This window comes from Ruegeria sp. ABD4_443, assembly GCF_056160865.1.
This window is the reverse complement of the sequence record NZ_JBSWYA010000001.1, coordinates 509030-731424: the sequence shown is the minus strand read 5'-3', so window position 1 is coordinate 731424 and position 222395 is coordinate 509030. Positions and strand designations below refer to the sequence as shown.

The 222395-nt window shown below is 61.4% G+C and carries 227 protein-coding genes, 1 tRNA gene, 1 pseudogene and 1 riboswitch (1 of these 230 cut by a window edge); of the genes and pseudogenes, 127 read left to right on the top strand and 102 right to left on the bottom strand.

Annotated features, from left to right (window positions below; all coding sequences use genetic code 11):
* Positions 1–17: 17 nt before the first annotated feature.
* The gene (gene ygfZ / locus ACXAG8_RS03675) at positions 18–755 is read right to left on the bottom strand and encodes a CAF17-like 4Fe-4S cluster assembly/insertion protein YgfZ (protein ID WP_475222218.1); all 738 of its coding nucleotides are present in this window, start codon (positions 753–755) and stop codon (positions 18–20) included.
* Between the two features lie 73 nt (positions 756–828).
* Between ygfZ and ACXAG8_RS03670 the strand changes: the two genes are divergently transcribed.
* On the top strand, positions 829–1503 hold the full coding sequence (locus ACXAG8_RS03670; RefSeq protein ID WP_475222215.1) for a TIGR04283 family arsenosugar biosynthesis glycosyltransferase: 675 nt from the start codon (positions 829–831) through the stop codon (positions 1501–1503).
* Between the two features lie 961 nt (positions 1504–2464).
* On the opposite strand, the gene ACXAG8_RS03665 is transcribed toward ACXAG8_RS03670, so the two are convergent.
* The 3 genes from ACXAG8_RS03665 to parE all read right to left on the bottom strand — a co-directional run bounded on the left by ACXAG8_RS03665 (position 2465) and on the right by parE (position 5829).
* Positions 2465–2881, bottom strand: a complete 417-nt coding sequence (locus ACXAG8_RS03665) for a hypothetical protein (RefSeq protein WP_475222213.1) — start codon at positions 2879–2881, stop codon at positions 2465–2467.
* A 385-nt stretch (positions 2882–3266) separates the two neighbouring features.
* Complete coding sequence (locus ACXAG8_RS03660) at positions 3267–3725, bottom strand: hypothetical protein (protein ID WP_475222212.1); 459 nt, start codon at positions 3723–3725, stop codon at positions 3267–3269.
* A 145-nt stretch (positions 3726–3870) separates the two neighbouring features.
* Positions 3871–5829 (bottom strand): DNA topoisomerase IV subunit B, encoded by a 1959-nt coding sequence (parE, locus tag ACXAG8_RS03655; RefSeq protein ID WP_475222209.1) that lies wholly within the window; start codon positions 5827–5829, stop codon positions 3871–3873.
* 154 nt (positions 5830–5983) lie between these two features.
* Between parE and ACXAG8_RS03650 the strand changes: the two genes are divergently transcribed.
* Entirely contained in the window at positions 5984–6592 is a 609-nt protein-coding gene (locus tag ACXAG8_RS03650) for a carboxymuconolactone decarboxylase family protein (RefSeq protein WP_475222207.1), read from the top strand.
* A 67-nt stretch (positions 6593–6659) separates the two neighbouring features.
* On the opposite strand, the gene ACXAG8_RS03645 is transcribed toward ACXAG8_RS03650, so the two are convergent.
* A complete protein-coding gene (locus ACXAG8_RS03645) occupies positions 6660–7538 on the bottom strand; it encodes an alpha/beta fold hydrolase (RefSeq protein WP_475222206.1) in 879 nt (292 codons plus the stop codon).
* A 134-nt stretch (positions 7539–7672) separates the two neighbouring features.
* Here ACXAG8_RS03645 and ppk2 point away from each other — a divergent pair, with 134 nt between their 5' ends.
* Both ppk2 and ACXAG8_RS03635 read left to right on the top strand, forming a co-directional pair.
* On the top strand, positions 7673–8602 hold the full coding sequence (gene ppk2 / locus ACXAG8_RS03640) for a polyphosphate kinase 2 (protein ID WP_475222204.1): 930 nt from the start codon (positions 7673–7675) through the stop codon (positions 8600–8602).
* Between the two features lie 122 nt (positions 8603–8724).
* Entirely contained in the window at positions 8725–10089 is a 1365-nt protein-coding gene (locus tag ACXAG8_RS03635) for an MATE family efflux transporter (protein ID WP_475222203.1), read from the top strand.
* A gap of 1 nt (position 10090) precedes the next feature.
* Here the strand turns inward: ACXAG8_RS03635 and ACXAG8_RS03630 are convergent, their stop codons facing one another.
* Both ACXAG8_RS03630 and ACXAG8_RS03625 read right to left on the bottom strand, forming a co-directional pair.
* Positions 10091–10495, bottom strand: coding sequence for a hypothetical protein (locus tag ACXAG8_RS03630; protein WP_475222201.1), 405 nt, complete (start codon positions 10493–10495; stop codon positions 10091–10093).
* Between the two features lie 14 nt (positions 10496–10509).
* The gene (locus ACXAG8_RS03625) at positions 10510–11712 is read right to left on the bottom strand and encodes a pyridoxal phosphate-dependent aminotransferase (RefSeq protein ID WP_475222200.1); all 1203 of its coding nucleotides are present in this window, start codon (positions 11710–11712) and stop codon (positions 10510–10512) included.
* 92 nt (positions 11713–11804) lie between these two features.
* Here ACXAG8_RS03625 and ACXAG8_RS03620 point away from each other — a divergent pair, with 92 nt between their 5' ends.
* The 3 genes from ACXAG8_RS03620 to ACXAG8_RS03610 all read left to right on the top strand — a co-directional run bounded on the left by ACXAG8_RS03620 (position 11805) and on the right by ACXAG8_RS03610 (position 13027).
* Positions 11805–12197, top strand: a complete 393-nt coding sequence (locus tag ACXAG8_RS03620) for a helix-turn-helix domain-containing protein (protein WP_475222198.1) — start codon at positions 11805–11807, stop codon at positions 12195–12197.
* Positions 12194–12451: a succinate dehydrogenase assembly factor 2 gene (locus ACXAG8_RS03615; RefSeq protein ID WP_475222197.1), complete on the top strand. Its 258-nt coding sequence runs from the start codon at positions 12194–12196 to the stop codon at positions 12449–12451. Before ACXAG8_RS03620 ends, ACXAG8_RS03615 begins: the two co-directional genes overlap by 4 nt.
* A 78-nt stretch (positions 12452–12529) precedes the next feature.
* Positions 12530–13027 (top strand): MarR family winged helix-turn-helix transcriptional regulator, encoded by a 498-nt coding sequence (locus ACXAG8_RS03610; protein WP_475222195.1) that lies wholly within the window; start codon positions 12530–12532, stop codon positions 13025–13027.
* 61 nt (positions 13028–13088) lie between these two features.
* Here ACXAG8_RS03610 and ACXAG8_RS03605 read toward each other — a convergent pair whose 3' ends face one another.
* Complete coding sequence (locus ACXAG8_RS03605) at positions 13089–13796, bottom strand: DUF1194 domain-containing protein (RefSeq protein WP_475222194.1); 708 nt, start codon at positions 13794–13796, stop codon at positions 13089–13091.
* Positions 13793–14221 carry a VOC family protein gene (locus ACXAG8_RS03600; RefSeq protein ID WP_475222192.1) on the bottom strand — a complete coding sequence of 143 codons (429 nt, stop codon included), beginning with the start codon at positions 14219–14221 and terminating at the stop codon, positions 13793–13795. Before ACXAG8_RS03600 ends, ACXAG8_RS03605 begins: the two co-directional genes overlap by 4 nt.
* Before the next feature lie 191 nt (positions 14222–14412).
* Between ACXAG8_RS03600 and thyX the strand changes: the two genes are divergently transcribed.
* Positions 14413–15324 (top strand): FAD-dependent thymidylate synthase, encoded by a 912-nt coding sequence (thyX, locus tag ACXAG8_RS03595; RefSeq protein WP_475222191.1) that lies wholly within the window; start codon positions 14413–14415, stop codon positions 15322–15324.
* A gap of 222 nt (positions 15325–15546) precedes the next feature.
* Here the strand turns inward: thyX and ACXAG8_RS03590 are convergent, their stop codons facing one another.
* Positions 15547–15753, bottom strand: coding sequence for a cold-shock protein (locus tag ACXAG8_RS03590; RefSeq protein WP_008758035.1), 207 nt, complete (start codon positions 15751–15753; stop codon positions 15547–15549).
* Positions 15754–15965: 212 nt separating this feature from the next.
* Between ACXAG8_RS03590 and ACXAG8_RS03585 the strand changes: the two genes are divergently transcribed.
* Together ACXAG8_RS03585 and ACXAG8_RS03580 are read left to right on the top strand one after the other, a co-directional pair.
* Positions 15966–16283 (top strand): ArsC/Spx/MgsR family protein, encoded by a 318-nt coding sequence (locus ACXAG8_RS03585; RefSeq protein WP_475222189.1) that lies wholly within the window; start codon positions 15966–15968, stop codon positions 16281–16283.
* A gap of 41 nt (positions 16284–16324) precedes the next feature.
* Positions 16325–16693, top strand: coding sequence for a hypothetical protein (locus tag ACXAG8_RS03580; RefSeq protein WP_475222188.1), 369 nt, complete (start codon positions 16325–16327; stop codon positions 16691–16693).
* A gap of 1 nt (position 16694) precedes the next feature.
* On the opposite strand, the gene ACXAG8_RS03575 is transcribed toward ACXAG8_RS03580, so the two are convergent.
* The 5 genes from ACXAG8_RS03575 to thrS all read right to left on the bottom strand — a co-directional run bounded on the left by ACXAG8_RS03575 (position 16695) and on the right by thrS (position 21378).
* Positions 16695–17222, bottom strand: a complete 528-nt coding sequence (locus tag ACXAG8_RS03575; RefSeq protein ID WP_475222185.1) for a DoxX family protein — start codon at positions 17220–17222, stop codon at positions 16695–16697.
* Positions 17219–17980: an HvfC/BufC family peptide modification chaperone gene (locus tag ACXAG8_RS03570; protein WP_475222184.1), complete on the bottom strand. Its 762-nt coding sequence runs from the start codon at positions 17978–17980 to the stop codon at positions 17219–17221. Before ACXAG8_RS03570 ends, ACXAG8_RS03575 begins: the two co-directional genes overlap by 4 nt.
* Entirely contained in the window at positions 17977–18834 is an 858-nt protein-coding gene (gene bufB / locus ACXAG8_RS03565; RefSeq protein WP_475222183.1) for an MNIO family bufferin maturase, read from the bottom strand. The genes ACXAG8_RS03570 and bufB overlap by 4 nt, the downstream gene beginning before the upstream one ends.
* Positions 18835–18909: 75 nt before the next feature.
* Entirely contained in the window at positions 18910–19197 is a 288-nt protein-coding gene (locus ACXAG8_RS03560) for a BufA1 family periplasmic bufferin-type metallophore (protein WP_475222181.1), read from the bottom strand.
* Between the two features lie 222 nt (positions 19198–19419).
* Positions 19420–21378, bottom strand: coding sequence for a threonine--tRNA ligase (gene thrS, locus ACXAG8_RS03555; RefSeq protein WP_475222179.1), 1959 nt, complete (start codon positions 21376–21378; stop codon positions 19420–19422).
* 212 nt (positions 21379–21590) lie between these two features.
* Here thrS and ACXAG8_RS03550 point away from each other — a divergent pair, with 212 nt between their 5' ends.
* From ACXAG8_RS03550 to ACXAG8_RS03535, 4 genes are all read left to right on the top strand, one after another.
* On the top strand, positions 21591–22340 hold the full coding sequence (locus ACXAG8_RS03550; RefSeq protein ID WP_475222177.1) for an alpha/beta fold hydrolase: 750 nt from the start codon (positions 21591–21593) through the stop codon (positions 22338–22340).
* Entirely contained in the window at positions 22337–23338 is a 1002-nt protein-coding gene (locus ACXAG8_RS03545; protein WP_475222176.1) for an alpha/beta hydrolase, read from the top strand. Before ACXAG8_RS03550 ends, ACXAG8_RS03545 begins: the two co-directional genes overlap by 4 nt.
* A gap of 145 nt (positions 23339–23483) precedes the next feature.
* Positions 23484–24098: a hypothetical protein gene (locus ACXAG8_RS03540; protein ID WP_475222423.1), complete on the top strand. Its 615-nt coding sequence runs from the start codon at positions 23484–23486 to the stop codon at positions 24096–24098.
* 72 nt (positions 24099–24170) lie between these two features.
* On the top strand, positions 24171–24881 hold the full coding sequence (locus ACXAG8_RS03535) for an alpha/beta fold hydrolase (RefSeq protein WP_475222174.1): 711 nt from the start codon (positions 24171–24173) through the stop codon (positions 24879–24881).
* Here ACXAG8_RS03535 and ACXAG8_RS03530 read toward each other — a convergent pair.
* Together ACXAG8_RS03530 and phaZ are read right to left on the bottom strand one after the other, a co-directional pair.
* A complete protein-coding gene (locus ACXAG8_RS03530; protein WP_475222172.1) occupies positions 24878–25462 on the bottom strand; it encodes a DUF6151 family protein in 585 nt (194 codons plus the stop codon). The genes ACXAG8_RS03535 and ACXAG8_RS03530 overlap by 4 nt on opposite strands.
* A 3-nt stretch (positions 25463–25465) precedes the next feature.
* Positions 25466–26737: a polyhydroxyalkanoate depolymerase gene (phaZ, locus tag ACXAG8_RS03525; protein ID WP_475222170.1), complete on the bottom strand. Its 1272-nt coding sequence runs from the start codon at positions 26735–26737 to the stop codon at positions 25466–25468.
* A 112-nt stretch (positions 26738–26849) separates the two neighbouring features.
* On the opposite strand from phaZ, the gene ACXAG8_RS03520 reads away from it, so the two are divergent.
* The 3 genes from ACXAG8_RS03520 (at position 26850) to phaR (ending at position 29920) form a co-directional block, all read left to right on the top strand.
* Complete coding sequence (locus tag ACXAG8_RS03520) at positions 26850–28652, top strand: PHA/PHB synthase family protein (RefSeq protein ID WP_475222169.1); 1803 nt, start codon at positions 26850–26852, stop codon at positions 28650–28652.
* 131 nt (positions 28653–28783) lie between these two features.
* Positions 28784–29230 (top strand): phasin family protein, encoded by a 447-nt coding sequence (locus tag ACXAG8_RS03515; protein WP_475222168.1) that lies wholly within the window; start codon positions 28784–28786, stop codon positions 29228–29230.
* A 135-nt stretch (positions 29231–29365) separates the two neighbouring features.
* A complete protein-coding gene (gene phaR / locus ACXAG8_RS03510) occupies positions 29366–29920 on the top strand; it encodes a polyhydroxyalkanoate synthesis repressor PhaR (protein ID WP_475222166.1) in 555 nt (184 codons plus the stop codon).
* A gap of 56 nt (positions 29921–29976) precedes the next feature.
* On the opposite strand, the gene ACXAG8_RS03505 is transcribed toward phaR, so the two are convergent.
* From ACXAG8_RS03505 to ACXAG8_RS03485, 5 genes are all read right to left on the bottom strand, one after another.
* Positions 29977–31191: a DegT/DnrJ/EryC1/StrS family aminotransferase gene (locus ACXAG8_RS03505; RefSeq protein WP_475222164.1), complete on the bottom strand. Its 1215-nt coding sequence runs from the start codon at positions 31189–31191 to the stop codon at positions 29977–29979.
* 111 nt (positions 31192–31302) lie between these two features.
* On the bottom strand, positions 31303–32607 hold the full coding sequence (locus ACXAG8_RS03500) for an NAD(P)/FAD-dependent oxidoreductase (protein WP_475222160.1): 1305 nt from the start codon (positions 32605–32607) through the stop codon (positions 31303–31305).
* Positions 32608–32620: 13 nt separating this feature from the next.
* Entirely contained in the window at positions 32621–33979 is a 1359-nt protein-coding gene (locus tag ACXAG8_RS03495; RefSeq protein WP_475222158.1) for a glutamine synthetase family protein, read from the bottom strand.
* Positions 33979–34659, bottom strand: coding sequence for a type 1 glutamine amidotransferase (locus ACXAG8_RS03490; RefSeq protein ID WP_475222157.1), 681 nt, complete (start codon positions 34657–34659; stop codon positions 33979–33981). Before ACXAG8_RS03490 ends, ACXAG8_RS03495 begins: the two co-directional genes overlap by 1 nt.
* A 57-nt stretch (positions 34660–34716) precedes the next feature.
* A complete protein-coding gene (locus ACXAG8_RS03485; protein ID WP_475222155.1) occupies positions 34717–36036 on the bottom strand; it encodes a glutamine synthetase family protein in 1320 nt (439 codons plus the stop codon).
* A 214-nt stretch (positions 36037–36250) separates the two neighbouring features.
* Here ACXAG8_RS03485 and ACXAG8_RS03480 point away from each other — a divergent pair, with 214 nt between their 5' ends.
* Positions 36251–36697, top strand: a complete 447-nt coding sequence (locus ACXAG8_RS03480) for a hypothetical protein (RefSeq protein ID WP_475222152.1) — start codon at positions 36251–36253, stop codon at positions 36695–36697.
* A gap of 4 nt (positions 36698–36701) precedes the next feature.
* A complete protein-coding gene (locus tag ACXAG8_RS03475) occupies positions 36702–37937 on the top strand; it encodes an HlyD family secretion protein (RefSeq protein WP_475222151.1) in 1236 nt (411 codons plus the stop codon).
* A 54-nt stretch (positions 37938–37991) separates the two neighbouring features.
* Here the strand turns inward: ACXAG8_RS03475 and ACXAG8_RS03470 are convergent, their stop codons facing one another.
* The 11 genes from ACXAG8_RS03470 to secG all read right to left on the bottom strand — a co-directional run bounded on the left by ACXAG8_RS03470 (position 37992) and on the right by secG (position 46544).
* Positions 37992–38798: an ABC transporter permease gene (locus ACXAG8_RS03470; RefSeq protein WP_475222149.1), complete on the bottom strand. Its 807-nt coding sequence runs from the start codon at positions 38796–38798 to the stop codon at positions 37992–37994.
* Entirely contained in the window at positions 38795–39682 is an 888-nt protein-coding gene (locus ACXAG8_RS03465; RefSeq protein ID WP_475222422.1) for an ABC transporter permease, read from the bottom strand. The genes ACXAG8_RS03470 and ACXAG8_RS03465 overlap by 4 nt, the downstream gene beginning before the upstream one ends.
* A 77-nt stretch (positions 39683–39759) precedes the next feature.
* On the bottom strand, positions 39760–40473 hold the full coding sequence (locus ACXAG8_RS03460) for a transporter substrate-binding domain-containing protein (protein WP_475222147.1): 714 nt from the start codon (positions 40471–40473) through the stop codon (positions 39760–39762).
* A gap of 30 nt (positions 40474–40503) precedes the next feature.
* The gene (locus ACXAG8_RS03455) at positions 40504–41280 is read right to left on the bottom strand and encodes an ABC transporter ATP-binding protein (RefSeq protein WP_475222146.1); all 777 of its coding nucleotides are present in this window, start codon (positions 41278–41280) and stop codon (positions 40504–40506) included.
* A gap of 127 nt (positions 41281–41407) precedes the next feature.
* Entirely contained in the window at positions 41408–42160 is a 753-nt protein-coding gene (locus tag ACXAG8_RS03450) for a phosphate/phosphite/phosphonate ABC transporter substrate-binding protein (RefSeq protein WP_475222145.1), read from the bottom strand.
* Positions 42157–42594 carry a tellurite resistance TerB family protein gene (locus ACXAG8_RS03445; protein WP_475222144.1) on the bottom strand — a complete coding sequence of 146 codons (438 nt, stop codon included), beginning with the start codon at positions 42592–42594 and terminating at the stop codon, positions 42157–42159. The genes ACXAG8_RS03450 and ACXAG8_RS03445 overlap by 4 nt, the downstream gene beginning before the upstream one ends.
* 20 nt (positions 42595–42614) lie before the next feature.
* Positions 42615–43064, bottom strand: a complete 450-nt coding sequence (locus ACXAG8_RS03440; protein ID WP_475222143.1) for a tellurite resistance TerB family protein — start codon at positions 43062–43064, stop codon at positions 42615–42617.
* Between the two features lie 42 nt (positions 43065–43106).
* On the bottom strand, positions 43107–43400 hold the full coding sequence (locus tag ACXAG8_RS03435; RefSeq protein WP_475222140.1) for a DUF1330 domain-containing protein: 294 nt from the start codon (positions 43398–43400) through the stop codon (positions 43107–43109).
* Positions 43401–43478: 78 nt separating this feature from the next.
* On the bottom strand, positions 43479–44255 hold the full coding sequence (locus tag ACXAG8_RS03430; protein WP_475222139.1) for an isocitrate lyase/PEP mutase family protein: 777 nt from the start codon (positions 44253–44255) through the stop codon (positions 43479–43481).
* A gap of 120 nt (positions 44256–44375) precedes the next feature.
* Entirely contained in the window at positions 44376–46019 is a 1644-nt protein-coding gene (locus tag ACXAG8_RS03425) for a CTP synthase (protein ID WP_475222137.1), read from the bottom strand.
* A 159-nt stretch (positions 46020–46178) separates the two neighbouring features.
* Positions 46179–46544 (bottom strand): preprotein translocase subunit SecG, encoded by a 366-nt coding sequence (gene secG, locus ACXAG8_RS03420; RefSeq protein ID WP_475222420.1) that lies wholly within the window; start codon positions 46542–46544, stop codon positions 46179–46181.
* A 149-nt stretch (positions 46545–46693) separates the two neighbouring features.
* Between secG and nthA the strand changes: the two genes are divergently transcribed.
* From nthA to ACXAG8_RS03390, 6 genes are all read left to right on the top strand, one after another.
* Entirely contained in the window at positions 46694–47308 is a 615-nt protein-coding gene (nthA, locus tag ACXAG8_RS03415; protein WP_475222419.1) for a nitrile hydratase subunit alpha, read from the top strand.
* Positions 47305–47985, top strand: a complete 681-nt coding sequence (gene nthB, locus ACXAG8_RS03410) for a nitrile hydratase subunit beta (RefSeq protein WP_475222135.1) — start codon at positions 47305–47307, stop codon at positions 47983–47985. The genes nthA and nthB overlap by 4 nt, the downstream gene beginning before the upstream one ends.
* Complete coding sequence (locus tag ACXAG8_RS03405) at positions 47982–48305, top strand: nitrile hydratase accessory protein (protein ID WP_475222134.1); 324 nt, start codon at positions 47982–47984, stop codon at positions 48303–48305. Before nthB ends, ACXAG8_RS03405 begins: the two co-directional genes overlap by 4 nt.
* A 221-nt stretch (positions 48306–48526) precedes the next feature.
* On the top strand, positions 48527–49822 hold the full coding sequence (locus ACXAG8_RS03400; RefSeq protein WP_475222132.1) for an adenylosuccinate synthase: 1296 nt from the start codon (positions 48527–48529) through the stop codon (positions 49820–49822).
* The gene (locus ACXAG8_RS03395; protein WP_475222131.1) at positions 49822–50064 is read left to right on the top strand and encodes a DUF2842 domain-containing protein; all 243 of its coding nucleotides are present in this window, start codon (positions 49822–49824) and stop codon (positions 50062–50064) included. Before ACXAG8_RS03400 ends, ACXAG8_RS03395 begins: the two co-directional genes overlap by 1 nt.
* An 82-nt stretch (positions 50065–50146) precedes the next feature.
* Positions 50147–50863, top strand: a complete 717-nt coding sequence (locus tag ACXAG8_RS03390) for a porin family protein (RefSeq protein ID WP_475222130.1) — start codon at positions 50147–50149, stop codon at positions 50861–50863.
* 20 nt (positions 50864–50883) lie between these two features.
* Here ACXAG8_RS03390 and ACXAG8_RS03385 read toward each other — a convergent pair whose 3' ends face one another.
* Entirely contained in the window at positions 50884–51426 is a 543-nt protein-coding gene (locus ACXAG8_RS03385; protein ID WP_475222128.1) for an N-acetyltransferase family protein, read from the bottom strand.
* A gap of 205 nt (positions 51427–51631) precedes the next feature.
* Positions 51632–53113 carry a hypothetical protein gene (locus ACXAG8_RS03380; protein WP_475222127.1) on the bottom strand — a complete coding sequence of 494 codons (1482 nt, stop codon included), beginning with the start codon at positions 53111–53113 and terminating at the stop codon, positions 51632–51634.
* Positions 53114–53318: 205 nt separating this feature from the next.
* Here ACXAG8_RS03380 and ACXAG8_RS03375 point away from each other — a divergent pair, with 205 nt between their 5' ends.
* Positions 53319–54029 (top strand): thiamine diphosphokinase, encoded by a 711-nt coding sequence (locus ACXAG8_RS03375; RefSeq protein WP_475222125.1) that lies wholly within the window; start codon positions 53319–53321, stop codon positions 54027–54029.
* Here the strand turns inward: ACXAG8_RS03375 and ACXAG8_RS03370 are convergent.
* The 3 genes from ACXAG8_RS03370 to ACXAG8_RS03360 form a co-directional block, all read right to left on the bottom strand.
* The gene (locus tag ACXAG8_RS03370) at positions 53974–54891 is read right to left on the bottom strand and encodes a DMT family transporter (protein WP_475222122.1); all 918 of its coding nucleotides are present in this window, start codon (positions 54889–54891) and stop codon (positions 53974–53976) included. The two genes, ACXAG8_RS03375 and ACXAG8_RS03370, sit on opposite strands and share 56 nt — an antisense overlap.
* 87 nt (positions 54892–54978) lie before the next feature.
* The gene (locus tag ACXAG8_RS03365; protein ID WP_475222121.1) at positions 54979–56352 is read right to left on the bottom strand and encodes an L-serine ammonia-lyase; all 1374 of its coding nucleotides are present in this window, start codon (positions 56350–56352) and stop codon (positions 54979–54981) included.
* A 1-nt stretch (position 56353) separates the two neighbouring features.
* Complete coding sequence (locus ACXAG8_RS03360) at positions 56354–57055, bottom strand: glutathione S-transferase family protein (protein ID WP_475222120.1); 702 nt, start codon at positions 57053–57055, stop codon at positions 56354–56356.
* A gap of 169 nt (positions 57056–57224) precedes the next feature.
* Between ACXAG8_RS03360 and rpiA the strand changes: the two genes are divergently transcribed.
* The 6 genes from rpiA to ACXAG8_RS03330 all read left to right on the top strand — a co-directional run bounded on the left by rpiA (position 57225) and on the right by ACXAG8_RS03330 (position 63295).
* Positions 57225–58013, top strand: a complete 789-nt coding sequence (gene rpiA, locus ACXAG8_RS03355) for a ribose-5-phosphate isomerase RpiA (protein ID WP_475222416.1) — start codon at positions 57225–57227, stop codon at positions 58011–58013.
* 10 nt (positions 58014–58023) lie between these two features.
* Complete coding sequence (gene gor / locus ACXAG8_RS03350; RefSeq protein WP_475222118.1) at positions 58024–59382, top strand: glutathione-disulfide reductase; 1359 nt, start codon at positions 58024–58026, stop codon at positions 59380–59382.
* Between the two features lie 72 nt (positions 59383–59454).
* Entirely contained in the window at positions 59455–60597 is a 1143-nt protein-coding gene (gene hflK, locus ACXAG8_RS03345; protein WP_475222116.1) for an FtsH protease activity modulator HflK, read from the top strand.
* Positions 60597–61475, top strand: coding sequence for a protease modulator HflC (gene hflC / locus ACXAG8_RS03340; RefSeq protein WP_475222114.1), 879 nt, complete (start codon positions 60597–60599; stop codon positions 61473–61475). Before hflK ends, hflC begins: the two co-directional genes overlap by 1 nt.
* On the top strand, positions 61475–61669 hold the full coding sequence (locus ACXAG8_RS03335; protein WP_475222113.1) for a DUF2065 domain-containing protein: 195 nt from the start codon (positions 61475–61477) through the stop codon (positions 61667–61669). Before hflC ends, ACXAG8_RS03335 begins: the two co-directional genes overlap by 1 nt.
* 195 nt (positions 61670–61864) lie before the next feature.
* On the top strand, positions 61865–63295 hold the full coding sequence (locus ACXAG8_RS03330; protein WP_475222414.1) for a DegQ family serine endoprotease: 1431 nt from the start codon (positions 61865–61867) through the stop codon (positions 63293–63295).
* 258 nt (positions 63296–63553) lie between these two features.
* On the opposite strand, the gene ACXAG8_RS03325 is transcribed toward ACXAG8_RS03330, so the two are convergent.
* The 5 genes from ACXAG8_RS03325 to ACXAG8_RS03305 all read right to left on the bottom strand — a co-directional run bounded on the left by ACXAG8_RS03325 (position 63554) and on the right by ACXAG8_RS03305 (position 67811).
* Entirely contained in the window at positions 63554–64222 is a 669-nt protein-coding gene (locus ACXAG8_RS03325; protein WP_475222111.1) for a Crp/Fnr family transcriptional regulator, read from the bottom strand.
* 143 nt (positions 64223–64365) lie between these two features.
* The gene (locus tag ACXAG8_RS03320) at positions 64366–64971 is read right to left on the bottom strand and encodes an inner membrane-spanning protein YciB (RefSeq protein ID WP_475222109.1); all 606 of its coding nucleotides are present in this window, start codon (positions 64969–64971) and stop codon (positions 64366–64368) included.
* Positions 64972–64987: 16 nt separating this feature from the next.
* Positions 64988–65890, bottom strand: a complete 903-nt coding sequence (locus tag ACXAG8_RS03315) for an EamA family transporter (RefSeq protein ID WP_475222108.1) — start codon at positions 65888–65890, stop codon at positions 64988–64990.
* Between the two features lie 88 nt (positions 65891–65978).
* Complete coding sequence (gene ftsY / locus ACXAG8_RS03310) at positions 65979–67118, bottom strand: signal recognition particle-docking protein FtsY (RefSeq protein WP_475222106.1); 1140 nt, start codon at positions 67116–67118, stop codon at positions 65979–65981.
* A gap of 57 nt (positions 67119–67175) precedes the next feature.
* Entirely contained in the window at positions 67176–67811 is a 636-nt protein-coding gene (locus tag ACXAG8_RS03305) for a lysoplasmalogenase (RefSeq protein WP_475222104.1), read from the bottom strand.
* 120 nt (positions 67812–67931) lie between these two features.
* Here ACXAG8_RS03305 and ACXAG8_RS03300 point away from each other — a divergent pair, with 120 nt between their 5' ends.
* Positions 67932–68327 carry a hypothetical protein gene (locus ACXAG8_RS03300; RefSeq protein WP_475222103.1) on the top strand — a complete coding sequence of 132 codons (396 nt, stop codon included), beginning with the start codon at positions 67932–67934 and terminating at the stop codon, positions 68325–68327.
* On the opposite strand, the gene xseA is transcribed toward ACXAG8_RS03300, so the two are convergent.
* On the bottom strand, positions 68328–69836 hold the full coding sequence (gene xseA, locus ACXAG8_RS03295) for an exodeoxyribonuclease VII large subunit (protein ID WP_475222101.1): 1509 nt from the start codon (positions 69834–69836) through the stop codon (positions 68328–68330).
* A 75-nt stretch (positions 69837–69911) separates the two neighbouring features.
* Between xseA and purD the strand changes: the two genes are divergently transcribed.
* Positions 69912–71174, top strand: a complete 1263-nt coding sequence (gene purD, locus ACXAG8_RS03290) for a phosphoribosylamine--glycine ligase (RefSeq protein ID WP_475222099.1) — start codon at positions 69912–69914, stop codon at positions 71172–71174.
* A gap of 76 nt (positions 71175–71250) precedes the next feature.
* On the opposite strand, the gene ACXAG8_RS03285 is transcribed toward purD, so the two are convergent.
* On the bottom strand, positions 71251–71832 hold the full coding sequence (locus tag ACXAG8_RS03285; protein WP_475222097.1) for an FG-GAP repeat domain-containing protein: 582 nt from the start codon (positions 71830–71832) through the stop codon (positions 71251–71253).
* A gap of 167 nt (positions 71833–71999) precedes the next feature.
* Positions 72000–72323 carry a 2Fe-2S iron-sulfur cluster-binding protein gene (locus ACXAG8_RS03280; protein WP_475222096.1) on the bottom strand — a complete coding sequence of 108 codons (324 nt, stop codon included), beginning with the start codon at positions 72321–72323 and terminating at the stop codon, positions 72000–72002.
* 127 nt (positions 72324–72450) lie between these two features.
* On the opposite strand from ACXAG8_RS03280, the gene ACXAG8_RS03275 reads away from it, so the two are divergent.
* Positions 72451–72831 (top strand): OB-fold nucleic acid binding domain-containing protein, encoded by a 381-nt coding sequence (locus ACXAG8_RS03275; protein ID WP_475222095.1) that lies wholly within the window; start codon positions 72451–72453, stop codon positions 72829–72831.
* A gap of 106 nt (positions 72832–72937) precedes the next feature.
* On the opposite strand, the gene ACXAG8_RS03270 is transcribed toward ACXAG8_RS03275, so the two are convergent.
* The 3 genes from ACXAG8_RS03270 to ACXAG8_RS03260 form a co-directional block, all read right to left on the bottom strand.
* A complete protein-coding gene (locus tag ACXAG8_RS03270) occupies positions 72938–73474 on the bottom strand; it encodes a ricin-type beta-trefoil lectin domain protein (protein WP_475222092.1) in 537 nt (178 codons plus the stop codon).
* Positions 73475–73748: 274 nt separating this feature from the next.
* Positions 73749–74447, bottom strand: coding sequence for a glutathione S-transferase N-terminal domain-containing protein (locus ACXAG8_RS03265; protein ID WP_475222091.1), 699 nt, complete (start codon positions 74445–74447; stop codon positions 73749–73751).
* A 27-nt stretch (positions 74448–74474) separates the two neighbouring features.
* On the bottom strand, positions 74475–75410 hold the full coding sequence (locus ACXAG8_RS03260) for an alpha/beta hydrolase (protein WP_475222090.1): 936 nt from the start codon (positions 75408–75410) through the stop codon (positions 74475–74477).
* A 136-nt stretch (positions 75411–75546) separates the two neighbouring features.
* Positions 75547–75624, top strand: a riboswitch (SAM riboswitch).
* A gap of 65 nt (positions 75625–75689) precedes the next feature.
* Between ACXAG8_RS03260 and metZ the strand changes: the two genes are divergently transcribed.
* The 5 genes from metZ (at position 75690) to ACXAG8_RS03235 (ending at position 82419) form a co-directional block, all read left to right on the top strand.
* Entirely contained in the window at positions 75690–76880 is a 1191-nt protein-coding gene (gene metZ / locus ACXAG8_RS03255) for an O-succinylhomoserine sulfhydrylase (protein WP_475222088.1), read from the top strand.
* A gap of 177 nt (positions 76881–77057) precedes the next feature.
* Positions 77058–78161 carry a GTP cyclohydrolase FolE2 gene (folE2, locus tag ACXAG8_RS03250; RefSeq protein WP_475222086.1) on the top strand — a complete coding sequence of 368 codons (1104 nt, stop codon included), beginning with the start codon at positions 77058–77060 and terminating at the stop codon, positions 78159–78161.
* A 280-nt stretch (positions 78162–78441) separates the two neighbouring features.
* Entirely contained in the window at positions 78442–79344 is a 903-nt protein-coding gene (locus tag ACXAG8_RS03245; RefSeq protein ID WP_475222084.1) for a hypothetical protein, read from the top strand.
* A 52-nt stretch (positions 79345–79396) separates the two neighbouring features.
* Positions 79397–80845, top strand: coding sequence for a TrkH family potassium uptake protein (locus ACXAG8_RS03240; protein ID WP_475222082.1), 1449 nt, complete (start codon positions 79397–79399; stop codon positions 80843–80845).
* Entirely contained in the window at positions 80845–82419 is a 1575-nt protein-coding gene (locus ACXAG8_RS03235; protein ID WP_475222080.1) for a thiamine pyrophosphate-binding protein, read from the top strand. Before ACXAG8_RS03240 ends, ACXAG8_RS03235 begins: the two co-directional genes overlap by 1 nt.
* 72 nt (positions 82420–82491) lie before the next feature.
* Here ACXAG8_RS03235 and ACXAG8_RS03230 read toward each other — a convergent pair whose 3' ends face one another.
* The gene (locus ACXAG8_RS03230; RefSeq protein ID WP_475222079.1) at positions 82492–84231 is read right to left on the bottom strand and encodes a serine protease; all 1740 of its coding nucleotides are present in this window, start codon (positions 84229–84231) and stop codon (positions 82492–82494) included.
* 205 nt (positions 84232–84436) lie between these two features.
* Between ACXAG8_RS03230 and ACXAG8_RS03225 the strand changes: the two genes are divergently transcribed.
* Positions 84437–85366 carry a glycine--tRNA ligase subunit alpha gene (locus ACXAG8_RS03225; RefSeq protein WP_475222077.1) on the top strand — a complete coding sequence of 310 codons (930 nt, stop codon included), beginning with the start codon at positions 84437–84439 and terminating at the stop codon, positions 85364–85366.
* Between the two features lie 8 nt (positions 85367–85374).
* On the opposite strand, the gene ACXAG8_RS03220 is transcribed toward ACXAG8_RS03225, so the two are convergent.
* Complete coding sequence (locus tag ACXAG8_RS03220) at positions 85375–86007, bottom strand: MarC family protein (protein ID WP_475222076.1); 633 nt, start codon at positions 86005–86007, stop codon at positions 85375–85377.
* A 92-nt stretch (positions 86008–86099) separates the two neighbouring features.
* On the opposite strand from ACXAG8_RS03220, the gene ACXAG8_RS03215 reads away from it, so the two are divergent.
* The 8 genes from ACXAG8_RS03215 (at position 86100) to glmM (ending at position 97055) form a co-directional block, all read left to right on the top strand.
* Entirely contained in the window at positions 86100–86624 is a 525-nt protein-coding gene (locus ACXAG8_RS03215; protein WP_475222074.1) for a DUF6446 family protein, read from the top strand.
* Between the two features lie 9 nt (positions 86625–86633).
* On the top strand, positions 86634–87845 hold the full coding sequence (gene gltS, locus ACXAG8_RS03210) for a sodium/glutamate symporter (protein ID WP_475222072.1): 1212 nt from the start codon (positions 86634–86636) through the stop codon (positions 87843–87845).
* A gap of 9 nt (positions 87846–87854) precedes the next feature.
* A complete protein-coding gene (gene glyS, locus ACXAG8_RS03205; RefSeq protein ID WP_475222069.1) occupies positions 87855–90065 on the top strand; it encodes a glycine--tRNA ligase subunit beta in 2211 nt (736 codons plus the stop codon).
* Positions 90066–90133: 68 nt separating this feature from the next.
* A complete protein-coding gene (locus ACXAG8_RS03200; RefSeq protein ID WP_475222067.1) occupies positions 90134–92695 on the top strand; it encodes a putative PEP-binding protein in 2562 nt (853 codons plus the stop codon).
* A gap of 187 nt (positions 92696–92882) precedes the next feature.
* On the top strand, positions 92883–93524 hold the full coding sequence (locus ACXAG8_RS03195; RefSeq protein ID WP_475222066.1) for a cell wall hydrolase: 642 nt from the start codon (positions 92883–92885) through the stop codon (positions 93522–93524).
* 237 nt (positions 93525–93761) lie between these two features.
* Positions 93762–94682: a dihydroneopterin aldolase gene (locus tag ACXAG8_RS03190; protein WP_475222065.1), complete on the top strand. Its 921-nt coding sequence runs from the start codon at positions 93762–93764 to the stop codon at positions 94680–94682.
* Positions 94679–95677, top strand: a complete 999-nt coding sequence (gene folP / locus ACXAG8_RS03185; protein WP_475222063.1) for a dihydropteroate synthase — start codon at positions 94679–94681, stop codon at positions 95675–95677. Before ACXAG8_RS03190 ends, folP begins: the two co-directional genes overlap by 4 nt.
* A 34-nt stretch (positions 95678–95711) precedes the next feature.
* Entirely contained in the window at positions 95712–97055 is a 1344-nt protein-coding gene (gene glmM, locus ACXAG8_RS03180; protein WP_475222061.1) for a phosphoglucosamine mutase, read from the top strand.
* On the opposite strand, the gene ACXAG8_RS03175 is transcribed toward glmM, so the two are convergent.
* Both ACXAG8_RS03175 and ilvC read right to left on the bottom strand, forming a co-directional pair.
* Positions 97052–97954, bottom strand: coding sequence for a DMT family transporter (locus ACXAG8_RS03175; protein WP_475222059.1), 903 nt, complete (start codon positions 97952–97954; stop codon positions 97052–97054). The two genes, glmM and ACXAG8_RS03175, sit on opposite strands and share 4 nt — an antisense overlap.
* A gap of 77 nt (positions 97955–98031) precedes the next feature.
* Complete coding sequence (gene ilvC / locus ACXAG8_RS03170) at positions 98032–99054, bottom strand: ketol-acid reductoisomerase (RefSeq protein ID WP_155151382.1); 1023 nt, start codon at positions 99052–99054, stop codon at positions 98032–98034.
* Positions 99055–99185: 131 nt separating this feature from the next.
* On the opposite strand from ilvC, the gene ACXAG8_RS03165 reads away from it, so the two are divergent.
* Both ACXAG8_RS03165 and ACXAG8_RS03160 read left to right on the top strand, forming a co-directional pair.
* The gene (locus ACXAG8_RS03165) at positions 99186–99641 is read left to right on the top strand and encodes an Lrp/AsnC family transcriptional regulator (RefSeq protein ID WP_475222058.1); all 456 of its coding nucleotides are present in this window, start codon (positions 99186–99188) and stop codon (positions 99639–99641) included.
* Positions 99638–100096 (top strand): Lrp/AsnC family transcriptional regulator, encoded by a 459-nt coding sequence (locus ACXAG8_RS03160; protein WP_475222056.1) that lies wholly within the window; start codon positions 99638–99640, stop codon positions 100094–100096. The genes ACXAG8_RS03165 and ACXAG8_RS03160 overlap by 4 nt, the downstream gene beginning before the upstream one ends.
* Before the next feature lie 6 nt (positions 100097–100102).
* Here the strand turns inward: ACXAG8_RS03160 and ACXAG8_RS03155 are convergent, their stop codons facing one another.
* The gene (locus tag ACXAG8_RS03155; RefSeq protein WP_475222054.1) at positions 100103–100804 is read right to left on the bottom strand and encodes a GntR family transcriptional regulator; all 702 of its coding nucleotides are present in this window, start codon (positions 100802–100804) and stop codon (positions 100103–100105) included.
* Positions 100805–101037: 233 nt separating this feature from the next.
* Between ACXAG8_RS03155 and ACXAG8_RS03150 the strand changes: the two genes are divergently transcribed.
* On the top strand, positions 101038–102165 hold the full coding sequence (locus ACXAG8_RS03150; RefSeq protein ID WP_475222053.1) for an aminotransferase class V-fold PLP-dependent enzyme: 1128 nt from the start codon (positions 101038–101040) through the stop codon (positions 102163–102165).
* 14 nt (positions 102166–102179) lie between these two features.
* Here the strand turns inward: ACXAG8_RS03150 and ACXAG8_RS03145 are convergent, their stop codons facing one another.
* The 3 genes from ACXAG8_RS03145 to ACXAG8_RS03135 form a co-directional block, all read right to left on the bottom strand.
* The gene (locus ACXAG8_RS03145) at positions 102180–103376 is read right to left on the bottom strand and encodes a UbiH/UbiF family hydroxylase (RefSeq protein ID WP_475222051.1); all 1197 of its coding nucleotides are present in this window, start codon (positions 103374–103376) and stop codon (positions 102180–102182) included.
* A gap of 74 nt (positions 103377–103450) precedes the next feature.
* Positions 103451–103699 (bottom strand): hypothetical protein, encoded by a 249-nt coding sequence (locus tag ACXAG8_RS03140; protein WP_475222050.1) that lies wholly within the window; start codon positions 103697–103699, stop codon positions 103451–103453.
* Between the two features lie 85 nt (positions 103700–103784).
* The gene (locus ACXAG8_RS03135; RefSeq protein ID WP_475222049.1) at positions 103785–104429 is read right to left on the bottom strand and encodes a pyrimidine 5'-nucleotidase; all 645 of its coding nucleotides are present in this window, start codon (positions 104427–104429) and stop codon (positions 103785–103787) included.
* Positions 104430–104530: 101 nt separating this feature from the next.
* Here ACXAG8_RS03135 and ACXAG8_RS03130 point away from each other — a divergent pair, with 101 nt between their 5' ends.
* Positions 104531–105178 carry a GntR family transcriptional regulator gene (locus ACXAG8_RS03130; protein ID WP_475222047.1) on the top strand — a complete coding sequence of 216 codons (648 nt, stop codon included), beginning with the start codon at positions 104531–104533 and terminating at the stop codon, positions 105176–105178.
* 6 nt (positions 105179–105184) lie between these two features.
* Here ACXAG8_RS03130 and ACXAG8_RS03125 read toward each other — a convergent pair whose 3' ends face one another.
* Entirely contained in the window at positions 105185–106999 is a 1815-nt protein-coding gene (locus ACXAG8_RS03125) for a glycosyltransferase family 2 protein (RefSeq protein WP_475222045.1), read from the bottom strand.
* Between the two features lie 158 nt (positions 107000–107157).
* The gene (carA, locus tag ACXAG8_RS03120; RefSeq protein WP_475222043.1) at positions 107158–108324 is read right to left on the bottom strand and encodes a glutamine-hydrolyzing carbamoyl-phosphate synthase small subunit; all 1167 of its coding nucleotides are present in this window, start codon (positions 108322–108324) and stop codon (positions 107158–107160) included.
* A gap of 183 nt (positions 108325–108507) precedes the next feature.
* On the opposite strand from carA, the gene ACXAG8_RS03115 reads away from it, so the two are divergent.
* Positions 108508–108993 (top strand): GatB/YqeY domain-containing protein, encoded by a 486-nt coding sequence (locus ACXAG8_RS03115; protein ID WP_475222041.1) that lies wholly within the window; start codon positions 108508–108510, stop codon positions 108991–108993.
* Positions 108994–109008: 15 nt separating this feature from the next.
* On the opposite strand, the gene ACXAG8_RS03110 is transcribed toward ACXAG8_RS03115, so the two are convergent.
* The 3 genes from ACXAG8_RS03110 to ctaD form a co-directional block, all read right to left on the bottom strand.
* The gene (locus ACXAG8_RS03110; protein WP_475222040.1) at positions 109009–109506 is read right to left on the bottom strand and encodes a DUF2244 domain-containing protein; all 498 of its coding nucleotides are present in this window, start codon (positions 109504–109506) and stop codon (positions 109009–109011) included.
* A gap of 44 nt (positions 109507–109550) precedes the next feature.
* Positions 109551–110150, bottom strand: coding sequence for a DsbA family protein (locus ACXAG8_RS03105; RefSeq protein ID WP_475222038.1), 600 nt, complete (start codon positions 110148–110150; stop codon positions 109551–109553).
* A gap of 152 nt (positions 110151–110302) precedes the next feature.
* Entirely contained in the window at positions 110303–111961 is a 1659-nt protein-coding gene (gene ctaD, locus ACXAG8_RS03100; RefSeq protein ID WP_475222036.1) for a cytochrome c oxidase subunit I, read from the bottom strand.
* 301 nt (positions 111962–112262) lie between these two features.
* Here ctaD and ACXAG8_RS03095 point away from each other — a divergent pair, with 301 nt between their 5' ends.
* Positions 112263–112682: an HIT family protein gene (locus ACXAG8_RS03095; protein WP_475222035.1), complete on the top strand. Its 420-nt coding sequence runs from the start codon at positions 112263–112265 to the stop codon at positions 112680–112682.
* 639 nt (positions 112683–113321) lie between these two features.
* On the opposite strand, the gene lipB is transcribed toward ACXAG8_RS03095, so the two are convergent.
* Both lipB and ACXAG8_RS03085 read right to left on the bottom strand, forming a co-directional pair.
* Complete coding sequence (gene lipB, locus ACXAG8_RS03090; protein ID WP_475222034.1) at positions 113322–113978, bottom strand: lipoyl(octanoyl) transferase LipB; 657 nt, start codon at positions 113976–113978, stop codon at positions 113322–113324.
* Positions 113979–114017: 39 nt separating this feature from the next.
* Complete coding sequence (locus tag ACXAG8_RS03085; RefSeq protein WP_475222033.1) at positions 114018–114677, bottom strand: DsbA family oxidoreductase; 660 nt, start codon at positions 114675–114677, stop codon at positions 114018–114020.
* Positions 114678–114820: 143 nt separating this feature from the next.
* Here ACXAG8_RS03085 and ACXAG8_RS03080 point away from each other — a divergent pair.
* Positions 114821–114907: transfer RNA gene (locus ACXAG8_RS03080), tRNA-Leu, on the top strand.
* Between the two features lie 331 nt (positions 114908–115238).
* On the opposite strand, the gene ACXAG8_RS03075 is transcribed toward ACXAG8_RS03080, so the two are convergent.
* Positions 115239–116360 (bottom strand): tartrate dehydrogenase, encoded by a 1122-nt coding sequence (locus tag ACXAG8_RS03075; protein ID WP_475222032.1) that lies wholly within the window; start codon positions 116358–116360, stop codon positions 115239–115241.
* Between the two features lie 118 nt (positions 116361–116478).
* Between ACXAG8_RS03075 and ACXAG8_RS03070 the strand changes: the two genes are divergently transcribed.
* The 3 genes from ACXAG8_RS03070 (at position 116479) to ACXAG8_RS03060 (ending at position 120777) form a co-directional block, all read left to right on the top strand.
* Positions 116479–117393 carry a LysR family transcriptional regulator gene (locus ACXAG8_RS03070; protein ID WP_475222030.1) on the top strand — a complete coding sequence of 305 codons (915 nt, stop codon included), beginning with the start codon at positions 116479–116481 and terminating at the stop codon, positions 117391–117393.
* A 125-nt stretch (positions 117394–117518) separates the two neighbouring features.
* The gene (locus ACXAG8_RS03065; protein ID WP_475222029.1) at positions 117519–118493 is read left to right on the top strand and encodes a TAXI family TRAP transporter solute-binding subunit; all 975 of its coding nucleotides are present in this window, start codon (positions 117519–117521) and stop codon (positions 118491–118493) included.
* Positions 118494–118581: 88 nt separating this feature from the next.
* Positions 118582–120777: a TRAP transporter permease gene (locus ACXAG8_RS03060; protein ID WP_475222028.1), complete on the top strand. Its 2196-nt coding sequence runs from the start codon at positions 118582–118584 to the stop codon at positions 120775–120777.
* 100 nt (positions 120778–120877) lie between these two features.
* Here the strand turns inward: ACXAG8_RS03060 and ACXAG8_RS03055 are convergent, their stop codons facing one another.
* Together ACXAG8_RS03055 and ACXAG8_RS03050 are read right to left on the bottom strand one after the other, a co-directional pair.
* Complete coding sequence (locus tag ACXAG8_RS03055; RefSeq protein WP_475222027.1) at positions 120878–121906, bottom strand: LacI family DNA-binding transcriptional regulator; 1029 nt, start codon at positions 121904–121906, stop codon at positions 120878–120880.
* Between the two features lie 239 nt (positions 121907–122145).
* Complete coding sequence (locus ACXAG8_RS03050) at positions 122146–122514, bottom strand: hypothetical protein (RefSeq protein WP_475222430.1); 369 nt, start codon at positions 122512–122514, stop codon at positions 122146–122148.
* Between ACXAG8_RS03050 and ACXAG8_RS03045 the strand changes: the two genes are divergently transcribed.
* From ACXAG8_RS03045 to ACXAG8_RS03010, 8 genes are all read left to right on the top strand, one after another.
* The gene (locus tag ACXAG8_RS03045) at positions 122422–122958 is read left to right on the top strand and encodes a Gfo/Idh/MocA family protein (protein WP_475222026.1); all 537 of its coding nucleotides are present in this window, start codon (positions 122422–122424) and stop codon (positions 122956–122958) included. The genes ACXAG8_RS03050 and ACXAG8_RS03045 overlap by 93 nt on opposite strands.
* A complete protein-coding gene (locus ACXAG8_RS03040; RefSeq protein WP_475222025.1) occupies positions 122955–123227 on the top strand; it encodes a hypothetical protein in 273 nt (90 codons plus the stop codon). Before ACXAG8_RS03045 ends, ACXAG8_RS03040 begins: the two co-directional genes overlap by 4 nt.
* 3 nt (positions 123228–123230) lie before the next feature.
* A complete protein-coding gene (locus tag ACXAG8_RS03035) occupies positions 123231–124004 on the top strand; it encodes a TIM barrel protein (protein ID WP_475222023.1) in 774 nt (257 codons plus the stop codon).
* A 22-nt stretch (positions 124005–124026) separates the two neighbouring features.
* The gene (iolG, locus tag ACXAG8_RS03030; RefSeq protein WP_475222021.1) at positions 124027–125022 is read left to right on the top strand and encodes an inositol 2-dehydrogenase; all 996 of its coding nucleotides are present in this window, start codon (positions 124027–124029) and stop codon (positions 125020–125022) included.
* The gene (locus ACXAG8_RS03025; protein WP_475222020.1) at positions 125015–126919 is read left to right on the top strand and encodes a bifunctional 5-dehydro-2-deoxygluconokinase/5-dehydro-2-deoxyphosphogluconate aldolase; all 1905 of its coding nucleotides are present in this window, start codon (positions 125015–125017) and stop codon (positions 126917–126919) included. Before iolG ends, ACXAG8_RS03025 begins: the two co-directional genes overlap by 8 nt.
* A 414-nt stretch (positions 126920–127333) precedes the next feature.
* Positions 127334–128341: a tRNA dihydrouridine(20/20a) synthase DusA gene (dusA, locus tag ACXAG8_RS03020; RefSeq protein ID WP_475222411.1), complete on the top strand. Its 1008-nt coding sequence runs from the start codon at positions 127334–127336 to the stop codon at positions 128339–128341.
* Between the two features lie 29 nt (positions 128342–128370).
* Positions 128371–129195, top strand: coding sequence for a sulfite exporter TauE/SafE family protein (locus tag ACXAG8_RS03015; protein ID WP_475222018.1), 825 nt, complete (start codon positions 128371–128373; stop codon positions 129193–129195).
* A 185-nt stretch (positions 129196–129380) separates the two neighbouring features.
* Positions 129381–130109 carry a SpoIIAA family protein gene (locus tag ACXAG8_RS03010; protein WP_475222017.1) on the top strand — a complete coding sequence of 243 codons (729 nt, stop codon included), beginning with the start codon at positions 129381–129383 and terminating at the stop codon, positions 130107–130109.
* 36 nt (positions 130110–130145) lie between these two features.
* Here the strand turns inward: ACXAG8_RS03010 and ACXAG8_RS03005 are convergent, their stop codons facing one another.
* The 3 genes from ACXAG8_RS03005 to ccmI are packed head-to-tail and all read right to left on the bottom strand — an operon-like array spanning position 130146 to position 132087.
* A complete protein-coding gene (locus ACXAG8_RS03005; RefSeq protein WP_475222016.1) occupies positions 130146–130379 on the bottom strand; it encodes a DUF1289 domain-containing protein in 234 nt (77 codons plus the stop codon).
* Positions 130380–130396: 17 nt separating this feature from the next.
* Positions 130397–130861, bottom strand: a complete 465-nt coding sequence (gene ruvX / locus ACXAG8_RS03000; RefSeq protein ID WP_475222014.1) for a Holliday junction resolvase RuvX — start codon at positions 130859–130861, stop codon at positions 130397–130399.
* Positions 130858–132087, bottom strand: coding sequence for a c-type cytochrome biogenesis protein CcmI (ccmI, locus tag ACXAG8_RS02995; protein ID WP_475222012.1), 1230 nt, complete (start codon positions 132085–132087; stop codon positions 130858–130860). Before ccmI ends, ruvX begins: the two co-directional genes overlap by 4 nt.
* Positions 132088–132262: 175 nt before the next feature.
* Between ccmI and ACXAG8_RS02990 the strand changes: the two genes are divergently transcribed.
* The 5 genes from ACXAG8_RS02990 to ACXAG8_RS02970 all read left to right on the top strand — a co-directional run bounded on the left by ACXAG8_RS02990 (position 132263) and on the right by ACXAG8_RS02970 (position 137870).
* A complete protein-coding gene (locus ACXAG8_RS02990) occupies positions 132263–133507 on the top strand; it encodes a sarcosine oxidase subunit beta family protein (protein WP_475222011.1) in 1245 nt (414 codons plus the stop codon).
* 55 nt (positions 133508–133562) lie between these two features.
* Complete coding sequence (locus ACXAG8_RS02985; RefSeq protein WP_475222010.1) at positions 133563–133892, top strand: TfoX/Sxy family protein; 330 nt, start codon at positions 133563–133565, stop codon at positions 133890–133892.
* Between the two features lie 4 nt (positions 133893–133896).
* Positions 133897–134226: a sarcosine oxidase subunit delta gene (locus ACXAG8_RS02980; RefSeq protein WP_475222009.1), complete on the top strand. Its 330-nt coding sequence runs from the start codon at positions 133897–133899 to the stop codon at positions 134224–134226.
* A gap of 67 nt (positions 134227–134293) precedes the next feature.
* On the top strand, positions 134294–137311 hold the full coding sequence (locus tag ACXAG8_RS02975) for a sarcosine oxidase subunit alpha family protein (protein ID WP_475222007.1): 3018 nt from the start codon (positions 134294–134296) through the stop codon (positions 137309–137311).
* Positions 137304–137870 carry a sarcosine oxidase subunit gamma gene (locus ACXAG8_RS02970; RefSeq protein WP_475222005.1) on the top strand — a complete coding sequence of 189 codons (567 nt, stop codon included), beginning with the start codon at positions 137304–137306 and terminating at the stop codon, positions 137868–137870. The genes ACXAG8_RS02975 and ACXAG8_RS02970 overlap by 8 nt, the downstream gene beginning before the upstream one ends.
* Positions 137871–137981: 111 nt before the next feature.
* Here the strand turns inward: ACXAG8_RS02970 and ACXAG8_RS02965 are convergent, their stop codons facing one another.
* The gene (locus ACXAG8_RS02965; RefSeq protein ID WP_475222004.1) at positions 137982–138749 is read right to left on the bottom strand and encodes an FkbM family methyltransferase; all 768 of its coding nucleotides are present in this window, start codon (positions 138747–138749) and stop codon (positions 137982–137984) included.
* A 99-nt stretch (positions 138750–138848) separates the two neighbouring features.
* Here ACXAG8_RS02965 and ACXAG8_RS02960 point away from each other — a divergent pair, with 99 nt between their 5' ends.
* Positions 138849–139448 (top strand): superoxide dismutase, encoded by a 600-nt coding sequence (locus tag ACXAG8_RS02960; RefSeq protein ID WP_113789565.1) that lies wholly within the window; start codon positions 138849–138851, stop codon positions 139446–139448.
* A gap of 93 nt (positions 139449–139541) precedes the next feature.
* Here the strand turns inward: ACXAG8_RS02960 and ACXAG8_RS02955 are convergent, their stop codons facing one another.
* Complete coding sequence (locus ACXAG8_RS02955; protein WP_475222002.1) at positions 139542–140108, bottom strand: LOG family protein; 567 nt, start codon at positions 140106–140108, stop codon at positions 139542–139544.
* Between the two features lie 123 nt (positions 140109–140231).
* Between ACXAG8_RS02955 and ACXAG8_RS02950 the strand changes: the two genes are divergently transcribed.
* The gene (locus tag ACXAG8_RS02950) at positions 140232–141599 is read left to right on the top strand and encodes a LysM peptidoglycan-binding domain-containing protein (RefSeq protein ID WP_475222001.1); all 1368 of its coding nucleotides are present in this window, start codon (positions 140232–140234) and stop codon (positions 141597–141599) included.
* A gap of 88 nt (positions 141600–141687) precedes the next feature.
* On the top strand, positions 141688–143493 hold the full coding sequence (locus ACXAG8_RS02945; protein ID WP_475222000.1) for an ABCB family ABC transporter ATP-binding protein/permease: 1806 nt from the start codon (positions 141688–141690) through the stop codon (positions 143491–143493).
* A 75-nt stretch (positions 143494–143568) separates the two neighbouring features.
* Here ACXAG8_RS02945 and ACXAG8_RS02940 read toward each other — a convergent pair whose 3' ends face one another.
* Together ACXAG8_RS02940 and ACXAG8_RS02935 are read right to left on the bottom strand one after the other, a co-directional pair.
* Positions 143569–147372 (bottom strand): efflux RND transporter permease subunit, encoded by a 3804-nt coding sequence (locus ACXAG8_RS02940; protein WP_475221998.1) that lies wholly within the window; start codon positions 147370–147372, stop codon positions 143569–143571.
* Positions 147369–148604 (bottom strand): efflux RND transporter periplasmic adaptor subunit, encoded by a 1236-nt coding sequence (locus ACXAG8_RS02935; RefSeq protein WP_475221996.1) that lies wholly within the window; start codon positions 148602–148604, stop codon positions 147369–147371. Before ACXAG8_RS02935 ends, ACXAG8_RS02940 begins: the two co-directional genes overlap by 4 nt.
* Before the next feature lie 242 nt (positions 148605–148846).
* On the opposite strand from ACXAG8_RS02935, the gene ACXAG8_RS02930 reads away from it, so the two are divergent.
* The 5 genes from ACXAG8_RS02930 to ACXAG8_RS02910 all read left to right on the top strand — a co-directional run bounded on the left by ACXAG8_RS02930 (position 148847) and on the right by ACXAG8_RS02910 (position 154236).
* Positions 148847–149518: a hypothetical protein gene (locus tag ACXAG8_RS02930; RefSeq protein ID WP_475221994.1), complete on the top strand. Its 672-nt coding sequence runs from the start codon at positions 148847–148849 to the stop codon at positions 149516–149518.
* Positions 149519–149566: 48 nt separating this feature from the next.
* The gene (locus tag ACXAG8_RS02925; RefSeq protein WP_475221992.1) at positions 149567–150889 is read left to right on the top strand and encodes a PQQ-like beta-propeller repeat protein; all 1323 of its coding nucleotides are present in this window, start codon (positions 149567–149569) and stop codon (positions 150887–150889) included.
* Positions 150890–150938: 49 nt separating this feature from the next.
* Positions 150939–152402 carry a ribosome biogenesis GTPase Der gene (gene der, locus ACXAG8_RS02920; RefSeq protein ID WP_475221991.1) on the top strand — a complete coding sequence of 488 codons (1464 nt, stop codon included), beginning with the start codon at positions 150939–150941 and terminating at the stop codon, positions 152400–152402.
* A 187-nt stretch (positions 152403–152589) separates the two neighbouring features.
* Entirely contained in the window at positions 152590–153576 is a 987-nt protein-coding gene (locus ACXAG8_RS02915; protein WP_475221989.1) for a fatty acid desaturase, read from the top strand.
* 75 nt (positions 153577–153651) lie between these two features.
* Positions 153652–154236 carry a helix-hairpin-helix domain-containing protein gene (locus ACXAG8_RS02910; RefSeq protein WP_475221987.1) on the top strand — a complete coding sequence of 195 codons (585 nt, stop codon included), beginning with the start codon at positions 153652–153654 and terminating at the stop codon, positions 154234–154236.
* 60 nt (positions 154237–154296) lie between these two features.
* Here the strand turns inward: ACXAG8_RS02910 and serS are convergent, their stop codons facing one another.
* Entirely contained in the window at positions 154297–155589 is a 1293-nt protein-coding gene (gene serS / locus ACXAG8_RS02905) for a serine--tRNA ligase (RefSeq protein WP_475221985.1), read from the bottom strand.
* Between the two features lie 85 nt (positions 155590–155674).
* Positions 155675–157336, bottom strand: a complete 1662-nt coding sequence (locus ACXAG8_RS02900) for a mechanosensitive ion channel family protein (protein WP_475221983.1) — start codon at positions 157334–157336, stop codon at positions 155675–155677.
* A 201-nt stretch (positions 157337–157537) separates the two neighbouring features.
* On the opposite strand from ACXAG8_RS02900, the gene yajC reads away from it, so the two are divergent.
* The 10 genes from yajC (at position 157538) to ACXAG8_RS02850 (ending at position 164530) form a co-directional block, all read left to right on the top strand.
* Positions 157538–157825, top strand: coding sequence for a preprotein translocase subunit YajC (gene yajC / locus ACXAG8_RS02895; RefSeq protein WP_475221982.1), 288 nt, complete (start codon positions 157538–157540; stop codon positions 157823–157825).
* A gap of 33 nt (positions 157826–157858) precedes the next feature.
* The gene (gene secD / locus ACXAG8_RS02890; protein ID WP_475221981.1) at positions 157859–159520 is read left to right on the top strand and encodes a protein translocase subunit SecD; all 1662 of its coding nucleotides are present in this window, start codon (positions 157859–157861) and stop codon (positions 159518–159520) included.
* Position 159521: 1 nt separating this feature from the next.
* A complete protein-coding gene (secF, locus tag ACXAG8_RS02885) occupies positions 159522–160490 on the top strand; it encodes a protein translocase subunit SecF (protein WP_475221979.1) in 969 nt (322 codons plus the stop codon).
* A complete protein-coding gene (locus ACXAG8_RS02880) occupies positions 160483–161229 on the top strand; it encodes a TSUP family transporter (protein WP_475221977.1) in 747 nt (248 codons plus the stop codon). The genes secF and ACXAG8_RS02880 overlap by 8 nt, the downstream gene beginning before the upstream one ends.
* Positions 161230–161238: 9 nt before the next feature.
* The gene (locus ACXAG8_RS02875; RefSeq protein WP_475221976.1) at positions 161239–161592 is read left to right on the top strand and encodes an Mth938-like domain-containing protein; all 354 of its coding nucleotides are present in this window, start codon (positions 161239–161241) and stop codon (positions 161590–161592) included.
* Between the two features lie 148 nt (positions 161593–161740).
* Positions 161741–162355, top strand: coding sequence for a heme ABC exporter ATP-binding protein CcmA (gene ccmA, locus ACXAG8_RS02870; protein ID WP_475221975.1), 615 nt, complete (start codon positions 161741–161743; stop codon positions 162353–162355).
* Positions 162352–163008: a heme exporter protein CcmB gene (gene ccmB, locus ACXAG8_RS02865; protein WP_475221974.1), complete on the top strand. Its 657-nt coding sequence runs from the start codon at positions 162352–162354 to the stop codon at positions 163006–163008. Before ccmA ends, ccmB begins: the two co-directional genes overlap by 4 nt.
* A 61-nt stretch (positions 163009–163069) precedes the next feature.
* Positions 163070–163843, top strand: a complete 774-nt coding sequence (locus ACXAG8_RS02860; protein ID WP_475221972.1) for a heme ABC transporter permease — start codon at positions 163070–163072, stop codon at positions 163841–163843.
* Positions 163840–163998, top strand: coding sequence for a heme exporter protein CcmD (gene ccmD / locus ACXAG8_RS02855; RefSeq protein ID WP_475221970.1), 159 nt, complete (start codon positions 163840–163842; stop codon positions 163996–163998). The genes ACXAG8_RS02860 and ccmD overlap by 4 nt, the downstream gene beginning before the upstream one ends.
* A complete protein-coding gene (locus ACXAG8_RS02850; RefSeq protein WP_475221969.1) occupies positions 163991–164530 on the top strand; it encodes a DsbE family thiol:disulfide interchange protein in 540 nt (179 codons plus the stop codon). Before ccmD ends, ACXAG8_RS02850 begins: the two co-directional genes overlap by 8 nt.
* A 33-nt stretch (positions 164531–164563) precedes the next feature.
* Here the strand turns inward: ACXAG8_RS02850 and ACXAG8_RS02845 are convergent.
* Both ACXAG8_RS02845 and acnA read right to left on the bottom strand, forming a co-directional pair.
* A pseudogene (locus tag ACXAG8_RS02845) lies at positions 164564–164944 on the bottom strand (SDR family NAD(P)-dependent oxidoreductase); the annotation flags it as partial.
* Between the two features lie 152 nt (positions 164945–165096).
* Positions 165097–167787: an aconitate hydratase AcnA gene (gene acnA / locus ACXAG8_RS02840; RefSeq protein ID WP_475221967.1), complete on the bottom strand. Its 2691-nt coding sequence runs from the start codon at positions 167785–167787 to the stop codon at positions 165097–165099.
* A 225-nt stretch (positions 167788–168012) separates the two neighbouring features.
* On the opposite strand from acnA, the gene ACXAG8_RS02835 reads away from it, so the two are divergent.
* Positions 168013–168714, top strand: coding sequence for a DUF1223 domain-containing protein (locus ACXAG8_RS02835; RefSeq protein ID WP_475221965.1), 702 nt, complete (start codon positions 168013–168015; stop codon positions 168712–168714).
* Positions 168715–168718: 4 nt separating this feature from the next.
* Here the strand turns inward: ACXAG8_RS02835 and ACXAG8_RS02830 are convergent, their stop codons facing one another.
* The 5 genes from ACXAG8_RS02830 to purB all read right to left on the bottom strand — a co-directional run bounded on the left by ACXAG8_RS02830 (position 168719) and on the right by purB (position 173193).
* Positions 168719–169642 (bottom strand): lysophospholipid acyltransferase family protein, encoded by a 924-nt coding sequence (locus ACXAG8_RS02830; protein WP_475221964.1) that lies wholly within the window; start codon positions 169640–169642, stop codon positions 168719–168721.
* 153 nt (positions 169643–169795) lie between these two features.
* Positions 169796–170911 carry a flagellar motor switch protein FliG gene (locus ACXAG8_RS02825; RefSeq protein ID WP_475221962.1) on the bottom strand — a complete coding sequence of 372 codons (1116 nt, stop codon included), beginning with the start codon at positions 170909–170911 and terminating at the stop codon, positions 169796–169798.
* 68 nt (positions 170912–170979) lie between these two features.
* Positions 170980–171522, bottom strand: coding sequence for a tetratricopeptide repeat protein (locus tag ACXAG8_RS02820; RefSeq protein ID WP_475221960.1), 543 nt, complete (start codon positions 171520–171522; stop codon positions 170980–170982).
* A gap of 95 nt (positions 171523–171617) precedes the next feature.
* A complete protein-coding gene (locus ACXAG8_RS02815; RefSeq protein WP_475221958.1) occupies positions 171618–171764 on the bottom strand; it encodes a chitin-binding domain-containing protein in 147 nt (48 codons plus the stop codon).
* Between the two features lie 124 nt (positions 171765–171888).
* Positions 171889–173193, bottom strand: coding sequence for an adenylosuccinate lyase (gene purB / locus ACXAG8_RS02810; RefSeq protein ID WP_475221957.1), 1305 nt, complete (start codon positions 173191–173193; stop codon positions 171889–171891).
* Between the two features lie 237 nt (positions 173194–173430).
* Here purB and ACXAG8_RS02805 point away from each other — a divergent pair, with 237 nt between their 5' ends.
* Both ACXAG8_RS02805 and ACXAG8_RS02800 read left to right on the top strand, forming a co-directional pair.
* Positions 173431–173979: a hypothetical protein gene (locus ACXAG8_RS02805; protein WP_475221955.1), complete on the top strand. Its 549-nt coding sequence runs from the start codon at positions 173431–173433 to the stop codon at positions 173977–173979.
* A gap of 11 nt (positions 173980–173990) precedes the next feature.
* Positions 173991–174332 (top strand): hypothetical protein, encoded by a 342-nt coding sequence (locus ACXAG8_RS02800; RefSeq protein ID WP_475221954.1) that lies wholly within the window; start codon positions 173991–173993, stop codon positions 174330–174332.
* A gap of 43 nt (positions 174333–174375) precedes the next feature.
* Here ACXAG8_RS02800 and ACXAG8_RS02795 read toward each other — a convergent pair whose 3' ends face one another.
* Positions 174376–175602 carry a bifunctional alpha/beta hydrolase/OsmC family protein gene (locus ACXAG8_RS02795; protein ID WP_475221952.1) on the bottom strand — a complete coding sequence of 409 codons (1227 nt, stop codon included), beginning with the start codon at positions 175600–175602 and terminating at the stop codon, positions 174376–174378.
* Positions 175603–175861: 259 nt separating this feature from the next.
* Between ACXAG8_RS02795 and ACXAG8_RS02790 the strand changes: the two genes are divergently transcribed.
* A complete protein-coding gene (locus tag ACXAG8_RS02790; protein ID WP_475221950.1) occupies positions 175862–176083 on the top strand; it encodes a hypothetical protein in 222 nt (73 codons plus the stop codon).
* On the opposite strand, the gene dddP is transcribed toward ACXAG8_RS02790, so the two are convergent.
* A complete protein-coding gene (gene dddP, locus ACXAG8_RS02785; RefSeq protein WP_475222409.1) occupies positions 176067–177410 on the bottom strand; it encodes a dimethylsulfonioproprionate lyase DddP in 1344 nt (447 codons plus the stop codon). The genes ACXAG8_RS02790 and dddP overlap by 17 nt on opposite strands.
* A gap of 243 nt (positions 177411–177653) precedes the next feature.
* On the opposite strand from dddP, the gene ACXAG8_RS02780 reads away from it, so the two are divergent.
* Positions 177654–178283 (top strand): heme-dependent oxidative N-demethylase family protein, encoded by a 630-nt coding sequence (locus tag ACXAG8_RS02780; RefSeq protein WP_475221948.1) that lies wholly within the window; start codon positions 177654–177656, stop codon positions 178281–178283.
* Positions 178284–178319: 36 nt separating this feature from the next.
* On the opposite strand, the gene ACXAG8_RS02775 is transcribed toward ACXAG8_RS02780, so the two are convergent.
* The 5 genes from ACXAG8_RS02775 to ACXAG8_RS02755 all read right to left on the bottom strand — a co-directional run bounded on the left by ACXAG8_RS02775 (position 178320) and on the right by ACXAG8_RS02755 (position 182998).
* Positions 178320–179231, bottom strand: coding sequence for a hypothetical protein (locus tag ACXAG8_RS02775; RefSeq protein ID WP_475221947.1), 912 nt, complete (start codon positions 179229–179231; stop codon positions 178320–178322).
* 198 nt (positions 179232–179429) lie between these two features.
* Positions 179430–180218, bottom strand: a complete 789-nt coding sequence (locus ACXAG8_RS02770; protein ID WP_475221945.1) for a lytic murein transglycosylase — start codon at positions 180216–180218, stop codon at positions 179430–179432.
* A gap of 27 nt (positions 180219–180245) precedes the next feature.
* Complete coding sequence (locus ACXAG8_RS02765; RefSeq protein ID WP_475221943.1) at positions 180246–181082, bottom strand: amino acid ABC transporter substrate-binding protein; 837 nt, start codon at positions 181080–181082, stop codon at positions 180246–180248.
* A gap of 138 nt (positions 181083–181220) precedes the next feature.
* Entirely contained in the window at positions 181221–182627 is a 1407-nt protein-coding gene (gene glnA / locus ACXAG8_RS02760) for a type I glutamate--ammonia ligase (RefSeq protein ID WP_475221941.1), read from the bottom strand.
* Positions 182628–182659: 32 nt separating this feature from the next.
* Positions 182660–182998 (bottom strand): P-II family nitrogen regulator, encoded by a 339-nt coding sequence (locus ACXAG8_RS02755; protein ID WP_170325301.1) that lies wholly within the window; start codon positions 182996–182998, stop codon positions 182660–182662.
* A gap of 180 nt (positions 182999–183178) precedes the next feature.
* Here ACXAG8_RS02755 and ACXAG8_RS02750 point away from each other — a divergent pair, with 180 nt between their 5' ends.
* The 3 genes from ACXAG8_RS02750 (at position 183179) to tig (ending at position 187714) form a co-directional block, all read left to right on the top strand.
* Complete coding sequence (locus ACXAG8_RS02750; protein ID WP_475221940.1) at positions 183179–184774, top strand: NAD(P)H-hydrate dehydratase; 1596 nt, start codon at positions 183179–183181, stop codon at positions 184772–184774.
* A 300-nt stretch (positions 184775–185074) separates the two neighbouring features.
* Positions 185075–186196: a porin gene (locus tag ACXAG8_RS02745; RefSeq protein ID WP_475221938.1), complete on the top strand. Its 1122-nt coding sequence runs from the start codon at positions 185075–185077 to the stop codon at positions 186194–186196.
* A gap of 186 nt (positions 186197–186382) precedes the next feature.
* Positions 186383–187714, top strand: a complete 1332-nt coding sequence (tig, locus tag ACXAG8_RS02740; protein WP_475222406.1) for a trigger factor — start codon at positions 186383–186385, stop codon at positions 187712–187714.
* 114 nt (positions 187715–187828) lie between these two features.
* On the opposite strand, the gene ACXAG8_RS02735 is transcribed toward tig, so the two are convergent.
* The 6 genes from ACXAG8_RS02735 to rpsF all read right to left on the bottom strand — a co-directional run bounded on the left by ACXAG8_RS02735 (position 187829) and on the right by rpsF (position 191632).
* The gene (locus tag ACXAG8_RS02735) at positions 187829–188683 is read right to left on the bottom strand and encodes an acyl-homoserine-lactone synthase (protein WP_475221937.1); all 855 of its coding nucleotides are present in this window, start codon (positions 188681–188683) and stop codon (positions 187829–187831) included.
* A gap of 121 nt (positions 188684–188804) precedes the next feature.
* The gene (locus tag ACXAG8_RS02730; protein ID WP_475221936.1) at positions 188805–189506 is read right to left on the bottom strand and encodes a LuxR family transcriptional regulator; all 702 of its coding nucleotides are present in this window, start codon (positions 189504–189506) and stop codon (positions 188805–188807) included.
* Between the two features lie 241 nt (positions 189507–189747).
* Entirely contained in the window at positions 189748–190233 is a 486-nt protein-coding gene (locus ACXAG8_RS02725; RefSeq protein ID WP_475221935.1) for a transglycosylase SLT domain-containing protein, read from the bottom strand.
* 157 nt (positions 190234–190390) lie between these two features.
* Complete coding sequence (gene rplI / locus ACXAG8_RS02720; protein ID WP_475221933.1) at positions 190391–191011, bottom strand: 50S ribosomal protein L9; 621 nt, start codon at positions 191009–191011, stop codon at positions 190391–190393.
* 12 nt (positions 191012–191023) lie between these two features.
* Positions 191024–191251, bottom strand: a complete 228-nt coding sequence (rpsR, locus tag ACXAG8_RS02715; protein ID WP_005608650.1) for a 30S ribosomal protein S18 — start codon at positions 191249–191251, stop codon at positions 191024–191026.
* A 27-nt stretch (positions 191252–191278) separates the two neighbouring features.
* Positions 191279–191632 carry a 30S ribosomal protein S6 gene (gene rpsF, locus ACXAG8_RS02710; RefSeq protein WP_068332653.1) on the bottom strand — a complete coding sequence of 118 codons (354 nt, stop codon included), beginning with the start codon at positions 191630–191632 and terminating at the stop codon, positions 191279–191281.
* A gap of 279 nt (positions 191633–191911) precedes the next feature.
* Here rpsF and ACXAG8_RS02705 point away from each other — a divergent pair, with 279 nt between their 5' ends.
* Together ACXAG8_RS02705 and ACXAG8_RS02700 are read left to right on the top strand one after the other, a co-directional pair.
* Positions 191912–192421 (top strand): hypothetical protein, encoded by a 510-nt coding sequence (locus ACXAG8_RS02705; RefSeq protein ID WP_475221931.1) that lies wholly within the window; start codon positions 191912–191914, stop codon positions 192419–192421.
* Between the two features lie 125 nt (positions 192422–192546).
* Entirely contained in the window at positions 192547–193119 is a 573-nt protein-coding gene (locus tag ACXAG8_RS02700; protein WP_475221929.1) for a YceI family protein, read from the top strand.
* 76 nt (positions 193120–193195) lie between these two features.
* On the opposite strand, the gene ACXAG8_RS02695 is transcribed toward ACXAG8_RS02700, so the two are convergent.
* Positions 193196–194422 (bottom strand): cytochrome b/b6 domain-containing protein, encoded by a 1227-nt coding sequence (locus tag ACXAG8_RS02695; RefSeq protein ID WP_475221927.1) that lies wholly within the window; start codon positions 194420–194422, stop codon positions 193196–193198.
* Positions 194423–194593: 171 nt separating this feature from the next.
* Here ACXAG8_RS02695 and fabD point away from each other — a divergent pair, with 171 nt between their 5' ends.
* The 8 genes from fabD (at position 194594) to ACXAG8_RS02655 (ending at position 201698) form a co-directional block, all read left to right on the top strand.
* Positions 194594–195535, top strand: a complete 942-nt coding sequence (gene fabD, locus ACXAG8_RS02690; RefSeq protein WP_475222404.1) for an ACP S-malonyltransferase — start codon at positions 194594–194596, stop codon at positions 195533–195535.
* Positions 195536–195577: 42 nt separating this feature from the next.
* Complete coding sequence (fabG, locus tag ACXAG8_RS02685) at positions 195578–196315, top strand: 3-oxoacyl-[acyl-carrier-protein] reductase (RefSeq protein ID WP_475221925.1); 738 nt, start codon at positions 195578–195580, stop codon at positions 196313–196315.
* Positions 196316–196524: 209 nt separating this feature from the next.
* Positions 196525–196758 (top strand): acyl carrier protein, encoded by a 234-nt coding sequence (locus ACXAG8_RS02680; protein WP_005982462.1) that lies wholly within the window; start codon positions 196525–196527, stop codon positions 196756–196758.
* Positions 196759–196895: 137 nt separating this feature from the next.
* Positions 196896–197435 carry a GNAT family N-acetyltransferase gene (locus ACXAG8_RS02675; RefSeq protein ID WP_475221923.1) on the top strand — a complete coding sequence of 180 codons (540 nt, stop codon included), beginning with the start codon at positions 196896–196898 and terminating at the stop codon, positions 197433–197435.
* Between the two features lie 128 nt (positions 197436–197563).
* Positions 197564–198307, top strand: coding sequence for a 1-(5-phosphoribosyl)-5-[(5-phosphoribosylamino)methylideneamino]imidazole-4-carboxamide isomerase (locus ACXAG8_RS02670; protein WP_475221922.1), 744 nt, complete (start codon positions 197564–197566; stop codon positions 198305–198307).
* Positions 198308–198507: 200 nt separating this feature from the next.
* On the top strand, positions 198508–199773 hold the full coding sequence (gene fabF / locus ACXAG8_RS02665) for a beta-ketoacyl-ACP synthase II (RefSeq protein WP_475221921.1): 1266 nt from the start codon (positions 198508–198510) through the stop codon (positions 199771–199773).
* Entirely contained in the window at positions 199773–200933 is a 1161-nt protein-coding gene (mltG, locus tag ACXAG8_RS02660; RefSeq protein WP_475221919.1) for an endolytic transglycosylase MltG, read from the top strand. The genes fabF and mltG overlap by 1 nt, the downstream gene beginning before the upstream one ends.
* A 246-nt stretch (positions 200934–201179) precedes the next feature.
* A complete protein-coding gene (locus tag ACXAG8_RS02655) occupies positions 201180–201698 on the top strand; it encodes a redoxin domain-containing protein (RefSeq protein ID WP_475221918.1) in 519 nt (172 codons plus the stop codon).
* 69 nt (positions 201699–201767) lie between these two features.
* Here the strand turns inward: ACXAG8_RS02655 and ACXAG8_RS02650 are convergent, their stop codons facing one another.
* Positions 201768–203036, bottom strand: a complete 1269-nt coding sequence (locus ACXAG8_RS02650) for a DEAD/DEAH box helicase (RefSeq protein WP_475221916.1) — start codon at positions 203034–203036, stop codon at positions 201768–201770.
* Positions 203037–203307: 271 nt separating this feature from the next.
* Positions 203308–204120 (bottom strand): LysR family transcriptional regulator, encoded by an 813-nt coding sequence (locus tag ACXAG8_RS02645; protein WP_475221915.1) that lies wholly within the window; start codon positions 204118–204120, stop codon positions 203308–203310.
* Between the two features lie 519 nt (positions 204121–204639).
* Between ACXAG8_RS02645 and ACXAG8_RS02640 the strand changes: the two genes are divergently transcribed.
* Together ACXAG8_RS02640 and ACXAG8_RS02635 are read left to right on the top strand one after the other, a co-directional pair.
* Positions 204640–204984 carry a hypothetical protein gene (locus tag ACXAG8_RS02640; RefSeq protein ID WP_475221913.1) on the top strand — a complete coding sequence of 115 codons (345 nt, stop codon included), beginning with the start codon at positions 204640–204642 and terminating at the stop codon, positions 204982–204984.
* A complete protein-coding gene (locus ACXAG8_RS02635) occupies positions 204962–206263 on the top strand; it encodes a DNA-packaging protein (RefSeq protein ID WP_475221912.1) in 1302 nt (433 codons plus the stop codon). Before ACXAG8_RS02640 ends, ACXAG8_RS02635 begins: the two co-directional genes overlap by 23 nt.
* A 22-nt stretch (positions 206264–206285) precedes the next feature.
* Here the strand turns inward: ACXAG8_RS02635 and ACXAG8_RS02630 are convergent, their stop codons facing one another.
* The gene (locus ACXAG8_RS02630) at positions 206286–206618 is read right to left on the bottom strand and encodes a ubiquitin family protein (protein WP_475221911.1); all 333 of its coding nucleotides are present in this window, start codon (positions 206616–206618) and stop codon (positions 206286–206288) included.
* 249 nt (positions 206619–206867) lie between these two features.
* Between ACXAG8_RS02630 and ACXAG8_RS02625 the strand changes: the two genes are divergently transcribed.
* From ACXAG8_RS02625 to cysE, 17 genes are all read left to right on the top strand, one after another.
* The gene (locus tag ACXAG8_RS02625) at positions 206868–208028 is read left to right on the top strand and encodes a phage portal protein (RefSeq protein ID WP_475221910.1); all 1161 of its coding nucleotides are present in this window, start codon (positions 206868–206870) and stop codon (positions 208026–208028) included.
* Positions 208021–208239 carry a GTA head formation protein, RCAP_rcc01685 family gene (locus tag ACXAG8_RS02620; protein WP_475221909.1) on the top strand — a complete coding sequence of 73 codons (219 nt, stop codon included), beginning with the start codon at positions 208021–208023 and terminating at the stop codon, positions 208237–208239. Before ACXAG8_RS02625 ends, ACXAG8_RS02620 begins: the two co-directional genes overlap by 8 nt.
* A gap of 26 nt (positions 208240–208265) precedes the next feature.
* The gene (locus tag ACXAG8_RS02615) at positions 208266–208811 is read left to right on the top strand and encodes an HK97 family phage prohead protease (RefSeq protein ID WP_475221907.1); all 546 of its coding nucleotides are present in this window, start codon (positions 208266–208268) and stop codon (positions 208809–208811) included.
* A gap of 35 nt (positions 208812–208846) precedes the next feature.
* On the top strand, positions 208847–210025 hold the full coding sequence (locus tag ACXAG8_RS02610; RefSeq protein WP_475221906.1) for a phage major capsid protein: 1179 nt from the start codon (positions 208847–208849) through the stop codon (positions 210023–210025).
* 174 nt (positions 210026–210199) lie between these two features.
* Positions 210200–210799, top strand: a complete 600-nt coding sequence (locus ACXAG8_RS02605; RefSeq protein ID WP_475221904.1) for a head-tail connector protein — start codon at positions 210200–210202, stop codon at positions 210797–210799.
* Complete coding sequence (locus ACXAG8_RS02600) at positions 210796–211134, top strand: head-tail adaptor protein (RefSeq protein WP_475221902.1); 339 nt, start codon at positions 210796–210798, stop codon at positions 211132–211134. Before ACXAG8_RS02605 ends, ACXAG8_RS02600 begins: the two co-directional genes overlap by 4 nt.
* Entirely contained in the window at positions 211131–211544 is a 414-nt protein-coding gene (locus ACXAG8_RS02595; protein WP_475221901.1) for a DUF3168 domain-containing protein, read from the top strand. Before ACXAG8_RS02600 ends, ACXAG8_RS02595 begins: the two co-directional genes overlap by 4 nt.
* Positions 211545–211563: 19 nt before the next feature.
* Complete coding sequence (locus ACXAG8_RS02590; protein ID WP_475221898.1) at positions 211564–211977, top strand: phage major tail protein, TP901-1 family; 414 nt, start codon at positions 211564–211566, stop codon at positions 211975–211977.
* Positions 211978–211981: 4 nt separating this feature from the next.
* The gene (locus ACXAG8_RS02585; protein ID WP_475221897.1) at positions 211982–212299 is read left to right on the top strand and encodes a gene transfer agent family protein; all 318 of its coding nucleotides are present in this window, start codon (positions 211982–211984) and stop codon (positions 212297–212299) included.
* Positions 212296–212505 (top strand): rcc01693 family protein, encoded by a 210-nt coding sequence (locus ACXAG8_RS02580; RefSeq protein WP_475221896.1) that lies wholly within the window; start codon positions 212296–212298, stop codon positions 212503–212505. Before ACXAG8_RS02585 ends, ACXAG8_RS02580 begins: the two co-directional genes overlap by 4 nt.
* Positions 212492–213154: a phage tail tape measure protein gene (locus tag ACXAG8_RS02575; protein ID WP_475221894.1), complete on the top strand. Its 663-nt coding sequence runs from the start codon at positions 212492–212494 to the stop codon at positions 213152–213154. Before ACXAG8_RS02580 ends, ACXAG8_RS02575 begins: the two co-directional genes overlap by 14 nt.
* 15 nt (positions 213155–213169) lie before the next feature.
* Complete coding sequence (locus tag ACXAG8_RS02570; RefSeq protein WP_475221893.1) at positions 213170–213802, top strand: phage distal tail protein, Rcc01695 family; 633 nt, start codon at positions 213170–213172, stop codon at positions 213800–213802.
* Entirely contained in the window at positions 213802–214689 is an 888-nt protein-coding gene (locus ACXAG8_RS02565) for a DUF2163 domain-containing protein (RefSeq protein WP_475221892.1), read from the top strand. The genes ACXAG8_RS02570 and ACXAG8_RS02565 overlap by 1 nt, the downstream gene beginning before the upstream one ends.
* Complete coding sequence (locus ACXAG8_RS02560) at positions 214686–215132, top strand: NlpC/P60 family protein (RefSeq protein WP_475221890.1); 447 nt, start codon at positions 214686–214688, stop codon at positions 215130–215132. Before ACXAG8_RS02565 ends, ACXAG8_RS02560 begins: the two co-directional genes overlap by 4 nt.
* Positions 215132–219100 carry a baseplate multidomain protein megatron gene (locus ACXAG8_RS02555; RefSeq protein WP_475221889.1) on the top strand — a complete coding sequence of 1323 codons (3969 nt, stop codon included), beginning with the start codon at positions 215132–215134 and terminating at the stop codon, positions 219098–219100. The genes ACXAG8_RS02560 and ACXAG8_RS02555 overlap by 1 nt, the downstream gene beginning before the upstream one ends.
* An 8-nt stretch (positions 219101–219108) precedes the next feature.
* Positions 219109–219405, top strand: a complete 297-nt coding sequence (locus tag ACXAG8_RS02550) for a DUF7742 family protein (RefSeq protein ID WP_475221888.1) — start codon at positions 219109–219111, stop codon at positions 219403–219405.
* 142 nt (positions 219406–219547) lie between these two features.
* Positions 219548–220357 (top strand): serine O-acetyltransferase, encoded by an 810-nt coding sequence (cysE, locus tag ACXAG8_RS02545; protein ID WP_475221886.1) that lies wholly within the window; start codon positions 219548–219550, stop codon positions 220355–220357.
* 75 nt (positions 220358–220432) lie between these two features.
* Here the strand turns inward: cysE and ACXAG8_RS02540 are convergent, their stop codons facing one another.
* Positions 220433–221734 (bottom strand): pyruvate dehydrogenase complex dihydrolipoamide acetyltransferase, encoded by a 1302-nt coding sequence (locus ACXAG8_RS02540; protein ID WP_475221885.1) that lies wholly within the window; start codon positions 221732–221734, stop codon positions 220433–220435.
* 14 nt (positions 221735–221748) lie between these two features.
* Positions 221749–222395, bottom strand: the end of a protein-coding gene (locus ACXAG8_RS02535) for a pyruvate dehydrogenase complex E1 component subunit beta (RefSeq protein ID WP_475221884.1). 721 nt of this gene lie beyond the right edge of the window; only the last 647 of its 1368 coding nucleotides appear in the window; the start codon falls outside the window, past its right edge — the gene reads right to left on this strand; the stop codon is at positions 221749–221751.

The window sequence follows — 222395 nt, the reverse complement described above, 5'->3', positions numbered from 1 at the left end:
GCAACAGCCTGTCGAGGTCAGGGCAGCAGTCCAATCACCGCGTCGCCGGCGCGCATATCCTCGCCCGCCCGGTCAAGCCGAAGATAGGCAATGGCGCGGTCGCCAGAGCGCGTGAACAGCGTGCCCGCGGGCTTGCCGCCGGACTGAATTTCGGTTCCGGTATCCGCCGGGCCATCAACGGACACGCGCCGCAACCCTTTGCGCAGTTCGGTCTTGTGTTTCATGCGGGCCGTGACCTCCTGGCCGACATAGCAGCCTTTGCGGAAATCCACGCCGTTCAGGGCTTCGAAACCGCATTCCAGGATATAGCTGTCGGGTGTCAGCTCGATGCCGGTTTCCGGAATGCAGTGGCGTACACGGATCGCATCCCAGTCCGATCCGTCGTCGCTTTCGGCTGCGGTTGAATAGGCCCGCCACCCCATATCGGGATGGCGCGGGTCGGGCAGGGCGCCCATCGGGGCAGGGCCGGTTCCACGCTGGACCTGCAGGTCCGTTGAATTGATCGACAGGTTGGCGCGTAGCTTGTACATGCCAAGACGCTTTGCCAAGCCATCGGCCAGTTCTTCGGCAACATCCACAAGCACCGCGCCTGCGTCCCGTTTCAGGAAAAAATCGGCCAGGTATTTGCCTTGTGGTGTCAGCAGGGCGGTATAGACCAGCCCATCCTGCAGGCCGGCAATATCGTTGGTCACCAGGCCTTGCAGAAAACTTTGGGTGTCAGGACCGGTCAGGCTCAGTACACGGCGGGTGGGCATGGGCGGGTCCTCGTCAAATCCTCTGGCCTCGTGATATAGGAGTTCTGACAGCCATGGCCAGAGGGTATCGGATATGCCAGCCCCGATAAGTATTATCATTCCAACCCTGAACGCAGAGGCCGAGCTGTCGCGCAGCCTGCCGGTGTTGATGGAAGGTCTGCATACCGGTCTGATCCGCGAACTGATCATAACCGATGGCGGGTCGACGGATCACACCCTGGAGATTGCCGAGGAGGCCGGGGCCGAGATCGTATCGGGCCCTGCATCGCGCGGCGGGCAATTGCGGCGGGGATGCGCCGTGGCCAAGGGGGAATGGTTGCTGGTTCTGCATGCGGATACCGCGTTGCAGGACGGTTGGACCGAACCGGTTGCCGAGCATCTGAAAAGCGAGCGGCCAGCGGTGTTCCGGCTTGCGTTCCGCGCCAAGGGCGGCTGGCCCGCCTGGGTTGCGGGCTGGGCCAACCTGCGCACCCGGCTGTTCGGCCTGCCCTATGGCGATCAGGGGCTGGTCGTGCCGCGCAAGCTCTACCAGGCGGCGGGCGGCTTTCCCGATCAGCCTCTGATGGAGGACGTCGCCCTGATCCGTGCCCTGCCGCGCGCCGTACTTTTGAACGCGCAGGCGGTTACGAGTGCCGAGCGGTATGATCGACAGGGCTGGTTTCGGCGTGGGGCGCGGAACCTGTGGACTCTGGCGCGCTATTACTTTGGGGCAGATCCAGAGCGGCTGGCGCAGTCCTACCGGCGCTGAAGCTGCCGCGCAGCTCGACCACGGATTTGCCCAGGCGGAACGGCGCGGCAAAGCTGACAAGGCACAGGGCGATGATCTGAAGGCCAAGGATATGGGCATTGGCCTGCAGGTATTCCCATTCATCCTTCAGTTTGCCGACCTGTTCGATCAGGTCATCATAGCTTTGTGCCAGGATGACGTAATCCCCGGCAATGGCGGGGACCTTGCGGCGCATATTGTCGATGGCGGCCTGCGTGCGTTCATCGACCGAGGTGAAAACAAGGAACTGTTCAATATCGAACGCATCGGCCTTTGATGCCTTTTCCCGCATGTCCTGCGCATCGGACCCGGCTTGCGCACCGACCAGGAAATGCAGGCCCCGCAACGGGGCCACCTCGTCCGTGACGGCAATGAACAAGGGCAGGTCGGCATTGCTGGCGGTCGAGGCTGACAGAAACTCGACCTTGTCGCACAGCACCCTGATGTCGCTGTCATAGGCCGGATCACAGAACCGCAACCGGAACCGCGCGGCGTCCCGGTCAAAGGCTTGCGTCGCCGCATAGGCCACGTCAATCTGCCGGTCCAGCCGTGAACTGTCAGCGGTATAGAGACCGGCCAGAACTGCGACCAGCGCGCCCAGACCGCCCAGAACGACCCAGACCAGGTCCGCAAGTTTCCACGCCCGGTGACCTGCGGGTTTGCGAAACAGAAACGCGGTGCCGACCGAGCCGAACACAAAGAACAGGATCAGCAAGGGCAGCTGATTTTCCGCAATGAAACTCATGGGGCCGAGTGTAAGACCTGCGCGGGGTCTGGCAACACTCCTCACGCGCAGTTGTTGGCAAGCCCGGCGGTCGGGGCATTCCGCTGTTCAGCGCAGACCGGCAACGCCGATGTGAAATCAACGCGCCTTGGGTGCAGGCCCGCCCACGGTTGCGCGCGGCAAGCGCGCTTTCCCTGCCGCCCGAAAAGCCTTGTGCCGTCAGTAATTGCCGATCGTGCCGCGCCCGTCCGGTGTCATCCGGTAGCAGGTCGTCCGGCTGAGCGGCAGAAGCGTGTCTGCGGTATCCAGGGCCACGCCTTCGGGGCAGGTCGGAATGTTGACATAACGATAGCCTTTGTCGGCCATGCATTGCCCAAAGACGCGCTGGCGCAGACCGGCATTGGTGTCGGTCGTCGTGACCTGCCCGCCAAAGGTCTGCCCGCCGGTGGTATTGCAAAAGGTCTGGGTACCGATCTGGTTGCAATATGTCTGGGTGGGGGATGAAATCACAGGCGTCGTGCTGACGACCTGGTTTGCCGGAACCTGCTGCGCGGCGAAGACCTGGCAATTCGTCTGGTCGCGCTGAACGACCGCGGGCGTCGTTCCGGCCTTGTAGGCAAAGTTCTGCAGCGGCAATCCGGCCTAGTAGCGATCATATTGCGTTTGGGTCATGCACCCGGCCAGCACCGAGGCCAGCGCGAACGCAATAATCAGATGTCTTTTGTTCACAACGTCTTCCTTTGAAGGTCTTGCCTGAACGCCCTGAACGGGACCGGTTTTCGGGATTTGTAAACATGTGAAGTTTGTTGAAATTATGGAAACGCCGGACTGATTTTAAGAGTAATTGGGTAAGTGTTCAGGGGGGCAGCGCAGGTCGGTTGGATTGGGGAACGGCGGCAAGTTGCTCTGTTCCAGCAGGGGAACCAAACTTTGGCCCGGCCCGCCGCGTTTTGCCGAGGGAGATTCTGCTTTTTGGCGGCGTCGACGAGGGTTGCGGCAGGCTGGGATGGCTGAGGTACTCTCAGAAAGCCTGCCAACTTTGCACCAGAGTACCAATGATCTTCGGGTTACGAAGCGCGAAGATTGAGGCTACTAAGACTAGTAAATACTCTAAAATAAAGTTTCGCAAACCAGTGACGACATCCACCAATGTTGCGACAAAGTTTTCAATCTTGGCGCGCTTTTCGCTTTCAGTAATATGCTGATAATCCCATTGCTCTAAGTGCTCGTATGGATTGTCGTAGTCAAACGAAGGATCCCCGTACAGTTCCTGGTTAATTCTTGTAATGTCAGCCATTGAACGGGTATTCCAACGTTCGTTAATCCGTTTAAGCAACACGGACATTGCCTCGACAAAGGCTACAAGACTATGCAGAGAGAAGATTGCCAACAGAAAGACAGTGACGAGTTGTCCGAAGGACATCAGATCGGATTGCACGACGGCGATGCTCAATCCAAAGATCGAAACCTGATCGCTCATTAGCTCAGCATTGGCAATTGCAAAGGTAAAGGCTACTGAGAAATACAGCGATTTTCGTGTTTTTTTAAGGTTCTCATGCTCTGTGGCAGAAGCTAGGGGCAAAATTAGTGTTCTTTTTTCATAGGTCTATCGAACTCAGTGGCCATTAAACATCCAACTCCTCCACAAACCGCGCGTTCTCTTGGATGTATTGGAACCGCAGTTCGGGCTTTTTGCCCATCAGGCGCTCGACCAGGTCACCGGTTTCGCCGGGTTCGTCCTCATCTATGGTGACGCGGATCAGTTTGCGGGATTTGGGGTCCATCGTGGTTTCTTTCAGGTCCTTGGCGTCCATTTCGCCCAGACCCTTGAAGCGGGATACGTCGATCTTGCCTTTACCGCCCAGCCCCTTGGCTAGCCATTCGTCGCGCTCGGCCTCGTCCAGGCAATAGACGCGCTTGGCCCCTTGGGTCAGGCGATAGAGCGGCGGGCAGGCCAGGTACAGGTGGCCCGCGTCGATCATCGGCCGCATCTGGGTAAAGAAGAACGTCATCAAGAGCGAGGCGATATGCGCCCCGTCCACATCGGCGTCGGTCATGATGATGATCTTGTCATAACGCAGGTCGTCGACGTTGAACTTGGTGCCAAGGCCCACACCCAGCGCCTGGGTCAGGTCATTGATCTCGGCATTGGTGCCCAGTTTCGAACTTGCCGCGCCCAGCACGTTCAGGATCTTGCCGCGCAGGGGCAGCAGGGCCTGTGTTTTGCGGTCACGGCCCATCTTGGCCGATCCACCGGCCGAGTCGCCCTCGACGATGAACAGCTCGGTACCTTCGCGATTGGTGGCGGAACAATCCACCAGCTTGCCCGGCAGGCGCAGTTTCTTGGTGGCTGACTTGCGGGCGGTTTCCTTTTCCTGGCGGCGGCGCAGGCGTTCTTCGGCCCGCAGAACCAGAAAGTCGAGAATGGCCCCGGCGGATTTCGTGTCGGCGGCCAGCCAGTTGTCGAAATGGTCACGAACGGCGTTTTCGACCAGCCGCTGCGCCTCGACCGTGGCCAGGCGGTCTTTAGTCTGGCCCACGAATTCCGGCTCGCGGATGAAACACGAGACCAAGGCACAGCCGCCGGTGATCAGATCGTCGCGCGTGATCTGCCCGGCCTTCTTGTTGTTGATCAGCTCGCCATAGGCCTTGATCCCCTTGAGGATGGCCGACCAGAAGCCTGCCACATGGGTGCCGCCTTCGGGCGTGGGAACGGTGTTGCAATAGGACTGGATGAACCCATCGCGCGAGGGTGTCCAGTTGATCGCCCATTCGACCTTGCCCGGCGTGTTGAATTTTTCCTGAAAATCCACGGTGCCGGCAAAGGGCTGTTCGGCATAGGTCGACGAGCCGTTCATCGTTTCCTTGAGATAGTCGGACAGGCCGCCGGGGAAATGGAACGTCGCTTCGGTCGGGGTCTCGCCGTCGTCGATGGCGGATTTCCAGCGAATCTCGACGCCCGAGAACAGGTAGGCCTTGGAGCGGATGGATTTGAACAGCCGCGCGGGTTTGAACTTGTGGTGGCCGAATATGTCGGCGTCCGCATGGAATGTCACCGTGGTGCCACGCCGGTTGGGGGCCGCGCCGATCTTTTCCACGGGGCCTTGCGGAACACCGCGCGAAAAGCGTTGTTCAAAGAGCTGCTTGTCGCGCGCCACCTGTACGACCATCGAATCCGACAGGGCGTTCACCACGGATGCGCCCACACCGTGCAAACCGCCCGAGGTCTGATAGGCCTTGCCCGAGAACTTGCCGCCCGCGTGCAGGGTGCACAGGATCACCTCAAGCGCCGACTTGTCCGGGAATTTCGGGTGCGGGTCGATGGGAATGCCGCGCCCGTTGTCACGCACGGTCAGGGCGTAATCTGCGTGCAGTTCGACCTCGATCCGGTTGGCATGGCCTGCGACCGCCTCGTCCATCGAGTTGTCGAGGATTTCGGCAACCATGTGATGAAGCGCGCGTTCATCCGTGCCGCCGATATACATGCCGGGGCGTTTGCGAACCGGTTCCAGACCTTCAAGAACCTCGATCGAAGAGGCGTCATAGGTTGCGGTGGCGCTGGGCGTCAACAGGTCGTCGGGCATGGGGTCTGCTCTTGTTCTTGGGTTTGCCCCATTATGGCAGGTGATGTGTGTCGGGGGAAGAGGGGCGCGAAGTGTTGTGGAAAACTCGCGCCGTCGGGGATTGCAATTTCAGGGCAACACGGGTCCAGTTGTTCGGGACGCAGGGAGGCAGGGCATGAGCTGGATCAGGACCATTTCATTCAACGAGGCCACGGGCCGTTTGCGGGCGCTTTATGAACGTGTCGCGGGGCCCGGTGGGAATGTGGACAACATCATGATGGCCCATGGTTTGCGCCCGCATTCGATGGAAGGGCATATGGCGATCTACAAGGCGGTGCTGCATCATTCGGGCAACAAAGTGCCCAAGTGGTTTCTGGAGGTCCTTGGGGTGTGGGTGAGTTCGCTCAACGGTTGCAGCTATTGCGTCGATCATCACTTTGCGGGTCTGCAACGGCTGTTGAAAGACCCGGGCCGGGCGGACGCGATCCAACGCGCCATCGCGGCGGAGGATCCCGGGGCGGGCCCCTTGTCCGAAGCGCAGGTCGTGGCGATGCGCTATGCGCGCAAGCTGACCCAGGCCCCGGCGCAGATGGAGGAGCGGGACGTAGACGCGCTGCGGCAGGCCGGGTGGGATGATGGCGAGATTCTGGAGATCAATCAGGTTTGCGCCTATTTCGCCTATGCCAACCGGACGGTTCTGGGCCTTGGGTGTTCGACGCAGGGCGATGTGCTTGGCTTGTCGCCGAACAATGCGGACAATTCCGATGATTGGGGCCATCGCTAGGCGGATAGGGGCGAGGGGCCAGCCCCTCGCGCTCCCCGGGATATTTCTGGCCAGATGAAGGAGCGGATCAGCGTGGGTTGGTCCAGGTGAGAATCGCGCGGGCGACGTCCTGTGGTTTCTGGTGGTGCAGCCAGTGGTCGGTGCCCGGGATCGTGATGCGGGTGAGGTCGGTGGCAAAGGTTTCAAGACCTTGGGTCGTTTCGGGAAGCAGCGCGCGGTCATCAGGCCCCCACAGCAGAAGATGCGGGCATTGGATGCGCAACCGGTCTGTTGGAAGGTTGGGAAGGTCGGTGCGGGGTTTGCCGGGCTCGGCGACAACCAGCGGCGAGGCGCGATACCAGTTCAGCATTGCATCCAGGCGTCCCGGTCGGGCCCATTCGGTACGGTAGAGCGCAAGGCGGTCGTCGGTCAGCCAGTCGAGCCCCATACCGTGGCGGAAGAACCGTTCGAGGCGGCGAAAATTATCGGCAGACAAATGTTCGGCCGCATCGGGCGCGCGCAGCGCGTTGATGTATTGCGAGGCTTTGGATTGGGCCGTGCCCGCAGCCATTGCGCGTTGGAACGGCACCGGGTGGACACCGTTTGCCACGATCAGGCGCGCGACCAGGTCTGGCCGGGACATGGCCAGCCCATAGGCAACCGATGCGCCCCAGTCGTGGCCCAGAACCCATGCGCGCGACCCGTATGTCTCGATCAGGGCGGCCATGTCGGAGACCAGGCTGGAGAGCGTGTAATGAGAGGTGCCCCGGGGAGCCCAGCTTTGGCCATATCCGCGCTGATCAGGGGCAATGCAATGAAATGCGTGCTCCAGATGTGGTGCCAGATCGCTCCAGCCTCCGCTGTATTCGGGGAAACCGTGCAGCATCAGCAACAGGGGTTTGTCGGGGGCACCCCAGCTTTGCAGAAAGAAGCGGTTGCCGTTCAGGGATGTGAATTGCGTGTCCATGTCAGACCTTTTGCAGCGGCGGGTCAGTCGCGGCCCTGCGGCCGGGATTGGCCTGTTTTCTTGATGCGCATCAAAGCAGAAAACGCATGTTTGCGGTAGCCTTTGCCGCGGTCATCACACGAAAGGACTGGCGCATGGATTCAGCGACCCTGGTTGAAGGAAAACGAACTGACATTGGCGCACCGCGCGTGGCAACGACAGAGGCGGCATTACCGAGCCCCGAGAAAATCCGGCAAGCCTTCGAGAGCGGGAAATACCCCTATGGCCGCAAGCTTGCGCGCGCGACCTATGAGGCGCAGAAGGCCCTGTTGCAGGCCGAACTGCTGAAGGTGCAATTATGGGCGCAGGATACCGGGCAGCGGTTCGTTTTGCTGTTCGAAGGGCGCGATGCGGCCGGCAAGGGCGGAACGATCAAGCGGTTCATGGAACATCTCAACCCACGGCAGGCGCGGGTGGTGGCGTTGAACAAGCCAACCTGGGAAGAAAAAGGCCAGTGGTACTATCAGCGGTATGTGCAGGAATTGCCGACGCTCGGCGAAATGGTGTTCTATGACCGGTCCTGGTACAACCGCGCCGGTGTCGAGCGGGTCATGGGGTTTTGTTCGCCCAACGAATATCTTGAATTCATGCGCCAGACGCCCGAGTTGGAACGTATGCTCGTCCGGTCGGGGATTCAGTTGTACAAGTATTGGTTTTCGGTAACGCGGGCCGAACAGCAAAGGCGCTTCAAAAGCCGCGAGACCGATCCTTTGAAACAGTGGAAGCTGTCGCCGATTGACAAGGCGAGCCTGGATAAGTGGGACGATTATACCGAGGCGAAAGAGGCGATGTTCTTTTATACCGATACTGCTGACGCGCCGTGGACCATTGTGAAATCAAATGACAAGAAACGGGCGCGTTTGAACTGCATGCGCCATTTCCTGGCATCCCTTGATTACCCCGACAAGGATCACGCAGTTGTCGGGCGCCCCGACCCGCTGATCGTGGGGCAGGCGCATCACGTCATTCACCGGTCTGATCACATTCTGGGGACGGCGCTTCATCCGGATACGCGGGTGGGGTGAACGCCGGGATGTGCGGTTTCGCTTGTCGGAACCGCCTTGGACGTCCACCGACTTGCAAGTCTCAAGGTGAAATTTCGTGATCGCCTCTTGCCCCGGAACCGGGCGCCGAATATTGCTGGCGGATGAGCAAGGCGATGACATATCGGGGCCATTTCCGGGCCATTACCGTGCTGGGTCTTCCGTTGATCGGGGGGCATCTGGCGCAGTTTGCGATTGGCCTGACCGATACCGTCATGCTGGGCTGGTACGGGGTCGAAGCCTTGGCCGCGGTGACCCTGGCGGGCAGCTATTTCTTTGTCCTGTTTCTGTTCGGCGCCGGATTTGGCTGGGCCGTCATGCCGATGGTGGCGACGGCTGCGGCCGAGGAGAATGAGACCAGTATCCGACGCTCTACGCGGATGGGGTTGTGGTTGTCGCTGCTTTACGCGGCTTTGGTGATGCCGTTGCTGTGGTGGGCCTATCCGGTTCTGATCCTCTTGAAACAGGAGCCAGAGGTGGCGCGGACGGCGGCGCAATACTTGCGTGTGGCGGGGTGGGGGCTGTTTCCTGCGCTTTTGGTGATGGTGCTCAAATCCTATTTGGCGGCCCTGGAAAGAACCCAGATCGTGCTGTGGATCACGGTTGCTGCCGCGGTGGTAAACGGGATCACGAACTTTGCCCTGATCTTTGGCAATTGGGGCGCGCCCGAGCTTGGCGTGATTGGCGCGGCCATCGCCTCGGTCGTGACGCAGATCGTTTCGCTGGGTGCGGTGGTGGTCTATGCGGTGCGATCGCTGCCGGAACACAGCCTGTTCCAGAGGTTCTGGCGCCCCGATTGGGAGATGTTCCTGAACGTATTGCGCCTTGGGGTTCCCATCGGGCTGACAACGCTGGCCGAGGTCAGCATGTTTGCAACATCGGCCGTCATGATGGGGTGGCTGGGGCCGGTTCCCCTTGCCGCGCATGGCATTGCGCTGAACCTGGCATCGGCCACGTTCATGGTTCACCTGGGGTTGTCGAACGTGGCGACGATCCGGGCGGGTAATGCGATGGGGCGACGAGACGGGGCACATCTTGAGAAAGGGGCCATTGCGATCACCGCGATGTCGCTGATCATGTCTGCGCTGACGATTGTTCTGTTCCTGACCTGCGCCGAGCCGCTGATTTCACTGTTCATGGAACCGGACGATCCGCAGCGGCCCGCGATCCTGGCGATCGGGGTGGGGCTGCTTGCCATGGCCGCGCTGTTTCAACTGGTGGACGGCGCGCAGGTGATCGCCTTGGGCCTGTTGCGCGGGTTGCAGGACGCCAAGGTGCCGATGGTCATGGCCGCGCTCAGCTATTGGGTCGTGGGTATCCCGGCCTCGTATTATTTCGGCTTCCCTCAGGGGCTGGGCGGGATTGGCGTCTGGTTGGGGCTGGTGCTGGGCCTGGCCTGTGCCGCGGTCATGCTGATGGCGCGGTTCTGGCTACGCTCGGTGCGGGCGCTGAATGCGCCTGCACAATAGGTTAGGTCTTGTTGCCGGTCCGGTCGGATTTCTTGCGCACCAGAACCGAGCGCAGGTCATGCATTGCCATCAGCAGCCTGTCCGTGACCTGTTCAAGCTGGTCGCCGGTCGCCTTTGACTGGGCCCATTGCGTCGTCAGGTTCAGGTAATCGACGGCGCGATGAATATCGTCCATGTCCCGCTGGGCCAGGATTGATTTCCGCTCGGTCATCCAATTGGCAATCTCGGCCTTGTCGGCATCGGTCAGGATGTGCTGCCCGTGCGGTTTGACATCGCCATTGCGAATGTTGACGACCGCGATCTGGTCCAGTTCGATGCGTTGCTGCCGGTTTTCGGTGTCGATCCTGAACACCGCCGCCCCGTTTTCGCGTACACGGAAATAGTATTCGGGCAGGGAGGAAGGCATGGTTGAACTCCGGCTCAGGTCAGGGCGGCGCAGAAACGCTGTATGCGGTCGCAGGCCTCGGTCAGCGCCGCGTCAGAGGTCGCATAGCTGACCCGGAAGTTCGGCGAGAGACCAAAGGCGGCACCAAACACGACGGCGACATTGGCCTCTTCCAACAGGGCCGTGGCAAAGGCCTCGTCATCGGTTATCACCGTGCCTGCGGGTGTTGTCTTGCCGATCAGGCCCGCAATGGACGGATAGACATAGAACGCGCCTTCGGGTGTCGGGCAGGTAATCCCCTCGACCTGATTGAGCTTGGCGACCACCAGGTCCCGGCGCCGTTTGAAAATCGCGTTGTTGGGCGCCAGGAAATCCTGCGTGCCGTTCAACGCCTCGACCGCCGCCCATTGACTGACCGAGCACGGGTTCGACGTGGATTGCGACTGAACCTTGCGCATGGCTGCGATCAGTTCGACCGGCCCGGCCGCATAGCCGATGCGCCAACCGGTCATCGCATAGGCCTTGGATACGCCGTTGCAGGTCAGCGTGCGCCCGTACAGACCGGGCTCGATCTGCGCCGGGGTGCAGAAATCAAACCCGTCATATCCAAGATGTTCATACATGTCGTCCGTCATGACCCAGACATGTGGATGGCGCATCAGGACGTCGGTCAGCGGTTTGAGTTCATCGGCGTTGTATCCCGCGCCCGTCGGATTCGATGGCGAATTAAAGATGAACCACTTGGTGTTCGGTGTGATTGCGGCCTCAAGCTGTTCTGCCGTCAGCTTGAAGTTGTTCTCCAGCGTGGTTTCAACGACAATGGGCGTACCGCCGGCCAGCAGCACCATGTCGGGGTAGCTGACCCAATAGGGCGCGGGGATAATCACCTCGTCCCCTTCGTTGAGGGTCGCCATCAGGGCGTTGTAAAGGGTTTGCTTGCCGCCTGTTCCCACCGACACCTGGGCCGGGCTGTATTCCAGCCCATTGTCGCGGCTGAGCTTTGCACACACGGCCTGCTTGAGTTCGGGGATGCCGTCGGGGGCGGTATATTTGGTCTTGCCTGCCGCAATGGCCGCCACAGCGGCGTCCTTGATGTTTTGTGGCGTGTCAAAGTCGGGCTCACCCGCGCTCAGCCCGATGACATCGCGCCCGGCGGCCTTCAACTCGGCTGCCTTGGCTGTCATCGCGATGGTCGGAGAGGGTTTGACGCGCGACAGTGTCGCAGACAGAAAACTCATGAGCAGCCTCGGTTTGTATGTTTCGCCTGTCTGTCATAGGGTGCGCCCGAATGACGTTCAAGCGCAATGAAAAACCAAAGTTGGAGACCCAGATGACCGACGAAACCGACTGGTACGGACCTGATGCAGCCACTTTCGGGGACCGTCTGGCGGGGGCGCGCGAAGCCGCCGGTATGACCCAGTCACAACTGGCCCGCCGGTTGGGCGTCAAAAAGGCCACGATTGTCGCCTGGGAAAACGATCTGTCGGAACCAAGGGCAAACCGCTTGTCGATGATGGCGGGCATGATCAATGTTTCGATCATGTGGCTGCTGACCGGGGAAGGCGAAGGCATGGACGGCCCAGCAGACGACAACCAAGGCGGGTTGGAACTGGCCGGTGCGGTCGCTGAACTGCGCGCCATCCGGGGCGAGATGAGGGCCAGCGCCGAACGCGCCGCGCGGCTTGAAAAGAAACTGCGGCTGATGCTGGAGCAGGGGCAATGAACGAGCCTCGGGACGTCCGCATAAAGCGCATGAAAATGCGCGCGATGCGCCGTGGGATCAAGGAAATGGACCTGATCCTGTCGGCCTATGCCGACCGCAACCTGGCTGCGATGGACCAATCCGGGTTGGACCAATTCGATGCCCTGCTGCACGAGAATGATCAGGATCTGTATCAATGGGTGACCGGTCAGGTCGCACCGCCCGGCGCCTTTGCCGCGCTGATCGAGGACATCGCACAGACCTTTCAGAAATAAAGTCGCATACGATTTAACCGATTTTTCGGGATTTCGCGCCATGTTGCCCCGAACAGCGCGATTAATTCGGAGGATCGTATGAGTATGGAAATGCAGGTCTCCGCGCCCGGAACCAGGGGTTTCATGACCAGCTATCTTGAGGCGCTTGCGCTGGTGGAACGATTGCACCGCCTGTTGCTGGATGTCATCAAGGATGAATTTGAACGCGTCGGCGTTCTGGAAATCAACGCCGTACAGGCCTTGTTGCTGTTCAATATCGGCGATCACGAGGTAACCGCAGGCGAGTTGAAAAGCCGCGGCTATTACCAGGGCAGCAATGTCAGCTACAACCTCAAGAAACTGGTCGAAATGGGGTATATGCACCACCAGCGATGCGAGATCGACCGGCGGTCGGTCCGCGTGCGCCTGACACCGCGCGGGCGCGAGATTCGGGACATCGTTGCCGACCTTTTTTCTCGTCACGCCGAAGGGCTGCAAAGCCGGGGTGTCATCGGGTCGGAGGGGATCGAAGAGATTACGGGATCGCTGCGCCGGGTCGAACGGTATTGGACGGATCAGATCCGCTATATCTACTGACGGCTGCGTAGGGGGCGTATTGGGCGCATCTGACGACTACCCAAACCTGTAACTGCGCGGGTTATGGCGTGGGTGTTTCGGAAAGGGCCCCGATTTCCAGTCCCTTCAGCTCGCGTTCAAGCTTGCGGCGCATGGCGCGTTCGAAATCGTCGAACCCGTTCGCCACTTCCAAAAAGGCGCCAGGCCCATGCAGCACGTTGTTCTGGAAAAACGGGATCAGGTACAACTCGCCTTCGAAATCCGCAGCGTTGATCACCAGGCCGTTGACCACGATGCGATCAAAGGCGAAATGCCGGTACGCCGTCTGCGGGCCGTACCCGTCATTGTTGCTTCCGTCGCCTGAGATGTCGATGGTCTGGAACAGGCAGCGCGGCGCCCGTTCCATGTGAATTGCCCCAAAGGCCAGCGCATGACCCATCGCCGTGGGGTGCGAATAATCCGACCGCCGGGACAGGCTGATCTGTTCGGCAGCGGCAAAAAGGGTCGCCGGACTGTCGATCAGGATCCAATCCAGCAATACCGCCTGGTTGAACCGCCCGCTCCATTCATAGGCGGACAGGGCGACTGGCATGGCAGAAGAAAAGAACGCGTCCTGAACCTCGGGGGCGCGCAGCGCCGCAGCAAGGCCCTGGCGCTGAAGCGCGTCTTCGGTCGGGTCAACCGAAGTCGAGATATCCATGGCCAGCGCCAGCGCAAGCCGACAGGTCTCGGCGGCCTGAAGCGGGCTGACCAATATGGCCAGCCCCGCAGATATCAGCCAGCGGATCACCAGTGACCGGTATTGCCCATGCTGGCCCAGGGTTCGGCGGGCTCCAGCGCGTCACCGTTTTGCAGCAATTCGACCGAGATATTGTCGGGCGACCGGACAAACGCCATGCGACCATCCCGCGGCGGGCGGTTGATCACGACGCCATTATCCTGCAGGTGCTGGCACATCTCGTAGATATTATCGACGCCATAGGCGAGGTGGCCGAAATGGCGGCTGTCCGCGGGCAGGGCGTCGTCGCCATCCCAATTATGCGTCAGTTCGATCGGCGCGTCTTCCTGTCCCGGGGGCGCCATGAAGATCAACGAAAAGCGTCCCGCTTCACTGTCGATCCGCCGGGTCTCTTTCAGACCCAGCAATTCATAAAATGCCATGGATTTTTCCAGGTCCTTTACGCGGACCATGGTGTGCAAATAGGTCAGGGCCATCTTGGCGTTCCTTTGCTTGTCGCGGATTTCCTGCACCTTAGTGCGCCGCGCCCCGATGTCGAGAGCACCGCGTATGGCAATCGGCGACGCGGTTGCGTCAATTCGTGCCTGTACCCCCTGATATGGCGGTTCCGGTGGTTCGAATGTCGATATATAGTGGCGGGCGACTCACTGCACGAGAGGAGAAATTCATGCCGCTGTCATCCGACCAACTGGCCGAGATCGAGGCGCAGCGCGCGCAGTCGCATCCGACGCACCGCGTCGTCGCGGCGGGCATGGAAAACCATCTGTACACCGCGCATCAGGTGCTGGATCACGGTTTTGTACGCGTGATCGACTATATGGGTGATGATGCCGCGATCTGTCAGGCCGCGCGGGTGTCCTATGGCAAGGGAACCAAGTCGGTTCAGAACGACGAAGGTCTGATCCGTTACCTGATGCGGCACTGGCACTCGACCCCGTTTGAAATGTGCGAAGTCAAGCTGCACGTCAAATTGCCCGTGTTCGTAGCCCGCCAGTGGATTCGCCACCGGACGGCAAACGTGAACGAATACTCCGCCCGGTATTCGATTTTGGATCGCGAATTCTACATTCCGGCGCCCGAACATGTCGCGGCGCAATCCGAGATCAACAACCAGGGGCGCGGTGACGCCTTGCAGGGCGAAGAAGCGGCGCGCGTGCTTGAGATTCTCAAGGCCGACAGCGCCCGCTGCTATGACAATTACGAGGCCATGATCAGCCAGGATGGGCAACAGGGGTTGGCACGCGAACTGGCGCGTATGAACCTTCCGGCAAATATCTATACCCAATGGTATTGGAAGGTCGATCTGCACAACCTGTTCCATTTCCTGCGCCTTCGGGCCGATCCGCACGCGCAATACGAAATCAGGGTTTACGCCGAAACCATGTGCCGGATCGTCGCTGACTGGGTCCCGTTTGCCTATCGCGCCTTTGAGGATTACCGCCTTGGTGCCGTGAACCTTTCGGCGCAGATGGTGCAATGCTTGCGCCGGATGCTGAAGGGCGAGGATGTGACACAGGAAAATTCGGGCATGACCGCCCGTGAATGGCGCGAGTTCGAAGCGGTCATCCGCGAGGGGTAAATCTGCGCCCCTTGCGCAGCGCGCGTGGCTGGAAAAGCCTGTCATGACGGGGCCGCGCGCACCCATCCAGGCCGCCCGCGCATCGCATGCTGGGGCCGTGCCCATCCTGCTCATGCCGAAACGGAACCGGCGCGAGGGCAAAAATGTTGGATGCTGTGTGGTCAACGGCCGAAAATTGGCCGTCGACCTTAGTTGTCATGCCCGAGAAATTCGGGTGAACCCTTACAATGGCTTCAAATCGGCCGCCATCTGGCGCCCATCACGTCCGTCCTGCAATTCGTACGAGACTTTCTGATTGTCAGCGAGCCCGGTCAGGCCAGATCGTTCTACGGCTGAGATATGAACAAACACATCTTTGCCCCCTTCGTCAGGAGCAATAAAACCATAGCCTTTGGTCGTGTTGAACCACTTCACGGTGCCAGTTGGCATTTCCCGTGTCTCCTTCTACTTTCACGTGGCCCCGCAAATATGTGGGGCAGATGCTGGCGGAACCGCAACACAATCCAACTCGCCCGAACGAACTGAACGACGCTGCGGGTTTCACCTTTTTCAACATTGCACGGTGAAGTAAAAAATCAAGAATAACCGGGGTAAGCACATAGTTTTCCCCGGCTTTTTTGAATGACCGGAGCAGTGGTTTCATGCGCCTCTATGGGATAAAGACCTGTGATACGTGCCGCAAGGCATTGAAAAGCCTGCAAAATGTTGATTTCGTCGATGTGCGGGAACAGGGCGTTCCCGATGTGCTTATGTCGAAGGCACTGGAAAAATTCGGCAAAGCTTTGCTCAATACCCGTTCCACGACATGGCGCGGATTGGACGCGGAACAGCGTGATCGTCCGATTGCAGAGCTGCTGAGCAGCCACCCGACACTGATGAAACGCCCGCTGATCGAGGATCAGGGCACGCTTTACCTCGGGTGGACGGCCGAAACGCGCGCGGCCCTTGGCGTTGCGTGAAACGATGCCTATCTGCTGTCGGGCAACTTCGGAGGGACTGAATGCGTAACGCAACAATGGTACTGGGCGTAATTGCCGGGCTGATCGGGATGATTGTCGGCTTTTTCGGCTATGGCTATGTCGAGGCCATAAAGCATTTTGGCGAAATCGACGGGTTGGCCGAGCAGGTCGACAATGCGGGCCTGGTCCAAACCGCCTCGATCATCGCCCCTTTGCTGGCGATTGCGGGCGGCGCGATGGCCCATGCGCGGGCGCTGTTCGGGGGCGTTCTGCTGCTGATTTCCGCCGCCGGAATGTATTATGCCTTTGGGTTCAACGTCTTCACGATGTTCCCGATTGCCTTTGCCGGTGTGGCCGGCCTGCTTGGGCTTGCCGCGGGGAAACCGGACAAGCCCAAGGCACATTTCTGATCTATTTCAGGCGCAGCACCCGGTCGAGCGAGATCGGGCCCGCGCCGTTGATCGCAATCACCAGGAACAGGAATGTCCACATCGCGCGCTGGTCCATCAGTGTGATGGCATTGTCGAAAAGGCTGCCAAGCTTGACGCCGTGGCCGGTGACATCCGTCAGGGTTTGAACCCAGACAAAACCGATCATGCCAAGCGCGGCAAGCCGGGTGAACAGCCCGACCAGCAAAAGCGTCGGCAGGATGAATTCAGCCCAGGTTCCGGCGACGGCAACGGGCCAGGCAAAAAATCCCAGTTGCGAACTGTCATAGCCGACAGCTTCCATGGCCTTTGGAAAAATCTGGACATAAGCCCCGTCAGACGGGAAGAGAAAGCCAAGCGGGCCGCTGCCCAGCTTGGTCATTGCCGAGTTCCAGTAATACACCAGCAAGACGGCCACGAACATCAGCCGGGCCAGTGTCGGGGTCATCCAGTTCGAAGCCTGGTCCAGCTTTCCAAATGCGGCATTGTGCATTGAAATCAGGGCGGTCATGTATTCAGCCTTTCCATGGTCACAGAAGTTATCGCGCCACCCTGTAGCAACAGTGCCAAGGTGGTTCCAAGGTCGAAATCCGGTGTTGCGGCCAGCGTCGCCTCGAAGGCAGGGCCAATCGCCAGGCCTGACATCAGGCCGGATATCCAGTCGGCGCCGCCCGGTGGCAGCAGCTGTGGCAACGGGTCGTAATCGGGCCGCGTGATCAATACATCCTGAGCGCCCGGTTCCGGTTTGGGCGCATCGGGTTCGGTGTTGAACCGCCAGATCGCGTGAACCGGCCATGCGGACCGCACGATCTGCATCGACGGTGCCAGGCACAGCCGGGCTTGCAGCAACCTGTCGGGCGCAAGGGCCAGATCATCTGCGCTGGCCGCTGTGCTGTCTGCCGCGTGATAGGACCGGCGCAGGGCCAGTTCCAGCCGCGCCACATCAGGCAGGTATCCCAGGTGCGCCAATTGCTTGGTCGCGGCCAGAAACGTCGGGAATTCTTCGCCATAGAACATCATCAAGGGCGAAGAAGGCGGGTGCTGGCGCAGGAACATGCCGGCCAGCCCGTCCATATTCTGTTTGCCCAGCAATTTGGCAATCACGGGAAAGGCCTGATGCATCGCTTCGGTCAAAGATACGGCGACGTTGTTTCTGTAGACGGAAAAGCGCCGCCCGGCCGGGCGGGCCTGCGCATCCCAAAGCCCCTCTGGAACCGGAACCGACGCATCCAACAGCGCGGCGCGGAATGCTGTCTGGGACACGCTCATGCCGGTACCCGATCCAGCGCGGTTTGCGCGCGCTGGGCTTCCGACTGCAAAACGGACCAGTCCGGGACATCGGTGTCCCATTCGATCAGAACCGGCCGCGGTCCGGACCGTTCAAGGACATAGTCCAAAAGTGCCCAGACCGGATCGACCACCGCCCGGCCGTGGCTGTCGATCAACAGCGGGTTGCCGTGATCATCCTGATCCTCGTCATGGCCGCCCAGGTGGATTTCTTTGACAAGTTCAAGCGGGTAGGCGTCGATATAGTCTTGCGGCGCATAGTCCAGGTTTGTCGCCGAGACAAAGACATTGTTCACGTCCAACAGCATCCCGCACCCGGTGCGCCGCGCGACCTCGCGCAGGAAATCCGGTTCGGCCCAGGTGCTTTCTTCAAACGCAAGATAGCTGGACGGGTTTTCCAGCAACATCTGCCGACCGACAGTGTTCTGGACGTGGTCGATATGGTCGCAGACGCGGTCCAGCGTGGCATCGGTATACGGAAGCGGCAGCAGATCGTTCAGGAAATGGGTATCATGGGTGGACCAGGCCAGATGTTCGGAAAAGCTGGCGGGATGCAACCAGTCCGCCAGATGTTTCAGCCGCGCAAGGTGGTCGGCATCCAGCGGGCCTTCGCCGCCGATGGACAGGCCAACGCCATGCACCGAAATGGGGAACTGTTCTGACAGGTGCCGCAGCTGCGCCAGGGGACGCCCGCCATCGCCCATATAATTCTCGGCATGGATCTCCAGCCATGCAACGGGTTTGGACTGCTCAAGTATCTGCGAGAAATGCTGGGGTTTGTACCCGACGCCCGGCGCTGCGGGCAGGCGGTTCGACCTAAGCGCGTCATCCAACATCGGCCATCTCCGTATCGGCAAGAAAGAGGGCGGGCGCATTCCGACTGCCCGCCCTCTGAAATGGTTCAGCGGCAATTATGCCGGCAGGTCGCGTTCCAGCGGCTCGAGCGAGCCCTTGCGGTCGTCCGGCAGCTCGATATCGGCGCAGGTGCCCGCATCAACCAGGGTCCATGCATTGCCCTGATAGTCGACGGTCGAGGTGCCCGCGCAGGTGGTGCCGGGACCGGCGGCACAGTCGTTCTGACCGGCCAGCGAAATACCATAGCATTTTTCCTTGGCCTGCGCGGTTGCGGTTGTGGCCACGCCCGATACGGCGGCGGCGACGGCACTTGCGATGACCAGTGATTTGGCGGTGTTCGACATCTCGGAAATCCCTTTTGATGATTGCGTATGTCTGCTTGTGACAGTGATTAAACTAGCGATTGGTGAACCGCAGTTGAATTCACGAGCCCGTGTCTCACAAGCGTGTCAAAGAGCGTCAGGCCCACTTGAATGTTAGTGGGTTGTTTTTGAAATGAAAATTATAAAATGTTTCAACCCGGCCCAAAAAAAGGGGCCGGGTTTCAGGCAAAGTAACGCCGATTGTTACAGCAGGTCAGGCGGGGTCGCGGCCTGCGAAAGTTCATTTGTTACAGCATCAAGCGGTTGAACCTGCGTCTGTTTTTCACCCAGACGCCGGACCGACACGGTGCGTTCTTCGACCTCGCGGTGACCGACGGCCAGGATGACCGGCACCTTGCCAACCGAATGTTCGCGGACCTTGTAGTTGATTTTCTCGTTGCGGATATCCGCCTCGGCCCGCACGCCCGCGGCCCTGAGTGTCTCAACCACTTCGTTCACGTAATCATCCGCCTCAGAGGTGATCGAGGCGACAACCACCTGGCGCGGCGCCAGCCAGAACGGCAGCTTGCCTGCGTGTTCTTCGATCAGGATACCGATGAACCGTTCGAACGAGCCCAGCGTCGCCCGGTGCAGCATGAACGGGCGGTGCTTGGCGCCATCGGCGCCGACAAAGCTGGCATCCAGGCGTTCGGGAAGGTTGGGGTCAACCTGCAGCGTGCCGCATTGCCATGTCCGCCCGATTGCATCGGTCAGCGTGAATTCAAGCTTGGGCCCGTAGAACGCGCCTTCGCCTTCGAGGATTTCGTAATCGTACCCGGCTGCCCGGCAGGCATCGCCAAGCGCCTTTTCCACCAGATCCCAGCTTTCATCCGACCCGATCCGCTTTTCGGGGCGGGTGGACAGTTTGATGGTCCAGTCATGGAAGCCCAGATCGGCATAGACTTTGGACAGGAAGGCAATGAACTTGGCGGTTTCGGATTCGATCTGATCCTCGGCACAGAAGATGTGGCCATCATCCTGGGTGAACCCGCGTACCCGCATGATCCCGTGCAACGCGCCCGACGGTTCATAACGGGCGCATGACCCGAACTCGGCCATGCGCAAAGGCAGGTCGCGATAGGATTTCAGGCCCTGGTTGAACACCTGAACGTGACAGGGGCAGTTCATCGGCTTCAGCGCGTTGATCGCCTTTTCACGGGCATGGTCTTCGTCCACTTCGACGATGAACATGTTTTCCTGGTACTTGTCCCAGTGGCCCGAGGCCTCCCACAGTTTGCGATCGACGACTTGCGGGGTGTTCACTTCGACATAGCCGTCGCGCTCTTGCATGCGGCGCATGTAATCCTGCAAGGTCGTGTAGATTTTCCACCCGTTCGGATGCCAGAAGATCTGCCCCGGGGCTTCTTCCTGCATGTGGAACAGGTTCATTTCGCGGCCCAGCTTGCGGTGGTCGCGCTTGGCGGCCTCTTCCAGCATGTGCAGGTGCGCTTTCAGCTTTTCCTTGCCGGTAAAGGCCACGCCATAGATACGCTGCAGCATCGCGCGGTCGCTGTCGCCGCGCCAATAGGCCCCGGCAATGCTCATCAGCTTGAAGGCATCGCCCGGCAACTGGCCGGTATGTTGCAGATGCGGACCACGGCACAGGTCCTGCCAGTGCCCGTGCCAATACATGCGCAGGGGCTCGTTGCCGGGAATGGCCTCGATCAGCTCGACCTTGTAGGGTTCGTTATTGGCCTTGTAGAATTCGATCGCGCGGTCCCGGTCCCAAATCTCGGTGGTGACCGGTTCGCGCTTGTTGATGATCTCTTTCATCTTTTTTTCGATGAGGCCGAGATCTTCGGGCGTGAAGGGTTCTTCGCGGTCGAAATCGTAATACCAGCCATTGTCGATGACCGGGCCGATGGTGACCTTGGTGGCGGGCCAGATTTCCTGCACGGCGCGCGCCATGACATGGGCCAGGTCGTGGCGGATCAGCTCATTGGCCTGCTCTTCATCCTTCATGGTGTGGATGGCGATCTGCGCGTCGGTTTCGATCGGCCATTGCAGATCCCAATGCTGGCCGTTCACCGTGGCCGAGATGGCCTTTTTCGCCAGCGAGGTCGAGATATCGGCTGCCACCTGCGCAGGTGTTACGCCTGCGTCATAGGATCGTGCATTGCCATCGGGAAAGGTAAGGGAGACTGACTGTGAGTCCAGGGCCATATCGGCTCTCCTCGTCGGTTTGGCGCCCACTGAACGCCCGGTTGCGGGTTATGTGTGTCCCGATCATGTGGCAGGCGCTGCCCTGGGTGTCAAGGGTCGGGGGGGGGGGGGGTGCCCCTCGCGCTCCCCGGAGTATTTCGGAAAAGATGAAGGTCGTGGAATTGCACTTGGGGGTGCGGCGTGCATGATGCTGCAAAGGGAAAGAGGGTTTCATGGCAGCAACTGAATATCTGGAGACGGCGCAGGGGCGGCGATTGGCTTATCACAAGAGTGACGGGGCAGGGCCGACCATCGTTTTTCTGGGCGGGCTGAAATCGGACATGGAGGGTACCAAGGCGGTACACCTGGAGGCCTGGGCGCGGGCGCGCGGGCTGGGGTTTTTGAGGTTTGATTATTCCGGACATGGGGAAAGCTCGGGTGCGTTTACCGACGGGTGTATTGGCGACTGGCATGAAGATACGGTTGCTGCCCTGTCTGCGCTGACTGATGGGCCGCTGGTCGTTGTCGGGTCTTCGATGGGTGGATGGCAGTCGCTGTTATTGGCGCGCGTGATGCCGGAGCGCATAGCCGGGTTGGTCACCATCGCGGCCGCGCCGGATTTCACCGAGGACGGGTATTGGGCCATGTTCAGTGATGCGCAAAAGGCGGCGCTGGAGGCCGTTGGGCATGTGGAGCTGCCCTCTGATTATATGGAGCCATATGTCATTACCAAACGGATGATCGAAGACGGCCGCGCGCAGTTGGTTCTGCGCAAGCCGCTGCATTTGCCGTTTCCTGTCAGGTTCCTGCAAGGCACGGCGGATACTGCTGTCTCGACCCAGACGGCGGTCCGGTTGCTGGACCACGCCACGGGCCCTGATATGCGTCTGGAACTGGTCAAGGATGCCGATCACCGGTTCTCGGACGGCCCTTGTTTGGGGCTGATCGAACGGGCGATCCTTGACGTGATGGATGCCGGATGATGCGCCGCTTGGGCTGGGTCATCGGGCGGTTGTTGCTGGTCCTTATCACTGTCGCCGGGCTGGCGTATGTCTTTGGTCCGCGCGAGCCCGTGGACCTTCACCCCCGGTTTGATCCGCGCAAATTCGGCGAAGGCGTGCAGGTTTATTTCGAAAGTACCGAATCCGCCTTTGACGATATCGTGCCGGGCGTTGAAAAACGAGTGATCTGGCGGGAGGGGTTCAAGGAGCAGCGCACCCCTTATGCGGTGCTTTACGTTCACGGGTTCTCGGCCACCTCGGAAGAGATACGCCCCGTACCGGACCGGGTCGCAGAGGCGCTGGGGGCAAACCTTGTCTATACCCGCCTGCAAGGCCACGGGCGCACCGGCCGTGATGCGATGGGCGAGGGCACAGCAAGCGGCTGGATGCAGGACATCGCCGAAGCGCTGGCCGCCGCGCGCGCCGTGGGCGATCAGGTCATAGTCCTTTCGACATCGACCGGCGGAACGCTGGCTGCGGCGGCAGCGCTGGATGACGGCCTGAGCGCAGACGTGGCCGGTATCGTGTTTGTCTCGCCCAATTTTGGCGTCAATGCCGCCGGGGCCTGGATACCGGGTCTGCCCTGGGCCAGAACATGGTTGCCATGGCTGATGGGGCAATACCGCGATGTTTCAGACCCGGACGCCGAGCGGAACACATATTGGTCGCTGGTCTATCCGTGGCAGGCGGTGGTGCCGATGACGGTGCTGGTTGAAACAGTCTATGCGCTGGATTTCTCGGCGGCCAGCATACCGGTCCTGTTCTGGTTTTCCGATGACGATCAGGTGGTGCGCCCCGATCTGACGCACGAGGTCGCGCAGAGTTGGGGCGGTCCGGTCTCGGTCGAACTGGTGACAATGGGGCCGCAGGACGATCCGGCGGCGCATGTGATTGCCGGGCGGCTGATGTCACCGGGGCAGACGGACAAGATGGTTTCGGGTATCCTGGGCTGGTTGAAAGGGTTGGGAATAGAAGGATGACAGCGCTTTTCGGTCCGGTTGTATTGCACGACCCGGAACGCGACATGCCCGTTCGTTGCATGGCATCGACGCAATGGCTGCGCAGCGCAGGTCGGGCCTGTGTGGCGCACTGCGCCGGGTACTGAAGTTGCGCAGGCCGGGCAGCATGTGGAGCCTTGAGACCCTGGGGCGCGTACGTTTGTCGCGCCATTTTTTCATGCGCGATTTCCTGTATTCCGAGATCGGGAATTTCCATGCGGTCCCGAACATCCCCGACAAGCCGGACCTGGCCATCGAGACCGGTCGGGCCTTTTGTGAAACTCTTCTGGACCCGTTGGAGGAAACCTTTGGCCGGGTCGCTGTCCGCTCGGGCTATCGCTCGGCCGCGTTGAACCGGTTCGGCAATGAAAACCGGCTGAACTGTGCGCGCAACGACAACCCGTTGGAATGCCACATCTGGGACCGCGGCGAAGGCCCGGACAGGATCGCGGGTGCGTCCATCGTGATCCCCTGGTTTGCCGACAGATATGCAAAAGGCCGCGATTGGCGCGACCTGGCATGGTGGATGCACGATCACCTTGATTATTCCGAGATCTGGTTTTTTCCCAAGCTTTGCGCATTCAATCTGGTGTGGCGCCCCAAGCCCCTGCGGCGGATCGACAGTTATATCGCGCCGCGCGGATGTTTGCTGAGACCCGGCGCCGAGCCGGTCGAAGACCTGTCACAACGGCGCCGGCGATACGTCGATTTCCCGCCTTTCCGAGGTTTGGATTTTCCCTGAAGTTTTTCTTGCCGGGGGGCGGCAAAACTCTCATCCTGCACCTAAAAATAACCGCCGGATTAGGAGGTCAGCGTGGTCGAGCCGCTGGTTTTGTTGCCTGGGTTGATGTGCGATGCACGCATGTTCTTTCACCAGATCGTTTATCTGTCACAGGGGCGTGCGGTCACGGTTGCGCCGATCACATCGGGGGAACGCGTGGAAGAGATCGCCTCGGGTCTTCTGGATCAGTTGCCGCACAGGTTTGCGCTGGCCGGGGCTTGCATGGGCGGGGTCGTGGCCCTGGAGTTGATCCGGCGCGCGCCCGAACGGATAACCCGCCTGTGCCTGATGGCGACCGAAGCGCAGGCGGACACGCCGCAAATGGCGGCCGCCCGCGAAGACCTGATCGTCGGGGCGCAGGCCGGGCGTCTGGACGAGGTCATGCGCAAGGTTGTCGGATCGGAAGCGCTGGCGCCGGGAACGCATCGGATACCCATTCTCACCGAAGTGCTGGGCATGGCCTTGGACATGGGCGCAGACATATTCGTGCGCCAGATGCGGGCGTTGCAGCGGCGCCCCGATCAGCAGGGGACATTGCGCCGGATCAAGGTGCCGACACTGGTTCTCAGTGGCGCCCATGATACGTTGATGCCGACCCGCAAACACGCGTTCATGGCCGATCTGATCCCCGAAGCGGACCTGATGGTCATCGAAGATGCAGGCCATGTGCCCGCGCTGGAAACGCCGGGGGTGGTGACGGCGGCAATGGACAGGTGGCTGAACCAGCCCTTGCGCCTGATCTAGTCGTAATAGGTTGCGCGTTCCGCACGGTCCAGCACGGTCGGCGTGGCCACCGGTTCGCCTGTGTCGGGATCGAAGAACGGGGTTTTACGCCAGCTTCCCGACACGCGCGACTTGATCACCCGGCCAAGCAGGCCGCTGGCCGCAGACATCAGTTTTTCATGCTTTTGGCGGCCATTGGGTTGCGGCACAAAGCCCCGGGTCGAAACCGGGCGAAGCCGGTCCTTGTCTGCGATGCGATTGACGTCGAAACCGGCAAAGGGAAATTTCGGGGTCGTCGTCGTGGTCGCAATCGGTGCCTTGCAGCACTTGGCATACCAGCGATACATCCCCTTGGGGCTCAGCCGCATGGCCGCCAGGTATTCGGCACCTGTTGAGATCTGAATGGCCTCGGGGCTAAGGTGATAGATGTTCACCGGACCGGGTGCCGGGTCAGGCTGCCCGAAATAAAGCTGCCCCGCGCGGCAATCCCTGCAATAGCAGACGACATGCGTCCCGGACGAAACCCCGGATGCGGTGATCTGGCCCTGCAGCTTTCCGCAGGTGCAACTGAACGGCAGAGGCGCGCCCCGTGTGCCAGACATGCCCTATGCCGCAGAATTCTTGTTCGCGGGGCGACGTCCGGCGGTGCGCTGGTTTTCGTTCATGAAATCAATGACCAGCGGGCGAATGTTGTCGCGCCAGCTGCGCCCGGCGAAAATACCGTAATGGCCTGCGCCGGGTTCGACATGGCTGGCCTTTTTCGAATCGTCCAGACCCGTGCACAGGTTCAGCGCGGCAATACACTGGCCCGGCGCCGAAATGTCATCATTGGCCCCTTCGACGGTTTTGACCGCGACGTCGGTGATCTTGCCGATATCGACCTGGTGGCCGTCCACGACAAAGGCGTTTCGGGCGATCTCGCCATTTTTGAACACGCGCTCGACAGTCGAAAGATAGAACTCGGCTGTCATGTCCATGACTGCAAGATATTCGTCGTAAAAGCGGTTATGGGCGTCGTGGTCGGATGCCTCGTCGCGCGCAACCCGCTGGATCTGATCCGAGAACGCCTTGCTGTGACGTTCTGCATTCATCGACATGAAAGATGCCAGCTGCAACAGGCCGGGATAGACCATCCGACCGACGCCCTTGTACTTGTACCCGACCCGCTGGATCATGGTTTCTTCAAGCTGGCCCATCGTGACGCGACGCCCGAAATCGGTGACCTCGGTCGGGGTTGCGTCCGGATCGACCGGACCGCCGATCAGCGTCAGGGTCGAAGGCTGCGCCTTGGGGTCGACCTCGGCCAGATAGGCGGTGGCGGCCAGTGTCAGCGGCGCAGGCTGGCAGACGGCAATCACATGGGCGTCCGGCCCAAGCTCTTTCATGAAATCAACCAGGTAGAGCGTATAATCCTCGACGTCGAACTTGCCCTCGGAAACGGGGATGTCGCGCGCATTGTGCCAGTCGGTGATGTACACTTCGCAATTGACCAGCAGGCTTTTAACAGTCGACCGCAGCAGCGTTGCGTAATGCCCGGACATGGGCGCCACCAGCAGCACCTTGCGCGGCTGTTCTTCGCGGCCGTTCACGCGGAAATGCACCAGATCACCAAAGGGGCGTTCAAGCACGGTCGTCACATCGACCAGATGATCCTTGCCGTCTTCGCAGGTAAAGGTGTGGATGCCCCAGTCAGGCTTGACAACCATGCGCTGAAACGTGCGTTCGGTCACCTCTCCCCAGGCGGCCATCCAGCTGAAGGCCGGGTTCGGAACCATCGAGAACAGGGGATAGGACGCCATCGCGCTTGCAGTCGCACCAAGCCACTGATTGGTGTTACGTACCGACTCCATAAGGTCGTACGTCATCATATAGCGCATGAAAATGGGCCTCCTAAGTGCCTACCTGAGTTTTCGGACCATTCGTCGCTTTGCCCCCCGAGGCATACGACGTTATTCTGCATAGCAGCGAGGTTAGGGGGGAATTGTTAAAATGACAACTAGCGAAGGCCAGGTGCCGGATCAGACCAAAGAACATATTGAACGCCTTAAGAAAAATATGGACAAGGTCGAAGCGCTGTCAAAGCGTCTGGTCGAGGTCATGGCAGCCAAGACTCCCCACACGCCTGCGCTAGATGGCCCGAATCAAGAGCTTTTTGCAAAAGCAGCGACCGCCTACTGGACTGACGCGTGGCAAAATCCTGCCAAATTGCTGGAACAACAGCTGGAATATTGGGGCAAGTCGGTTCTGAACTTTGCCGAGGCGCAGCAAGCCATGACCTCTGGGGCGGCTCAACCTGACGACGCCCCGAAGCGGGACAGGCGGTTTTCGAACCCGATGTGGGACACCAACCCCTATTTTCGGCTGATCCGTCAACAATACCAGACCAACGCTCAGGCGATTGCGCAGGCCGTCGACTCGGTCGAGGACCTAGACGAGAAGGACACCCGGCGGCTCAGGTATTTCTCGCAGCAGATCATCGACATGATGTCGCCGACCAATTTCCTTGCGACCAACCCCGACGCTTTGGAAAAGGCCGTGGAAACCGAGGGCGAGTCGCTGATCAAGGGGTTGGAAAACCTGGTATCCGATCTCGAAGCGAATGGCGGCGAGATGGTGGTCAAGCTGGCAGATGACAGCGCCTTCGAAATCGGCGGCAACATTGCGACCACACCGGGCGAGGTCGTATTCCGCAACGAGATGATGGAACTGATTCAGTACAAGCCGGTGACCGAAACCGTCTATCAAACGCCCATCGTGCTGTTCCCGCCTTGGATCAACAAATTCTACATCCTTGACCTCAAGGCGCAGAACAGCCTGATCAAATGGGTGACCGAACAGGGGTATACGCTGTTTGTTGTCAGCTGGGTGAATGCCAACAGTTCCCATGCCGATATCGGTATGGACGACTATATTGAAAGCGGTTTCCTGCGGGCCATTGAAGAGGCCAAGAGCATCTGCAATGTGAAACAGGTGAACGCGGTCGGGTACTGCATCGCGGGCACCACGCTGAGCCTGACGCTGGCCCTGCTGAAACAGCGCGGTGACAAGTCGGTCAAATCCGCGACCTTCTTCACCACCCTGACGGATTTTGGCGAGCAGGGAGAGTTCACGCCCTTCCTGCAAGACGATTTCGTGGATGGTATCGAAGAACAGGTGTCCAAGGACGGGATTCTGCGTGCGTGGATCATCGGTCGCACGATGTCGTTCCTGCGGTCCAGGGACCTGATCTATACCCCGGCAATCCGAAGCTATATGATGGGCGAGGCGCCGCCCGCTTTCGATTTGTTGTTCTGGAATGGCGACGGCGCCAACCTGCCGGGCCGGATGACCATGCAGTACCTGCGCGGCTTGTGCCAGCGTAACGAGTTTGCCGGCGACGGGTTCGAACTGCTGGGGCACAAGCTGCAGATCAAGGATGTCGACGTGCCCCTGATGGCGATCACCTGCGAAACCGATCATATCGCGGCGTGGAAGGATTGCTATCGCGGGGTTCAGCAGATGGGGTCGCGGTCAAAGACGTTCGTGGTGTCCGAATCCGGTCATATCGCCGGGATCGTGAACCCGCCCACCAAAAAGAAATACGGCCATTATACCAACCCGGAACTCAAGGCGGATGCAGCGACCTGGCTGAAAGAGGCCGACTTTCACGAAGGGTCGTGGTGGCCGCTGTGGGAGGCCTGGCTGAAAAAGCGGTCGGGCAAGCAGGTCGAGGCCCGTGAACCGGGTGATTCGAGCCACCCCAGCCTGGGCCCGGCGCCTGGGACCTATGTTAAGGTCAAGGCAACCGGCTGATTAATCAACGAAATCTAAATTTTTCTGCGGCGCAGCAACAAAAAGGTTGAAATGCTGCGTCGCAGCAATCATATTGTTGTCGAGCCGATGGAAAACGGGGTGGGCCCGTTCCGGCAACAAGGATTGAGACAATGGCAAAGACGCAAGATTTCACTGCTGTTCTGAAAGACATGATGGGCGCATTCCCCGTCGACACCGCCGCTCTGGAAGACGCATTCAAGTCGACCGCAACCCTGAACGAAAAACTGTCGGGTGTTGCTCTGGACGCCGCCGAGAAATCGGCTGAGATCTCCAGCAAATGGACCAAGGAAACCCTGGCCAAGCTGACCGAGATGTCGAAAGCAAAAGCAGAGCCTGCCGATTACGCAAAAGCGGCAACCGATTTCGCCAGCGCTTCGGCAGAAGTTGCGGCTGAAAACATGGCTGCTTTCGCCGAGATCGCGAAAAAAGTTCAGACCGAAACCGTTGAGCTGCTGATGGCTGCCGGCAAAGACGCCGCAGAAGACGCGACTGCCGCTGTCAAAAAAGCAACCAACGACGTGACTGCAGCAGCCAAGAAAGCAACCGCTGCCAAGTAAGCAACGTCCGCGACTGGCACCCAATCCTCCCAACGGGTGCAATCGCTCAGGGCAGGTCGTTTGACCTGCCCTTTCTTTTTGTGCTGCAGTCGCATAACCTCTGCTGCATCGCATCATCCTTGGGGAGGGCAAACGGTGTCGGAACAAGAAAAACCGCTGTTGATCAAGCGCTACGCCAGTCGGCGTCTGTATAACACCGAGACCAGCGACTATGTCACGCTGGAAGATATTGCCGGGTTTATCCGGGACGGCCGCGAGGTCCAGATCATCGACCTGAAAACCGGGGACGATCTTACGCGGCAATACCTGCTGCAAATCATTGCCGAGCATGAAAGCCGCGGCGAAAACGTTCTTCCGGTCAATGTGCTGAACGATCTTGTGCGCAGCTATATGGTGCCGGGCGGGGGCATGATGCCGCAATTCCTGCAAAGCTCGTTCGAAATGCTGCGCGAAAGCCAGACCAAGATGATGGAGAATATGAACGCCATTAACCCCATGAGCAGCATTCCGGGGTTTGACGCTTTGCAGGCGCAGCAAGAGGCGTTTCTGAAGGCGATGACCGGCGGTCTGTCTGGCGGATGGTCCGGGCCGGGGCAGGACGAAGAAGAAAAGCCCGAGCCCAAGGAAGATCTGGACGATATCAAGAAACAGCTGGCCGATCTTCAGCAGAAGCTGTCCAAGCTCAGCTAAAATGACAAAGGGCCCGCATCAGGCGGGCCCGTTCCGTTCCGGTGCGCCCGGATTGATCAAGTGCCAAAGGCCTTGATCGGGGCGATGACCTCTCCGACCGATGCCAGCAGGATATCGGCAATGATATCCAGTTCGGGCCGCGTCAGCCTTACCGGCAGGCGGACGTCACAGGCATGCATCAGCATGTTGCGGGTCTGGGGCAATTCGACCTGTTCAGGCAGGAATTTCCAGTTCCAAAAGGCGCGCGCATTGTCCGGGCTCAGGCCGAATACCTGGACCTTGGCGCCGCGCGTTTCTGCCGCTGCGGCAAAGGTTCGGATTTCGGCTTCGTCCAGACCCACCAGGTTGAACTGGATCGAATCCGGGGCGCGGCGCTCGGGCGTCAGCGGCTCGGGAACCTCGATATAGGGCGAGCTGTTCAGGCGCGCGGCAACATAGTCGTGGTTGGCCAGCCCGTCCTGAACCCGGCGGCCCAGTTCGGGGATCTGCGGGCGAATGACGGCGGCGCTGAGATTGCTCATGCGCAGATTGTACAACGGCAAATGGTTCTGCCAGCGGGCAAAGGCCTGGGCCAGGTCCGGGTCATCGGCGCCAGTGGGGTCTTTGTGCTTTTTCCAGTTGTGCTCATAAGCCCCGGACATGATCACGGCACGGGCAACCAGATCGGCGTCATCCGTAACCAGAATACCGCCTTCGCCGGCATTGATCATCTTGTAGGACTGGAACGAGAAACAGCCGATCTTGCCAATCGTGCCGATATTGCGGCCATGCCAGGTGGTGCCCAGCGAGTGTGCCGCGTCCTCGATCACGGGAATGCCTTGCGCATCGCACAGGCCCATGATCGCGTCCATATCCGATGTATGGCCGCGCATGTGGCTGATGATGACCGCCTGAACGCCGTTCAGCTTGGCGGCAAAATCAACCATGTCGACGCGGTAGTTGTCGCCAACTTCGCACAGGACCGGAATGCAATCGGCATGCACGATCGCGGACGGCACCGCGGCAAAGGTGAATGCGGGGATCAGGACGCGGGCGTCGCGCGGCAAGTCCAGCGCCTTGAGCGACAGGAACAAGGCAGCAGAACAGCTTGAGACCGCCAAAGCGTATTTGCTGCCCAGCAGCGCCGCAAACTCGGCCTCGAGCAGGCTGACCGGGGCATCCTGCGCCGCGGTATAGCGGAACAGGTCGCCCGATTGCATCAGCGCATCAATGGCTTCACGGGCGGCGGCGGGGATGGGTTCGGCGTCGTGGACGTTGGGTGGAAGCGTCATATTTGATTTTCCCAAATTCTACCTTTCGTAAATATAAAGATATTGCCGGGGCAATCCAAGCCTTCATTCGCCTGGTCGGCGAAATTTCACCAAACTGTCGTGATTGACGGGCTACAGACCCAGCCGGTCGCGCATCGCGTACCAGGTCATTGCCAGAACCAGCAGCGGGTTGCGCAGGGCAGGGCCGCCGGGAAACCGCTGGGCGGGCACGCGGGCCAGCGTGTCGAACCCGTCATTCTGCCCCTGAATTGCAAGCGCCATCAGCTGCCCCGCATGGGTGGCCGTACCAACGCCGTGGCCGGAATACCCCGAGGCCGAAAGGACATTGCGGCCCAATCGCGCCAGATAGGGCATGCGCCGCATGGTTATGGCCAGCGTTCCACCCCATGCATAGTCGACCCTGACGTCACCGAGATGCGGAAAAATCGCGCTCATCGGTTTGCGGACCAGCCCTGCGATATCTGCGGGAAACCGGTAGCCATAGCTTTCTCCGCCGCCGAACAACAGCCTGCCATCTGCGCTGAGCCGGAAGTAATTGACCACGAATTTCGTGTCCGCGACGGCGACGTCCTGTGTCAGGACACGCCGGGCTTCGTCGCCCAGCGGCTCGGTTGCGGCGATAAAGTTGTTGATGGGCATGACCCGCGCGGCGACCTGCCGGTTGAGCCCGCCCAAATACCCGTTGCAGGCCAGGATCACATGATCGGCCGAGACCTGTCCCGTCGCTGTCCGAACAATTGCGCGCGCGCCGTCTTCGATCCCCAGAACTTCGGTGCCTTCATGCAGCCGCACGCCAGCCCGGACCGCTGCCCGCGCCAGGCCAAGTGCATAGTTCAGCGGATGCAGATGCGCCGCCCCCTTATCAAGGTAACCGCCCGCATAGGCCGGCGAGGGGCACAGGTCATGACCGGCAGCCTTGTCCAGCACCGATATCTGGTCATACCCATAGGTCTTGGCCAGATGGTCGGCGTGGCCATGCAGGTCTGCCCGTTCCGCATCACTGAAACCAAGGGTGGCTACGCCCGGTTTCAGGTCACAGTCAATCTTGTGCCGGGAAATCAGGGCCTTGACCAAATCCTTGGCGTCTTCGGCCATGTCCCACAGCTTGGCGGCGTCGCCGGTTCCAACCAACTGTTCCAGGTCTTCCTGGTCCAGCCGTTGCGCGCTGCCCAACTGGCCACCGTTGCGGCCTGACGCTCCAAACCCGACGCGGTGCGCCTCAAGCAGCACGACGTCAAAGCCAGCCTCGGCCAGGTGCAGCGCAGCTGACAGGCCGGTGTAACCGCCGCCAACGACGCAGACATCAGCCCTGACTGCCTCTTGCAAGGGTTGCGTCACCTCAAAGCTGTGCGCAGTCGCCGCGTACCAGCTGGGCGGAAAGGCCCTGGGCCGGTCGTTGCTGTACAAAAGGTTCATCGCGGGCCTTGGGTCAGACGTTGAGAAGCAGGTGCTCGCGTTCCCACGGAGAAATAACCTGCAGGAACTCTTCGTATTCCGCCCGCTTGACGATGCCATAGACACGGGCGAATTCGGGGCCCAGAACCTCGTGCAGTTCGGTGGCCTGATCAAACAGGTCCAGCGCGCCGCCCATGACCTGCGGGATGTCGCCATCCCCGTCATAGGCATCGCCATAGAACTGGCGGCGCGGCCGTTCCTGATGCACCAGCCCCAGATAGCCACAGGCCAGCGAGACAGCAATCCCCAGATAGGGGTTGCAATCCATCCCGGCGATACGGTTTTCCACCCTTCTGCTGTCGGGGCCGGACAGGGGAACACGGATGCCCGTCGTGCGGTTGTCGCGCGCCCATTCCAGGTTGATCGGGGCCGCGTGGTCTTTGACGTAGCGGCGATAGGAATTCACATAAGGTGCCATGACCGCCAGACCGGCGGGCAGGTGGGTCTGCAGCCCGGCGATGAAATGATAGAACGCATCGGTTTCGCCCCCTTGCGGGCCGGAAAAGAGGTTCTGACCACTTTCGGTGTCAATGATCGAGTGATGGATGTGCATGGCCGAGCCGGGCTCGTCCGCGATGGGCTTGGCCATGAAGGTGGCAAAACAGTTGTGGCGCAACGCGGCCTCGCGGATCAGCCGCTTGAAATAGAAAACCTCGTCAGCCAGCTTTACCGGGTCGCCGTGGCGCAGGTTGATCTCAAGCTGCCCGGCACCGCCTTCCTGGGTGATCCCGTCGATTTCGAACCCCTGATGTTCGGCGAAATCATAGATATCGTCGATGACCGGCCCAAACTCGTCCACAGCAGTCATCGAATAGGCCTGCCGTGCGGCCGCGGGCCGTCCGGACCGTCCCATCATCGGCTCGATCCCCTGGGCGGGGTCGACGTTTCGGGCGACCAGAAAAAACTCCATCTCGGGGGCCACGATGGGCTCCCATCCCTTGTCGTGATACAGTTGCACCACCCGTTTCAGAACATTGCGCGGGCTGAACGGGATCGGCTCACCATCCCGGTCATAGGCGTCGTGGATCACCTGCAGGGTCCAGTCACCGGTCCAGGGAGCGGCCGAAGCCGTCGAGAAATCGGGCTTCAGGATCATGTCGCGTTCGATGAAACCGTCTTCGCCCGCAGCCTCGCCCCAATCGCCTGTGATGGTCTGGTAAAAGATGCTGTCGGGAAGGTGGAAATAATCCTGCCGCGCAAATTTCGACGCCGGAACCGCCTTGCCGCGGGCAATGCCGGGAAGGTCCGCGATGATACACTCGACCTCGTCCAGTCGGCGGCCTTCGAAATAGCTCCGCGCCGCTTGCGGAAGCTGATCAGTCCAATCGGCCATCAGGCCCTCTCTTTCCTGAGGAAATCCGCCATGAAACGGGCGATTTCCGCATTGTCGTCGCGGGTGTTCTGCCGTTGGGCGGCATCCGCCATCAGCGCGTCGGGGACAACCCCCTTGCCGCGCGTTTTCATCAGGCCGTCAATGAAAGCATCGGGATATTCCGGATGCGCCTGCACCGTCCAGATCGTATCGCCATATTCCAGCATCGCGTAGGGGCAAAACGCGTTCTGCCCCGCCACGCGGGCGCTGTCGGGCAAGACGGTGACCTGATCCTGATGCCAGGCGTTCAAACAGACGGACCGTCCGTTCAGGTCATATTCGGTGCGCCCGACCGCCCAGCCGCCCTGGAATTTCTCGACCTTGCCGCCCAGGGCCTGGGCAATGATCTGGTGGCCGAAACACACGCCGATCATCGGTGCCGCGCTGTTCTGAATGTCCCGGATCAGCCGTTCCAGCGGCGGTATCCACGGATGGTCCTCATAGGCACCATGCCGCGACCCGGTGATAACCCAGGCGTCCGCGTCCCGGGCGCCGTCGGGGAAAATACCGTCCACGACCGGAAAGGTTTCAAAGTCAAAGCCGTTGCCATCCAGCAAGTCGCGGAACATCGCATCGTAATCGCCGAACCTGCCCATCAAAAGATCGGGCGAATGGCCGGTTTGCAGGATACCGATTTTCATAGGTCACCAAATTTGATCAAATTCAATCTAGCCGAGTCCCGAAGAGCGGGCAAGAGGTCACACGGTCTCGAGATAACTGAGCCAGTGCTCGTCCTCGGGCAGGGCGGCAAATCGCACAATTTCCTGGCGTTTTGTCAGGGCCATGTTGCGGATCAGGTCGGGGGCAAAAATGCGTGCGACCAGCGGGTCGGTCTCAAAGGCGGCGATGGCTGCTGCCCAGTCCGGCGCCAGCTGTGGCAGCCCGTCGATCTCATAGGCGTTTCCGGTGATCGGGGGCGGTGGCTGCAGGCGGTCCTCAATTCCGATCAGGGCCGCGCCAAGCACGGCTGCCAGCATCAGATAGGGGTTGATATCACCACCCGCGACCCGGTGTTCGATCCGCCGCGCGGCGGGCGGACCGCCCGGAACGCGCAGGGCGGCGGTCCTGTTCTCATAGGCCCAGCTGGCCCCGGTGGGCGCGTGCGCGCCGGGGATCAGCCGAGTATAAGAGTTGCCATGCGGGGCAAAGATCAACGTGCTGCCGGGCATAGCTGCCAGGCATCCGGCAATGGCGGCCCGAAGCGTTTCGGTTCCCTCTGGGCCGCCATCGTCGAACACGTTACGGCCCTGGCCATCCAGAACCGAAAAATGGACATGCATCCCGTTGCCGGCATCCTCGGGATAGGGTTTGGCCATGAAGGTCGCGGTAAAGCCGTGTTTCCGGGCCAATCCACGCGCCAGCGCCTTGAAAAGCCACGTATCATCGGCACAGCGCATCGCGTCCTGATGGTTGAGGTTGATCTCGAACTGTCCGATCCCGCTTTCGGAAATCGCCGTCTGGGCCGGGATTCCCATGGCTGCGCAGCCGTCGTAAAGGTCGGTAAAGAACGCATCAAACGCGTCCATTTCCGCCATCGACAGAACCGATTCATCCGCGAGGCGCCGCTTGGTTATCGGGTTGAACGGCGGGCGCGGACGTTCGCCCGCGGAATCCAGCAACGTGAATTCAAGCTCTGTCGCGGCCAGCACGGACCAGCCCTTCTGGCCATAGCGCGCCAGGATGGCTGACAGGGCATGCCTGGGGTCGCCGGGAAACGGGGCGCCGGTGTCATCATAAAGGCTCATGGGAACCAGCGCGGTAGGCGACGCGATCCAGGGCATCGGCACCGGGCCCCTGTCCGTGGGGCGCAGAACCCCGTCGGCATCACCGGTTTCGAACACCAGCGGGCTTCCATCAATATCGGCCCCCCACAGATCGACGTTCAGCGCCGACAACGGCATTCGCACCGCCCCCTTGTCCAGCTTTTCGGCATAGGATGGCGGAACGCGTTTTCCGCGCATCTGCCCATTGAGGTCGCAGGCGGCGACGCGGAACGTATGCAGGGTGCTCAGATCCATCAGGAACTCCGTTGGTCTTGTGTTCAAGATGTAATTAAGCGGCGGCCCCTTGTCACGATATTTGATCAAATTATTGACGTGCCCGCGCCTGCGCCTGTCAGAAAAGAGGCGCCCCCGCCGCGCCGCGCGCAGAACCGCGGCGCCCGGATGCGTGCAAGGTTGAAAGTCGGGGCAATTGCTATAAGGAAAGCTTCAAAGTGAAACGGAGGGCATCGTGGCGAACCCGAACCTGCACCCATTGGCGACCGGACATATTCCGCATTACGTCGTTCAGGCGGACGGAAGTGATTATCTGTTCAACTTCATGATCATCTTCACGGTCGGAGTTATCCTGCTGATCGGTGTCGCGTATTTCACGCTGCATGCCGTGCCCGAAAAGCTGGCGCATGAATCCAATCACCCCCAGTTTCAACTGGTGGGGATACTGGCGCTTTTGGCGTTGTTTACCCATAACGGCATGTTCTGGATTGCGGCAATTCTTGTGGCCGGGTTCCAGATACCCGATCTTGGGCAACCCTTGCGGGCAATTGCCGACGCGATCCGTTCGCTGGCGCCCCAGCCGCAGCCACCGATACAGCAGGCGGGCGAAAGCCCTGCCGGGGCCGGACCGTCTGCGGACGTTCTGACCGAAGACGCCGCCATCGCGACCAAGGAGCACTAAGCCGATGCTGGAGACAATGATCTGCGCCCTGATCACGGTGCTGCCTGATTTTCTGTTTCGCCGGTTTGTCCAGGGCAAACGCGTCGGCCATGAAATCACCTTGTTCACGATGTGGTACGAATTGCGGTGGGGGCTGACGGCTTGTGCGATCATGACACTGACCGTCATCACGACATTGTTCTATTTCCACCCTGCGACCAGCAGCGTTGCGTCGTATTTCCGCACGGTGACCATCCTGCCGCAAATCGGTGGCCGGGTTTCCGAGATCTATGTCGAAAACAACGAACTGGTCTCGCTTGGGCAGCCCATTTTCCGCCTCGAAGATTCCTCGCAACAGGCGCAGGTTCAGGCGGCCAATGCCCAGGTCGCGCTTGTGCAGGCCTCGTTGAGCGTTGCCCAAACCGACCTGGCCGAGGCCGAGGCGGGTATTGCGGGCGCGCGCGCGTCGCTGGACCAGGCGCTTGAAGACCTGGAACGGAACGAGATTTTGCGGGACGAGGGGTCAAGCGCGGTTCGGTTGACCGAAATCGAGCGTTTGGAAAACCTGGTTGCCGAGCGCGAGGCGCAGGTTGTCGCCGCCCAGGCGCAAAAAGCGGCCGTCAGGCAGCAGATTGACGAGTTGATCCCCGCGCAGATGAACAGTGCCATCGCACAGTTGGATGCCGCCCATGCCGAGTTGGAAAAAACCGTTGTTTCGGCGGGCACCACCGGCACGATCGAACAGTTTGGCCTGCAGGTCGGCGACTATGTCAGCCCGCTGTTGCGGCCTGCGGGGATTTTGGTGCCGTCCTTTTCGGGGCGCGACCGGTTCCAGGCGGGGTTCAACCAGATGGCCGCGCAAGTGATCAAGCCCGGCATGATCGGCGAATTGGGATGCATGACGCGCCCCTTCAAGGTCATTCCTGTGATCGTGGTCGGGGTTCAGGATGTGATCCCTTCGGGTCAGGTCCGCCCAAGTGACGAATTGCGTGATCCGCAAAAGAACACGACGCCCGGGACCATCACCGTGTATCTCGAACCTCTGTACGAAGGTTTCGCGGATCATATTCCACCGGGCAGCACATGCCTGGCCAATGTCTATACCGACAACCACGAACGGCTGGAACACGAAGACCTGGGTTTCTGGAACAAGGCGTTCCTGCATGTGGTCGACACCATCGGTGTCGTGCATGCCGCCGGGTTGCGGTTGCGGCTTATCCTGATGCCGGTGAACACTCTGGTTCTGACTGGCGGCCATTGATACGCGGTGCCGCCGGCCCTGTCGGGGCCGGCCACCGGCGGGCCGCGCACAGCGTCAGCGCGCCAGGTTCAGGCGGAACCGCATCTTGGATTTCTTCGCGGCGGGCAGGTGCCGGTTCAGGTGTTTGTTCACCAGACCGAAGCCTCCGACAATCACCAGCGTCAGCAGGATGAAATAGAACGCCAGGATTGGATAGGGGACAAACGGGTTGAACGTCTTGTCGGCGAAATAGCTGGCGTAATACAGCGCATCACCGCGTTGCTGCCAGGCCGGAAAGGCCGAGAAGAACACCAGCGTGGTGGCGTGGAACAGAAAGATCGCCTCGTTCGTGTAGGCAGGCCAGGCCAGCCGCAGCATGGTGGGCCAGACAATGCGGCGGAACCGCGACCAGCCCGACATGCCATAGGCATCCGCCGCCTCGATATCGCCCTTGGGGATCGAGCGCAGCGCGCCATAGAAGATCTCGCCCGAATAGGCTGCTGTGTTCAGGAACAGCACGATCAGCGCCCCCAGCCAGGCCGACGTAAAGGCGTCGAACATCGGATAGGTCTTCTTCAGCGACAGGAAAAAGAAATAGGCAAAGAAGAACTGGATAAACAGCGGCGAGCCCCGGAACAGAAAGATGAACCACTCAGCCGGTTTGCGCACCCATTTGTTGGGCGAGGCCTTGCCAACCGCCAGTGCGGTGGCCAGAAAAAAGCCGGTCGCCAGCGCCATGACACCGAAATACACGTTCCAGATCATGCCCGAGCCGATCAGCGTGAATTGTTCGCAAAGCGTGAAATCGGTTTTGGGCAGCAGACGTTCGCCAATGCCGATCGAGCGCAGGCCGTAATCCTGAATGGTCTGGATGCAGCTCATGCCGTGGTCTCCTTGCGCAGCAGCTCTCCGCCGGCGGTGGCCTGACCGTGGGACAGGCGACGCATCAGCCGTTCAAGCCCAAGCTCGGAAACGCGCGTCATGCCCAGATAGAAGATCAGCAGGAACAGGAAATACCACATGCGCCAGTCGCCATGCGGGTATTGGGTGAATTTCGAGGTCTTGGTGCCGCCCAGTTCGCGGGCCCAATAGACAATGTCTTCGACGCCCAGCAGGAACAGCAGCGGCGTGGCCTTGATCAGCACCATCCACAGGTTCGACAGGCCGGGCAGGGCATAGACCCACATTTGCGGCACGAGGATTTTCCAAAAGGTCTGGCGGCGGCTCATGCCATAGGCTTCGGCGGTTTCCAGCTGCGCATGTGGAACAGCGCGCATGCCGCCGAACAGAACATTGGCGGCAAAAGCGCCGAAAACGATGGAAAAGGTGATGACCGCCAGGAAAAAGCCATAGGTTTCATGCACCCATTCGGGGGCGCTGCCCAGGGGCAGTTTGGCGGCCTGACACACAAGAAAGTCGTTGCCCTGGCGGATCGGATCGGTCCAGTCGGGGCACAGGATCTTGTGGCGCGTCCATTCGAATGCCTGGTCCAGGGCGATCACGAAGAACATAAAAAACGCGATATCGGGCACGCCGCGCACGATGGCGATATAGCCCTTGCCCAGCCAACTGACCGGCGGGACGTGTGACCGCGCGGCCATCGCTCCGACAAAGCCGAAACCTAAGGCAACAGGGGCGGTTACCGCCAGCAAGGCCAGGACTTTCAGGAATGATGCGTAGAACGACCAATGCACGCCGTTGGTCAGGTAGCATGACAACCAACGCAAAGTGCCCAGCGTTTCGGGATCAGTGCAGTACGAAAAAATGGCGGGCCTCTTAGACTGGCAAGGGCGCGTCGATGGCGCGCCCCAAAGGTTCAGGGCGCGCCACCTCTATCAAGAAATCAGAAGGTCGAGGACACTTCCCATTTGGTGATCAGCTCGTTCAGGCTGCCATCATCCTTCATGGACTGGATCGCCGCGTTGAACTTTTCCTTCAGCTCGCCGTCCGATTCACGGATGCCCATGCCGACACCGCCACCTAGCGGCACGTCTTCGGCGACAAAGCGCAGCTCGCCGTCTTCGTCGACGATCGGCGCCAGGAAGGACTTGTCAGCCAGAACAGCATCGGCTTCGCCGTTGCGGACGGCGGCGATGGTTTCCTCGGGGCTGGCGAATTCGACCAGGGTTGCGCCGGATTCGGCGACATAGCCTGCCTGAATGGTGCCGGTCTGCGCCGCGATGACACCACCGGCGACATCGACATCATCCGACATCGCGACAAATGCCGAGGGATCCGGCGGCGTGTAGTTCTGGGTAAAGTCGATGACTTCGTCACGCTCGTCGGTGATCGACATGCCGGCGATGATCACGTCATAGTTGCCCGACACCAGGTTCGGAATGATCGAATCCCAGTCGTTTTTGACCCATTCACAGTCCAGTTCGGCGCGCTTGCACAGCTCGTCGCCCAACTCGCGCTCGAAACCGTCGATCTCGCCCGCGTCATTGATGAAATTCCAGGGCGCATAGGCACCTTCCGTGCCCATACGCACGGTGTCGGCCATGGCGATACCGGCGGTCAGCGCCAGTGCTGCGGTGGTCAGAATCAGGTTTTTCATTTTACTCCCCTTTATGGTTCTGTCCGTGGATTATGCCGCCTGAGTGGCGGAGAGAAAGCCCTGAAGCCGTTGGGATTCAGGGGCGGTGAAAATGTCTTCGGGTGTGCCTTCTTCTTCGATCCGGCCCTGATGCAGAAACACGACGTGGCTGGAAATATCCGCCGCCATCTTCATATCATGTGTCACGATGATCATGGTCCGCCCTTCGGCGGCAAGGTCCTTGATCACCTTGATCACTTCCTGCTCAAGCTCGGGATCAAGCGCCGAGGTCGGTTCGTCGAACAACAGGGCCTCGGGTTCCATGCACAGGCCACGGGCAATGGCGGCGCGCTGCTGTTGGCCGCCGGACAATTGCGCCGGGTAGACGTCGCATTTGTCGCCGATACCCACCTTTTCAAGATATTTGCGCGCGCTGTCTTCGACCTGGGCCTTGTGACGGCCCAGCACGGTTACGGGGGCTTCCATCACATTCTGCAGGATGGTCATGTGCGACCACAGATTGAACTGCTGGAACACCATCGACAGGTTGGTGCGGATGCGCAGAACCTGCTTGGGGTCGGCGGGCCGCCGGCTGTTGTGGCTTCCGCTCCAGCGTACTGGTTCGCCCTTGAACAGGATGTCACCTTCCTGGCTGTCTTCCAGCAGGTTACAGCACCGCAGCAAGGTGGATTTGCCCGACCCCGAAGACCCGATCAGTGACACCACGTCGCCGCGATGGGCCGTGATATCGACCCCTTTCAGCACCTCGAGATTTCCGAAGCTTTTGTGAAGGTTCCTGATCTCGATAACGGGTGTGGTTTCTGTCACGGGTAATCCAGAGGTATAGACTGTGTTGATGCGGTACTAGGGCCGAAAAAACCGGGCATTGCAATGCGCAAATGACAAGTTCGGGATCAGATTGTTCCGAATTGACCAAAGGTTTTGCCCAATTTGGTCAAACGCGGGGCGTGAATGCCTGTGGCATGGGCGGCGTGGGAACGGCACGATACATCGCCGAAGGGATGTCGGTCAGGCCGCGCAGGCGAAGCGCCATCCGGTCGCTTTCGGGCAAGTCCTTGATGGCGGCCCGCACGGCCTGCGCAATCGGGGCGGGGTCGTTATGCTGTGCCGTAATCAAGGGCAGGCCCGGTGTCGGGGCGGTATGGTCAACCTCGCGCAATCGCGGGCCCAGGTCCGTGTGATCCCGCAGCAAAAGCCAGGTCAGCGCGTCAAGCGCGGCAAAATCCGCGTCCCCTTCGGCAACGGCCCGGGCCGAGGCCGCATGGGCGCCGGTCTGTATCAACCGCGCCGCCGCAAGGCCCCGCGCGCCCATATGCGTGGCCGGGGCCGCCCAGCCGGATTGCGACAGCGTTTCGTTAAAGGCAAAAGTCCCGCCACACAGTTCCGCAAGCGGACGGTCGTCGTCGATGCGTGCCACAAAAACCGACCGGTAATGGCCGGGCGGGCAATCGGTCAGCCCGTAATCCGGGGTTCCGACCAGTTGCACCTTTCCCACAAGCCGCGTGCGGTACGGCATCCCGCAGGTCTGCGCCAGGACCAGGTTCGGGTCCAGCCATACTTCCCACCGGTCCCGACCGCGGGCCAGCTGGTCCGGGCCGTACCCCAGGTTTTGGCGTATCAGGGTCCAGAAACGGTCATTGGCCCCGTTCAATCCGGGCATGTCATACATGCCCAGCTGCGCGGTCACGGTTTCGCGGCCTTTTGCCGTGCCAAAGCAGAATCGACGTCGCTGATGCCCAGCAGGCTGACAACAAGCCGGATCAGCGAATCCTCTTCCTCGTTGCGTTCTCCGTCAGCCAGCGCGACCGACCAGAGGGCCTGCACCACGCCAAGCCGGTGGTCATAGGGGACCGCCTCTTTGATGGCGCGGGTGAACCGGACGGTGTCGGGGGCTTCGGCCTCAAGGTCCTCGGCATTCGCGCGCAGGGCGGCCGCCTCGAACGGGGACAAGCCATAGCGATCCGCCGAAATCCGGTCGATTCGGGCCATTTCGTTATCGGCATAGTCGTCGTCGGAACGGGCGATCCGAACCAGAAGGGCCGTCAGGGCCAATCGGGCGTCATCATCGGCCAGCGGGTCGGGCTGCGGCTGCGTGAGCCGGGACAGGAAATCACTGAACATGCAGCAGATATAAAGTCAGCTTAGCTGGCTTCCAAGCGGCTTTCGACGCGTTCGCGCGCGGTTTGGCTGTCCTTGAAGCTCAGGCCCATGGCGGCACGGGCCTCTTCGACGATCTTGATCTCGCCCTCATCCGTGTCCCCGTCTGCCAGAACCACTTCCCAGAGTGCGTCCAATGCAGCCAGCCGTTCCTCCAGCCCCGTTGTCTCGCGGATGAGCTTGCCGAACGTGTCGGTTTCCGGGGCCGCGGCATGCAGTTTTTCGCAGGTGGCGCGGACCTTGGCGGCTTCGATGGCGTTGTGCTGATACAGGCGCGCCAGAATGCGGTCGATCAGGCTTATTTCCTCAAGCTTGTAATCGCGGTCCGCCTGCGCCACGCGCACCAAGAGCGCACCCAGCGCCAGTTCGGCATCGGGGTCCGGCAAGGTTGCATGTTGCGGAGGGCGAAACGCCTGAAGGAATTTTTTCAACATGCGGCAAGATTATTCCATATTTTGTGTTCCGCCAAGCGTGGACTACCCGTCATAGCCATTAATGATCACAAGATCGCCGGTCGATACCGGATCGCGCAGGGCCTTGGCAATCTGGTAGCCATCGCTTTCATAACAGCATTTGGCGGCGTCATAGCTGGGAAACTCGATAACCACGGTGCGCGCACGGGCTTGACCTTCTTTGGTTTCGCGCTCGCCGCCGCGCACAAGAAACCGGGCGCCATAGGCCGCGAAAGGGGCGGCATTGGCTTCGATATAGGTCTTGTAGGTTTCGAAATCATCCACGTCGACATGCGCGACCCAATACCCTTTTGCCACGATATTCTCCTGTTCGGTTCCTGTCGCGAAGTTTCTGCGAATGCGGCCGGGCGGGGAATCACCCGCGCCCTGTCGGTGTCACATTTCGGCGTGCAAGGCTGCGCGTGCCTGTTCCTGAAGCCATGCCAGCATCAGGCGATAGGGAACCGGCCCATAGCTGACCCGGGCAACGCCCAATTCGGCAAGCCGGGATGTCGGCGGCGTGCCCGGCAGGGCAATGATATTCACCGGCAGGTCGGTCGCCTGGCACAGCGCGCCAATCAGGACTTCGTCCCGCAGACCGGGTGCAAAAAAGCCATCCGCACCGGCATCGGCATAGACCCGCGCCCGTTCGATTGCCTGATCAAGCATCTGCGCATCATGGGCTTCGACAGGGGCCTTTAGAAACAGGTCGGTCCGGGCGTTGACAAAGGCCGGGATGCCCGCCGTTTCGCAGCCGTTTCGCATTGCCGCCACGCGGCGTGCCTGAACCTGCGGGTCATAGAGGTCACGTGTACCGACAATCTGGTCTTCGAAGTTGAAGCCGACCACGCCGGTCTCCAGCGCGCGCTGCACATTTTCCGAGATCTCGGCAGGGGCCTCGGCATAGGCGCCTTCCAGGTCCATCGTTACCGGAATCTCCACCGTCGCGACGATCCTGCGCGCGTTTTCCAGCGCTGATTCGAACGGAAAATTCTGGCCGTCGGCGTAACCCTGCGCCATGGCGACCGGGGCGCTGCCCGTTGCGATGGCCTTGGCCCCGGCTTCGGCCACGGCCTGCGCGCTGCCTGCGTCCCAGATGTTGTACAAAACGACCGGGTCGCCCTTTTCATGCAGGCGTCCAAAGGTCGTTGCGCGGTCGGTCTGGCTGGCCATGCCCGGTCTCCTGTCAGGTCCTGCACCTAGATAACGCGCCCGCAGGCCCCAGCCCATAGGCATTTTCAAACCTGTCGGAATTATGCCTGCGCCGCATATCCGGGCCGCAGGTCCGGCACGTTAGACCAGGCGCGAGGTGTCTTTTGCCGCGCGCACAAAATCGCGGAACAGGGGGTGCGGGTCAAAGGGTTTGGATTTCAGTTCGGGGTGATACTGAACGCCGATGAACCACGGATGATCCGACCATTCCACGATTTCCGGCAGGCGGCCATCGGGTGACATGCCCGAAAAGTTCAGGCCGGAATTCTCCAACTGCTCGCGATACTTGATATCGACCTCGTACCGGTGGCGGTGGCGCTCTTCGATGGCGGTGCCGCCATAGACTTCGGCCACTTTCGAGCCGTCGGCCAACACCGCGTCATAGGCGCCCAGGCGCATGGTGCCACCCTTGTCGTCGCCGACCTTCCGTTCAACCTTGGCGTTGCCCTGCACCCATTCCTTCAAATGGTAAACGACGGGTTCAAAACGCTTTTTACCGGCCTCATGGTCAAATTCTTCCGAGCCTGCACCGGCAATTCCGGCCACGTTGCGGGCCGCTTCGATCACCGCCATCTGCATGCCAAGACAAATGCCCAGATAGGGCACTTTGTGTTCGCGCGCATATTGCGCCGCCTTGATCTTGCCCTCGGTGCCGCGCTCGCCAAAGCCGCCGGGAACCAGGATGGCGTGGAACCCTTCCAGATGCGGGGCGGCGTCCTGGGTATCGAACACCTCGGCATCGACCCATTCGATTTTGACGCGGACCCGGTTGGCCATGCCGCCATGGGTCAGCGCCTCGGCAATCGACTTATAGGCGTCTTCGAGCTGGGTGTATTTGCCGACGATGGCAACCTTTATTTCGCCTTCGGCATTGTGGATGCGGTCGCTGACGTCTTCCCACTTGGCCAGATCGGGCTTGGGGGCGGGGCTGATCTGGAACGCGTCCAGAACCGCCTGATCCAGCCCTTCGCGGTGATAGGCCAGCGGCGCGTCATAGATGGTGGAAAGGTCCTGCGCCGCAATCACGCTGTCGGGGCGCACGTTGCAGAACAGCGCCAGCTTTTCGCGTTCCTTGGCCGGGATCGGCCCCTCGGACCGGCAGACCAGAATGTCGGGCGCCAAACCGATCGAACGCAGTTCCTTGACCGAGTGCTGGGTCGGCTTGGTCTTCAACTCGCCCGAGGCTTTGATATAGGGCAGCAGCGTCAGGTGCATGAAAATACACTGACCGCGCGGCTTGTCCTGGCTGAACTGACGGATGGCCTCGAAAAACGGCAGGCCTTCGATATCGCCCACGGTGCCGCCGATCTCGCACAGCATGAAATCAACCTCATCCTCACCGATCGAGATGAAATCCTTGATCTCGTTGGTGACGTGCGGGATCACCTGAATGGTCTTGCCTAGGTAATCGCCACGACGCTCTTTTTCGAGCACGTTGGAATAAATCCGCCCCGAGCTGACCGAGTCGGTCTTGCGCGCGGCAACGCCGGTGAAGCGCTCATAGTGGCCAAGGTCCAGATCGGTCTCGGCCCCGTCATCGGTAACGAAAACCTCGCCATGTTCAAACGGTGACATCGTCCCCGGATCGACGTTCAGATAGGGGTCCAGCTTGCGCAGACGCACCGAATATCCCCGCGCCTGCAACAGCGACCCCAAAGCCGCCGAGGCCAGCCCTTTGCCCAAGGACGAAACCACACCACCAGTGATGAAAATAAAACGCGCCATGTTTTTCGGCTGCTCCCGTGAGACGTCATAATCAGCTGCCCGGCGGCTTGAAAAAACCGCAGCACCACGGGACTTCACATATAAAGGATTCGCGCGTGCAGCGCAAGAGAACCGCAAGATGCTGTTGCAGCTCTCTTTCAGATTTCTAGGTTTTGTGGCTTAGTCGGCCTGCGGGATCAGCGGCGCGTTGTCGCCCTGTGCCGGTGGCAGCAGGTCATCCGCCGACGGAACCGCCGGTGCGCTTTCCTCGGTCGGGGCGGGTGCCGGAACACCCAAACGGTCGATCACCGAGCTGCCCGAAGATTTTTGCGCGGCCAGAATCGTCAGCGTGATCGACGTGACGATGAAACAGGCTGCCAGGATCCAGGTAACCTTGCCCAGGGCCGTGGCCGCCGAACGGCCGGCCATGGCGCCGCCACCGCCGCCACCCATGCCAAGGCCACCGCCTTCGGACCGCTGCATCAGGACAACGGCAATCAGGCCCAGGGCCAAGAGAAGGTGGATGATGAGAACGACGTTTTCCATGGTGTTCCTGTACGGCGTGGCGTGTATCGCGTGGTACTTATGCAAGTTTGCGCGCAGGGGCAAGGGAGGAGTTGGCATCGCACCGACGGATGTCGTCAATCGCGGCAAAGGGGCTGGACACGGCCGCGTCGCCGACGCAGGCTGACCCCATGCCACATGACGATCCTGACCACCCACACGCTTTGTTGCCACCGGACCCGGCGCTGCGCGTCAAGGCGTTGGAAACGATTTTGACCCGAAAGGGGCTGATCGATCCGGCAGCGCTGGATGAGATCATCGATACCTATCAGACCCGGATCGGGCCGAAGAACGGCGCGCGGGTCGTCGCCCGGGCGTGGTGTGACCCAGAATTCCGGCAGGCCCTGCTGACGGACGCAAACCCCGTCCTGGCTGGGCTGGGATATTATGGCAGACAGGGCGAGCACATGGTCGTAGTGGAAAACACGCCGCGACAGCACAATATGGTCGTTTGCACTTTGTGCAGCTGCTACCCTTGGCCATTGCTGGGGATACCCCCCGGCTGGTACAAATCCGACGCCTACCGCGCCCGCGCCGTGCGCGAGCCGCGCAAAGTGCTGGCGGAGTTCGGAGTGACCCTGCCTGCTGAAACCGCGATCCGCGTCTGGGATTCGACCGCCGAGATTCGTTACCTGGTGCTGCCGATGCGACCCAAGGGAACCGAAGGGCTGGCCGAGGACGCCCTGGCCGAACTGGTCAGCCGCGACAGCATGATCGGCACCGGCTTGCCAAAGGTACCATCATGACCCGCGTGCATGACATGGGCGGGCGGTTTGGTGACGGTCCGGTGAAACCAGAACCCGAGGGTGCCCCTGTCTTTGCCAAAGACTGGCACGCCCGTGCCCTGGCACTGACCCTGGCGGCCGGCGCTCTGGGGCAGTGGAACATAGACATCTCGCGCCACGCCCGCGAGCGCCTGTCGCCGTTGGATTACACGCGATTTTCCTATTACGAAAAGTGGATTGCCGCGCTGGCGGACCTGCTGGTCGAAAGGGGCGTCCTGACCGAGGACGACTTGCGCGGAACCGCACAGGATGTTGGCATGCATGCCTTGGCCGAAAAATCACTGAAAGCCGAAGCCGTGGCGGCCGTCCTGTCAACCGGTGGCCCGGCTGCGCGCGCGGATGGCTCAAAGCCGCTTTTCTCAGCCGGTCAGGCCGTGCGCGCCGTCGTTCCGTCGGACAATGCGCAGGTCCCCGGCGGGCATACGCGTTTGCCCCGCTATGCCGTCGGCGCGTTGGGCTATGTCGTGCGCCTGCACGGAAACCACGTGTTTCCCGACAGCAACGCACACGGGCTGGGCGAGGCGCCCGAGCCGCTTTACGCGGTCAAATTCCACGCCCGCGAATTGTGGGCACACCCCGAGCACCCCGATGACGAGGTCGTTTTGGACATGTGGCAAAGCTATCTGGAGCCGATATGACCATAGCCGCGCCGGAACCCGTCTTTGAACAGCCATGGCACGCGCAGGTCTTTGCGCTGACCGTGGCCATGAACGAAGCCGGACAGATCGAATGGCCGGTTTGGGCCGCGCGATTCTCGGCGGTTTTGAAACGCGAGGGGTTGGATCGGGACCTCGACGGTGGCGACGATTATTTTCGGGCCTGGCTTGCAACCCTTGAGGCGATGCTGGCAGAGCAGGGCGCCGCGTCGGAACCTGAGGTCCGAACTTTGCGCGACGCCTGGGAAGTGGCCTTTCTGACAACACCTCACGGCCAACCGGTTCGTGTGGGGGACGGATAGGACCAGGGGGGCGCTGCCCCCGCCGCCCGTTCCGGGCGACTCCCCCGGGATATTTTGGGCCAGATGAACAAGGGATCCGGGCTTCATCTGGCCTCAAATATCCCCGCCGGAGGCATCGCGCGGCACGCGCGATTCCTGACTGCGTCGAATTATCGGTTTCCCTGCGGTCGGCGCGTCGCTATATGAGCCGGGTTTGTTAACTCAACGCAAAAGGACCGGATATGGCCAATGTGGTTGTTGTCGGCGCCCAATGGGGTGACGAGGGAAAAGGCAAGATTGTCGACTGGCTCAGCGAAAGGGCGGACGTGATCGCGCGTTTTCAGGGCGGGCATAATGCCGGTCACACACTGGTCATCGATGGCGAGGTCTACAAGCTGCACGCCTTGCCTTCGGGCGTTGTCCGTGGCGGCAAGTTGAGCGTTATCGGCAATGGTGTCGTCCTGGACCCCTGGCATCTGGTCGCCGAGATCGCAACGGTCCGGGCGCAGGGTGTCGAGATTACCCCTGACACATTGATGATCGCCGAGAACACGCCTTTGATCCTGCCCATTCATGGCGAATTGGATCGTGCGCGCGAAGAAGCGGCCAGCAAGGGTACCAAGATCGGCACGACCGGGCGCGGCATCGGTCCGGCCTATGAAGACAAGGTCGGGCGTCGCTCGGTCCGGGTTGCCGATCTGGCGGATGAGGCGACGCTTGAGGCGCGTGTTGACCGGGCGCTGCAGCATCACGATCCGCTGCGCAAAGGGTTGGGAATCGACCCTGTCGACCGCGATGCGCTGGTTGCGCAGCTGAAGGAAATCGCCCAGGAAATCCTGCCTTTCGCGGCACCGGTCTGGAAGGTGCTGAACGAGAAACGCAAGGCGGGCAAGCGTATCCTGTTCGAAGGCGCGCAGGGCGCGTTGCTGGATATCGATTTCGGGACCTACCCGTTTGTCACCTCGTCCAACGTGATTGCAGGCCAGGCAGCGACCGGTGTGGGGATCGGTCCGGGATCGATCGATTTCGTGCTGGGCATCGTCAAAGCCTATACCACCCGTGTGGGTGAAGGTCCGTTTCCGACGGAATTGGAAGATGCCGACGGTCAGCGTCTGGGCGAGCGCGGGCATGAGTTTGGCACCACCACGGGCCGCAAACGGCGCTGCGGCTGGTTTGACGCCTGCCTCGTGCGCCAGACCTGCGCCACCAGCGGCGTGAACGGGATCTCGCTGACCAAGCTGGATGTGCTGGACGGGTTCGAGACCCTGAAGATCTGCACCGGCTATGAGCTGGACGGCGCGCGGCTGGATTACCTGCCGACCGCAGCCGATCAGCAGGCGCGCTGTACGCCGATTTACGAGGAAATGCCGGGGTGGAGCGAATCCACGGAAGGTGCGCGCAGCTGGGCCGATTTACCCGCAAATGCCATCAAATACGTGCGCCGGGTCGAGGAGCTGATCGACTGTCCCGTTGCGCTTTTGTCCACCAGCCCGGAGCGGGACGACACCATTCTGGTGACCGATCCCTTTGCCGACTGATGGCTGGCGACGAAAAGCCTGGTCTTGGATACAGTGCCAGGCGGCGTTGGTCTTTGGTCATCCTGCTGGTTGGCCTGCCGCTTTACGTTGTCGCCGTTGTCTCGGTTCTGAACTGGCTGGACCGGCCGCCGATCTGGCTGGAACTGTTGGTTTATGTTCTATTGGGCGTATTGTGGGTCTTGCCGTTCAAATTCGTGTTTCGCGGCGTCGGCAAGGAAGACCCGGACCAAAACGGCAATTGACCGGCGAAGCAGACCCCGTTTGCCGGTCGTGACATTTCCGATATTGGCGGGGGCGAACAGATAAGGGCGAGGTAGGCGTTTCATGACAAAGGCATGCTATTCGGGACTGGTGGCTGCGGCGGTGGCGCTGTCGGCTCATGCGGCGCAGGCCGGCGATTGGGAATATGTGATTGCCCCTTATGTCTGGGGCCCGGAATTCAAAACATCCCTGAACATTGGTCCAAATCCACCTGTTGATGGCAGTACATCCATCTTTGACATCCTCAACAGCGCCTTTCTGATTGCCGGTGAAGCCAGAAATGGCCGGTGGTCCGTCGGCGGCGAGTTCAATTACCTCAACCTGGGGGATGACGTTCCCATTGGGCAGACGGGCCGCAGCGCCAACTGGGAACTCGACGGAACCATGGCGTCACTGGCTGTCGGATATTCCTTATCGGAAAACGCGCAATCCCGGGTCGAGGCCTTTGCGGGCGTTCGCCATTGGGATCTGGATCTGTCCACGACCGTTCGCGCCTTTACCGCAAGCACCAGCCAGAGTTGGACGGACCCTTTGATCGGCGCGCGCTACCATCGCGCCCTGTCGGATCGGTGGAGCCTGGCGGCGATGGGAAATATCGGCGGTTTCGGGGTCGGATCGAAATTTCAATGGGAGGCCCTGGTCCAGGCAAGCTGGGCTTGGACCGACGGCATTGACGTAGCGGCCGGGTACCGCCACCTGGACGTTGAATTCGAAGCGGGCCGGGACGTTATCGACCTGACCCTGACGGGCCCCTATGTCGCGCTGGCGTTCAACTTCTGATCGGTTTGATGCCCGGTGACCTAGTCTGGCCAGGTCAGGACGGCACGGGCGAAGGCGTGGTATTCGCCGGCCAGTTCCTCGACCAAGCTGATCGGAGTAGGCCACGGCGTGGTCAGCGTTGCCTCGACCTGACCGGTCATCAGTTTCAGGTCGGCGCTGTGTTTGACCGCAAGATGGCGCATCCGTTGGTTGGTGGCCAAGCACAGCATGTGGACCTCGCGGATGCCGCGGTTGCGGGCTCCGGCGATGATGCGGGATAAAAGGGCGTCGCCTATCCCCTTGTCCTGCCATGGGGTTTCCACGGTTATCGCGATCTCGGCCACGCGCCCGCCACGCCCTTGGGTCGGGCGCAACTCGCCCACACCACGCAGGCAGGCATCGGGGAAGGCGCCGAAAACCAGCGCCGCGTTGTCGAATATCCCGTCGACATAGGATTCGAGGTTTTGCGGCGGGACAGGGATGCCAAAACGCGACGTCAGGGCATCGCTGTCAAGGTTCTGAAAATGCGTCGCAACCTGGGGCCTGTCGAATATCCTGAGGCGGCGGATCGTGATTTCCTGCATGGCGGCACTCTGCGTGATCCGGGAAACTGATACGGGGTTCGATGCCCCATGATACCATTTTTCTGCGATGCAGCATACCCGATTTGGGAAAATCGCGAATACTGGCGTGTTTGCCCGGGTTTCCGGTGGATTTGGTCAAAGGATGCGCATAACGAAAAAAGGGCCAGAGGTTTCCCTCTGGCCCCTTGATGTAAACTCGGTTGGGTCAGCCAGCCGCGCGTTTGTCATCCGGGCGGAACCCGATCTGGTTCGAGGCCGCGAAACGACCGCCACCGGCCTTTTCGATCTTGCCGTCGCGCAGCAACTGGCCAAACGAGCGCAGGCTTTCTTCGCGGTTGAACGCCTCTTGCTTGAGGGACCGGACCTTGTTCATCAATTGCGGCCGCGAGAATTGCTCTTGGCCTTCGATGAACGAGAGATAGGCGGCGGCGGCCTCCAAAAGGTCGGGCAGGGACTGTGCGCCCTGTTCCTGTGCGAAAACGGCAAAGCCACCTTCTTCTTCTTCCGGGGCGCTGTCGTCTTGCGGCGTGGTGACACGGCGCGGCATGACAGGGCCGGTTTCGCCGTCGTTGGTATCAACGCGCTGTTCAGCCACCAGTTTCAGCGGCGCTGCGCTGTCGGATTCGGGGCGCAGGCTTGTGACTTGAATTTCCGGGCGGCGGGGGCTTACGACCGAGGCCAGATCGCCACGGTAATCCTGATCAGCCGCGCCATGTTGCGCGTCCTTATCTTCTGCGCGTTCTGCTTCGGTCGCGGCGACAGCCGTACGCAGGTGCGAGTAGGTGTCGCGCTTGTCGGTCGTTGCCGGGTCATCCATCCGGGCACCGGCCTTGTCCATCAGGCGCGATACGTCCTGATCAATCTCGGTCGTCTCGGGGTGTTTGCGCTCGCTCGCCCCGGACAGTTCGGCCTCGACCTGCGAAATCTCTTGCATCAGGTCGTCTTCATCCGCCGCAGTCAGAACGCCGTCTGTTGCGTTTTCGTCTTCGGCGGGGTCATCATCCTCGGCCGTGATGTTGAGGATGTTGAGCACATCATCCACGTCAACTTCCGTATCCGCGGCATCGTCGGTCTCGTCAAACAGGACGTCGGTCTGCTGGTCATCCGATTCGGCCTGGCCATCATCCGCCACAACCATGTCCGGCTGCGTAACGGGGTCTGCCTCGGCGGGCGCTTCGTCTGTTTCCGCAGGCTCGCTCAGGTCTTCGGGGGTCAGGGCGCCCGAGGCAAAAGCTGCAGAGATCGCGTCGACCTGTGGTTTGGCGGGCGCAATATAGTCGCCGTCTTCTTCTTCCGAAAAGGCCACGGGGGTTTCATCCGAATGCGAAACAACGGCGCGAATGCGTTGCAGCTTGGCCGAGATGCTGTCGGCGGCTGGCGGGGTCTGCGCCGGAACCTCTTGGGCATCGGCAAAAAACGCGGCCGCGCCTGCAGCGGGGGCTGCATCAACAACCGTCAGGTCGGGGGTCGAGACCTCGGGTTGCTTGGGTTCAGGGTTCGCGGTGGGTTTGGGTTCGTCGGTTGCGCGCAGCAACAGGCCCGAGTCGCTCTGGCTGGCTTCGACACGCTGGGTGCCGTCGCGCTGGGCGATCCGGGTTAGCATTTCAGCGTCTGGTTGGGGGGGCTCAGAGCCAAAGTAGCGGTCGTCTGCGGCAAGATCCCGAAAATACTCAGCGATGGATTTCATCGTTTCGAATGAGTCGTCGAAGCCTTCCAGTGTGCAGGAGAAAGTTCCGTAGGAAACGGTTAAGACCTTGTTATTCTGTACCATCAGACGCACGTCCTTTACAAACTACAGAGCGAACGGCGCGCAGCAAAGCGCAGGCGTCAGCTCGGAACTGTCTCGATGAATCTACCATTTTGTGGTCTCAATATGTCCAAAACCGGGAAATATGGTCAATCTTACGAAAAATGAGCCGATTGTGCGCTCTGAAGGGCCAATTGCCCTGGTTGGCGGCGGCGAAATCGGGCCGGATGACCTGAATCTGGTGCTGAATCGCGTCAAAGGCGTGGTCGCAGTCGATGGTGGCGTGGCCGCGTTGACCGATTCGGGGCGGATTCCGGATGCGGTGATCGGGGACTTTGATTCTCTGGACCCAAAAAGCCGAGAACGGGTTCCCGCCGACAGGCTGTTTCACACCCCCGAGCAGGACAGCACAGATTTCGACAAAGCCCTGCAGAATGTTCAGGCGCCGCTGGTTCTGGGCGCCGGGTTTCTGGGGGGGCGGCTTGATCACCAACTGGCTGCGCTCAATACGCTGGTGCGGTTCCAGGATCGCATTTGCATCCTGTTGGGACCGCAAGAGGTGGTGTTTCACGCGCCGCCCCGGATCAGCATCGAAACCGGGCGCGATGCGCTGGTTTCGCTGTTTCCGCTGCGGCGGGTGACCGGGCGCAGCACGGGGTTGTTCTGGCCGATCGAAGACCTGGTGTTTCAACCCGACGGGCGGATCGGGACGTCGAACCGGTCTGTCGATGCCCGGATTGAATTGCAGGTCGACGGTCCGGGGCTGGTGGTGATGGTACCCCGCACGGCGTTCGACAGCGTCATGCAGGCGTTTGCGTCGGGGCAGACCGGGCGCTGGCCCTCTCACGCAGGATAACATACAGGCCCGCCGCGATGGTGATGCCGATCCCCAGCGCGGCAAGCCCGTTTGGCAGGTCGCGAAAAATCAGCCATCCAATCAGCGTGGCCACCGGGATTTCAAGATATTGCATGGGCGCCAATGTGGCTGACGGGGCAAAGCGCAGCGACCATGTCATCAGCAGATGGGCAACGGTCCCTAGCGCACCGATGGTCAGCAGCATCAGCCCATGCGTCACATCCCATGGCAGGATCACCGACAGCTCCCAGATGTCCGCCGCAGAGCCGATCATCAGAAAGGGCAGCAGCAGAACGGTGGCCATGACACCGGACACTGCCTGCAACGAAACCGGGTCGGTTTCCTTGGCTATTTGGCGTGTAACCAACATGAATAGGGCAAAGACCACGGCCACGATCAGCGGCAGCAATGCCGGTGCTCCGACCTGGGAAAAACTGGGCTGGATCACAAGCAAAGTACCAGCAAATCCCACGACACAGGCCATCAGACGCCTTGGGCCGACCTCTTCGTTCAGGACGAATTTGCCGAGAATCAGCATGATGAACGGCATGACGAATGCGATGGCGACGGCATCGGCAAGCGGAAGGTACTGAAGCGCGCTGAACATCGCCGACAGGCCAATGATGTGCAGAACTGTGCGGATCACCGCGAGACGCAGAACACGCCCCTGCATTTTCCAGGGCCGACCCGTGGCGGCAACCAGCGGGATCAGGATCAGGGCCTGAACGGCAAAGCGGACCAGCACCAGCAGGCCAAGCGGTGTTGTTTCGCCAAGAAGTTTCGCCATTGCATCGCCCAGCGGTGCAAGCACGCAAAAGCCAAGCATCAGAACGATGCCGAGAACGGGGCGATCCTGGGTCATGGGCGCGACGCTAACGCGCGGTGCGACCGATGGAAAGACGTTGCGGTCTCGGCGGGTTGCATGGGCTTGGGTCCGGTCCGTCGGGGATCAGCAATTGGGCACGTTCACGGCCAACCCGCCCAACGAGGTTTCCTTGTATTTCTCATGCATGTCATGCCCGGTCTGCCGCATCGTTTCGATGACGGCGTCCAGCGGAACAAAGTGCTGACCATCGCCGCGCAGCGCCAGCGAGGCCGCCGAAACCGCCTTGATCGCGCCCAGCCCGTTGCGTTCGATGCAGGGCACCTGCACCAGGCCCTTAACCGGATCGCATGTCATGCCAAGGTGGTGTTCCAGCGCGATTTCGGCGGCGTTTTCGACCTGTTCGGGCGTTCCTCCCATGACGGCGCACAGGCCCGCGGCGGCCATGGCGGCGGCGCTGCCGACCTCGGCCTGGCACCCGGCCTCGGCCCCCGAGATCGACGCGTTGAACTTGACCAGCCCGCCGATTGCAGCCGCCGTCAGCAGAAAATCCTCGATATGGCTTTCCGACGCGCCCGGAACGTGGTCCAGGTAATAGCGCAGCACCGCGGGCAGAACGCCTGCCGCGCCGTTGGTCGGGGCCGTGACGACCTGGCCGCCGGCTGCGTTCTCTTCGTTGACGGCCATGGCGTAGACGCTCATCCAATCATTGATGGTATGAGGCGCGTTCAGGTTCATGCCGCGTTCCGCCTGCAGGGCATCGTGAATACCCTTGGCGCGGCGGCGCACGTTCAGGCCGCCGGGCAGGATGCCGTCCGTGGTCAGGCCGCGTTCGATGCAGTCGTTCATCACCTGCCACAGCCGGGCGGACCCCTTGGCGAAACTTTCTTCGCAACCGCGCGCAACCTCGTTGTCGCGTTTCATCCGGGCGATCGTCTTGCCGCTGGTTCTGGCCATCTCAAGCATTTCGGCCGCGGATTTGAACGGGTAGGGCACGGGGGCGCCTTCGTCGGTTGCCTTGCCCTGGGCCAGTTCTTCTTCGGTCAGGACAAACCCGCCGCCGATGGAGTAATAGACCTGCCGCAGGATCACGTCGCCCTGCGCGTCCGTCGCCATGAGGATCATGCCGTTGGCATGGCCGGTCAGCGCGTGATCGTAGTCAAAGACCAGGTCCGTCTTGGGATCGAAGCTTAGCGTGGGCAACCCCTCTGGCGCGACGGTGCGGGTGCGGGCGATACTCTTCAGCGCGGCCTCGGCCTTTTCGTTGTCATACGTGTCGGGGACAAACCCCGCCAGCCCAAGGATCGTGGCGCGATCTGTTGCGTGCCCCACACCGGTAAACGCAAGCGAGCCGTGCAGCGAGGCCCGCACCCCGGCAAAGGCAAAAGGCGAGGCGCGCATCAGATCCAGAAATCGCGCCGCGGCAACCATCGGACCCATCGTATGCGAAGAGGATGGGCCGATGCCCACTTTGAACATATCAAAGACAGAAAGAAACATGTCAGATAGCGGAACCTTCCGGCGGGTTGGCATAGGTGGGGCTTGTAAACGGCGTGGGGCCCAGCCCTTCGGCCGCAATTGCGGCACGCGTTGCCGGGCGCGCCTCAAGCTGAAACAGGATGTCCTGCAAAAAAGGTGTGTCTGCCAGCTGATACCAGCTGTGATCAGCCTGAACCGGGTAAAGCGCCATCCACCGCATCATGCAGCCTATGTAATAGCTCAGGACCGAAGGCGTGGCGGGGCAAAACCACTCGGGCATCTCTTTGGCCACCGCCTCCAGGTTGGCAAGGTGACGGCGCAGGCGTGGCCGGATACCCGCCCGCAGGGATTCGGCCTGCGCCGCGTCAGTGTATTTTTCGGGATAGAACAGGATGCGCAGATCGGCATGCAGCGTGTTTGACGCAAAGAACAGCCATTTCAGAAAGGCGCCGCGCTGCGCGCTGTCCGGGGCGGGGGCCAGCGCACCATGCGTATCGGCAAGCCACAAAAGGATGGCCGCGGTCTCAAAGATCGGGCCATGTGGCGTTTCCAGAACCGGGATCAGCCCGTTTGGGTTCAGGGCGCGGTAGGCTTGGGTTTCGTGCTGGTTCTGGCGGCGGTCGATCAGCGCGGTTTCATAGGGCAGGCACAGGTCCTCAAGCACCAGCCGGATGACCAGCGATGCATTGTCGGGGGCATAGTGCAGGCGGTAATGGGTTTTCATTTTTCCTGTGTACGTGAACCCGGCACCGGGTGGCGCTCTATTTGCGACGTTTCCAATAGGAAACGCGTATTTCGCCGCCGGTGTTTTGGCAAGCGGAATTGGCGATTTGGTCTCGCAGTCATGCGGGGCTTTCCGTATAAGTCCGGCAATGAAACAAGGGATCGCTGCCATGACCGGGGAACTGTCACCCATCGACAAAGCCAAATATGTATCCGCCTATCGCGCGGCCGAAATGGTACAGGACGGGATGCGCGTCGGGCTGGGGACCGGATCGACAGCCGCCTGGCTGGTGCGCCGACTGGGCGAGCGGGTTCGCGACGAAGGATTGAAGATCAAGGGGGTTCCGACCTCGACCGCGACGGCGCAACTGGCGCGCGAAGTGGGGATCGAGGTGGTTTCGCTGGATCAGGCGGGCTGGCTGGACCTGACCATTGACGGTGCGGACGAGTTCGACGGAGAGCTGAACCTGATCAAGGGCGGCGGCGCGGCCCTGTTGCAGGAAAAGATCGTGGCGACGGCCAGCGATCAAATGGTCGTGATTGCGGATGCCGGCAAAGAGGTCGAGGCGCTGGGCGCTTTCCCCCTGCCGGTCGAGGTCATCCCCTTTGGCTGGCAGACGACGCGGACGCTGATCGAAGAAGCGCTTGATGCAATGGACGTTCTGGGAACCTCGGCGACGCTTCGGTTGAACGGCGAGGCGCCGACGGTGACGGATGAGGGGAACCATATTCTGGACCTGCACCTGCAACGGATCGGAAACCCGCGGCAACTGGCGCTGATCCTGAACCAGGTGCCGGGCGTGGTTGAAAACGGGCTGTTCATCGATATCTGTGACAGGGTCGTAATTGGCCACGGCGATGGCCGGGTCGAATTGCGCGATATCAACGAAGGCACGATTGAGCTGGGTCAGGTTGGCACGGACGAAGCTGACAACCTGTTTTCCGACCTGGCGGACTGAGGACGAAAAAATGAGTTTCGATTACGATCTGTTCGTCATTGGCGGCGGCTCTGGCGGTGTGCGCGCGGCGCGCGTGGCCGCGGGTGAGACAGGGGCAAAAGTCGCGCTGGCAGAGGAAGACCGCTATGGCGGCACCTGCGTCATTCGCGGATGCGTTCCCAAAAAGCTGATGGTGTTTGCCAGCGAGTTCGCCGAGATGGTCGGCGACGCACAGGCCTATGGCTGGGATATCCAGCCCGGTGCGTTCGATTGGAACCTGTTCAAGGGCAAACTGCACAGCGAACTGGACCGGCTAGAAGGTATCTATCGCAACATTCTCAAGAATAACGGGGTCGAAAGCTATGATCAGCGCGCCCGCCTGATCGACCCGCACACGGTTGAACTGACCGACGGCACGCGCAAGACAGCCAAGCACATCCTGGTGGCCACCGGCGGCCGCCCGGTGGTGCCCGATTTCCCCGGCGCCGATCTGGCGATCACCTCGAACGAGGTCTTCCACCTGGACACGCTGCCCCAGACGATGCTGATTGTCGGCGGCGGCTATATCGCCTGTGAATTTGCCGGGATCATGAATGGCCTGGGGGTCAAGACGACCCAGTTCTATCGCGGGGCGCAGATCCTGCGCGGATTCGATGACGAGGCCCGCGGCCTGATCAGCGAAGAGATGTGCCAGAACGGCGTCGATCTGCATCTGGGCACCAATGTGCTCGAGATGAAAAAGCAGGGCGAAAAGATCTGGGTCAAGGCAACCAACGGGTCCGAACAGCTGTTTGATGTGGTGATGTATGCCACGGGCCGGGCGCCCAATGCCGATGATATGGGTCTGGAAGCGCTGGGCGTCGAACGCGGCCGCAAGGGCGAGATCGTGGTGGATGAATACAGCCAGACCGCCGTGCCGTCGATCTATGCCATTGGCGATGTGACCGACCGGGTGAACCTGACCCCGGTGGCTATCCGCGAGGGCATGGCCTTTGTCGACACCGTGTTCCGGGGCAACCCGACACCGGTGGATCACGAACTGATCCCCACAGCCATTTTCACGCAGCCTGAAATGGGCACCGTGGGCCTGAGCGAGGAACAGGCCGCCGAACAGGAACCGATCGAGGTTTACGCGACCTCGTTCAAACCGATGCAAAAGGCATTTGCCGGCGGGTCGCAGCGCGTGTTGATGAAACTGATTGTCAGCCAGGCCACCCGCAAGGTGCTGGGCTGTCACATCGTGGCGCCCGGTGCGGGCGAGATGATCCAGATGGCGGGAATCGCGGTGAAAATGGGTGCAACCAAGGAAGATTTCGACCGAACAGTTGCGGTTCACCCGGTGATGGCCGAGGAACTGGTGACAATGCGGCAACCGGTTCGCACCGCTTGATTTGCAACTGCGCACACACAAGTTACAAGGGAACCCGTGATCACACGGGCCTAAATGAAGGAATCGACACAGATGGCGGGCAACAGCGGTGGCCCCTGGGGGGGCGGAGGCTCATCCGGCGGCGGAGGAAATCGGGGTAACAACGGGGACGGGCGCAAGCCCCCCGAGGGCGAAGGCCCGCAGATCCCCGAGATCGACGAGCTGATGAAAAAGGGTCAGGAACAACTGCGCGTCCTGATGGGCGGTCGTGGCGGTTCGGGCCGTGGCGGCAGCGGCCAGGGCGGCGGCGGTGGCCCGGCCTTTACCCGCGGCACGATCCTGATCGGCGTTGTGGTTGCAGCCGTGGTTTGGGTTCTGGCCAGTTTTTATACGGTCAAGCCCGAGGAACAATCGGTCGAACTGTTCCTGGGCGAGTTTTCGGATGTCGGAAATCCCGGTCTGAACTTTGCCCCGTGGCCGTTTGTCACCGCCGAGGTGATCCCGGTTACCCGCGAACAGACCGAAGATATGGGCGGCGCCCGCAGCAGCGACGATGGCCTGATGCTGACCGGCGACGAAAACGTGGTCGATATCGACTATCAGGTCGTCTGGAACATCAACGACCCGGCCAAGTACCTGTTCAACCTGCGCGATCCGCGGCAGACGATTCAGGCGGTGTCGGAATCGGCGATGCGCGAGATCATCGCCCAAAGTGAACTGGCGCCGATTCTGAACCGGGATCGCGGTGTCATTGCCGACCGCCTGCAACTGCTGATCCAGGAAACCATGGACAGCTACGATTCAGGCGTGAACATCATCCGTGTGAACTTTGACAAGGCCGATCCGCCGCAGGACGTGATCGCGGCATTCCGCGACGTGCAGGCCGCCGCGCAGGAACGCGACCGCGAACAGAACGTGGCAGATGCCTATGCCAACCGGGTTCTGGCCGAAGCGCGCGGTGAAGCCGCGCAGGTTCTGGAACAGGCCGAAGGCTACCGCGCCCAACAGATCAACAGCGCGGTGGGTGAAGCCAGCCGCTTTAGCGCGGTTCTGGAAGAGTATTCGAAAGCGCCGGATGTAACCCGCAAACGTCTGTATCTGGAACGGATGGAACAGGTTCTGGGCGATGTCGACAAGATCATTCTGGACGAAAACGCGTCGGGCCAGGGACAGGGCGTCGTTCCCTACCTGCCGCTGAACGAACTGCGTCGCAATTCGACCGAGGGGAACAACTGATGCGTAAGTCAACGTTTATTCTGCCCGTTGTTTTCATCGCCATCATTGGCGTCTTGTCTTCGATCTTTATCGTGGACGAACGCGAACGCGCGCTGGTTCTGAGGTTCGGCCGTGTCGTGGACGTCAAGGAAGATCCGGGCCTGGCCTTCAAGCTGCCGATCTTTGACGAGGTCGTGCGATATGATGACCGCATCCTGTCGATCGACGTGCAACCGCTTGAGGTGACGCCGCTGGATGACCGCCGTCTTGTGGTTGACGCGTTTGCCCGGTACCGGATTGCCGACCTGAACCAATTCCGGCAGGCCGTCGGTGTTGGCGGCATCCCGGTGGCCGAGGATCGGCTTGACCGTATCCTGCGCGCCGAAACACGCGAGGTTCTGGGCTCGGTTTCCTCCAAGGACATTCTCAGCTCTGACCGGGCCGCTCTGATGCTGCGCATCCGCAACAGCGCCATCGCCGAAGCGCGCGCATTGGGCGTCAACGTGATCGACGTGCGGCTGAAGGCCACCGATCTGCCGCAAGCCAACCTTGAGGCGACGTTCAACCGGATGAAGGCCGAGCGTGAACGCGAGGCAACGGACGAACGGGCCCGCGGTAAGGAAGCAGCGCAACGCATCCGCGCCCAGGCCGACCGGACCGTGGTCGAACTGGTGTCAGATGCCAACCGCGAGGCCGAGATCATTCGCGGTGAGGCCGATGCGGAACGCAACGCGATCTTTGCCGAAGCCTATGGCGCGGACCCTGAATTCTTTGAATTCTACCGCTCGCTGACGGCCTATGAGAACGCGCTCCGGAGTGGCAACAGTTCGATGGTTCTGAGCCCGGATTCCGAGTTCTTCAACTATCTGAAATCGCCCACCGGTCAGGCGGGCCGGTAATGGGCATGATCCTTCTGGCCTTTGGGCTGGTGCTGATCGTCGAGGGGCTGGCCTATGCGCTGGCCCCTTCGCTTGTCGAGCGTATGCTCGAAGCCTTGCGCAGCATGCCGGAACAGGCGCGCCGGCTTGTCGGGCTGCTTTGCGTCGTGTCCGGATTCATCCTGACCTGGGGGGCTTATCAGCTGGGGTTTTGACAAACCTGTCTCACTTGCCGGTGAATTCCCCCTGATCCCGAGTTGCGAGCGGCAACAAACTGACTACATTGGATATCAAATCCGGTCGGCCCCGATGGGTGCGGCGATAAAAATACGACAAGGAGACCCCAGGTGCAGTCAGTAGCACGCAGTAAAACCGTCATCCCGAACGACGCGGCAGCCAAAGCGCGGCTGATGTTGCTGGCCTTGCTCAGCGTTCTGTTCGTGCTGGCGCAAACCCTGGTGGCGCAGGCCCGGAACGAAAGCCTGGCGCCCTTGGCCGAGCAAATCAGCCCGGCTGTGGTCAACATCACAACGACAACGCTGATCGAAGGGCAGGCGGGACCGCAAGGCATCGTACCCGAAGGCTCTCCGTTCGAAGATTTCTTTCGCGAATTCCAGGACCGCAACGGCGAGGACGAAGACCGCCCGCGCCGCAGCAATGCGCTGGGCTCGGGCTTTGTGATCTCGGAAGACGGCTATATCGTCACCAACAACCATGTCATCGCCGAAGCCGACGAGATTTTGATCGAGTTCTTCCCCGGACAGGGGCAACCCAAAAAGGAACTGCCGGCCAAGGTCATCGGAACGGATGAAAAGACCGATATCGCCCTGCTCAAGGTCGAAGCGTCAGGCCCGTTGCAATATGTCACCTTCGGCAATAGCGACACGGCCCGCGTGGGGGATTGGGTCATTGCCATGGGCAACCCGCTGGGACAGGGCTTTTCCGTGTCCGCAGGGATCGTTTCGGCCCGCAACCGCGAACTCAGCGGGTCTTACGATGACTATATCCAGACCGATGCCGCGATTAACCGCGGCAACTCGGGCGGGCCGCTGTTCAACATGAACGGCGAGGTGATCGGCGTGAACACGGCGATTCTGTCGCCCAATGGCGGTTCGATCGGTATCGGTTTCTCGATGGCGTCGAACGTGGTGGTCAAGGTCGTCGACCAGCTGCGCGAATTCGGGGAAACCCGCCGCGGCTGGCTGGGCGTGCGCATCCAGGACGTGACCGAGGACATGGCCGAGGCGATGGGGCTGGAAAAGCCCGGTGGCGCGCTTATCAGCGATGTGCCCGATGGCCCGGCCAAGGATGCGGGCCTGCTGGCGGGCGACGTGATCCTCAGCTTTGACGGCGTCGAGGTGAACGATACACGCGGTCTGGTCCGTCAGGTGGGCGAAACCACCGTCGGAAAATCCGTGCGGGTGGTTGTCCATCGCGATGGCGGTACGCAAACCGTTCTGGTCACGCTGGGCCGCCGCGAGGATGCCGAGCGCGCCGAAAACGGTGTCGAAGACGAACCAGAAGCGGCCCCGGCCGAGGAAAACAAGGATATCCTGGGCCTTACCATTTCGCCGCTGACCGACGCGCTGCGCGATGATCTGGGGTTGGATGCCGACGCCCAGGGGCTGGTTGTCACCAATGTCGACGAATCTTCGGAAGCCTTTTCAAAGGGGCTGCGCGCAGGGGACGTCATCACCGAGGCCGGTCAGCAAAAGGTTGTTTCAATTGACGACCTAGAGGCGCGGATGGAAGAGGCCCGCGAGGCAGGGCGCAAGTCGCTGCTGTTGTTGGTCCGCCGGGGCGGCGAGCCCAGGTTCGTCGCGCTGGGCCTGGAAGAGTAAAAGAACAGGTTCGCGTTCTGAAAAGGGGCCGGGGCAAAAGCCTCGGCCCTTTTTGCGCGTTTTCCCGTGCGGACAAAGAAAAGAGCCATATGCCGGGACAGCATATGGCTCTGGTGCAGGAGAGGCCTTTGGACAGATATCGGGGATGATAGATCGGCCCCCTACGGTAACATCTGTGACACTAGAATCGGTTGCCCCGGTTGTATGTGAAGCGGATCACATGCGCGCAACTTGTGGTGCGAAAACTGGAACGCGCGGTCAGATCAGGTCGGATTCGGCCAATTGGCGCAGGGCGTCGAAATCCTGGATCAGAATTCCGCCGCGGGATGCCTCGACAACGTTGTTGCGTTTCCAGATCGAGATCGTCTTGGAAACGGCTTCGCGGGTGGCGCCCACGAATTCGGCCAGTTCGCTTTGCGACAGCGTGATCCGTTCGGACGGATCATCCTGCTGGCCCGCCAGGTGCAACAGCTTGCGCGCCAGCCGGACCGGCATTGGCAAAAAGACCTGTTCGTTCAACTGAACGCCCATCCAGCGCATCCGCAACCCCGCCAGTCGAATCATGTCAACGGCCAGGTCCGGGTGCTGGCGGATCTGGTTCATCACGTCGTTGCGGCGCACGCGCAACACGCGGGACGGTTCCGCAGCGGTGATCGTCGCAGTGCGTGGGCCACTGTCAAACAAAGCGATTTCGCCGAAAATCTCACCGGGGCGCATCAGGCTGAGGGCAAGCTTGCGGCCGCTCATCGCCAGAAAGGAAACTTCGAGCGTTCCTTCGATGATGGCGTAAAGGGCATCGCCCTCGTCCCCCTGCTCGAACAGAACTTCGCCCCGGTCCAACGCCTTTTCCGATGCCAGTCCAGCCAGCATTGTGCGCAGCCTGTCGGATGCTTCTGACAAAAAGCCGGTATTGGGAAAGGCCGTCATTGGTGCAGGGATTCTCTGTCTGAGTGGTCGGGTGGTGACCCAACTTTCCACAGCTTGCCCGATTAGCCAAGGTTTTTGTCAGGATTTGGGGGGCTTGCCCTGAAAAAGGCAGCCCCGCCCAGTGCTTGGGCGGGGCCGGGACGCTATTGTTGGTCGGGATCGTCCATATAGCCCTGCAACAGGTTGAACTGCAGCATGAGGAAGATCATCAGGGCGATCGGAAAGCCGAAGGTTTCGATCTTGACCCACAGGTCCGTCGACAGGCTGCGCCAGACCAGTTCGTTGGCCACCGCCAGCACCGCGAAACAGGCGCACAGGCGGCGGGTCAGGATCATCCATCCCTCGTGGCGCATGGGCAGCATCTCGTCCAGGACATAGGCCAGGTAGGATTTTCCCTGCAGCAGGCCGATGCCAAGCGTGATCGCGAAGAACCCGTAAACCAATGTGGTCTTCATCTTGAAAAAGCGTTCATCATTGAACCAGGCGGTCAGGCCGCCGAAGAAGATCACCATGATCGCGGTGAAAATCTGCATCCGGCTGAGTTTGCCGGTCAGATACCACAGGATGGCCATTGCCCCCAGCATCAGAGGGACAAATATGATGGTTGCAACGATGAAACCCGAATATTCGATGCCGCCGATCAGGAAATTGTCATCCCGCAGACGCAGGTAGATGAAGAAAAAGGCCAGCGGAGGGCCGAGTTCCAGTGCCTGTTTCAGAAACGGGTTGATCTCTTTCTTGCCTGTCATGTTCAATTCCTGCTGCTTACCCGCCCATTTCAACTATTACCGCGCCGAGTGCAATCAATGCCATCAGCGCAATGCGCCTTGGGCCTACGGTTTCCTTCAGGATAAGCCAGCCGATCAGCGCGGCAAATACGGTCGAGGTTTCGCGCAGAACCGCCGCTTCGCCCACTTTGTCCAGGCGCGTGGCCATCATGACCGCGCCGAAGGACATGAACGCGACCAGCCCGCCCGCCACCCCGCGCAGCATCAGCGGTCCGGGCGCAGGCCGGTGGATCATCGCGCGCCACCGCAGGAAGGCATAGATGGGCAGCGCGAAGCCGTCGATCATGAAGAACCAGGCCAGAAAGGTAAACGGATCCGCCGTCGCGCGGATACCATAGGCGTCATAGGTGGTGTAGAGCGCGACAAACAGGCCGGTGGCAAAAGCCAGCGCCAGGGCCGCGCCCAGCGTGTCACGATCGGTTTCCAGAAAGCGCAGGTTATAGAGCGCGAGGCCGAAGATGCCCGCAAGCAGCGTGCCGACCCCGATCCATTGCGTGACCGAAAACACCTCGCCAAACAGGAAATAGGCGCCGATGACCGTGAACAACGGGCCTGTCCCGCGCACGACCGGGTAAACCACGGTGTAAGAGCCCTTGGTATAGGCCATGGCTTGCAGGACCTTGTAGGCAATGTGGATCAGCCAGACGGTTGCAAAGATCGGCCACATGAAGGGTTCCGGCCAGGGCACGACGAACAGGGCAAACGGTGCGGCCATGAGGCAGTAGGAGGCATCAATGGCGCCCCGCGACAGCCAGGGATCGTGCCGGCCCTTTTGGAGCGCCCCAAAGACGGCGTGCAGAAAGGCCGCCATCAGCGCGAGCCCAAGCGCCAGTTGATGTCCGGCTTCGGTGCCTTCCAGTGAGATGAGCCAGTCGCTCAAACCCGGCGGCCTTCGGTATGGGGCGCAGGTGGGGGGCTGTCTGCCCCCCACACCCCCCGAGGATATTTCGGGCCAGATGAAGGTTGGATCATGACTGGTCCAGGCCGGTCAGCGCAGCGGCGAATTCTTCCGGGTCGAAAGGGGCGAGGTCGTCGATCTGTTCGCCGACACCGATGGCGTGAATTGGCAGGCCGAACTTGTCGGCCAGCGCGACCAGTACGCCGCCTTTGGCGGTGCCGTCCAGCTTGGTCATGACAAGGCCCGATACATCGGCCAGCTTGCGGAAGGTTTCGACCTGGCTGAGCGCGTTTTGACCGGTAGTGGCATCCAGCACCAGAAGCGTGTTGTGTGGTGCGGTGTCGTCGACTTTGCGGATCACGCGGACAATTTTCGCCAGCTCTTCCATCAGGTCGGCGCGGTTTTGCAGGCGGCCTGCCGTGTCGATCATCAGCAGGTCTGCGCCGTCAGTTTGCGCGTTTGTCAGGGCGTCAAACGCCAGAGAGGCCGGGTCGGACCCTTCGGGTGCCGTCAGGACGGGCACGCCCGCGCGGTCGCCCCAGACCTGAAGCTGTTCGACTGCGGCGGCGCGGAACGTGTCGCCTGCGGCGATGACGACCTTTTTGCCCGCCGCCTTGAACTGGCTTGCCAGTTTGCCGATGGTGGTGGTCTTGCCGGACCCGTTGACGCCCACCACCAGAACTACCTGTGGTCGCTTGGGGTAGAGCGGCATGGGCTTGGCAACAGGGTCCATCACGCGGGCGACTTCCTGTGCCAGCAACTGTTTGATCTCTTGCGCCGAGAGTTTGCGGCCATAGCGGCCCTCGGCCATGTTGGCGGTCACGCGCAGGGCGGTATCGACACCCATATCCGACGCGATGAGCAGCTCTTCGAGCTGCTCGAGCATGTCGTCGTCCAGTGTGCGGCGCACGGTTGTGCGGTCATCGTCGCGTTTGAACATCCGGCCCAGAAGGCCCCGCGATGCAGGGATTTCGGGCGGGGGCGGCGTTGGCGCCGGGTCAGCGGGGGCCGGGGATGGCGGTTCGACCGGCTGTGGCGCCGGTGCGGGTTCGGGGTGTTCGGGAACCGGCTGCGGTTCGGGTTCCGGGGCCGGAATGACCGGATCGGGTGCGGTTTCCTCGCCACCATCCTCGACAATGGCATCCAGCCCCTGTTCGAGCCGGGAGGAGGATTTGAACAGCCGGTCCTTGAGCTTTGAGAAAAACGCCATCTTGGTCTCCGCAGGTGTTTCCTTCACCTAATGCGGAATTGCGGCAGTTGCAAAGGGTCAGGCGAATGCGAACAGGAAACCGGCTTGCGCGCCCCAGTATAGCGGCCAGATCAGGTAGGGCGTGACGGCCCGGGCCGGGTGATCGCGGGGCAGCAGGAATTTCTCGGTCGCAAGGATGAGGTCTGAGGAAATGAACGCGATGGCGGCGGGCAGCGTCCAGCGCAAGGGGCCTGTTTCAGGCAGCGCGAGCGCCGCCAGCCCCATGCCAAGAATAATAGGGATATAGCCCAGCACCGGAGCTTTCAGAGGGCCTGCGCGGGGAACGATGAGCGCGGTGGCAACGATGCCCAGCAGGATGAGCATCCAGAGCATGCCCGGTCTGTCCAGGATCAACCCGGCGTCACTGGCCGGGTCGGTAAGAAACAGCGCAATATAGGAAAGATGCCCGGCTGCAAAACCCGCGATCCCGGCCATGAATGTTGCGTCGGTCTCACGCGAGAGCAAAGCGTCGCCAACCGCGCAGAGCGCAAGGGCCAGGATCAGCAGCCACGGGGTCGCAAGGCCCCAGGCTGCGACCGCCAAAAGCGCGACCGAGGCGGTTTTGAGCACGCTGCGCAAGGGGCTTGCGCGCCGCGCCGTCAGCGGTAGGTAGGCCAGCGCGGCCGCTCCGGCGGCCAAGAGCAGGATCGTCATGTCGGTTCCTCCGCCAACAAAAACGCCCCGAGCGCGAGAAAACCACAAGCCGTTACGTCGGGTTAGCCTGCGCCTGCGCGCGAGATGGAACGGGCGTGCGGCTTCTGCCAGAATGGGGTCATGAACAGGTACCTGATGATTCTGTGGGCCGCGTCCGCGCAGGCCGCCATGGCGCAATCGCCGATGTCAGCGGCGGAATTCGACGCCTATACGTTGGGAAAGACGATGTTTTACGGGTTTGAGGGGCGTGTTTACGGTGCCGAGCGTCATTTGCCCAATCGGCGCGTCATCTGGTCGTTTCTGGATGGCGATTGCAAGGAAGGTACCTGGTACCAGCGTGACGACCAGATTTGTTTCGTCTACCAGGACCGGCCCGATCCGCAATGCTGGGTGTTTACGCGCACAGGCAAGGGGCTGGTTGCCCGGTTCGAAGGCAACCCGGAGGCGACTGAGCTGTACGAAGCCCAGGAAATTGGCCGGGACATGGTGTGTTATGGTCCTGAAGTCGGGGTCTGATCAGAACAATGAGCCCTGGTCCGGGCTGTCGGGTTTGCTTTTCTTCGGTGCGGATTTCTGCGCCGATGCGGGCTCGGCTCCGGGGCTTTGGCGGGTGCTCAGGCGTCCATCGGCGAACTCGATTTCAAGATTGGCGTGTTGCTCGGCCTGGGTTTTGCGTGTCAGTAGCTGATCGCCTGCGCGCACCACCGCATAGCCACGTTCAAGCGTCGCCTTGTAGCTGAGCGTTTCACGCAGCCTGTCCGTGGCCTCGACCTGATGGCGCAGCCGGTCCAGCCGCGCGGTCTGTGCCGTGGCCAGCCGGTCGCCCAACCGGCTGAGGGCATCGCGTCGGGCGTCAAGCTCGCGCCGGATCGGGCGCAGGCTCAGGCGGGATGACAGGTTGCGCCAGCGGTCATGGCGCGTTTCGACCAGGCCGCGCAGCGTCGAGGGCCGCAGGTGTCCCGAGATGTCCAAAAGCTTGACGCGGCGGGTCTGCACGCCGCGGATCAAGGCGCTGGGCAGGCGGTCTGACACTTGATCCAGCCGCTGGCGGGGGCTGTCCAGCAAGCTGTCGGCGCGCGGCAAGGCGCGGGACAGGTCGCGCAGGCGCTGGCTGCGGCGCTGCACGGCATCGGTGGCGGCGCGTGACAGGCGGGCCCCTTGTTCGCCGGTCCAGGCCAGCAATTCCATGCGCACCGGAACGGCCAGTTCCGCGGCCGCGGTGGGTGTCGGCGCGCGGCGGTCCGAGACAAAGTCGATCAGGGTCGTGTCGGTTTCGTGCCCCACCGCCGATATCAGCGGAATATCAGAGGCGGCGGCAGCACGGGCAACCGATTCCTCGTTGAAACCCCAGAGGTCTTCGATCGAGCCGCCACCGCGGGCCACGATGATCAGGTCGGGGCGTGGCAGGGCGCCGCCGGGTGTCAGCGCATTGAAGCCCTGGATGGCGCGGCTGACTTCGGGGGCGCAGTTGGCGCCCTGGACGGCAACGGGCCAGATCAGCACCTTGCGGGGAAACCGGTCGCGCAGCCGGTGCAGGATATCGCGGATCACGGCGCCCGAGGGCGAGGTGACGACGCCGATGATCTGCGGCAGATAGGGCAGGGGTTTCTTGCGTTCGGGCGCAAACAGGCCTTCGGATTCAAGCTGTTTCTTGCGTTTTTCCAGCAGCGCCATCAGCGCGCCCTGTCCGGCGACGGCGACCTCGTCAACGTTCAGGTTGTATTTCGATTGTGCCCCAAATGCGGTCAGGCGGCCCGTGACGACGACCTCAAGCCCTTCTTCGGGCACAACGGACAATCCCGCGATCTGGCCTTTCCAGGTTGTGCAGGCCAGCACGTTCCGGTCGTCCTTGATGTCATAATACAGGTGCCCCGAGCGGGCCTTGAACACGCGTCCCACCTCGCCCCGCACGCGGACCCGGCCAAATGAACCTTCGAGGGTGCGCTTCACCTCGCCCGAGATTTCCGAGACCGTGTATTCGGGGGTGTTCTGGCCCGGAACCGGGTCGTCAAGCAGATCGGACATTACAGCGCCTTGTGTCAAATGTCCGGGCAGCTTAGAACGCCGCGCAGGCGAGGCCAAGCAGATCGGAGTGCTTTCATGAATATCCTCATTCTCGGCAGCGGCGGGCGCGAACACAGCCTGGCCTGGGCGGTGATGCAAAACCCCAAATGCGACAGGCTGATCGTGGCGCCGGGCAATGCGGGTATTGCACAGATCGCCGAATGCGCGGCGTTGGATATCGACAATGGCGGCGCGGTTGTCAGCTTTGCCGAGGAAAATGCCATTGATTTCGTCATCATCGGCCCCGAGGCGCCGCTGGCCGCAGGCGTTGCCGACCGGCTGCGCGAGGCGGGCGTGCTGGTCTTTGGTCCCTCGGCCGAGGCGGCGCGGCTGGAAGCGTCCAAGAGTTTCACCAAGGAAATCTGTGATGCCGCAGACGCGCCCACCGCAGCCTATGCCCGGTTCGTCGAGGCGGAACCGGCCAAGGCCTATATCCGCGAACAAGGCGCACCCATCGTCGTCAAGGCTGACGGGCTGGCTGCTGGCAAGGGGGTGATCGTTGCAATGGACGAACAGACCGCGCTGGACGCCATCGACGACATGTTTGGCGGTGCCTTCGGCGGTGCGGGGGCCGAAGTGGTCATCGAAGAATTCATGGACGGTGAAGAGGCGTCTTTGTTTGTTCTGTGCGACGGTGAGGACATCCTGTCGGTCGGCACGGCGCAGGACCACAAGCGCGTCGGAGAGGGCGATACCGGTCCGAATACCGGTGGCATGGGTGCCTATTCCCCGGCACCGGTCCTGAGCGCAGAGATCGAGGCCCGCGCCATGGATGAGATCGTGCGCCCGACCATCGCCGAGATGAAGCGCCGCGGAACGCCTTTTCAGGGTGTGCTTTACGCAGGCCTGATGATCAAGGACGGGCAGCCGCGCCTGGTCGAATACAATGTCCGCTTTGGCGATCCCGAATGCCAGGTGCTGATGATGCGTCTGGGCGCACAGGCAATGGACCTGATGCATGCCGCTGCCGAGGGGCGGCTGCGCGACACCCGCGTGAATTGGGCTGATGATCATGCGATGACGGTGGTCATGGCCGCCAATGGCTATCCGGGGTCTTATGAAAAAGGGTCTGTCATCAAGGGGTTGGTCGATCTTCCCGAAGATAGCGGGAACATGGTGTTTCACGCGGGCACCAAGGCCGATGGGGGCGAAGTGGTGGCCTCGGGCGGTCGTGTTCTGAACGTGACGGCGCGCGGCGCGACCTTGCAGGATGCGCGGGACCGCGCGTATGCGATGGTTGATGGCGTCGACTGGCCGGGTGGGTTTTTCCGCCGCGACATCGGGTGGCGCGCGCTGTGACTTGTCGGAAGGGGGCTTTGCCCCCTCGGCCTGCGGCCTCACCCCCAGGATATTTTCAGCCAGATGAAGAGGCGGATCAGCAGGTGAGGCTGGCGGCGAGGCCTTGGTGGCCGGTATATGGCCCGAGGTCGGTTACTTGCCATTTCCCGTCATAGGATACCGACTGAATGCGGGTCCAATTGGCGTTGGCCAGGATGAGTTCGGGGCCGGTGCCGCAGTCGCGTATGCCGCCCGAGATGAAATCCTCGCCGATCCGGTGATTGGTCAGGCCGGGCAGGGTTGCGACCTGTGTCAGCCCGGCGTCGTGATAGCGCCAGATTCGCAGGGTTTTGGCCAGGTGCGGGCGGTCAACATAGGCAATTTCGATATGGCCGTCGCCGTCGAGATCTGCCGCGCCGAGGGGCGCGAGCCAGCGGAATGGCGTGCCGATGTAAGGGGTGGCGGCCAGCAGGCCGTCCTGGGTGTAGATCGCGAGCCTTGCGCCCTGATCGCGGTGGCTTTCGATCACCATCGCCTCGGGGTGGCCATCGCCCGTGACATCCACGAGACGGGGCGCGAGGTCTTCGAAAACCCGTTCCCGCGGCAGCCGGATCGTAAGGAGGGTGCGCCGGGGGCCGATCTCGAGAAGCAGAGCGCCGTATTCGATATCGTCACCCAAGACGCCATGCGCGTAGCGGGTTGTCGGTTCGGCATATCGGGCGGCGACGATTGTGTCGGCCAGTGGGGCCTGAGCGGATGCCGTTAGCCACAGGCCAGCCGTCAGAAGCGCGCCGCGTGTCCGTTGCTGCCACAGGCGGGCGCGGGGGCGCGGCGCCTTGGGGTGCATCAGATCTGTTTTTCGGGCATCTGCACGACCAGCCCATCCAGCGCGTCGGTGACCTTGATCTGGCAGGTCAGGCGCGAGCGGGCGGGGTCAGGCTCAAAGGCAAAGTCCAGCATGTCTTCTTCCATGTCGTCCTTGGCCGGGATTTTCTCGACCCAGTCGGGGTGAATATAGACATGGCAGGTTGAACAGGCGCAGGCACCGCCGCAATCGGCCTCGATGCCGGGAATGTTGTTGTCGCGGGCGCCTTCCATGACGGTCAGGCCGTTGGCCACGTCGACAGTATGTTCGGTACCGCCATGCTCGACATAGGTGATCTTTGCCATTGCGTGCGTCTTCCTCTTTCGATTGTCGAATTCTTCCTTAGTGAAGGCATTTAGGTGTTTCCAGCCTCATTTGCGACCATTGACGGCGTGACTGGACTTTCCTGTTGTTTGTTCTATTTTTGTTCTTATGCAAGCTGTCCCATCCCCCTCCCGGATATCAGGCCGGAACTGGCCGCGTCCGCCCGCCTGCCTGCCGGCCAACCGGTTGGAGGATCCGCCCGAAGGTGCGCGCCTGACGGTGGCGGGGCTGGTGATCCTGCGGCAACGGCCGGGGACGGCCAAGGGGGTGATTTTTGTCACGCTTGAGGATGAGACCGGCATCGTGAACGTGGTGATCTGGCGCAAGATATACGAACGCTTTCGCCGGGCGGTGATTTCGGGACGCCTGCTGCGGGTCACCGGGCGCATGCAGCGCGCGCATTCGGTCACACATGTGATTGCCGAAGAGATCGAGGATATCTCGGACATGCTGGATGTGTTGGTGCGGGGGGCGGACGCCGGGGGCTGAGTTGCAACCGCGTTGCGATTGGCTGCGCCGTGTGGGCGGCGGCATCTTATGTGCGGTCGCCCGACGGTGGGGCCCGCATATGCGGGCCAACAGGGTCATGCCTGCATTAGTCGACGGAATTGCGGATATTCCACGTCTGGTAAGCGGCCTGATCGGGGGCGCAGGGTTGCAGCGTCAGTGCCTTGATCTGGTTGACATTGCTGCGCCCGCTGCGGGTGTCCTGGCCCACGGTGAAACACAGATCGGCGGCGGCGGCGGGGGCAATGGTCCCTTCACCCGAAAACGAGAAGGACTGTGCGTCACTGCCGTCGCACGCGGCAAGCGCGATTGACGCGCCCGCCTCGGGCGAGGCGACTTGGGCGCAGACGTCAAATTCAGGCAAATAGAGCGTGCCGTCGGCGAATTTGTCGGTATCAAAGATCTGATCCACACCAAGTTCACCGCTGGGGCTATAGCATGTGTGGCCCTGAAGACCTTTGGCCGGGTCCGCATCAAACCCTTTGGCACCGGCAATATCCAGGCAATAGCCCTTTTGGAAATTGTCCAGCATATCCGAGAGATAGATTTCGACGTTTTCGGCCTGTGCGGCGCCAGCAGTCAGCGTTGTGGCGATCAGGGCGGCATATGTTGAATATCTGGTCATTGAATGAACCTTGTGAATGAGGGTGGGTGGTGCGTGGGTGTTTGGAATTTCGGGGTCCGGGCCAGTGTGCCAGTGAAGCGTTCTGTGACTTGTAACGGGCGGGGCCTGCCATTCCGTCGCAAAAATACTCGATCTTTCTAGAAAAAAGTGCCGGACCCGGCGCGTGTCCAAAGTCACGTCCGTTGCGGGCCAAACTTAGGGGCGCCCGCCACGGGTTTTTCCGGGTGCCAGGGGCGCAAGGGCTTCGGAGCCGTTGCCTCATGCGCGCTGGAGCCTAGCGTTTGAACAAAACGCCCTGGGCCTGTTTCGACCTGTGGTCGCGGCGCAGATCGGCATGCAGGGCGCGGCCTGCCTGAACACCCGGTCGCGCACCGACGGTGGTAAGCCAGCGGGCGAGATGGGGTTTATCCTCAAGCTCTTGCTGCTGACCTTCCCAAAGGCTGGCCCAGCCCCAGATCGCCATGTCCGCGATCGAATAGAAATCGCCTGCAACGTATTCGTTCTGCGCCAGCCGCCGGTCAAGCACGCCGTAAAGCCGCGCAACCTCGGCCCGGTACCTGTCTTTCGCATAGGGCAGGTCCTGGGGCGGATCCAGCTGTGGGGCATATTTCAGGAAGTGATGCGCCTGGCCCGCCATCGGGCCGACGCCGCCCATCTGCCACATCAACCACTCTTCTACGGCAATGCGGTCCCGTTCGGATTTGCCGAAAAACCGGCCCGTCTTGCGTGCCAGGTACAATAGGATTGCGCCGCTTTCGAAAACGGAAACCGGTTCCCCGTCGGGGCCGTCAGGGTCGGTTATGGCCGGCATGCGGTTGTTGGGGGCGATCTTCAGGAACGCGGGGTCGAACTGGTCGCCCTTGCCGATATTTATCAGCGTCGTGCGATAGGGCAGGCCCATTTCCTCCAGCGCAATGGACACTTTCCAGCCATTCGGCGTTGGCCAGAAATACAGGTCAATCGGATTTGCCATACGGTGCCCCCTTTAGGTTGCCGGGGATCATGAAGCTTTCTGCACGAACGGCAAGAGGCGACGTGACGCGGGGCCCGCAAGAAGTCGTGACCATCGCCGCTGTGAACGTGACGGCAGGCCCTGGCGCAACGCGCCCAGGCTCAGCCCGTTGGGGTCGCGCAGCAGCGCGTTATAGACCCGCAGAACACCGGGCCGGGTATAGCTGGACCAGTGGCAGACGCGCCGTTGCGGTGCGGCGACGGGGAACACAAGGCCAGAAAGATGGTCCAAAGTTGCAGCGCAATCTATTTGCAGCGTCACGGCGTTCGGCGCTTCAAGGCCTGCTCCGATGCTGCGATCCCCGGCACGGGGCGGCTGGATCAGGCGTTCGAACAGGAAATCGAACAGGTCGTTTTCACGGCTGGTAACATTGATCAACTCGGCCCTTTGGCCCGCCGGGGTGCGCAAGGCCTGAACGGTGCGCGACCGATAGGCCGCGCCGGTCATGGAAATGATGCGCCCCAGCGCACCGGGGGGAACGTGGTGCAGGGCCTCCAACGCCAGTTCGACCCCCATGGAATGGCCGATGAAATGGATCGGACGGCCGGGTGCCATGTGGTGTAATCGGGTGATCACCTGGGCCAGAACCCGCCCCGCCGACACCGCCCGGCGCCGGGCCGCCCACAACGGGCCGCGCGCATCCCAGCCAAAGGCAATGGCCAGGCCTTCGTCGGAAAAGCCCGACCCAAAGCCAAGCTGTTGTGGCCAGCTTGGGCTGTAATTGGGCTGCGCGCTGGGCCTCAGCGACAGGATTTGCCGGTGCGGGCAGCCGTTCGGGTCTTCGGGCCGGTATTTATAGCCGTGGGTCATCACGATGACCGGGCCTTTGGTGGTGCGCGATTGCTGCAGCGCGCTGTCAACCGCGCGGGACGAGCCGTGCAGCGCAGCGCGGCCATTGATGGCGTTGATCCTGATAACCGGCATGGGCTTGCCCTATACAAGATGTTGTGGCCCCGATCTGTCACAACGCTATGACGGTTGGATGAATGCCCGGTTACAGAACCGTGACGATGCGCAGGGCGGGGTTGACGCCTTTGCGGGTGCGGCGTATTGGCAACAACAGGAACCACGTGGCGATTTGTTACCGGATTGCGGGCCACGCTAAACAACACCGCTAAAAGGTCAGGATGAAAGACCCCTTTCGCTTGACCGCGTCTGGGGTTTTTTGATTTGCCCTCTGGTTCCGGGGCTGAAAGGGAAGACATGAGCGAGAGCTGGAACAAACGCACACAGGCCGTCCATGGCGGCATTCGTCGCAGTCAGTACAACGAGGTGAGCGAGTCCATTTTTCTGACGCAGGGCTTTGTCTATGACACTGCCGAACAGGCCGAGGCACGTTTTATCGAATCCGGCCCGGACGAGTTTATCTATGCCCGGTACGGCAACCCGACCGTTTCGATGTTCGAACAGCGTATCGCCGCGCTGGAAGGGGCCGAGGACGCCTTTGCCACCGCGTCAGGCATGGCTGCGGTCAACGCCGCGCTGACCGCGATGCTGCAGGCTGGCGACCATGTCGTTTCGGCAAAAGCGCTGTTCGGGTCGTGCCTTTTCATTCTCGAGAACATCCTGACACGCTTTGGCGTCGAGGTGACATTTGTCGATGGAACCGATCTTGCGCAATGGCGCGCGGCGATCCGGCCCGACACCAAGGCGGTGTTCTTTGAATCCATGTCGAACCCGACGCTTGAGGTGATCGATATCGCCGCCGTGGCGACGCTGGCGCATGCGGTCGGGGCAACGGTCATCGTGGACAACGTGTTTTCGACCCCTGTATTTTCCCGGGCCATCGAACAGGGGGCCGACGTCGTGGTCTATTCGGCGACCAAGCATATCGACGGGCAGGGCCGCGCCCTGGGCGGGGTGATCCTGGGCACAAAGGATTTCATCCGCGGGACTGTCGAGCCCTATCTGAAACACACAGGCGGTGCGCTCAGCCCGTTCAACGCGTGGATCATGCTCAAAGGGCTTGAGACCATGTCGCTGCGGGTCAACGCCCAGGCAGAGACGGCGCAGCAGGTCGCCGAGGCGCTTGAAGGGCACGAAGCGCTGGAACGCACGCTGTATCCGGGGTTGGCGTCGCACGCGCAGAACGCATTGGTGCAAACCCAGCTGGGCGGCAAAGGCGGGACGGTCCTGTCGCTGGATATCAAGGGCGGCAAGCGTGGGGCTTTCAGCTTTTTGAACGCGCTGACGATCCCGGTGATCTCGAACAATCTGGGTGATGCCAAATCCATCGCGACACATCCGGCCACGACAACGCATCAACGTCTGAGTGACGAACAGAAGGATACGCTGGGTATCACGCCGGGTCTGGTGCGCCTGTCCATCGGGCTCGAGGATGCGGGCGATCTTTTGTCGGACATCCGTCAGGCCCTGGCCGTGTCGCAGGCCTAGCGTAATTACGGTGCCCGCCGCAGCGGCGGCGGCGATCGTGACGCATTCGAAACGCAAGTGACGGTTATATACCGTCACTTTTCCAATCGGGCGGATATATACCGCCCGAACAGGGGCAGGCTGGAAATAGTGATCCAGTGGGTTATATTCCGGTCTTCAACCAAGGAAACGCAGACGATGAACGTTTTTCCGCGCGATATTGACGAAACTCCGGACAGCGAGGCAGCCGCAGCCGCCCTAAAGGTCCTGAGCAAGTGGGCAAAAACCGCGTCACCGGCCGAAATCAACCAACTTGATCCCGCATTAGCGCGATTGGTTCCGGCGATGATGACGGGGAACTATCCCGCTTTCTCGCGCGACTACCCCGAGGATTTCAAGGTCGATGAAGCCTATCGCGCGTCCTTGCCGGACCTGCAAAACGGCCCCTCCAGCCTGATCCGGGGCGCAAAACAGCAGATTCAGCATGTAGGGATTTCCAATTTCCGCCTGCCCATCCGGTTCCACCGCAAACATGGCAGCGACCTGACTCTTGAAACCTCGATCACGGGCACCGTAAGCCTTGAGGCGGAAAAGAAGGGCATCAACATGTCCCGGATCATGCGGTCCTTTTACAAACATGCCGAACGCACTTTCAGTTTCGAAGTCATGGAAGCCGCCCTAAGCGACTATATGACCGATCTGGACAGTTTTGATGCCCGTATCCAGATGCGGTTTTCCTATCCCGACCGGGTGAAAAGCCTGCGTTCCGGTCTGGACGGGTATCAGTATTACGATTTTGCCCTCGAGTTGGTCGAACAAGGCGGCGTGCGGCAAAAGATCATGCATCTGGACTATGTCTATTCGTCGACCTGCCCGTGCTCGCTGGAACTCAGCGAACATGCGCGGGCCACGCGGGGGCAGCTGGCGACCCCGCATTCCCAGCGGTCCGTGGCGCGTATTTCGGTCGTGGTCGACTGCGACACTGACTGCCTGTGGTTCGAAGACCTGATTGCGCTTTGCCGTCGCGCGGTGCCCACGGAAACCCAGGTGATGGTCAAGCGTGAGGACGAACAGGCCTTTGCCGAGCTGAACGCCGCAAACCCGATCTTTGTCGAAGATGCGGCCCGCCTTTTCTGCGCGGAACTTCTGGCGGATCATCATGTCGGTGACTTCCGCGTGGTTGCCAGCCATCAGGAAAGCCTGCACAGCCATGATGCGGTATCGGTTCTGACCGAAGGCCCCACCTTTGCTTCGGCCAGCCTTGACCCGCGCTTGTTCACGACCCTGTTCCATACCGGTTAACCCCGAAAATTCTGCCTAAATCGCAAGCGGTTCCCGGATGCTCGGCGCCTTATCGCCGCACTGCAGCGAAAAATGCTGCGGCGCGCGATGAAATCCTGTATTCAGGGGGCGAATGCAGCAACGCCGCGCCCCCGCGCCTGAACGGGTGCGGCGCCCCGGAAGGAAGCCGAGCCGTGCAACGCCTTGGACTGCGATATGGTCAAACCCGCCCGAGAAATCGGAGCGGCCAGGGCGCTTCTCACGAAATTTTGGCTGCATCGAATTCACAGGAGAACATGTAATGAACCCGATTTCGCAACCGCTGGAGCTGCAGGCCGCCTTCTTTCGGATGGCAGGTTACACGATGGTCAGCCAAATGAAGGTAATGCAGATTATGGCCCGCTCGGCCTTTGAATTGCCGATGGCACCGATTACCGCCCTGCATGCAAGTGCGGCGGTTCCGGCCAAAGCACCTGAAAAGCGCCCCGCGCCAAAGCCTGTTGCCAGGAAAGTGGCGGCAAAACCCAAGGCAGCCGCCCCGGCCGCCAAACGGGCCAAGGCCGCAGCGCCCAAGGCCAAGGCGGCTCCGGCTGCTGCCAAGGAGGCGAAAAAGCCCGCCGCGCCGAAACCGGCGCCCGCCGTAAAGGCCGTGGCCAAGCCCGCGCCTGCCGCCAAGCCCGCGGAAAAGCCCGCGCCCGCGGCCAAGGCGGTCGTGACGCCGAAACCCGCCGCCAAGGCACAGCCCAAGCCCGCACCGGCTGCGGCCAAGCCCGCGCAGACCGCCGCGCCCAAATCGGCCGCGCCGAAAGCTGCGGCTGCCAAACCCGCCGCACCGGCGGCGAAAACCGCGCAGCCCAAGCCTGCCGTAACGGCCAAGGCGCCAACCGCTTCCAAACCCGCTGTGGCAGCAACGCAGCCGAAACCTGCGGCCTCCACTGCCAAACCGGCAACCGCCACACGGCGCGCAGCCCCGGCCAAGGCGGCGGCGTCAAAGCCGGCACCCGCCAAGAAGGCGGCTCCGGCCCAAGCGGCTCCGGCCAAGCCTGCAACCGCCACGACAGCGGCAACCAAGGCGGCCCCGGCCAAGGCAGCCGTGGCACCGGCGGCTCAGGCCAAGGAACAGGCCGCGCCCGCGCCACGCCGCACCCGTGCGCCGTCCAAACCGCCGGCAATGCCCGCCGCGACGGCAAAAACCAAGGACTGATCCGGGATCATCTGCTTGACACTGTCGCGCAGCCACGCCAACGCTGCGCGTCATGATGGATCTTCGCCCGGTCGGATATGTGATTGGTCTGCTGGTCGCCATTCTTGGGGCGACCATGCTGCTGCCTATGCTCGCCGATATGATCGAGGGGCGGGGCGAGTGGCATGTTTTCCTGGAAAGCGCGGTCCTGACGATTCTGACCGGGACCGTTCTGGCCATGAGCTGTTCCAACGGTGTGGGCGAGGGGCTGACAATCCGTCAGACCTTTCTGCTGACGTCCGGTGTTTGGGTCGCGCTACCGGTTTTCGGGGCCATTCCGTTCCTGTTCGGTGAAACCGAACTGCGGTTTGTCGATGCGTATTTCGAGGCGATGTCGGGGCTGACGACAACCGGGTCCACGGTGATATCGGGGCTCGACAACCTGCCGCGCGGCCTGCTGCTGTGGCGGGGCATCCTGCAATGGCTGGGCGGTATCGGCATCATCGTCGTGGCGATGGTTTTCCTGCCCGAATTGCGGGTTGGTGGGATGCAGATCTTCCGTTCGGAAGGGTTCGAAACCATGGGAAAGATCCTGCCCCGCGCGCAAGAGATCGCGGGCCAGATTTCCCTGATCTATGTCTTTCTCACTTTTGTTTGCGCCCTGGTTTATGCCGGTTTGGGCATGGGCTTTTTCGATGCTCTGGTTCACGCGCTGACGACCGTTTCAACCGGCGGGTTTTCCAACTATGACGCGTCGTTCGGGACGTTTTCGGGGCCGGCGGAATACGCCGCGTCGGTCTTTATGATCCTGGCGGCGCTGCCATTCGTGCGCTACGTGCAATTTGTCAACGGAACCACCAGTTCGCTCTGGCGAGACAGCCAGATCCGCGTCTTCCTGGCGACGATTGCCGTTCTTGTCGTCATCATGTCGGTGTTTTTGACCTCGGTATTTCCGCATCATTGGGAACAGGCCTTTCGGGAATCGCTGTTCAATATCACGTCGATCATCTCTGGCACGGGCTATGCCAGCGTGGACTATATGGGCTGGGGCAGCTTTCCGGTCATGTTGTTTTTTCTGATCGGGTTGATCGGGGGCTGCGCGGGGTCGACCGCCTGTTCGATCAAGATTTTCCGGTATCAGTTGCTTTTTGCGTCGATCAAGACGCAGATCCGCCGGATCCGTTCGCCCCACGGCGTGTTCATGCCGCAATATGACGGGCGCCCCATCGGGCGCGATGTCCTGACCTCGGTCATGAGTTTTTTCATGTTCTTCGTATTGTCGCTGGGGGTGCTGTCCTGGGCGCTGGCGCTGACGGGCCTGGACTTTATCACCTCGGTTTCGGGCGCTGCGACCGCGCTGGCCAATATCGGCCCGGGTCTGGGGGATCAGATCGGGCCCGCAGGCAACTTTGCAGGCGTTGGCGATGCCGCGAAATGGCTGTTGACGATCGGGATGCTGGTCGGGCGGCTGGAGCTGCTGGCCGTATACGCGATCTTTACCGTTCAATTCTGGAGAAACTGATGAAAAGACCCCTCGGTGCGCAGATTTCGCATATGCTCAGGGATCGCGGCGTCGATGTGATTTTTGGTATTCCCGGCGTTCACAACCAGGAAATGTACCGTGGGATCGAAGAAGCCGGGATCACCCATGTTCTGGCCCGGCATGAACAAGGGGCCGGTTTCATGGCCGACGGCTATGCCCGCGCGACCGGTAAACCGGGCGTTGCCTATGTCATCACGGGGCCGGGGCTGTGCAATATCATGACACCGATGGGGCAGGCCTATTCGGATTCGGTTCCCATGCTTGTGCTGTCGTCCTGCCTGGACGAAACACAGGCCCGCCGGGGCCAGTTGCACCAGATGAAGGATCAGCGCGCCGCGGCGGAAACGGTGGCGGACTGGTCGTGCCAGGCCAACAGTGCCGCCGCGGCCTATGAGCTGGTCGAGCGCGCCTTTGAGGAATTCGCGCTGTCGCGGCCCCGGCCCAAGCATATCCAGGTTCCCATCGCTCAGCTCGAAGCCGATGCCGGGCCCGCGCCCTTTCCCAACCAGGATGGGCTGCGCACGCAAACGGCTGCTTTGGAAGTCGCGCCTGTCTTGTCGATGCTGAACATTTCGAAACGTCCGCTGTTCGTTCTGGGCGGCGGTGCCCGGTCGAACCTGTGGCGGCAAATCCTGACCCAGCTGGGCGCGGCCTGCATCACCACCTATGCGGGGCGCGGATTGGTGGGGATAGATTACCCATTGGATTTCGGCGCCGTTCTGGCCCGGCCGGGCAGTGCGGATCTTGCCGCCTCGGCCGATCTTGTGGTGGCCGTCGGGACCGAACTGGCCGAGGTTGACCTGTGGCGCAAGGCCCTTGGACCCGTGCCCAACCTGGTGCGCGTCGATCTGGACCCCGAAGTGCTGTCGGATCACCATCGCGCGGCTGTCAAGTTGCAGGCCGATGCCGAAAGCTTTGCCCATGCCCTGTGGGCCGCGACGCAAGAGGCAAAGCCCGCAACCGGCTGGCAGCCAGATGAGGTGGCCGCCGCGCGGGCGCGCTGGCGCGCCGAGGTCGATGCAGAACGACCGGGGATCGTGCCGGTCGCGGATGCGTTGCGCGCGGCGATGCCTGCGGACACCATGATCTATTCCGACATGACCCAGTTCGCCTATGCCGCAAAAGAGGTATGGGATATGGCATATCCGCATCATTGGCATCATCCCACCGGGTTCGGAACACTTGGATATGCATTGCCCGCGGCGATTGGTGGCGCGGTTGCACGGCGGGGAAGTCCCACTGCGGTGATCGCCGGGGATTACGGGTTTCACTATACAATGCAAGAGCTGGGCGTGGCGGTCGAACTGGGCCTGTCCCTGCCGATAATTGTCTGGGACAACGGCAAGCTGAAAGAGATCGAGGACAGCATGGTCGGCAGTCAGATCGCACCGAATGCGGTCGTCGCGCGCAACCCTGATTTCTGCAAGCTGGCCGAGGCGTTCGGGGCGTTGTCGGCGGCCCCGGAAACGCTGCAGCACATGCAGCAGGCGGTGCGCGCCGCATTTGACGCGCCGGTACCGACATTGATCCATGTGACGCCGGACATCCTGTAACCGGCCCCCCAAAAACGAAACAGGCGCCGCGTGTGCCGCAGCGCCTGTGTCCTTAGCATTGTCCGGGCGGGATCAGTCCCAGCACTGCACAAGCACGGTCATTCCTGCCGCGCGGCGGTTCAATTCGTTGGGCGAAACCTGCGCATGTTCCTGCGCGGGCTGTCCGGTTGCACCGGCTTTGCCCAGAACTGCGTTCAGGGTTTCCACCCCGGCGGCCAGACTGACCGAGCCGGGCAGGGTGCGCCCCTCGGCCTGTGTGGGCAGCAGCATGCCGACAACATGCCCGGCATCGTCAAATACAGGCCCGCCCGCATCGCCGGGCTGTGCGGCCAGCGCCAGACGGTTGACGCCGTCTTCGCCGTTCAACCCCCGGATGTCGGCGATTTGCCCATAGGTCAGGGTCGGGGCGCCCAAAACGCCTTCGTAGGAATACCCCGCGACGGCGACTTCGGATTTGATCCGGGGCTGCGCCGTGCTGAACTCAGCCACATTGATCGGAGCAAGCGACCCGCTGGGGCGCAGGACTGCAACGCCCAGATCGGCGTCGGCCCATGCGACCTGAAGCTCGCGGTCACCTTCCAGCGTGACCCGTGTACAACCGTCGGCGGCTTCGGCCACTGTCAGAACCGTGCCGCTTGTGTCGGCAAAGAAACCGGAACGCGACAGGCGCGGTTTGCGCACCTGCAGACCCGACACAAGGTCGACCCGCTGTTCGGCATCCGCACCGGCGCGCGCGTCCAGCACGCCGCCAGTGACCGCAAAGCTGGACTTCATCGCCGCCAGAACCCGTTCGCGGCGGGCGTCGTCGCCTTCGGGCCACACCAGGGTAAAGCCCTTGATCTGCCCGTCTTTCAACGCGGCCTGGCTGTAGGACACGATCCCGTTGCCGCGCGCCTCGATCGTGAACCGGTCCTTGCCCAGCTCCCGTGGACCGTCAAGCGGGATGATTTCCAGTGATTGCATGACCTCATAAAGCGCGCGCAATGTGTCCCTGGTGCCTTCCTGGCTGATCAACAATGCCTGCGCGCCCAGATCGGTGCTGCTGTTGAAATGTGCAAATGGTGCCTCGTGGCGGTCAAACCCGACAAGGGCCAGGGGCAAGTCCATGGTGATCCCGGCATCGGCATCGGAATAGCTTTCCACCCCGGCGCTGATCAGCGGGGCGTTAAAGTCGTCCATCAGCGCCTTGCGCTGCAGGGTTGTCAGCACGCCGGTGGCTTCATAGCCCTGGAAACGCTGCCAATCTGCCATCGAACGCCGGGTGCCCTGACCAAAGGCGCCGTCAATGGTCGACTGATAGAAACCGGCGGCCTTGAGCGCCGTTTGCAGGTCCTTCCGTTCCTGCGCGGTCAACAGACGCTCGGCCTGCAGGGCCTGCGACCGGGTTTCTTCTGCCGGTTGGGGCGTCAGGCCGGCCACGGGCTGTTCGGGGTTCGGGTCAGGCTGCACCGGCGCCGTCACCACGCCACGATCAAGGATATTTGCCCCAACCGGCCAGAATTGCTGCGCCAGAGAACTGGAGAACGCGATATAGCTGTCGGACGGGATTTGCCGCTCGGCGCGATAGACACGCAGAACCTGTTCCGCGTCCGAACGCAGATACGGGCCGATCACGATCGCGTACCAACCGCTGTTCAGACGAAACCCGTTCACGTCGGGCAGCGTATTGGCATAGGCCTGTGCCCTTTCCTGCGCCTCGCGCAGCGAAGGCTGGGCCTCGATCTGGACCCAGACCCCGTCATCCTGCTGCGCGAAAGCGGCGCGGATGCCAAGGAAAAGTAGGAATGGAATTGCCAATATAAAGCGTGTCATTTTCTGCCCGTCTTCCGGAATACAAATCTTTGCCGCAGATTACGCGAAACACCCTGCCGATTGCCATGGTTCAGAAACGGGGAATTTCCTGTGTGGCAGCACAGCGACAGCGCGGGCAAACTGGCCCGTTGACGCCCCGTGGCCCCTTGCATAGGAAAGGGAAAACCCAACGAAACCGGGCGCGCGGGCGCCCAAAGGGAATGTTATGACCAAACCGTCCAGCGCGCCTCGCTCTTTTCAAGAGATCATCCTGCGGCTTCAGACCTATTGGGCCTCGAAGGGCTGCGCCATCCTGCAGCCTTATGACATGGAGGTCGGGGCAGGGACGTTCCATCCGGCAACCACGCTGCGGGCGTTGGGGTCCAAGCCCTGGGCGGCGGCCTATGTCCAGCCGTCACGTCGCCCGACTGACGGGCGCTATGGTGAGAACCCGAACCGTTTGCAGCATTACTATCAGTACCAGGTGCTGATCAAACCCAGCCCGCCGGATTTGCAGAACCTGTATCTGGGCAGCCTTGAGGCCATCGGCATCGACATGGACCTGCATGACATCCGTTTTGTCGAGGACGACTGGGAAAGCCCCACACTGGGCGCATGGGGCCTTGGATGGGAGGTCTGGTGCGACGGCATGGAAGTCAGCCAGTTCACCTATTTTCAGCAGGTTGGCGGCCATGATTGTGCGCCGGTTTCGGGCGAGCTGACCTATGGCCTTGAGCGTCTTGCGATGTATGTGCTGGGCATCGACCACGTGATGGACATGCCCTTTAACGACCCGCAATCGCCCAGCCCGCTGACCTATGGCGACATCTTCAAACAGACCGAAGAGGAATACGCCCGCTGGAACTTTGACGTGGCCAATACCGAGGTTCTGCTGCGCCATTTCGAAGAGGCCGAGGCCGAATGTGCCGCCATTCTGGCGCAAGAACACGATGATCCCAAGACCGGCAAGCGCATCGTGATGGCGCACCCGGCCTATGACCAGTGCATCAAAGCCAGCCACATCTTCAACCTGCTGGACGCGCGGGGCGTGATCTCGGTGACCGAACGGCAGGCCTATATCGGCCGGGTCCGCGCACTGGCCAAGCAATGCGCGGATGCGTTCGTTCTGACCAAGGCCGGCGGAAACGCGGCCTGATGGGCCGTTCAGGCCAACCCCGGAAGCAGCGCCTTGAGCCCGTCGGCGATCATGCTGATTGCGATGGCCGACAGAATCATGCCCATGAAGCGGCTCATGATGACCCGCGCGTTTTCGGACAGTCGCCCCGCCAGGGCGGACGCGTTCCAGAACGTGGCAAGCAGCAGAAAGACAACCGCCAGGAACACTGCGGCAAACGCGATGGCGTTTTTGGGCCCGGTGACGTGGTGCGCATAAAGGATCAGGGTCGTTATCGTTCCGGGGCCGACCAGGATCGGAAAGGCAAGCGGATAAAAGGCGACGGTTTCCGGCGCGGGGTAGGATTCTTTTTCACTGCTCGTACCGTGATGGGCGCTGCTTTCGCTGCCATTCAGCATATTCAGCCCGATCATCAGGACGACCAGCCCGCCGGCCACGCGCAGGTCATTGACGCTGATCCCGAAAAGGCCAAGCGCCTGGCTGCCGATCGCCGCAAAGGCGCCGCCCAGGATCAGGCAATACAGCGCCGTCTTTACGGCCACCTTACGTTGGTCTGCGACCGTCAACCCGTTGGTGACGCTCAGGAAAACCGGAAGGTTGGTAATCGGGTTCATAATTGCAAAAAGCGCGCCGAAAAAGCCGACGGCAAAGGTCGTGTCCATGACCGGTACCCCGTGATAAACCAAAGTTGCGCCGAACCTGTCGTATTTTTCGGGAACATGAAAGGGGCGCGCGGCCCCCTGCGGAGAACATCATGACCGGTAAACTGCTGGCTATCATTCTGGTAACATGTGCCGTCGCCGCTGGCGCGGGGATGTATTACCTTCAGGTTTACGGCTTCTACTATGACGTCGAACCCCGACCCGGGCGGGATGTGGCGCTGCTTTCGGCGGCGACCGGGATGCCAGAGCCGATCGCCTATGACGCGTTTCGGGCCATTAACGCCGACAGCTCGCCCATCCGCTTTCGCGCCTGTTTCGAAACCACGTTGACGCCGGATCAGTTGGCCGCGTCCTTTGTCCCTGCGCAAAACCCGGAACCTTTGACGGCGCCGGGCTGGTTTGACTGTTACGATGCGGTCGCTTTGGCCAGCGCGCTTGCGTCGGGGCAAGCCCAGGCGTTTATCGCTGAAAAGAACATTCACTTTGGCGTGGACCGCATCGTTGCGGTGACCCAGGACGGCAAGGGCTATGCCTGGCACGCGCTGAACAATTGCGGCGAAAAAGCCTATGACGGAACCGTCATTGGCGAAGAATGCCCGCCCCGGCCACAGGGCTGAGCGCGCGGTATGGGCGATGTCATTGCAATACCCGGGTTTCTTACGGCGACACTTGGTTTCGCCGTCTACCTGATCGGGGCCGAGATCAACGCCCGCGTCGCAACCCTGCGGCAGTTCAATATCCCCGAACCGGTCACCGGGGGGCTGTTGGCCTCGCTTGTGGTTCTGGCGCTGTATCTGGTCTTTGGCGCTGAACTGGCCTTTGACCTCAGCGTGCGCGATTTCCTTTTGGTGCTTTTTTTCGCAGGCATTGGCCTGAACGCCCGGCTGTCAGACCTGATCGCCGGGGGAAAGCCGCTGTTGATCCTTTTGGTTTTGACCCTGCTGACCATTCTTGCGCAAAACGTGATCGGGGCCGTTGGCGCGTCGGTCTTTGGCTATCCGGCGCAGGCCGGCGTTCTGTTCGGGTCTGCCGCATTGATCGGCGGGCACGGAACGGCAATCGCATGGTCGCCAGAGGTTGCAGCGGCGACCGGGCTGGACGGGGCAACGGAACTGGGCGTGGCCGTGGCCACCTTGGGGCTTGTTCTGGCCGCGCTGGTCGGCGGGCCGATTGCGCGGGTGCTGATCGAACGCAAAAACCTCAGCCCGAACCGCCCCGACGAGGAACATACGGTCGGGCTGCCCGATGATACCGATGCCGGTCAGGCGCAGATTGACCACCTGAGCATCATGCGGGTCCTGTTGTATCTGAACCTTGCGATCATTTCGGGCTTTGCCCTTAGCGAGACAATCGCTGCGGCCGGGCTGAAGCTGCCGCTGTTCGTGCCCTGCCTGATCATGGGGATCGTCATCGCCAACCTGCGGGCCGCTCTTGCGCCGCATGCGCAGCCCGTGTCGCGGACGCCGTCGCTGGCGCTGATCTCGGAATTTGCCCTGGGGGCGTTTCTGGCCATGTCGTTGATGAGCCTGCAATTGTGGACCATCGCCGAACTGGGGCTGGCAATCGCCGTGATCATGACGTTGCAGACCTTGTTTACCATCGGCTTCGTGATCTGGGTGCTGTTTCCCTTGATGGGGTCGAATTACCGCGCCGCTGTGCTTGCTGCGGGGTTCGGCGGGTTCGCATTGGGTGCGACGCCCACCGCAATCGCCAATATGACCGCTGTCACCAAGCGATATGGCCCTTCGCCTATTGCCTTTATCGTGCTCCCCCTTGTATCCGCCTTCTTTGTGGATATCGCCAATGCCATCGTCATCCAGACGATCGTCAATTTCTAAGGACCGACAATGCCCGACCTGCTGATCGAACTGTTTTCCGAGGAGATCCCCGCGCGTATGCAGACCCGCGCCGGTGAGGACCTGAAAAAGCGGATCACCGATGGTCTGGTCGAGGCCGGTCTGACCTATGCCGGGGCCGCCGCCCTGACCACGCCGCGCCGCCTGACCCTGGCGGTCGAGGGCTTGCTGGCGGAAAGCCCCACCATCCGCGAAGAACGCAAAGGCCCCAAAGTCGGCGCACCTGACAAGGCCATCGAAGGCTTCCTGCGCGGTGCAGGGCTGACGCGGGATCAGTTGGAAGAACGCGACACCCCCAAAGGCGCGGTCTATTTCGCTACCATCGAAAAACCCGGACGCCCGGCGGCAGAAATCGTGGCCGAAGTGCTTGAGGCGACCATCCGCAACTTCCCGTGGCCGAAATCCATGCGCTGGGGTAGCGGCCCGATGCGCTGGGTGCGCCCGCTGCATTCGATCCTGTGCATTCTCAGCGATGAGGCCGGCGCGCAGGTTGTGCCGATGTCGGTTGAGGGCATCACATCCGGCGACACGACCGCGGGCCACCGGTTCATGGCCCCCGACCGTTTTGCGGTGACCTCGTTCGAGGATTACGCCGCCAAGCTGAAACGCGCCTTTGTCGTTCTGTCGCCCGAGGAACGCGCCGAGCATATCTGGAACGACGCCCAGAACCTGGCCTTTGCCGCAGGGCTTGAGGTTGTCGACGACAAGGGCCTGCTGGCCGAGGTCGCTGGTCTGGTCGAATGGCCCGTGGTGCTGATGGGGCAGATCGACGACGAATTCCTCGGCCTGCCGCCCGAGGTGCTGCAGACCTCGATGAAGGAGCATCAGAAGTTCTTTTCGGTGAAGAACCCCAAAACGGGCCGGATCGAACGTTTCATCACCGTCGCCAACCGTGAGACCGCCGACAATGGCGCCACCATTCTGGCGGGGAACCAGAAGGTTTTGTCTGCCCGCTTGGCCGATGCGAAATTCTTCTGGGAGAACGACCTGCGCGTTGCCAAATCGGACATCGCCCAATGGACCCGCGCGCTGGAAAACGTGACCTTCCACAACAAGCTGGGCACACAGGCCGAGCGCATCGATCGCATCGCGGCACTGGCCCGCGAATTGGCGCCGGTGACAGGCGCGGATGCCGATCAGGCCGAACAAGCCGCGCGTCTGGCCAAGGCCGACCTGAGTTCCGAGATGGTCTATGAATTCCCTGAACTTCAGGGGCTTATGGGGCGGTACTACATCGAAGCCGCAGGCGAAGACGCCGCACTGGCCGCTGTGGCGCAGGAGCATTACTCGCCATTGGGGCCGTCGGATGACGTGCCGACTGCGCCTTTGTCGGTGACCGTGGCGCTGGCCGACAAGCTGGACACGCTGACCGGGTTCTGGGCGATTGATGAATTGCCGACAGGCTCGAAAGACCCGTATGCTTTGCGCCGCGCGGCGCTGGGGGTTATTCGGTTGGTGTTGGAGAACAGTATTAGGAAGAACCTGTATCCGACGTTCCAGAAGTGGATAATTGCGCACTACATAAACTCCAAGCAGCGCAGCGCAAACAAACCCAACGTGGCTTTGGAAGATGTTAGGACTGGCCGCATTGATCAAGCTGGTGCTGCCAAAGCCTTGCAAGAGCATATGGGCGTTGACGATGCAGAGGCGTTGACTGACGAACTGTTCATCAAGTTCGACAGCCTCCTCTCCTTCTTCCACGACCGCCTCAAGGTCTTCCTCCGCGACGAGGGCATCCGTCACGACGTAGTCGATGCGTGCATCGGTGCATCAACAGCTGATGATCTCCTACGGATATCTCGGATTGCGCCACATCTTAGAGACTTTTTGGCGACCGAGGATGGCGAAAACCTGGTGCAGGGTTTCAAACGCGCCAACAACATCCTGACACAGGCCGAGGAAAAGGATGGCGTCGAATACTCCTATGGTGCGGATGTGAAATTTGCCGAGACCGACAGCGAAAAGGCGCTGTTTGCGGCATTGGAAACGGCGAAGGGGCAGATTGACCCGGCGCTTGCGGCCGAAGATTTCCCCGCGGCCATGGCGGCCATGGCCGCCCTGCGCGGCCCGGTTGATGCGTTTTTTGAGGATGTGCAGGTCAATACCGACAACGACATCCTGCGCCGCAACCGTCTGAACCTGCTGAGCCAGATCAGGCAGGTCTGTTCCAGCGTCGCCGATCTGACCAGGATCGAGGGCTGACACGGTGGGCGCGGGCAAATGCGCGCCCAGATCACACTTGTACAACGGGTAAAGCGGCCTATGCTGCGGTGAAACCAAAAGGTGCCGCAGTGCAGAATAACCCGCATACCACGCTTATCACTCCTGACGCCCCTGTCGCCGCCGACACCCATGGCGGCCGGGCCAAGTGCCTGCAGCGGCTTGTCCGGCTGGACCTGCCCGTACCGCGCACCGTCGCGCTGTCCTTTGATCAGGTGCATCGGCTGGCCGATGGCGACGTGCCCGCGATCGAGGCCATTCTTGAACAGTTCGACAAATCTGCGCTGTTATGCGTTCGTCCCAGCTCGGAAGATCCCGATTGGGGCGGGCCGGGGGCGGTTCTGAATATCGGCATCAATGATGCGCGCTATGTCGATCTGTCTGACAAGATGGGGTCCGAGGCGGCGGCGGCGCTGTACCTGCGATTTGTCCAAAGCTATGCCATTCACGTCGCGCGGCTGGATGCGGATGTCTTTGACGATATCGAGGCCGATGGCTGCGAGGGCCTGCGCCTGTCGCTGCGCGCCTATGAAGACGAAACCGACGAGCCCTTTCCCCAGGATCGGGGCGAACAGTTGCTGGCGGTTCTGCGCTCGATGGCGCGGGCCTGGGATGGAACCTCGGCCCGCTTGCTGCGGCAGGCAAAGGGCGCGCCAAAGGATGCGGGGCTGGGCCTTGTCATCCAAGAGATGATTCCGGGCGTCGGCCAGGGCGAATGCGGGTCCGGCGTTCTGCAACTGGTGGATTCGTCAACCGGCCTGCCACAGATCACCGGCCGCTACCTGAGCCAAAGCCAGGGGCGCGATGCGCTGGGCGAAGGCGTTGCGGCGCTGTATCTGGAAAAGGATCAGCGGGGGCAATCGCTGGAAGATGTCGCCCCGCAGGCATTCGCCGATCTGAAAGCCCATGCTGCGCTGATGCGCCGGAAACTGCGGGCCGAGATGCAGGTCGAGTTTGTTATTGAAAACGGCAAGGTGCATATCCTTGACGGGGTCCGCGTTCAGCGCAGCGCCCGCGCCGCTATGCGGATCGCGGTCCGCCTGGCCGAAGATGGCATCATCACCCCTCAAGAGGCCGTCATGCGGATCGACCCGCATTCGCTGAACGAACTTTTGCACCGTCAGGTCCACCCCGAGGCCAAGCGCGATGTGTTGACCACCGGGATCGGGGCCAGCCCCGGGGCCGCGACGGGGCGCATCGTTTTTACCTCGGCCGAGGCACAGGCCAGCGCCTCGCGCGGGGAGCCGTGTATTCTGGTGCGCCGCGAAACCGCGCCCGAGGACGTGCGGGGCATGCACGCCGCGGTTGCGGTATTGACCGAAAAGGGCGGCATGACCAGCCACGCGGCGGTTATCGGCCGCGGTCTGGGCCTGCCCTGTATCGTCGGTGCCTCGGACATGCGGTTTCAGACCAAGAAAAAGATGCTGAGCGCGCCGGATGGCCGCGTGTTCAAGACCGGCGATACGCTGACCATCGATGGCAGTTCCGGGCAGGTCCTTGCGGGCCAGCCGGCCATGCTCGAAGCCGCGTTGGACGATTGTTTCCAGACGCTCATGGGATGGGCGGATGCCGAGCGTGACATTGATATCCGCGCCAATGCGGATACCCCGGCAGATGCGCAGACCGCGCGCAATTTCCGGGCGCAAGGCATTGGCCTGTGCCGGACCGAGCATATGTTCTTTGATCCCGGCCGCTTGATCGTGATGCGCGAAATGATCTTTGCGCAGACCCCGTCGGGGCGCGCGGCAGTGCTTGAGCGGTTGCTGCCCATGCAACGCGCCGATTTCGTCCAGCTGTTTCGGATCATGGAGGGGCAGCCCGTTTGCATCCGCCTGTTCGATCCGCCGCTGCACGAATTCCTGCCGACCAACCGCAGCGGTCAACGCGAGCTGGCCGAGGCGCTGGACCTGCCGGTGTCGGATGTCGAGCGCCGCGTCGATGCCATGAGCGAATACAACCCCATGCTTGGGCTGCGCGGGGTGCGCCTGGGCGTCACGGTGCCCGAAATCTATGACATGCAGGCCCGCGCGATATTCGAGGCGACGCTCGAGGCCAGCAAGGATGGCGCGCCGGTGGTCCCCGAGGTCATGATCCCGCTTGTGTCAACCATGCGAGAGGTCGAACTGGTCAAGTCGCGGATCGACTCTGTCGCCTCGGCGGTGGCGTCGGAACAGGGGCGGGATTTTGAATATCGGCTGGGCGTCATGGTGGAAACGCCGCGCGCCTGCCTGAGGGCCGAAGAAATTGCGCCGCAGACGGCGTTTCTCAGTTTCGGGACAAATGACCTGACGCAGATGACCTATGGCCTGTCGCGCGATGACGCGGGGCGGTTCATGTCGGCCTATGTCCGGCAGGGTGTCTTTACCGAAGACCCGTTTCACGTCCTGGACCCAGATGGTGTCGGCGAATTGCTGCGGCTTGGCGCCGAGCGGGGGCGGGCAGCCAAGCCCGAGGTGACGCTTTCGGTGTGCGGCGAACACGGCGGAAACCCCGAATCAATCGCCATTTGCCGCGACCTGGGGTTCGACTACGTGTCCTGTTCACCCTTCCGGGTGCCGGTCGCTCGGCTGGCTGCCGCTCAATTGGCGATTTCGTCCAAACTTGGGGGTTGACACCGGCCAAATCCCCTAGGATTAGTGGGTTTGGGATGGACCTGTGGCCGAAATAATTCGGTCTCGCGGGCGGTTTTCCACTTGCATTTTCCACAGAACTGGACCTTTCGCACAAGCTGCGTTAAGAGCCTCGTCGCGCCCGCCGGGGGAGGGTAAGGCGCAAGAAGTGCCTGTGCGAGGTTATCTGATGCTACGTTACATATTGGCTGCTGCCATAATGGCGGCAACCGTGCTGCCGAGTGCGTCCTTTGCTGAGAGGGAAGCCACAGAATCCGCCAAGCGAGAGCTTGTCGCGCGCAATGAATTGCCGGGGCAGAGCTTTCGTGACTACCTGAAACTGTTCAAGCTTCGAAAAGAGCCTGAACCGGTCGAGGTGTCCTATTCCAAGGCCTGGCTTGACGGCCAGCCGAAACCAACCGGCGACGAAAACTGGAAATGCCTGGCCGAGGCGCTGTATTTCGAAGCGCGCGGCGAAAGCGTCCGGGGCCAGTTTGCCGTTGCCGAAGTGATCCTGAACCGGGTCGAAAGCGAACGCTTTCCGGACTCGTTGTGCGGTGTCATCCGTCAGGGAACCGGCAAGAAATATCAGTGCCAGTTCACCTATACCTGCGATGGGCACAAGGAAGTGATCCACGAAAAGAAAGCCTATGAACGGGTTGCCAAGGTTGCCCGCGCCTCGATCGACGGCGTGGCAAAGCAGTTGACCAGCGGTGCAACGCATTACCACACCAAGGCGGTTCGTCCGTCCTGGGCGCGCGTGTACAAGGAAACCGCGCGGATTGGCGTTCATATCTTCTATCGCCACAACTACCGGACAGCCAGCAACTGACCGGTGTGCCCGCGCCGCCCTGGGCGCGGGGCTTTTCAGGATCAGCCGCGCGGGCCGAAAGGCCCGTTTTGCCGTTCCGGGGCACCGATGGGCAATCCAGCGGTTCGGCATGCATCGCCGGATGCCGGTCCCGGTGCCGTTTTCGATGTCTGGTGTGGCGTTTGCTTGAATGCTATAGGCGCCGGTAACGTCCAGATTGGACCAACCCCGCCCGATGATTTTCAAAAGGCCCGCGACATGAGTTCTGAAATCCGCCTTGCCTTTGCCCATCCGTCCGAACGGTCCGAGGCGACCGCGCAGCGCGGGCCGCTGGACCGGATATCCCTGCGCGACCATATCGTCGAGGTCGAGATCGGCGCGTTTCAGGCCGAGCGGGGCACGACCCAGCGCATCTGTTTCAACATCGTGGTCGAAGTGCGTCCGCTGTCGGACCCGATTGATGACGATGTGGACAGAATTCTGTCCTATGACCGGGTGACCGAGGCCATCGCCTTTGAACTTGGCGACGAGCGGTTGAACTTGCTGGAAACGCTTGCCGAGCGGATTGCCGAGCGAATTTTGCTTGAACCTCAGGCCGTAAGAGCCTTTGTTCGAATAGAAAAGCTTGACCGTGGGCCGGGCGCGCTTGGGGTTGAGATCGTGCGCGGCAAGGATGGTGTGCATCACGAGGTTGTCGAAGAAGACCGCCCCCATCCCCGGCTGGTTTTCCTGTCCAACGCGGCCATCGGGTCGGGTAATCTGACCGGCTGGATCGACCAGCTGGAAAATCGTCAGCGCCCCTTGATTCTGTGCGTCGGGGCCTCGGACTGGGGCGTGCCGCAAACCGGGCACGCCATGACCCAGCGCCGAATTGATCTTTTGGCAATCGAACAGAATGCTTGGGTTCTGGCCGCCAAGGACCCCCGCTGTGTCGTCGTATCGACCCGGACCGAGCTGGATTGGGCGATGAAGAACGGGCAGATTTGTGTCTGGGCGCCGTCCAAGATCGTGCTGGATGCGGTGGACGGTCCGTCTGCGGCACCCTCGGACGCGGTCGCGCTTGCCGCGTGGTTTGCCGCCACATTCGAGGCCAGCGAGATGCTGGTCATCGGCGGAGAGCTGCCCGACGCTCCCAAGACACCCCTGCGTGCCGTTCCCGTGGAACAGGCGCAGCTGTGACGGGGTATTACCGGCCATTGGTCCAGCATGGCCCGGCCCGTCCGGATGGCGCGGTGGCACTGGCCGGTCAGCGCCTGTGGTTCACCCATGCCCAACATCTGACCCGCGATGGCGCGCCCAGGGTCGTCGCTGCGCGGGACATACCGGCCAAGATGCTGGAACGGTTATCTGGCCCCCGCGCGCCGATTGCCGGGCTTGCCATGGACACCCCGCAGATCATGGGGATTTTGAACACAACGCCCGACAGTTTCTCGGATGGGGGCCGACACAACTCGATCCCTGCGGCGCGGGCCGCGGCTGTGGAAATGGTGGCGCATGGGGCCAGCATTCTTGATATCGGCGGTGAATCCACACGGCCCGGCGCGGATTTCGTGCCCGAAGATGAGGAAATCGCGCGCACGCAACCGGTGATCCGGGCAATCCGTGACGAAACCGATGCCCTGATCTCGATCGATACCCGAAAGGCCGGGGTCGCTCGCGCGGCCCGTGACGCCGGTGCCGGTCTGGTCAATGATGTGTCCGGGTTTACCTTTGATCCGGCGCTTGCAACGTTCTGCGCCGAGGCGGGCATGCCGGTTTGCGTCATGCACATGCAGGGCGAGCCCGGCACGATGCAGGAAAGCCCGACCTACGGGAATGTCTTGCTGGACGTTTACGACTTTCTCGAAGCCCAGGTTGATACGCTGGAACAGGCAGGATTGGCGCGGCACAACATCATAGTCGATCCCGGTATCGGTTTCGGCAAGACCGAAGACCATAACCTGGACCTGCTGCGCAATCTCAGCCTGTTTCACGGGCTGGGCTGTCCGGTTCTTTTGGGGGTGTCGCGCAAGGGTTTCATTGGCAGGATCGGGCAAGAGCCCCGCAAGGATGCGCGGGCTCCGGGGTCAATCGCCGTCGCTTTGGCCGGATTGTCGCAAGGAGTGCAGATCATTCGCGTTCATGACGTGGTCGAAACAGCTCAGGCCTTGCGCCTGTGGGCCGCCGTCCGGTAATCCGGTCACAGGTAATTTTTGTGGAGTAGCACGTATGCGCAAGCTGTTCGGAACCGACGGGGTGCGAGGCACCGCCAACACGCACCCGATGACGGCAGAGATGGCATTGCGCATCGGGGCGGCCGTGGGGCGCTATTTCCGGCGCGACGCAAGCGGCGTGCACCGTGTGGTAATCGGCAAGGATACGCGGCTTTCGGGCTACATGCTGGAAAACGCGCTGACGGCGGGTTTGACGTCGACGGGTATGAACGTGTTGTTGCTGGGTCCGGTTCCGACGCCGGCTGTCGGGTTGATGACCCGGTCGATGCGCGCGGATCTGGGGGTGATGATTTCGGCCAGCCACAACCCGGCCGAAGATAACGGGATCAAGTTTTTCGGCCCGGACGGGTTCAAGCTGTCGGACCAGGCCGAACTTGAGATCGAGGAACTGATCGAAAACGGTGTCAGCCCCGCGCAGGCAAAGAATATCGGGCGGGCGCGCCGTGTGGATGATGCGCGGTTCCGCTATGGCGAACGGATCAAGTCTTCGTTGCCGCGCGACCTGCGCCTGGACGGCCTGAAGGTGGTGATCGACTGTGCCAATGGCGCAGCACACCGTACCGCGCCCGAGGTCCTGTGGGAACTGGGGGCGGATGTCATCCCCATCGGCACGTCGCCGGATGGCAAGAATATCAACCTTGGTTGCGGCTCGACCCAGCCGCGCATTGCCGCTGAAACCGTGGTTGCGCATGGGGCACATGTCGGGATCTGCCTGGATGGCGATGCGGACCGTGTCGTCGTCATAGATGAAAAGGGCCAGGTCGCGGATGGCGATCAACTGATGGCGCTTCTGGCTTCGACCTGGAACCGGGCGGGGCTTTTGAAAGGCGGCGCATTGGTTGCCACGGTGATGTCGAACCTTGGCCTGGAGCGGTATCTGGCAGGGCAGGGGCTGCGGCTGGAACGGACCGCAGTGGGCGACCGCTATGTGGTGGAACGGATGCGTGCAGGCGGGTTCAACCTGGGCGGAGAGCAATCCGGCCACATCGTCATGACCGATTACGCAACAACCGGCGACGGATTGATGGCCGGGCTGCATTTCCTGGCCGAGTTGGTTGATTCCGGGCGCAAAGCCTCGGAACTGGCCGGTCAGTTCGAAACGGTTCCGCAACTGTTGAAGAATGTGCGATATGCCGACGGGCAGGCCCCGCTTGAGGTGGATCGGGTGAAGTCGGCCATCGCCGCGGCCGAAGAACGCCTGACCGGTCTGGGGCGCCTGCTGATCCGAAAATCCGGAACCGAGCCCTTGATCCGCGTGATGGCGGAATGCGAGGATGACGCGCTTTTGACCCAGGTGGTCGACGGTATCGTGGCCGAGGTCGAGGCGGTTGCGGGCTAACGCCCGATCAGCATCTTGCGCAGGCTGAACCACTGGCTGATCGCCAACCCGGTCAGGATCATGATCAGCGCGATGTAGAATCGCAATGGCAGCGCCTCGGACAGAATCCAGGCGCCAAAGATCATCGACCAGATCGGCACCTGATAGTTGACCAGGGTCAGGAACACGGAGCCGGCGCTGCGAATGATCGAAACGCGCAGCAAGGTGGCGAATGCGGTGGGCAAAAGGCCCAGCGCGATGATCGCCAGACCAGAGCGCGTGCCCTCCCAGCGGGGAACGCCTTCGGTCACCAGCATGATCGGCAGCAAAAGCACCGCGCCAACCACCAGCGACAGCGCGGCCAGCGCCACAGGATCAACCGGCGGGCACCGCCGGGTAAAGATCGACGCGCAGGAATAGCACAGGGCCGCCCCGATACAGGCTAGCTGAGCCAGGGGTTCGGCTCCCTGTCCGATTTGCGCCAACCCCGGGCCAATCAGTACTAGTGCGCCACAAAAGCCCAGGGACACCCCAAGGAGCCTGCGCAAGTTCAGCGGCTCATCGGAAAAGAAATGCGCCAAGGGCAATACCATCAGTGGGATCGCTGCCATCGACAGGCCCGCAAAGGCCGAGGCCACATATTGCTGCCCCCAACTGAGTAACATGAAAGGCAGCGCAGTCGACAAAACGCCAATGACGGCGATGTAACCCCAAAGTTTCGGATTGCCCCAAGGCAGCCTGCGCCCGGTTAGTGCCATCATCCCAAGCAAGGTCAACGCACCCAATGTGGTCCGTGCGGTGGCAACAGTAACCGGGCCATACCCTTCCAGCGCGATGGCGACGACCATGAAAGTCCCGCCCCAGATGAGACCCAGGGCAATGACGCCGCTCCAATCGCGGGATGTGGGTTGATCAACCATGTCGGGCCCTAAAACCAGGAAGTGTTGAGACAAAAAGGGCGGCCGCTTGGCCGCCCCTTCTTAAAGAACCGTCAGGATCAGTTCTTTTCCTTGTCGACCATTTTACCGGCCGAGATCCAGGGCATCATGCCACGCAGTTTCGCGCCGGTTTCTTCGATCATATGCTCGTCATTGGCACGGCGCGACGCTTTGATGGTCGGCTGGCCAACAGCGTTTTCCAGCATGAAATCACGAACGAATTTACCCTGCTGGATGTCGTTCAGAACCTCTTTCATGCGCGCTTTGGTCTCGTCGTATTTCAGGATACGCGGGCCGGTGACGTATTGGCCGTATTCGGCCGTGTTCGAGATCGAGTAATCCATGTTGGCGATGCCGCCTTCATAGATCAGGTCAACGATCAGCTTCACTTCGTGCAGACACTCGAAATAGGCCATTTCGGGCGCGTAACCGGCCTCGACCAGGGTTTCAAAGCCGCAGCGGATCAGCTCGACCAGGCCACCGCACAGAACGGCCTGTTCGCCGAACAGGTCGGTTTCGCATTCTTCGCGGAAGTTGGTCTCGATGATGCCCGAGCGCCCGCCACCGATGGCCGAGCAATAGGACAGGCCGATTTCCAGCGCTTTGCCGGTTGCGTCATTGTCAACGGCCACAAGGCAGGGCACGCCGCCGCCTTTGGTGTATTCGCCACGCACGGTGTGGCCGGGGCCTTTGGGGGCCATCATGATGACGTCGACGCCTTCTTTCGGCTCGATCAGGCCGAAATGCACGTTCAGGCCGTGGGCAAACGCGATGGCGGCACCCGGCTTGATGTTGTCATGCACATATTTCTTGTAGGTTTCAGCCTGCAATTCGTCGGGCATGGTGAACATGATCACGTCGCACCAGGCCGCCGCTTCGGCGATGCCCATCACTTGCAGACCTTCGGCTTCGGCCTTCTTGGCCGAGGGCGAGCCTTCGCGCAGGGCGATAACCAGGTTCTTGGCGCCCGAGTCGCGCAGGTTCAGCGCGTGGGCGTGGCCTTGGCTGCCATAGCCCAGAATAGCCACTTTTTTGTCTTTGATCAGGTTGATGTCGCAATCGCGATCGTAATAGACGCGCATTTCGCTGGTCCTTTCTGTTTGAATTGCAGTGCTTTTATCCGGGTGGCGCGATATATGCGAGCGTTTTGGGATTGAGTATTTGGGAAAAAGATGAAGATATATTCGTTGATTGACCAGAAAACGGAAAATTCATGCTTGACGACCTTGATCGGCGAATCCTGCGGCATTTTCAGGCGGACCCCAGCCTGACGACAGCGGAACTGGCAGATCGATGCCGGATTACCCAGGGCGTTTGTTGGCGGCGGATTGAAAAGATGCAGGCGGCGGGGATCATTCAGGGGCAGGAGGCCGTCATTGATTGGGCGGCGCTGGGATATGCTGTTGAGGTTTCGTTGCGGGTGACGCTGGACAAGACCCAGCCCCGTGCCTTTGATGATTTCACCGCATCCGCGCGCAAGGTCGCCGAGGTCATTGAAATCCAGACATTTCTGGGCCGGGTGGATGTGCGCCTGTCGGTGCTGGCGCGCGACATGGCCCATTATCAGCAGGTTTACCGCGATTGCATTCTGACCCTGCCGCATATCGCGGATATCGAGGCGCTGATGCATATTGCGCGGGTCAAGCAGGACGAGGCGCTGCCGATATGATGGAGCTGGACGATATTGACCGAAAGATCCTGCGTGCGCTGGCGCAGGATGCAAGCCAAAGTGCGGGGGCGTTAGGGCGGGTTTTCGGGTTGTCGCAGCCGGCCACATGGCGCCGAATTCGCCGGCTGGAACAGGCCGGTGTAATCAAGGGGCGCCGGTTGCGGCTGAACAGAGAGGCACTGGGATTTGGGGTCACGGTGTTTCTGGGGGTCAAGCTGGCGCGCAAGGGGCAGGTCAGCCTGGCGGATTTCGAGCGCGCCGTCAGCGCCATTCCCGAGGTGCAGACGGTCGAGCATGTGCTGGGGCTGTATGATTACCGACTGCGCGTCGTGGCGCGCGACCTGGCCGATTTCGAGCGTGTCTTGCGGCGCAGGATCATGACCCTTCCGGGCGCGGGCGAGGTCGAGGCCAATGTGTTGCTCAGCGAAGAACGGCTTGCCGGGCCAATCCGGTGACGCCGATCAGTACCGGGTGCGGATGCAATAGCCCTGGTGATGGGTCATGCGCGCGAAGGTCATCGGGTGCCCGCTTTTCCAGGTGGTCCGTTCAAGTTGGATCATCGAGGTCCCGGTTGTCGTGCCCATATATTCGGCCAGCCGCCCATCGGCGGAAATGGCGCTGAAGGCGATTTCCGCCTCGGTGAAGGGGGCGGCATTCAGCAACCATTCGTGGGGACCGCTTTCGCGGAAATCGGCCTGTTCGACCTCGGGGGCTGCATCAATGTTGATCCAGCGTTCTTCAAGCTGAAAGGGGCGGTTGTTGCCGTAATGCATGCAGATCACATGCAGAACGCGCGCCTGTGACCCAAGGCCGAGCTGCGAGCTGAGCCAGCCAGGGCTTGCGATGACTTCGCGTTCGACCAGGGAATACCGGTAGATGGCGTTTTGATCTTCGACCATTTGCCGGGCCAGAAGAAATTCGAGCTTGGCCTGCTTGCTGGGCGATTTCTTGACGCGTGTGCCGCTTTTGCGTTTGCGTTCGACAAAGCCCTGTTCGGCCAGTTCCCGCAAGGCCCTGTTCACGGTGGCGCGGGCGCAGCCGAATTCTTCGGCCAGTTGTGTCTCGGTTGGCAGCAGGGACCCTTGGGGCCAGACGCGGGTTTCGATCCGTCTTTTGACCTCGTCGCGTACGACCTGAAAACTGATCCGCTTATGCGCCGTCACGGGTGTCCTCGCCTGCTCTTGTTCAAAGTGTGCGTATCTGTTCAGAAACACGTCAGGGTGTAAAGAGAGGGTGACACTAATTGGCGTCATTTCCCCGGAATTCCCCGTAACCCGGTGGCGGAAATTGGCGCATTTATCCAGTGTTTCATGCATTTGCGGGCTTGACGGGGCCGGGCTTTGTCATTGTTGTCGAACCGTGCAGAAGATCGGGACGTCAAAGGGAAGGACACAATATGCCGGCATTGTTGAAAACTGTTGACCCGGAAGGGCTCGAAGAGTTCTCGGTCGTGTTCACGGATCGGTCTCTCAATCATATGTCCCAGACCTTTCAACAGGTGATGCGGGATATCTCGAGGATGTTGCGGGCGGTGTACAATGCCGATGCCGTGGCCGTCATTCCGGGGGGTGGCACCTATGGGATGGAGGCCGTCGCCCGGCAATTTGCCCGGGGGGCCAGTGTCGTGGTCGTGCGAAACGGATGGTTTTCCTACCGCTGGAGCCAGATTTTCGAATCCGGTGACCTGACGGCGGATACGACCGTTCTGAAGGCGCGCGAAACGGGCAATTCCAGCCCGTCGCCCTTTGCGCCTGCCCCCATCGAAGAGGTCGTGGACACCATCCGGTCAAAGAAACCGGACATCGTGTTTGCCCCGCATGTGGAAACGGCAGCGGGGGTCATTTTGCCTGACGACTATATCTCGGCGATGGCTGCCGCCGCGCATGAGGTTGGTGCCTTGATGGTGTTGGATTGTATCGCCTCGGGATGTGCCTGGGTGGATATGAAGGCAACGGGGGTCGATGTCCTGATCTCGGCGCCGCAAAAGGGATGGAGCGCGTCGCCCTGTGCCGGTCTGGTGATGCTGTCCGAACGGGCCGAGGCGCGGCTTGCGGAAACAACATCAGACAGTTTTGCGATTGACCTGAAGAAATGGCGGCAGATCATGCAGGCCTATGAAGACGGGGGTCATGCCTATCACGCGACGATGCCCACGGACGCATTGCGCGCCTTTCGCGATACGATGGCCGAAACCCGCGATTGCGGGTTCGAAAAGCTGAGGGCCGCGCAATGGGCGCTGGGCGATGGGGTGCGCGAGATGCTGCGCGCCAAGGGTGTTGTTTCGGTGGCCGCAGACGGGTTTGGCGCGCCCGGGGTCGTTGTCAGTTACACCGCTGATCCAGACATTCAAAACGGCAGCAAATTTGCCGCGCTGGGCATGCAGATCGCAGCGGGCGTTCCGCTGCAATGTGACGAACCCGAAGGGTTTCGCACCTTTCGGCTGGGTCTGTTCGGGTTGGACAAATTGTACGACGTGCCCGGCACGCTGGGGCGTCTTGAAAGGGTTCTGAACAAGGTTCTGTAGCGGCGGCGCCTGCCTCAGCGCACGCCCAGCCCCATCTGCATCAGCGTCTTGCGCACCGGCGGCAAGGAATACAGTGCGTTCAGCCCCATGGCACGCGCGTCGCGCAGCGGGCGTGCCTGCATCATGGAGGCCCTGTTCAAAAGGTCGATGCCTTTGACACGTATCGCGATCTCGGTATGGCGGGCCTTGTGATAGGCCCCAAGCATCTGCGCATCGCCCAGACCATCCCGCCGCGCCACGGCCAGGTCAAGAAGGCATCGAAGGTCGCCCAGCGACATGTTCAGGCCCTGCGCCCCAATCGGCGGAACCACATGGGCGGCCTCGGCCATCAGCGCGACGCGCTCGGCCGACAGCCGTTCGGCAGATTGGCTGATAATCGGCCAGATCGTGCGCCGCGACGCCAGGCTGAGGGGGCCAAACAGCCCACAGGACCGCTGGGTCATGGCCTGTTCGAAGGTCTCGGTATCCATGTTCAGCAACTCAACCGCGCGGGGGCCGCGTTCCATCCAGACGATGGCCGATGACGGCTGACCCTGCCAGTCGGGCAGAGGCACCAGTGTGAACGGTCCGCCCGAGCGGTGGATCTCGGTCGAGACATTTTCATGCGGGATCGGGTGGGTGACCGCGAATGCCAGTGCCTTTTGACCATACCGCGTGCTGTGCACCCTGATCCCCGCGGCCTCGCGCATGGGCGAGGCGCGCCCGTCCGCCGCGACCACCAGCTTGCACCGGATACGGCTGCCGTCGCTCAGCCCGACGCGTGCCTCATGCGTGCGGGTGAACAGGCTGACTGTTCCGGTTCCCGGACGGAAATCGACATTGGGAAGCTCGGCCAGTCGCGCGACCATCTCGCGCCGCAGCAACCAGTTGGGCAGGTTCCAGCCAAAGGGCTGGTCCGAGATATCTGCCGCGTTGAAATCGCGCACGACACGCGGTTCCGGGACATCGCCGCCGGCATCCACGATGCGCATGATCTGCAACGGGGCGGCATGGGCATCCAGACGTTGCCACAGGCCGCATTGTTCAAGCAGCCCATGCGCCGGTTGCAGAAAGGCCGTCGTCCGCAGGTCCGAACCATCGACGTCACGTTCGGTGATTGGCGGAGCAGGGTCGACGCATATGACGTCGAAACCGGCCGTTCCAAAGACCGCCGCGGCGGTCAACCCGGCGATCCCGCCGCCGGAAATCAGGATGTCACATTTGTCGGTCATTGCGCAGTTCTCCGATTCAGGGGGACACTAGTCCTGAACCCAGCCGGGCACCAAGTGACATCCTGTCCCGTGCCTTAGCCGCGGGAAACGAGGATCAGCAGCAAGAACATGACCGGCACCATTGCCAGGGCCGGCAGGTACAAGCCCGGCAGGCCGAACAGCATGATCAGGCATCCCCACATCGACAGAACTGCGCCCAGCGTGTACCACAGGTCGCCGGGCGCGCCATTTGCCGCGTCCCGGGCCATCCAGCCAAAAAGCGGAATTGCATAGACAATGCGCTGCCAGAGCGGCAGGCGCGGGTAAAGTTCCGTTGCACTCATGAGGGGCTCCTATCCGTTCGTCGCACTGCGGATATAGGTGCGGGGACCGCCCTCGGTCAGGTGCAATTCGTCGCAGGTTGGCCGGTCAGGTCAACAGGGCAAGAAACGCGGTCAGATCGTCTGTATGGTGGTGAATATGGTCCGCCTCATGCGGGTCGGGCGCGACGTGAACCGTGCGCATCCCCATGGCATGCGGCGCCGCCAGGTTGCGGGGGTCGTCTTCGAACATGGCGGCCCGGTCGGTGCGGATACCATCGCGCGAAAAGATTGTCTCAAAAGCGGCCTGGTCCGGCTTCGGGCGGTACTCGGCGTGTTCGACGCCGTAGATTGCATCGAACAGGCCGGACAATCCGCGGGCGGCCAGTACCCGTTCCGCATAGGGTGCGCTGCCATTGGTGTAGACGATGCGCCGTCCGGGCAACGCCCCGATATGCGCCGCCAGCGCGGGGTCGGGCTCCATGTGGCTCAGGTCGACCTGGTGCACCGCGTGTAAATAGGGTTCGGGGTCCAGGTCATGCTCGGCCATCAGCCCGGCGAGCGTTGTGCCGTATTGCTGCCAGTACAGGGACCGCAGGCGGTCCGCCTCGGGCCGGTCCACGCGCAGGGCATCGACCACGTAATCGGTCATCAAGACCTCGATCTGGTCGAACAGGCGCATATGCGGCGGATAAAGGGTGTTGTCGAGGTCGAACACCCATTGAGATACGTGGCTGAAGGCAGGTTTGACCATATCGCGGGTTTAGGCCGCGGCGGTGCGGAATTCAATGCCGCACTTGATCGCTGACCCGAAGGACGGCTAGACATGGCGGAACGAACAGAAAAAGAGATCAAATGAGCCAGTCCCGACACCCCGGCAAGGATGCCTACAGCCTCATACTGGAAGCGATCGATATCGGGGTTTACAAACCGGGAGACCGGTTGGTGGAAAGCGAACTGGCCGAGCGGTTCGGCGTTTCGCGTACACCGATCCGCGAGGCGTTGCAGCGGCTGGAAACGCAGTCCTTGCTGGAACGCGACGGCCGTTCCCTGATCGTTGCGTCGCTGGATCACAACCAGATGGCCGAGCTGTATGTCGTGCGCCGCGAACTGGAAGGCCTGGCGGCCCGTCTTGCCGCGCGGCACGCCACCGAAGAGGAAATTCGCGTGTTGCAGGACATGGTGGCCGAAGATGACGCGCTGGTGGATGACCCAAGCGCATTGTCGCGGGCCAACCGGCGGTTTCACGAACAGATTCACCTGGCGTCGCATAACCGGTACCTGGTGCAGCAACTGGACCTTGTGCACCGGACAATGGCGTTGATGGCAACGACATCGCTGGCGGCGCAGGGGCGCGGAGAGCTGGCACAGGGTGAACACAAGGGGATTGTCGAGGCCATCGCCTCGCATGACGAGGACGGCGCCGAACGGGCGTTAAAGGAACATATCTCGGTGGCGTTCATGACCCGTTTGAAACAGGACGCGATTCAGCGCGAGAAATAACGCCGCTCAGCTTGCCGCGCTTTCTTCGGCGGCTTGCCCGTGCTGTGTCTTGTCCCAGAAAAAGGGTTTGCCCAGCAGTTCCCACAACGCCTTGTACCCGGCCAGGACGCCAAGCGGGTAATACAGCGCCATTGTCGGAACCCAAGGGATCAGGAACCGGCGTTTGCCTGCGGCGACCCCCAGCGCGCCGACCAGGAAATTTGCCAGTTCGGCGGCGAAAAACACATAGACACAGGCGGACAGGATCGCGGGGGCGACAAGCCCCTGAAACGGTTGCGCCACACCCAGGAATGTCAGCCAGAACACCCACAGGACCGGCGCCAGCAGGAATTGCCCGACGGTTCCCAGAAAAAACGCCTGCACGCCCAGAAACCGCAGCAACCCCAGTTCCTGCAACAAGCGGCGCGGTGATCGCATATGCACGAGGTAGGTCACCATGAAGCCCTTGAGCCAGCGCGAGCGTTGTTTGACCCACGGCCAGGCACGGAAATTTGCCTCTTCGTAAGTGGCGGTGTCGACGACTTCGGTGCGATACCCCGCCCGGCTGAGCCGCACACCCAGATCCGCGTCCTCGGTCACGTTATGGGCATCCCACCCGCCCAGCTCGGTCAACTTGTCCCGGCGGAAAAAGAAGGTTGTCCCCCCAAGCGGAACGACAAGCCCAAGCCGCGCAATGCCCGGCAAGATGACCCGGAACCAGCCGCTGTATTCGATGGTAAAGCAGCGCGACCGCCAATTGGTGCGCGGGTTGTAATAGTCCAGAACCCCCTGGACACAGACAACATCATCGGGCGCGCTGGCAAAATGTCTGGCGACGGTTTCTATCTGGTCGGGAACCGGGGCGTCCTCGGCATCCCAGACCCCCAGAATGTCGCCCCGGCAGAAATCCAGGGCATAGTTCATCGCCCGCGGCTTGGTTGTCAGGTCTCCGTGCGCGGGCACGACAATGGCGCGGATCCAGCTTGGCAGGTCGACATTCTCCAGCGCCGCGCGCGTGACCTCATCCCGTTCTTCCAGAACCAGGATGACATCCAGCAACGCCTTGGGATAGGTCAGTCGGCGCAACCGCTTGATCAGGACATCCGCGATTTCACGCTCCTTGTAGAGCGGGACCATCACCGACACACACGGCATCCGAAGCGGAACAGGAGTGTCCTTTTTCATCCGGGGGCGGCCATGGATCAGAAAGGCGGCCAATCCGGCCAGCCGCAGCGCCAGAAACAGGGCCAGGGTCAGAACCGCCGCCCAGAACAGGATCGCGCCACCGGTCGCCGGTGCGCTGGCGAAAACGGCCAAAGCGCCCAACAGGCAGGCCAGTGGCCGAAGGCGCGATTTTGCCGCCCAGTTCCGGCAGCTTTGGGTCGGATCGACCCGGGTTTCCGCGCTTTGTGCCAAGTCGGATTTGTAACACCGCGCTATGGCTGCATCGATCGCCTCGGGCGCGGCCAGAACCGGGGAAACAGCGTATCCGCAATCGGCCAGTTCGCGGCTGATCCGGTCGAACCGGTCGGGGCGAGCGGTTGCAACCAAAAGGACATGCCCCACGCGTCGCCAGGGAAGGACGTTATGTTCCAGCCAAAAAGAGACAGGTTTTATCGCGCAAAGCCCCCGAGGCGGCGGCGTTTCGTGCAGATCGGCAATCTGAAGCCCCGTCTGCTGCGACAGTGCATCCAGCACATCGGCCCGGCTTGCCCAGCCTTCGGCCACCAAAATCTCACCCAGGGGCGCATTCTGGCGTCCTTGCAGGTGCAAGGCCTTGTTGACCTGGTCATGGGTGACAATCCCAAGGTCCACCAAATAAGCGCCAAGCGGCCTTCCCACGCGCCTGCGCGGGACCGCGGATATAGCCAACGGGTGCCGAAGGTTCATTTCGACCATGTTCAAACCCTGCCGCCTTGTTTGGCGCCAAGGTCGCTTGACCATGGTTAATTTGACGTTAACGCGTGAGAATCACCGCAAATGGCGATCCGCGCACCGGTTCAGGCGTGGGCTTTTTTCTCGGCCATCGCGGCGGCGAAACGTTCGAACAGATAGAAACTGTCCTGCGGGCCGGGCGAGGCTTCGGGGTGGTATTGAACCGAATAGACCGGGCGATCCGTCATGCGGATGCCGCAGTTCGAGCCATCGAACAGCGACTGGTGGGTTTCGACCACGCCATTGGGCAGCGATTGTGCATCCACCGCAAAGCCGTGGTTCATCGACGTGATCTCGACCTTGCCGGTTTCCAGATCCTTGACCGGGTGGTTGGCGCCGTGGTGGCCGTGGTTCATCTTGACCGTCTGACCGCCCAATGCCAGCGCCAGCATCTGGTGCCCAAGACAGATACCGAACACGGGGATTTCCGTGGTTTCCAGGATCTCTTTGATCATCGGCACCGCGTAGGCGCCGGTGGCCGCCGGATCGCCCGGGCCGTTGGACAGGAACAGGCCGTCTGGATTGTGGGCCAGAACCTCTGCCGCCGTCGCCGTGGCAGGCAGAACCGTGACATCGCATCCGGCAGAGGCAAGGCAGCGCAGGATGTTGCGCTTGGCGCCGTAATCCACCGCGACAACCTTGTGAACCGGAGCTTCTTGCCGCTGGTAACCATCCGGCCAGGCCCAACGCATTTCGTCCCAGCGATAGCTTTGGGCACAGGTGACGTCCTTGGCCAGGTCCATCCCCTCAAGCCCAGCAAAACCGCGGGCGGCAGCAATCAGCGCTGCGATGTCGAAATTGCCTTCGGGGTCATGCGCCAATGCAACATGGGGCGCGCCCTGCTGGCGGATCGCACGGGTCAGGCGGCGCGTGTCCACGCCCCCGATGGCGATACGTCCGCGCCGTTCCAGCCAGGTCTTGAGCTCTTCGGCCGAGCGCCAGTTCGACGGCTCGGTCGGGTCCCACTTGACGACCATGCCAGCGGCAACCGGATCGGTGGTTTCGTCGTCTTCGGGGTTTACACCGACATTGCCGATATGCGGGAAGGTAAAAGTCACGATCTGCCCCGCATAGGACGGGTCGGTCATGATTTCCTGATACCCGGTCATGGCCGTGTTAAAGCACAGCTCGGCCACGGTTTGGCCGGTTGCTCCGAAGCCCATGCCGTAAAACAGGGTTCCGTCGGCCAGCGCCAGACATGCTGTGGGCTTGGACGTGGCATTCTGGGTCATGACGCGACTCTCCTGATGGGTAAATCGGCGCATTCCTAAGGGGGATATGGCGCTGGGTCAAGTGTGTTCAAATTTTAGGCTATTGTTGTTTTTCAATGGTTTAACCTTTTTCGAGGCCTGTTGTGCCCCGCTTTTTGTTTCTATATGGTCGGGGTTCCGTTGCCATGGGGATGGACCAACAAGATGGATATGCGATCAAGGGTGAACACTGCCCTGAAGCAAGCAATGAAAGACAAGGCCGCCGAGCGGTTGTCGACACTTCGCCTGATCAACGCCGCGATCAAGGACCGCGATATCGCGACACGCGGCGGCGCCAGCGAAGAGGCCAAGGGCTGCGGCGACGCAGAGGTGCTTGAGATTCTTGGGAAAATGACCAAGCAGCGCAAGGAAAGCGCGCGCGCCTACGAAGAGGGCGGGCGCCTGGACCTGGCCGAGCGGGAATTGCGCGAGGTCGCCATCATCGAGGAATTCTTGCCCAAGCAGCTGGATGATGACGAAATCGCCAAGGCGATTCAGACGGCGGTCAGTTCGACCGGCGCGGGTTCGATCCGCGACATGGGCAAGGTGATGGGTGAGCTCAAGGCGCGCTATACCGGGCAGATGGATTTCGGCAAAGTCGGCCCGATGGTCAAGGACCATCTGTGTGCCGCAGGCGGCAACGGCTGCTGATCCGAAACAAAGCGCCTAGCCGCATGCACCGCCGCCGCTGGGCAGTTTCTTTACCAGATCATCATAAAGTGCGATCCGTTCGTCTTCGGACAGGAACGCCCCGATTTCGACCTCGCGGCCGTCGCCGACAAGGGTGACGTAATGGGGGACAGGCCCGCCATGCCGGTGCATTTCCGGGCGGGCCCAGTACCGGTTGCAGGTCCATTCCTTGGCTGCGTTCCGGGGTGTTTGGTGCACAAGATGCGCCTGATCATCCGTCAGGGTCAGAATTTCCAGCACGCTGCGCGCGCGGTAATTGGCCTCGAACGCCAGCCAAAGCCCCGCAACGGTTATCAGAAGAAACGGCAGCAGCCCCCAAAGTAATGCCGATCCCAGCACCGCCATCAACGGGATCAGGCCAAAGGCAAAGACCAACAGCACAACACTCATCGCACCACGGGGCGGCAAGGCGTTGTGCGGCCACAGGCGCAGCTCTTGTTCACGTTCTGAAATCTGTGACCAACGATAGGGCATAGGGCGAAAATAGTGTCCCGATCCTCAGAGTCGATGGTCAGCCCTCAGACAACATGTCCCACGCGGGCCCAGGACAGGGCGTCATCCAGCCGGTCATCGCCCCAAAACACCTCTCCGCGCACGACAAAGCTGGGCGCGCCGAACACACCCAGCCGGGTTGCGGTGTCGGTCGCGGTCGCAAGCGCCGCCTGAATGTCCGGACCGCGCGCCCGTGCAAGGGTGGGGCGGGGGTCTTGCTGACAGCGAAACAGCGCCTCGGACAGGGCACTTTCGCTCCCGGCTTCGATGCCATCTTCGAACCAGATGCGATACAGGGCCTGGGTAAAGTCCTTGCCCCATCCATCGGACATACCCATCAGCGCAACCTGGTTGGCCAATGCCAGATCCGAGATCGGATAGGGCGCGGGCAGCTGCGCATGTATGTGGTACTTGGCGGCCCGGCGTTCGATGTCGCGCCACATATACGCCGATTTCACCGGCTTTCCGGCGAATGGGATGTTCTGCTGCTGCGACATGACCGTGCGCACGTTGAACGGGCGCCAATGCACCGTCGCGTCATGTTCATTGCACCAATCGTCCAGGCGCATGACGGTCAGGTAGCTGTAGGTGCTGCCGATGGAAAACCAGAAATCGATTTCGGGCATGGTGATCCTCCGGGGCTGCGGATGGATGACTACAATACCCGATTTTTGCCGTTCTGGCGATAACCGCCCGGTTTCAGAGCGGTGCAGGACCTGTTCCCACAAAGAAAAAACCCCGCCGAAACAGGCGGGGTTTTCCTTGATTTGCCTTGGGATCAGTGGGCGTGGCCCTTGTCCCAATCCTCTTGCTTGGGCAACTGCTCGAACGTGTGTTCGGGCGGCGGCGAGGGCAGGGTCCATTCCAGCGTATCCGCGTATTCGTTCCAGTAGTTGTTCTGGGTGATCTTCGCGCCACGCAGCAGGGCGTAGATCACGATCGCAAAGAACAGCAGGAACGAGGCGAACGAGATGAACGCACCAATCGACGACACAAAGTTCCACTGGGCGAATGCCTCGGGATAGTCGATGTAACGGCGCGGCATGCCCTGACGGCCCAGGAAGTGCTGCGGGAAGAAGGTCAGGTTGGCGCCGATGAAGAACAGCCAGAAGTGAACCTTGCCCCAGAACTCGGAATACTGACGACCGGTCATTTTGCCGAAGTAGAAATACATGCCGGCAAAGATCGCAAAGACCGCACCCAGAGACATCACATAGTGGAAGTGAGCCACCACATAGTAGGTGTCGTGATACGCACGGTCCACGCCTGCCTGCGACAGTACAACGCCGGTCACACCGCCAACGGTGAACAGGAACAGGAAGCCAAAGGCAAACAGCATCGGCGTCTTGAACTCGATCGAACCGCCCCACATGGTCGCGATCCACGAGAAGACCTTGACACCGGTCGGAACCGCGATGACCATCGTGGCCAGCATGAAATACGCCTGCTGACGCAGCGACATGCCAACGGTGTACATGTGGTGCGCCCACACGACAAAGCCCAGAACACCAATCGCGATAATCGCCCAGACCATCGGCAGGTAGCCAAAGATCGGCTTGCGCGAGAAGGTCGCGATGACGTGGCTGATGATGCCGAAACCGGGCAGGATCACGATGTACACTTCCGGGTGGCCGAAGAACCACAGGATGTGCTGATACAGGATCGGGTCGCCGCCACCGGCCGGATCAAAGAAGGTGAAACCAAAGTTGCGGTCCATCAGCAGCATGGTGATCGCGCCCGCCAGAACCGGCAGGGACAGCAGAATCAGCCACGAGGTGACGAAGATCGACCAGCTGAACAGCGGCACCTTGAACAGGGTCATGCCGGGGGCACGCATGTTCAGGAAGGTGGTGATCATGTTGATCGCGCCAAGGATCGAGGAGGCGCCCGATACGTGCACGGCAAAGATCGCAAGGTCCATGGACATGCCGCCCTCGGTCGTGGACAGCGGCGGGTACAGAACCCAACCCACGCCCGACCCGAGCTGGTCATTGCCGCCGGGGCTGAGCAGCGAGGCGACGCCCAGCGAGGTGCCGGCAACATAAAGCCAGAAGGACAGGTTGTTCATCCGCGGGAACGCCATATCCGGCGCACCGATCTGCAACGGCATGAAATAGTTGCCAAATCCGCCAAAGAGGGCGGGAATGACCACGAAGAACATCATCAGAACGCCGTGATAGGTGATCATCACGTTCCACAGGTGCCCGTTCGGGGTGCACGGATCGGCCATGAAGCCTTCCAGGCACATGTACTGAACACCGGGGTGCATCAGTTCAAGCCGCATGTAGACGGTCATCATGACCGAGATCAAACCGGCAAGTGCCGAGACGATCAGGTACAGAATCCCGATGTCCTTGTGGTTGGTCGACATGAACCAGCGGGTGAAAAAGCCGCGCTGGTCTTCATGATCATGACCATGAATGGCTGCGTCTGCCATTAGGTGCCTCCTGTTGCAACTAGACCGCGCAGCCAGACCTCTCCGGCGCGCGGGTTTCACGCTGGTTTTAGATTGCAAGGGGGGCGCCTTCAATGGCCGAGTTTGATCTGGATCAAGAATAATTGTCGCGGGCAGGCGCCTGCGGCGCGAAAAAGGCGCGTCTGGCGCCGAATATCTGGGATAAGGGTCGCGGATTTCAATGATGCCCGCAAACAGAGGCGGGCTGTGGCCCCGCAATCGCGGCTTGACCCTGTGGGGACAGACCCGCAGAACATTGTCACGCCATTACCGGAGATGCCACATGACCGCCTATGACCCCGACAATATCTTCGCCAAGATCCTGCGCGACGAAATCCCCTCGACCCGCGTTTTCGAAGATGACGAGACGCTGGCCTTCATGGATATCATGCCGCGCGCTGACGGGCACCTGTTGGTGATCCCAAAAACGCCCTGTCGGAACGTGCTGGATGCCTCGCCGGACCAACTGGCTGCGGTCATCCGAACCGTCCAGAAACTGGGGCGCGCCGTCATGACCGCATTCGACGCCGATGGTGTCACGGTGCAACAGTTCAACGAAGCCGCCGGCGGGCAAGAGGTGTTTCACCTGCATTTCCACGTTCTGCCGCGGCACGAGGATATATCCCTGCGCCCGCCCGGCAAGATGGGGGATTTCGACGCGATTGCCGAACATGCCGAAAAGATACGCGCAGCGCTGAGCTGATCGCGCGGGGCGGCCACGTCGGGCCTCACTATCGTATTCGGTCCGGTGGGGCCCGGCGCTAGGGCGACCGGGCCAAACTCTGACCCGGCGGTCCGAATTGAAAACTGCGTGGATTGGTGTGTTGCGTGCAGGCCGTTACGTGCTTTTGTAAATAGTTGTATATCAGCATGTTGCGCGCTTATCTTGAAGTGATTATTCGCAACATCTTGTTTGCCAGCTTTGCCTTGGCCGGATTGCGCGGGTCAGGAGCGAAAACATCGCGCCGAGGCGCGGCATACCCATCAATGGCTGTGCCGAATAGTGTTGTGAGGATCATCCGATTACGAGAGATGCCGTTCCGATATGGGGTCGGAACGGCAGACTCGTACTCAAACACTTACACGATTTTCGCGGGCGAGCCGCGATCACCGGTTAACAAACCACTCACTCTGAATGGTGATCCTACAATAGCAGCAACTGGGGCGGATGTATGGTCGTTGAATGAAATTTCCCTAAATTACACGCCAAATCGCGTGAAACTTGGTTAAGATCCAATGGATCGAGAAACAGAAGGCGCGCCACTGCGCGATTGTTGTTTCTGAAAGGTCTCAAAACGATTCTCTGGCGAAGCTGGCCAATCCTTGAAAGCCACGCGCTTTGTCAGGGATCGGGGCCGTCGAAAACCTCTGCAAAGGTCTTTTGCAGGGCGACATCCACATCTCCCATCGTCACGGGCAGCCCCAGATCGACCAGCGAGGTGACGCCGTGGTCGCGAATGCCGCATGGCACGATCCCGGTGAAATGGTTCAGGTCGGGTTCCACGTTGATCGAAATGCCGTGAAAGCTGATCCATTTCCGCAGCCGAATGCCGATCGCGGCGATCTTGTCCTCGGCGGGGTGCCCCAGCGCCGTCAGCGGCTTGTCCTTGCGCTGAACCCAGACACCGACCCGCCCGTCGCGAATCTCGCCCTGTACGTTGAACTCGGACAAGGCGGAAATAACCCAGGCTTCCAGCTGCTTTACAAACCGGCGCACGTCGTGGCCACGTTTGCCGACATCAAGCATGACATAGACAACCCGTTGTCCGGGCCCGTGATAGGTATATTCGCCGCCCCGCTTGCTTGGGTACACGGGAAAGCGGTCCGGGTCCGTCAGATCCTCGCGCTTGGCCGAGGTTCCCGCCGTATAAAGGGCAGGGTGTTCCACAAGCCAGATGCATTCTTCGGCTTCGCCTGCGGCAATTGCGGCCACGCGGGCCTCCATAAAGGCCACGGCCGCGTCGTAATCCGTCAGCTGGTCACTGATTTTCCATTCCATGATCGCCTCTTACCGGTCTTGCCGCCCCGATGAAAGGTCTCAGGCTGCTTCTGACAGGCAGCGGCGAAGAACCTCGGCATAGGTTTGCACGCCCTGGGCCCCGGTCAACAGGTATTTGCCGCCGAAAACCATCGACGGAACGCCTGAAACGCCGCGGCTGGTCCAGAAGGCCTGTTTGTCCCGCACCGCCGCCGCATGAGCGCCGGATTGCAGCGCCGCCTGTGCGGCATCACGGTCCAGGCCCGCCGCGCTGACGGCCCCAAGCAGGGTGTCGGGGTCGGACACATCCTTGCCATCGGTGAAATAGGCCTCAAACAGCGCCAGTTTCAGCGGATGCTGCCGCCCCAGCCCTTCGGCCCAGTCTAGCAGTTGGTGCGCGGCAAAGGTGTTGTAGATTCGGCTGTTGTCACCAAAGTTGAAGGTAAATCCCAGTTCGGCCCCAAGCGCGGTGATGCGTTCGCGCGCCTGGCGGCTCTGCTCGTCGGTCGACCCGTATTTTTCGGCCATATGTCCCCGCAGGTCCTGGCCATCGGGGCCCATGTTTGGGTTCAGTTCAAAAGGATGCCATCGCAGGCGCGCCAGCACGTCAAGCTGTTGCAATGCCGTATCCAGTTGGCGAAACCCGATGATGCACCACGGGCATACAACGTCCGAGACAATGTCGATCTGAACCACTGGGCGGGGGTCGGTCTGGGTCATGCGCTGTCTCCGGGCTGGTCGCGGCTGGGTTTGGTGACAGTACAGATATTCGCGCGGGCGCCGATTTCAATCGCCGGGGTTTTTTGCCTCTTCACATCCCCATCATCACCGACTATACGCCGCTCTACCAAGTCATTGACAGTGCGGTCGTGGCGGAATTGGTAGACGCGCAGCGTTGAGGTCGCTGTGGGGTAACACCCGTGGAAGTTCGAGTCTTCTCGACCGCACCATATCCCGAAAACAAAGCCTTAGGTTGGTTGGCTCGCCAAGCGCGTTGGCAAGCGGGCAAGAGTTGCCGTCACGGGACAAGGGTCAGGTTGCCGCGCAAAAGAGTGTCGTCAGGCGCGCTGTGTATTTGAAATGCGGGGCTGGGTCATGCAGGTCTTGCGGGTTCGGAAATGGCCGCAGCTTGCCCGTTGACGCGCCGGTCATGCGAATTGTGTGACGGCAAAGAAAAGTCACGGTCGTTCAAAGACAAATCCGGCGGCAGAATCGTACTGCCGCCGGTGGTCATGCCTGTGCCAATGTCCCCGGCGCGGGGGCGCCGGACACTGACAAGCCTCAGATGTTTTCGCCGCGAATGGCGTCGCAGACCGCGTCCGTGACCTCTTGCGTGGTTGCGTTTCCGCCCACGTCAGGGGTCAGGGTGCCTTCGGCGCAGACCTTTTCAACTGCGCGCATAAGCCGTTTGGCGGCATCTGCCTCGCCCAGATGTTCAAGCATTTGCGACGCGGTCCAGAAGGTGGCGACCGGGTTTGCGATACCCTTGCCGGTGATGTCGAAGGCCGATCCGTGAATTGGCTCGAACATCGAGGGATAGCGCCGCTCGGGGTCGATGTTGCCGGTGGGGGCAACACCCAGCGAACCCGCCAGCGCGCCAGCCAGATCCGACAGGATATCGGCGTGCAGGTTCGTCGCGACGATCGTATCCAGGCTGCGCGGGTCCTTGACCATGCGCACGGTCATCGCATCCACCAGCATCTTGTCCCAGGTAACGTCCGGGAAATCACGGCTGACCTCTTCGGCGATCTCGTCCCACATCACCATGCCATGCCTTTGGGCATTGGATTTGGTCACCACGGTCAACAGCTTGCGCGGGCGCGACTGGGCCAGGGAAAAGGCATAGCGCATGATGCGTTCGACGCCGGTGCGGGTGAAAATTGAAACCTCGGTTGCGACTTCTTCGGGGAAACCGCGATGCGCGCGGCCGCCGACACCGGAATATTCGCCCTCGGAGTTTTCGCGCACGATCACCCAATCCAGATCGCCAGGGCCGACCCCGGCAAGCGGCGAGGTGATACCGGGCAGGATCTTGGTCGGGCGTACGTTGGCATATTGGTCAAACCCCTGGCACAAGGGCAGGCGCAGCCCCCACAATGTCAGGTGATCAGGCACATCCGGCGCGCCGACGGCGCCAAAGAAAATGGCATCGAAATCCTTGACCTGGTCGCGGCCATCCTCGGGCATCAGCGCCCCGGTGCGCTTGTATCGGTCCGAGCTCCAGTCGAACTCGGTCACGTCAATATTGAACCCGCCGTCACGGCGGGCGAGCGCCTCAAGCGCTTGCAATCCGGCCGCGATGACCTCGGGGCCGATACCGTCGGCGGGAATGGCTGCAATTCGATAGGTTTTCGGGGTGGCGCCAACCGTTTTTGCGTTCGAAGTTGTTTCGTGAACTGTCATTTTTGTGCCCCATGCCGCATGCCTGATTTCGTCGGAAAACCTATCGCCACGGGGTTGGCCTTCTCAAGGCAAGTATGATTATATACAGTTCAGCGATAATCAGGGGGTAAGCCGCGAAATGGATACCGAACAGTTGCGGTGCTTTGTTGTTGCTGCCGAAACGCTCCATTTCGGGCGGGCGGCGCAATCGCTGGACATCTTGCCGGCAACGCTGGGGCGGCAGATCAAAAACCTGGAAGACCGGCTTGGCGCGCAGCTGTTTATCAGAACGACGCGCAGCGTTTCCCTGAGCGAGATGGGAAGCGCGATCCTTGAAGAGGCGCGCGTCCTGGTGGCCCAGGCCGACCAGTTGGAGGCCCGCGCCCGCAATGTGCGCAGCTCGGGGGCCACAGCGTTGCGCGTAGGCGCCATCGACAGTGCCGCGGCCGGGCTGATCCCGCAATTGCTGGGGATCATACGGCGTGAAAATGTGGACCTGGAAATACAGATCGTCGAACAAAAGACAATTCACCTGCTGCCAAAACTTCTCAGTGGCAGTCTCGACATTGTTTTCTGCCGCCCACCGGATATGCGCGATCCCAAGATCATCTTTCGAACGTTGTTTTTTGAAACGGCCGTGGTTGCCCTGCCGGAAAACCACGCCCTTGCAGGCCGGGACGAAATTGACATCACCGATCTTGCGGACGAACCGCTGATTGTGCCCGACCGCCGGTCGCGCCCGCATTCGCATGACCTGACGATCAAGCTGTTTCTGGATGCAGGCTTGACGGCCCGGATCGCCCAGGTCGCCGAAGAGAAGCAGACCATTGTCAATCTTGTCGCCGTCGGCGCCGGGCTTGCCATCGTGCCGCGCTGGACCTCGCGCCTGGCCGTGCCCGGCGTGTGTTTTGTACCGTTGCGGACGTCAAAGGGGGCAACCCTGTCCAAGCTGATGCTGGCGTCGGCCTGGGCGCGCGGCGCGCGTGACCCTGTGCGCGACCGGTTCATGGGCCTTTTGGAGGCACATCTGCCCGAAATCGAGGCCTCGGCCTGATTATATCAATTTTGAATATATTCTGTAGCGCGTTGAGTCGCAAATCGGTCCATTTCATTGTAAATCTATCGGGAAACGCACGTATCGCGTGACGTCCCAAGGGGAGTTTTTGGAGGAGAGGCCCAATGAAATTCAGCACTATTGCCGCTATGGCAGTTGCCACCGTTGCCGCGTTGCCGGCAGTCGCACAGGATCGCGAAGGATGGCCCGACAGCATCACGATCGGAACCGGCAGCCAGGGGGGAACCTATTTCGGATATGGCAGCGGTTTCGGTGCGATGATCAGCGAAAACCTGGACATCAATGCCGGTGCCGAAATCACCGGTGGCCCGGTGCAAAACGTCACGCTGGTCGAAACCGGGGAACATCAGCTTGGCTTTGTGACGCTTGGCCCCGCGGACGAAGCCCGCAAAGGCGAAAGCCCGCTGATGCCGGGTGTGCCGCATGAAAACGTGCGCGCGCTGTTCCCGATGTACCAGACGCCGCTGCAAGCCGCTGTTCTGGCAAGCACGGACATCTCCAGCTTTCAGGACATGGCGGGCAAGCGCGTTGGCGTTGGACCCGCAGGCGGGACATCGGCGACCTACTGGACCCGCTTTTTCGAAAACGCCGAGGGCTATGACGGCGTGGTCATTTCCAACGCTGGCGGCTCGGACACGGCGGGTCAGCTCAAGGATGGGCTGATTGACGCATTCGTCTATGCCGCGGGTCTGCCGACGGGCGCGTATGCGCAGCTGGCGGTCGAGAACGACGTGCGGTTCATCTCGATGGATGAAGAAACCCTGGCCAAGATGATGGAAATCGTACCGGCCATGGCTCCGTTCACGATCCCGGCCAATACCTATGAGGATCAGCCCGACGACCTGCAAACCGTGTCGCTGTGGAACTTTGCCATCGCGCATCAGGAGATGCCGGAAAGCCTGGCCTATGAAATCACCGCGCTGGCCATGGAAAACAATGACCGCATGGTGACCAACCACGCAGCCGCCAAGGAAACCCTGGCCGAGAACGTGCTCAAGAACCAGGTGATCCCGTTCCATCCGGGTGCTGTGAAGTGGTTCGAGGAAAACGGTTACGAGATTCCGGACAACCTGAAGTAACCTGACATCTGAAACCAAAGTGGGCGGAGCCGAAGTGATGGGTCCGCCCGACTTGTCTCTGCAGCATTGTAAAATCGAGCGCCCGAGTATGACAGATCATCCCAACAAACCCGCAGAGCAGGCCGGCACCGACGATCTTGAGATCGACTTTGAAACAGCCGCATCCAAGGTCGACGAAGAGCCTCTTTCCGCCAATCAGCGCGATTTCTCGGGCTATCGGAACTGGATCATCTCGGGGATGTGCGTTGGGTATTCGGTCTTTCACCTGCTGGTGATGAACGTCTATCCGCTCGAGACCTGGGCGTATCGCCTGTGCCATGTCGGCGGCGGGTTGATCCTTGGGTATCTTCTTTACGGGGCCACGACCTTTGGTGCGCCGGGGCCCGAGCGGAAATCGCCGCTGTCCACGGCGCTTTTGGTCATTGCCGGGCTTGGGGTGTTTTATGGCTTTGCCGGGGTTCTGGCGGTCTGGATCAATGGCACGCTGATGGGTGTGGCGCTGCCGCCGAAATGGGCGATGTCCACCTTTGGCATTCCTTTGACGGTGGGCACGGCACTGGCAATCGTCCATGGCTGGCTGTTTCCCGACCGCGACCGCGACCGGTTTTCGGTCGGTGATGCCCTTCTGGCGCTGGCCTCGCTGACGGCCATTGCATATCTGATCTTCTTTGCCCGTCAGTTGCAGCTGCGTGCCGGTATGCCGATGGCCTTGCCCGGCGACATGTGGGCCGCCGTCACCGGCATGCTGCTGATCATCGAGCTGACACGCCGCCTTGCCGGTCTTGCGCTTGTGATCATCGCGTCGGTTTTTGTCGCCTATGCCTTTCTTGGCCCGTGGCTGCCCGGCATTTTTGAACATCGCGGATATGATGCGAAACGGTTCTTTTCGTATATCTTCACCGACAATGGCATCCTGTCCGCACCAATCGCGATCTCGTCGACCTACATCATCCTGTTCGTGATCTTTGCGGCGTTCCTGCAAGCGACCCGCGTCGGCGAGTATTTCGTGAACCTCGCATTCGCCGCCGCAGGGCATCGGCGCGGTGGCCCGGCCAAGGTGGCAATTTTTGCATCCGGCCTGATGGGCATGATCAACGGCACCTCGGCAGGAAACGTGGTGGCCACCGGGTCGCTGACGATTCCGATGATGAAAAAGGTGGGCTACAAACCCCAGACCTCGGCCTCGGTCGAGGCCGCGGCCTCGACCGGCGGGCAGATCATGCCGCCGATCATGGGGGCAGGGGCGTTCATCATGGCCGAGATTACCGGCATCGCCTACATGCAGATCGTCTATGCTGCGATCATCCCGGCCATCATCTACTTTATCTCGGTCTATTTCATGGTCGATCTCGCGGCGAAAAAGGCCAACATGAAGGGCTTGCCCCGTGACATGCTGCCCAAGCTCGATGCGCTGCTGAAACAGGTTTACCTGTTCAGCCCGATCGTCGTGCTGATCACGGCCTTGTTCATGGGATATTCGGTCATCCGCTGCGGCACGCTGGCCATGGTGACGGCCGCCGTCGTGTCCTGGCTGACCCCGCATGCGATGGGACCCAAGCGGTTGTTTCATGCCCTGGACGTGGGCGCGCGGATGGTCCTGCAACTGGTGGCGGTCTGCGCAACGGCCGGGATTATCGTGGGCGTTATCGCCCTGACCGGTATCGGGTCGCGGTTCTCGACCGTTCTGCTGACCTTGGCCGACCAGAGCCAGATCCTTGCCCTGTTCTTTGCCATGGTGGTCTCGATCATCCTTGGGATGGGGATGCCGACCACGGCGGCCTATGCCGTTGCGGCCAGTGTCATCGCGCCCGGCGTGATCAACCTTGGGGTCGAGCCGCTGGTGGCGCATCTGTTCATCTTCTATTTCGCCGTGATGTCCGCCATCACCCCGCCGGTTGCATTGGCGGCCTATGCGGGTTCGGCGCTTGCGGGGTCCGACCCCATCAGGACAAGTGTCGAAAGCTTCCGGATTGGTCTGGCGGCATTTGTCGTGCCCTACATGTTCTTCTTTTCGCCCGCGATGCTGCTGGATGGAACGTGGTTCGAAATCGTGCACGTCGCTATCACCGCCGCAATTGGTGTCTATCTGCTGTCCTGCGCCGTTCAGGGGTGGTTCATGGGGCATGCCGGGACATTGGTTCGGGTCGCCCTGCTTGTTGCCGGACTGACAATGATTGCGGGCGGGTGGACAACGGACGCAATCGGACTGGCGATCGTGGCTGCAATCATCCTTGTGCAAAAACGGCTGGTTACTGCTCATGACGTAGCCCATGGCGCGGACTGAGCCGACCCGGATTCGATCCCAGGGCACGGCCGGGCAGATTGGACCTGAATACCGAGCGCACCCTGCCGCCATCGGCGTCGGCAGGGTGCGCCTTTTGGGGTCAGATGCTTTCCGGGGTGTAGATGTCGAACCCGAATGTCACGCGCCGGACGCCCGCATCCTGTCCTGCCTCTTTTGACTTCAGCATGGTTGCGATGGTCTCGCGCGCAAAACGCTCCATCGGATGCGAAATGACCAGCGACAGCGTGCCGTCAATGAGGGCCGCGCGCGTGTCGTCGAACAGTTCATAACCGACAGCGACAAAGTCGTCGCGTTTTGGCGTATCCCGCAGGGCGCCAATCGCACCGGTGACACCACCACCAGAAACGTACAATCCGCACAAGTCGGGATGGTCTTTCAGCATGTTTTCGACATGTTCCCGCGCGACGGCTGCCGATTCATAGGTCGCCAGCGGCTCTAGCAGGGTGAAGTCGCTGTTGTGTTCGCGGAAATATGACCGGAACCCGCTTTCGTTCATCTCTTGGTTACGCAGGCGGTGACTGCCGACAAGAATGCCGATCTTGCCGGGGTTTCGTACCATCTTGTCAAAGGCCCAGGCCGCCGTTCGTCCGACCTTCCAATTGTCCAGCCCGACAAAGCTGATGTTGCCCCGCGCGGTCAGCGGACCGATGAGCGAGACAACGGGGACGCCCGCGTCCAATACGTTGTCGATTGCATCGGCGACCAGCGAATGCTGAGGCGCAACAATCGCCAGCGCATCGGACCGCGCGCCCAGATCTTCGATATGGGCGGCGACCTTTTCCGGCGACAGGTCCTCAAGATATTCCAGGGTAAGTTCGATTGTCCCGCCCGGATAATCTGCGGCAATTTCGGTAATGGCCTCTCCGAGATTGCGGTAAAAGGTGCGCGCCCCGCGTTGCAGCAGAACGCCGAAACGGTGCGTGCTTCGCGCTGATTTGACGGCATGCTCGATCGTGCCCAGCCCGTAGAACCCGATGTCCTCGGCGGCGCGCAGCACTCTTTCACGGGTCGGTTCACGCACCGCATCCGCCTGCTTCAGTACGCGATTGACTGTCGAGACTGAAACGCCCGCGGCATCGGCTAGGTCGGGGATCGTGGGTCGTCTCATGTCATTTCATCTCATTTTCCGCGACAGTGGCATTTTTTGATACGATTTGATGTCATCTTTAGAATTGCTGTTGAAACGTAACCTGTCAACATCGCATGAGGGATGAGTTGATGGCTCACATCCGAGATTCGAGCCTTCGGCATATGGGGAGGGCAAATGGACAAATGTAAACGCAACAGTCAGGGGGGTCGCGGCACCAATACCGCAAGCGCGTGGCCGATTGTGGATCAGGCGCTGTTTCATGCGTCTGGCAATGGCGTTTCATTGGCCCAAGCTGATCTGCCGGTCGGTCCGTTTTTCAACTCAACCTTGTCGAAATCGCGGACCTGATGGCAGGTGGTAAATCCATGGCCGATCTCGAAGCGAATACCGAGGGGTATATGGAACCCACGAAGGGTATCCGCCACCACCGGCCAGCTGAATTCAGTTTCGGCGAGGAAATCCCGCCGAAGCCATACGGACGAATTTAAGAGGAGTACGGTCGGCCACTGACCGACCGAACGCAGGGAGATCGAATGATGACTCGACTGGCCATCATCGGCGCGGGCCTCATGGGAGAGGACCACGCAAGAATTATTTCCCGGGAACTCCCCCGCGCGGAGCTTCATGTCGTTTGTGACATGGACGCAGCCCGCGCGAAACGGGTCGCAGACACCTTCGGTGCGAAGGATGTCGCCAGCGACCCCGAGGCGACGATTGCGCGTTCAGATGTGGACGCCGTAGTCGTCGCCTCGCCTGATTTCACCCACGCCCCCTTGTCGCGCGCCTGTATCGCTGCGGGGCGGCCATTCGTGATGCTTGGGTTCATGCGGCGCTGTGACGCTGATTGCCACGGTCGCTATCACGAGGCCTATGTGCGCCAGAATCGCGCATTTCCGAAGTTTGCCGAAACCGGGCGTTTCCCGGATATTGCATCAAGCTGCTGGGACGGTTATTGCGCCGCCATCGTGGCCGAGGCGGGCGTCCGGGCGTTGGCGTCCGGCGGCAAGGAACCGATCACGCTGATGACCAAACCGGACTTTTATGCCGGGCAATGCGAGGTGGCGGCATGAAACTGGGCCTTGTCTCTGACAGCCTTGGAGGGATGGATCTGGACGCCGTGCTGGACAATGCCGCGCGCACGGGCATTGACGGCATCGAGGTCAATACCTGCGGCTGGTCCACGGCACCGCATTTCGATCTTGCGGGCCTGCTTGGGAACGCTTCGGCGCAGCGGGCCTATAAGGACGCATACGACGCGCGTGGGCTTGAGAAATCTGTTTCGCTTTTGCAGGGCGTGATGCCCGTTGCACCTTTTGACTACAAACCACAGGATATCTGAAAAATGAGCTTTCAACTCGCGGCATGTGCCGAAATGCTCTGGCAGGACAAACCCATCGCATGGCGCGCGGCGCGCCTGCAAGAAATGGGGTTCGGCGTTGGTCTTTGGAACTGGCCGGAATGGGACATTGACGCGCTGGAAAAGACCGGCGCGACCTTTACCATCATGAACGGTTATCTCGAAGGCCGCCTGGCCGATGCCGAAGGCGCGGACATGCTGTTGAAATCCGCGCGCGAGACCGCGCAGGTCGGCAAGCGCCTTGGGGTGCACCGGCTGAACCTGCATGGCACGGGTCTGGGCGACCAGGGCCTGCCGATCCAGCAACTGGCCCACGTGGCGCCGGGCATGTGGCTGCACGCCCGTGACACGCTGAACCGCATCTGCGACATGGCCGAGGAAGAAGGCGTGGTGTTCACGCTAGAAAACCTGAACCTGCGCGAACATCCCGGTTGTCCGTTCAATTCGACCACCGACGTTCTGTCTTTGGTCGCAGCCGTTGATCGCCCGCAACTGCGGATCAACCTTGACCTTTATCACACGCAGGTCGGCGAGGGCGACGTGATCCGCCATGCACAAGCCTGCTTGCCGTGGATCGGAGAGGTTCAGGTTGCTGACAACCCCGGCCGTTGCGAGCCGGGCACGGGCGAGATGAACTGGCCCATGATCGCACGCGCGCTGGCCGATATGGGCTATGACGGGCCGGTCGGCATGGAAGCCTTCGCAAAAGATGACCCGGAAGACGCCCTGGCGGCTTTCCGCTCTGCCTTTACACTTTAACTCCTACAGAAAGACCAAACCCATGTTGAAAGTCGGACTTCTTGGTGCAGGTCGCATCGCTGGCGTGCATGCAACTGCAATCACATCGAACCCGGGCAGCACGCTTGCTGCTGTGTCGGATTTCTACCCTGAGAACGCGCAAAAACTGGCCGATCAGTACGGCAGCACGGCGCGCACGACCGAAGAGATCATCGCCGATGACAGCATCGACGCGGTACTGGTCGCCACCTCGACGGACACCCATTCCGACCTGATCGAGGCCGCCACCGCCGCTGGCAAGGCCGTGCTGTGCGAAAAGCCCGTCGACCTGAGCCTGGAGCGCGCGCGCGCCTGCCGCGAGGCCGCGGCCAAGACCGGTAAACCCGTCATGATCGGTTTCAACCGCCGGTTTGACCCGAACTTCTCGGCGATGCAGGCGGCACTGACCGCAGGCGAGATCGGCAAGCCCGAGCTGCTGTCGATCACCTCGTTCGATCCGGCCCCGCCGCCGGTTGCCTATATCAAGGTGTCGGGCGGCCTGTTCCGGGACATGATGATCCATGATTTCGACATGGCCAACTTTATGATGGGCGAAGCCCCGGTATCGATTGCTGCGACCGGGTCGTCCATCGTTGACGCCGAAATCGGTCAGGCAGGCGATGTGGACACCGCCGTCGTGACGATGACCTATGCCGATGGCCGCATCTGCGTCATCAAGAACTCGCGCCGCGCTGTGTATGGCTATGACCAGCGGGTCGAGCTGTTGGGCTCGGATGGTCTGCTGCAAGCGCAGAACATGCTGGAAAACACCGTCGTCAAGTCCACGACCGCCGGTGTGACCGGGGCCAAGCCCACCTATTTCTTCCTGGAACGCTACATGCCGTCCTATGCCGCCGAATGGGGCGCATTTGTCGACGCGGTCAACGGTGGCGGTGCGCTGCCCGTCACGCTGGACGACGGCATCACCGCGCTGGCCATGGCCGAAGCCGCAACCCGGTCCGCACAGACCGGTCAGCCCGTGAGGTTGGAAGATGTCTGAAAAGCTTGATCTGATCACGATCGGCCGGTCCTCGGTCGACCTTTACGGCGCGCAGATTGGCGGCCGTCTTGAAGATATGGGCGCGTTCGACAAGTATATTGGCGGCTCGCCGACCAATATCGCCTGCGGTACGGCGCGGCTGGGTCTGAAATCGGCTGTGATCACCGGCGTCGGTGACGAACATATGGGCCGGTTCATCCGCGAACAGCTTGCCCGCGAGGGCGTGAACACGGACGGGGTCAAGACAGACCCCGACCGCCTGACGGCCCTGGTGCTGTTGGGAATCCGTGACCAGGAACAGTTCCCGCTGATTTTCTACCGCGAGAACTGTGCCGACATGGGCCTGACCGAAGATGATATCGACCCCGATTTCATCCGCCGGGCCCGTGCCGTGGTGGCGACCGGAACCCATCTCAGCCACCCGCAGGTCGAGGCGGCAACGCTCAAGGCGCTGCAGGTCGCGCGCGAGGCGGGGATGCAGACGGCGCTGGATATCGACTATCGCCCCAACCTTTGGGGCGTGGCCGGTCATGGCGAGGGCGAAAGCCGCTTTGTGGAAAGCGCGGCGGTAACGGCCAAGCTGCAATCGACGCTGCATCTGTTCGACCTGATCGTCGGCACCGAAGAAGAGTTCCACATCGCAGGTGGCACCACAGACACCATCGCCGCCCTGCGCGCGGTGCGTGCGGTATCGGGTGCGACGCTGGTCTGCAAACGCGGCGCGGCCGGTGCTGTGGCCTTTGAAGGCGACATTCCGGACACGTTCGACGAAGGCCAGACCGGACCGGGTTTCCCGATCGAGGTCTTCAACGTTCTGGGCGCGGGTGACGGTTTCATGTCCGGCCTGTTGCGGGGCTGGCTGGACGGTGAAAACTGGCCGACCGCTCTTAAATACGCCAATGCGTGTGGGGCCTTTGCGGTCAGCCGCCATGGCTGTACGCCCGCCTATCCCAGCTGGGAAGAGCTTCAGTTTTTCCTTGAGCGCGGGATCAAACGGGCCGATTTGCGCCATGACGCGGAACTGGAGCAGGTGCATTGGGCAACGAACCGATCCGGCGATTGGTCCGAGATGCGCGTCTTTGCCTTCGACCATCGCAGCCAGATGGAAGAAATGGACGGCGCGACCCCCGACAAGATCGGGCGGTTCAAAGAGCTGTGCCTGGACGCCGCGCTGCAGGTCAAGGACGGCGGCGATGGCTATGGAATCCTGTGCGACGGACGTCTTGGGCGCGACGCGCTATACAAGGCGACCGGCACCGGATTGTGGGTCGGCCGGCCCGTGGAATGGCCGGGTTCGCGCCCGTTGCGTTATGAACCGCAGCTTGGCCCCGATTTCGGCGGTCTTGGCGAATGGCCGCGTGATCACGTCGTCAAGGCACTGTGTTTCTGCCACCCCGATGACGACGACGCGATGTGGGCGGATCATCTGTCTACCATCGAACGGCTGCATGCGGCGGCCCGGCGCAACAACCTTGAATTCCTGCTCGAGGTTATCCCCTCGAAAGTCGGAGAGGTCGTCGCCGAAACCACGCCGCTTATCATCCAGCGGTTCTATGACGCGGGTATCTTCCCCGATTGGTGGAAGCTTGAGCCGTTCAAGACCGAAGACGCCTGGCAACAGGCCGTCGATGCGATCACCCGCAATGATCCCCGCACGCGTGGTATCGTTGTGCTGGGTCTGGATGCCCCGCAGGACGAGCTGGCCGCAAGCTTTGCGCTGGCGGCGCGGCAGCCGCTGGTCAAGGGCTTTGCCGTGGGTCGTACCATCTTTGGAAATGCAGCCCGCAATTGGATGGCAGGCCATATCACCGACGGTGAAGCCGTGGCCGAGATGAGCGGCAATTTCCAACAGCTTTGCGCCGTGTGGGACGCCGCGCGCGCCGAGGCGCTGACCTGACCATCAGGCAAGGCGGACGGGAAACCATACCGGCAGCACGGGTTCCGCTGACCTCCTGACGGAACGTGCTGCGGCCTGTTCGCCGCCCCTGATGACCAGACGATGGCCCCCCCTCCGGGGCCATCGTCCATTTCGGACCGATGCCCAGCACGGCATCCCGGTTTGGCGCGACGAACCGGGCCCGGTCACCCAAGCACAGCTTGCGCCACCTTCGCCCTTTCCCCCCTATGGACACTGCGGCCTGCGACGACAACAGACGGCGCGTTGCGCCTGTTCAGAGCGGTGTTCTGTCCGTGCGGTTGTGCTAAACGAGGGCGAACGAGAATCGAAAACCGCCCCGATGACCCGACAACCGAGTGTGAGAGGCCCGCGACCATCCGGGAATGGTCTTTGGCGTGAAGAGAGTTGAGCGATTTGAAAAACAACGCACAAAAAGCAGCGCGTTTAAGCGTGGCCCCGATGATGGACTGGACGGACCGTCATTGCAGGTACCTGCATCGGCTGCTCAGCCAGCAGGCGCTTTTGTATACTGAAATGGTGACGGCCCCGGCATTGGTGCGGGGTGGGGCGGTGCATTTGCTGGAGCATTCCCAGGCCGAGCATCCCGTTGCCCTGCAACTGGGCGGGTCGGACCCCCAGGAACTGGCGCAGGCTGCGCGATTGGGGGCCGAGGCCGGGTATGATGAAATCAACCTCAATTGCGGGTGTCCCTCGGACCGGGTGCAATCGGGGACTTTTGGCGCGGTCTTGATGAAACAGCCGCACCTGGTTGCCGAATGCGTCGATGCGCTGCGCGGTGCGGTGGATGTTGATGTGACAGTCAAATGCCGCATCGGCGTCGACACGCAGGAGCCCGAGGAAACGCTGCCTGTGTTTCTGGATCAAATCCGAAACGCAGGCTGCAGCCGCGTGACAATCCATGCGCGCAAGGCCTGGTTGCAGGGGTTGAGTCCCAAGGAAAATCGGGACATTCCGCCGCTGGATTACGGGCTGGTCCACAGGATGAAGGGCGCGTTTCCCGACATGCATATCTCGATCAACGGCGGTGTGACGACCCTGGAGCAGGCCGAAAAGCTGCTGCAAGGCGGTCTGGACGGCGTCATGATCGGGCGGGCGGCCTATCATCAACCGGCGGATATTCTGGCCGACGCGGACCGGGTGATAGTCGGCACCGGGGAAAGGCGCGACCCGGCCGAGGTCGTGGTCCGGATGCTGCCCTATATCGAACGCCACCTGACCGGGGGCGGGCGGCTGCACCAGATCACGCGGCATATGCTGGGCCTGTTTGCCGGGCGGCCCGGCGCGCGCGCCTGGCGCAGGCTGTTGTCGGAAGGCGCGGTCCGGGACAATGCAGGCCCCGAGGTCGTTCTTGGGGCGCTGGACCGTGTCGCCCCGTCGGCCACGGCGGAAATCACGGCCTGAAGGGCCAGTCGGGAAGGAATAGGGGATTGATGTCCGAGACAATGTTGCTGGCCCAGATGCTGGGGCTTTTGCTGGCAATCGGGGCCCTGGCCGGTGTTCTGGCCGGATTGCTGGGGGTTGGTGGCGGGATCGTTCTTGTCCCGGCGTTTTTCTATGCGTTCCAGACCCTGGGCTATGGCGGGCCGCAGCTTATGCAATTGTGTCTTGCGACCTCTTTGGCCACGATCATCGTGACCTCGGTCCGGTCGGTTCTTGCCCATAACCGCAAGGGGGCGGTTGACTGGGATATCCTGCGCGGGTGGGGGCCGGGCATAGCCGTCGGAGCGATTGTCGGGGTCCTTGTCGCGTCGTCCCTGCGCACCGAGGCGTTGCAGGCCCTGTTTGGTATTCTGGGCATGGTCATCGGTGCCTATCTGGGGCTGGGGCGGTCCGAATGGCGTCTGGCGGATGCCATGCCGAAAGGGGCGGTCAGGGCGGCGCTGTCGCCATTGGTCGGCTTCCTGTCGGTTCTCATGGGGATCGGTGGCGGCAGTTTCGGGGTTCCGCTCATGAGCCTGTACAACACGCCCATTCACCGGGCGGTGGCCACCGCGGCCGGGTTCGGCGTGATCATTGCGGTGCCATCGGTACTGGGCTTTCTGTTCCTGGATATCGCGCCCGATCATCGCCCGCCGCTGACGATCGGCGCGGTCAACCTGATTGCCTTTGGCATCGTCGTCACCATGACGACGATCACCGCGCCCTGGGGCGTGAAGCTGGCGCATTCGATGGACCCCAAGCCGCTGAAACGGGTCTTTGCCGTCTTCCTGACTTTGGTTGCCCTCAACATGCTGCGCAAAGCGCTGGGGTATTGAACGGTTTTCCCGACAGGGGATACGCCCGGTTTCCCAGTATTCCTGCCAGCCCGCAGAACGACGACAAAACCCAGAGGGGATGGTCGGATGATTGCCCATTCCGACCCGGTGCTTTCACCGGTCTGGCCGAACGGATCGAATCCCCCTAACGTCCTTGCATTGTTAAGACGTTGGAGGTTTCTCAGATGATTACGGTGCACAAGAATTCAGACGGAGCCCTGATCGAGGTCGAACTTTCCGGCGAAGTGACCAGTGCCGACTATGCCTCGTCGCTGGTGCCGGCCATCGAATCCGCGCTTGCCGAACATGACACCGTGCGCCTGCTGGCCATCGTCGGAGAAGAGTTCAAGGGCTATGATCTGGGGGCGGCCTGGTCCGATACCAAGCTGGGGCTCAGCCACTGGCGCGGGTTCGACCGCATTGGTGTGGTCGCAGATCAGGGTTGGGTGCAGACCAGTATCCGGCTGGCCGCGCCAATCCTGCCCTGTCCGGTCCAGATATTCGAGATGTCAGAGCTTGAGGCCGCCCGCCGCTGGCTGCGCGAATCCTTGGGCGCGATTCATGTCACCGACCTGGGTGGGCCGTGCGTGCAGATCAGCCTTTTGGGCAAGCTGGACCCCGAAGATTACAAACAGGCCGGACGTGACCTTGATGCATTGCTTGCAGAACGCGACGGCTTTCGCCTGTTGATTGACCTGCGCGAATTTGACGGCTGGCAGGGGCTGACGGCCATTGCTGCCCATGTGAGGCTGGCGGGTGGGCATATCGGTCTGCTGGACCGCGCCGCGATTGTCGGCGACAAGGCTTGGCAACGCATGGCGCAACGGGTGGCCAGCCATATCCTGGGCGCGCGAACCGAATTTTTCGCGTCGGACGAGATTGAAAACGCCAAGTCCTGGCTTGCCTCGGGCTGAGGCGGATCAGTGCCCGGCGCGCACAGCGTGGCCGTTTCAGGCGCGGTCCATCCGTGCAGCCCGCCCGCCGCGACGCTTGGCCAGCCGGGGCTTGCGTTCTGGCAGGGCGCTCATGATTTCGGCCCGCTCCGTGCTGTCCATTTTGGACCAGCGCGAGATCTCGTCGATGGTGCGGTAACAGCCGGTACAGATCTTTTCGGTGGGATGCACGACACAGATCTGGATGCACGGGCTTTCGACCTCGTCCCTTTTCCAAACCATGTTCGTCATCTGCGCTCTCCGACAGCTTACAGTGCGCGCAACCTATCCAGCGCCCCTTGCAGGATATAACCCGCAGCGACGTGATCGATAACCTGTCCGCGACGTTTTCGGGTCGTATCCGCCTCGAGCAGTGCTTTTTCTGCCGCAACCGTGCTAAGCCGTTCATCCCAGAACCCGACCGGCAGGTCCGTCAGGCGCGACAGGTTGCGGGCAAATGCGCGCGTCGACTGACACCGGGGCCCTTCGGTGCCGTCCATGTTCTTGGGCAGGCCCAGAACAATGCCGCCGATTTCCCGGTGCGCCGCAAGTTCCAGCAGGCGCGCGGAATCCAAGGTGAATTTCTTGCGCCTGACGGTTTCGATCGGGCTGGCTATGCCGCGCATCCGGTCGGACACCGCAACGCCGATCGTCTTTTCGCCAAGGTCCAACCCCATCAGCGCCTGCATTGGTTGCAGGGCAGCGGCAAAATCTTCGAACTGATCGTGGATCATTGGGACAGTCCGGCCTGCCGGGCGGCGGCTTCGATCATTTGCAGCGCCTCTGCATTGCCTGCGAAAACGGCCTGTGCCTCGTCCACGATGCCGCTGGCGCGGTCGGTTTCACCGATCACACCCAGCGCCGCGATCAGCCGGGCCCATTCCTCGGGCGACCCGCCTTCGGTTGCCAGGCGATCCGAAAGCTGGTTCACCATGCCCCGGATCATCTCTTGCCGTTCGGCGTCGCTCAGTTCGGCGGCGGCTGCCATGTCGTCCTGGCTGGGGCCGGGCGCCATGTCCGCCGGCGGGATGTCGGGGACGTCAAAGACCCCCGCGCGGAAGGCAAGGTCGTCGATCTGGACGCGGATGGCGTCGGCCCAGGGCGCACCGGCCGGGGCGTTCTGCAATGTGTTCAGCCACAGGCTGTAGGCCAGGTCGGGGCGCCCGGTCTGCGCCAGCATCTGGCCCCAGTAATACCGTGCCGGACCATGATCGGGGTCGCGGCGCAAAGCTTGCTCCAGGGCTGTTTCGGCTTCGGGCGAGACATAACCGCTTGTCGCAAGGATCATCATTTCGGCAAGGTTCGAATAGACATCGGCCGATGTGTCCGGGGCCGACAATTCGGCAACCCGCTGTTGCGCGGCATAAGCTGCCTTGAAATTCCCCGCATTGGCCTCGTGCTGCGCCAGCAGGGTGTGCCCTTGCAAATCATCGGGCCGGGCGGCAACGGTTTCGCGCAATTGTTCCAACAGTTTGACATAGCTGTCTTCAAGTTGCGGCGCGGCCAGGGGCGTGGCCAGTTCCTCGGCATCGGCCTGGCTGGGCCGGTTCTGACGCAGATCCTCGGCCCGTTCCAATCGCTGCGACAAAGGCATGTCCGGCAGGCCGACGGCCCCCAGTTTCTGATAAAGAAACAGCGCGCCACCGATCAGAACCGCCGAAACCGCCAATACCGTGACACCGGACACAAGCCGCGACGGCCCGGCACCGCCGGAACCGGCACGCAGTTGCGCATCGGCGGCCAGGATCCGGCGCGAGATCTCGGTTCTTACCCGTTCGGCATCGGCCGAGCCGATGACGCCGCGCGCCAGGTCGCGGTCGACGCTGGCCAGCTGTTCGCGATAAACCCGCAGGTCATAAGCCGCAGCCGGTTCGCCGCCCTGTCGCCTGCGCAGCAGGAACAGCCCCAGAAACGCCGCGATCAGAAACGCGGTCAAGATGATCAGAACCTCAAACGACATGGTCCCTCCGAAATCGTTGCCCAGACTTAGACCTGTGCGGCGATGGAAAAAAGGGACAAATGGCCGCGAATGGGCGTCATGTCGCAATAGTGCGATATTGTGGCGTTGTCCGGCGCGGGTATGATGGCATCACGCGGCATATCTGCGCCCAATAACGAACCGGACGGATTCGCTCATGAGCCATTACTCTGCCTTTGCTGTCGCCCGAGAAGCGCTGCGCTATCACACCGGATGGGAACGCGCCTGGCGCTCGCCCGAACCGAAGAAACGGTATGACGTGATCATCGTCGGCGCAGGCGGCCACGGCCTGGCGACCGCGTATTACCTGGGCAAGAACTACGGCATCCAGAATGTCGCCGTCATCGAAAAAGGCTGGCTGGGCGGTGGCAACACCGGCCGGAACACGACCATCATCCGGTCGAATTACCTTCAGGACCCTTCGGCGGCGATCTACGAAAAGGCCCGTGACCTTTACGAGAACCTCAGCCAGGAGCTGAACTATAACGTCATGTTCAGCCCGCGCGGCGTGATGATGCTGGCCCAGACCCAGCACGAGATTCGCGGCTATCAGCGCACGGCCCATGCCAATGCGCTTCAGGGCGTCAAAACCGAATGGATCACCCCCGACCGCGTCAAGAAACTGGTCCCGATCATCAATATCGACGGCCCCCGCTATCCGGTTCTGGGGGCGCTGTGGCAGGAACGCGGCGGCACCGCCCGCCATGACGCCGTGGCCTGGGGCTATGCGCGTGCCTGTTCGGCAATGGGCATGGACATTATCCAACAATGCGAAGTCACCGGTGTCCGGTCCGAAAACGGCCGCGTTCTGGGCGTTGACACAACCAAGGGCGCCATCGACTGCGACAAGCTGGGCATCGTCGTTGCCGGCCACTCGGGGCAGTTGGCGCAGATGGCAGGGTTCCGTCTGCCTCTCGAGGCCATAGCGCTGCAGGCGCTGGTGTCCGAGCCGATCAAACCCTGCATGGACGTGGTGGTCATGGCCAACACCGTACACGGCTACATGTCGCAATCCGACAAGGGCGAAATGGTCATCGGCGGCGGCACTGACGGGTTCAACAACTTCACCCAACGCGGGTCGTTCCACCATATCGAGGAAACCGTGCGCGCGCTTGTCGAAACCTTCCCGATGATCTCGCGGCTGAAAATGCTGCGGCAATGGGGCGGGATTGTAGATATGACAGGCGACCGCTCTCCGATCCTGTCCAAAACGCCGCTGCAGGGGTGCTTCATCAACGGCGGCTGGGGCACAGGGGGCTTCAAGGCGATCCCCGGTTCGGGCTGGGGCATGGCACAGCTGATGGCCACGGGCCATTCATCCCTGACCGAAGCCTTCACGCTCGACCGCTTCAAAGAGGGCCGCTTCATCGACGAAAGCGTCGCCGCCGGGGTGGCGCATTGATGAAGACCGTGTTGCCACATACAACCCCCCGCCAGACCCGCCAAAGAGCTGCGTGATGACCTATTCCGAGATCATGGCCGAAACCATGCGCGCCGATCTGGGGGTCGAGCCGGGACTGTCCGAAAAAAGGATGTTCGGCGGCCTGTGTTTTCTGCTCCACGGCAACATGGTCTGCGGCATCACCAAGGACGGCGCGATGTATCGCCCCGGCAAGGACCGCGAAGCCGAGGCGCTGAACGCCGGGGCCCAGCCGCTCTCTTTCACCGGTCGCCCGATGGGCGGGATGGTCGAGGTCGATGCCGGGGCCTTCGAAGATGCTGACCTGCGCACCAAGTTAACTGAAATGTCGCTGGCCCATGCCGCCAGCCTGCCGCCAAAAGGATGAACCGATGCTGATCCTGAATTGCCCCTATTGCGGCGTGGACGCCGAAGAAACCGAACTGGCCGCTGGTGGCGAGGCGCATCTGAAACGTTTTGGCCCGGGGTCTTCGGACGACGAATTCCACGACTACCTGTTCATGCGCGAAAACCCCAAGGGCGTGCATTTCGAACGCTGGCGCCACGCAAACGGGTGCGGCAAGTGGTTCCACGCGGCCCGCTGCACCCAGACGCTCGAAGTATTTGGAACCTACTCCGCCCAAACCTCGGAACCGCCGCAAACGATCAAGGACGCAATCAGCGCCAGACGCCCCGGCTGGACCTGGAGAGACGTTTCCTGATGCTTCATCTTTTCAAAAATACTCCCGCCGGAGGCTCCGCCGCTTCCATCCGCGAAAGGTCCGCACAATGAGCACCCGCCTCGCCAAACAAGGCCGCCTGATCGACCGGACGAAACAGGTCACCTTTACCTTCAATGGCACCTCGATGCAGGGATACCAGGGCGATACGCTGGCCTCGGCGCTGCTCGCCAATGACCAGATGATGATGGGCCGGTCCTTCAAATACCACCGGCCCCGCGGTGTCGTTGCCAGCGGTGCAGAAGAGCCCAACGCGCTGGTCGGCCTGGGGCAGGGCAACCGGTTCGAACCGAACCAGCGTGCCACCACGACAGAACTGTTCAATGGCCTGACCTCGGTGTCGCAGAACCACTGGCCGAACCTGGAATTCGACATCGGCGCCGTGAACACCGCTCTGGCGCGGTTCCTGCCGGCCGGGTTCTACTATAAGACCTTCATTCACCCCAAACCGTTCTGGAAACATGTCTATGAGCCGTTCATCCGCCAGTCCGCCGGTCTGGGGAAGGCTCCGGACAAAGACAGCCGCGATGCCGACACTTATGAACATTTCTATCACTTCACCGATATCCTGGTGATCGGGGCCGGTGTTGCCGGTCTGCAGGCGGCCAAAGCGGCGGCTCAATCGGGTGCCAAGGTCATGCTGATCGAACAGACCGCGCATTGGGGCGGTCGCGCTCCGGTTGATGGTGGAACCATCGATGGCGCGCCTGTGGATAAGTTCGTGGAACAATTGGTTTCTGAACTCGAAACAATGGACAACGTCACCCTGCGCAACCGCTGCATGGGGGCAGGGGTCTATGACCACGGCTACGTGCTGGGATATGAGCGCTTGACCGACCACACGCCGGGCGTGCAAGGCCCCCGTCACCGCCTGTGGCGCATCCGCGCCAAACAGGTCGTGACCGCCACCGGCGCGATTGAGCGTCCGCTGTCTTTCGCGGGCAATGATGTGCCCGGCGTCATGCTGGCCTCGGCGATGCGCGACTATGTGGTGAACTGGGGCGTGACCCCGGGTGAGCGCGTGATCGTTGCAACCAACAATGATGATGCCTATCGCACAGCGATTACCCTCAAACAGGCCGGTGTGGATGTTCTGCGCGTGGTCGATGCGCGCGACAGCGCCGGACCTCTGGCGGAGGAGGCGCGTCAACTGGGCATCCGTGTCGATCCGGGCAAGGCCATCGCCAAGGTCAAGGGCGGCAAGCGCGTCAAGAAAGTTGCGATCTGCAATCAAGAAGGCATCGGAGGTGCGCGGGAAGAGGTTGAATGCGATGCGGTCGCCATGTCAGGCGGCTGGTCTCCGGTTGTTCACATGTGGTCGCATTGCGGCGGCAAGCTGATCTGGGATGAAGCACACGCCCATTTCCGCCCCGACCCCGAGCGTCCTCCGCTGGGGGCAAACGGCGAGGGCTTCGTGATCGCTGCGGGTGCGTCCAATGGTCCGCTGGCTCTCGGTGACGTTCTGACCGACGCGGATGCCGCAGGAAAAGCGGCGGCCAAGGCGGCCGGGTTCAAGGCGAAACGCACCAAGGCGCCATTGGGCGAAACGACGGCCGAGGCGCCGATGGCCGCCGTGTGGCTGATGCCCGCGAATGCCGAAATCCAGCTGCGTATGAAGTCTTGGCTGGACTTCCAGAACGACGTCAAAGTGTCCGACGTCCAGCTGGCAGCGCGCGAAGGCTATGAAAGCGTCGAACACACCAAACGCTACACCACGTTGGGTATGGCGACCGATCAGGGTAAGTTAAGCAACATCAACGGCTTGGCGATCCTTGCTGATGCGTTGGATAAGGAAATACCGAAGGTCGGCACCACCACGTTCCGCCCGCCATACACGCCGATCTCGCTGGCGTCGATCGGTGGCGAAGCACGCGGTGAGGTGTTCCAGCCGATCCGTCAGACCCCGATGCACAGCTGGCACGACCGGAACGGCGCAGACTGGGAACCGGTCGGCCATTGGCGCCGGACCTATGCCTATGTCCGTCCCGGTGAATCCGTGCATGACGCGGTGAATCGTGAGGTGAAGAATACCCGCGAAAACCTCGGCCTGCTGGATGCCTCGACACTGGGCAAGCTGATCGTCAAAGGCCCCGATGCGGGCAAGTTCCTGGACATGATGTACACCAACATGATGTCCACGCTGAAGGTCGGCAAATGCCGCTATGGCCTGATGTGTTCCGAGAATGGGTTCCTGATCGACGACGGCGTTGTTGCCCGCATCGACGAGGACACCTGGCTGTGCCACACCACCACCGGCGGGGCCGAGCGTATCCATGGTCACATGGAAGAATGGCTGCAGACCGAATGGTGGGACTGGAAAGTCTATGTCGCCAATGTCACCGAGCAATACGCCCAGGTCGCCGTGGTTGGCCCCAACGCCCGCAAGGTGCTGGAAAAGCTTGGCGGCGGTATGGATCTGTCGAAAGAGGCGCTGCCGTTCATGGAATGGCGCGACGGCAAGATCGGCGCATTCGACGCGCGCGCCTACCGCATCTCGTTCTCGGGCGAGCTGTCCTATGAGATCGCGGTTCCGGCCTCTCAGGGGCAGGCGTTCTGGGACGCTTTGATGGAGGCTGGGCAGGAGTTCGGCGTGATGCCTTACGGTACCGAATGTCTGCACATCCTGCGGGCCGAAAAGGGCTTTATTATGATCGGCGACGAGACCGACGGCACCGTGATCCCGCAGGATCTGGGGCTGCATTGGGCGCTGTCCAAAAAGAAAGAGGATTACCTTGGCAAACGCGCCCATTCGCGCAGCCATATGGCCGATCCCGAGCGTTGGAAACTGGTCGGTCTTGAGACTGTGGATGGATCGGTCCTGCCGGACGGTGCCTATGCGGTGGGCGAGGGCATCAACGCCAATGGTCAGCGCAACATGATCGGGCGTGTCACCTCGACCTATTACTCGGCCAACCTGAGCAAGGGCATCGCCATGGGTCTGATCAAGCACGGCCCTGATCGGATGGGCGAGATTGTCGAGTTTCCGGGCACGGACGGCAAAACCTACAAGGCCAAGATCGTCGATCCGGTCTTTTATGACAAGGACGGGGAGAAGCAGAATGTCTGAACCCATCAGCGCACTGAACCACGCCAGCTATGACGGTATTGCCCGGATCGAGGAATGTGGGTTGCAGGGCATGATCACCCTGCGCGGCGATCTGTCCGACAAAGTGCTGGCCAAGGCCGTCAAAGATGCAACCGGGCAGAACGTGCCCGGTCAGCGCGAGGCCTTTGTTGATGGTGACACCGGTGTTTGCTGGATGTCCACAGACGAGTTGCTGGTTTTGGTGCCGTATGCCGAGGTCGGGGAGAAACTGGCGGCGATGACCAACGCGCTGGGCGGTACGCATGCATTGGCCGTCAACGTCTCGGACGCGCGTGCGGTATTCCGCATTTCGGGTGCACATGCGCGCGAGGTGTTGGGCAAGCTGGCTCCGGTCGATCTGTCGGCCGAGGCGTTCCAGCCCGGCCAAATCCGCCGGTCGCGTCTGGCGCAGGTGGCGGGTGCGTTCTGGATGGATGACGAACAGACCTTGCGCGTGGTGTGCTTTCGGTCGGTCGCAGATTACGTTTTCAAATTGTTGAAAATCGCTGCGCAACCGGGCAGTGAGGTTGGGGTTTACTAAGCCAAGGCGTGTGCGCCCGGGCTTGGGCTAGGGGGCTTTGCCCACTCGGCCTGCGGCCTCACCCCCAGGATATTTTTGGCCAGATGAAGGGCGGACCGGCGGCGCGTGGCGTCAGGGGGTTGCGTCAAACAGTATGGTTGGGAACTGGGTCAGGCCGCGATCTCCGGTCAGGGCGGACTTGCCTGTATCGCCGGTCACCGGGTCGTGGCAGTTTGGGTAAAAGCTTAGGGCGTCGGACAGGTTGGCCATGGCGGCGGCCCTGGTTCCTGCGGCGAGATAGGGCGCGTGGGTCGAAAGCAGCAAAGCTGGGTTCGTTTCCTGCAACCAAGGAACCAGTGAGGGCAGGACCGAGTATTCGGCCCCTTCGATATCCATTTTGACCAGCGACACCTGTGACAGGTCGACTGCATTGGCAAAGGCGGTCCATCCGATGGTCAGCGCATCGGTGCCATGGGACCCGTCATGCAGGAGCGAAGAGGTGGAATCGCCTGCTTCGCCATGTGCGGACGCCATGCGTGCGACGCCGAAGCCATCTGACAGGGCAACACTGAAGGCGGACACATTGCGGATGCCGTTCAGTTCAAGGTTCCAAACCAGGTGGCGATAGGCGACCGGGTCGGGTTCGAAGCACCAGACGTGGCGCGCGCGGCGCGCGGCGTAGAGAACGGTGGGGCCGATCCAGGCGCCGATATCCAGGTAGTCCTTGTCCGCAGAAAGATGGGCGTCGAGGGTCGCGAAAGTTTCCGGTTCCCACTTGCCTGCCGATACTTTGCGCCAGAACTTGGAATGGTAAGGGTCCAGCCGGAACGGTTGCCCGTTGAGGTTGCCCGAATAATAGCCGCGGGCGCGGTAGAACATCTTGCGCGCCTGTGTGAGCATCGCGGACCTCCGGGTTTTCTTGTCTCGGGCCTTGACCTGCGCGCGTGGCCAAAGCATGTAACCTTGGGAACCGCAACTTTTATTTTACAGGGGGCCGAGATGGCTTTTGAACTTCCTGATCTTCCTTATGCACATGATGCGCTGGCAGCCAAGGGCATGTCGGCGGAAACGCTGGAATATCACCACGACCTGCACCACAAGGCCTATGTCGACAATGGCAACAAGCTGATTGCCGGCACCGAATGGGACGGCAAGTCGCTGGAAGAGATCATCGTTGGCACGTATGACGCAAATGCCGTCGCGCAAAACGGTATCTTCAACAACATCAGCCAGCTGTGGAATCACAACCAGTTCTGGGAAATGATGGGCCCAGGCGGCAATGCTATGCCAGGTGAGTTGGAAAAAGCGCTGACCGAGAGCTTTGGCTCGGTTGACGAGTTCAAATCGCAGTTCAGCGCCGCCGGTGCCGGTCAGTTCGGTTCGGGCTGGGCATGGCTGGTCAAGAACGCAGACGGCTCGCTGGCCGTGACCAAGACCGAGAACGGCGTGAACCCGCTGTGCTTTGGTCAGACCGCTCTGCTGGGTTGCGACGTGTGGGAGCATTCCTACTATATCGACTTCCGCAACAAGCGTCCGGCTTACCTGTCGAACTTCCTCGACAACCTGGTGAACTGGGAAAACGTCGCATCGCGCATGTGATTTTACGCCCCGCGTGTGGGCGTTCGGGACCTGCTGGCCGACAGGCTGGCAGGTCTTGTTTTTTCAGGCGGCAGGGCAAACGGATTGGCCCGGTCAGCCTTTGGCAGGGGTCAGGCTGGATCGCAGGGCGGCCATCGCGGCCTCGGCATCGTCGACCCAGGTTACGAAATCGCCCAGCGAGCTGTCCGCGAAACCTTGCGTGATCACCTGATCCAGTAGGTCCCTGAGCGGGGTCCAGTATCCGCCGACATTGACGACAACGATCGGCTTGTCATGCAGCCCCAGCTGACGCCATGTTAACGCTTCGAACAGTTCATCCAGTGATCCGGGCCCGCCGGGCAGGACCACAACCGCGTCGGCATTCATGATCATGACCTTCTTGCGCTCGTGCATGGTTTCGGTGATCACGAAGCTGGTCAGATCGGTTTTGCCGACCTCGCGGCGCACAAGGTGCACCGGAATCACGCCAAAGGTTTCCCCGCCATGGTCCTGGGCCGCGCGCGCGACCTCACCCATCAGGCCGACATCGCCAGCCCCGTAGACCAGCCGCCAGCCCGCATCGGCCAACAGGTGCCCGAATTGACGGGCCGTGTCGGAATAGGCCTTGTTCCTGCCATTCCGTGACCCGCAATACACACAGATGGATTTCTGGGACGTCATTGGGCCTCTCCGGGGTTGTGTCAGATGTTTTGACCCGTGATAGCGGGGTTGATAGATTGGCTCAACTGTCCGCAGGAATGCTTGGAAGTCAAAGCATTTGCGTGGCGGAGTGAAAGGAAAAGAATGAACGCCAAGTCGGGAAACGGAAGGTCCGGGACTTTCATCTGGGGGGTGATTGCCGGTGTTGTTGCCCTGTTCGGGGCCGGGTGGCTCTATCTGAGTGGCAATTCGGGTGGTGAATCCGGGCACGTCGCGGACGTGCAGGAGCAAACCGAACAGACGTCCGAGGCAGATGCCCAGGCGACGACCGGGGACCAGCAGACCGAGGTTGCGGACGCGGATACCCCGCAGGCCGTAGAGGCGGTGCCTGAAACAGGTGATGCCGAGGCGGGTCAGACGACAGGCGCGGCGCCTGCGGATACGGCCCAAGCGGATGTGCCTGACGAGCCTGCGGATGCGACCGGCGAACCCGCGGATGCGCAGGGGATGGCATCGGTTGCACCGCCGGTGCTTGACCAGATATTCGTCGAAAAGGACGGCAACGCATTGTTGTCGGGCAAGGCCGCACCGGGCAGCCAGATCAGGGTGCTGCTGGACGGCGAGCCGGTTCACAGTTTTGAGGTCGATGACAGCGGGCAGTTCGCCGAATTTGTGACGATCCCGTTCAGCGAGACTGCGCGCGGGTTGGTTCTGGAAAACTCCGATGGTGAACAAAGCGCGTCATCCGATGATTACCTGATCGCCGCGCTGCCCAAACCGGCCGCCGAAGAGGCCGCCGATCAGGTGGCCAGTGCTGCGCCCGCCGCATCCGAGGCTGACGCAGGTGGCGAAGGCGATACCGCCCAGGGCGGCACAGACACGCCCGAGGGCGAAGCAGAGCAGCAGGTGGCCGATACCGGGTCGGGTGATGCGACCGCGACGGGGGACGAGGATCAGCAGATTGCCGTGCTGCGCTCGGGCGAAGAGGGCGTAGAGCTGGTGCAACCTCCGTCAGGGCAAAGCGCTGCCCCGGATCAGGTTGCGCTGGATACGATCGGGTATTCGGATACAGGCGAGGTTCAATTGACGGGCCGGGTCAAGGATGGCGCGACCATCAGGCTTTACCTCGACAACCGCCTGGTCGGCGAGGTCACTCCGCAGGATGGTGGCAACTGGCGCGGAGAAGTCGAAGGGGTCGAGCCGGGTGTCTATACCCTGCGCGTCGACGAGGTGGATACCGACGGCACGGTTGTCAGCCGTCTTGAAACGCCGTTCAAGCGCGAACCGGTGGAACTGTTGCAAGCGGCCGAGGCCGGCAGCGATGCGCAAGGCGCAGAAACGACGGCGCCCATCCGGTCCGTTACCGTACAGAAAGGCGATACTTTGTGGGCCATTTCGCGGGATCGGTTTGGCGATGGCGTGCTGTATGTAAAGCTGTTCGAAGCCAACCGCGGCCTGATCCGCAATCCGGACCTGATCTATCCCGGACAGGTGTTTACCATCCCTGAATAGGCTGCCTGCCGCCCCCGTGGCCCACGGGACATGGGGGCGCGCGGTGCCGGGGCCAAAATCGCGACACGTAAGGAGACCGTCAGAGCAGATGAGTTCCGAGGAAGTGACCGCAACCGACGAACGGCGGTCAGGCTGGCTGACCATACGCAAGGTTTCCCCGTATCTTTGGCCGGATGACGAACCGTGGGTAAAACGCCGCGTCGTGCTGGCGATGACCATGCTTGTGCTGGCCAAGCTGATCGCCGTTTACACGCCCATTTTGTACAAGGGCGCAGTGGACACGCTGGCCGGGGAAGGGGTTCCGCCGCTGGCGCTGGGTGCGGTCGGTCTGACCGTCGCCTATGGCATGGCGCGGCTGATGACCGTGGGGTTGCAGCAATTGCGCGATGCGTTATTCGCCCCCGTCGGACAGCGGGCCTTGCGGGCGCTTGCGTTGGAGACGTTCCAGCATATTCACCGGCTGTCGATGCGCTATCACATCACCCGCCGCACCGGGGGGCTGAGCCGCATCATCGAGCGCGGCGTGAAAGGCGTGGCTTTCCTGCTGCGCTTTCTGCTGTTCTCTATCGCCCCGCTTATTCTTGAACTGGTGCTGGTGGCGGTCATCCTGATGTGGCTGTTCGACATCTGGTACCTGGTCATCGTCGCGGCGACCATCGTGCTGTATATCTGGTTCACCTTCGCGGTGACCGAATGGCGGGTCAAGCTGCGCCGTGAGATGAACGACCAGGACAACGAGGCCAATCAGCGCGCGATCGACAGCCTTTTGAACTTTGAAACTGTCAAGTATTTCAACGCCGAAGAGCGCGAGGCGCGTCGTTATGACGTGTCGATGAAGGCCTATGCGCTGGCCGCCCTCAAGACGAGCTATTCGCTGGCCTTCCTGAATTTCGGTCAGTCGTTTCTGATCACGGGGGGGCTGATCGGCGTCATGGTCCTTGCGGCGTTCGGCGTGCAACAGGGCACCCTGACCGTCGGCGATTTCGTGATGGTCAATGCCTATATGATCCAGATTACCGTTCCGCTGAACTTTCTTGGAACGGTCTACCGGGAAATCAGGCAGTCGCTGGTGGATATGGGGCAGATGTTCCAGCTGCTTGAACAGCCATCCGAGGTGAACGACAAGGCCGGTGCGCGCGATCTGCGCGTTCAGGGCGGGGATGTGACGCTGGAGGATGTGCGCTTTGGCTATGACCCGGACCGTGAGATCCTCAAGGGGGTAACCTTGCATGTTCCCGCCGGGCAGACTGTCGCCATCGTCGGGGCCACCGGTTCAGGGAAATCCACGATCGGGCGCCTGTTGTTCCGGTTCTACGATGTCACAAGCGGCGCGTTGAAGATTGACGGGCAGGATGTCCGGGACGTCACGCAGACCAGCTTGCACGCGGCCATAGGTGTCGTGCCGCAGGATACCGTCCTGTTCAACGACACGATCCGCTATAACATCGCTTATGGGCGCGAAGGCGCCACCCAAAGCGATGTCGAGTCGGCAGCCAAGGCGGCGCAGATACATGACTTTATCGTTGCCTTGCCCGAAGGGTATGACACCCGTGTCGGGGAGCGCGGGCTGAAACTGTCCGGTGGCGAGAAGCAGCGCGTCGGGATTGCCCGGACCTTGCTGAAGAACCCGCCAATCCTGTTGCTGGACGAGGCGACCTCGGCCCTCGATACCGAAACCGAACGCGACATCAAGGACGCCCTGGCCCGCGCCGGAGAGGGGCGCACGGTGATCACCATCGCGCATCGCCTCAGCACGATTGCCGAAGCCGACAAGATCGTGGTGCTGGAAAGCGGCGAGATCATCGAGCAGGGCACCCATGACGACCTGTTGCTGCGCGAAGGGCGTTACGCCCAGCTCTGGAGCCGCCAGCAGTCCGACACCGACGCGGCCTGACGCGGGTTCGCCGCGTCGGGGGGGCACCGGGGTTGGTGTCTTGGCCCTTGGTCGCGTCCCGCGGGCGTGCCGGTTTTACTCGGCCGCCTTCAGGGGATGCCCCGGCGGGTGGTCCGAGCCGGTCTCGTCCGCGGTGTCCGGGTCGCTTTTGGCCGGGCGATCTTCGTCCCAGACGATTTCGGTCGCCTGCATCTGGCGCGCGGATTTCCCGATGGCCATGTCCTGCGCAATTTGGCTGGATCGTCCGGCGGTGGCCCGTGCCAGCGCCTTGCCCAGCCAGATCGTATAGGTCGAGACCCAGACCCGCAGCGCCAGGAAGGATGGCGTTACGATCAGGGTCAGAACCGTCGCGATGCCCAGGCCAAAGACCACCGCCGTTGCCAGCTGTTTCCACCACAGGGCGGTTGGGCTGTCGATGGAATAGCCGCCGTTGATGAAATCCAGCGTCAGGCCGAACATCATCGGGGTCAGGCCCGCCATGGTCGTCAGGGTGGTCAGCAGGACGGGACGTATCCGCGCCTCGGCCGTGCGGACGATGGCGTCGATCCTGGGCATATAGCGGCTGTATTCCTGGTAGGTGTCAATCAGGACGATATTGTTGTTCACCACGATACCGGCCAGCGCCACGATGCCGGTCCCGGTCATGATGATCGAGAAGGGCTGTTGCATGACCATCATGCCGATCAGCACCCCAGTCGTGGACAGAACCACCGCCAGCAGCACCAGCACCGAGTTGTAGAACGAGTTGAACTGCGCCAGCAGGATCACGAACATCAACCCCAGCGCCGCCAGAAAGGCGCTGGACAGGAACGCCTGGCTTTCGGCCTGGTCTTCCTGGTCGCCGGTCCATTCCCAACTGATCGAGCTGGCAAAGGGGCCGGTATCCAGCCATTCGGTCAAAACGGCGATCCGTTCGTTGGGGTTGATAAGTGTGATCCGCGCATCATTGCCATCAATGGCGTCCGTCACCTCGTCGATTGATCCGGCCCCGGTCAGTTGCACCAGTTCATAGACCTTGCCGTCTGGGCCGGACACCTGCGTTCCCGTGGCTGCCGCGTCACCGCCATCGGACCAGTCACGGACGATGGCAAGTCGTGTTTCGCCGCCATCCGGCGCATTGACCACAACCTTGCTCAGCCCGGATTCGACATCCGCCTTGACGTCATAATACCTTTCCTGATCGATCCGGTTGATCTGCGCCAGTTTCTTTACCGGTTGTCGCGTCACGAAGTTGGACAGCGGCACAAGCCCGTCCGTGGTGCGGACTTTCAGCGTATCCAGCGTTGACAGGACCCGATCATCCTCGGGCAGGCGCACGCGGATCTCGATCTCTTCGTCGGTGCCGTCGGGGCGCATTTCGCCCAGCAGGATGCCGCGGGTGACCAATTGCACCATGGCCCCGACTGTCGCCACATCCGCGCCAAAGCGCCCGGCCTTTGCGACATCGACGTCGATTTGCCAGTCGATGCCGGGCAGGGGCAGGGTGTCCTCGACCTTGATCAGGCCCGGCGTCGCCTCAAAAGCCGCACGCGCGACAGTGGTGGCGCTGGTCAGGTCGCCCCAGGCGTCGCCCTTGATCCGCAGATGGACCGGCTTGGCCGAGGCCGGACCCTGTTCCAGCGCCTGGACCTCGACAACGATGCCCGGCAATTCGGCCAGTTGCGCGCCAAGCTGTTCCAGAACAAAGTCGCCATCATATTCAGGGGCCACCGTATGCCGTTCAAGACGTCCCCCCGCGACGGGTTCCGTCACGGTCGGGCGGTCCTCCCACGGGATGATCTCGAACTGGACGCGACCGACAGTGTCGGCGGGGGCCTGCGCGCCACCGGTATTCTGCGTCAGCCCGCCCTCACCGGCAAAGGCGAAAACGTTGATGACGGCGGGATGGGCCCGGATGACCTGTTCCGCCGCCAGGACGATTGCGTCCTTTTCCGCCAGCGACAGGTTGCCCCGCGCCCGCACATAGGCGGTGGCCTGTTCCGGTTCGCTTTCGACAAAGAATTCGACGCCGCGATTGTTGTTGCCATAAGCGGACATCACGGTCATCACGGCGAACCCGACCGCAACGATCGAAACGATCGGCATGATCGGGTTGCCGACGAGGAACTTGATGAAATACCCGAACGGAGTGTGTTCCTTGACCGTATGCACATGGGTGTCCGGCGCGCGTTCGATCTTGGCCGCGCTCAGGGTCACGGACCCGGCAAAGGCACCTGCCAGGAACATCGCGGCGCCAATGACCGAGCCACCGGAAACCCCGGCGGGCAGCAGGTAGGACGGGTTGAGCGTCTGCATGGCGCCCAGGAAAATCAGGTAAAGCGACGGCGGCACCAGCAGCACGCGTACCCACCAGGCGGTGCGCGCACGCAGCCAGGTCGAGGTGCGATCGAAAACCCGGCTGAGGCGTCCCGACACGCCGCCCATCACTGGCAGGTAGATCAGCGCGACGATCAGCGAAGCCGACAGAACGAAGATCAGCGTGACCGGCAACATCCCCATGAACTCGCCCGGAACGCCGGGCCAGAACAGCATGGGAAGAAAGGCGCACAAGGTCGTCGCCGTGGACGAAACGATGGGCCAGAACATCCGCTGCGCGGCCTCGACATAGGCGTGCATGGGCCCGACGCCTTCTTTGATGCGCTTGTCGGCGTATTCCACGACGACGATGGCACCATCGACCAGCATCCCGACGGCCAGGATCAGGCCGAACATCACGATATTGGAAATGCTGACGCCCATCATTGCCAGGAAGGCAAAGCACAGCAGGAACGAGGTGGGGATGGCAAAGCCGACAAGCAGCGCCGCGCGCGACCCCAACGAGGCCAGAACCACGATCATCACAAGCGCAACGGCGGTCAGAACCGAGCCTTCAAGCTGACTGACCATCGAGCCGACAATGCGGCTTTGGTCATTGGACGTGCCGACATCGACCGCGGCCTGCAACTCGGGCGGCCATTTGGCCTGTGCGGCGGCGATTGTGGCCTTTACGGCCTCGACTGTGTCGATCAGGTTGAAGCCCTTGCGCTTGACCACCTGCAACGCGACGGTCGGCTCGCCGTCAAACCGGGCGGTGCCTTCGCGATCTTCGAAAGTATAGTTGATCTCGGCCAGCTCTCCGAGGGTGACAACCCTGTCGCCATTCACCTTGATCGGCAGGCCATAGATATCCTGCGTGGTCTTGAACGACGAAGGGATCTTGACCGAAAAAGCCCCCTGCGCGGTTTCGACTTCACCCGCCGCGATCAACTGGTTGTTGTTCTGTACGACATTGATCAGCTCGGCCGCGGTGACGTTGTATGCCTCAAGCCGCAAGGGGTCGATCACCACTTCGAGCAATTCGTCACGATTGCCCGCGATCCCCGCTTCGAGCACCGCATCCAGCGCCTCAAGCTCGTCCTGCAGGTCCTTGGCGACGCGCGCCATCGTGCGTTCGGGAACGGCGCCGGTCAGGTTGACGATGACGATGGGAAATTCCGAGAAATTGATCTCGTGCAGCGAATATTGCTCGGCCCCGTCCGGGAAATCGGCCTGTGCCGTGTTCATCGCATCGCGGACATCCGCCGTGATCGCGGTCTTGTCCCAGCCAAAGTCGAATTCCATCGCGAGGCCCGCATACCCTTCGGCGGCGGTGGCGGTCATTTCCTTGAGACCGTCCAGATCCGCCAATTCGGTTTCCATCGGCTTGATCAGCAGATTTTCCGAATCCTCGGCGGAAATGCCGGGGAACTGGACGGAAACGAACAGGGCGGGGATTTCGATATCCGGCTCGCCCTCTTTGGGAAGGCTGACATAGGCAAACCCGCCGATCACCAGCGAAATCGCGATGAAGGCAAGAACCATTCGGGCCCGATCGGCGGCCCAGCTGACAATTCCGGTCATTCTGCTATGTCCCGGTATGTCGGCGCGACGACAACGCCGCGCGTTACAAACTCCTGCCCGACGACGATGACGTCGACCGTTTCGGCAAGCCCATCGACCCATACGCCCTGCGCGGTGTCGCGCAACAGGCGGACGGGGGCGAAATCAACGATATTTCCGGCGGCCACCGTGCGCACGCCAAGCTGACCGTCATTATTCAGGGTCAAGGCCGATTGCGGCAGCAGATGCGCCTTTGCGCCCTCGGCGGCGATCTGAATATTCGCGGTCTGGCCATCACGGATCAGAAGTTCCGGGTTCGGCACGGTGATCTCGACCTCGAATGTGCGGGTCGTTTCATCCGCCGAGCGGCTCAGGAAGGTGACGCGGCCTTCGACATGCAGGCCGGTGACCAACTGAGCAGACGCCATTGTGCCAACGATAATTCGGTTCACTTCGGTTTCAGGCACGAAACCAACCAGCTTGATCGGGTCAAGCTGGATCACCGTCGCGCACAGGGACCCCGGCAGCATCAGGCTGCCCAGTTCCGCGGTATCACTTTCCAAAAGCCCCCTGAACGGGGCCTCGATGGTCAGGCGGTCAAGCTCGCGCTGGGCGGCTGCGACCTCGGCGGCGGCGGCTTCGATACCTGCCTGGGTCGCCTCCAACCCGGCCTCGGCGGACTTGATGCCAGCCTGCGCCGAGCTCATCGCGGCCTCGCTGGAGATGCGCTGAGTTTCCGAGCCGAACCCCGATTTGAACAGTTTCTGCGCGGCTTTCAGGTTGATTTCGGCTTCGGCGACAAGCGCATGCGCCTCTTCCAGGCGGGCTTCGGCCTCGGGGCCGCGGCTTTCGGCCTCAAGCTTGCCGGCCAGCGCTTCGGCCAGGCTGGCGTGGCGGGTGCCGGGATCAAGCTCGCACAGCAGGTCGCCCGCCTCGACAAATGCGCCTTTGCGCTTGGGGTCCGACACCACGGTCGAGGTGGTTTCCGCCAGCACTTCGACCTGGCGGTTCGCCTTGGTCTGGCCGCGCAGAACCACGGCGCTGTCAATCTCGCGCGCGGTTGAACGATAGGCAACGACGCCGACGCCTTGCGGCTGGTCCTGCGTGGGCGAGGCGTCGTCTTGCGCAGCGGTCGCCGCTTGGGCATCGGAATCACCGCGCCCGGCAAATGCGAACAAGGCATCGCGTTCGAATACCAAGAAATACAACGCGACAACGACCAACAGTGCATTGATGAGCGAAATCACCCGCATGCCTTGTCTCTCCCTTAACTTTGACCAAATAATAAATAGGTGCGCAGGTCCTGACATGGGGGCAGCTGCGCCATTTTTCCATACTGAACTGAATAGTTCGGAATGTATTTTTTCGCAAGGCCCCGCCAATCCGGCGCGATTGGGCAAATTCGGACCCTTGGCTTGCCGGTGGCGCCGGGGTATGACATGGCGCTAGACGGCCCAGCATCTGTGGCACCGAAAACAACGCCTTGGGGGCAAGAATGAGCGACGCTGACAGTTTCATTGATGAAGTCACCGAAGAGGTGCGACGCGACAGGTTGTACCTGCTTTTGCGCCGGTGGGGCTGGGTTGGTGTGCTGGCCGTGCTGATTATTGTCGGTGGCGCGGCGTTCAACGAATATCGCAAGGCCCGCGATACCGGGCAGGCCGAAGCGCTGGGCGATGCGATTCTGTCTGCGCTTGCGCAAAACGAACCTTCGGCGCGCGCCGCGGGCCTGGAAAGTGTTCAGGCCGAGTCGGTCGGCGGCGAAGCGGTTCTGAACATGCTGATCGCGTCGGCCCAGCAAAACTCTGACGCAGAGGCCGCGGCGGTGGATCACCTGGGTGCGGTTGCGGTTCAGGGGGATCTGCCCGAGATCTACCGGGCAATTGCCGCGTTCAAATCCCTTTTGATCCAGGGTGAAGACCTGCCGGTCGCCGACAGGCGCCAACAATTCGAGGCGCTGGCGGTTCCGGGTGCGCCGCTGCGTTTGCTGGCGCAGGAACAATTGGCGCTGATTGATATTTCACAAGGCGACACGCAGGCCGCGCTGGACCGTTTGCAGGCGTTGCGGCAGGATGCCGAGGCCAGCGTTGATCTGCAACAGCGCGCCGCGCAGCTTATCGTTGCCCTGGGCGGCGAGCCAGAGCCGGTTGCGGCGCAGCAGGGCTGACGACGGCGCGGCAATACAAAGGTTCATGACAGGCGAGTTCGGAATTCCATGGTAAAACGTAATATTTCCCGCTTGGGGATGCCGGCAGCGGCACTTGTTGTGATGACCCTGAGCGCGTGCCAGGAACCCGAGGTCATCTTGCCCGGGGCCCGCGAGGACATTCGCCCGGCCGAGGATTCCGAAACCGTTGAAACAAGCGGGTCCAAACCCATCAGCCTTCCGGCCCAGAGCCAGAATGCCAATTGGTCGCAAAGCCCCGGAACCGAGGCGTTCCGCACCACGAACCCGGCGCTGAGTGCCGCCCCCCGCCAGATCTGGTCGGCCTCGATCGGGCGCGGTGACAGCCGCAAGCAAAGAATTACGGCCGATCCGGTGGTGGCCGGTGGCCTGATCTATACGCTCGATTCCGCAGCGACGGTTTCCGCCGTGTCCACGGCGGGGCAGGTCGCGTGGAGCACCGACCTGATTCCCGCCACCGACAAGGAAGCCGAAGCGACCGGCGGCGGCCTGGCCTATGCCGACGGCGTTCTTTATGTCTCGTCCGGGTTTGGGCGGCTGACCGCGCTGGACGCAAAGACCGGTGTGGTGAAATGGCAAAAGAAACTCAGCGCGACCGGCAGCGGCGCCCCGCTGGTCAGCGACGGGCTGTTGTATCTGGTCGCCGGCGATGACACGGGCTGGGCCGTGGATGCCAAGGATGGCCGGATCGCCTGGCAGATCGAGGCCACGCCTAGCGTGGGCAACGTTCTGGGTGCGCCAGCGCCGGTCCTGGCATCGGACCTGGCGGTTTTTGCATTCGGTTCGGGCGACATCGCGGCGACGTTCCGCAAGGGCGGCATTCGCCGCTGGAACGCATCGGTCGCAGGGGGGCGTCGCGGGCGCGCTTCGGCCCAGATCGTGGACGTCACCGGCGGGCCGATTGTGTCGGGCAACACGATCTATATCGGCAACCATTCCGGCCGGACCGTCGCCTTTGACGCAACATCTGGCGAACGTGACTGGACCGCCGGAGAAGGCGCAATTGATACGGTCTGGCCTGCGGGCAACAGCGTATTTGTTGTCAGCGACCGCAGCCAGCTGGTGCGTCTGGACGCGGCTGACGGCTCGGTCGTGTGGGCACATGATCTGCCTGGTTTCGTCAAGGACCGTCCCGGACGGCGTGGTCCGATCTTTGCCCATTACGGACCGATCCTGGCCGGTGGTCGCATCGTCGTGGCCTCCAATGATGGCTATGTCCGCTTTTACAACCCCGTCGACGGCACCCTGTTGCACCGCGTCGAAATCGCGGGCGGGGCGACCACGGCACCGGTCGTGGCGGGCCAGACCTTGTATGTCGTGTCGACCAAAGGCAATCTGCACGCTTTCCGTTGACCGCAAGATGCGCTAAAGGGCGCATCTTGAGTCTTGAAAGTTTGGTATCATGTCGCTGACCCTCGCCATCGTGGGGCGCCCGAATGTGGGCAAATCCACACTGTTCAATCGCCTAGTGGGCAAACGTCTGGCATTGGTCGACGATCAGCCGGGCGTGACGCGTGACCTGCGCGAGGGCGAAGGGCGCCTGGGTGACCTGCGCTTTACCGTGATCGACACGGCCGGGCTTGAGGACGCAACCGATGACAGCCTGCAGGGGCGTATGCGCCGCCTGACCGAGCGTGCCGTGGACATGGCCGATGTCTGCCTGTTCATGATTGACGCGCGCGTCGGGGTGACGCCAACCGACGAAATGTTCGCCGAGATCCTGCGCAAACGCTCGAAACACGTGATCCTGGCGGCCAACAAGGCCGAGGGGAACGCGGCCGATGCTGGCGTGCTGGAGGCATACAACCTGGGCCTGGGCGAGCCGGTGCGCCTGTCCGGTGAACATGGCGAAGGCATGACGGACCTTTACGCGCAGCTTATGCCGCTGGCGGATGCAGCGGCGGAAAGGGCCGTGGACGACACCCCCGAAACGGATGTCGAGCTTGACGAGGAACATGACGGGCAGGCCCCGCTGATCACAGCGGCCAAGCCGTTGCAGGTGGCCGTTGTGGGCCGCCCGAACGCGGGCAAGTCGACGCTGATCAACAAGATCATGGGCGAGGACCGGCTGTTGACCGGCCCCGAAGCCGGGATCACCCGCGACGCAATCAGCCTGCGGCTGGACTGGGCCGACCCCGACGGGAACAGCACCCCGATGCGCATTTTCGACACGGCCGGAATGCGCAAAAAGGCCAAGGTTCAGGAAAAGCTGGAAAAGCTGTCGGTCTCGGACGGGTTGCGCGCGGTAAAATTCGCCGAGGTTGTCGTGGTGCTGCTGGATGCCGCCATTCCGTTCGAGCAACAGGACCTGCGCATCGCCGATCTGGCCGAGCGCGAAGGCCGCGCCGTGGTGGTCGCTGTCAACAAATGGGATATCGAGGAAGACAAGCAAGAAAAGCTGCGCGACCTCAAGGAGTCGTTTGAACGGCTTCTGCCGCAACTGCGCGGCGCGCCCCTGATCACGGTTTCGGCCAAGACGGGCCGGGGGCTGGAGCGTTTGCGCGCCGCCATTTTGCGCGCCCATGATGTCTGGAACCGCCGGGTGACGACGGCTGCGTTGAACCGTTGGCTGACTGCAATGCTGGAACAGCACCCGCCGCCAGCCCCGCAGGGACGCCGGATCAAGCTGCGCTATATGACCCAGGCCAAGACCCGTCCGCCGGGGTTTGTCGTCATGTGTTCGCACCCCGACAAGATGCCCGAAAGCTACTCGCGCTATCTGGTCAATGGCCTGCGCGAAGATTTCGACATGCCCGGCACGCCCATCCGCCTGACATTGCGTGGCCAGGGGGACAAGAACCCGTACAAAGGCCGGCGCAAGAAAAATGCCGGTGCATTGGCCAAACACCTCAAGGGCAGGGTATAACTGCGCCAATTTTCAGCGTTTTACAGCCGGGGGCGTGACACGCGCCCGGCATCGCGCTAGCATTTGCCTGCGCGCTGCATCAGTCGCGCGTGGGTATGTCTCGCGTGGGTGTCGCGGTCGTGTTGCACGTGATCTGCAATTTGGTCCAGACAAGGGCTGGCCGGACCATCGTTGAGGAGCGGGCTGGATGGATCTGAGAGAATACACAAGACAGTATGCGGTGCAGGACAACAGGCTGGCCGCGCTAAGCTATTTTGGAACCTTCGCGGCGTATTTCACGTCGCTGGCACTTGCGATTTCCTATGTCGATCGCTGGTACATCATGATACCGGCCGGGATCGTTTTTGCGTTTTCGGCGGTGCGCCTATACGTGCTTCAGCATGATTGCGGGCATCACTCGCTGTTTGAAACGCGCGCCCAGAACGAGTTGGCCGGTCACGGGTTGTCGCCGTTCACCTTTGCCCCGTTCGAGGTGATGAAACAGAACCACAACCTGCATCACGCAGGTATCGGCAACCTGGATCACCGGGAAACCGGTGAGATCCACACCATGACCCTCAGGGAATGGCAGACCGCCGATTGGAAGACGCGCCTGTTTTACAGGATGTATCGCAATCCTTTCGTATTGGTTCCCGCCGGTGCGCTGTTTACCTATTTCATCCGTTACCGGTGGCCAAAGAACACGGTCAGGTTCGGTGTGGGCGGGGTGTTGCTGCACAACCTGTCAATTGCCGTGTTTCTGGGCCTGTTGTACCTGATCGCCGGAACCACCGGAATTCTGGTCTGGCTCGTCTTTTCATTGCTGGGCGGGATGCTGGGCGTTTTCCTGGTCTATCTGCAACATAATTTCGAAGATACGTACTGGGATCGACGCCCCGAGCTGGACCCAAGGACCGCGGCGCTTGAAGGGTCGTCGGCGTTGGATTTCGGGTGGTGGTTCGATACTGCGGTGGCCTGCATCACCTTGCACGATATCCATCATTACAACGCGCGTATTCCGTCCTATCGGCTGCGGGCCTGTCATTATAACCTGCCGCCGGAATACACGCCGCGGCGGATCAAATTCCCCGAGGCCGTGGCCGCGTTGAACCTGAAACTGTGGGATGAAGACGCCAAGCGCCTGGTTCCCTTTCCCCCAAAACCCCGCCTGGCTGAACCGGCCCACAGTGGTTAGGCAACCGGAACGGCTTGCTTTGCTGTATATGCCAGGTATATACATTGTGCTTGAGCGATATCGAAAGGACCAGAAATGACCCCAGTTACCGACGTTCGCGGTGTAGGTGAAGCGCTTGGAAAATTGTTGGTTGCCAACGGCTTCAAGACCGCAGACGACATTGCCAAGGCGACGCCTGCCCAACTGGTCAAGGTTCCCCGTATCGGCGCAGCAACAGCAACGGCCTTGATTGCGGCAGCAAAGGAAACCGTGGCGGGCAAACCCGCAGCGCGGAAACCTGCACGGCGGTCCCCTGCGCGCAAGCCCGCGACCCGGAAACCGGCCGCCCGCAAACCCGCGACAGCGTCGACCTCTGCCCGGGCGGCTGCGGCCAAACGCAAGGCGGCCGCGGAAAAGGCGGCAGCGGTTAAGGCGGCAGCAGAAAAAGCCGCCGCAGAAAAGGCGGCCGCAGAAAAGGCAGAAGCCGAAGCCAAGGCCAAAAAGAAAGCCAAGGCAAAGGCCAAGGCCGAAAAGGCAGCGAAGAAAAAGAAAGAGATGGAGGCCGTCTTCTCGAAAGCGAAAGAGAAGGTGAAATCCAAGTCCAAGAAGGACAAAAAAGACAAGAAGTCCAAGAAAAAGGACGCCAAAAAGAAGAAGGACAAGAAAAAGGCGAAGAAGTAAGAAACTGCTTCGCCCCGGTATCCGTGAAAACCAGCGCGCCCATTGGCCGCTGGTTTTTTGTTAGCTCAGAGTGCCGTCCAATTGCAGGGTCAGCCTGCCGGCCAGGTAAGGTGACAGAACGTCCGGCAGCGTTACGGTGCCATCCGCGTTCTGGCCGTTTTCCAACACGGCGATCAGACAGCGCCCGACCGCAAGACCCGACCCGTTGAGCGTATGCACATATTCCGGTTTGCCGCCGCCTTCGGGGCGGAACCGTGCGTTCATCCGGCGCGCCTGGAACGCACCCGTGGTCGAAACCGAACTGATTTCGCGATAGGCATCCTGACCGGGCAGCCAGGCCTCGATGTCATAGGTCCGGCGGGCGCCAAAGCCCATGTCGCCAGTGCACAGAATGACGGTCCGATAGGGGATGCCCAACTGCTCCAGCAGGTCTTCTGCACAGCGCAGCATGCGTTTTTGTTCGTCATCGGAACTGTCCGGATGCGTGACCGAGACCATTTCGACCTTTTCGAACTGGTGCTGGCGCAGCATCCCCGCCGTGTCCTTGCCGGCGCTGCCCGCTTCGGAGCGGAAACAGACGGTGTGGGCTGTCATGCGGATGGGCAGGGTGGCCTCGTCCAATATGTCGCCCGCGACCGAATAGGTCAGCGTGACCTCAGAGGTCGGGATCAGCCACCAGCCATTGGTGGTCTGATAGCTGTCATCGCCGAATTTCGGCAGCTTGTCCGTGCCGTACATCGCCTCGTCACGCACCAGAACCGGGGTCTGCATTTCAGTCAGGCCGTTCTTGTCGGTATGCGTGTCCAGCATGAACTGGGCCAGCGCCCGGTGAATGCGGGCCACGCCCTTTGACAGGTTCACAAACCGGCTGCCGCTGGTCTTGGCTGCGGTTTCGAAATCCATCGCCGCCGCGACGGCGGGGATTTCGTAATGCTCCCTGGCCTCAAACCCCAGGTCTTTTGGCGTGCCCCAGCGGTTGACCTCGACATTGTCGGCCTCATCGGCACCTTCCGGCACGTCCTCGGCAGGCAGGTTGGCGATGCGCGCCAACTTGTCCGTCAAAAGCGCGTCAAGGTCTTTGGCCTCGGTCTGCATGCGGGCGATCTCGGCCTTTTTCTCGGATACCAGCGCGCGCAGGCGTTCGAATTCGGCCTCGTCGCCGCGCGCCTTGGCGGCGCCGACCTCTTTGGATGCCTTGTTCTGTTCGGCCTGCGCGGTTTCGGCGGCCAGGATCTTGGACCGGCGGCTTTCGTCCAGCCGCAACAGGTCCGACGACACCGGCGCGTCTCCGCGGCGCGCAAGGGCCGCGTCAAAGGCGTCGGGGTTTTCGCGTATGGCGCGGATGTCGTGCATGGGTCAGATCCTTGATCGGTGAATCACTGAAATCGCTTATGCACCATCTCGCGGGCAGGGTGTAGCACCGGCCGTCCGATTTGCGTCAGCTATCTGCTTCCTGCGATGCACCCTGTGCCAGCTTTCCATCCCAACCGTCGTCAGCGATCTTTGGGTCCGGCGGATCGGCGACATAGGACGGCGTCATGATCTGAACTTTGTTCTCGTTGAAGACGGCAACGATATTGCGGTGAAGATCCGACTTGATTCGCGGGATCGAGCTGCCGCGCGTGGTAAACGCATTCACCTGATAGTTGATTGCGTAATCGGCCAGGGCGGTCCACAGCACAAAGGGATCAGGTTTGGCCTTCAACCCCTTGGTGCGGCGGACGGCTTCGATCAACATGGCCTCGATCTTTGCGGGGGGTTCCTCATACCCGATGCCGACCGTCGTGTGCAGAAGAAGGCCGCTGCCATCGATCTTTTTCGAGAAATTGATGACATCGGAATTCATCAACTGCGCATTGGGGATCGAAACCAGCTCGTTCTTGATGGATTTCAGATGGGTCTCCATCAGCTTGATTTGAATGACATCGCCGACATGTTCGCCGATCTGGATACGATCCCCGATCGAGGTCGACCGACGATAGATGACGAACAACCCTGCCAGCATGTTGCTGACCACTGAATTGGCCCCAAGCGACAGCATTGCACCAACCAGAATAGTCAGCCCCTGGAACGCGGCTGAATCCGATCCGGGGATATAGGGCACGGCAAATACAAGCGCGATCAGGATGACGACCACGCGCGCGATGTTGAACGTCGGATTGACCCAGTGGCGTTCGAAATCGCCGATCTCGAACGAACCGGCCTCGACCGCGTCAAAGAACACCCGCATTCCCTTGATGATGTAAAGCGTCACCCAGGTGATCAGGCCCAGCATGATCAGGTTCGGCAAATAGCTGAGGATGCCCTTGAAAATCTGCAATACCGGCTGCGTCAGGTATGTCAGCAGAAGCTGTGCGAAATAACGGGTTTCGGCAAAGGCCAGCAGGACGAAGGACAGGTAATAGTAGATGCCCAGAAAAAAGATGACCAGCAGCACAAAGTTCAGGCCATACCGGATGAGGGCCGCAATCGCTTCGGCCTGAACACTTTTGGCGGTCGCGTTTTCAACGTCCTTCAAATAGCGTTTGACGACCAAAAGCGTCCTGCGCCTGATCCTGCGGTGCAGCCACAGTATGACCACGACGAACACAACAAAGGCCAGGGTCCAGGCCCCGGCCTCGATCGCGCTGGATACCCGCGCCTCGTCCGTTCGGTTGGCGCGGTAGGCGATGATCGATTCGCGGATTGCGTCACCCTGCATCGCGCTCAGCACCGCGATGCCCGTCTGTTCAAGCTCGGCGTCGGCCTCGGTCACCACGGAAATACGTTTGCCATCCGCCAAAATCTCGGTCCCCAGTTCCGAGTCGCGGAAGGTGATTGTCACATCGGCGTCCTGTGAGGATGTCGCGATGTCAACGATGGCGGATTGAATGCGTTCGGCCCGCTCGGGACCGGGCAGGGCGCTGGAGCCGCGCACGACAAACAGGGTTTCGCCGTCCACGATGACAGGGGCTTCGAAAACCTCAGAGGTTTGGGGCTCGTTCTCGGGCTGTTCGCCGGACAGATCCTGTGCCCCGGCCGCCAGCGCGCAGGCCATGAACAGGGCGGCCGCCAGCGCCAAAACCTGTAACGACTGGAAAGGTTTGAGAAGCCTGGTCATTCGTCCTCCTATGTGCCGACTATAGCCAAGTCAGCCGATGTGCATAGGCCATAACTGGTACGGGATCGGTCAATCGCATGGGTGGCGATGACATCGGTCCGACAAGGGCTGCTGGCTCTGCTTGCAAACGGTCAGTCCAAAGCATAGGTTCCCGGCAATTCTGCGGTGCACCTCCGCAAGACCAAAGCAAAGGAATATCCCATGGAAGGTGGCGCAATCGCCCAGTTTCTCCCGCTCATCCTGATTTTCGCGATCATGTACTTCCTGCTGATCCGTCCGCAGCAGAAAAAGATGAAGGAACATCAGGCCATGGTCGAGGCCGTACGCCGGGGCGATCAGATCGTGACCCAGGGCGGCGTGATCGGCAAAGTGTCCAAAGTCAAGGAAGGCGACAGCGAGGTCGAAGTCGAGATTGCCGAAGGTGTGAAGGTTCGCGTGGTCAAGTCGACCATTGCACAGGTTCTGAGCAAAACCGAACCCGCGAAATAACTTCGCCGTATAACCTTCGGAAAAGGCAGGGTAATGCTGCAAATTGATACCTGGAAGCGGGTTCTGATCTGGTCGGTCTGTGTGATCGGCCTGCTGATGGCCCTGCCGAATGTGTTTTATACGCGCGTCGAGCAGTCCAAGGACGCCAAGGCCGCGATCGAACTGGGCAATGACACGCCCGAGATGCAGGCACAGGCCGGTGAATGGCCGACCTGGTTGCCGTCTTCGCTGGTCAACCTCGGCCTTGATCTGAGGGGCGGGGCGCACCTGCTGGCCGAGGTTCAGGTCGGTGATGTCTATGAATCCCGGATGGAGGCCATGTGGCCCGAAATCCGCGATGTCTTGCGCGATGAACGCGCGACCGTGGGGACGATCCGCAAACAGGATTCGGCCCCCGACGAGATTCGCATCCGCATCAGCCAGCCCGAGGGGATGCCCCGCGCGCTGGAGGTTGTGCGCGGCCTGGCCCGCCAGGTGCAAACCCTGACCGGCGTCGGCGCCACGGATATCGAAGCGCGCGCAGACGGGGACACGATCATCGTACAGCTGTCCGAGGCCGAAAAACTGGCCTCTGACGACCGTACCGTGCGCCAGTCGCTTGAGATCGTGCGGCGCCGGATCGACGAGGTCGGCACGCGCGAACCCACGATTCAGCGTCAGGGCGCAGACCGCATCCTGATCCAGGTGCCGGGGATCGGCAGCGCGGGTGAGTTGAAGGACATCATCGGGACAACCGCCCAGCTGACCTTTAACCCGGTCGTGTCGCGGGGTACCGACCCGGATGCAGTGCCAGGCATCGGTGAAAAGCTCGTGCCGTCGATTGATGAAAACGGCGTGTTCTACACGATAGAATCCGCCCCGGTCGTGACCGGCGAAGAACTTGTCGATGCGCAACCTTCGTTTGACCAGAACGGCCGACCGGCCGTGAGTTTCCGGTTCAACACCTCGGGTGCCCGGAAATTCGGCGATTACACGCGCGACAATATCGGCGCCCCTTTTGCAATCGTTCTGGATGACGAGGTGATCTCGGCCCCGGTGATCCAAAGCCACATCCCGGGCGGGTCCGGCATCATCACCGGCAATTTCACCGTCGAAGACAGCACCAACCTTGCGGTGCTGTTGCGCGCCGGGGCGCTGCCGGCGGGGCTGGAGTTTCTCGAAGAACGCACCATCGGTCCCGAACTGGGACAAGACAGCATCGACGCGGGCAAGGTGGCCACCATCGTGGCTTTTGTCGCGGTGCTGACGTTCATGGCGCTCAGCTATGGTCTGTTTGGGATCTTTGCCAATATCGCGCTGCTGATCAACGTGGGGCTGATTTTCGGCTTGCTGTCCCTGATCGGGGCCACGCTGACCCTGCCGGGTATCGCCGGGATCGTGCTGACGGTCGGTATGGCGGTGGACGCCAACGTGCTGATTTTCGAACGCATCCGCGAAGAGCTCAAATCCGCCAAAGGCCCGGCACGGGCAATCGAACTGGGCTATGAGCGGGCGCTTTCGGCAATTCTGGACGCGAACGTGACCACCTTCATTACCGCCGTGATCCTGTTTGCCATGGGCAGCGGGCCGGTGCGCGGCTTTGCCATCACATTGGGCCTGGGTATCCTGACCTCGGTCTTCACGGCGATTTTCGTGACGCGCCTGATGATCGTCATGTGGTTCGAACGCCGCCGACCGAAAACGATCGAGGTTTGACATGAGACTGAAACTCGTACCCCAAAGCACCTCGTTCGATTTCTTCAGCCGCTGGAAAATCTGGCTGGGCATCTCAGCCCTGATGATGGTTGTCGCGTTCACCTCTTTCATGCTGCAAGGCCTGAATTTCGGCATCGACTTCCGGGGCGGCACCACGATCCGAACCCAAAGCGAACAGCCGATCGACGTCGGCGTCTATCGCGATGCGATTGCGCCGCTGGACCTGGGCGATGTGACGATCACCGAAATCTTCGACCCGACCTTCGGGCCGGACGAAAACGTCGCCATGATCCGCATCCAGGCCCAGGCCGATGCCGAGGCGGTCTCGGCCGCCACCGTCGCCGCGGTCGAGGGCGCCCTGCAAGGCGCTGTCCCCGACATCCAGTTCGTATCGGTCGAATCCGTCGGGCCGAAAGTCTCGGGCGAGTTGATCCAGACCGCCGTCATCGCCGTGGCCTTGGCCATCGGCGCGGTCCTTGTCTATATCTGGTTGCGGTTCGAATGGCAGTTCGCACTGGGGGCGGTCGCGGCGCTGGTGCATGACGTGATCCTGACCATCGGGATATTCTCGGAACTGCAGATCCGCTTTGACCTGGCCATCATCGCCGCCTTGCTGACTATTGTCGGCTACTCGCTGAACGACACCGTGGTCGTGTTCGACCGGGTGCGGGAAAACCTGCGGAAATACAAGAAAAAGGACCTGAAAGAGGTCCTGAATGTCTCGATCAACGAGACCCTCAGCCGGACGGTGATGACATCTGTTACAACCCTGCTGGCGTTGATTTCCCTTTATGTTCTGGGCGGCGACGTTATCCGGGGGTTCGTCTTTGCGATGATCTGGGGCGTGATCGTGGGAACCTATTCCTCGGTCTTCGTTGCCTCGACCATCCTGCTGTGGCTGGGCGTCAAGCGCGACTGGTCGAAACCGTCGAACACGTCCGGCAACCAGTTTGCCAATATCGATGCCTGAACTCTTTGGCCAGTCCCCTGCGGGGCTGGCCATCATCGCGCTGGCAGCCTTGCTTGGCGGGGTCGTGCGCGGTTTTTCCGGTTTTGGCACCGCACTTATCTTCCTTCCGATCGCAACCCGTTTCCTGGGACCATTCGGCGCGCTGATCGCACTGACCTGCATGGATGTCCTTGGGCCGCTGCCGACGCTGCGCCGCGCCTGGGCCCATGCCGACCGGGCAGACCTGGCGCGATTGCTGATCGGCTGCGCCGCGGTGTTGCCGCTTGGCCTGCTGCTGCTGACACGGGTCGATCCGGATGTCTTTCGTTATACCGTCAGCCTGGTCGCCTTGCTGATGCTTGGAGTGCTCGTGTTCGGCCTGCGCTATCGCGGGCGGGTCGGGCGGGTGCTGGTGACGGCAATCGGCGCCGCTGCCGGGTTTCTGGGCGGCGTGGCGGGCATACCCGGACCGGCCGTCATCCTGTTCTACATGTCCCGACCGTTGCCGGTTGAAACCATACGGGCGACAATCCTGCTCTTTCTGTTCGGGTTCGACTTCGTCCTCTTTGGATACCTCACCGGGATGGGCCAGGTGACGCTGTCCGCGGCCCTGCTGGGCCTTGCACTCGGATTGCCGTGCCTCGCGGGAAACTGGCTGGGCGCCTGGCTGTTCAACCCCGACCACGAGCGGGTTTACCGCATGGTTGCCTACCTTGCCATTGCCGTGGCGGCCTTGTCGGGCCTGCCGCTTTGGGGATAAAAGACCACCATGCGCCTCAATGAAATCACTTATACCAACGCCAAGCCCGTCGATGGTTACGGTCCCGGCTTTTTCCGCATCGGTGGACAGGTTTATCAGGGGGCGGTCCTGACCGGCCCGATGAACACCGCCCCATGGGGCGGGTACGACGATCACGCGGCGCTGCTTGGGCTGTCCGACCATGTCGACGTGCTCTTCATCGGAACCGGCGCCGAGCTTGCCCATATCCCGCCGGACCTGCACGCGGCATTGGACGAGGCGGGCATCGGGGTCGAAATCATGAATTCCCCGGCCGCCTGCCGCACATATAACGTGCTTCTCTCCGAAGGCCGCCGGGTTGCACTGGCCCTTTTGCCGGTCTGACCGGATCCAAACTTCATCTGGCTGAAAATATCCCGGGGAGCGCGAGGGGCTGGCCCCTCGCACCCCGCAACCGCCGTAACGGACATGCCCCCCACCCTGCGGCAAATCCCGCCTTTTGCCCCTGACGACAATAAGATAAGCGGGGCGCATGACATTGACCGTAACCGATCTGGCAATAGCCCGCGCGGGCATACCCGTGCTCGAAGGCGTGACCTTTACGCTCGAACCGGGGCGGGCGCTGATTCTGCGCGGCCCCAACGGGATCGGAAAAACGACATTGTTGCGGACCCTGGCCGGGTTGCAGCCGCCCCTGTCCGGAACGATCCAAGGCGCCGAGGATCAGGTCGCCTATGCCGCCCATTCGGACGGGTTGAAGCCGACACTGACGGTTACCGAGAACCTGGTGTTCTGGGCGTCGGTCTTCGGCATCGCCGATATCGAACCGGCGCTGGATGCGTTCGACCTCAAGGGGTTGTCCGACCGCCATGCGGGCAATCTTTCGGCGGGGCAGAAACGACGCCTGGGATTGGCACGGATGCTGGTCACCGGACGCCCGATCTGGATGCTGGACGAACCGACCGTGTCGCTTGACCACAACGCGGTCGACATGTTCGCCTCGGCCGTGCGGCGGCATCTGGAAACCGGCGGCTCTGCGCTTATCGCAACCCATATCGACCTGGGGCTAGAGGGCAAAGTTCTGGACGTCGGGCCGAACAAGGCCAAGCCCAAACCCATCGACGATTTCGACGGAGGGTTCCTGTGATCGCCCTGTTGCTGCGTGACCTGAAACTGTCCTTCCGCGCCGGTGGAGGGTTCGGCCTGGGGTTGGCTTTCTTCCTGATCGTGACCGTGCTGGTCCCATTCTCGGTCGGGCCGCAATCGGCGCTCTTGTCGACGATTGCACCCGGTGTCCTGTGGCTGGGCGCGCTGCTGGCCTGTTTGCTGTCGCTGGACCGGCTGCTGGCGCTGGATTGGGAAGACGGGTCACTGGACCTGCTGGCCACCGCGCCGCTGCCATTGGAATCGGTGGTGACGATCAAGGCGCTGGCCCATTGGATCACGACGGGCTTGCCGCTGGTATTTGTGGCGCCTGTTCTGGGGGTTCTGCTGAACCTGCCGGTGCCCGGCTTTTCCTGGCTGGTGATCTCGTTGCTGATCGGGACACCGGCGCTCAGCGTTATCGGCACTTTTGGCGCGGCTTTGACGGTCGGCCTCAAGCGGGGCGGGCTGCTTCTGTCGCTGCTGGTCCTTCCGCTTTATGTCCCGACCCTGATATTCGGGGCCGAGGTTGCGCGGCGCGGGGCAACCGGAATGGAGACCTCTGCGCCGGTGCTGATGCTTGCGGGCATCACGGCCGCCTCTGTTGCCCTGTTGCCCTTTGCAAGCGCGGCGGTATTGCGGATCAATCTGCGGTGAATGATCGGGATCTTGACAGAGGTCAATTGAGAACTGCCCCCAGTTGGACTAGATAGAGCCCATGTCGATAGCAGCCAAAGCCAACGCCCTGTGGGAATATGCCAACCCGCGCAAGTTTCTTGAAACCAGCGAGCGGGTGCTTCCGTTTTTCTGGATTACTTCGGGCTTTTGCATTGTCGTGGGCCTGGTCTGGGGGTTCTTCTTTACGCCTGACGATTACAAGCAGGGATCGACGGTCAAGATCATCTACCTGCATGTACCTGCCGCGCTGATGGCCATCAATTGCTGGCTGATGATGCTTGCGACCTCGCTGGTCTGGCTGGTGCGCCGTCACCATGTCAGCGCGCTGGCTGCGCGCGCGGCGGCGCCGATCGGCATCGTCATGACCCTGATCGCGCTTGCGACCGGCGCCATCTGGGGGCAGCCCATGTGGGGCACCTGGTGGGCGTGGGATCCACGCCTGACATCGTTCCTGATCCTGTTCCTGTTCTATCTGGGCTACGTCGCGCTGTGGGAGGCCATCGAGGACCCGGACACAGCGGCTGATCTGACCGCTGTCCTGTGCCTGGTTGGGTCGGTCTTTGCGCTTCTCAGCCGGTACGCGGTGAACTTCTGGAACCAGGGTTTGCATCAGGGGGCCTCGGTCATGCGGGCGGGGGCAATTACTGGCACGGATACCGAGGAAAAGGTCAGCAATATCTATTTCTATCCGCTGCTGCTGTGCATCATCGGGTTTGTTCTGCTGTTTGTCGCGCTTGTGCTGTACCGCACCGGAACCGAAATTCGGGCGCGGCGGATCAAGGCGCTGCTTGCGCGGGAAAGGGCAAGGGGATGATACCCGATCTAGGAAAATACGCGGATACGGTCCTGTCATCCTATGTGGCATCGATCGTGCTGCTTGTGGCGTTGATCGTTTTCAGCATTCTGCGCGGGCGCAAAATTCGCGCCCAGATGGACAGCATCGAACAAAGGACTGCGCGCGATGGCTAAGATATCGCCTCTGATGGTCGCGCCCCCGCTGATTTTTGGCGCCTTTGCGTTGTTGGCAGGTGTCGGAATGTTCCGCGACGACCCCAACGCGCTTCCGTCTGCGCGCGAGGGGCAGTCGGCACCGCCGGTTGTCCTGACCGAGTTTCCCGGCAAACAGGGTTTTGACGATGCCAGCCTGCGTGACGGCGAGGTCAAGCTGGTCAACTTTTGGGCCAGCTGGTGCGCGCCCTGCCGGGCCGAGCACCCAAACCTTGAGGCGCTGTCGCAAGAAGGCATTCCCGTCTACGGCATCAACTACAAGGACAAGCTTGGCAATGCCCAGGCTTTCTTGACGGAACTGGGCGATCCATACCATGCCATCGGTCGGGATGAACAAGGCCGCATGGGGCTGGACTGGGGCGTCTATGGGGTGCCCGAAACCTATGTCATTGACGGCGAAGGCACCATCATCCTGCGTTTTGCCGGCCCAATCACGCAGCGCGTGATCGAAAGCACGATCCGCCCGGCGCTGGAACAGGCCGCCGCCGATTAGGCCCGCGCTCGTCGCGTGGACCGGTCCGGTGCTTCATAACCTGTAGCCACCGGTGACGCCCAGAACCTCGCCCGTGATGAATCCCGCAGCGTCCGATGCCAGGAACCGCACAACGCTGGCGATATCAGACGGCGTACCGGCCCGGCCAAGGGCCGTATCCTTGACAAACAGGTCCGTCAGCGCGTCCGACCTGGGCGCTTCCGGGATGTTGATGGCACCCGGTGCAACAGCGTTTACCCGAATGCCGTCCGGCCCGAGTTCCTTGGCCATGGCGCGAGTCCACAGGTTCAGGGCCGCTTTGCTGGCCCCATAGGTGACTGCATCACGCGGCGGCAACTCGGCGTTCATCGAGGAAATGCTGACGATCGCAGCCGAGATCTTCGACAATGGCGCGCCCGATGCCGCGTGCCCCTCCGGCTATCAATGCAACTTTGTCCATCTGCGCTTCCTGGCGGCAGGAAATCCTGATCTGCGCAGGATGGCAACGGGATGTGGATCACGTGTCGCCGAAAAAGTAAGGGCGCCCCCGGCGGGGGGCGCCTTCGGACGCGGGCAGGCCGCGTTGTTCAGGCGGGCTTTGCCAAGTTTCGCAACACATATTGCAACACGCCGCCGTTTTCGATGTATTCAATCTCGGGCGCGGTATCGATCCGGCATTTCAGCGTAATCGTCTTTTCCGTCCCGTCGCCATAAACGATGGTACAGGGAACCTCTTGCAGGGGTTCAACCGTGTCCAGCCCGTGGATTGAAACGGTTTCGTCCCCCTTCAGGCCCAACGACTTGCGCGTGTCACCGCCGGTGAACTCAAGCGGGATCACCCCCATGCCAACCAGGTTCGAGCGGTGGATGCGTTCAAAGCTTTCGGCAATGACCGCCTTTACGCCCAACAATGCGGTGCCCTTGGCCGCCCAGTCACGTGATGAGCCTGCGCCATATTGCTCGCCCCCAAAGACGACCAGCGGGGTGCCCTGTTCCTGATAGGCCATCGACGCCTCGAACACCGAGGTCTGCTGGCCATCGGGACCCTTGGTATAGCCGCCTTCGACACCATCCAGCATCTCGTTCTTGACGCGGATATTGGCGAATGTGCCGCGCATCATGACTTCGTGGTTGCCGCGGCGCGAGCCGTAGGAATTGAATTCACGGGGCTGCACCTGGCGTTCCATCAGGTATTTGCCGGCCGGTGTCGCCGTCGCAAAAGAACCGGCGGGCGAGATGTGGTCGGTCGTGATCATGTCACCCAGGATCAACAGAACCTTGGCGCCATCAATATTGCTGATTGTGCCTGGCTCGGGGCTCATGCCCTGAAAATAGGGCGGGTTCTGGATATAGGTCGAGGTCGGCGGCCAGTCATAGGTTTCCTGTTGCGGAACCTCGACCGCCTGCCACTTTTCATCGCCCTTGAACACATCGGCATATTTGGTCTGAAACGCCTCGCGGGTCACGGTTTTCTGGACCAGTTCGGCAATCTCATGCTGACTTGGCCAGATGTCCTTCATAAAGACGTCGTTGCCGTCCTTGTCCTGGCCGATAGGCTCGGACGTCAGGTCGATATCCAGCGTACCGGCCAGCGCGTAAACAACGACCAGTGGCGGCGACGCCAGGTAGTTGGCCCGCACATCGGGCGAGATGCGCCCTTCAAAGTTCCGGTTGCCCGACAGGACAGACGTGGCGACCAAATCGCCCTCGGCAATGGCTTCCGAAATCTCTTGCTGAATCGGGCCCGAGTTGCCGATGCAGGTGGTGCAGCCATATCCCACGAGGTTAAAGCCGATCTTGTCCAGATCATCCTGCAGGCCCGCGGCCTCAAGATAAGCGGACACGACCTGTGAGCCTGGCGCCAGCGATGTCTTGACCCAGGGTTTGCGATCCAGGCCAAGGGCCGCCGCCTTGCGCGCCACAAGCCCGGCGCCGATCATCACATATGGGTTCGACGTGTTGGTGCAAGAGGTGATCGAGGCGATCACGACCTTGCCCGATTCCATGGAATAGTCTTCACCTTTGACCGCGACTTCCTTGCCCATCGGACGTTTGAAAGTCTCTTTCATCTCTTGCGAAAAGGCCGCCTTGGCCTCGGTCAGCGCCACATAATCCTGCGGCCGTTTCGGCCCCGAAATCGCCGGAACGATCGAGCCCATGTCCAGGCTCAGCGTGTCGGTGTAGATCGGTGCGTAATCCGCGTCGCGCCACAATCCGTTTTCCTTGGCATAGGCCTCGACCAGCGCAATGCGGTCTTCGTCGCGGCCGGTATTGCGCATATAGCGCAGGGTCTCGCCGTCGATCGGGAAAAACCCGCAGGTCGCGCCGTATTCGGGGGCCATGTTGGCGATGGTCGCGCGGTCGGCCAGCGGCAGACGGTCCAGGCCTTCGCCGAAGAATTCGACGAATTTTCCAACGACGCCCTTTTCGCGCAGCATTTCCACGACCTTGAGAACAAGGTCGGTGCCGGTGGTCCCTTCGACCATCGAGCCCGTCAGCTCAAAGCCAATAACTTCGGGGATCAGCATTGAAATCGGCTGACCCAGCATTGCGGCTTCGGCCTCGATCCCGCCAACGCCCCAGCCCAGAACAGCCATGCCATTGACCATGGTGGTGTGGCTGTCAGTTCCGACCAAGGTGTCGGGATAGGCGACCTCGTCCCCGTTCTGGTCTGTGTCCGTCCAGACGGTCTGCGCCAGGTATTCCAGGTTCACCTGGTGGCAGATACCGGTTCCGGGGGGTACAACGCGGAAATTGTTGAACGCGTTCTGACCCCATTTCAGGAACTGATAGCGTTCCATGTTGCGTTCATATTCGCGGTCCACGTTCATCTGGAACGCGCGCGGGTTGCCGAATTCGTCGATCATGACCGAATGGTCGATGACCAGGTCAACAGGGTTCAGCGGGTTGATCTTTTGGGCGTCGCCGCCCAAGCCCTTGATCCCGTCGCGCATCGCGGCAAGGTCGACCACGGCGGGAACGCCGGTGAAATCCTGCATCAGAACGCGGGCAGGGCGATAGGCGATCTCGCGCGGGTTCTGACCGCCCTTGGCCCCCCATTCGGCAAAGGCCCTGATATCGTCGGTGGAAACCGAGAACCCGTCATCCTCGAACCGCAGCATGTTTTCCAGCACCACTTTCAGCGCGGCAGGCAGCCTGGAGAAATCGCCCAGGCCGGCCTCTTGCGCGGCGGGGATCGAATAATAGGAAATGGATTTGCCATTCACGCTCAGGCTGCGGCGGGAATTGGCGGTGTCCTGTCCAACTTTGATGGGCATCTTGTGGCCTCCCTCTCACGTCATTTGGATTTTGGGATTCGCTGAAACTATCTGCATCACACAGTTACGAACGGTTCAAGACAATTGGCCGAACGCATATCGTATGTATACCATAGTATACAAATTACAATACGCCCTGCAAAATTGTCTCAAGAAACCTTGATTGGCGGGTGAGGCGATATGGTTGTAAACCCGAAACACAGCCTTGAGATACCGAGATTGAATATGTTCCGAACGACGACTGCCAGCCTGATTGTCTCATCCGTATTGGGATTTGCGGCCATGGCCGATGGTGCCCCCGTGGTGGTCGAACTGTTTACCTCGCAGGGGTGTTCATCCTGCCCGCCTGCCGACCGCATCATGCATGACCTTGCCCGGCGCGACGATGTCATCGGGCTGGCGCTGCATGTGGATTACTGGGACTATATCGGCTGGGCAGATGAATTCGCAGACCCTTGGCACACCGAACGGCAACGATCTTACGCGCGCGAGGGCGGGCGCACGATGATCTACACGCCGCAGATGGTTGTGAACGGTCAAGAGGACGTGGTGGGCGCACATGCGCGCGAACTGGACCACCTGATTGCGCGGCACCAAGCCGAGGCTCCGCTTGCTCTGGTCGAAATCAGCCGGGAGGGCCGGGAAATCAGCATTTCGGTGACGCCCAAAGGTGAACCGGTTGCCGGGACTTTTGATATCCGTGTCGTGCAATACACGCCGATGCGCCACGCGTCGATCCGGCGCGGAGAATTGGCCGGGCACGAATTGGACTATGCCAATGTCGTCGAGGGCTGGCAGGTCGCGGGCCAATGGGATGGCGCGGCAGCGCGGATCTATGGTGCAACGCTGCCGTCTGATTTGCCGGCGGTCGTGCTGGTGCAAAGAACGGGGCACGGGCCGATCATCGCGGCCGCCAAAGCGGACTGACGGGTCAGGGCATGTCTTCGGGGCGCACGCCCAGCCCGTTCCAGGCCTTCCATCGGCGGTGTATCCAGAACCACTGCCCCATGTGCTGACGCACGATCTTTTCCAGGTCATCATTGGTAAACTGGGTCATTGTTTTGGGGTCGGTATGTGGCACCGGATCATGCAGAACGATTTCGAAATCCAGGCCGTTGGGTTGCCGGACCGCGTAGCACGGGATCAGCACGGCCTTGTATTTCATCGCAAGCTCGGCGTTGAGCACCGACGTGACGGCCGGTTTCCCGAAAAAGGTCAGCTCTTCGCCGCCATGGGCATGCAGGTCGGACACGATGGCGATGATGCCACCGCTCTTGAGAGAGCGCACCATCTCGACCATGCCGCGGCGCCCCTGTTCGAACATCGGCTTGCCGGTCTTGTGAAAGGCATCCACATACATGTCGTTGAAATACGGGTTGGCCATGCGCCGGTACAGGCATCCGATTGGCTTGTCGCTGCGTGTCTGCAAGGCGATCCGCGCAGCAAGGTAATGACCGAAATGCGCCGTGATCATCATGACGGGCCGCCCTTCGGCGACCGCTGCGTCAAAGGCGGCAACACCGGACCCGGACACTGTTGCGTGGCGTTGCCGGTCGGTAAACCCCTCGGGCGAGAAATGTTCCATGATCGCGCGCCCGGCATTGTCGGACACGGCCCGGCTGATATCGCGTACCTCGCCCTCGCTGAGTTCGGGGCAGGTGAGGTTCAGGTTGCGCCGCACGCGTTTGCGAAACCCGACCACGGGCGACAGCGTGCGCATGATCGCGCCCATCGCGGCAATGCGCCGGTCATAGGGCAGCAATCGCATCCCGCCGATCAGGCCCTTCAGAACAAGGTTGGCGGCATAGTATTTTCCAAGCTCAAAGCGGCTCAGTTCCGACTTTTCGACAGGCATGGATGGGTCTCACCGGGTGTAGCAAATTGCCGGATCAGACATACAGTCCCCAATCCGCAACCACAAGCGCGCAGACCGGGCAGGTCGCGGGATGCCTGGGCACGCCCTTTCACATTGATTTTATCGCCCGGCGTTTTTGTTGTCCGGGCGGCATCAATCGTCCGCTTCGGGGTCTTCCGCTTCGACCAGTGTCAGCGCACCGCCATCCGACAGGGCCCGTATGACGCCGACAATTTGGGCCATGGCATCCTCGGCGTCGGGCCGTTTGACCTTGCCGCGATCGGCGATCTCTTCGCGCAGGTTGTCCGCCATCCGGGTGGACATGTTCGACAGCATGAAATCGACCGAGGCCTTGTCCTCTTCGGTTTCCGCCCCGGCCATGGCGGTGACCAGTACCGCCTGTTCGACATCGCGCAAAATGGCGGGCACATCCCGCGGGGCGATCCGTGCGGCAATATGGGCAAAGGTAAAGATCGCCTGGCGCACCGCAGTTGCGAATTCGGCATCTTCTTCGTCAAGCGCGTTCAGCAACCCGTCGCGCGTGGCCGATGCGGATTGATTGAGGATTGCCCCAACCCGGGCGCCGGGCGCATCGTCAAAGGCGGGTGTGGGGCGCTGGTCGATCTGGGTGGCAAGGGACCACCCGATGCGTTCGACCGCGTCAGGGGTCACATTGGCGGTCTTGGAAATGGCATAGGTTATCCTGCGGGCCACGGGGCCGGGCAACTGCGCCAGCAATTGGGCGGCTTTGGCGGTCTCAAGCTTGGACAGCATGACGGCGGCGACCTCGGTGCTTTCGGCCTGCGCTATGGTTGCCAGGTCTTCGACCGGAACCTCGCGCAGGCGCAGCCAGGGGTCGCCGACCTGACGCATACCGGCAACCTTGCGCAGGCGCGCCGCCGTGGCGGGCGCGATCTTGTCGTTGACGGCGTCAAGCGCGCTGGCCAGACCATGCGGAAAGGACAGGCCGACACTGTCCAGCGCGTCAGCGAATTCATGCGCGACCGAGGCCAGTGTGAGCCGGTCAACCAGCCCCATGCGCCCAAGCTGGTGGGTCAGCCTTTCCTGCAGATCATCGGGCAAATCCTCAAGCGGGATATCCGCCCCTTCGTTCAGCAGCAGCCGCACGACAACCGCGGCCTTTTCGCGCCCGTTTAGCGACCGTGGGACCCGGCGCAGACCCTCTGCGCCGGCATCGTCGCCGGTGATGTCGACAGCCGGGGCCGCGGCGCCCGGCGCCATGTTTATCAATGCGTTTGTATCCTGCATCTGCCTGCAAAGTTGCAATTTCCATCTGCAGGCAGACTAAGGAGAGTCGGGTAAAGAAAGCCTGAAAGTCAGTAGCTATATGTCAGCCCGGTGCGAATAGCCTGCCGCAGCGATGTTTCGGCCCAGCTGCCCTGGCCACCACGGGCGGTAATCTCGCGCCACTGCTGTATCGCCAGATCCGTTTTCCCCTCGGCCACATATCCTTGTCCCATATAGCTGCGGGCCAGGATGTTGTCGGGGTTGGCCTCGATCGCTTGTTGGTAATACAGGTTCGCCAGTTCCAGTTCGCCCAGATTGCGGTAGGTGAAGCCCCAATATGTCAGAACCCGGTCCTGGGATTGGTCGCTCATGACGCGCAGAACGTCCTGGGCGTGTTCGAACTGGCCGTCATAGGCGAGTTCGCGTGCGGCATCGTAGAGCTGATCGTCGGTGAAATTCGACTTGTTGGGTTTCACGCATTTTCCGGCGGCCTCGTCATAGACCCGGCCGAACAGGCATTTCTTGGTTGTATTGGTGGGTTTGGGGGGGCTGCCGTCGCCGCCGGCCGCGTACACGGCGGGCGCGAAAGCAAAGGCATGAAACGCAATGGCGGCAACCAATACAGGACGCATTCTGGAACTCCGTTCGAAATTGCTTTGGTCAAACCTAGCGCGTTTGACGAAAAAGCGAAGACCTAACGGTGCATTGCGTGTTCACAATCCGGTTGTTAGCTGTTCACCGATTTGACGCAGCTTTGGGTCTGGTTGTCCCAAACCGTTCCCGCCACGCAGGATTGTGTCTGTTTCTGGTGACCGCTGCAGGCCAGCGCGGCCGCAGCCGACACGGCCAGGGAACAAAGAAGCGTACGTATCATGGCGGCTCTCCTGTCCGAAGAATACCGCCCCAGCATACGCCAAACAGGGCGTTCTGGCAAAGTTACCCGCCCCGGGCGGCATGATTTCGCCCGGAGCAGGTCAGGATTTGCGGTGCGGAAACCGTTATTCGCCAAAGACCCGCGCAAAGATCGTGTCGACATGCTTGGTGTGATAGCCAAGGTCGAATTTTTCCTCGATCTCTTCGGGGCTCAGCGCGGCGGTGACATCGGCGTCGGCCAGCAGTTCCTGTTTGAAATCGGTGCGGTGTTCCCAAACCTTCAGCGCGTTACGCTGCACCATGGCATAGGCGTCTTCGCGGCTGACACCGGCTTGGGTCAGCGCCAGCAGCACCCGCTGGCTCATCACCAGACCGGGGAACTTGTTCATGTTTTCAAGCATGTTCTCGGGGAAGATCAGCATCTTGTCGATCACGCCCGTCAGGCGGGCCAGTGCAAAATCCAGCGTGATCGTGGCGTCCGGCCCGATCATGCGTTCGACCGAGGAATGCGAGATGTCACGCTCGTGCCAAAGCGCCACGTTTTCCATCGCCGGGATCGCCGCCGCACGGACCATGCGCGCCAGACCGGTCAGGTTCTCGGTCAGCACGGGGTTCTTCTTGTGCGGCATCGCCGACGATCCCTTTTGGCCCATCGAAAAGAACTCGGCCCCTTCCAGCACCTCGGTGCGCTGCATGTGGCGGATTTCGATGGCGATATTCTCGATGCTGCTGGCGATGACGCCCAGGGTGGCAAAGAACGCCGCGTGACGGTCGCGGGGGATGACTTGGGTGCTGATCGGTTCAGGCACCAGACCCAGCTTGTCGCAGACATGTTCTTCGACCTGCGGGTCGATATTGGCGAAAGTCCCGACCGCGCCGCTGATCGCGCCGGTTGCGATTTCCGCACGGGCGTCGCGCATGCGGGACAGGTTGCGGTCCATCTCGGCATAGAAACGGGCGAATGTCAGGCCCATGGTGGTGGGCTCGGCATGGATGCCGTGGCTGCGGCCGATACGGACGGTGTTCTTGTGTTCGATCGCGCGGCGTTTCAGGGCGGCCAGCAGACCTTCGAGGTCGGCAATCAGAATGTCCGCGGCGCGCGTCAGTTGCACGTTGAAACAGGTATCCAGCACGTCCGAGCTGGTCATGCCCTGGTGGACAAAGCGGGCCTCTTCGCTGCCGACATGTTCTGCCAGATGGGTCAGAAAGGCGATGACGTCATGCTTGGTGACGGCTTCGATTTCGTCGATGCGGGCCACGTCGAATTCCACGTCCTTGGCTTTCCAGACCGCTTCGGCGTTTTCGCGCGGGATCACGCCCAGGTCGGCCATGGCATCGCAGGCATGCGCTTCGATCTCGTACCAGATGCGGAACTTGGTCTCGGGCGACCAGATGGCGACCATTTCGGGGCGGGAATAACGGGGAATCATTGGCAGAGGCACCTTTTGGGTTGGCGTTGGGTGTTGGCGCGGGTGATAGACCCGCTGGCCCCGCCGAACAAGGCAGGAGACCGAGATTAAGACGGTTTGCCCTGCTTTTCCGCCCCATTTGACCCGCAGCCATCGCAAAAACCCGGCCTGCGACCCGCATCTTGTGCTGGACAAGGCAGCAGCGGGGCGTTCATTGTTGGGGCATCAGCACCAAATATAAGAGATATGCAGTTGTTTATGAAAAACGTTTTGGCGGCCAGCGCAGCGATCTGGGTCGGGCTGGCGGGGAGCGGTCATGCGGAAACGCCGGTTACCTATTCCCAGGGCGGCCAGGCCCTGTTCCGGTTCGAGGTTCCCGATTTTTGGCTGTTGCGTACGGGCGGACCGCGCGACATTGCAGATACTGATCTTGGGGATACCCGCGCGGTGGCCCGTGTCATGGGCCTGCGGCCGGTAACGGATGACAAGGTCTGGATGGGTTTCGTATCCCCGGCCGGGGTCGCAACGATCCAGGAGGGCATCCGCTATTTGCACGATATCGACAAGTTCCTGGTGAAGGATCCGCAAGTCACCAGCACGAGCGACATGTCCATTGGCGGCCGCCCGGCGAAGGTCATACGCGGAACCGGCAGCCGCGAAGGGCGGGGGGTGAGTTTCACCGCCACCGTTATCGACCTTCCGCGGGACCGGGTCGCCGTATCCGTCGCGGTCATCAGCGACGGGGCCGACCCGGCCTATGCCGACGAATTGAATGCCGTTTACGCGTCATTCCGCCCGCTGCAGTAAGGAGGCGCTCTGTGACACGTAAACTGTTGAAACGTTCCGTATTGGCATTGGGGCTGGGCGTCGCCGGGTTCACACTTTCGGGCTGCGAAGGGGTCACCTATGGCGTCGGGGTTGGGGTCGGCTACGATCCGTTCTACGATTCGATGCTGTGGAACGATTATTATCGCGATGTGAATGTGAACGTCGATGTAGATCGCCCCCCGAACAAGCCGCCAAACAAACCGCCGCACGGCAAGCCTCCGGTCAAGCCGAAACCGCCGATTGCCAAGCCGCCTGCGCGGCCGCGCCCGCCGGTTGCCCGCCCGCCTGCAGCGCGCCCGCCAATCCACAGGCCCGCGCCGCGTCGACGGTGATGCACGATCCTGCGCCCCGGCAATGACCGAGGGCGCAGGGCCATCATTCAGGATCGGGCGGCAGAAGCTCGGTCGAGATGTGCGACGACCCTTCCAGCGTGCGATGCACGGGGCACTTATCCGCGATCTCAAGAAGTTTGGCGCGCTGCGACGCATCAAGCGGCCCCTGCAGCCTGATCTTGCGGCGGAACTGATCCACCTTGCCGTTTCCGGCCAGACCTGCATCCTGCGCGTGCACCTTGTCATGGCAAACGTCGACCTTGATCCCGGTCAGCGGCCACGCTTTGCGCCGCGCATACATCCGGATCGTCATCGACGTGCAGGCGCCCAGGCCCGCGGCCACGAACCCGTAAGGCGACATGCCGCGATCCGTTCCACCATACGAGATGGGCTCGTCCGCCACCGCGTGGTGACTGGGGCCGGACTGAATGTCCTGCTGGAACCCGCCCGGGTCTGCCTCGGTCACGCGCACGACGCCTTCGGGCGCACCCGGCGGCGGGGCCGGGGCGGCAATGGCGACATATCGCGACACCCAGGCGGCGATCACGTCGGCGGCATAATCCGCATCCCGCTGGCGGGTGATCAGATGGTCTGCGTCGTCCAGCGTCACAAAGCTTTTGGGGTGTTTCGCGGCCAGAAAGATTGCGCTTGCGTTGTCGATGCTTACGGTCTCGTCCCGCGGGGCGTGCAGGATCAGCAACGCCGCCCGCAAACCCGCGATTGCCGGGGTCAGCGCCGCCTCGGCAATGTCATCGACAAAGGCCCGCCCAATCCGAAACGGGCGCCCGCCCAACGAGACCTCGGCGCTGCCATCGCGCCTGATATCCGGCAGAGCCGCCTGGAAGTGGTGGGCCACATGGCCAGGATCGGCGGGCGCGCCCAGCGTGACGACCGCCTTGACGGACGGAATGCCCGCCCGTGCCCGCAGAACGGCAGCCCCACCAAGGGAATGGCCGATCAGCAGGGCGGGGGCCATGTGCCGCCCGTCCAGATAGCGGGCCGCGGCGATCAGGTCTTGGACATTGGACGTGAATGTCGTGTTGGCGAATTCGCCGTCTGAATGCCCCAGCCCGGTGAAATCGAACCGCAAAACGGCAAACCCCATTGCCGACAGCCGCGCCGAGATCCGGCGGGCCGCAGGAATATCCTTGGAGCAGGTGAAGCAATGGGCAAAAACAGCCGTGGCCAGGATCGGGCCGTCAGGCAGATCAAGCCGGGCTGCCAGCTGATTGCCATCATGTCCGGGAAAAGAGATGCGTTCAGTCGGCATGTCGGGACCTTTCGGAAAAGCGGTCCGACGATAGTGTGGATTGGGTTCTGCAAGCTCAACCCGTCTTGCGCAGGTGTCACGGGAAGGTGAGAGGCGATGAGGGCGCGGCAGGTTTTCCCACCGCTTCAAATGCGGTGATGGTGGGGGTGAAGTATGCATCAAAATTTGTGATATATCTTACGTCAAACACTCGATTGCATTAATCGTCTGTCGCCCACACCTTCTTGTCACAGGAATAACCGCACGAACGGAGACCCCAATGACACATGTAGTTTATGCACCCCGCACCCCATCAATCCGGCCCGACCTGGTGCTGGCCGTTGCCCTGGCCGGTCTGATCGGTTTTGCGATCGGACAGGCCGAGTTTTCCGGCCCCGCCGTGGGCGCCGCGCCCACCGGCCTTGAAGACTGGCACGGCAATGTCATGCGCTCGGGCTGGACGCCCGAAGGGACGGGGCGTCAGGTCAATTCAACCCCATAAGGGCGGGGTCGAACGGATAAGTGGTCAGGTTCTCGTACCCGTCTTCGGTGATCAGAACCTGATCTTCCAGCTTGATCGAGAAATCGCCCCCGACCTCGCCCACCGCTGCTTCGACGCACAGGACCATCCCCGGTTCCAGCGGGTAATCAAAGGCCCCCTCGACCGCCTTGTCGGGGTAGGCCACCAATGGCCATTCGTCACACAGGCCGACCCCATGCATCAGGCAGCCGTATTTCTGGGCCTGGAACTTGGCATCCAGCCTGTGTGAGTTGGCCGTAAGCTCGGGTATCGTCACGCCGGGTTTCAGCATTTCCATATTGGTCATGATATGTTCATGCGCGTGGCGCATGGCATAGATCATATCGGCGCGCGGCGGCTGATCGCCGATCCACCAGGTGCGCGATATATCAATACAGATACCGTAAGAACCGATCAGGTCCGTGTCGAAGGCAATGATCTCGTTCGCCTGGGTGACCCGCGGGCCGCATTCCTGAAACCAGGGATTGGTCCGCTGCCCCGAGGCCAGCAGACGGGTCTCGATCCACTCGCCGCCCCGGCGGATGTTTTCGGCGTGCAGGATGGCCCAGATGTCATCCTCGGTCGTGCGCCCATCGCCGACATTGGCCCGGGCAAAAACCTCCATCGTGGCAACGGCGGTTTCACAGGCATGATGCGCACAACGCATCGCCAGGATTTCGTCCGGGCCCTTGATGGCGCGGGCCTTTTCGGTCAGCTCTTCGCCCTCCATGACCTCGAACCCTTGCGCTTCGAGCGCGCGCAGGCCGTGCAACATGATCTTGTCAACGGCCAGACGCATGTTTCCGCCGCCATGTTCCTTTATCAGGGTCCTGATCTCGTTGGACAAGGCGTCCGCGGCCACGTTGATCTTGTCGCCCCGGTCGAAATAGAACAGGTCCGCACCCGCGCGTTGCTCGCGCACCAGCGGGTTGAACCTGCTGAGGAAGGGCGCGTTCTTGTAATCCCAGATCACCATGTAGCCATCCGCGCACAGCAGGACGGCGCGAAACGGGTTATGCGTGTTCCAAAGCTGCATGTTCGTGCTGTCGGTCGCGTATCGAATGTTCAACGGGTCGAACAGCAAAAGCCCGCCATACCCCCGCGCAACGATAGCCTGTGTCAGGCGCGTCCAGCGATAGGTGCGCATTTGTTCAAGATCGGGCAGGGCAAGCCCGGCGGCATTCCATTCGTCGAAGGCCAGTTGCGTCGGACCGATTTCGATCCGGTCGTTGTCATTCGGGGTGCCATCACCAAGCGTGGCGCCCCGGGAAGGGTCGATTTTGCGGGCATCACGATAGTGGTGGTTCACGGCTGGCCTCCCTGCTTGCCATGCCAGCTTGTCGGTCCACACGCGGGCCGTCTGGATGAAATACGACCGCGCACCCGTCGCTTTTTGACCGACACCGCGCGGCCGGGCTGTTATGGCGGTGCCATGGCCGACATCCTGCAGCGCACCATCCCTTATGATCCGATCCAACAGCGCCCGTTGCCGGGAATACAGCCCGCGCGCATAGATCAATGGCTGCATCGCGACGATGCGTTTGCCGCCCAGATGCGCCGCCGCGAAGAATTGCTGACGACGCATGGCGACCAGGTTCTTGCGCTTGACCCCGGCGCCTTGCCGGCCGCGCAAGAGCTTTTGGACCTGGTGTTGCACCAGGCCTACGCGGATCAGAGTGGGGCAGATCAGGTTACCCGCCCGGATACCGGGGTCGTAGCGATTGACCGGGACCGGCCGCTGGAAACGCTGGGGCGGTTGGTCCAAGAGGATTTCTGCATTCTTCAGAAACACGGCGACGCGCATGTCCTGACAGGGGCGGTGCTGTGCTTTCCGGCCAGTTGGCGCCTGTCCGAGAAATTCATGCGCCCGCTGATCGCCATTCACGATCCGGTGGCCAGCTATGACGCCGATATCGCCAAGCGGGTTCAGCGGCTTTTTGACGGGATCAAACCGGGCCGCCCGCTGTGGCGGTTCAATGCTCTGTGGTACCGGGATGCCGAGTTGTATCAGCCCCGCGGCCATGCCGACCCGCGCAGCGCGGTGGATCAGGGCAGGGCACCTTTCCTGCGCAGCGAACGGCAGACATTGCTGCGCTTGCCTGCAACGGGCGCGGTCGTCTTCACGATCCACACCTATGTTCTTTGCGCGCGGCACCTGCCCAAAATGGAAAACCCCGCCTGATGGCAGGGCCTCCAAGGAGGGTTCGAGAGAGATGGGTTACAGGCCAAGCGCCGTGGCGACACCGGCAAACGCGCCGCTGGAATTCAATGCGACGATTGCGACCGTATAGGCCAGGACCTGGGTATTCAGCCGAAAGTCCTCGCCCCGGATCAGGTTGACCGCGGCAAGGGACAGGGCAATCGGCGCCGACATGCTGGCGACGGCGCCGGTCATGCCCCAACTGGTCAGGCGCAGGATGTCGCTGGGGCGATCTTCGTCGACCGTTGGCTGATCGTCGATTGCCGCGCTTTCCAGATCGTCCGGATCGGCGCGGAACGCAATGCTCAGCAACTGCTCGTCCGTCAGTTGGATCGGGCGCCCCTTGGGGCTTGTGTCGATAACGGTGTCCACATCCGGGTCCGCGGCGGAATGATCCATTCCGGCAAAAGGCCCGCTTACGGATGCAAAAACCTGTTTTGCGTTTCGTGGCTTATGAGATGCAATTGAATCAAATGCGCTCAGGAATTGCTCAACCGTCAGGACGGTTTTGGGCGACAGCCATTCGACCCGTTGGCCCGAGCAGATATCGACCATCCGATAAAGCATGACCACAAGCATAAGCTCGGAAATCTCGGTGTCATCCAGCAGCCCCGAGACCGGGGACAGCGAAATGACAAACCGGTTGCGCGGACGGGTGACCTGTGGGCGCGGCAGTGTTTTCAGACCCGCCGCGCGGTCAAGACGCTCAAAGCGGTCATCGGAGCCTGGGCGTTCATCATCCAGCGTCAGCTTGACCAGGTACTGGCTTGAAACAATGCTGGCTTCGGTCTTGCTCAGCATGGTCTTGCGTTCCACCAGGTGGCCATAATCCTCAAGGGTCGCGGCGACGATTTGACCAAACCGCTCCATCGCTCCGTCGATGGGGCCGTCAAACTGAAGTCCGCCGTGGTATCTGTGCTTAGAAGTCACAGTCCATTCCTTTGCCGTATCAATTCCAGACCCCAGTCTAGCGGGCGAAATGGGGAGAATTTTGACGAAAATGCAAAAAAATGAATTTTTTGAAGGATTGATTACGCTTTGGAAACCAACGGAACTCTGGCTTTGGGTTAAGTTCTGTGGCGAGATTGTGGCCGAATTGCGATGCGGGGCCCCAAGCGCAGAGGCCCGTCAGTTATCGATTCTCTGTGCCATGATCGCGATGGATTTCTGATAGACCGTGGCGGCATTCCATTGCTGAATGACGGCGAAATTCGGCTGCCCCGGTTGATACCCGCGCCCCGGCTTCCAGCCTTTCTTGCGAAGAAAATTCGCGGTTGAGGCCATTGCGTCTGTCAGGTTGTAAAAATCCACGCGCCGGTCGCCGGTGGCATCGACCCCATAGGTCAAGGCGTTGCCCGGCAGGAATTGCGTGTGCCCCAGCTCGCCATGTTTTGCCCCTTTTGTCGCCATCGTGATGCTGCCCTGATCGACCAGTTTCAGGGCGCCGATGGCGTGCGGCACAAAGAACTCGGACCGACGACAATCGTAGGCCAGTGTTGTTATTGCGGAAACAACCTGGCTGTCTCCCATAAAGTTTCCAAAGCCGGTTTCCATGCCGTGAATGGCGATCAGGACACCTGCCGGAACGCCATATTGCTGTTCGAGGGCGGCGTAAAACTGCGGGTTGGCAGCCTTGCGTTTGCGCCCCTGCGCGACAATGGTGTTGGCCCCGCGCACCTGCATGAATTTTTCCAGCGAGTATTTAAAGCTTTTTTGGTTACGGTCCGCCGCAATGGTCCGGGTCGCGTATTGGGTCTGGGCCAGGGCCTGCAGGCCCTTTTTCTTGACGCCGGCCTTTTTCGCCTGTTGCGCGAAGTCCTTTTTCCAGGCGTCGAAACCAGCCCCGGTATTGCCGCAGGGCGCGGCCCAAGACGGCCCGGCCAGCGCCAGGGACAGCAGGATTGCCAGGGATGTCATACTACGCATGGGCGGGCCTCGTGCAGATCAGGGAAGGGTTGGCGCGATCACATAAAGCGCTTTCAACGCTTCGCTGGGTTCGATCCCCGGAAGGGCGGTGCGAAAGATCTGTTCCATCACGCCCTGAGTATACATTTGCGACAGCGCCGTATCCACCATCAGGCGAAAGTCATCATCCCCCCGAGGGAGCGCCAGGCCCTGCTTTTCGATGGTCAAGACTTCTTGCGAGATCTTGAAATCTTTGCTCAGGCCAGCGGCGAGGTAGTTGATCAGCAAAATAGACTGATCCGCGAAATAGGCGTCAATCTCACCGTCCCGCAGGGCCTTGATGCCATCGGGGTGGGAAACGAACCGGACCAGCTTTGCCTCGATCCCTGCGGCACCAAAGGAATTAAAGACGGCTTCTTCGGTGGTGGTGCCGCCACGCATCCCGACCTTTTTGCCGGAAAGGGCTGCCATTGAAACATCTGCATCATTGGGAAGCAGGATCGAGGTGCCGTCGACATAGGTGGGGATAGAGAAATCGACTTTTTCACGCCGCGACAGCGTTATCGTCGCCGCGCCGCACAGCATGTCGACCTCACCGGCGGCGACCATGTCGAAACGTGTGTCGGTCTGAACCGGGATGAATTGCGCGTTCAGAGTGTCGATGTTCAACTGGTCAGCGATCAAACGCGCGACCTGGTCGCAGACCATGGGCGACAACCCGTCGGGGCGACCCTGATCGTTGACATAGGACAGCGGGGCGGCATCAGTGCGGAACCCAAAGCGTATTTCCCCGGTCTCTTTGATGCGGTCGATGGTTTGCGCCGGAACAGCGGTTGCCGCCAGCAGGGCAGCGAGAGCGAGGGAAAAAATGCGCATGAATAATCCTTTGACGTGAATTGGCCTTAACCCTAACGGCAATGCCGTGGGCCTCAAAGCGAAATAAGGGCGGGGCGTGCCAAGAAAAAAGGGCGCCGGTCGGGCGCCCTTTGATTGTGTCTTGCAATGGCTGCGAAATCAGCAGCTGTAGTACATGCCGTACTCAACCGGGTGCGGCGTGTGCTCGTAGGTTTCGACCTCTTCCATCTTCAGTGCGATGTAGCCGTCGATCTGGTCTTTGGTGAACACGTCGCCCTGCAGCAGGAAGTCGTGATCGGATGCCAGAGCTTCCAGAGCCTCGCGCAGCGAGCCGCAGACGGTCGGGATGTCGGCCAGTTCTTCGGCAGGCAGATCGTACAGGTTCTTGTCCATGGCTTCGCCCGGATCGATCTTGTTCTTGATGCCGTCCAGACCAGCCATCAGCAGCGCGGCAAACGCCAGATAGGGGTTCGCAGCCGGATCGGGGAAGCGAGCCTCGACGCGCTTGGCTTTCGGGCTTTCGGTCCACGGAATACGGACACAACCCGAACGGTTACGGGCCGAGTAGGCGCGCAGAACGGGGGCCTCGAAACCCGGGATCAGACGCTTGTAGCTGTTGGTCGACGGGTTGGTGAAGGCGTTCAGGGTCTTGGCGTGCTTCAGAACACCGCCGATGAAGTACAGCGCTTCGTCGCTGAGGTCAGCGTATTTGTCGCCCGCGAACAGAGGCTTGCCGTCTTTCCAGATCGACATGTTCACATGCATGCCGGTGCCGTTGTCGCCTGCGATGGGTTTCGGCATGAAGGTGGCCGATTTGCCATAGGCGTGGGCCACGTTGTGGATGACGTATTTGTATTTCTGCAGCTCGTCGGCCTGTTTGGTCAGGCTGTCAAAGATCAGGCCCAGTTCGTGCTGGCACGACGCAACCTCGTGGTGGTGCTTGTCCACTTTCATGCCCAGACGCTTCATGGTCGACAGCATTTCCGAACGCAGGTCTTGTGCTTCGTCAACGGGGTTCACGGGGAAGTAGCCGCCCTTGACGCCCGGACGGTGGCCCATGTTGCCCATTTCGTATTCGGTGTCGGTGTTCCACGACGCGTCGGTTGCATCAACTTCGTAGGATACCTTGTTGATGCTGTTCGAGAAACGAACGTCGTCAAACAGGAAGAATTCAGCTTCGGGGCCCATATAGGCGACGTCGCCGATACCGGATGCCTTCAGGTAGGCTTCGGCCTTTTGCGCGGTGCCGCGCGGGTCGCGCTCGTAGGCTTCGCCGGTGTCGGGCTCAACAACCGAGCAGTGAATGCAGATGGTTTTTTCCGCGTAGAACGGATCGACATAGGCGCTGTCGGTGTCGGGCATCAGTTTCATGTCCGATGCTTCGATCGATTTCCAGCCCGCGATGGACGAACCGTCGAACATAAAGCCTTCTTCGAGGAAATCCTCGTCGACCTGATCGGACATGATCGTCACGTGCTGAAGCTTGCCGCGCGGGTCGGTGAAACGGATATCGACGTATTCAGCATCCTCGTCCCGGATCAGCTGAAGAACTGCGTCCTTGCTCATACTCTCTATTCCTCTGATTTGAGTGTGTTCGGTTAAAGGGCTTCCGAACCGGTCTCGCCGGTGCGGATGCGGATGGCTTGCTCGACAGGCGAGACAAAGATCTTGCCGTCGCCGATCTTGTCGGTCTTGGCCGCGGAAACGATGGCTTCGATTGCTGCATCGACCTGGTCATCGTCCAGAACAACCTCGACTTTGACCTTGGGCAGGAAATCAACGACGTATTCGGCGCCGCGGTACAATTCGGTGTGGCCTTTCTGGCGCCCGAACCCCTTGACTTCGATAACGCTGAGACCCTGGACGCCCACGTCCTGCAGCGCCTCTTTTACTTCATCCAGCTTGAAGGGCTTGATGATGGCTTCGATCTTTTTCATTCGGGCTCACCTCGCATGGTTGTCAGAATGGCAGTGATCACGTCTAAGATCGGGCGGCAATCTGAATACGAATTTGGCACGTCCTGACTGCGGTGATTTTGGGCGTTCGTTTAAATTTTGGTCATGTTGCACAAAAAATGATCGAAATTGAATCGTGTCAAGAGGGGTCGGAGGAAGTCCATGCGGGAATTGTTGACGGCAGCACAAATGCGCGAGGTCGAGCAAGGCGCGATCAGGTCGGGGCGTGTTACGGGGCTGGAGTTGATGGAGAGGGCGGGCAGGGGGGTCGTGGCCGCGATCCTGGACAGATGGCCGGTGTTGGGCAGGCGAGGGGCCAGCCCCTCGCGCTCCCCGGGATATTTTCGGCCAGATGAAGGGGATCCATTGCGCGCCGTGGTGCTTTGCGGGCCGGGCAACAATGGTGGCGACGGGTTTGTCATTGCCCGGGTTTTGCGAGAGCTGGGGTGGGAGGTTGATCTGTTTTTGTACGGGGATCCGGACCATTTGCCGCCGGACGCACGGGCGAATTACGAGATCATTCAGGGGGAGATCAAGGTTCAGGATTGGGCGTTGTTTCGGCCGGGGGAAGGGGCGCCTTGTGATCTGTATGTCGACGCGGTTTTCGGGGCCGGTTTGAGCCGTGCGCCGGGGGCGGATGTCATGCGCCCGCTGGTGAAATTGGCTGATGCGGCGGGACAGGGGGGCAGGGTGGTTTGTGTCGATGCCCCGACTGGGTTGTGCATGGATAGCGGGCGGGCGCTGAGCGTGGATTTTGGCGCGGTGCGGGGCGATCTGACGGTTACCTTTCACAGGAAGCGGCCGGGGCAGTTTCTTCAGGACGGGCCCGCGTATTGCGGTGACTTGCGGGTTGTGGATATCGGGCTGGAGGGGGATGGCGCAGGTGCGGTTTCCCTGCTGGGCAGAGCGGCGCTGCCGGATTTGGGAAAGACCGGGTTTGGGCACAAGTATTCGCATGGGCATGCCCTGGTCGTGTCGGGGGGTGAGGCGCAAACCGGGGCGGCGCGGCTGGCAGCACGGGCGGCCCTGCGCGTCGGGGCGGGGCTGGTCACCGTTGGTGCCCCGGGTGCCGCGCTTGGCGAAGTGGCCAGCCAGGTAACGGCGATCATGGTGCGGCGCGTCGGCGGGCCTGAGGAGTTGGCCGAAACGTTGGAGGACCAGCGCCTGAACGCGCTGTGTCTGGGGCCGGGTTTGGGGGTGAGGCGGGCGCGCGATTTGGTCCCGGTTGCACTGGCATCGGGGCGGCCGGTGGTTCTGGATGCGGATGCGTTGAGCGCCTTTGCCGAGGACCAGAGCGCCTTGTTTGACCGTTTGCACGACGCCTGTGTCCTGACGCCCCATGGCGGCGAGTTTGCGCGCCTGTTTCCTGATATTGCGGCAAGGCTGGCGGATACCCCGGTGACCGGGCCGGCCTATTCCCGCGTTGATGCGGCAAGGGAGGCCGCGCGCAGGGCGGGATGTGTTGTCTTGTTCAAGGGGCCCGATACGGTGATCGCGGGGCCTGATGGGCGGTGTTCAATCAATGCCGCCAGCTATGACCGGGCGGTTCCCTGGTTGGCCACGGCGGGGGCGGGGGATGTTCTGGCGGGCTTGATCACCGGGTTGCTTGCGCGCGGATATGACCCGATGCGCAGCGCCGAAGCGGGGGCCTGGCTTCACGTTGAATCTGCGCGGGTCTTTGGGGCGGGGCTGATCGCCGAGGATATCAGCGAACAGGTGCCCGGGGTTCTGAACGCCTTGCGGACGCCTGCAGGTTAGGCGGGGATTGGCCGCTTTGCGGTGCGGGTGGCGAAAAATTGCTCATGGCATGTGCAAAAAGGCATAGCGAGTGTTTGCCAGTTGCATGGCTGATTGGCAGAATTCGTTTGTTCCGCATTCGCTTGTCAAAGTGATTTCGGGATAACCTTTTGAATTAGTTCAATTACTTTGTTTTCGATCTGGCCCGATTGTGGCGCTTTTGCAATGATTGATCGTGACAAGGCGCGGCGCACTGGAACGCGCAGGTTTCGACAACATCTGGGCAGTATCTGAAAGCAGAACCAAGCCATGGTGACGAACATGACCCTTAACTTCAAACTTGCATCAGTTGCGACCGTATTGGCCGCGACGACAGCGATCCCTGCCGCTGCGGAACTGAAATACGAAAACAACAGCGGTGGTTACGTCCTGCTCTATGGGCAGTTGAACCCGGCCTTGATCTCGGTCGATGATGGCCAGGACACCGATACCCGCGTTCTGGACAACGACTTGTCCAACAGCCGCGTCGGACTGCGCCTGTTGCAGCCTTTTGGCCAGAACGAGTTCACGTTCCGCTTTGAAACCGGCCTGGGCCTGCCGAGTTCGAGCGAATGGAACCAGTTGGGCACGGATTTCGGTGGCTGGACGCGCCAAGACCTGCGTCATGTCGATTTCGCGCTGAAAGGCGACTGGGGTAAATTCTCGGCCGGTCAGGGCAGCATGGCGTCGGACGGCTCGTCCGAGGTTGACCTGTCCTATGTTGGCACCGCGCTGTATTCCTTTACCAACGATGAAAACTCGGGCTTTTTCTATCGCGGTACCGATGGCGCGCTGAGCGATATCACCGTTGGCGATTCCAGCAACAACTTTGACGGGTCGCGGCGCGGGCGCGTTCGGTATGACACGCCCGAAGTCAACGGGTTCTCGGCGGCTATCGCTTATGGTCAGAACATTCTGTCCAGCAGCGATGACGACGATTATTACGATGTCGCGCTGAACTACGGCAATACGTTTGCCGGCGGCGTGGAATTCGCGGCGGGCATCGCCTATGCCGTGCGGGACATGGATGACGGTTCGGGCAAGCGGGAAGACACGATCGGCTCGGCGTCGGTGCTGCTGCCAAGCGGCTTTAGCTTTACGGCTGCGGCGGGTACGCGCGACAATGCCGGTGGCGATGCGGACCCGAGCTTTTGGTACACCAAGATCGCCTATGAGGGCGACTGGATTTCCCTGGGCAAGACGGGTGTCGGGATCGACTATTACGACGGTTCGGACTTTGACAGCGATGGCTCCAGCACGGAATCGTGGGGTATCGCGGTTGTTCAGCGTATCGACAGCATCAATACCGATGCCTACCTGAAATACCGCAACCACGATTTCAACGACGGGACCTCGTTCGACAAGAACGAAGCCTGGGTGCTGGGCGCGCGCTGGCAGTTCTGATCCGGAACCGTTTGAAACACCAAAACGCCCCGGCCTTGTCCGGGGCGTTTTTTTGTCTGCAAGTGATGCAATAGACGCCCCGAAAGGGCAGTTGCCCCTTGCACGCGGGCGGCTGGGCAAATAGAAGGCGTCAAATTTGCCTGGCGCGCCGTTTTGCGCGCCCCGAATCCTATGGGGACTACCATAATGCAGGTTACCGAGACGCTGAACGAAGGTCTGAAACGCGGCTACAACATCACCGTGACCGCGGCTGAGCTGGACGAGAAGGTCAACGAAAAGCTGACCGAGGCGCAGCCCGAAGTCGAGATGAAGGGCTTCCGCAAAGGCAAGGTGCCGATGGCGCTGCTGAAAAAGCAGTTTGGCCAGCGCCTGCTGGGCGAAGCGATGCAGGAAACCATCGACGGTGCCATGAACAAGCATTTCGAGGATAGCGGCGAGCGTCCGGCATTGCAGCCCGAGGTCAAGATGACCAACGAGGATTGGAAAGAAGGCGACGATGTCGAGGTCGCCATGTCCTATGAGGCGCTGCCGGACATTCCCGAGGTTGACCTGAAGTCGGTCGAGCTGGAAAAGCTGGTCGTCAAGGCCGATGACGCGTCTGTCGAAGAGGCGCTGAACAACCTGGCCGAAACCGCGCAGGATTTCAAAGCGCGCCGCAAGGGATCAAAGGCCAAGGACGGCGATCAGATCGTGTTCGACTTTGTGGGCAAGGTCGATGGTGAGGAATTCGAAGGCGGTGCCGCCGAAGATTACCCGCTGGTCCTGGGGTCCAACAGCTTTATCCCCGGTTTCGAAGAGCAGTTGGTTGGCGTGAAGGCCGAGGAAGAAAAAGACGTCACCGTCACCTTCCCCGAGGAATACGGCGCCGAGCATCTGGCTGGCAAAGAAGCCGTCTTTTCCTGCACGGTCAAAGAAGTGAAAGAGCCGGTTGCGGCCGAAGTGAACGACGAACTGGCCAAGAAATTCGGCGCTGATGATCTGGACGCGCTGAAAGGTCAGATCGCCGAGCGTCTGGAGGCCGAGTATGCGGGTGCTTCGCGCGCAGTCATGAAACGGGGCCTGCTGGACGTTCTGGATACCAAGGTATCTTTCGACCTGCCGCCGTCGCTGGTCGACGCAGAGGCCAAGCAGATTGCACATCAGTTGTGGCACGAGGAAAACCCCGAGGTCGAAGGTCACGACCACGGTGAGATCGAGCCGACCGACGAGCACACCAAGCTGGCCGAGCGCCGCGTGCGTCTGGGCCTGTTGCTGGCCGAGCTGGGCCAGAAGGCCGAGGTTGAGGTTTCGGATGCCGAGATGACTCAGGCGATCATGAACCAGGCGCGTCAGTACCCGGGGCAGGAGCGTCAGTTCTTTGAATTCGTACAGCAGAACGCACAGATGCAGCAGCAGCTGCGCGCGCCGCTGTTTGAAGACAAGGTCGTCGATTACGTGTTCGAACTGGCGCAGGTGGCCGACAAGGAAGTCAGCAAAGACGACCTGCAAAAAGCTGTTGAGGCACTGGAAGAGGAGTAATCCTCTTCCCCTATCCTTCGGGGAATGTCCGCGAAGGATAGGGGCCTGAAAATAGCGAAGCCGCCTGGAAAAGGCGGCTTCGCGTAGGTGGCTTTGTGCTATGAGGTGAGGGGGTCAGGCCTCATGAGCAAAAGCACGGGGGGTATGTAGCAGAGCTGTTTTCTGCTCTGGCGTAAACGTATCGGTCAGGGACTCGATCAGTCTGAGAACGTCCTGCCGTTCGGCTTCGGTTTTGGCCGCATTCATCTGCTCGACAAAGTATTTTTCGAGATCGGTAAGCGGCTTGTGGTCGCGGTTCGCCGGGTTGCTGTTTGGTGCTTTCTTGGCCTCGAACAGGGCCAGCGCCTTTTCTTCGTCCAGGAACACATCGTGGTGAATGCCGGCAAAGTCGCGGACGCCTGAGATACGCTCGTCGCTGCAATCCAGCAGGGCGGCGAGTGCCGAAACCTTGCCCATCGGCACGGTTTCACCGACGTAGTCATAAGGTGCGCAGTTCGACCGTTTCAGAACCCGGTCCATGACCGGATCAATGACGGTGATGATGTCCGAGATACCCGCGCTTTTGGCGTATTCGAGCGACCCGATCATCAGTTCGCAGGTTGCATAGGATACCGAGTTCTTATCCTTGCCGCGATTCAGGCGCTGCGTGTCAACGCAAAAACGTGTCGATTCCCACATCGTTGCGCTGCGAATTGGTGCTTCGCCGCACAGGATTGCCGAGAAGACGTCCGACAGCATGTGCGGACCAGTTGTCTGAAGGGCCCTTACGGCTGCGACGACATTCCCCCCATCGTCGAGACCGATTACATAGGCCGGATCCAGATTATCGAACTCGTCGATTTCCTTTCCATCCTGGATATTGACGTCCCATCCCAGGCGTCCGCCAAAGACTCGAGCGCGCAACTCGAACATTTCGTCAAGAACTTCGCTGAACAGGTGTCTGTTCAGGCCATCAACTACGATGATCATTTCTTCCCCCTTCGAGTGGTTTATTCGGTACACTCATCGTTACCCTGAAAAAGGGCAAAAGCTATTGGGGGTTTCCCGTATTTTTGGAGTTTTTGTGGCTAAATCTGGGATATTATTGGAATTATCCCGGTGAGATCAAACCGATCCCAATGGCCCGACCAACCGCCTGCGGGGTCGTGAGGGCGTTCAGTTTCTCGCGACTCGAACGCAGGTGCACTTCGACAGTGCGGTGCGATATCGACAGGATATCCCCGATATCCTGCTGCGACTTGCCGGCGGCCACCCATTGCAGGATCTCGGATTCGCGCGTCGACAATGTCGGGTGGTATAGCGAACTTGTCACCTCATCGGAAGAGACAACCGTGTCGTGGATGTGGACGGCCATGGATTGCAGATCGCCAATGACATGGGAAAGCTGCTTTTTCCATTCTTCGCGGCTGCAGTCACGCGTCGCGCTAAGCAGGCCAATGTCGCCATAGGGGCCGCGAACCGGGATTGTAACCCCCTGATCGGACAGGCCAAAATCATGCGCATCCCGGAAAACACGTTGAAAATTGTCGCTGCGTTCCAGGCGGCTCCAGTCGACGGGGGCGATGCTGCGCTTGGTCATGTGAAGCGTCGGGTCCAGCATGATCAGACCCTGATCCTGGTAGTGGGATTTCCAGTCGTCGCCATAGGTAACATACCCGGCAACGGTTCCGGCGGCAGGGTTCATACCAGCATAGGCGGCGTGATCCATGCCGTGCTTTTCACAGACCTGTTTCAGAAACTCAGTGTATCGAGCTTCTGAGTCTGGAAGAGTGCTCAGATCAAGTATTTCCATAAGGCGCCTACCAGCTGCAGCCCATTGAGTGGCTCGAGTTCTCACTTGAGCGACCAGTCGAGCCCGAGCGATACACGTGTTTACTTCACTGTAAAAACAACATCACACTTTTAGTTTCATGACAAGGCAGAGCGCCAATCGTCTGCGCTTTTGCGAAGTTTATACGTGAATAATACTGCATTTTTGTCACTACTTTGCGCGCCAAGTCCAGATCGGCGCGCTAGTTTAGGTCGAAAAACCCTTATTTTGCTGGCCGAAGGCCCGTTTCCACCAGCATTCCCCGGGCTTTTGCCTCTGGGTAAAAGCCTTTGGCATAAAGGAAGATGGCGCGCTGTTGATCGCCATCCGACAAAAGCCACGCGCCGCGCAGGTATTTCCCGGCGAACTCAAGGTTGGTATCGGCGTCCAGCAAGCCCTGAGCGTTGCCCTTATACCCCATCGAGCGTGCCGTCGCGGGTAGGATCTGCAACAGGCCGTAATAGGGCCGGTTCACGGCCCAGGGGCGGTGGGTGCTTTCCCGGATGGCCAGCTTGTGAACCAATTCGCGCGGAATCTCGTAATGGTCTGCCCATTTGTTGATCGAAACCCGCAATTCAGGTGTTTCGTTCGGGTAAAGCGGCGGATCAAAAGGATCGGCCGACTTTGTGACGGCGTCCGAGCCACCGCAGGCGGCCAGGGGGATCGCCATCAGAAAACCAAGCAGGGTGCGGCGTGCGAAAGGGGTCATTGCGTGTCTCCGAATTGCGCGCATGGATGATATTGGTGAAACGCGCCGCTGCAAGGCTAGGCTGGAAATCTGGCCAAATTTTGCTTGTGTCGATTGAAAAAAGAAAGGCCGCGCAATGTCTGCACGGCCTTTCCCCAAATTAAGTAACGGTACCGGTTCAGGCCTTGGCTTCGTCTTCCTCGGCCGGGGCTTCTTCGGTGACCAGGTCGTCGTCGTCAGACGCGGCCGAGCCGATATCGTCGAACAGTTCGGCGATCTCGAATTCAGCGGCTGCTTCTTCTTCGGCGGCCAGTTCCTGGATCGACTTGCCCGAAGCCTGCAGTTCGGCTTCTTCTTCCGAGCGGGCCACGTTCATCTTGATTTCGGCTTCGACTTCGGGGTGCAGCTTGACGACGACCGAGTGCAGGCCCAGCTCTTTGATCGGAGCCAGCAGGATGACCTGTTTCTTGTCGACGGTGAAGCCTGCCTCGGTTGCGGCGTCTGCGGCGTCACGCGGGGTGACCGAGCCGTACAGCGCGCCGGCATCCGATGCCGAGCGAATCACGATGAACTGCTGACCGTCCAGCTTTTCAGCCAGTGCTTCAGCTTCTTTCTTGGTTTCCAGGTTGCGCGCCTCAAGCTGGGCTTTCTGGGCTTCGAACGAGGCGATGTTGGCCTCGGACGCGCTCAGCGCTTTGCCCTGGGGCAGCAGGAAGTTGCGGGCAAAGCCGGGCTTGACGTCGACGACGTCGCCCATTTGACCCAGTTTCGCAACGCGTTCCAGAAGGATAACTTGCATGTCAGTCTCTCCTTACTTCACGGCGTAGGGCAGCAGGGCGAGGAAGCGGGCGCGCTTGATAGCACGGGCCAGTTCACGCTGCTTTTTTGCCGAAACGGCGGTGATGCGCGAAGGTACGATCTTGCCACGCTCAGAGATGTAGCGCTGCAGCAGACGGGTGTCTTTGTAGTCGATTTTCGGCGCGTTCTCACCCGAGAACGGGCAGACCTTGCGGCGGCGGAAAAATGGTTTTGCGGCCATGGTTTATGTCCTTTCGTCAGGCGTTGATCAGCGGCGCTCGCGGCGGCCTTCGCGCTCGTCGCGCTTCTGCATCTGGACCGAGGGGCCCTCGGCATGCTCGTCGACCTTGATGGTCAGAACGCGCATGACGTCGTCATGCAGGCGCATCAGGCGTTCCATTTCCTGAACCGCGCCCGAGGGGGCATCGGTTTTCAGAAAGGCATAGTGGCCCTTGCGGTTCTTGTTGATCTTGTAAGCCATCGTCTTGACGCCCCAGTACTCGCTTTCGACGACGTTGCCGCCGTTGTCCGCCAGAACGGTGCCGAAATGTTCGACAAGGCTTTCTGCCTGCGCGTTGGACAGATCCTGACGCGCGATCATTACATGCTCATACAGTGGCATGTGCACTCCTGTTTATATCAAGGCGCATTTCATAGGCGGGGCCGTTCAACCCTTCGCGACCCTGCCACGAGAGGCTGCGCGATTCATAACTCTTGCGAAGGATGGCCCCGTATACACGTTTGTCCGTGCAGGGCAAGACCCGCCGTGATGCCTTGGTGAAGTCGCCCAATTTCCTTTGAGGTGCCCAATTCCTGACGCTTTTCCGCTCAAAGTTGTTTGCAACCCCGGCGTTACCCGGATGATCAAGTTGCATAGACAGGGCAGATCGAGATGGCCGTTATGAACACGAACACTTTCCAACAGACCGCACCCGCCGCGGTTTACGAAAAATCGGTACCGGTCATGGTTGCATTTGCGCCGAACTGGAAGGCGCGGCTGGTCCTTTTCCGAATGCTGGGCGCCTTTCTGATCGTATCTGCCTTTTCCATGTGGCTGATGCCCGGATCGGTAATCGGTGCAGATGTCTGGCCGATCAAGATGGTGGCGTCGCTGATGTTCCTGATCCTGGGGGTCACCTTGCTGACGCTCGAAGTTCTGGACCCGCGCCCCGATGCCTATTTCGACCCGATCCGCCGCGAAGTTCGGGTTCTGCAAAAGAACGAAAACGGCCGCCCGCAGACCGTTTTGCGCCGCAGCTATGACACGCTGGGCGGTGCCCGGTTCGCCGACGATCAGGTCGAACTGTTTGACGTTGACGGCAGTCTGCTGATGAAACTGCCGCTGCAATCGGCGGATGTCAGCCGAGCGCTGAAGGGGCAACTTAGCGGAAGTGTCACGATTTTCGCCTGATTTCGGGTTCTGTTCAAAAAGTAACAGAAACTGTGATTTAAAAAAGGTTGTGTGCCGCCCTTGGGCGGCACATTTTTGTTTGCGAGCAGCCAAACTGGTTTGCAATCACAACTGCGGAGAAAGTCATGAAATCCACCCTTCTTGCCGCTGCACTGGCCGTGTCAGCAACCACAGCCTTTGCGGGTGCCGAAAAATACGTTCTGGACCCAAGCCACAGCCAGGTCGTCTTTAGCTATAACCACCTGGGTTTTTCCACGACCACGGGCATGTTCTCGGGGTTCGAGGGTGAAATCATGTTCGATCAGGAAGACCCTGCCGCGTCCAGCGTGTCGGTGGCCCTGCCGGTTCTCGGGATGATCACCGGCTGGGAACAACGTGACGCGCATTTCATGTCCGAGGACTTTTTTGCCGCGGCCGAGGGTGACCTTGCGACCTTTACCTCGACGTCGATCGAAGTGACCGGCGAAAACACGGCGATGATTACCGGCGACCTGACGATGAACGGTGTCACCAAGCCCGTGGTTCTGGACGCCAAGCTGAACCAGGCGGGCGAGCACCCGATGGCCGGCAAGCAATGGGCCGGGTTCGACGCGACCACAACCCTGGTTCGCAGTGAATTCGATCTGGGCAAGTTCGCGCCCTTCGTCGGTGACGAAGTCGAGCTGCGGATTTCGGTCGAAGCCCAGAAAGCGGACTGATCCCTGACCTTTTAGTTGCAACCGCCGGAGGCTGAGGCCACCGGCGGTTTTTTTGTGCAAAGGCGCAAGGATGTCGTCAGTTATTGCCGCGGGTCGCCGTCAGTTGAACGCCGACGGTCACTGCAAAGGCCAGCGAATCCTCTTGCGGCATCGAGGCCCCGATGTCGAAATCCAGCCGGTTCAGCATGATTTCGCCCTGGATCGTGGCGGTGTCGCCCTGCAGATCAAGCCCGAAGGGCAGGACGATATCGACCGACTTGTCCCGTATCGTCAGCGGCCCGCGGGCCTCGTACCCGGTTTCGGTTTTGAACAACTCGGCGGTGAACCGGGCCGTGGGAAACTGGGCGCTGTCAAAGAAATCCGCCCCCATGGCCTGATCCGAAACCGTCCCCAGGCCAAGTGACGCGATTGCAACCGTGACATCGACGGACCCGGCCAGGCCCGGCTCGGCGGGGTCGTCAAAGGTGATGGCGGCGGTCCAGTCCTTGAACGCCCCGGTAACCGGGCTGCCCAGTTGGGTGATGGTTATGGCCAGATTGCCGTCTTGCACCTGCCAGTCCGATTGGACCTGCGCCAGTTGCGCCCCGACATCGTCATCGCTGTCATGGGTAAATGCACCCGTTGTCCAGCCCGCGGCCAGGACCGCGATCCAAACCGCAAGCGCGGCAGCCAAAGGCAGGGCGCTGTGATGCTGCGCCGGGGGTTGGGGGACATCCGCCCGACCCGGAAGCATGCGCCGCAATGTACCGTCCTTGTCGATGACGTGGTGTTTCAGCGCCCCGGCGACGTGCAGACCCAGCGCGCCGACAAGGGTCCACATGAACAAGCCGTGCAACGCGCCCGTTACCTCGGCCAGTGACAGGGATTTGGGAACGAATGGCAGGTTCTGCCCAAAGGGCCAGAGGATTGGCGCGAACCCTTCGGTCGAGGCGTGATGCACCCAACCCGTCAATGGCACCATCACCAGCGACCCGTATAGCAGCCAATGCACGGTTTCCGCCGCAAGCGCCTCGGGTTTGTTGTCGGCGTTCAGCAAGCCCGGTTTGGTTTGGCCTATGGCCCAGGCAATTCGGGCAAGGGCCACGAAAAAGACCGATATCCCGACCGTTTTGTGCAAGGAAAACAGGCGCGCGGCGCGGGCGATGGCGTCTTCCGAGGGGGCTTCGGTGGCGCTGTAGATCGCATGCGCAAGGGTGTCGGCAATCCAGCCCAGTGGCAAAGCGGTCAGGATCAGCAGGGCGGTCAGCCAGTGAAAGGCCTTGGTCACGCTGCCATAGCTGGAAGGTGTATTGTTCAGGGGCATCGAGGTTGTCTCCGGGTGCAGGGCTGTGACCAACCTAAATGGCTGGGACGGCGGCGCAAGGCGGAGTTGCGCACAGATACGGTGCCGAAATGCAGAATGCAGGCAATGCTTGTGCCGGGCCAATTGTCAGTTTACACCGCGCCGCAACCAAACGTCATCGAAGAGGTTGCAATGACAATTGCGTTTGTATTTCCGGGGCAGGGCGCCCAGACCATAGGAATGGGCAAGGCGCTGGCCGATGCATACCCGACCGCACGGGCCGTGTTCGACGAGGTTGATGAAGCGCTTGGCGAACCCCTCAGCACCTTGATCTGGGACGGGGATATCGAACAGCTTACCCTGACGCAAAACGCGCAGCCTGCGCTGATGGCGACGTCGATGGCGGCCATGCGGGCGCTTGAGGCCGAGGGTGTCTCGATCACGCAAAAAGCGGCCTTTGTTGCCGGGCATTCGCTGGGCGAGTATTCGGCACTGGCGGCCGCCGGTGCCCTTTCGGTTTCCGATACGGCCCGCCTGTTGCGCATTCGCGGCCAAGCCATGCAAAGTGCGGTGCCCGTTGGGCAAGGCGCCATGGCGGCCATCCTGGGCCTTGATCTTGAGGCCGTGCGCGCCGTGGCCGAAGAGGCAGCGCAGGGCGAGGTCTGTCAGGCGGCCAATGACAACGATCCGACGCAGGTGGTTGTCTCGGGCGCCAAGGCCGCCGTTGAACGCGCAGCCGAAATTGCCAAGGCCAAGGGCGCCAAGCGCGCCATCATGCTGCCGGTCAGCGCCCCGTTCCACTGCGCGCTGATGCAGCCCGCCGCGGATGCAATGGCCAAGGCGCTTGCCGAGGTTGAAATCAAGGCGCCTGCGGTGCCGTTGATTGCCAACGTTCGGGCCGCGGCGGTCAGCGACCCGGATGAAATCCGTCAATTGCTGGTCGAGCAGGTCACAGGATCGGTTCGGTGGCGTGAATCGGTTCAGTTCATGGCCGCGCAGGGCGTGACCGAGGCATGGGAGATCGGTGCAGGAAAAGCTCTTTCCGGGATGATCCGCAAGATTGACCGCGCCATCGCGTGCCAGGCGGTCGGTACGCCTGACGACGTGGCCAAAGCCATTCAGACGCCTGCCTGATCGCGCAGGACGTCACAACGAACGAACCAAGAGGGACACCGAATGTTTGATTTGACAGGAAAGAACGCGCTGATCACCGGGGCTTCGGGCGGCATTGGCGGCGACATTGCCCGCGCGCTGCACGGTGCGGGGGCAACGGTCGGACTGTCCGGAACGCGGGTCGAGCCGTTGCAGGCCCTGGCGGACGAGTTGGGCGAGCGGGCACATGTGCTGCCGTGCAACCTGGGCGACGCTGACGCGGTAAGCGCGCTGCCCAAGCAGGCCGCCGAGGCGATGGGGTCCGTCGATATCCTGGTGAACAACGCAGGGATCACGCGCGACAACCTGTTCATGCGCATGTCCGATGAGGAATGGCAAAGCGTGATCGACGTGAACATGACGGCGACGATGAAGCTGTGCAAGGGCGTGATCCGCGGGATGATGAAGGCGCGCTGGGGCCGGATTGTGAACATCTCTTCGGTCGTGGGGGCCATCGGCAATCCGGGGCAGGCGAATTATGCCGCGTCCAAGGCTGGCATGGTCGGGTTCTCCAAGGCGCTGGCCCATGAGGTCGCGACGCGCGGAATCACAGTCAATGCCGTCGCGCCGGGCTTTATCACCACCGCGATGACGGAAAAGCTGACGGACGAGCAAAAGGCCGGTCTGTTGCAGCAGGTGCCCGCCGGGCGCATGGGCAGTTCGACCGAAGTTGCGGCCGCTGTCCTGTATCTGGCCAGCCCCGAGGCGGCCTATGTCACAGGTGCGACCTTGCATGTGAACGGCGGTATGGCCATGTTGTGATCGCGGTCGGGGGCGAATGCGAAAGCGTTTGCCTCTTGCGTTGTCTGTGCTATAGGCGGCGCACACGCGCTTGGGCCGGTCGGTTGATCGGCTCTCTCACTTTCCCGGTAACCCGGGACCTGAACCGCCCGAACGGGCAAACCAAAGCCACCCCGAGCGGGCAAGGGCAGAACCGGGCACACAGCCCAGAAATTGAATGAGGAATAGACATGAGCGACGTCGCAGATCGCGTTAAAAAGATCGTTGTTGAGCACCTGGGTGTTGAAGAGGACAAAGTGACCGAAAACGCGTCCTTCATCGACGATCTGGGCGCAGACAGCCTGGATACCGTGGAACTGGTCATGGCCTTCGAAGAAGAGTTCGGCATCGAGATCCCCGATGACGCAGCCGAGACCATCCAGACCTTCGGCGACGCCGTCAAGTTTATCTCTGAAGCGTCCTAAGCGTTTCAATTCTGATCCGAAACGGCGCTTCCGGGCAACGGAGGCGCCGTTTTTGTTTGCCCTGGTCAATTCGCTCTTGCGCGGTGATTTGTTGGTTTGCACTGTGGACCCGAGGCAAAAAACAAGCGGGCAAGGGCATGATAAGATCCACCCCGATGATAAACACGGCGCGTTTGACGTTGTGCGGGATGCGACCTGAGGATTTCAACAGGTTTGCAGAAATCTGGTGCGACCCCGATGTGGTCCGGCACATATGTGGCAAGCCGCGCACGCGCGGGGCATCCTGGGAATCTTTCCTGCGAAATGCAGGTCATTGGCAGATGGCGGGGTTCGGCCAGTGGGCCGTCGTCCTGCAATCGAATCGCAGGATGATCGGACAGGCGGGGTTTTTCTATTCAGATCGCGGCCTGGGAACGGATTTCGACACCTTCCCCGAAGCAGGCTGGGTTCTGGCGCCTGAGGCGCAGGGGCAGGGGTTGGGCTATGAAGCGGCGCGTGCCGCGCATGACTGGTTTGACCGGATCATGCCGGGCCCGCTGGTTGCGATGGTCGATGCCGCCAACGAGGGATCTCTGAGGCTTGCGCACAAGCTGGGCTATGCGCTTTTGCGCGAAACCAGCTATGAGAACAGCCTGGTAAAGCTGTTCCGACGGGACGGACCGCCCGCCCGTATCTGACAGCGCCCCCGATCCGGGACCGGTGCCGCAAATGGCCCGCGGTTTGCCGAAACTGGGAAGACGCGGTCCGGGCTTGCTCTGCTATGGTATTCTGGATTTCCGGAGCGATCTGGCGGAGGAGCGAGCTCATGAGGATTTACCCTACACTGGAACTGCAGAATGGCCGTTGTGTGACGCTGGACAAGGGGCGTCTGGATAACCCTCTGATCTGGCACGTCGATCCGGCGGAAACCGCGCGCGGATGGGCGGCTGCCGGGGCTGAATGGATGCACCTGACCGATTTCGATTCGATCGAGGGGCGCGACACCAATGCCGAACTGGTCGAGGAAATCATCCGCACCGCCGAGATACCCGTGCAACTGGCCGGGGGCATGCGCAGCCGCGAACAGGTCGAGCATTGGATCGACAAGGGGGCCGGACGCATCGTGATCGGCACCTTGGCGGCCCGCGACCCGATGTTGGTCAAGGAACTGGCCAAGTTCCACCCCGACCAGATCGTGCTTGCCGTTGACGTCTGGCAGGGGGCGGTGATGAGCGATGGCTGGCGCCGTCAAAGCGCGTTCACACCCGAAGCGTTCATCGATGCCTTTGTCGATACGCCGTTTGCCGCCATCGTCGTCACGGATATCGACAGCGATATGGAGGATGTCGAGGCACAGCTTGGTCTGATCTCGGGGCTGGCCGCGCATTCGCGCACGCCGGTGATCGCCAGCGGTGTCGTGCGCACGGCAGATGACATATCCCGGCTGGCCTATATCCCCAATATCGCGGGCGCGCTGGTCGGAAGGGCCTTGTTCCGCAAGACAATCGACCTGTCCGACGCGCTTGAGGTCGCCCGGACAGCCCATGAACCTGTGGCGCAGTTCCAGTAGCATTTGGCCCCCTGGCCGCTGAAGCAGGAGCACCGGGTTCGCCGGTGCCCTGCTTTCGGTGCGAACCGGCAGGATTTTTTGCGCCGTGGGCGGAAATTCGCGGCCGGTTGTCGGTGGGGAATATGCTGTTGCTCTTGCCCCCGGCCCCCGGGGCGGGGTATGAGCGGTTCTCATAACAGGAAGCAGGCAAGAGGCACTTCATGCGCAGAGTCGTTGTAACCGGTCTGGGATTGGTCACTCCTTTGGCGAGCGGCGTCGAGGAAACCTGGTCGCGGCTGCTGGATGGCCAGTCCGGCGCTGGACCGATCACGTTGTTCGACGCAGAGGCAAGCGGGGTCACAACGACCTACGCCTGCGAGGTGCCGCGCGGGGACGGAACCGATGGTACATTCAATCCCAATGATTGGATGCCGCCGAAAGAACAGCGCAAGATCGAGGACTTTATCCTCTATTCCATCGCGGCCGCCGAGATGGCGTGCAAGGATGCAGACTGGCTGCCCGAAGACGAAGAGGCGCGCCTGCGCACCGGCGTTCTGATCGGGTCGGGGATCGGCGGGCTAGGGTCCATCGCGGAAACAGCGAACCTGATCCGTGACAAGGGCCCGCGCAGGGTCTCGCCTTTCTTTATTCCCGGCGCGCTGATCAACCTGGCCTCGGGGCAGGTTTCGATCCGCTTTGGGTTCAAGGGGCCAAACCATTCGGTGGTGACAGCCTGTTCGACCGGTGCCCACGCAATCGGCGATGCAAGCCGGATCATCCGTGCCGGTGATGCGGATGTCATGATCGCAGGCGGCGGCGAAGGCTGTATCTGCGAGATCGGTATTGCCGGTTTCAACGCCTGCAAGGCACTGTCCACCAAATATGCCGATGATCCGAAATCCGCCAGCCGTCCTTACGACATCGATCGCGACGGTTTCGTGATGGGCGAAGGGTCGGGCGTGGTCGTTTTGGAAGATTATGAGCATGCCAAGGCCCGCGGGGCCAAGATCTATGCCGAGGTTCTGGGATATGGCATGTCCGGCGACGCGTACCACATCACCGCCCCCAGCGAAGATGGCGATGGCGCCGAGCGTTCGATGAAGGCCGCGCTGCGCAGTGCCGGGCTGGAGCCTAAGGACCTAGACTATATCAACGCGCATGGCACTTCGACCATGGCAGATACTATCGAATTGGGCGCAGTAGAGCGGTTGCTGGGCGACCATGCCGCAAATGCGACAATGACGTCGACCAAATCGGCCACCGGGCACTTGCTAGGCGCAGCCGGAGCGATCGAGGCGATCTTTTCGATCCTCGCAATCCGCGATCAGGTCGCGCCGCCGACCATAAACCTGGACAACCCGGCGGTTGAAACACCGATTGACCTGGCGCCGAATGCCAAGCGCGAGCGTGAGATCAACGTAGCGTTGTCGAACTCGTTCGGGTTTGGCGGCACCAATGCCAGCGTGATTTTCGGAAAGGTCAGCTGATGTGGCGGGCACTGGCGTCCAACATGCTGACCATTCTGGTGGTCGGCATGTTCCTGATGGGAGGGCTGATCCTGTGGGGGCAATCCCAATACAAGGCCCAGGGCCCGCTTGAAACCGCGATTTGCCTGCAGGTGAAAAGCGGATCGAACATGACCAATGTCAGCCGCGAACTGGAAGACAAGGGCGCGATTTCCAGCGCGACTGTCTTTCGGATGGCGGCTGATTACACCGACAAATCCCAGCAGCTGAAAGCCGGCAGTTTCCTGGTGCACGAAGGTGCGTCGATGGAGCAGATCATTGACGAGATTACCCGCAGCGGCGCCAGCACCTGCGGCACTGAGATCGAGTACCGCATCGGTGTCACGCGGACCCAGGCGCGGGTGCGCGAACTGGACCCGGCAAGCCTGAATTTCGTCGAGATCGCCGCGTTCGAGCTGGGCGAAGACGAAGTGCCGGACGTATTTGCGCAGAAACTGGGTGAGTCTGACACCAGATTCCGGGTGTCGCTGGCCGAAGGTGTCACCAGTTGGCAGGTCGTCGAGGCGCTGAAATCGGTCGAAGTTCTCAGCGGTGCCGTACAGGAATTGCCAGCCGAGGGGATGCTTGCCCCGGACAGCTATGAGGTCACGCCCGGCGGCGACCGGAATGACCTGTTGCAGGCCATGCAGGACAAACAGCAGCTCAGGATCAATGCCGCCTGGGAAGGCCGGCAGGACGGGTTGCCGCTGGCAAGCCCCGAAGAGATGCTGATCCTGGCGTCGATCATCGAAAAGGAAACCGGTCTTCCCGAAGAGCGTGGTCAGGTGGCCAGCGTATTCGTGAACCGTCTGGATCAGGGGATGAAGCTGCAAACGGACCCAACCGTCATTTATGGGGTCACCAAAGGGCAGGGCTCATTAGGGCGCGGGTTGCGCCGCAGCGAGCTGCGCCGTGCAACGCCTTGGAATACTTACCTGATTGACGGCCTTCCGCCCACGCCGATTGCCAATCCGGGGCTTGCCAGCCTTCAAGCTGCCGTTGCGCCGGACGATACGGATTTCGTGTTCTTCGTGGCCGATGGCACCGGCGGGCACGCCTTTGCGAAAACGCTGCAGGAACACAATCGCAACGTCGCCAAATGGCGCGAGATCGAAGCAGAGCAAAAGAATTCGGGCAACTAAAGGGTCCGTGCGCCGCCGGGGCATTGTCAAATCTGCAGCCTGTCAGAGCGGCGGTTTCCAATGCCTCGACCGCGTGGGATATATGCAGGCCCCCCCCGGTTCACGCGTTGGTGATGCCTGTTGGGGGCTATTCCGGGTCTTGCCTGTTGCGTTTTCCGACCGATGTCACGGTAATGGCGGGGGCGGACTAACCCGCCCTTTGGCGCCATAATGCGCGCCTGTTTACCTGAGGCAACGAGGATGGAAATGACGGATTTCAAACCAAAGGTCGGTGTACCGGTCGAGGCATTTGCGCTGTCGGTTGCCGGAGAAAACAGACAGATCGAGATCGGTCGCCCCAAGGATCGGTGGACCATGCTGTTTGTCTATCGCGGCCGTCAGTGTCCACGATGCAAACGATTCCTGGGCAAGCTTAATCAGGCGCTGGCGGACTGGGCCGCCTTGATGGATATCGTTGTCGTGTCGGCCGACCCCGAGGACAAGGCGCTGGCGGACAAGGCTGAATTCGCGTGGGGTTTTGACCTGTGTTACGACCTGTCTCAAGAGCAGATGCGCAAGCTGGGCCTGTATGTTTCGGTTCCGCTTTCCGAGGCAGAGACCGAGCGCCCCTTTGCCGAGCCCGGGGCGTTTGCCCTGCGCCCTGACGGGACGCTGATGCTGGTGGATATCTCGAACGGTCCCGCAGCCAGGCCCGACCTGGACGAGCTGCTTGATGGAATGCGGTTCAATATCGAAAACGACCGCCCGGTTCGCGGAACCGCATAAAACCCGCGGATCACGGGGCCGGGCGATTGCAGGCGGGGCCACACCGAATGCGGTGTGGCCGAGCCGTCGTCAGGCCGCGGGCCTGCGGCGGGGACGCCGTTTCTTGCCGGCGGGTTTGGCCGCGCCTCCGGCTCCGGCGTGCGGACGAGGCCCGCCGCGACGCGAACGGTTGCCCTGACGCCGGTTGGGCTTTTTGGGCTCTTCTGCTTCGGGCATTGTGCCGCTGGCCACGGGAATGTCGATCTTCATCAGTTTTTGGATCTGACGCAGTTGATCGACTTCGTCCGGCGCGCAAAAGGCGATTGCCTCGCCCTCGCGTCCGGCGCGGGCGGTGCGGCCAATACGGTGGACGTAATTGTCCGGGACATTGGGCAGGTCATAGTTCACCACATAGGCGACGCCCGGAATGTCGATCCCGCGGGCGGCGACATCGGTCGCGACCAGAATTGTGATTTCGCCGCTACGGAACGCCTTGATCGCGCGGTCACGTTGTCCCTGGCTTTTGTTGCCATGGATCGAGGCCGCGTTGAAGCCATCGGCAACCAGCCCTTTCATCAGGCGTTCGGCCCCGTGTTTGGTGCGCGAGAACACCAGCGTCAACGCGTCAGGGTCCTTTGACAGTATGTCGCGCAATTTGCCCGGCTTTTCGGCTTTGGTCACGAAGTGGATGGATTGGGTGATCTTGTCGGCGGCCTTGCCCGGAGGCGAGACCTGAACGCGCTGAGGGTTGGTCAGGTAGGCCTGGCTGAGTTCTTCCATCTGCTTTGGCATCGTGGCCGAAAACAACATGGTCTGGCGCGGGGTGCCAAGGTGCGGCGCAATGCGGCGCAGCGCGTGAATAAAGCCCATATCCAGCATCTGGTCGGCCTCGTCCAGCACCAGGTGGCGCACCGAGCCCAGGTCGACCGCGCCACGATCCATCAGGTCGATCAGACGCCCCGGCGTGGCGACAAGAATGTCGGAGCCGCGCGACAGAAAGGAAATCTGTTTGTTGATGGACTGGCCGCCGACAACCGTGGCGACGCGCAGCTTGGTCTTGCCCGTCAGGTTCCGCAGGCTTTCGGCGATTTGGTTGACCAGTTCGCGCGTGGGCGCAAGGATCAGGGCCTTGACCGTTTTGGGGGCCGGTTTGCCCGGTTGTGCCAGAAGATGGTCGATCAGCGGCAGGCCAAAGGCCAGCGTCTTGCCGGTGCCGGTCTGGGCCAGGCCAAGAATATCATGGCCATTCAACGCCAGTGGGATCGCCTGGTTCTGGATCGGTGTCGGTTGGGTGAATTTTGCGCGCTTGAGCGCGTCGTTCAGGGCCGGCGCGAGGCCGAGCATGTCAAAGTCGAACAAATAACTATCCTTTGCAGCCCGGGGAAATGGCCCACGGGCAAGTCGTGATGGGCCGCATCCGCGACCGGCAGGGGTTGTGCGAGGCCTCAGGACGTGCAGGCGTTTCCTGCAACATCTGGCCGTCGCGTCAAGAACCCTGCGTGATGGGGAACTATGGGGTAAATCGGGCGCTGGCGGGCGAAAGGCCCGAATGCTCACGCAGCAGCGCTGTTTGATAGGGCACATGCGGTGTCGCGAAGGAAATGTCAAGCCTTGGGCGCAATTGACCTTTCTAAGCGGTGCTTTGAAGGATCGTTCTGATCCGGTCTATTGCGCGGCGTATTTCCGGCAGATGCCTGTCGTCCTGATGCATGGTGAGCCATTGGTCATGAGACAATTCCGGGATGATCTGCCCAACGCGTTTCAACCCGTCCTGAGTGTCCCCGATGAAGGTCGGCAACACCGCGATCCCAAGGCCCGCAAGCGCCAGATCAAGGCTGTTCCTGGGCGATGTGACCTCGCATATCGCGTCGCGCCCCACTTTCTTTTTCACCCACCGGGCGGATGGCGTATCGGCCAGAACCCCGATCCACCTGTCTTGCGCCTTGGCCGTGGCATAGGGGGCAAAATGAACCGGGGGCAGTTTCTGCCCGGCCAAATTGTCCTGCACAGGCTTTTTGTTGCGGATGCCAAGATGGATCTCGCGGTTGATGATGCTGAGATTTTGTTCGTCCGAGTGGATCCTGAGCCGGATGTCCTGTGGCGTGCCAACGATATCGGTGATCCGCGACATCAGAGCGAGTGCGGACCATGTTCCGGCAGAAAGCTTTATCAGCGGTTTGTTCAGCCGGTCCTTGGGTTTCAGCAGTCGGGCGATCTGACCTTCGACGGGGGCGAGGCGGGACGCCAGTTCCCGACCTTCGGTTGTCAGCTCATACCCTCTGTCGTGCCGGTGAAACAGGTCGATGCCAAGATGCCGTTCGAGTTTGAGCATCCTGCGCCCGAGCGTGGCCGGGCTGCTTCCTGTGACTTTGGCCGCCGGGGACAGACCGCCTTCGCGTGCGACGGCCAGAAACAGGCGTAGGGTGTCCCAGTCTTCATTCATGAAAAGATCATTTCAAAGCATTTCATTTTATTGCACCCATCTGGCCGCTAAATTTGGCGTCAGTCAAGCAGGATCATTGTCACCGGCAGGAGAGCGAACATGACCACGGGTGCAAATCAGATTGGAGGGCGCAGGGTTCCCTTTCCCAGCGCGCGGCGTTCAAGGGCTTTGCAGGAAGAAGATGCCTTTCTGGAATTGCACGGTGGCGTTGGGTCCCGGTTGATTTTTCTGGCTGTTACGGGAATTGAGGCAGCGCTGCGCGGTGTTGCCGGAACGGTCCGTGCGACGCGCCGTTGCAGTGCGCGCGTCGCGGCAAACAGCAGTTGGGGCATTGTCGAAAGGTAAACGCTGCGAACGCCAGCCGTTGCGCGGGTGTTGCGCAACACATTGACTTTGCGCACTTTTATTGGTACATATTGTGTCATGCTAGAAGAGGTGGGCGACGGCCCCGGGGCGACCCGGTGGCCGTTTTTCGTTTCTCTCGTGCGGAAAAACTCACGCATGAGGTCACAGGCAAACATGACTTTGATTACCCCGGAAGAGAGGATGTCGCGGACGGCTGACTTGTTGCAGTCGCTTGAGACATCCATTCGCGATCTGCGGCAAGCGGCGGAAGACCTGCGCAAACAGATCGGAACCGGGGAGGATGCAGATCTTGCTGGTTCAGCCAAGCAATTCGGACAGCTAGAGGGGCTGATCCGAACTTGCCAGAAAGTGGAGACAAGCTTTGTCGAACAACATCACAGACAAGCCGGAATTGCCCAAGGGGGATACGCGCTCGACCTTGACCGGGCTCGGTTTGAGGTCGGGTGCCGGTTGGCTCGCCTCCGCGCCTGCTGCGGTGCAAGACAGATTTCTGAGTGAGATCGGGGAGGGGGGGCTGTGCGCCCTCCCTTTCCTGTTTGAATTCTGGGCGCTGCCGCATCAATTGCCGCCCGAAGGCGACTGGCGGTCCTGGGTGATCATGGGCGGGCGCGGCGCGGGGAAAACGCGGGCGGGGTCCGAATGGGTGCGTTCGATGGTCGAAGGGTCATTGCCGTTGGACAACGGCGCGGCCAGTCGCGTGGCATTGGTTGGTGAGACCTTTGACCAGGTGCGCGACGTGATGATTTTCGGCGATAGCGGGATATTGCAGTGTTCGCCCCCGGATCGGCGGCCCACATGGAAAGCATCGGAACGCAAGCTGGTCTGGCCCAACGGGGCCGAGGCGCAGGCGTTTTCGGCGCATGACCCCGAGGGGCTGCGCGGGCCGCAGTTTGATGCGGCTTGGGTGGACGAACTGGCCAAGTGGAAAAAGGCAGGCGACACCTGGGATATGCTGCAATTCGCGCTGCGGTTGGGGGATCGCCCTCGGGTCTGTGTGACCACGACACCGCGCAACGTAAAGGTCTTGAAGGATTTGCTGGCGTCGCCCTCGACCGTGCAAACGCATGCGCCGACCGAGGCGAACCGGGCCAATCTGGCGGGGTCTTTTCTGGAGGAGGTGCGCGCGCGTTACGCGGGCACGCGATTGGGGCGGCAAGAGCTGGACGGGGTGCTGCTGTCGGATGCCGAAGGGGCGTTGTGGACGGGGTCGATGCTGGAGGCGGCGCGCTGTGCGCAAGCACCCGCGTTGGATCGCATCGTGGTGGCGCTGGACCCGGCGGTGACGTCCGGCTCAGGCGCGGATGCCTGTGGGATCGTGGTCGTGGGGGCTCAGGTGCAGGGGCCGCCCGAGGAGTGGCGCGCCTATGTGCTGGCCGACCGCACGGTGCAGGGCGTTGGCCCGGCAGGTTGGGCGCAGGCGGCGATTGACGCGATGGATGAGTTTGGGGCCGAACGGCTGGTGGCCGAAGTCAATCAGGGTGGGCAACTGGTGGAAGAGGTCGTGCGGCAGGTGGACCCTCTGGTGCCATATCGCGCGGTGCGGGCGTCGCGGGGTAAGGTCGCGCGGGCGGAACCTGTAGCGGCCTTGTACGAACAGGGGCGGGTGCGCCATGTCGCCGGGCTGGACGCGCTGGAAGAGCAGATGTGCCAGATGACAGCGCGCGGGTATCAAGGGCAGGGCTCGCCCGACCGGGTCGACGCGCTGGTCTGGGCGCTGCATGAGTTGATTGTGGGGCCTGCGGGGGCGTATCGGCGGCCTAGGGTGCGGTCGCTTTAGCATTCCGCGGCCACACGAGACATTAACGAGCGGGTACGGACAGTATTGTCCAGTGCCGCGCGTATGCGATGACTTTCGCGCCTTCGCCCCGCCTGTCGCTGATTGCGCCGCGTTCGTGCTTTGGGCAAGCAATCAGGAACGATCCGTCGTCGACCGGTTCACGGATGGCTTGGTTTTCACTGATGACTTGGCAAACGTCCTCGGGCGTTGGGTAAGGCCTGATGGCATTCAGGCCCGAGCTGCCGGCTTCGGTATAATTGAAGGTTGTCGGTTCCGCACCGTAATCCAAATCAGGCCCGAGACATCCTGACACCGCAATAAGCACGAGCGGCGCGACTGGTTTGGTCAAATTCATTATAAACCTTACTGCATTTTTGAAAGCTATGACATTGTAAGTGCAGGAGTATTCAAGCAAAGCTTGCGCGTCTAGATCGAATTTTCAGAGCCGTGTCGGCAATGAGGAAAATCCAGGCCGCGCGCCGGATTGGATTGATAGAGATCACCGTTGCCCACCCCCCGTACGCCCCATTCCCAAGGCTTAAACTTCTTTCCGTCATAACTCCTTTCAACAAGCCGGGCAGTGCGGCGGCAGAAAGGAGCACAGATGGTATTCGATTTCTTGCGTCGTGGATCGGCTGAAGCAGCGCCCGAGGCGAAGGCGAGCGCGGCGGGGCCTGTGGTGGCGTGGCAGACGGGCGGGCGCGTGGCGTGGAGCCCCAGGGATGCGGTGTCGCTGACGCGGACGGGGTTTTCGGGGAACCCGGTGGGGTTTCGATCCGTCAAGCTGATTGCCGAGGCGGCGGCGGCTTTGCCGCTGGTGCTGCAGGATCAGGCGCAGCGGTTTGATACCCATCCGATCCTGTCGCTGATGCGCCGCCCGAATGCGGCGCAGGGCCGGGCCGAAATGATGGAGGCCTTGTTCGGGCAGTTGCTGTTGTCGGGGAACGCCTATGTCGAAGCGGTTCAGGCCGAGGATGGCCTGCCGGTTGAGCTGCATGTGCTGCGATCCGACAGGATGAGCGTGGTGCCCGGCGCGGATGGCTGGCCCAAGGCCTATGACTATGCGGTCGGTGGCAAGAAGCACCGGTTTGCGGCGGAAAACATCTGCCATATCAAATCGTTCCACCCGCAGGATGATCATTACGGATTCTCGCCGATGCAGGCTGCGGCGATGGCGATTGATGTGCATAACAGCGCCTCGCGCTGGTCGAAATCGCTGCTGGACAATGCGGCGCGGCCTTCGGGCGCGCTGGTGTGGAAGGGTGATGGCCATGGGGTGATGGCCGAGGATCAGTTCCGCCGTCTGTCTGACGAGATCGAGCAGAACTATCGCGGGGCGCGCAATGCCGGGCGTCCGATGGTTCTGGAAGGGGGCCTGGATTGGAAACCGATGGGGTTCTCGCCCTCTGACATGGAGTTTCAGAAGACCAAGGAAGCCGCCGCCCGCGAGATCGCGCTGGCCTTTGGGGTCCCGCCGATGCTGCTGGGGATCGCAGGCGACGCGACCTATTCGAACTATCAGGAGGCCAACCGGGCGTTTTATCGCCTGACCGTGTTGCCCCTGGTGACGCGGGTGGCGGCGGCGGTGTCGGAATGGCTGGCGGGCTTTACCGGCGATGACCTGGTGCTGAAGCCCGATCTGGACCAGGTGCCCGCGCTGTCGGCGGAACGCGATGCGCAATGGGCGCGGGTCAACGGCGCCGATTTCCTGACGGATGCTGAAAAGCGCGTGCTGCTGGGGTTGCCGGAGCGTGCGGATGGCTGACGGTTATGCGCCCTTTGACTGCGCGCCGGGCCTGCGTTTGGCGGCGCATGAGCGGGTGGCCGAAATCCAGCACGCGCATCTGTGCCGGCGGCTGGATCAGATCGAAGAGATGATGGAGCGGTTGGAAAAGCGGTTGTGGCTGACGGTCTATGGCGTGGCGGCGGTGATCCTGGCGCAAGCATTCCAGTCATTTCTCGTGGCAACGCCATGAGTTCAATGGGTTACATGGAGAAGTTCATGAATTTGGAACATAAATTCGCGCGGTTTGGCGAAGGTCTATCGGTGTCCGAGGATGCGGTGATCGAAGGCTATGCCAGCCTGTTCGGCCAGGTTGATCAGGGCAGCGACGTCGTGCAGCGCGGGGCCTATCGCGGCTCGCTCGACGGGCTCGCCAGGGCAGGTCAGCGGGTCAAGATGCTGTGGCAGCACGACCCGGCGCAACCCATCGGCGTTTGGGACGAGGTACGCGAGGATGACAAGGGCCTGTGGGTCAAGGGGCGTCTGCTGGAAAGCACGCAGAAGGGCCGCGAGGCCGCCGAGCTGATCCGGGCGGGGGCGATGGATGGCCTGTCGATTGGTTATCGCACCAAGCGGGCCGTGAAGAATGACAAGGGCCAGCGGGTCCTGACCGAACTGGAGCTGTGGGAGGTGTCCTTGGTGACGTTCCCGATGCTGCCCAGTGCGCGGGTGGCGGCCAAGGGGAGCGACCCCGAGGCCGAGAACACCTGGCGCAGTATTGCCGAGGTGTTCGACAACGCTCGGCAGGAGCTGGCGCGGACCTAGCGCGCCTCAAACCCACCCAAAGACAGGACATGCTGATGAGCAAGACCGAGACCCCGGCCTTGACCGGAGAGGGTGCGCCCCTGGTTCAGGAGGTGAAGCAGGCGATGGCTGGCTTCGTGAATGAATTCAAGGGCCTGAAGGCTGAAGTTAAAACCCAATTGCAACAGACAGAAGAGCGACTGACCATGCTGGATCGTAATTCAACCATCGCGGCGCGCCCGCATCTTGCGGCGTCCATCGAGGACGGCGCCCCGCATCAAAAGGCCTTTGACGCCTATGTGCGTTCGGGTGAGGATGACGGGCTGCGCGGGCTTGAGATGGAATCGAAGTCTCTGTCGAGCGCGGTGAACAGCGATGGCGGTTACCTGGTCGATCCGCAAACCGCGGAAATCATCAAGTCGGTGCTGAAATCCACGGCGTCCATCCGTTCGATTGCGTCGGTTGTGAATGTCGAGGCGAACTCGTTCGACGTGCTGATCGACCACACCGATGTGGGCGCGGGCTGGGCGGACGAAACGTCGGCCTCTGTCGAGACGGCGACGCCGTCGATCGACCGCATTTCCATTGCGCTGCACGAGCTGAGCGCGCTGCCCAAGGCCTCGCAGCGTCTGCTGGATGACAGCGCCTTTGACGTCGAAGGCTGGCTGGCCGGGCGCATCGCCGACAAATTCGCACGGGCTGAGGCGGCGGCGTTCATCTCGGGTGACGGCGCGGACAAGCCCAAGGGTATTCTGGACCATGCCAAGGTCGACAATGATGTCTGGGACTGGGGCAATATCGGCTATGTGCCCACTGGCATTGATGGTGGCGTCGATGCGGATGCGATTGTCGATGTGGTCTATGCGCTGGGCGCGCAGTACCGGGTCAATGGCACCTTTGTGATGAACTCGAAAACGGCCGGAGTGATCCGCAAGCTGAAGGACAGCGATGGACGCTTCCTGTGGTCGGATGGTCTGGCTGCCGGTGAACCTGCGCGTCTGATGGGCTATCCGGTGCTGATTGCCGAGGACATGCCGGATTCCGCGACCGACAGTTTCTCGATCGCCTTTGGCGACTTCCAGGCGGGTTACACCATTGCCGAGCGTCCCGATCTGCGCGTGTTGCGCGACCCGTTCAGCGCCAAGCCGCATGTCCTGTTCTATGCGACCAAGCGCGTGGGCGGCGACGTAAGCGACTTTGCCGCGATCAAGCTGGTGAAATTCGGCACCGCCTAAGCGGTGACGGATCCGGGGGGCCATATCGGCCCTTCGGGCGGCGGGCGCGGGCCGGGGTGAGATCCCTCGCGTTGTCTAGCTGCTCCCCTCCGTCCGAGCAACGTGGGGCGGCGCGTGCCCGTCATTTTCCTGAAGTAGCGGCCCCGGAGGGGTCCGAGATTGCGGAGTGTATGGATGATGTTGACCGAAGAAACCGCCATCGCGGATGCGGCGCTGCCGGTGGATCAGTTCAAAGCGCATTTGCGGCTGGGTACCGGGTTTGCCGAGGACAACCTGCAGGACGATGTGCTGAAAGGTTTTCTGCGTGCGGCCATTGCAGCGATTGAGGCGCGGACCGGCAAGGTGCTGATCGAACGAAATTTTTCCTGGTGCGTGAGCATCTGGCGCGACCCTGCCGGTGAGGTTTTGCCCGTGGCGCCGGTCCAGAGGATTGGCGAGGTCACCCTGACGGACGCGGCAGGCACCGACACATTGGTGGATGCCTCGGCCTATCGGTTGGAACGTGACAGCCAGCGGCCCCGGTTGCGGCCCGCAGCCCTGGCCTTGCCGGCAATCGCGACGGGCGGTTCGGTCAGCATTGTCTTTGCCGCAGGGATGGCCGGGGATTGGGGCGGCCTGCCCGCCGATCTGGCACAGGCGGTTCTGTTGCTGGCCGCGCATTACTACGAATACCGGGATGAAACCGCGCTTGGCGACGGGTGCATGCCCTTTGGTGTGACCAGCCTGATCCAGCGCTACCGGATGGTTCGGTTCGGTGCAGGAGTGGGCCAATGAAGGTGCCGCATTTGAACCGGCTGCTTGTGCTTGAGGCACCGGAAAGGCTGGCTGACGGGTCCGGTGGTTTCACCGAGACCTGGGCCGCGCTGGGCAATCACTGGGCCGAGGTTTCGGCGCGCAGCGGCGCCGAACGATCCATTGCCGGTGTGCCTGTGTCGCGGGTCAGCTATCGCATTGTCGTGCGCGGTGCCCCGCAGGGGTCTTCGATGCGGCCCGCGCCGGATCAGCGGTTCCGCGAGGGCGAACGCCTGTTCGTGATCCGCGCCGTCGCAGACCGGGACCCGCGCGGGCATTACCTGACCTGTTTCGCAGACGAAGAGGTGGCGGCATGAGCTATGGCACAGCGGCAGCATTGCAAGAGGCCGTCTTTCGACAGTTGTCGCGGGATTCCGATGTCAGCACGCTTGCGAACGATGCGATCTACGACGCGGTTCCCGCAGGGGCAGTGCCGCAGACCTATGTGACGCTTGGGCCCGAGGATGTGCGCGACGCATCCGACCAGTCGGGGGCAGGTGCGGTGCACCGGTTTACGGTTTCGGTCGTGTCCGAAGCATCGGGATTTGCCGCAGCCAAGACCCTGGCCGGTGCGGTCTGCGACGCGCTGGAGGGCGCACCGCTTCTTTTGGCGCGGGGGCGGCTGGTCGGGCTTTGGTTTGAACGCGCTGCGGCCCGGCGCACTGGAACGGGCGGAGCAATCCGGCAGATCGACCTGAGGTTCCGCGCTCGCGTGGAAGATAACTGAGCAATCAACGGAGAGAATTATGGCTGCGCAAAATGGAAAAGACCTGTTGGTCAAAGTGGATATGAACGGCACCGGGCTGTTCGAGACCATCGCGGGGCTGCGCGCCACGCGGGTGAGTTTCAATGCCGAAAGCGTGGATGTCACCAGTCTGGAAAGCCAGGGCGGATGGCGCGAGCTTTTGTCTGGCGCAGGCGTGAAATCCGCCGCAATTTCCGGCTCGGGCGTGTTCAAGGACGCCGGTACGGATGAACGTGCGCGGCAGCTGTTTTTTGATGGTGAGACCCCGGCGTTTCAGGTGATCATTCCCGATTTTGGCATTGTCGAAGGGGCGTTCCAGGTCACCGGTATCGAATATGCCGGATCGCATAATGGCGAGGCGACCTATGAGATGAGCATGGCAAGCGCCGGTGCGCTGAGCTTTACGGCGCTGTGATCCGATGACCAATCCGTGGACGGGCGAGGTGGCGCTAACCATCGATGGGGAGCGGCGGGTGCTCAAGCTGACATTGGGCGCCTTGGCCGAACTGGAGCAGGATCTGAACAGCAGTTCGCTGGTTGATCTGGTGCAGCGGTTCGAGGGCGGAGGGTTTTCCAGCAGCGATGTGCTGGCATTGGTTGTGGCCGGGCTGCGGGGCGGCGGCGCGCAGGTTACCCGCGATGACCTGTTGCATGCCGAGATCGCAGGCGGCCCGATGGCGGGTGCGAAAGCCGCCGCCGAGCTATTGGCGCGCGCCTTCATGGTGCCGGGGCAATGAGCGGTTTTGACTGGCCGGTGCTGATGCGGGCCGGGATGACGGGTTTGCGCCTGACGCCGGATCAGTTCTGGCGTCTGACACCGGCCGAGCTGCGCCTGATGCTGGGGCAGGGTGCCGGCATGCCCGCGATGAACCGGGCGGGGCTGGACGCGCTGCTGGCCGCCTATCCGGACAGGAAACAAGGAGAGCATGATGACGGATCGTGACGGGTTTGATGATCTGCAGGAACGAGGCGAGGCGCTGGGCGATGCGCTGGGGGATGCGGCAAGCATGGCGGCGGCCTTTGACAGCCAGATGAAACGGATCAGTGCCGCCTTCGAGGAAACCGGCAAGGATGTCGCCACGTTGGAACGGGGCATGTCCAGTGGGTTGCGCAAGGCGTTTGACGGTGTGGTGCTGGACGGAATGAACCTGTCGGACGCGCTGGGGGTGCTGAAAAGCTCGATGATCAGCACGGCCTATTCTGCCGCGATAAAACCGGTGACCGAGCATTTTGGTGGCATGTTGGCCAATGGGATCGGCGGCCTTGTGCAGGGTCTTTTGCCATTTGCCGATGGCGGCAGTTTCAGCCAGGGCCGCGTTCTGCCCTTTGCCAATGGCGGTGTGATCAGTGGGCCTACGACTTTTCCGATGCGCGGCGGCACCGGATTGATGGGCGAGGCCGGCCCCGAGGCGATCATGCCGCTGGCGCGTGGCCCTGACGGCAAGCTTGGCGTGCGCAGCGCGGGCGGCGGGCAGGCCGTGAACGTTGTCATGAATATCACGACACCGGACGTGCAGGGGTTTCGCCGCAGCCAGAGCCAGATCGCAGCCCAGATGAGCCGCGCGCTGGGGCGCGGAAACCGCAACAGGTAGATCACGGAGCAGGACATGAATTTTCACGAGGTGAGATTTCCCGCCAGCCTGAGCTTTGGCTCGGTTGGGGGGCCCGAACGGCGCACGGATATCGTGACGCTGGCCAATGGTTTCGAGGAACGCAACACGCCCTGGGCCCATTCGCGGCGGCGGTATGATGCGGGCCTTGGGATGCGCTCGCTTGAGGATATCGAGACTTTGATCGCCTTTTTCGAAGCACGCCAGGGCCAAATGTTCGGGTTCCGGTGGAAGGACTGGTCCGATTTCAAGTCCGGAACCGCCGCTGCCGATACAGACAAGCGTGATCAGGTTATCGGGCGGGGCGATGGGGTCACGACCCAGTTTCAGTTGATCAAGACCTATGCGTCGGGCGGGTTCGATTATGTGCGCCCCATCGTCAAGCCGGTGCTTGGGACGGTGGCGGTCGGATTGGACCAGGACGAGATGCGCGAAGGCGTCGATTTCGAGATCGACCTTGCCGTCGGCGTGATCACCTTCGCGGACCCTCCGGGTGAGGGTGTCGAGGTGACGGCGGGCTATGAATTCGATGTGCCGGTGCGGTTCGACACCGCGACCATCCAGACCAGCGTCGCCAGTTTTCAGGCCGGAGACGTGCCGAATGTTCCGGTGGTCGAGGTGCGCGTCTGATGGGGGGAAACAAGCAAAGCCTGTTGAATCATCTTCAGTCCGGTCTGACAACGGTTTGCCGGTGCTGGGCAATCACCCGGTCAGACGGCCAGACCTTTGGCTTTACCGACCACGACCTGGAACTGTGTTTTGACGGGCTGATCTTTAAGGCCAGCACCGGGTTGACGGCCTCGGCGATCGAACAGGCGACGGGGCTGGCGATTGACAATACCGAGGCGATGGGCGCCTTGTCCGACGCGTCGGTTCGCGAGGCGGATATCGAAGCGGGGCGTTTCGATGGCGCCGAGGTTCGCGCATGGCTTGTCAACTGGGCCGACCCAGAACAGCGCTTGCTGCAATTTCGGGGGTCCATCGGCGAGCTGCGCCGCGCCGGAGGGGCTTTCCACGCAGAGCTGCGGGGCCTGACGGATTTGCTCAACCGTCCGCTTGGCCGGATCTACCAAAAACCCTGTACCGCGGTTCTTGGCGACCGGGCCTGTCGCTTTGATACGACTGCGCCGGGATATTGCGAAGAGGCCGAGATCAGCACCGTCACGGATGGTACATCCCTGCGTCTGACAGGCGCGGAGGCCCCCGAAGAGGGTTGGTTCGAACGCGGTCGTCTGGATGTTTTGACAGGGCAGGCCGTGGGTCTCTGGGCCTCGGTCAAGCGCGACAGCTTGGTCGCAGGCGGGAGAGAGCTGAGCCTGTGGACCGGGGTCGCCGGTGTCTTGGCCGCCGGTGATCGGGTGCTCCTGACGGCGGGCTGCGACAAACGCATGGAAACCTGTCGGCTGAAATTTTCCAACACCCTGAATTTTCAGGGTTTCCCTGACTTGCCCAGCGACGACTGGGTAATGGCGGTGCCGAAGAAGAGTCAAGCAAACAACGGAGGCAGCCGGAGGTGAAAAAGGATCGACAGCAGATCGTGGTCGCGGCGCGGTCGTGGCTTGGAACGCCTTACGTGCATCAGGCCTCGGCCAGGGGGGCCGGGACCGATTGCCTGGGATTGCTGCGCGGCGTGTGGCGAACAGTTATCGGGCACGAGCCGGAAGACGTTCCGAGCTATAGCATGGACTGGTCCGAACCGCAGGGCGAAGAGCGGATGTGGCAGGCGGCGCAGCGGCATCTTTTGGAAAGGCCGGTTGGTGCCATGCGGGCCGGCGACGTTGTCCTTTTCAGGATGCGAAACGGCAGTGTTGCCAAGCATCTGGGCATCATCAGCGCGGTCGGGTCCGTCCCCCGTTTCATTCACGCCTATTCCGGGCGCGGTGTCGTTGAAAACACGCTGAGCACGCCCTGGCGACGCCGGGTGGTCGCCTGTTTCGAATTCCCACTGGAGGATCTGTAATGGCTACTATTTTGTTGTCTGCGGCGGGTGCAGCCATCGGGGGGTCGGTCGGCGGTACGGTCGCGGGGCTGTCGACGGCGATTGTCGGGCGCGCGGCGGGTGCGACGCTTGGCCGGGTTATCGACCAGCGCCTGATGAGCCAATCCGTCATGGGCGGTGGCAGCGAGGTCGTGGAAATGGGGCGGCTGGACCGTTTTCGGCTGACGGGGTCCGGCGAAGGTGCGCCATTGGCAACCGTCTTTGGCCGTATGCGGGTCGGCGGCCAGGTGATTTGGGCTTCGGATTTTCTTGAAACACGGTCCACCTCTCGCAGCACGCAATCAAGCGGCAGCGGCAAGGGCTCTCCGCAGCAGGCCGAGGTCACGACAACCACCCATAGCTATAGCTATTCGATCTCGCTGGCGATCGCGGTCGGGGTCGGGGAAATTGCTGATGTTCCACGCATTTGGGCAGACGGGGAAGAGCTTGAGCGATCGGGCCTGAACATGCGGGTCTATGCCGGCACGACGGATCAGTTGCCCGATCCATTGATCGAGGCCATCGAGGGAACCGGAGCCGTACCGGCCTATCGCGGCTCGGCCTATGTCGTGATCGAAGACCTTGCGCTGGGCGCATTCGGCAACCGCGTGCCGCAGTTTTCATTTGAGGTGGTGCGCCAGACCCAGGCCGGGATGCCGGACCACGCCGAGGCCTTGCCGCAATTGGTGCGGGGGGTGGCCCTGATCCCAGGAACCGGTGAATACGCGCTTGCCAGTGAACAGGTCAATTACTCCAAGGGGCGCGGCCAAAGCTGGGCGGCCAATGTCAATTCGGCCTCGGGCGAGCCCGACCTGGTGGCGTCGACGCGCGCATTGGCCAGTGAACTGCCATCCTGCGACGCGGCTTCGCTGGTGGTGTCATGGTTCGGTGACGATTTGCGCTGCGGGGCATGCGAAATCCGTCCCAAGGTCCTGCGAAAGGATGTAGACGGGGCCAATATGCCGTGGGCCGTTTCGGGCGAGACCCGGACTACGGCCCCTCTGGTCACGCACCGCGAGGATGAGCCAGTCTATGGCGGCACGCCATCGGATCAGGCCGTCGTGCAGGCGATCCGCCATCTTGCATCCGAGGGCAAGCGGGTCATGTTCTATCCGTTTATCCTGATGGATCAGGTGGCGGGGAACAGCTTGCCGGACCCCTGGTCGGATGCGCCAAGCCAGCCCCAGTTGCCATGGCGCGGGCGGATCACGCTGGACATCGCGCCGGGGCGGGCCGGGTCGGCGGATCAGACGGCGGCTGCAGAGGCGCAGGTCGCGGCGTTTTTCGGCCAGGCGCGGGCCTCGGATTTCGTAATCGGCGATGGCACCGTCAGCTATGACGGCCCACCCGAATGGGGGCTGCGCCGGTTCATCCTGCATTATGCTGCGCTGTGCAAGGCTGCGGGCGGGGTCGCGTCATTCTGCATCGGTTCGGAAATGCGGGGACTGACGCAGATACGCGGGGCGGATGGTTTTCCGGCCGTCGCGCAATTGCAGGCGTTGGCGCAAGAGGTGCGTCAGATCGTGGGGCCCGAGACCAAGATCGGCTATGCGGCGGACTGGACCGAGTATTTCGGATACCAACCCGCCGATGGAACGGGGGATCGTTATTTCCACCTGGATGATCTTTGGGCCGACGACGCGATCGATTTTGTCGGTATCGACAATTATATGCCGCTGTCCGACTGGCGCGACGGGTCCGATCACAAGGATGCCGCCGCCGGGGTCCGGTCGATCTATGACCAGGACTATCTGCGCGGCAATATCGAAGGTGGCGAAGGGTATGACTGGTACTATGCCACGCCGGAAGAGGCCGAGGCGCAAATTCGTGCACCGATCGAGGATCTGGCGCATAACGAGCCCTGGGTGTGGCGTTACAAGGATGTGCGGGGGTGGTGGTCCAACCCGCATCACGAACGGATCGGGGGCACAAGGCAGGCCAACCCGACGGCCTGGGTGCCGCAATCCAAACCCATCTGGTTTACCGAACTGGGATGCGCGGCAATCGACAAGGGGACCAACCAGCCAAACAAGTTTCTGGACCCGAAATCATCAGAGTCCAGTTTGCCGCTATACTCGAACGGCCGGCGGGATGATTACATGCAGGCGCAATACCTCAGGGCGGTTCTGGGGTATTGGGGCGACGCGACAGTCAACCCGGTTTCCGATGTCTATGGCGGGTCGATGGTCGACATGTCGAACGCCTATGTCTGGGCCTGGGACGCGCGGCCCTATCCGGCTTTTCCCAATACCGGAAGCTTGTGGAGCGATGGCGAGAACTATGCGCGCGGACATTGGCTGAACGGCCGGTCGGGAACGCGCAGCCTGGCTGATGTTGTCACGGAACTCTGCCATGGGGCCGGGGTAACCGCGATTGACGTGTCCGGCCTGGATGGTGTCGTTCGCGGGTATTCGATCGAAGATGTCACGGATGCCCGGTCGGCATTGCAGCCGCTCATGCTGCGATACGGGTTCGACGCGATTGAACGCGACGGCGTGTTGCAGTTCCGGATGCGTGACGGGCAGGGGGGCCAGGCGATTGATGCCTCGGTCATGGCAGAAAGCCCGGATATTGACGGGATCGTCGAGTATCAGCGCGAGGCCGAGGCCGAAATGACCGGGCGGGTGCGCTTGCGGTTTGTCCAGTCCGACGCAGATCATGATGTGATCGCGGAAGAAGCCGTGCTGCCCGATGACCGCACGCATGCCGTTGCCGTGAACGAAATGCCGCTGTCGCTGACGCGCGGCGAAGGACGGCAGACCGTTGAACGATGGTTGAGCGAGGCACGCGTGTCACGCGACCGTGCCCGGTTCGCCTTGCCTCCATCGCTGTTGCATCTGGGCGCGGGCGACATCGTCCGCCTGAACCCCGGTGGGTCTGACGACGGACAATTGTACCGGATCGACCGGCTTGAACAGGCAGAGCTTCAGCTGGCCGATGCGACCCGGATTGAACCGGGCGTTTACCAACCCTCGGACCTGCCGGATGAAACCGTTTCGACCGAGCCTTATTACGCGCCTGTACCGGTGCTGCCGGTGTTTCTGGACCTGCCGGTGCTGACAGGATCAGAGGAACCGCATGCCCCCCATATTGCCGTCAGCGCCGATCCGTGGCCGGGCAGCGTGGCGGTCTATGCCGCCGCCAGCGATCAGGATTATGCATTGCGCGATGTCCTGACCGGCCAGGCGGTCATCGGGTTTACCGAGACCCCGATGGCGCGTGCAGGGGCGGGGCTTTGGGACGAAGGCCCGGCCCTGAATGTGCGCCTGATCGAGGGCCAGTTGGAATCCCGGCCCCGCTCGGATCTGTTGAGCGGTGCGAATATCGCGGCAATTGGGGATGGCACACCGGGCAACTGGGAGCTTTTCCAGTTTGCGACTGCAGAGTTGCAGGAGCCCGGCCTTTATGCGCTGTCAGGGCGTCTGCGCGGCCAATTGGGAAGCGATGCGCTGATGCCGGATAGCTGGCCCGAAGGGTCCATGTTCGTCTTGCTGGACGCGCGGGTTCAGCAGGCCAGCCTGCTGCGATCCGAACGGCGCGTGGCGCGGCATTACCGCATTGGCCCTGCAACCCGCAGCTATGACGACGCGTCATATGTCCACCTGGTCGAGTCCTTTGATGGCAACGGCCTGCGCCCCTATGCCCCGGCCCATCTTGTGGTGGCTCGTACACCGATTGGCGACGATGTCAGCTGGATACGCCGCACGCGAACCGACGGCGACGACTGGAGCGGCCTGGACGTTCCGCTGGGCGAAGAAAGCGAAGCCTACTTGGTAAGGGTCAGGATCAACGGGGTGGTGCAGCGCGAGGAAATGTCGAATGGCCCGCACTGGCACTATCCGGCTGCGTGGCAAACGGCGGATGGGGCTGCCGGGGGGTATGCGCTTGAGGTGGCGCAAATCTCGGCCAGTTATGGCGCCGGGCTGTTTGCGACACTGTCGGTCGGATAGCCGCCGGGATGCGCCCTCTGCTTCATGGTGATGTCAGTGCGGCGGCCAGGGTTCTGCTGACCCTGCCGCCGCGCAGTCGCGACGGGTATTGCCGCCGGTTGATCGCCGAGGCGGAAGCGGCGGATCGGCACGTTCTGAAAACCGGCCGACTGCATCCGCTGTTCGGCAACGGGTCGTTGATGGCCGCGGCGCGCACCAGGCCGCTGGCGGACGAGCCGGGATTCGACGATCCGGATTATTGCATGTGTTTCGAAACGGTTCTGCGGCACCTCGTGCGATTCAACCTCAACCGGCGGCGCAGCTGACGCACCTGCTGGCGGCCGGATCAAGCCGCCGAAATGGTGCAGTTGGGACTCGTTCATTTTTTGTTGTGTAACACATCAAGGGTTTGCGTTTGGCCTTTTTGGCCCTAGATGGCTATTCTAGGTGCAGCAAAGGATCAAAGCCATGTTCGAAACGCGCACGCATGTAACCCCCGTCGATCCGGTATGGGATCGCATCACAGCCGAAGCGCAGGCCGCTGTCGAGGATGAACCGCTGATGGGCGGTTTGGTGCATGCCTGTATTTTGCATCACAAAAGCCTCAAGCGGGCCTTGTCCTATCGGATTTCGGCCAAGCTGTGTTCGAACGAAATGTCTATGATGGTTCTGCGCGAGATCGTGGACGAAGCCTATGCTGACGATCACGGCCTGATCGAAGCCGCGCGGGCGGACCTGAACGCGGTATACGAACGCGACCCGGCCTGCCATCGCCTGCTGCAGCCGATCCTGTACTTCAAAGGGTACCAGGCGATGCAGGCCTACCGCGTGGGCCATTGGCTGTGGCGGAAGGGCCGGCATGATCTGGCGTATTTCTTCCAGATGCGCTCGTCCGAGATATTCGGGATCGATATTCACCCGGCTGCCAAGATCGGCAAAGGGATCATGATCGACCACGCCCATTCCATCGTCATCGGCGAAACCGCGGTGGTCGGTGATAATGTGTCGATGCTGCATTCGGTGACACTGGGCGGGACCGGCAAGGAAGAAGAAGACCGCCACCCGAAAATCGGTGACGGGGTACTGATCGGTGCCGGCGCCAAGGTGCTGGGCAATATCGAGATCGGGCATTGCAGCCGTATTGCCGCCGGTTCCGTGGTGTTGCAGGCGGTTCCGCCTTGCAAGACGGTTGCTGGTATTCCCGCCAAGATCGTTGGCGATTCAGGCTGTGACCAGCCCGCGATTTCGATGGATCATATGTTGGGCAAGGACCAGTAAGCCAAAGCGCATAAACGAAAAAGGCCGCCTCGAAGGTTCGAGGCGGCCTTTTTTATGTTTCATATTCGGATGGGTCTAGGCCAGCATCACCATCGGGTTTTCCAGGTTTTCGACGATGGCTTGCAACAGCTGGGCACCCAGCGCCCCGTCGATGACCCGGTGATCCACCGACATCGTGACGGACATGACCGTGGCGACCGTCAACTCTCCGTCATCGCCGACAACCGGCTTTTTCAGGCCCGTGCCAACCGCCAGGATACCGGCATGCGGCGGGTTCACGATGGCATCGAAATTGTCGATGCCGAACATGCCCAGGTTCGAGACCGCGAAAGTGCCCCCCTGATATTCATGCGGGGCCAGCTTGCGGTCGCGGGCGCGCGAGGCGAGGTCTTTCATTTCGGTCGACAGGGCCGACAGCGACTTGGTGTCGGCATCCTGCAGGACCGGCGTGAACAGACCGCCTTCGATGGCGACTGCGACGGCCACATCGGATGGTTTCAGTTGCAGCACCCGGTCGCCTGCCCAGACGGCGTTGCATTCGGGAACCTGTTGCAGCGCGTTGGCGACCGCCTTGATGATAAAGTCATTGACGCTGAGCTTGACGCCCCGGCCTTCCAGCTGCTTGTTCAACTGGCTGCGGAACTTGAGCAGCGCGTCCAGCTTGATATCACGGCGCAGATAGAAATGCGGAATGGTCTGCTTGGCCTCGGACAGGCGCGCGGCAATGGTCTTGCGCATCCCGTCCAGCTTGATTTCTTCGTAGTCGCGAGTTTCGTACATCTTGGCGACTGCGTCTGCTGACGGACCGGCCGGGGTTGCGGCTGCCGGGGCGGCCGCAGCGGGTGCGGATGCGGGGGCCGCAGCGGTTGCTGTTGCGCCTTCGACATCTGCCTTGACGATACGGCCATGCGGACCGGAGCCGGAGATCTGTGCCAGATCAAGGCCCTTTTGCGCCGCGATGCGACGGGCCAGCGGTGAGGCGAAGATACGACCGCCATCGGCCTTGGCCGGTGCCGCCGGAGCAGGGGCGGGCGCCTCGGGTGCCGCTGGCGCGGCAGCCTCGTTGCCCGCAGCGGCAGCTGGCGCCGCCGCAGGTGCCGTGGCTGGCGCGGCCGCGATGTCATCGGCGCTTTCGCCATCTTCCAGCAGAACCGCGATGGCGGTGTTGACCTTGACGCCCTCAGAGCCTTCGGGGATCAGGATCTTGCCGATGGTGCCTTCGTCAACGGCCTCGAACTCCATCGTGGCCTTGTCGGTTTCGATCTCGGCCAGCAGGTCACCAGAGGAAACGGTGTCGCCTTCCTTGACCAGCCATTTGGCAAGGGTGCCTTCCTCCATCGTCGGTGAAAGGGCGGGCATCAGGATTTCGGTGGGCATCTGTCTGTCGCTCCTTACCGGTAGGTCACTTGTTTGACGGCTTCGATCACCTCATCAGTGGTGATCAGGGCCAGCTTTTCGAGGTTCGCGGCATAGGGCATCGGAACATCCTTGCCGGTGCAGTTGATGACCGGTGCGTCGAGATAATCGAACGCTTCCTGCATCACGACCGAGCTGATGTAGCTGCCGACCGAACCTTGCGGCCAGCCTTCTTCCACCGTGACCAGACGGTTGGTCTTCATCACCGAGTTGATGATCGCACCGGTATCCATCGGGCGGATGGTGCGCAGGTCGATGACCTCGGCGCTGATGCCGTCCTCGGCCAGTTTGTCGGCGGCTTCCAGAGCGTATTGCATGCCGATGCCAAAGCTGACGATGGTCACGTCCGAGCCTTCGCGCCAGATGCGGGCCTTGCCCAGCGGGATGGCCAGGTCATCCACCTGCGGGACGTCGAAGGACCGCCCATAGAGGATTTCGTTTTCCAGGAAAACCACCGGGTTGGGGTCGCGGATCGCCGATTTCAGCAGGCCTTTGGCGTCAGCCGCCGAGTAGGGCATGACAACCTTCAGGCCGGGGATCTGCATGTACCATGCGGCGTAATCCTGGCTGTGCTGCGCGGCCACACGCGCCGCCGCACCGTTGGGGCCACGGAACACGATGG

Excerpts from the sequence above, each read along its gene's own strand:
- ACXAG8_RS02580 (WP_475221896.1), top strand. The coding sequence starts at position 212,296 with ATGAGCGGTTTTGACTGGCCGGTGCTGATGCGGGCCGGGATGACGGGT.
- serS (WP_475221985.1), bottom strand. The coding sequence starts at position 155,589 with ATGCACGACATCCGCGCCATACGCGAAAACCCCGACGCCTTTGACGCG.
- ACXAG8_RS02575 (WP_475221894.1), top strand. The coding sequence starts at position 212,492 with ATGACGGATCGTGACGGGTTTGATGATCTGCAGGAACGAGGCGAGGCG.
- thrS (WP_475222179.1), bottom strand. The coding sequence starts at position 21,378 with ATGGCCCTGGACTCACAGTCAGTCTCCCTTACCTTTCCCGATGGCAAT.
- ACXAG8_RS02900 (WP_475221983.1), bottom strand. The coding sequence starts at position 157,336 with ATGACCAGGCTTCTCAAACCTTTCCAGTCGTTACAGGTTTTGGCGCTG.
- ACXAG8_RS03240 (WP_475222082.1), top strand. The coding sequence starts at position 79,397 with ATGATGGATCTTCGCCCGGTCGGATATGTGATTGGTCTGCTGGTCGCC.
- ACXAG8_RS03370 (WP_475222122.1), bottom strand. The coding sequence starts at position 54,891 with ATGACCCAGGATCGCCCCGTTCTCGGCATCGTTCTGATGCTTGGCTTT.
- ACXAG8_RS02765 (WP_475221943.1), bottom strand. The coding sequence starts at position 181,082 with ATGCGCATTTTTTCCCTCGCTCTCGCTGCCCTGCTGGCGGCAACCGCT.
- ACXAG8_RS03470 (WP_475222149.1), bottom strand. The coding sequence starts at position 38,798 with ATGAGCTGCATCCAGACCATTCAGGATTACGGCCTGCGCTCGATCGGC.
- ACXAG8_RS02735 (WP_475221937.1), bottom strand. The coding sequence starts at position 188,683 with ATGATCATCGTAGTTGATGGCCTGAACAGACACCTGTTCAGCGAAGTT.
- ACXAG8_RS03075 (WP_475222032.1), bottom strand. The coding sequence starts at position 116,360 with ATGACAGTTCACGAAACAACTTCGAACGCAAAAACGGTTGGCGCCACC.
- ACXAG8_RS03505 (WP_475222164.1), bottom strand. The coding sequence starts at position 31,191 with ATGACGCTTCCACCCAACGTCCACGACGCCGAACCCATCCCCGCCGCC.
- ACXAG8_RS02700 (WP_475221929.1), top strand. The coding sequence starts at position 192,547 with ATGAAATCCACCCTTCTTGCCGCTGCACTGGCCGTGTCAGCAACCACA.
- ACXAG8_RS03260 (WP_475222090.1), bottom strand. The coding sequence starts at position 75,410 with ATGCCGGTTATCAGGATCAACGCCATCAATGGCCGCGCTGCGCTGCAC.
- secG (WP_475222420.1), bottom strand. The coding sequence starts at position 46,544 with ATGGAAAACGTCGTTCTCATCATCCACCTTCTCTTGGCCCTGGGCCTG.
- ACXAG8_RS02930 (WP_475221994.1), top strand. The coding sequence starts at position 148,847 with ATGAGCGACGCTGACAGTTTCATTGATGAAGTCACCGAAGAGGTGCGA.
- ACXAG8_RS02915 (WP_475221989.1), top strand. The coding sequence starts at position 152,590 with ATGGATCTGAGAGAATACACAAGACAGTATGCGGTGCAGGACAACAGG.
- ACXAG8_RS02750 (WP_475221940.1), top strand. The coding sequence starts at position 183,179 with ATGCGGGAATTGTTGACGGCAGCACAAATGCGCGAGGTCGAGCAAGGC.
- glyS (WP_475222069.1), top strand. The coding sequence starts at position 87,855 with ATGCCCGACCTGCTGATCGAACTGTTTTCCGAGGAGATCCCCGCGCGT.
- ACXAG8_RS03365 (WP_475222121.1), bottom strand. The coding sequence starts at position 56,352 with ATGTTTCTTTCTGTCTTTGATATGTTCAAAGTGGGCATCGGCCCATCC.
- bufB (WP_475222183.1), bottom strand. The coding sequence starts at position 18,834 with ATGTTGGATGACGCGCTTAGGTCGAACCGCCTGCCCGCAGCGCCGGGC.
- ACXAG8_RS02910 (WP_475221987.1), top strand. The coding sequence starts at position 153,652 with ATGACCCCAGTTACCGACGTTCGCGGTGTAGGTGAAGCGCTTGGAAAA.
- phaZ (WP_475222170.1), bottom strand. The coding sequence starts at position 26,737 with ATGCGCTATATGATGACGTACGACCTTATGGAGTCGGTACGTAACACC.
- ACXAG8_RS02795 (WP_475221952.1), bottom strand. The coding sequence starts at position 175,602 with ATGCCGACTGAACGCATCTCTTTTCCCGGACATGATGGCAATCAGCTG.
- ACXAG8_RS03460 (WP_475222147.1), bottom strand. The coding sequence starts at position 40,473 with ATGAAAAACCTGATTCTGACCACCGCAGCACTGGCGCTGACCGCCGGT.
- ACXAG8_RS02540 (WP_475221885.1), bottom strand. The coding sequence starts at position 221,734 with ATGCCCACCGAAATCCTGATGCCCGCCCTTTCACCGACGATGGAGGAA.
- rpiA (WP_475222416.1), top strand. The coding sequence starts at position 57,225 with ATGACCGGGGAACTGTCACCCATCGACAAAGCCAAATATGTATCCGCC.
- ACXAG8_RS03025 (WP_475222020.1), top strand. The coding sequence starts at position 125,015 with ATGTCTGAAAAGCTTGATCTGATCACGATCGGCCGGTCCTCGGTCGAC.
- ACXAG8_RS03065 (WP_475222029.1), top strand. The coding sequence starts at position 117,519 with ATGAAATTCAGCACTATTGCCGCTATGGCAGTTGCCACCGTTGCCGCG.
- ACXAG8_RS02745 (WP_475221938.1), top strand. The coding sequence starts at position 185,075 with ATGACCCTTAACTTCAAACTTGCATCAGTTGCGACCGTATTGGCCGCG.
- ACXAG8_RS03145 (WP_475222051.1), bottom strand. The coding sequence starts at position 103,376 with ATGACCGACAAATGTGACATCCTGATTTCCGGCGGCGGGATCGCCGGG.
- ACXAG8_RS03380 (WP_475222127.1), bottom strand. The coding sequence starts at position 53,113 with ATGAAATCCATCGCTGAGTATTTTCGGGATCTTGCCGCAGACGACCGC.
- ACXAG8_RS02965 (WP_475222004.1), bottom strand. The coding sequence starts at position 138,749 with ATGCTCACACAGGCGCGCAAGATGTTCTACCGCGCCCGCGGCTATTAT.
- hflC (WP_475222114.1), top strand. The coding sequence starts at position 60,597 with ATGCGTAAGTCAACGTTTATTCTGCCCGTTGTTTTCATCGCCATCATT.
- ACXAG8_RS02605 (WP_475221904.1), top strand. The coding sequence starts at position 210,200 with ATGATGTTGACCGAAGAAACCGCCATCGCGGATGCGGCGCTGCCGGTG.
- ctaD (WP_475222036.1), bottom strand. The coding sequence starts at position 111,961 with ATGGCAGACGCAGCCATTCATGGTCATGATCATGAAGACCAGCGCGGC.
- ACXAG8_RS02780 (WP_475221948.1), top strand. The coding sequence starts at position 177,654 with ATGCGCCGCCGCGAAGAATTGCTGACGACGCATGGCGACCAGGTTCTT.
- ACXAG8_RS03110 (WP_475222040.1), bottom strand. The coding sequence starts at position 109,506 with ATGCCCTATCGTTGGTCACAGATTTCAGAACGTGAACAAGAGCTGCGC.
- ACXAG8_RS02725 (WP_475221935.1), bottom strand. The coding sequence starts at position 190,233 with ATGACCCCTTTCGCACGCCGCACCCTGCTTGGTTTTCTGATGGCGATC.
- ACXAG8_RS02790 (WP_475221950.1), top strand. The coding sequence starts at position 175,862 with ATGACACATGTAGTTTATGCACCCCGCACCCCATCAATCCGGCCCGAC.
- ACXAG8_RS03095 (WP_475222035.1), top strand. The coding sequence starts at position 112,263 with ATGACCGCCTATGACCCCGACAATATCTTCGCCAAGATCCTGCGCGAC.
- ACXAG8_RS02820 (WP_475221960.1), bottom strand. The coding sequence starts at position 171,522 with ATGCGTCCTGTATTGGTTGCCGCCATTGCGTTTCATGCCTTTGCTTTC.
- xseA (WP_475222101.1), bottom strand. The coding sequence starts at position 69,836 with ATGTCCGATCTGCTTGACGACCCGGTTCCGGGCCAGAACACCCCCGAA.
- ACXAG8_RS03630 (WP_475222201.1), bottom strand. The coding sequence starts at position 10,495 with ATGCCTTCCTCCCTGCCCGAATACTATTTCCGTGTACGCGAAAACGGG.
- ACXAG8_RS02880 (WP_475221977.1), top strand. The coding sequence starts at position 160,483 with ATGCCTGAACTCTTTGGCCAGTCCCCTGCGGGGCTGGCCATCATCGCG.
- ACXAG8_RS02975 (WP_475222007.1), top strand. The coding sequence starts at position 134,294 with ATGAGCACCCGCCTCGCCAAACAAGGCCGCCTGATCGACCGGACGAAA.
- rpsF (WP_068332653.1), bottom strand. The coding sequence starts at position 191,632 with ATGCCACTGTATGAGCATGTAATGATCGCGCGTCAGGATCTGTCCAAC.
- ACXAG8_RS02600 (WP_475221902.1), top strand. The coding sequence starts at position 210,796 with ATGAAGGTGCCGCATTTGAACCGGCTGCTTGTGCTTGAGGCACCGGAA.
- ACXAG8_RS03305 (WP_475222104.1), bottom strand. The coding sequence starts at position 67,811 with ATGACGATCCTGCTCTTGGCCGCCGGAGCGGCCGCGCTGGCCTACCTA.
- ACXAG8_RS03645 (WP_475222206.1), bottom strand. The coding sequence starts at position 7,538 with ATGGACACGCAATTCACATCCCTGAACGGCAACCGCTTCTTTCTGCAA.
- ACXAG8_RS03190 (WP_475222065.1), top strand. The coding sequence starts at position 93,762 with ATGAGTTCTGAAATCCGCCTTGCCTTTGCCCATCCGTCCGAACGGTCC.
- hflK (WP_475222116.1), top strand. The coding sequence starts at position 59,455 with ATGGCGGGCAACAGCGGTGGCCCCTGGGGGGGCGGAGGCTCATCCGGC.
- ACXAG8_RS03495 (WP_475222158.1), bottom strand. The coding sequence starts at position 33,979 with ATGGCCGATTGGACTGATCAGCTTCCGCAAGCGGCGCGGAGCTATTTC.
- ACXAG8_RS03570 (WP_475222184.1), bottom strand. The coding sequence starts at position 17,980 with ATGAGCGTGTCCCAGACAGCATTCCGCGCCGCGCTGTTGGATGCGTCG.
- glmM (WP_475222061.1), top strand. The coding sequence starts at position 95,712 with ATGCGCAAGCTGTTCGGAACCGACGGGGTGCGAGGCACCGCCAACACG.
- ACXAG8_RS02655 (WP_475221918.1), top strand. The coding sequence starts at position 201,180 with ATGACGGATTTCAAACCAAAGGTCGGTGTACCGGTCGAGGCATTTGCG.
- ACXAG8_RS02585 (WP_475221897.1), top strand. The coding sequence starts at position 211,982 with ATGACCAATCCGTGGACGGGCGAGGTGGCGCTAACCATCGATGGGGAG.
- ACXAG8_RS02680 (WP_005982462.1), top strand. The coding sequence starts at position 196,525 with ATGAGCGACGTCGCAGATCGCGTTAAAAAGATCGTTGTTGAGCACCTG.
- ACXAG8_RS03475 (WP_475222151.1), top strand. The coding sequence starts at position 36,702 with ATGCTGGAGACAATGATCTGCGCCCTGATCACGGTGCTGCCTGATTTT.
- ACXAG8_RS03575 (WP_475222185.1), bottom strand. The coding sequence starts at position 17,222 with ATGACCGCCCTGATTTCAATGCACAATGCCGCATTTGGAAAGCTGGAC.
- ACXAG8_RS03235 (WP_475222080.1), top strand. The coding sequence starts at position 80,845 with ATGAAAAGACCCCTCGGTGCGCAGATTTCGCATATGCTCAGGGATCGC.
- ACXAG8_RS03225 (WP_475222077.1), top strand. The coding sequence starts at position 84,437 with ATGACCAAACCGTCCAGCGCGCCTCGCTCTTTTCAAGAGATCATCCTG.
- ACXAG8_RS02620 (WP_475221909.1), top strand. The coding sequence starts at position 208,021 with ATGGCTGACGGTTATGCGCCCTTTGACTGCGCGCCGGGCCTGCGTTTG.
- ACXAG8_RS02645 (WP_475221915.1), bottom strand. The coding sequence starts at position 204,120 with ATGAATGAAGACTGGGACACCCTACGCCTGTTTCTGGCCGTCGCACGC.
- ACXAG8_RS02695 (WP_475221927.1), bottom strand. The coding sequence starts at position 194,422 with ATGCCCCTGAACAATACACCTTCCAGCTATGGCAGCGTGACCAAGGCC.
- ACXAG8_RS02555 (WP_475221889.1), top strand. The coding sequence starts at position 215,132 with ATGGCTACTATTTTGTTGTCTGCGGCGGGTGCAGCCATCGGGGGGTCG.
- ACXAG8_RS02990 (WP_475222011.1), top strand. The coding sequence starts at position 132,263 with ATGAGCCATTACTCTGCCTTTGCTGTCGCCCGAGAAGCGCTGCGCTAT.
- ACXAG8_RS03650 (WP_475222207.1), top strand. The coding sequence starts at position 5,984 with ATGAGCTGGATCAGGACCATTTCATTCAACGAGGCCACGGGCCGTTTG.
- ccmA (WP_475221975.1), top strand. The coding sequence starts at position 161,741 with ATGACATTGACCGTAACCGATCTGGCAATAGCCCGCGCGGGCATACCC.
- ygfZ (WP_475222218.1), bottom strand. The coding sequence starts at position 755 with ATGCCCACCCGCCGTGTACTGAGCCTGACCGGTCCTGACACCCAAAGT.
- ACXAG8_RS02950 (WP_475222001.1), top strand. The coding sequence starts at position 140,232 with ATGAACGCCAAGTCGGGAAACGGAAGGTCCGGGACTTTCATCTGGGGG.
- iolG (WP_475222021.1), top strand. The coding sequence starts at position 124,027 with ATGTTGAAAGTCGGACTTCTTGGTGCAGGTCGCATCGCTGGCGTGCAT.
- ACXAG8_RS03635 (WP_475222203.1), top strand. The coding sequence starts at position 8,725 with ATGAGCAAGGCGATGACATATCGGGGCCATTTCCGGGCCATTACCGTG.
- purB (WP_475221957.1), bottom strand. The coding sequence starts at position 173,193 with ATGATTCCCCGTTATTCCCGCCCCGAAATGGTCGCCATCTGGTCGCCC.
- ACXAG8_RS03490 (WP_475222157.1), bottom strand. The coding sequence starts at position 34,659 with ATGAAAATCGGTATCCTGCAAACCGGCCATTCGCCCGATCTTTTGATG.
- ACXAG8_RS02705 (WP_475221931.1), top strand. The coding sequence starts at position 191,912 with ATGAACACGAACACTTTCCAACAGACCGCACCCGCCGCGGTTTACGAA.
- ACXAG8_RS03280 (WP_475222096.1), bottom strand. The coding sequence starts at position 72,323 with ATGGCAAAGATCACCTATGTCGAGCATGGCGGTACCGAACATACTGTC.
- ACXAG8_RS03130 (WP_475222047.1), top strand. The coding sequence starts at position 104,531 with ATGAGCCAGTCCCGACACCCCGGCAAGGATGCCTACAGCCTCATACTG.
- ACXAG8_RS03265 (WP_475222091.1), bottom strand. The coding sequence starts at position 74,447 with ATGGCAAATCCGATTGACCTGTATTTCTGGCCAACGCCGAATGGCTGG.
- ACXAG8_RS02630 (WP_475221911.1), bottom strand. The coding sequence starts at position 206,618 with ATGAATTTGACCAAACCAGTCGCGCCGCTCGTGCTTATTGCGGTGTCA.
- ACXAG8_RS03400 (WP_475222132.1), top strand. The coding sequence starts at position 48,527 with ATGGCCAATGTGGTTGTTGTCGGCGCCCAATGGGGTGACGAGGGAAAA.
- ACXAG8_RS02875 (WP_475221976.1), top strand. The coding sequence starts at position 161,239 with ATGCGCCTCAATGAAATCACTTATACCAACGCCAAGCCCGTCGATGGT.
- ACXAG8_RS02960 (WP_113789565.1), top strand. The coding sequence starts at position 138,849 with ATGGCTTTTGAACTTCCTGATCTTCCTTATGCACATGATGCGCTGGCA.
- ACXAG8_RS02835 (WP_475221965.1), top strand. The coding sequence starts at position 168,013 with ATGTTCCGAACGACGACTGCCAGCCTGATTGTCTCATCCGTATTGGGA.
- tig (WP_475222406.1), top strand. The coding sequence starts at position 186,383 with ATGCAGGTTACCGAGACGCTGAACGAAGGTCTGAAACGCGGCTACAAC.
- ACXAG8_RS03060 (WP_475222028.1), top strand. The coding sequence starts at position 118,582 with ATGACAGATCATCCCAACAAACCCGCAGAGCAGGCCGGCACCGACGAT.
- ACXAG8_RS02945 (WP_475222000.1), top strand. The coding sequence starts at position 141,688 with ATGAGTTCCGAGGAAGTGACCGCAACCGACGAACGGCGGTCAGGCTGG.
- ACXAG8_RS03660 (WP_475222212.1), bottom strand. The coding sequence starts at position 3,725 with ATGAGCGATCAGGTTTCGATCTTTGGATTGAGCATCGCCGTCGTGCAA.
- ACXAG8_RS02815 (WP_475221958.1), bottom strand. The coding sequence starts at position 171,764 with ATGATACGTACGCTTCTTTGTTCCCTGGCCGTGTCGGCTGCGGCCGCG.
- ACXAG8_RS02670 (WP_475221922.1), top strand. The coding sequence starts at position 197,564 with ATGAGGATTTACCCTACACTGGAACTGCAGAATGGCCGTTGTGTGACG.
- ACXAG8_RS02625 (WP_475221910.1), top strand. The coding sequence starts at position 206,868 with ATGGTATTCGATTTCTTGCGTCGTGGATCGGCTGAAGCAGCGCCCGAG.
- lipB (WP_475222034.1), bottom strand. The coding sequence starts at position 113,978 with ATGGAATGGAAAATCAGTGACCAGCTGACGGATTACGACGCGGCCGTG.
- ACXAG8_RS02590 (WP_475221898.1), top strand. The coding sequence starts at position 211,564 with ATGGCTGCGCAAAATGGAAAAGACCTGTTGGTCAAAGTGGATATGAAC.
- ACXAG8_RS03430 (WP_475222139.1), bottom strand. The coding sequence starts at position 44,255 with ATGGCCAGCCAGACCGACCGCGCAACGACCTTTGGACGCCTGCATGAA.
- ACXAG8_RS02610 (WP_475221906.1), top strand. The coding sequence starts at position 208,847 with ATGAGCAAGACCGAGACCCCGGCCTTGACCGGAGAGGGTGCGCCCCTG.
- ACXAG8_RS03560 (WP_475222181.1), bottom strand. The coding sequence starts at position 19,197 with ATGTCGAACACCGCCAAATCACTGGTCATCGCAAGTGCCGTCGCCGCC.
- ACXAG8_RS03055 (WP_475222027.1), bottom strand. The coding sequence starts at position 121,906 with ATGAGACGACCCACGATCCCCGACCTAGCCGATGCCGCGGGCGTTTCA.
- ACXAG8_RS03445 (WP_475222144.1), bottom strand. The coding sequence starts at position 42,594 with ATGTTCAGTGATTTCCTGTCCCGGCTCACGCAGCCGCAGCCCGACCCG.
- ACXAG8_RS03425 (WP_475222137.1), bottom strand. The coding sequence starts at position 46,019 with ATGGCGCGTTTTATTTTCATCACTGGTGGTGTGGTTTCGTCCTTGGGC.
- purD (WP_475222099.1), top strand. The coding sequence starts at position 69,912 with ATGAATATCCTCATTCTCGGCAGCGGCGGGCGCGAACACAGCCTGGCC.
- ACXAG8_RS03070 (WP_475222030.1), top strand. The coding sequence starts at position 116,479 with ATGGATACCGAACAGTTGCGGTGCTTTGTTGTTGCTGCCGAAACGCTC.
- secF (WP_475221979.1), top strand. The coding sequence starts at position 159,522 with ATGAGACTGAAACTCGTACCCCAAAGCACCTCGTTCGATTTCTTCAGC.
- ACXAG8_RS03610 (WP_475222195.1), top strand. The coding sequence starts at position 12,530 with ATGAGTATGGAAATGCAGGTCTCCGCGCCCGGAACCAGGGGTTTCATG.
- ACXAG8_RS03625 (WP_475222200.1), bottom strand. The coding sequence starts at position 11,712 with ATGAGTTTTCTGTCTGCGACACTGTCGCGCGTCAAACCCTCTCCGACC.
- ACXAG8_RS03485 (WP_475222155.1), bottom strand. The coding sequence starts at position 36,036 with ATGGATCTGAGCACCCTGCATACGTTCCGCGTCGCCGCCTGCGACCTC.
- nthB (WP_475222135.1), top strand. The coding sequence starts at position 47,305 with ATGACCCGCGTGCATGACATGGGCGGGCGGTTTGGTGACGGTCCGGTG.
- ACXAG8_RS03550 (WP_475222177.1), top strand. The coding sequence starts at position 21,591 with ATGGCAGCAACTGAATATCTGGAGACGGCGCAGGGGCGGCGATTGGCT.
- ACXAG8_RS03135 (WP_475222049.1), bottom strand. The coding sequence starts at position 104,429 with ATGGTCAAACCTGCCTTCAGCCACGTATCTCAATGGGTGTTCGACCTC.
- ACXAG8_RS02940 (WP_475221998.1), bottom strand. The coding sequence starts at position 147,372 with ATGACCGGAATTGTCAGCTGGGCCGCCGATCGGGCCCGAATGGTTCTT.
- parE (WP_475222209.1), bottom strand. The coding sequence starts at position 5,829 with ATGCCCGACGACCTGTTGACGCCCAGCGCCACCGCAACCTATGACGCC.
- ppk2 (WP_475222204.1), top strand. The coding sequence starts at position 7,673 with ATGGATTCAGCGACCCTGGTTGAAGGAAAACGAACTGACATTGGCGCA.
- rplI (WP_475221933.1), bottom strand. The coding sequence starts at position 191,011 with ATGCAAGTTATCCTTCTGGAACGCGTTGCGAAACTGGGTCAAATGGGC.
- ACXAG8_RS02565 (WP_475221892.1), top strand. The coding sequence starts at position 213,802 with ATGGGGGGAAACAAGCAAAGCCTGTTGAATCATCTTCAGTCCGGTCTG.
- ACXAG8_RS03015 (WP_475222018.1), top strand. The coding sequence starts at position 128,371 with ATGTCCGAGACAATGTTGCTGGCCCAGATGCTGGGGCTTTTGCTGGCA.
- ACXAG8_RS03150 (WP_475222053.1), top strand. The coding sequence starts at position 101,038 with ATGCCGGCATTGTTGAAAACTGTTGACCCGGAAGGGCTCGAAGAGTTC.
- der (WP_475221991.1), top strand. The coding sequence starts at position 150,939 with ATGTCGCTGACCCTCGCCATCGTGGGGCGCCCGAATGTGGGCAAATCC.
- ACXAG8_RS03220 (WP_475222076.1), bottom strand. The coding sequence starts at position 86,007 with ATGGACACGACCTTTGCCGTCGGCTTTTTCGGCGCGCTTTTTGCAATT.
- ACXAG8_RS03440 (WP_475222143.1), bottom strand. The coding sequence starts at position 43,064 with ATGTTGAAAAAATTCCTTCAGGCGTTTCGCCCTCCGCAACATGCAACC.
- ACXAG8_RS02980 (WP_475222009.1), top strand. The coding sequence starts at position 133,897 with ATGCTGATCCTGAATTGCCCCTATTGCGGCGTGGACGCCGAAGAAACC.
- ccmD (WP_475221970.1), top strand. The coding sequence starts at position 163,840 with ATGATACCCGATCTAGGAAAATACGCGGATACGGTCCTGTCATCCTAT.
- ACXAG8_RS03530 (WP_475222172.1), bottom strand. The coding sequence starts at position 25,462 with ATGTCTGGCACACGGGGCGCGCCTCTGCCGTTCAGTTGCACCTGCGGA.
- fabD (WP_475222404.1), top strand. The coding sequence starts at position 194,594 with ATGACAATTGCGTTTGTATTTCCGGGGCAGGGCGCCCAGACCATAGGA.
- acnA (WP_475221967.1), bottom strand. The coding sequence starts at position 167,787 with ATGCCCATCAAAGTTGGACAGGACACCGCCAATTCCCGCCGCAGCCTG.
- ACXAG8_RS02675 (WP_475221923.1), top strand. The coding sequence starts at position 196,896 with ATGATAAGATCCACCCCGATGATAAACACGGCGCGTTTGACGTTGTGC.
- glnA (WP_475221941.1), bottom strand. The coding sequence starts at position 182,627 with ATGAGCAAGGACGCAGTTCTTCAGCTGATCCGGGACGAGGATGCTGAA.
- ACXAG8_RS03010 (WP_475222017.1), top strand. The coding sequence starts at position 129,381 with ATGATTACGGTGCACAAGAATTCAGACGGAGCCCTGATCGAGGTCGAA.
- carA (WP_475222043.1), bottom strand. The coding sequence starts at position 108,324 with ATGACCCAGAATGCCACGTCCAAGCCCACAGCATGTCTGGCGCTGGCC.
- nthA (WP_475222419.1), top strand. The coding sequence starts at position 46,694 with ATGCCACATGACGATCCTGACCACCCACACGCTTTGTTGCCACCGGAC.
- ACXAG8_RS03670 (WP_475222215.1), top strand. The coding sequence starts at position 829 with ATGCCAGCCCCGATAAGTATTATCATTCCAACCCTGAACGCAGAGGCC.
- ACXAG8_RS02595 (WP_475221901.1), top strand. The coding sequence starts at position 211,131 with ATGAGCTATGGCACAGCGGCAGCATTGCAAGAGGCCGTCTTTCGACAG.
- ACXAG8_RS03115 (WP_475222041.1), top strand. The coding sequence starts at position 108,508 with ATGGATATGCGATCAAGGGTGAACACTGCCCTGAAGCAAGCAATGAAA.
- ACXAG8_RS02850 (WP_475221969.1), top strand. The coding sequence starts at position 163,991 with ATGGCTAAGATATCGCCTCTGATGGTCGCGCCCCCGCTGATTTTTGGC.
- fabG (WP_475221925.1), top strand. The coding sequence starts at position 195,578 with ATGTTTGATTTGACAGGAAAGAACGCGCTGATCACCGGGGCTTCGGGC.
- ACXAG8_RS03585 (WP_475222189.1), top strand. The coding sequence starts at position 15,966 with ATGCGCCTCTATGGGATAAAGACCTGTGATACGTGCCGCAAGGCATTG.
- ACXAG8_RS03500 (WP_475222160.1), bottom strand. The coding sequence starts at position 32,607 with ATGAACCTTTTGTACAGCAACGACCGGCCCAGGGCCTTTCCGCCCAGC.
- ACXAG8_RS03615 (WP_475222197.1), top strand. The coding sequence starts at position 12,194 with ATGAACGAGCCTCGGGACGTCCGCATAAAGCGCATGAAAATGCGCGCG.
- ccmI (WP_475222012.1), bottom strand. The coding sequence starts at position 132,087 with ATGTCGTTTGAGGTTCTGATCATCTTGACCGCGTTTCTGATCGCGGCG.
- ACXAG8_RS03040 (WP_475222025.1), top strand. The coding sequence starts at position 122,955 with ATGAAACTGGGCCTTGTCTCTGACAGCCTTGGAGGGATGGATCTGGAC.
- ACXAG8_RS02615 (WP_475221907.1), top strand. The coding sequence starts at position 208,266 with ATGAATTTGGAACATAAATTCGCGCGGTTTGGCGAAGGTCTATCGGTG.
- ACXAG8_RS03245 (WP_475222084.1), top strand. The coding sequence starts at position 78,442 with ATGAACCCGATTTCGCAACCGCTGGAGCTGCAGGCCGCCTTCTTTCGG.
- ACXAG8_RS03360 (WP_475222120.1), bottom strand. The coding sequence starts at position 57,055 with ATGAAAACCCATTACCGCCTGCACTATGCCCCCGACAATGCATCGCTG.
- ACXAG8_RS03385 (WP_475222128.1), bottom strand. The coding sequence starts at position 51,426 with ATGCAGGAAATCACGATCCGCCGCCTCAGGATATTCGACAGGCCCCAG.
- ACXAG8_RS03375 (WP_475222125.1), top strand. The coding sequence starts at position 53,319 with ATGGTCAATCTTACGAAAAATGAGCCGATTGTGCGCTCTGAAGGGCCA.
- ruvX (WP_475222014.1), bottom strand. The coding sequence starts at position 130,861 with ATGATCCACGATCAGTTCGAAGATTTTGCCGCTGCCCTGCAACCAATG.
- ACXAG8_RS03275 (WP_475222095.1), top strand. The coding sequence starts at position 72,451 with ATGCAAGCTGTCCCATCCCCCTCCCGGATATCAGGCCGGAACTGGCCG.
- gltS (WP_475222072.1), top strand. The coding sequence starts at position 86,634 with ATGGGCGATGTCATTGCAATACCCGGGTTTCTTACGGCGACACTTGGT.
- ACXAG8_RS03230 (WP_475222079.1), bottom strand. The coding sequence starts at position 84,231 with ATGACACGCTTTATATTGGCAATTCCATTCCTACTTTTCCTTGGCATC.
- ACXAG8_RS03215 (WP_475222074.1), top strand. The coding sequence starts at position 86,100 with ATGACCGGTAAACTGCTGGCTATCATTCTGGTAACATGTGCCGTCGCC.
- ACXAG8_RS03330 (WP_475222414.1), top strand. The coding sequence starts at position 61,865 with ATGTTGCTGGCCTTGCTCAGCGTTCTGTTCGTGCTGGCGCAAACCCTG.
- ACXAG8_RS03545 (WP_475222176.1), top strand. The coding sequence starts at position 22,337 with ATGATGCGCCGCTTGGGCTGGGTCATCGGGCGGTTGTTGCTGGTCCTT.
- gor (WP_475222118.1), top strand. The coding sequence starts at position 58,024 with ATGAGTTTCGATTACGATCTGTTCGTCATTGGCGGCGGCTCTGGCGGT.
- ACXAG8_RS02755 (WP_170325301.1), bottom strand. The coding sequence starts at position 182,998 with ATGAAAAAGATCGAAGCCATCATCAAGCCCTTCAAGCTGGATGAAGTA.
- ACXAG8_RS02935 (WP_475221996.1), bottom strand. The coding sequence starts at position 148,604 with ATGCGGGTGATTTCGCTCATCAATGCACTGTTGGTCGTTGTCGCGTTG.
- rpsR (WP_005608650.1), bottom strand. The coding sequence starts at position 191,251 with ATGGCCGCAAAACCATTTTTCCGCCGCCGCAAGGTCTGCCCGTTCTCG.
- ACXAG8_RS02985 (WP_475222010.1), top strand. The coding sequence starts at position 133,563 with ATGACCTATTCCGAGATCATGGCCGAAACCATGCGCGCCGATCTGGGG.
- thyX (WP_475222191.1), top strand. The coding sequence starts at position 14,413 with ATGCCGCTGTCATCCGACCAACTGGCCGAGATCGAGGCGCAGCGCGCG.
- ACXAG8_RS03590 (WP_008758035.1), bottom strand. The coding sequence starts at position 15,753 with ATGCCAACTGGCACCGTGAAGTGGTTCAACACGACCAAAGGCTATGGT.
- ACXAG8_RS03035 (WP_475222023.1), top strand. The coding sequence starts at position 123,231 with ATGAGCTTTCAACTCGCGGCATGTGCCGAAATGCTCTGGCAGGACAAA.
- ACXAG8_RS03515 (WP_475222168.1), top strand. The coding sequence starts at position 28,784 with ATGGCAAAGACGCAAGATTTCACTGCTGTTCTGAAAGACATGATGGGC.
- ACXAG8_RS03050 (WP_475222430.1), bottom strand. The coding sequence starts at position 122,514 with ATGAAGCTCCGCGCGGGGGAGTTCCCGGGAAATAATTCTTGCGTGGTC.
- ACXAG8_RS02640 (WP_475221913.1), top strand. The coding sequence starts at position 204,640 with ATGACTTTGATTACCCCGGAAGAGAGGATGTCGCGGACGGCTGACTTG.
- ACXAG8_RS03395 (WP_475222131.1), top strand. The coding sequence starts at position 49,822 with ATGGCTGGCGACGAAAAGCCTGGTCTTGGATACAGTGCCAGGCGGCGT.
- ACXAG8_RS02550 (WP_475221888.1), top strand. The coding sequence starts at position 219,109 with ATGCGCCCTCTGCTTCATGGTGATGTCAGTGCGGCGGCCAGGGTTCTG.
- ACXAG8_RS02730 (WP_475221936.1), bottom strand. The coding sequence starts at position 189,506 with ATGGAAATACTTGATCTGAGCACTCTTCCAGACTCAGAAGCTCGATAC.
- ACXAG8_RS02830 (WP_475221964.1), bottom strand. The coding sequence starts at position 169,642 with ATGCCTGTCGAAAAGTCGGAACTGAGCCGCTTTGAGCTTGGAAAATAC.
- ACXAG8_RS03335 (WP_475222113.1), top strand. The coding sequence starts at position 61,475 with ATGGGCATGATCCTTCTGGCCTTTGGGCTGGTGCTGATCGTCGAGGGG.
- ACXAG8_RS03600 (WP_475222192.1), bottom strand. The coding sequence starts at position 14,221 with ATGGCCCTGACCTATTTGCACACCATGGTCCGCGTAAAGGACCTGGAA.
- yajC (WP_475221982.1), top strand. The coding sequence starts at position 157,538 with ATGGAAGGTGGCGCAATCGCCCAGTTTCTCCCGCTCATCCTGATTTTC.
- ACXAG8_RS02570 (WP_475221893.1), top strand. The coding sequence starts at position 213,170 with ATGAATTTTCACGAGGTGAGATTTCCCGCCAGCCTGAGCTTTGGCTCG.
- folE2 (WP_475222086.1), top strand. The coding sequence starts at position 77,058 with ATGAACGTTTTTCCGCGCGATATTGACGAAACTCCGGACAGCGAGGCA.
- ACXAG8_RS03270 (WP_475222092.1), bottom strand. The coding sequence starts at position 73,474 with ATGACCAGATATTCAACATATGCCGCCCTGATCGCCACAACGCTGACT.
- metZ (WP_475222088.1), top strand. The coding sequence starts at position 75,690 with ATGAGCGAGAGCTGGAACAAACGCACACAGGCCGTCCATGGCGGCATT.
- ACXAG8_RS03140 (WP_475222050.1), bottom strand. The coding sequence starts at position 103,699 with ATGAGTGCAACGGAACTTTACCCGCGCCTGCCGCTCTGGCAGCGCATT.
- ACXAG8_RS03160 (WP_475222056.1), top strand. The coding sequence starts at position 99,638 with ATGATGGAGCTGGACGATATTGACCGAAAGATCCTGCGTGCGCTGGCG.
- ACXAG8_RS03580 (WP_475222188.1), top strand. The coding sequence starts at position 16,325 with ATGCGTAACGCAACAATGGTACTGGGCGTAATTGCCGGGCTGATCGGG.
- ACXAG8_RS03105 (WP_475222038.1), bottom strand. The coding sequence starts at position 110,150 with ATGCCCGAAATCGATTTCTGGTTTTCCATCGGCAGCACCTACAGCTAC.
- ACXAG8_RS02825 (WP_475221962.1), bottom strand. The coding sequence starts at position 170,911 with ATGCAGGATACAAACGCATTGATAAACATGGCGCCGGGCGCCGCGGCC.
- ACXAG8_RS03390 (WP_475222130.1), top strand. The coding sequence starts at position 50,147 with ATGACAAAGGCATGCTATTCGGGACTGGTGGCTGCGGCGGTGGCGCTG.
- ACXAG8_RS03520 (WP_475222169.1), top strand. The coding sequence starts at position 26,850 with ATGACAACTAGCGAAGGCCAGGTGCCGGATCAGACCAAAGAACATATT.
- ACXAG8_RS03005 (WP_475222016.1), bottom strand. The coding sequence starts at position 130,379 with ATGACGAACATGGTTTGGAAAAGGGACGAGGTCGAAAGCCCGTGCATC.
- ACXAG8_RS03175 (WP_475222059.1), bottom strand. The coding sequence starts at position 97,954 with ATGGTTGATCAACCCACATCCCGCGATTGGAGCGGCGTCATTGCCCTG.
- ACXAG8_RS03165 (WP_475222058.1), top strand. The coding sequence starts at position 99,186 with ATGCTTGACGACCTTGATCGGCGAATCCTGCGGCATTTTCAGGCGGAC.
- ftsY (WP_475222106.1), bottom strand. The coding sequence starts at position 67,118 with ATGGCGTTTTTCTCAAAGCTCAAGGACCGGCTGTTCAAATCCTCCTCC.
- ACXAG8_RS03325 (WP_475222111.1), bottom strand. The coding sequence starts at position 64,222 with ATGACGGCCTTTCCCAATACCGGCTTTTTGTCAGAAGCATCCGACAGG.
- cysE (WP_475221886.1), top strand. The coding sequence starts at position 219,548 with ATGTTCGAAACGCGCACGCATGTAACCCCCGTCGATCCGGTATGGGAT.
- ilvC (WP_155151382.1), bottom strand. The coding sequence starts at position 99,054 with ATGCGCGTCTATTACGATCGCGATTGCGACATCAACCTGATCAAAGAC.
- ACXAG8_RS03540 (WP_475222423.1), top strand. The coding sequence starts at position 23,484 with ATGTGGAGCCTTGAGACCCTGGGGCGCGTACGTTTGTCGCGCCATTTT.
- ACXAG8_RS03195 (WP_475222066.1), top strand. The coding sequence starts at position 92,883 with ATGCTACGTTACATATTGGCTGCTGCCATAATGGCGGCAACCGTGCTG.
- ACXAG8_RS03620 (WP_475222198.1), top strand. The coding sequence starts at position 11,805 with ATGACCGACGAAACCGACTGGTACGGACCTGATGCAGCCACTTTCGGG.
- ACXAG8_RS02970 (WP_475222005.1), top strand. The coding sequence starts at position 137,304 with ATGTCTGAACCCATCAGCGCACTGAACCACGCCAGCTATGACGGTATT.
- ACXAG8_RS03085 (WP_475222033.1), bottom strand. The coding sequence starts at position 114,677 with ATGACCCAGACCGACCCCCGCCCAGTGGTTCAGATCGACATTGTCTCG.
- ACXAG8_RS03300 (WP_475222103.1), top strand. The coding sequence starts at position 67,932 with ATGAACAGGTACCTGATGATTCTGTGGGCCGCGTCCGCGCAGGCCGCC.
- ACXAG8_RS03320 (WP_475222109.1), bottom strand. The coding sequence starts at position 64,971 with ATGACAGGCAAGAAAGAGATCAACCCGTTTCTGAAACAGGCACTGGAA.
- fabF (WP_475221921.1), top strand. The coding sequence starts at position 198,508 with ATGCGCAGAGTCGTTGTAACCGGTCTGGGATTGGTCACTCCTTTGGCG.
- mltG (WP_475221919.1), top strand. The coding sequence starts at position 199,773 with ATGTGGCGGGCACTGGCGTCCAACATGCTGACCATTCTGGTGGTCGGC.
- secD (WP_475221981.1), top strand. The coding sequence starts at position 157,859 with ATGCTGCAAATTGATACCTGGAAGCGGGTTCTGATCTGGTCGGTCTGT.
- ACXAG8_RS02770 (WP_475221945.1), bottom strand. The coding sequence starts at position 180,218 with ATGACATCCCTGGCAATCCTGCTGTCCCTGGCGCTGGCCGGGCCGTCT.
- ACXAG8_RS02805 (WP_475221955.1), top strand. The coding sequence starts at position 173,431 with ATGAAAAACGTTTTGGCGGCCAGCGCAGCGATCTGGGTCGGGCTGGCG.
- ACXAG8_RS03405 (WP_475222134.1), top strand. The coding sequence starts at position 47,982 with ATGACCATAGCCGCGCCGGAACCCGTCTTTGAACAGCCATGGCACGCG.
- ACXAG8_RS02925 (WP_475221992.1), top strand. The coding sequence starts at position 149,567 with ATGGTAAAACGTAATATTTCCCGCTTGGGGATGCCGGCAGCGGCACTT.
- ACXAG8_RS02860 (WP_475221972.1), top strand. The coding sequence starts at position 163,070 with ATGTCGATAGCAGCCAAAGCCAACGCCCTGTGGGAATATGCCAACCCG.
- ACXAG8_RS02955 (WP_475222002.1), bottom strand. The coding sequence starts at position 140,108 with ATGACGTCCCAGAAATCCATCTGTGTGTATTGCGGGTCACGGAATGGC.
- ACXAG8_RS03045 (WP_475222026.1), top strand. The coding sequence starts at position 122,422 with ATGATGACTCGACTGGCCATCATCGGCGCGGGCCTCATGGGAGAGGAC.